Below are 230,686 nucleotides of genomic sequence, written 5' to 3' on the forward strand. Positions count from 1 at the left end.
ATCAGTAAAAAATAAATCGCCGTTACTATTGCGGATCAGGCTAAAAAACAAGTCGACCTGAGTTTTTACAGGCGCAAGACCATTTTCCCAAAAGAAGATCAGTTCCCCGCCATCCGAGGGTTTTACAGGTTCGTATTTAATCCCAAAAGTTGTTTCAAACTGATCAGCCTCGGTTGTAAAACCATTCAATTTTGCTGTGCGGATCACATCCTCTTCCAGCTCAATTGGCATAGTGGTACCATAATAAGTTTTATCGGGGCTTTTGAGGTAAATTTCAGCTGCGTTCCGGTATGATATAAATGCGTTATTTACGTCATTATTGCTTTCATACAACATGCCCTGCAAGGTTAAGGCAAAGGCATCATTTGAATAGCGGTTGTCTTTGTTATTATACTTGTCGCCCTGCTCCTGGGCCTGCAAGGTGATGCGGCGAGCCTCTACAATGGCATCTTCAGTTTTATTGAGATACAGATAGTTAAGCGCCTTGTAATAATGGATCATGAACTTTTCAAAATCCTCACCTTTATATTTTTGCGATGCCGAATTAAGCAAAACGCCAACGGCAGCGTCTGAAGCACTGGTCAGCCCTTCGTCAAGTAACTGATCGGCCTGGTTAAAGTAGTTGTTGCTGTTTTCGTATTCGCCTTTTAAATGGCAGATCCTCCCCTTCTCCATCAGGTACAGGAGTTTATTACGGGGCGCCTGGATGAGGCTGTTTTTATCAAGCTCTTTCTCGGCCTGGGGATAGTTACCAGCCGAAACATTTTTATAATAAGGCGCAACACTTTGATTATAGGTTGAACACGCCGATAAAAAAAGCATCAGCCCGATAAAAGAAAATACCCGGAGAATATGCGTACGTAAGTTGACCATTATTAAATGCAAACTGCCCCGAACACGGTATACCATGTTCAGGGCAATAATGTATACGGGTTTTAGTTTTTAACGTATTTGGCAATTTTCTTTTCGCCTATCCAAACTACTTCATTTGTCTGGATATTGGTGAGCTCAAGGTTTACCTGGTAGTAAACAACTTTTTGGCGTTTGTGCGCGTCAACAATAGAGTTGATAGTCCCCTGAAGTATGTAATCGGCACCGTTTTCCAACCCAAATTTTTTCATGGTTGATACAGATGCATTTGTTTGCTGATCGGCTTTTTCGGCACGTAACTCATCACGTTTTTTGCCGCCCTGTACCAAACGTACCTTTTGCGATTGAATGAATGCGCTTTCGATATCGGTGAGAAATGTTTCAGCATCAATATGCTCGTGGCTTTTGTTTTGTACAAAGCCAACAATAACTACCGGGCGTTTGCCCTGATGCTCGTTAAGGTGGGTATCGATCCAGTTGGCACCTAAAATTTTGCCGGTAAGTTCGTCGGCCGCCATACGTGCGTCACTGTTATTCCAGTTGCCGCTAACATCAATTGTTTGATCGGTGCTCACGCGTGTAACCTGCCTTGAACATGAGGCTATAAAAATTCCTGAAACTGCTATCGCAGCAACTGCTAAAATCCTGTTGAACTTCATCTGTAGTGTATATTATAAATTATGATATGTTAGATTGAATGCTATGCCAATTGTTACCAGCCAAAACCGATACCAATGCTTGTGCGGCCTCCCCAGCGGCCACCATAATAACCGCCCCAACGGTTACCCCAGCCATAGTTAAGGAATGGGGAATAAGAGTAACCACCGTATAAACCCCATGAAGGTGAATAGTCATAATATCCGTTCATCCGCTCTTCATGCCTCCATTCGCGGTTTTGGCGGCGACGCTCTAACCTGGCTTCATACCAGTCGTACGCTTTATAAGTATTTTGTATGGTGGTGCCATGTAAACTGTTTAAGGTATCGGCAACCCTGATATATTTTGCCTGGCTTTCCATGTAACGCGGGTTCTGATCGGCTACTAACGATGCTGTTTGCTGGGCTTTTACGGTACCGCTAAACAAACCGCCTAAAAGCATCAAGGCTATAATGAAGATATTCTTTTTCATCGCGCTTAATTTGATAAGTAAAGTTACGTAAAATGGTGTCCAAATATTACACCGGTATTAAGTATAAACCGTTAAAATATGTTAATCGGGAACTTTTTGACTTAATTATGAATTGAAAGCGCGCCTACAAACCTTTTTTAGCTATAAAAACCGTCAATATTACTGTCACCATAAGCCCTGCCGGTGCGTCATTGCAATATATTTTAATACATTTAATATCATGAAAAAAGCAACCTATATCCTATTTGCTATCGGGATTGTTATATCGCTGTTCGCAGCTAACGCCAATGCCCAAACCTCGGCCTTTAAACCAAAAGATCAGCAATTATTTAACACTATTGCACATATGGACAGTGTAATGTTCAACGCATTTAATAACCGCAACCTTGATGTTATGAAAACGCTGTTTACCCCCGATGTTGAATTTTATAACGATGGCAAGGGTGTAAGCGGGTATGACGCAACCATGGCCGGCTTTAAAGGCATCTTTGAAAACAAACAAGCCGCCGACCTGCGCCGCGACCTGCTGAAAGAAACACTTGAAGTGTACCCCATGCCCGGCTTTGGCGCTATTGAAATGGGAACACACCGTTTTACCCACACCGAAAATGGACAACAGATCATCGGTTTAATGAAGTTTGTACATGTTTGGCAGTATAAGGATGGGCAGTGGAAAGTGAAGAGGGTGGTGAGTGTGGGGCATTAAGTTATGGTAAACTCAACAAAAAAATGTCATTTCGATAGAGCATGGGAGGGTATGAGCAATGGGAGCGAAAGAGAAATCTTATACGCCCAATAGAGTCGCCCTGCGTATCGCATAAGATTTCTCATCCTTACCCGGCTATTTCCCGGCTCTTCAAGGATTCGAAATGACATTTTTTTAAAGCAGCGAACATTCCCATCCTCAAAAAGCTTATTCAACCCTTTCCTTCAAAGCAGCCTCCCAGCCTATGATGGCATTTTTGCGGGTGCTTCCCCAATGGTACTGGCCTATCTCACCGGTTGATTTGATTACGCGGTGACAGGGGATCAGGAATGCTACCGGGTTGCTCCCCACTGCTGTTCCAACGGCGCGGTAAGCATTTTCACTACCTGCTTTTTTAGCAAGCGAGGCGTAAGTAGTTAATCCGCCGGCAGGTACTTTTAAGAGCGTTTCCCATACCTTGATCTGAAAATCAGTGCCTTTCAAATGTAGTTTGATCTCATCGAGATGGTTCCAGTCCTGCGTAAAGATAAACAGCGCATTCTGCTGGATCCTATCTACCAATTGATTATATACAGCGTTCGGGAAATTTATCTTCAGTTGTTCCAAAGCTTTTTCTTCGCCTTCATCAACAAAAGCCATGTGGCAGATACCTTTGCCTGTCGATGCCACGATCACCTTACCAAAAGGAGTATCCGCAAATGAATAATTGATCTGCAGCATTGCCCCGCCATTGCGGTATTCGCCCGGTGTCATTCCTTCTACCTTGATAAACAGATCGTGCAGCCTGCCACCTCCCGAAAGACCGGTTTCTAATGCAGTATTGAAAACATTGGTATCTTCCTGCTTTAATATTCCCTTGGCATGTTCCACACTTAAATATTGCAGAAATTGTTTCGGGGTTACCCCCGCCCAATCCTTAAACATCCGCTGAAAATGGAACGGACTTAAATTAACATGATCTGCAACTTCTTCCAGCTTGGGCTGGCTTTTAAAATTCTCCCTGAAAAAGCCTATTGCATCAGCTATGCGGGTATAATCTATTTCTTGCTGGGTTTTCATAATGTCTTATTATTAAATAAATTCAATTGTGTTTTTATTCTTTTATAACACAAAATTACCGCCCCAAACAGCCTTCAACAATCCGATTCTTGCGGAGTTGCTATGCGATATGATCATCAATTATAGTTTTTAATACTACAGCATTATTTAATGCTAACTCCTTTGAAGAAAACACCAGCGTCACTTTTTTATGCTGTTTGATATAATCGATCAGTTCAGGCAATGCCTTAGTGCTATCAATCTCGTCCCGATATCTTTGGCAAAAGGCGTCAAATTTGTCAGCATCATGGTTATACCATTTCCTTAATTCGTTAGACGGCGCAATCTCTTTAAACCATCTGTCGATATGTGCGTCTTCCTTTTTTATGCCGCGGGGCCAAAGGCGATCTACCAGGATACGGGTGCCGTCACCTTGGGCATAAGGCTCATAAACGCGTTTAATTTTGATATCCATTGTATGTATTTATTAAGGTTTAAAACTCCGCAAGAATCGGATTGCATGGCGGTTGCTCCAAAAGTAGCTTTGACATTCTTCAAAATAACAAAATGACTTCAGAACAAACACTTAAAGATCGCATCAAAAACCTAAACTGGGACCAGATCAACCAAACATTACATAATAAAGGCTTTGCAATTGTTAAACAGGTTTTGAGTGAACGCGACTGCGATACCTTGATCAGTAATTATGATGCAGACGAATACCGGAAAACCGTTAACATGGAACGCCACAGGTTTGGTTACGGCGAATATAAATATTATAAATACCCGCTCCCATCTGTAATAACCGATTTAAGGGAAACAGTTTACCCGCACATAACTCCCGTCGCCAATAAATGGATGCAAGAACTTGGGATCAACAAACAATTCCCGGATACTCATGAAGAAATGAAGCAGCTAAGCCATGAAGCCGGACAAACCAAACCTACTGCCCTGATATTACAATACACTGAAGGCGGGTTTAACACCCTGCACCAGGACCTTTACGGTGAAGTATATTTCCCTATCCAAATGGTTTTCATGCTTGATCAGCACAACAGGGACTATACAGGCGGCGAATTTGTGATCATCGAGCAGGTCCCACGTGCGCAATCAAAGGCCAATGTACTTACTCCGGGTATGGGAGATATGATTTTATTTACCACTAATTTCAGACCGGTAAAAGGAGCCAAAGGCTATTACCGGGTGAATATGAAGCACGGCGTAAGCTCGGTTCATAGTGGTAAACGGCATAGCCTGGGTATAATCTTTCACGATGCGTTGTCTTAAATAATTGACGTAGCTTTAACTATTATTATGCTGCAAAACCGTGTAACCCCTTTTGGACAGCTTATTAAAACACCTGAGCGAGGTGCCTGGCTCGGCAACCGCGGTGTGATCCATAATGCGGACAAGGAAATAGTACGTCCCTTTAAAATTAAAGCATGGATAACCTGTATGCTGGAGTTTAGAGGCCGCCACCGGGAGATTATGCAACCCGACCGCTGGACTGAGCTTTTCTTTCTTGACGAGGCCACAGCTTTTTCGGCCGGGCACCGCCCCTGCTTTCAATGCAGGTATAAAGATCATCAAAGGTTTAAAGAGTTTTGGTTGAAAGGAAACCCGCAATACAGTTTCGATATGAAAACACCCGTATCCAGAATAGATGCGATCTTACAAACCGAGCGTATTGCTGCTGATAGATCAAAAGTTGCTTATGAAGAAAAGCTGAGTGCACTACCTAACGGCACGTTTGTAGTTTACAATGATCAGCCGTATTTGCTCAAAGATGATCGGTTATATTTATGGAGCCCTGCAGGTTATGAAAGAGGAATAGCGCTACCTGATGTAGATATGCTTCCAGTATTAACTCCGCGGTCATTTGTTAATATGTTCAGAGCCGGATATGTACCGCAGATGGGGATTTAAAGTTTTTTCAATTAGTTATTATATAATGGCTTTAATAATAGCTACTATGCCCATTGTAATAAGTCCGCTTGTCATGACGGCCAATTGAAAATATCTTGTTCTCACACCCCAAACTTTCCAAGCATACAAAGAAGCCTTAGCGGAAAAGTTCTTTGAGTTGTTAAATTTCACTTGATTAAAGCTAAACCTGATTATTAAACAAAAAGATAGAATATAAATTAATATTGCTACCCAGATCAATGGTTCCATAATAAGAAGAATTATAAGTTAAAGCTACAAAGAATACTAAGTCATAGCAAATTATATATTTCTATGGCTACTTAGTGGTAAAAAGCTTCCAATGTCCTTCAGAAACAATTTCAACGGCCCCATCAATCACTTTAATCGCGGTTTGATCATCAATAGCGTATGATGGTACCGATATAGTTGAAGCCAGTTTTTCAATATTGGCCAGGGAATTATCCGGAAACCACTCATGATCCAAATGCGGGTGAATAGCAAAGTCAACAAAACTCAACGACTTGTCGCTATCGGGCGGTAAAGTATGGTTGCCATAGGTGGTCCCAAACCGGGTCATGATCATACTACCGGCGCTCAAGCCAACATATACCAGCTTTTGTAAAAGTGATGGCAGCAGATCCGCCAGCCCGGATTGCTGCATCCAGTAGGTCAGGTACTGGCAATCGCCTCCACCCACCAGCAGGGCATCAGTTTCATTGAGTACATTAACCCAAAGTTCTTTTTTTATGCTGGGCAAGGCGGTAAGCTCCAGTAAACCCAGCGACTTCCAGCCTAATTCACAAAAAGGATCACCTAATGATCCGCAAATCACTCTTCTTACGATATCGCCGCCGTTAGGAATGGCATATATTGCGGTAGGGACAAAAAGGGCACTCGACTCAGCAATTGGTTTGCCCAGTAGTTCTATAAGCGCATTTTGAATACTCATATTACTGATTCCGGCGGATGTAAGAAGTAGCTTCATAATTTATTGGATTGTGATCAATGTTAATCAAAACGCCGAAATTAAATTCATAAAACAATCAAAACTTCCGCTCCATCCATTCAATCCGGCTATTCGTCGGTACAAAATTTCAGATTAAAGCCTCACGGCTACCTTTACAGCATCAAATAATAATTTGATCAGTGATAAGGTTTAGGTTATAGCCCCCAAGCAGCGAGTGCAAGGGGGCTTTCTTATTTAATACCATCTTTACTTTCTCAAAGAAAACCCACTACTGTTTAATCGGCAGTACAACGTCTGAGGGCAAAAGTCATCTTTTCGCTTCTCTTACTTACAACTTATGACCTTAAGCTAAAGACTATACAATTTGTCGGTAGCACAGCCTCCACCCCGTTCATCTATACAATTTCCCAATTCACCGACACATGATTGTTAAAACACCCGCACATCTTCACCTTTGATTTATAATTCAGGAGCAGGGACACTGAATTATAGGTTTTTTTCATAAAGATGAAGCACCTGTGCGCAATGTACAGGTGCTTTTTTTATTACTAAAACCAGGTTGTTAATGTGTACCGGCAGGCTACGCCAGCATAAGCAAGTAAAAAGAAGCTAAAAATCAAATGATCCGCTCAAAAGCAACTACATTTTTCATTCATGCTGCCGGCTGGCTTGTATTTTTAGGGTTCCCGTTATTATTCATGAACCGCACGCAGCAAAGCAGCACCGGCACATACACGGTATTGTTTTCGCCTTACTACTGGTTATTTTGCCTCACCTATATATTTATGTTTTACCTGAACGCCTGGTACCTGGTGCCTAAGTTCGTTTTTCGTAAAAGATATATCTGGTATGGGTTTATTGTGCTACTGCTTTCGGGTTGTGTTTACTTTTTGCAGCCTTTTGATAACCTGCTTCTTCACAACCTTGTTAAAGGAAATAAACCTGCAACAACAGCGGTGCCCAATCCGCAACCCATAGGGCCGCAAATTACACCTACCGGTATTGACAGCTCGGCACCCAATCAACAAAACATGCCCTTCGGCCCGCTGCCGCATGAAGACCTGCGCATGCAGGACCCAAGCCTTAAACCCACTAACCGCGTAATTTTCATTCATCAGTCGGGCAATATTGATATGGTAGGCTTGTTTATTTTCATCATTGTTATGGGTTTAAGCGTTGCTATTGCCACCGTTCAGAAATGGCAGCTTACCGAGCAGATGGTTACCCGTGCCGAAGCCGAAAAAGCCCATGCCGAGCTTTCTTTCCTCAAAGCGCAGATCAATCCCCATTTCCTGTTCAATACGCTGAATAACATTTATGCGCTGTCGGTTACCAATAGCGAGCATACGTCTGAAAGTATTATGAAGCTCTCAAACATCATGCGTTATGTAACCGATGAGGTAACCGAAGATTTTGTTTTACTGCAAAACGAAATTGACTGTATCAATGATTATATCGACCTGCAACGCCTGCGCCTCGGCAAAAAAACAACACTTGATTTTGAGGTTTCGGGCGAGATAAACAATCAAAAGATTCCGCCGCTGATATTGATGACTTTTATTGAAAACGTATTTAAATACGGCGTAAGTAAACATCAGCGATCGGTTATCAATATTTGTTTGCGGGTAAACGGCAACCAAATGCTGTTTATCTGCAAAAACACCATTTTCGAAAAACGACCGGCCACCGAGCGGAAAGGCATCGGCATTGCCAATAACCGCCAGCGCTTGCAACATATTTATCCTAACAAACACCGGCTCGACATCAGCTCGGCCGATGGCAATTTCACTGTCGAACTGGAGATTAACGCTTAAAACTATTTATTATGCAATTGAAATGTGTAGCTATTGATGATGAGCCATTGGCCCTTCAGATCATTGAAAAATATGTAGCCGAATATCCTGCGCTAACACTGATAAATACTTTTGAAGACGCCATATCGGGCGGCGAATACCTAAAGCTAAACAAGGTAGATGTACTGTTCATAGATATTAACATGCCCGATATCACTGGTATCGACCTGGTAAAATCATTGGCCGATAAACCGATGATCATTTTCACCACGGCTTATAAAAACTATGCATATGAAGGCTATGAACTGGAAGCTGTAGATTACCTGCTTAAACCTATCAATAACCTGCGTTTTGGTACAGCGGTTCAAAAAGCAATTGGTTATTACCAGTATAAGCACGCCGATACCACAAATGAAGGCGACTTTTTGTATGTGCATTCAGAATACAGGCTCATCAAAATCAATATCAAAGACATTGAATATATTGAAAGCATGCAGGATTATATCAAGATCCACATACTGGGGGTGGCCAAGCCCGTGCTTACGCTTATGCCATTGAAAAGCGCAATTGAAAAACTGCCTGCATCAAAATTTATCCGTATTCACCGCAGCTTTGTGGTAGCACGTGACCAGATCAGATCGATCCATAACCGTAAGATAAAACTAACTGATATAGAGCTTCCTGTAGGCACAAACTATACCGATTTCATTAAGGAATGGCATAAATAATTGCTAATCTATGCGTTTCATCGGCACATTGAGGGCATTGAACGACACACTATTTTACAGCCGCACAAATAGCCGCAACTTTATAATTAATTAATTGACACTAATCCTTAAAAGTCATGAAAACAGCAGGCAGCAAAAAAACCATCTTAGTACTTGATAAAAACAGCAGGATGTTATCAGTAATTGATGATATTATGTATTATGGCGATTTTAATGTGCATTTAACTTATGACCCTAATGCTATATATGATAAGGCAAAAGTGATAAACCCCGACCTGATCATTCTGGATTATTTGTTAGTGGATACAGATTGCGAGCTGGTATGCCAGGACTTTAAGGACGACGAACAATTATGCAATGTGCCCATCATTATCGTCACAGCCTTTAAAACAAAAAAATCACAAGCCGATTCCTATAAATGCGATGCTTTGTTTGTAAAACCACTGGATATGGAGGTGCTTGCATCAAGGATAGAATACCTGATGGCGTCCTGAAGCCGGTTTTGTAAACTCATATAAACCTGCTAAGTTTAGCTTTTATTATTTAAAACGAACCTGCAATATAAATGAAACTCAAGAACAACATTGCCACCAGCGATAACGGGTTTATCTTTAATCCCGCCACAGGCGATTCGTTTTCCGGCAATGAAATGGCGGCACAATTGCTTTCAGCCATGAAAAGCAATAAAACCGAAGCTGAGATTAAGCAGGATATTCTTAAAAGGTATGATGTAAGTGAAAACCAGTTAGACAGGGATTGGGATAACTGGATGCTACAGCTAAAAGAAGCAAACCTGCTCGAAATTTAAGGACGATGGCAAACAAGTACGATAATTTATGTATTGCCGTTACCGGGCTCAACGCCAATGATAATCCAGGCCCGGGCATGGCAGTTATCCGTTCTTTAAAAGCGTATTTTGGCGATAGTTTGCGCATAATCGGCCTGTCGTATGAGTCGTTGGAGCCGGGGATCTATTTGCGGGATTATGTAAATAAAACTTACCAGGTGCCCTACCCAACCGAAGGGACGGCTGCCCTGCTCGAGCGTTTGGCATATATAAACCAGCGGGAAAGCCTCGATCTCATCATCCCTAACTTTGATTCGGAACTGTTCAATTTTATAAAAATAGCACCGCAATTGCAGCAAATGGGCATAGCAACTTATCTCCCTACCCAACAACAATTGGCTTTGAGAGATAAAGTACACTTAAAAGATTTCGGCGCAAAACACGGCTTTTATGTACCTGCCGATCATAAGCTATACACTGCTGATGATTTACAAAAAGCTGCCGCTGACTTCGGTTTCCCGATGGTAATAAAAGGGAAATTTTATGAAGCGTACGTGGTTTATACCATGGATCAGGCTCTGAAAGCTTTCCATCAGCTTAATGCAGCGTGGGGCGTACCCGTAATTGCGCAACAATATATTAAGGGCAACGAGATCAATATTGCGGCCCTTGGTAACGGTAAAGGTGATAACACAAGTTTAGTTGCCATGCGCAAGCTTTATATTACAGATAAAGGCAAAGCCTGGGCCGGTGTCACCATCAAAGACGATAAACTAACCCAACTGGCCGGCAACTTTGCACTTGCTACCAATTGGAAGGGCGGTTACGAAATGGAAATCATGAGTACTGCCGAGGGACATTTATACATACTGGAAATTAACCCGCGTTTTCCGGCATGGATTTATTTAACTGCTGCCGCCGGGCAAAATCAACCCGCGACATTAACAAAAATGGCATTGGGTGAGGTTGTTGAGCCCTATACCGACTACCAGGCCGGCAAGTTGTTTGTACGCTACTCGTGGGACCATATTGCCGACATTGCCGATTTTCAACAGATCTCGGCCATGGGCGAATTATAATTTATAACGATGGAAAAGCTGCCATATCAAAAACCATATATAAAAAAACTCCATGCCGGGGCCATGAATAAATTTGGCACGCGCAGCGGTGTGCAGCCTGTTAAAAGCATCGATGGTGTTTCGGTTAAAAGTTTAATTGAAAATTATGGCTCGCCAGTGTTTGTACTTTCTGAAAAACAGATCCGCAAAAATTACCGGGCGGCGTATCGCGCCTTTAGTACGCGCTACCCAAAAGTGCAATTTGCCTGGAGTTATAAAACCAACTACCTCAATGCCGTTTGCCAGATCTTTCACCAGGAAGGCAGCTGGGCCGAGGTTGTTTCGGGCTTTGAATACCGTAAAGCCTTAGGCAATGGCGTACCGGGCAGCAAGATTATTTTCAATGGCCCGGGCAAATCAACTGCTGATCTGCAGTTGGCTATTGATCATGATTCACTAATCCATATTGATCATTTCGACGAGCTTAATCTGTTGCTCAACTTAAGTAAAAACCTTGCCAACAAGCCACGAGTAGCCATCCGTGTAAATATGGATACCGGCGTGTACCCGCTTTGGGACCGTTTTGGCTTTAATTATGAAAACGGCGAGGCATGGTCGGCGGTTACCAAGATCACCGGCTCAGGCAGTCTGCAATTGGTGGGCCTGCATTGCCATATCGGTACCTACATGCTCTCTACCGATGCCTACGGCATTGCTGCCAATAAACTGGCCGAGCTGGCTGTGCGCTGCCAAACCCAGTTAAATCATAAAATAGAATATCTTGATCTTGGAGGCGGTTTCCCCTCTACCAATACATTAAAGGGTGCCTACCTGCCCGGAAACGATACTGTACCAACGGTTGATGATTTTGCGGAAGTGATAACTTCAGCCCTGCTCAATTTTGGCTTCGCTAATGATGACTTACCCTTGCTGATATTGGAGAGCGGGCGTGTTTTGATAGATGATGCCGGTTACCTGCTGGGCACCGTTATTGCCAACAAACGTTTGGCAAATGGCAAAGGGGCCACTATTGTTGATTTTGGGGTTAATATCCTGTTTACATCATTTTGGTATGAACACCAGGTAAGCCCCGCACAGGATTTTGTAGCTCACAGCGAAAATATGGTTATTTATGGCCCGCTTTGCATGAACATTGATGTGATCAGGGAAAATATTAACCTGCCCGCGCTAAACCCCGGCGACCAGGTGGTAGTGCACAAAGTTGGGGCCTATAACATGACCCAATGGATGCAATTCATTACCCTGAGGCCTGCTGTTGTATTGATAGATGAAAAGCTGCGCACCCATCTCATCCGCCAAAACGAAACACTGGAATATACTGCCGAACCGGAGTTAGTACCTACTCATTTAAACAACGCCAAGTGAAGCAAATTGCAGCATTTATAAAACCGGTCCTCAATTCCTATTCGGTGCTGTTTTTTTCGCAGAACCGGGTATTGGGGATTATTTTGCTGCTGGTATCTTTCTTCAACCCGGTATCTGGTCTTGCAGGGTTGGGTTGTATTATTTTTTCTTTACTGATAACAAAACTATTAAAACAAAACAGCGAAGATTACCATGCAGGAATCTATAGTTTTAATAGTTTATTACTGGGGATAGCATTCGGCGCTTTTTTCCAGGCTAACCTCATGTTTGTGAGCTGGCTCCTTGTTGCCTGCTTTATGGTTGTTGTTACAACAATCATTTTGTCAAAACGTATGGGCAAACCCGGCTTGCCCATCCTTTCACTGCCATTTATACTGGTATTTTGGGTTGTATTGCTGGCATCTAACAGTATTTTCAACACAGGCCTTCTGCAAAAAAGCAGCTCATTGCTCCAGGAAATCTACACTGGTCCCGGCAACCTCGCCGGTGCCGAGGGGTATCTCGCAACCTTGCTGCCCAGGCTGGTAAGCTTGTTTTTCCGTTCGCTAAGTGCAGTTCTATTTCAGGATCATATCATAGCGGGGATGCTTATTGCTACAGGCATACTAATTCACTCCCGTATTGCGTTCAGCCTGCTTATCATTAGCTTTTTAACTGCCTGCGGCTTCAACAGCATCACACATATTTATCCGGAGGGCATCAGCTATTACCATTTGGGCGCTAATTTAATGATGACAGCCATGGCAATCGGGAGCTTTTTTACTATTCCTTCCTTGCGCTCATACCTGTTGGCAGTTTTTTGCATTCCCATTGGTTTCGTACTCATCAATGCGCTTACAACCCTGATGGCCCTGCATGCGCTGCCTATTTTCTCGTTACCATTTTGTGTACTTAATATCAGCCTGCTTTATTTTTTAATACTGGCAGGCTTTCAGGCTAAATTGCAGCTAACCTCGGTTCAGTATTACTCACCCGAAAAAAACCTTTACCACGTTTTAAACCTGCAAAACAGATTGAACGATTTGAAATACATCAGGCTCAGTTTACCATTTATGGGTTACTGGACGGTATCACAGGGCTATAACGGAACCATTACCCACAAAGGCGAATGGGGACAGGCGCTTGATTTTGTGATCACCGACGATGAGCAAAAAACATTTCAATACCCTGGCACATTGCCCGAGCACTTTTACTGTTTCAACAAACCGGTACTGGCCTGCGCCGATGGTGTTGTGGAACAAGTAGTAAACCACGTTGATGACAATGATATTGGCGAAGAAAACCTAAAGGAAAACTGGGGAAATACCGTAGTGATACGCCATGCCGAAGGGCTTTATTCCAAACTCTCACACCTCAAAAAAAACTCAGTAAAAGTTAAACCCGGCGACACCGTAAAACAAGGTGACCTGCTGGGTTTCTGCGGTAATTCGGGTAGGTCACCCGAGCCGCATTTGCATTTTCAATTACAGGCAACACCTTATATCGGCTCCAAAACGCTGCCCTATCCATTTGCTTATTACTTTAACAAAAAGGATAATAAGAGCAGTCTTGAAAGCTACGCTGTTCCCCAGGAAAATGAATTAATAAGTAATCCGGAGATAAATGTATCGCTCAAAAAAGCATTTGACCTGCAACCCGGCTTTGTAGCTAAACTAACTGCCGAAAATGGTGTAACCGAAAACTGGGAAGTTTTTAAAGACACTTTGAACCAATCATATATTTACAGCAAAACAACCGGTGCTGTCGCTTATTTTATCAATAACGGTACTATGTTTTACTTTACCAGTTATTATGGCGATAAAACCGCATTACTTTACTACTTCTATCTTGCTGCCTATAAAGTTATCTTTAACGATACGGCTTATATCCAGGCAAATGATGAGTTCCCGGTACCGCTTACCAACAATAAGATATTGCTTTGGCTGCAGGACTTTACCGCCCCGTTTTACCGGTTTATCAGCATAAAATATAAAAGCGGCATCCAGGCAAAAAAAACAGGATTAAACATTGTATCAAAACAATACCAGCAGCTTGCGGGTAAAACAATGCCACTTGCCGAATCAACAGTTTTTGTTGATCATGGCAGCCTGCAGGCTTTTTTTATAAATATAAACGGACAGCATATTGAAGCACAATGGAGTACAGAAAATTAGCCATTCTTTTTGCCCTGCTATTTGCTGCTCTTGTAAACCAGGCGCAAGAGAATAGCCCTGTTGTGCCAGACAGCACCGTGGATCAGTTGTACAATGCCGGCAACTGGAAACAACTGATCTCCTTTGCGAAAAAATCTGTTACCGACAGTACCGATTCGCCCGATTTAAGGTTTAAGGTCGGGTACGCTTATATGCTTACCGGCAATTACAAAGCTGCTATAAGCCAGTTTAACCAGGTTTTGCTCAGGGAGCCTCAGAATAGCACAGCGCGTTTATATGCATACTATTGCAATACTTATATCAATAACAATAGTGCAGCATTTTATAATGCAGCGCATTTAGATAAAGAAACCCAAAATGGCATTAAACTCTCACCTTTTGGACTAAACGATGTAGCCCTGGAAAGCGGGATAAAACTCCCCGCTAATGACGAGCGCGATAACGGCTTTTTTGAACGTGCCGGTATCGGCCTACGTTTATCGTGGCGTTTACAGCTTGATCAATCATTTATGTTTTTTAAGCAGAATATTTTTCGTGCAGGATTTATTGATTATAAAAACCAGGTTGGAAAAACCGATAAACAAACAGAGTATTATGTCAGGGCGAAGTATTCGTTAGCTAAAAACATCAGCCTGCTCAGCGCTTATCATTACCTGCATACCAGTTACCGCAGTAATGTGAACCAAAGTAACCTCGGTTTATTTGGAGTAAAATATGATACACGCTATATTGATTTGCAGGGTGATATTAATTGGGGAAAACTGATTGATAAAACCTTAAAACAGTATGATGCCAAAATAGATTTTTATCCATTAGGGAACCTGAATTTGTACACTATGAGCAGGGCATCGCTGTTGAATTTGAGCGGAACAAAAACTTTTATTTATAGCCAGTCGGTAGGATTTAAGGTGGTAGACAAAACCTGGCTGGAAACAGCCGCCACCTTTGGTAACCAGGACGATTACCTGGACGCCGACGGACTTTATGTTTACAATTCTATCGACCCTACAAAATTTAAATGCGGCGAAAGCGTTTTTTACCAGTTGGGTAACCATGCCTTGCTGAATTTAAATTACTTTTACGAAAAGAAAACAGACATTTACCGCGCTGTTAAGTACAACCAAAACTCTGTCACGTTAGGTATAACATGGAAATTTTAAAGAAGACGTTTACAGGCCTATTCTTATTTGTATTTGCAGTGCAGCTGCAGGCGCAAACAAACGCGGTGCTGCAAAAAGCTTTTCATAACAGTTACACCAACGAACTAAACAAAAACTACGTTGCTGCCATAGCCGATATTTATCCATACTACTCAGAAAATAATTATGAGATAACCATCAGGCTGGGCTGGCTCAACTATCTTAATAAAAACTATACGGCATCGCAAAGCTACTACCAAAAAGCCATAACGCTGAAACCTAACTCGGTTGAGGCCAAATTTGGCTATGTAAAACCCCTTTCATTTTTGCAAAGCTGGGATAAGGTGCTGGAACAGTATCTTGCTATATTAAAAATAGATCCTCAAAACACCCAGGCCAATTATTGGGGAGGCGTAATTTATTATAACCGCAAACAGTATGAGCCAGCTATTAAACTTTTCAGGGCGGTAGTAACGCTTTACCCTTTTGATTATGATGGCAACCACATGCTGGCCTGGTCAATGCTTATGGCCGGCAAAAAAGCAGAAGCAAAACCCTTTTTTGAAAAAGCGTTAATCATTAAACCCGCCGATGCTTCAAGTACTGATGGCTTAGCCAGGTGTAATTGATAAACGAAAGCATTTTGATGTAGAAACACATAATTGTGTCTCCGGCGTGCAAATTATCATTGACCGACAGCCAATTTTAATCAGCGTGGCGTCTTGTTTTGCCCCCCAGAGGGCAATGTCATTAAGTTAAAAAAATCCCCCAGAGCGGGAACAGGTTTGTAGCACATAATATACCGAAAATAACCGTGCCAGAGGTACGGAACATCGGAGTTGTGTACCTCTGGCACACTAAAAATCCAATTCATTTCTATTTCTACAAACCTTTTGCACCTCTGGTGCAGCCTCTAAAACTCTTAACTTAATCACATTGCCCAGAGGGGCAAAGGGTATTTCTATAAATTTATAGGCTACAAACCTTTTGCACCTCACCTGTGGTTACGTACATCTAAAATTAATACCTGTTTATCAAACGGTAAAAATCCCCCAGAGGGGGAAAAGGTTTGTAGAAATAACGTTCCCCCTTACCCGAACCCCAGAGGGGTTCAACTCACGCAGATTGCTAAATTGGCATAACATTTATGGATTAAACTTAAACTACCACGTGATTATACATCTCCACAGCTATCAAACATCTTCCAACCAACCTTCATACGTCGATTTAAATCCCGCATTCATCGATACATTACCCGATGAACTGATTCTGCAATCTAATTTTAATTAACCTGTCCGCAAAATGGCAGCGCTAACAATCAATTAAAACTAACTTAAAGAAAATGAAATCTCTTTATGCTACACTATTGTTGCTGGGCACAGTAATTGGCCTGGCATCATGTAAAAAGGAGAATGCGTCAAAATCAGCTTCGGCCAGCGCTTCTTCATCAACCATTAGTTCAACGGGCGCCATTGCTATCAGCCTGGCCTCCGGAAGTACCGACAGTGTTTATATGGTTGGCTGCTACGGCAAGCATGACAAAAAAGACACCGTTGCTTTTAGTGCATTGCCCACCGCAATTGGCACTTACCTTACAGCTAATTATAGCGGCTATACATTTAAAAAGGCTTATGCTATTGATAGCGCAAGTACCGTTGTTAACTACATTGTTGTTATCAAGTACAACAGTGCTTTAGTTGGCCTCAAATTTACCGCCGACGGTACGTTTGTAAGCGCCCTTGAACAACGCGAAGGTGTTGACCTTAAAGGACCAGGATGGCATTTAGGCGGTTTCTTTGATGACCGTGACGGTAAACACCGCGATACCATCGCTATTTCGGCCCTTCCTACTGCTGTGAGTAGCTATTTTTCAACAACTTATCCAACCGATACCTTATTGCACGCTTCTATCGCCCATGACGATGTATACATATTGATCAGCAAAAACGGCGTGCTTTACTCAACTGCTGTTACCGCAACCGGCAAGCTGGTGAAACGTATCCAGATAGAAAAACACGATTTAAAACATGCTGCAGTAACAGAGGCCAACTTACCGGCTGCCATTACCACTTATCTAACTGCCACTTATCCGGGCTACGTGTTTGACAAAGCATTTTCAGAAAGCCCCGGGGGTACTTTACAAGGCTACGTTGTGTTCATTACATCTAACAATACCAAATACGCTTTAATTTTTAACGCGTCGGGTACATTTGTTAAAGCCCTGCCTATCCACTAATATATTTGACTATAGCGCTGTTGGTAAGCCATGTTTTTAATTAAACATGGCTTACTTGTTTTTATTTAAGAGCTTAAAGCGGAAGGCTTAAAGCTAAAAGCTAACCTATTATATACAATTTCGCACAACACAATTAAGCTTTAAGCCTTCGACTTTTCGCTTTAAGCTCCTAAATCAATTAGCTGTTAAGGCCACCGGTGCCAGCTGCCGCGGCGCACCATCAGGCCCAACCGCAATAATGTTATCAAAAATCACGTGCGAGCCAGGTTTGATACTGCTTAACGAAGCCTGCATTTCGTTGCTTAAAGCATTCCCTGATGTAACCTGCACCGAGGCACTCTCACGCGGGTTTGCTATGATCAAACTGAAGCGGGTTATTTTAAAGCGGGCATCAAAATCAAAATTATCCAGCGTGGCATAAATGGCGTCCTGCGCTTTTAAAGCCACAGTTGGCACACCTCCGCCTGATCTTCCCGAAAATTTGGCGACGGGATCAGGGATTCGTTTAGCCCTGAACTGCGTACGGCTCAGCACCTCGGTTTTGCCGGGGAAGATCTCTGCTGATACTGTTACGGTTACCATACCCGGACTGGTTACCCTCGCCACATACTTGCCCGAAGTACCATTTAATGAACCTGCCGAAATACCGATCCTGATATTTTTTGAGGGGATTCCGGGCACCGATACCGATACCGGGTTATCCACGCCGATATAAAAAACATTCATCTTATCCGGCGATACCACTGCCGACGGCCGGGCAACCATATACTGCTGCTCTGGGGTAGTGTAGGTTTTTATACTACCATCTGTTTGTTTTACTTTGATGGTACCCTTCCAACTAAAAACACCTTCCCGGCTGGTAGAGGCATTATATACTCCCCTGCCATCGGTAACACTGATCGGGCTGCCGCCAACCTCCATTTGCGGAGTCGACCGGGAGTCGTAGGCGGTTAAAAAAACCTGGGCCTTGTAAGGTTGTCCCTGGATGAGGTATGAAGTTGGTGCTACAGCTACGGCTTCAAATTTATCCAGGTTCACGATAGCCCTGTCCATTTTACCCAGGATCTTTTTCACCACTTCCGATTCGGCATTTTTGTTATCAGCCTGTATTTTTGAAAGTATGGTAAAATCGGCCGTTAAGGGTACACCTTCGCCAAAATTCAGCTCCTCCCAGGTTTTAGCGCTTCCGTTATGTTTAACCGGATCAGTGGCATTCAAGGTAAATGATACTGAACTGCTGTCCTCTTTACCAAGCAACAGTTTCAGCTTTTCGCGGGTATCATTGATCTTCTCTTTGAGCGCCTTAGCCCGTTTTTTGTTGATCATCACGTTATAACCTATATCCAGGTTATCACGTTCTTTTAAATCGCCGGTAAGCTCATCATAGCCCGAACTTTGAGCGATCAGCTCATTTTTGATCTTTGTAATGAGATCATTTAATTCCGCGCTTACCCTTTGGGCGGCTTTCGCCTTTTGATAGATAGGCGCTGCCCTTTCGGGCGATTCTTTAAGCCGGGTTTGTTCAAAAGCGGTGAACAATTGCTGCACCGAATTACCAACGTTAGCCGCCGAAGCGGTTAAGCTATCGTTGATGGTTTTAAAGGCATCTAAAATAGAAGAAGACACATTTAACGCCAGCATTGCCAACAGCACCAGGTACATGATATTGATCATCTTTTGCCTGGTGGTTTCCTTTCCTGCAATAGCCATTTCTTTATCTGATTAAAATTTACACTAAACCATTAATACCAGCCCCTGCAATTACATGCGGGGCTGGTTCATAGCCGAAAGCATATTGGCATAAAAAACATTTAATGCCGATATATTTTTGGCCAGCTTGTTAACCTCGTCCTTAAACTGCCTGCTGTCATCGGCCGATTCATTGAGGTTTTGCAGCGTTTTGCTTAGCCCGTGGTAAAAATTATTTACCTGTTTCAGGTTTTCATCCGCTCCCTTCAGTTCCGACTCGTAAAGGGCATTGAGCTGTACCAGGTTGCCGGTAAGCTTTGCTACCTGCAATTGGTAAGCATTAGTATCGGCCCGGCTATCAGCTATAGCCGACAGGCCCGATGTTGCCCGCTCAAAAGCTATCCCAAACAAATCGAATTTAGATGCCGCCTGTTTTAGCTTTACTGAAAACTCATCGGTACCTAATGAAACATCGGCAATGGTATTAATGCGGTCAACCTTTTCGGCAAACACTTTCAGGCCTTCGCCAAGCCTGCTGATGCTTAGCTCGTTCAAATCAGCATCGGTTAAAAGTTTATCAAGTGCAGCGGTTTGGCCGCCTGCAGCAGGCATCATCCGCGACTTATTTACCGGCCCGCCATCGTAATCAACAGCCAGTTCGGGGTATACCCTTTCCCATTCGGGTTCCTGTGCCGGGGGAAAAAAACCAAGGGTAAAAAACAGCATTGCTTCTACCGTAAGTCCCAGGCCTATCATATAGGTACCTGCCTGGCCTCCCCAGTGGTTAATTTTAAACATAGCGCCAAGAATTACGATACTGGCGCCCCATGATATGGCTACGTGCAGCCAGTTGAATTTGAACTTTTTCATCTTATAAATATTTAAGGGTTAATCAATTAAAATCGGTAGTAAAGGGTAACTGCGGCATTCATCCCCGGCAATAATCCGCGCAAGCCGCTACTCACCTTTTGGGCCTTATCATCATAGGTTGATGTGGCCGAACTTGTGGGAATAAAAAACCCAAAATCTGTACGGAGGCCAATGCTGTGGCTTAACCGCATATTGCCGAGGCCTGTACCTATATAAGGCCGCAGCTTTGACATGTAGATATAATAATTGGGTACTGCGCCTATCCCTTCCCGGTACAGCGTATTGTTAAAATAGTAGCTGATCCCGGCCGAAACATACCATTTGCGGGAAAGCCAATCGGTATTACCATACATCGGCTGCCAGTCAACAATGCCATAAACCGATGTGCGGTTGAGGTTAAGGTCGCGGCCATTGTATTGCACGGTAATGTCGGGCACAGTGTTAAAGCCTATGCGGGCGTTAAACATCCTGCCAAAGGCTGATGTTCCCTGGATGCCTATGCCCTGTGTACCCAATTGCAGGCCTATTGAGTTTTTGGGGAAGGCGCTATACTCGGGCAATACCTGTGCGCTTGCCCTGCCGCAGTAGCCCAAAAAACCTACAAACAGCATCCACCAGATAAAGTCTTTCAACAATCTTACTTGCGTTGTCATGGCTTTTCCTCCTTATTATTTTGAGTTTGATTTACCAGGTTCTTATCATTAATTCCCCGGGGATTTTTCCAGATGTTTTTCTTCAGGTCGGCAATTTTTTGCTGCAGCTTAAGCGCCTCGGGGCTGCCGGGGTCAAGCTGCCCGCTTTCGACATTGCCGGGCGAAAATTGCCTGATGAGGTAGGCCGAAAACTTTTGCTGCATAAAAACGTCATCGAGCGTAACATCAAAAATTCCTTTATCGGGCTCGCTCACATCCTCCTGCACCAACGCGAAGCGTAACTGCGGGAAGTAGAGCCAGAATGCCGGTGCCGACGACATATTTGCAGGCAAATCGGCAGAGCCGGTAATATTCATCATCGGCGCAAGGCCCACTATGCGGGTATCCACCTTGCCCCGCTGCCTGTCGAAATAAACATCTTCCTCGATCCTGAAGCGGGTTATCCTGTCGGGGTTGAAATCGTTTAGCACCATTTTTGATGAGATCTGGTTGCCATCCTTATCAAACTTGGGCACCAGTACCGAATCGGTAAAGCGCATAGATCCCTGTTTGGCGGTCAGCTTCGTTTTAAAATCATCCTTTTCATAAGGTGTAAGCTTGCCTTTCATTAATCCTTTCATGATGGCTTCCATCAATGAATGGCCGGGTATAGTCAGGATGGCGTTCGCACTATCGGCCAGGTCAATAACCCGCCAGATCCTGGCGTACATCCTGATGTTTGCCGGATTGGTTTTAGGATAAGGAAATGGCCTCGCCTGGCTCAGATCGGCCTTTTGCAAATAGCTATCAAATGAGGGCAGCGTATCGGTCACGGCGCTATCCGGCAGAGCCTGAGCGAAATTTTTATGAATGCAGGTCCCCATAAGCAGTAGGACTACTGCAGTTACTTTTTTCAACATGTTCATGATTGTTACTTTTTAGTGTATTTCCTGGTTTTAACCTGCTCACCGGTGAGCTCAAAGGCAGACATCACACAGCGGAAACCGATGTAGGAATGTGCGGCTTCCTGGTCCTCAAAGCTGCGGGTATCGGTGTTCAGCATTTCACCGTTATCCTTCCATGAGCCCCCGCGCACTACCTTGCGGCGCATCAGCATGGCATCCTTGCTGGTTGCGTCATACAGCAAAGCCGGGTTCAGGTCATTCACCAGTTGTGATGAGGAAGGGCTGTAAGCGTCAAGTGTCCATTCGGATACATTGCCGGCCATGTTGTAAATACCAAAGGCATTGGGTGTGTATGAAGTAACGGGCAGCGTAAATGTCGAGCCATCGCTGGCATAACTGCCTTCACCCTGTTTAAAATTGAGGGAAAGCTGCTCCTTACCTGTGGCCTTATCAATGGTGGTTTTTACCGTATGATCCGTAGTGTCATTAGGGCTAAGCTTTGCTTCGGCGGCAAATTGCCATTGTGCCTCGGTAGGCAAACTAAAGCTGAGCTTGAAATTACGCAGGTTAGGATTGTTCTTGATCATGAGCCTGAGCTGCGTACCGCGCCAGTCGGCATAAGCCCTGGCCTGTTTCCAGGTTACCCCAACAACCGGGTTATACTCATAAATTTTGTTGGTGAAATAATTGGCATCCATCACGGTCATCTGGGCATTAGGAAAATCTGCCGACCATACCGCTTCATGATGATAAACGCCTACGGTATCCATCATGTACTCATTATTTTTAACGCCATCCATCCTGATGTAGTAAAACCGGTAAACAACAAGCTCCGGATTAGGCACCCGCACGCCGTTAATCATCGTCATCATCGGAGCCAGCTTCTCTTTAACTTCGGGCGGGGCCTTTTTCCAGAGGGGGGAAATCTTGTTAATCTTGCTCCAGTCTATCAACCGCTGCTCTTTACCCGTGCTTCCTACGGTTGCGCCTGTTGCAGGCATAAAAAAGGAGTCGTCATGGAGATAGTCGGTAACAGCTACCGAATCGGCAACCCAGTTTACAAAGGCCTGGTACTGCTTATTGGTTACTTCGGTTTTATCAATAAAAAACGCGCTAACGCTTACCTTGCGCTGTTCGGCCTTGTCATCGTTCAGCATTTTGTACATGAACGTTCCCGACGGAATGTAAACCATTCCCAGCGGCGGGATAAGCCGTTTTACTGAAACAGCGCGTGTTTTGGGTGTATTATAAATACTTGGCTGGCAGGCGCTGAGCATCAGCAGCAGCAATCCTGTTATTGGAACAGACGATCTCATTCGACAATTAATTAAGAATTAGTTAAGTCAGAATGATTTCATATAATGATTATTGATTGTGTGGTTAAACAATGATCAAATATGAATGAAGGCGCTGTTAAGAAGTGTTATGTGTCGATAAAGTGTTCGATGTTATCGATGAACCTTTATTTTGCGTCGCTTATTTCTTTGAGATGAGTTTAAAATTGGAGAATTTAACATATGAACGATGCGGCCCATAGGTACTGTGATAAAGGCCGATTTGCAAAGCACCGCCATTTAAATCAGGTCTTGACACCGGGCTTCCGGGCAGATCAGCCCAATGTACGGCATCGTTGCTGCTCCTGATGTAAAACATGTCGCCCGATTTTTGGATCTGTAAGTAGCGGTTATAATTCCAGCCGGTTTGTGTATTGGTTTGCATCCGGTCGCCGGTTTTATAATTGGTAAGCATGTTTCCGCAATTCCAGGCCGGGAAAATACTATTCTGGATCAGGTTTTCGCTGCCTTCAGCGCCGGGTTGTTTGGCTTTCCGTACCATCAAGCCCATATCGCTGTTACCGGCTACCTTTTTTTCTTTAAGGCCGCTCACATCAGCAACTTCTACTTCGGCCACAAAATCTCCCGAAACATTATTGTACAAAAACGGGCCGTAAGGCAAATTCCCATCCCAGTTTGAGCCTTTTGACTCCAGTGTGAGCCTATTATCACTGCTAAGTATTTTATACTCTTGTTTATCAGGACTGTTAATTACTCCATCCCATATAGTGCCTGCGGTACCGTCATCGGCAAAGTCTCTGTTAACCGTAAACTGATCTTTAACGACATGAAACGATGCTGATGATGTACTCACAGGCAACGCTTTTGCTTTTAAGCTTACGTTACCGTAATTATCTTTTACTTTAAATGAGTAAGTATAATTTTTATCGGCTGTAAGCCCGTAGTTGATATAATGCGGATCAGCCTGCCAGCCGCTTGATTTGCTGCTATCCACCTCATTAATAAAATCGTACTGAAGATTTGATTGTACTGAAGCATATTCAGGGGCCTGCATTTCAACCATATCTGGCGTTACGGCTTTGGGAACCACTTTAAAAGTTAACGATCCGGCTACAGGTGAGTGATAGTTTTGTTTCCAATCAATGCTCAATTGTTTAACCTCAGTTGGTGATAAGCTATGCTTATAAACAACGAGACCACCTATAGCGCCTTTAAAGCCATCACCCAGCAACAAACTACCTGCAAGGTTACCGGCTTTTGCTGAGGTTGAAATCAATTTACCATCCACATATTGTTTAGCTGTACTTCCGCTTACTGTTTTGATGATATAGTGCCATTGGCCCGCACCTAAATATTTACCGGCATTGATCAAAGGCTCTTTAGACGATTGTGATTTCAGTATCGAACCGTTTTGGGCAGATGTGCTTTGATAAACATTTAAAGCTATGCTGTAACCATCTTTGCTGTTGACCGAAAGATCGTTCTTAAATACAAGTGGGCTTTTACCCGTAAAATTAACAGCTACCTTCCCTTTAACATCCGTTAATTCCGCGCCTCGTCCGTCAGCAGATAGGAAAGCCCCACCCGCATCGCCGTTATTTGCCCATTTTTGAAGCGGGCCATAGTTAAGTTTTGAGGCATCGAGGTAAACAGCGATATCTGACTTTTCGGGATGTAAAGCCCATTGTTTTATTACACTATCAGCCAGCGGCCTGTCGTAAATTTTGAGGGATGAGATTGCACCCGAAAAATATGCAGAACGGTTTGTTTTAGCACCGATGATAAACTTATCTGCCGGCTGCAAAAACAGCATCTTATTTTCTGTATTGTTCAGTTCGCCATCAACAAATAATTTTTCAAACGAGCCATCAAAAGTAATTACTACCTTGTGCCATTTCCCGGCAGCAGGCATTGTTTTGTATTGGAAATCGGAAACACCGAAATGCTGTACCGCACCGGCCGTGCGGTTACTGCCGAAACCAAAAGTAGCACTGCGATGATCCGATTCGCCGTTTGTCCAGCTTAATATTGGATTTTCATCTTTAATCTGATCAGCATAAACTTCATATGATACCGTATAGCTGTTATCACCCGCAAGCGAGCGGGGCACCACAACTGATGATTGAAGCGCTTGTGTACCATTAAATACCAATGCCTTTTTACCGGCGATGATATCAACAACCGGAGGCTTGCCTGTTGCTGTAAAATTGCCGCCCAATTTGCCGTTATTAGTCCATTGAGTTAGTGCTTCGCCCGCCTGGAAGTTGGCGGCATCGAGGTTTACTAATAAACCGTCTTTACCTTCCTTTATAGTTTTTCCAATTTTGGGGGAGATAGTTTTAGATAATTCTTCTTTGTTAGCATCAGCGGTAGTTCCCGTTACTACCCGTTCACCATAAACTTTCACATTCCAAACTGCCTTATACAAACCGGGGTATTCTGTCCCGGTAATCGTTAACCGGATGAACCGCGCTTTAGCATTCCCGGAATCTACCATCGGCGAGCCGTGCTGTTGATTTTCTCTCCTGTCAGAAAACACCTGCCAACTTTTCCCATCTGCTGATGATTCAATTAAGTATTGATAATACCAGGTGGCATATTCGAACTGGGTTAATACTTGTTGTACTGTTTTCATAGCTCCCAAATCAATGGTAAGCCATACGGGTTTAGCGCCGTTATCGGCCGGTTTCCATAATGTACCATTATTATTATCAACCGCGAAAGAGGGTTTATAATTCTCATTATAGTAAGATGAAGCGGTTACCTTTTTCTGATAAGCCTCATCGAGAGTATTAATAGTACTTTTTCCTAATAAGCCAACGCCAAGATGGGTTGGAACAACTTTCTCGATATTGCCATCCGCATCAAACACGATTTTATCCGCACAAACCTGCCGGTGATAGCCCCCGTTGGAGTGCGGGTTGTTGTGCCGGTGATATACCATGTAAAAATCATCACCAACCTGTACTACCGACTCATGGCCCGGCCCGTGGATAGTTCCATCACTATTAGTGCTCAGCACCGGGTTATTTTTACCAAATTCAAATGGCCCCATCGGCCCGGTTTTGCTGATAGCATATTGCACCCTGTAGGTGGAGTCTTCGCAAAGGCCAGATGAGTAGGTGAAATAATAGATGCCTTTCCGTTTAAACATGAAAGGTGCTTCAAAAAAATCTTTGGCGATGGTATTGGGGATCTTTGCCGTTTTGGCGAAAGTGTGCATATCCGGATTTAACAAACCTACACCGCAACCGTGGTCTGGATAGATGCCCCAGGTGCCCCAAAACATATAGATTTTGCCATCGTCATCTTTAAAAGTTTGCCCATCCAGCGTAATCACTCCGGGAATAAAATAATTGGGGATTATTGATTTGCCATCAGGCAGCAAGGGTGTCCACGGCCCTGTAGGGCTTGTTGATGACGCCCCATAAATATCAACCGGCTGGCAGTAGTACATGTAATACTTGCCGTCGTTGCCGTTAATGACATCAGGAGCCCAGTAGTAATTGGAGGTAGGCCAGTTCATATCATGCATGGTCCAGTTCACAAAATCTTTGGATGTCCACACTTGCGAAGGGCCATGTCCGCCGCCGTTACCATCAGTAGTTGCGTAAATGTAATAGGTATCGCCAAATTTCCTCACGGTTGGGTCGGCAAAGTAACCGGGGATGATGGGATTGCCATTGCCCGGAGCTGTGGCCGACTCTTGCTGCGCATAGCCGGTTAGTGCTGCCATGCAGAAACACCATGAAAGAAACACTGTTAGCTGAAATTTACGCATCCTGTTCTCTACCTAATATGATTTAATTATGCGCCAATTCATCTGTATTCCTTGCAGGCGGCTCGGCGTTAAGCAGGTGCTTTACAAAAAAGTCGCGTTTCTTTTTACGGCCATACGGACCGCCATCACTATGGCCCATGCCCGGTACCACCAGCAGATCAAACATTTTATTGTTTTTGATCAGCGCATCCGCAAAACGGAAAGTCGACTCAGGAGGTACATTGTTATCGGCCTCGCCAACAATCAGCATCAGGTCGCCCTGCAATTTAGCGGCATTGGTAATGTTTGATTGCTGTTCATAATGCGGCCCAACGGGGTAGCCCATCCATTGTTCGTTCCACCACTGTTTATCTATCCGGTTATCATGACAGCCACAGGCAGATACCGCAGCCTTATAAAATTCAGGGTGGAACAGCAATGCACCTGCAGAGTTTTGCCCACCAGCCGATGTGCCATAAACGCCTATCCTGCTGATATCAACCTGTGGATATTTGGCCGCAAGCGCCTGCATCCATAAGATACGGTCGGCAAAACCGGCATCGGCAAGGTTATGCCAGCATACATCATGAAATGCTTTGGAGCGGTTGGCTGTTCCCATGCCGTCCATCTGTACCACAATAAAACCTAATTGGGCAATGCTTTGCATCTCGTTTACAGCCGAAAAACTTTTAGGCACAAATGAATCCTGCGGACCAGCATAAATATTTTCAATTACGGGATATCTTTTGTTAGGATCCATATAGGCAGGGCGGTAAACCACACCCCAGATATCTGTTTTACCGTCCCTCGCTTTCGCAACAAATACCTCAGGGAGTTTTACTCCGGTAGCTAAAAGACCTGTCAAATCAGTGTGCTCCAGTTCCATAATTATTTTCAGATCGGCAGTGTTTTTAATCACTATTTTGGGAGCGATGTTTACTTCCGAATAAGTATCGATATAATATTTTCTATCAGGTGAGAATGTTACGCTATGGTTACCTTTTTCCGGCGTAAGGTCGGTAAGGTTTTTACCATCAAAACCTATCCGGTAGTAGTGCATAAAGTAAGGGTCCTCACCTTCATTTTTACCGCTGCCTTTAAACCAGATCTGCCTTTTCTTAACATCAACGCTGTCAACATCGCGCACCACCCAATCACCTTTGGTTACCAGTTTTTCTTTACCGGTAAGTTCATCAACAAGGTAAATATGACGCCATCCGTCTTTTTCGGTAACCCAGACTATCTCATGTGTTTTAGCGCTGTAATAAGTGAAGATCCGTTGTTCGTAAATGAAAGTATTGGTTTTTTCATCAATGATGTTACGGGTTTTGCCGTTGGTAATATCTACCTCAATAACCCTGAAACGCTGATGCCCGCGATCGGCCTTTTCATAGGTAAAGTAGCGGCTGTTGCCATCGCGCCAATGTAGTTGCGGTGCACCAAAAAAATCGATCTTTTCGGCATCGGTTTTTATAGCGCTTTTATCGGCGATGTTGAATATATATTGCTGGTACGAGGTAAACTCATCGCCCGGCTGATCGTACTCATGCGATTTCAGCACTGCACGCGTAGTCCCCGGTACCGAGCTTAGCAGGTAATAAACCTCTTTTGTTTTTTGGGGATCGATGCGATACCCTACCAGGTGCTTACTATCCGGCGACCAGCTAAGTTCGCCGTAAGGCTTATCTAAATTGCCATCCGTAGTTAATTTGATCTCGGTTGAACCTTTAAGCGATTTAACAATGATATTACCACCTTTTACAAAAGCCGACCATTGTTTATCCGGCGATACGGAATCGGCGGTCATACCTTCCCAGCGGTAATGGCGTACCTGCAAAGGTTTATCGTTATCATAACTTTGGTGTACGGTATCGGTAGTTTTACTGCATTGAAGCGAGGCCAGATCACACTTAAGCCAGGTATTGCTTGTTTTAAAAGTGGCCTGCTTTTTATCGGCACTTAAAAACATATCGTCAATTTTAAAGCTGCCGTCTTTTATGGTTTTGCCTGTTATTTTGCTTACCTCCGGGCTTAGCTGTCCGCTTTCAAACAACGTTTTCTTAGTCCCTTTTACGGGTTCAACAACAATGTAAGCTGTTTGGTTATTGGCAATTCTTTTACTGTACCAGAATTGATTGCCACCGGTCTGCCAGTTAGGTCGCACGTTGGTAACATACGGTACCTTTTTTAATGCAGAGTCAAGTGCATCGGCTGCTTTATAGTTTTGCAGCACTTCAGCATGGGTGGGATAATAAGGTGTAGTTTTTGTTTGTTGTGCATCCGCTGATTTGCCCGCAGCTGCTAACAAAACAGTTAACAGTAAATATTGGTGGTACCTTGCCATAAGTTATAGTGTTGCGTAAAAGTACCCAACATTGGCCAAATGATGTTTCCATAAATTAACACATCATAGCAGGCATTTAGCAAAATCGGCCCGCATCTTTGCAGATGCGGGCCGATTTGTTTCGTTATTAAAGGAGCAAGTAATCACCGTAAAACAGTAAGCACCTGTAAGTCTATCTTGTACCCAAATCTTTTTATTAAAAGAAAATGTCATTTCGATAGAGCAGAGGTGGCTATAGCGCCTGAGGGCGAAAGAGAAATCTTATACGCCCTGTATAACCGTCGTACATGGTTTAGAGCTGGATGTATAGGATTTCTCCTCACCGCGCCCGCACATTCCCAAACTGGTTCGTTCGAAATGACATCTTCTTTTATTCGTCATAATATTTAAAAGATATGGGTAGACTATGCACTACTAAACTATCCTCTTAACGCCTCAATTTCCTGCCTTGTTTTAGGTAGATATTTACCCAATAACTGGCTGCCGGTATCGGTTATTAAAAAGTTATCCTCAATACGGATGCCGCCGAAATCGCGGTAGGTATTCAGCACATCGTAATTAATAAACTCGCTGAATTTCTTTTCGGCCTGCCAGCGGTCTATCAGCTCAGGGATAATATAGATACCCGGCTCAACAGTAAGCACATAACCTGCTTCCAGCTCACGGCCCAGTCTTAATGATTTTAAACCAAAGACGGTTTCCTTTTTCAAAGTATCTGTATAGCCAACGTATTGCTCGCCCAGGTCTTCCATATCATGGGTATCCATGCCCAGCATGTGGCCTAAGCCGCATTGAAAAAACATGGCGTGAGCGCCGGCCGCAACGGCCTCGACCGGGTCGCCTTTCATCAGGTTTACCTGTTTAAGGCCTTCTGCCAGTTTCTGGCAGGCCTGGATATGTACATCTTTGTAGCGGACGCCTGGCTTAAGCATACCGATGGCATGATCCATGGAATTTAACACCACATCATACAACTCCCTTTGGCGGGTGCTGAACTGCTTACCTACCGGGAATGTACGGGTAAGGTCGCCGCCATAGTGCATAGCATTCTCGGCGCCGATATCGCTTAGTACCATATCGCCATCTTCCAAAACATTGCCGTAATAATGCGTATGCAAAGTTTGGCCATGTTTGGTGATGATAGCCGGATATCCCAAACGTGAATCATTAGCAATCGCCACTTCATGTGCTTTGGCAACCAACTCGTATTCCCTGATACCGGGGCGGGCATATTTCATTACGGCAAGTTCCATATCAACGCTGATGGATACAGCCTTTTCTATTTCGGCAACCTCCAGCGGGGTTTTGATCACTCTTTGAGCTATCACAGCTTTTACCAACTGTAATGAAACGCGACCGGCAACATCTTCCAGACTGGTATTTAGCCAATCGGCCAGCTTGATCTTATTTTCGGGGCGATAAGGCGGCAGGATATGAACCGGGCGACTACCGGTAACTGCTTTATGAATGTAATGTTTGATTTCGGCATAAGGCCTGGTTTGTGAAACGCCAACCAGCGTGGCCATTTCCCCAACCGAGGGAAGTGTTCCTGTCCAGATAATATCATCAATGGTGAGATCGTTACCGAAGATCACTTCTTCGCCGGTATCGGTATCAATAATAGCCGCCAGGCCGACTACATCAAGCCCAAAGTAATATAGAAAGCTGCTATCCTGCCTGAACAGATAAGTATTGTCTTTATAGTTCATGCTGCTCTCCTCGTTCCCTAACAAAACGATGATGCCATTACTGCCCATGCTTTGTTTTAAAACATTGCGGCGCTGTACGTAAACCTGCTGATCAAAAAGTTGAAGTTTCATAATGCAAAATTAAACATGCCGGCTCTGTTGAGGAACCGGCATGTGCAAGTATAATTGAAATTTGATTATCTGATGATGTTTAACGGCTCACTATTTTTTCCATTCGCCATCAAATAAGCGCCAGATGTTTATTGGATTGGCTTGTTGTAATGCCAATGGCAACAACGCGTCCGGGCAGTTTTGGTAGCAAACCGGGCGCACCCAACGTTTAGCTGCATTGATACCTACCGCGGTAAAACGGCTATCGGTAGTGGCCGGGAACGGTCCGCCATGTACCATGCTGGCGCAAACCTCAACACCGGTTGGTACGCCGTTAAACAGTACCCTACCTGCAATTGAAGGCAGTAATTGTAACAGGTTTGAATGCCCTGCAAAATCCTCATCGGTACCCATTACTGTAGTAGTAAGCTGGCCTGATACTGATTTTAATACTTTGATCAGTTCCTGTTCGTCTTTACAAACTACCATTAATGAATATGGGCCAAACACCTCCTCGTGCAATAAGTGATTTTCAAGGAAAGTTTCGGCGCTTACCAGTGCTATGGTTGGTTGAGCTTCGATGTCGATGGCTTCAGTAGCTGATTTCACAACGCTGGTAACACCGCTCTGCTCCAAAGCCGCATGGCTCTTTTTCTCATAAGCCGAATGAATGCCGGCATGCAGCATTTTGGCAGGTTTAACACCTTCAATACCATTACCCAATAGCTTATAGAAATTATCCAGGCCTTCACCCTCAACAGCCAGCATTAAGCCGGGATTGGTACAAAACTGACCAACGCCTAAAGTAATGGAACCTGCATATTGCGCAGCCAGGTCGGCGGCGTTTTTGTTTAAAGTATCCGGTAAAAATATAACAGGGTTGATGCTGCCCATTTCTGAAAATACAGGGATAGGCTTTTTACGCTCCGATGAATACTGAAGCAGGGCCAGGCCGCCAACAGTTGAGCCTGTAAAGCCAACTGCAGCGGTATCATCTGCCTGAACCAATGCTTTACCACTTTCAAACGAAGTACCGTGTACATGCTGGAAAACATGTTCAGGCATATTACTGCTCACTATTGCTTTTTTGATAGCCTGATAAACCATTTCAGAAGTTTCGGCATGAGCGGGGTGAGCTTTTACCACTACCGAACAACCTGCACCCAGCGCACTTGCCGTATCGCCACCTGCGGTTGAATAGGCAAACGGAAAGTTACTCGCACCAAAAACAACTACCGGTCCCAGCGGAACAAGCATCTTGCGGAGATCCGGACGGGGCAACGGTGTTCTGTTTGGCAAGGCAGTATCAATACTCGCTTCAACCCAGCTTCCTTCGCGCAGCATGCCTGCAAACATGCGCAGCTGGCCGGTTGTACGGGCGCGCTCGCCGGTTAAACGGGGTAACGGAAGATTAGTTTCTTCAGCTGCTTTTTGAAGCAGGGCATCGCCTATTGCTTCTATTTCATCAGCAATAGCTTCTAAAAACAGGGCCTTTTGTTCGGCACTTGTTTTTTGATAAGCCTCAAACGCGCTTTGCGATTGCTGCATGATGATATTTATTTCTTCGGTGCTTTCTTCTTTGAAGTTGTTAGCCATGGCAGATATTTTATTAAAAAATGAACGGCTTACGCCATTAATATGCGAGAGCAAATATATTTAACCTTTTATGATGTGTACTGAAGATTCCTAACCAGTTATAGCAGGATTTTATCTTATTTCTAAAGCGCAACTTCAAAACAGATTAAAAAACGGTCAAGCGATTAAGTACTCAACACATAGGCAAACGTCTTGTTTACATCAATTTATAAAACCTTACCCCATGCGGCGGGATGTTACAAGTCACAGCAGCAATATTTTTGGCGATATCTTTTTGCTGCCAGAGATCCCGCACTATTTTAACCTTGCCTATATGGATATTCTTAAAATCAAGCGTATACTTCGAATATTTTTCACCAAGATTGAAAATACCTATAGCTTTGCTGCCATCTGCCAGTTGCTTAACCCAAACCTGGATCTGTTTATTATTAATTACCCGCAAGGCCTGCTTGCCAGCCACATCCTGATCAATAGCTATAACCTCACGGTTTTTTAACAGGTTAAGGGTAAAATCATCAAGCTTATCCATATCGCAGCCAATAAGCAGCGGTGCCGATAACAGGCTCCATAAGCTCATGTGGGTATACTGCTCATAAGGCGTCAAATTGGTTTGGTGCAGGTTTTCGCCCCAGCCTACCCTGCCTAAAATGAGCATATCAGGATCGTTCCATCCTCCGGGCCCGGCATAGGCCGCATTATTGGTTTGACTGAAGCCAATCCCATACAAACTTTCCCAGGTATCGGTAATATCCTCAGTAGTGCGCCACAGGTTGCCGTTCATTTGCGCACCCCATTTCCAAACTTCTTTTATGCCGTACTGGCAAATGCTGTAAACGATGTCACGCTGTTGTTTCGCCAGTTCATCGCGCATTACCATGTACGGTTTTTGCTGTGCGAACAATGTGGTATCACCAGCCGTTTGATCCGAATAACTGCACAGGTCGTATTTTAAATAATCAACACCCCAGTTAAAATAAGTGGCGGCATCCTGTCCCTCGTGCCCTAACGAACCCAGGTATCCTCCACAGGTTTTAGCTCCCGGCGATGAATAAATACCAAATTTTAAGCCTTGCTGATGCAGATGAGCTCCCAACGCTTTCATATCCGGAAACTTTTCATTAGGCGCTATTTCTCCGTTTGGTTGTCTTGCCGGTGCCTGCCAGCCATCATCCACATTGATGTAGTTCCAGCCATATTCGGTGAGCCCTTTATCTACCATAGCCCTGGCCGAAAGCCTTACCTTTTCGTCGCTTACGTTTAGTCCCCAGCAGTTCCAACTGTTCCAGCCCATGGGCGGGGTAAGCGCCAACAGTTTGCCCGATTTAATGGTCAATACGCGTTCGCTTCTTCCTAAATTATTGCTTACCGAAACAGATACTTTGTAATCTCCCGCTTCAGGTGCTACACCGGTTATAATACCTGTTTTATTATCAAGCACTAAGCCCTGCGGCAGATTTTTAACGGTATAGTTTAACGGCCTTTGCCCACTTGCAGCAATTTTATAAAGTACCGGCGAACCGGGATGCACGCCTAAAACCGAAGCGCCATTAATCATTGGCTTTAACGATGCTTTAGGGGTAAGCAAGTAAGGTGCTATCTCGGCAAAAGCTTTAGTCTTGCCGGATGCCGCTTCAGTAAATTCATAAAACAGCTTGATACCCTCACGATGCGGGAAAGTAAGCGTATAAGTTTCTTTGCCCAATGGCGGCAGGTTTGCGTTTACCGTTTTTTCGGCAATCGTCTTTTGAGTAACCTCGTCAACTATCCGGTAATGAAATTTGCCTGTGATATTAGTTTTAAAACTATTACCTACAGTCAATTTGCGTACGGACTGTGCATTGGGTAAAAAGCAGATCTCGGTTTGGGTGAAAAAGATTCCGTCAAATTTTTCGAGCATATCGATATAGGGGGCACCCATAAAAATACCACCCGAGCCGCCGCCATCGTAAACTTTAATAGCGATGATATTTTCCTGGTCCCATTTAATAGCCGGATCATCTGCTGCTATGCAATAATTACGCACCGCAGGCCATTTGCTCACATAACCGCCCTTATCTTCAGGGAAAGCGCCTGTTTTACCGATCAGCTTGCCGTTAAAATAAGTTTCATCAACATCATTAACATGGGCAAGGAATACCCGCAAGCTATCGCCCCAAACCGATTGTTTTTTTAATGATGATGGAATAACCACATGGATTCTATACCAGGCAAAACCATGATAATCGGGGTAGCCCTGCTCCTGCCATACATCGCCAACTTTAATATTTTTCCAGTCCGTATCGTTAAAACCGGTTTCTTTCCAGGTCGCGTCGTTACCAGTTGAAAACTTTGCAGTACTTAGCTTAATAAAATTCCCGTTTTGCGCGGAAACTGCTATGGCAATAGTTATAAGCCATAGCAGTGATAAGATCTTTTTCATTAATTGAGATAATAGAATTTTCCCGCCTATAAACTTTCAACGGGGAGTTCAGCGGCTTTGCGTTGTTTGCTGCCGCCTATCAGGTAATAAACCGGGATGCCGGTTAATGTAATGATCAGGCCCGGATAGGTATAAGCCGGTTTGTATTTAATGAGCAACAGGCAAAAAGCTATCCCCATAATGATATAGATAACCGGCAGCACCGGGTAACCGAATGCTTTGTAAGGCCGCTCGGCATTGGGCATTTTTTTGCGGAGGATAAAAATCCCGATAATCGTAAGCACATAAAAAACTACCACTACAAACGAGATCATATCCAGCAGATCGCCGTATTTACCGCTCAGGCTCCACAGGCATGCAAAAACGCATTGCAGCCACAGACCAAAGCCCGGTACTGAATTTTTATTCAGCGTGCCTACTTTTTTAAAGAAAAGCCTGTCTTTAGCCATAGAATAGTAAACCCTTGCACCCGACATGATCAGGCCGTTGTTACAGCCAAAGGTTGATACCATGATCAGCAATGCAATGATCACCGTACCCGAACTGCCAAAGATGTGTTGCGAAGCCACCACACCTACCCTGTCCTTATCCGCGCTGGCAATATCATGCAGGGAAAGCACTCCCGTATACATCACATTGGTTAAAATATAAATCACGGTTACGATCAGCGTACCCAAAGCCAGGCTTAAACCAATATTTCTTTTCGGATTTTTGATCTCACCCGCAATAAAAGTTACGTTATTCCATGAGTCACTGCTGAATATGGAACCAACCATTGCCGATGCTATTGCGCCCAGGGCAGCAATAGTAGTGTATGAAGCGATGGAACCATTTGCACTGAGGCTATGCATGCTCCAGGCGTTTTTCCAGTTCTCATTCCATACCGAAGCTTTTAAAGAAAACAGGCCGAACACAATTAAACCCAGCAGGCTCAGCAGCTTGGCCATGGTGAAAATAGTCTGCACAATTTTGCCGCTGTTAACGCCACGGGTATTAATATAAGTTAAAAACACGATCACCAAAATTGAAAGCAGCTGCGCCGGTGATATGGTCACGAAGCCCAGATCGACAGCAACAAGGCTTTCACTTAATTGCGGGATGAGGTACGCGGTAAACTTGGCGAAGGCCACTCCCACCGCGGCTATAGTAGCCGTTTGGATCACGGTAAAAAAACTCCATCCGTACAAAAAGCCAACCAAAGGACTATAAGCTTCCTTCAGGTATACATATTGCCCGCCCGCCCTCGGGAACATGGCACTCAGTTCGCCGTAACTCAGGGCGGCGGTAAGGGTCATAAAACCGGTGATGAGCCAAACAAATAGCAGCCAGCCTGCACTACCCACATTGCGGGTAATATCGGCGCTCACAATAAAAATACCGGAGCCTATCATACTGCCCGCCACCAGCATGGTGGCATCCATTAATCGCAACGAAGGCTTAAAAGAAGTGCTGTTCTCCATAATTTTTTTTAGCTAAAAGCTGAAAGCATAAAGCTTGCCATTAATGCTGTTTTATTAACTATTTGTCTCCGAAGTCGTAGAACTTCCAGCTTGTTGTAAAATCTTTAGTTAAAGCCTGGTTAGTCAGTGTGGCACGAAGCATCTCAACCGGGATCAGGTTTTCTTTAATGGCAGCATCGTGAAACTGCTTATAGGTCATTTTTCCGCTATCAACCAGTTCTTTCCTCAATTCTGTTAGTTGTAAACCACCCAGCAGATAAGCTACCTGGTAAAGCGGACTGTAGCCACCTTCAAACGAACGCCTTACTTCTCCTTCTGCATTGGCTCGTTCATGGCCCACACGGTCAACCAAAAAGTCGATACATTGCTGTGGTGTCCAGTTGCCTAAATGATAATTGAGCGAGAATATGATCCTGGCGCAACGGTGCATGCGCCAAAACAGCATACCTACCCGCTCTTCAGGAGTTTTGGCAAAGCCTTTATCGTACAACAGCAGTTCCCAGTATAAAGCCCAGCCTTCAATGGCAAACGGTGTCCCGAAATCCTGGCGATAAGCTTTGTAGCGACTGTTCATAAAATATTGCAGGTTATGACCGGGGATCAGCTCATGCTGCACAGTGCCCCTCGAAAAGTAAGGGTTGTTGCCGCGCATGCTCATCAGCCTGTCGTCATACTGCATGGTATTGGTTGGGTACGAGATACTGATCTCCTTGCCACCGGTAAAAAACGGGTTAACCAACTGCCTTTGCGGCGACATCATCACCATTCCCCAGGTTTCTTCGGCAAGCGGCGGTATCGTGATCAGGTCGCGCTCTTTGATAAAGCTAAGGGCATCATTGTATAGTTTAACAATTAGTTCGGGTTGATGACCTACCGGCACATAACTGTTTTTTACTTTTTCGAGGGCCTTTTTCCAATCGCTGCCAAAACCCATTTCCTGCGATGCTTTCAGCATTTCCTTATCGCACCAGGCAAACTCCTTATTGGCAAGCTTGATAAGCTCTTCGGGCGTGTAAGGGATCATCTCGGCCTGTAATTGGCTTATCAACTCTTCCCTGCCAATAGGCACACCTTTGATTCCGCTGCTATCGCTTTTTTGACTGGTATTCAGCTTTCCTTTGCTTATGGCCAGCTCGCTGTACCTTTCCAACGCATTATCAACGGCTTTATAAGGTTCAGGCACCCACCAGGTAAACGAAGGGTCGTATTTATTATAGAAACCAAAAAAGTCCTTTAAACGGCCTTTTAAACCCAATAAAGCAGCTTTGGTTACTTTAGCCACCGGCATATCCACCGATGGAAGTTTGTGATACGCTGTTGTATCGGCTTTAAGTTCTTTCAGGATCTTGTTCAAATCGCCTGCAATCTTTTCACCATCCACAAATGTTCCGCGACGACGTTTTTGTTCAAGCGCGTATATCTCATCGGCAAATGAAATATATTTGGCGGCCTGGCTGTACAGGCCTTCTTCCTTCTTCAGGTCTTTCAGATCAAAGTTAATACGCTTTTTCAGCAAGATATAATCAACCTTGCCGTATATGCTCAGGGCATTAAAGTCTGTTTGCTCCAGTTGCTTCAGGTAATCATTATCAACCTCAATTAACCTTTTACGCTGTTCGGGCGAGTTAAGCACATCCTGTTTGTACTGATCTTCGCCGCGCTCGTTAACGTTATAGGGCGAATAAAAGTCGCGGATGGCATTCATATCCTGCCCGTACCTGATGATGGTACCGGCTACTTCGCTGCTTTGCTCATACAAATTGCCGGCCGGAGCAGTTTGCGCATTTGCAGTAAGGGCACCAAAAGTAAGGGCATAAAGGGCCAAACCTTTTATGGTTGTTTTAGTATTAATAAGCACGATATATTGGGTTTGAGGTAAAAAGATTAAAGCCGTTGTATTAGCTGGCAGCCCTGTTCAGGCTGATAAGATTGTTGTTATATGAGTCGAGATAGCCCCGTGGCGAATTACCAATTACGCATTTGAACACCCGGTTAAAGTTGGTAATGCTTTTAAAACCGCACTTGTAAGCTACCGTATTAATACTTTCAAACTTATGAGCGATAAGCTTTTTACAGGCCTCATTGATCCTGATCTCGTTCAGAAATGAAATAAAAGTATGACCGGTATGCTTTTTGAAATATCTGCAAAACGACTCGGGAGTCATATAAGCAACTTTAGCCACATCCTCAAGTGTAATGGGTTCGCTATAGTGCTGCATAATATAGTTATAAATATTACCAATCCTGATCCCTTCATTTTCGGTAATGCCCGGCAGGTTGCCGTAAGTTGATAAAGGGTCAAGTTTACCCTTGATATTGGTAAGCCCTTTAAGCAAATGAAAAAACTGGATCAACTGATCAGGCCCTGATGCTTTTTGCAAAGCGATCATGATCTGCGATACTTTATCAACAACAGAATGCGGCAATTTAAAGCCTTGCTGGTGCTGCTGCATAAATATGAGGCTTGGCTTTAACTCGGGCAAATTAAACAACGGAGCCAGTGCGCCCTCAGGATTAAAAAATATGGTAAGCGCTTCGATTTGTTTGTTGGCATTAGGAGCAAAATATTCGGGGTTGCTTTTAAACACATGCGGCAGGTTTGCGCCGATTAAAAACAAATCGCCTGCAGAGTAATCATGCATGTTATTTCCTGCAATCAAAGTCCCCTCTCCCTGCTGGATCCAGGTGAGCTGAATTTCCTTATGACGGTGCAGGTAGGGGTAATGGTAAGGCAAACAGACCTTTTCTGCTATCACACTTTTATCGTGCGGAACCGGGATAGTAAATTGTAAAACTTTCATCTGCTACTTGATTATCACTTGTTGAATTTACAATTACTTAACTTAATTTGCTAACAAATGAAGTTAAAAGGATAAAATACGGGCAATATTTGATAATTTATGGTTGATACAGGTACCAAAATTGACCGAAAAACCCATCTTTATCCAATAAATAGAAAGTAAATTAAATGTTATATAAACAATTAAAATCAAAATTATAGTCACCACAGCTAATATTTGGCCGAATAAAATATTTTTAATTGTATACAATACAACTATTGTACATTTTACACTAACTATGCATTTTACGCAGAAAACCCGTTTTTTAACCTGTTTTTTATGATACAGGTAATAAAACGTGCTCCTGTTAGCGCAAAAAACCGCTCATCAGGGGTGAATGAGCGGTTCCGTTTTCCGGCAAGCCGGAAGGGTAATCAATTGTTTAAATTAAGATCTTTCAGGAGCAAATTCTTTAATATCAATAGAGGTTGGTTTGCCCGAAATAATTTCGTTTGCCAGCAAACCAGTTGCCGCGCCAAGGCTCAAGCCCATCATACCATGTCCGGTTGCTACAGTAAGGTTGCTATATTGTTTACTCCTGCCAATATAAGGCAATCCATCTGCAGATGAAGGCCGGAAACCGAACCAGATATCTTTTTGTTCAGGAACAGCAGGTTTTAAACCCGGGAAGTATTTCGGCACTGATTCTACAATGCCTTTTACACGGTTCATGTTGATACGGTCGTTGATCTTGTCAAGCTCCATAGTACCGCCGTAACGCAAGCCGCCATTCATTGGGGTAATAGCAACACGGGCTTCGGCTAATAAAGCCGGAATGTGCATGGTTTCGCTGTTATCCTTTACATTAAATGAATAGCCTTTACCCGGCATCAACAGGATCTTTAAACCCAACAGCCTGCCAATAGCCGGCGACCATGAGCCGCCAGCGATAATATATTCATCGGCTGTAAACTCTTCATTGCCTGCCAATACCTTACTCACTTTACCATCTTTGGTTTCAATTTTAGTTACCTCTTTATTGGTAAGCAACTTTACACCAGCGGCTTTCAGATGTTTGATCAATGCGGCCATCAGTTTATTGGGCGAAAGGTGCGCATCACAGCGGTAATGTACCGCACCCAACACATCAAGCTCAAGCTTTGGCTGCAGCTTTTTGCAATCATCAACACTAAGCACGGCCATATCCAAACCTAATTCCCTGCCCTTTTCGGCCATGTGCGCTTCTTCCTCGCCAGCCTTTTCGGTTTTATAAAACATCAGGATGCCTTTTTCAACCAGGTCGAAATCAAAACCAGGTTCCTTGCTCAAATCTTCATAAAGCTTTTTGCTGAGCAGGGAAAGCTCCGTTAACGGAACCGCCGATTTTTCAACATGCACAGCATTGGCTTTCTTTAAAAACTTCAATCCCCAGGAAATCAGTTCGGGATTTAAGGACGGCTTTACATAGAACGGGCTTTTACTGTTGAACATCCATTTGATACCCTGCGAAACCATACCCGGCGTTGCCAGCGGGATAAAATGGCTTGGCACTATCATACCGGCGTTTCCGTATGAGCAGCTATCGGTCATATCGCCTTTATCAAGCACAGTAACCTCATGTCCCGCCTTTTGTAAATAATAAGCCGAACTAAGCCCTACTATCCCACCTCCTATTATCAGCAGCTTTGCCATTTTTTATTTTAAGCTAAAAGCCTAAGGCTGAACGCCGAAAGCTTGTTAATAATTCTTTTTTAAACGTCCCATCAGGGTCTCTCAAAGAGGACCCTGATGTATACGCCATACAGATTCGCTGTTCTGAATACTTGTTAGATGTTTAGAAAGCGGTGACCCTCAGGGTCCTCTGCGAGAGACCCTGAGGGAACATGAAAGTCCTGAGTCGTAAGTTAAAAGTTGCTTTTCAGACTTACGACTCAAGACTTAAGACTATTCCAGTTATATCACCTGAAAGCCGTGAGCATAAGGATCGTCATCATCAATCTTGATGGTATTGTAACCATATACTTTAGCCCAGCCTTCTACACTTGGTATAATGGCGTCGATATCATTGATCTTCACCACATCCTCAACCTTGCCAATAAACTTACTGCCGATGATACTTTCATGTATAAAAGGCTCACCTACTTTCAGTTTACCTTTGGCAAACCATTGCGCCATACGGGCTGAGGTACCGGTTCCGCAAGGAGATCTGTCGATAGCTTTATCGCCATAAAATACTGCATTACGGGCAGTTGCATCTGCCGATAAGGTTGCTCCTGCCCAAAGGATATGCGTACAGGTATTGATAGTAGGATCCTGCGGATGCACAAACTGGTATTTTTCGTTAATGCGCTTACGCAGCACCTGGCTCCAGGCTATCAGCTGACCGGCTGTATAATGTTCGATACCTTTAAAATTAGGCTGAGGATCAACAATGGCATAGTAGTTACCACCATACGAAACGTCGATAGTAAGCGTGCCAAGGTCAGGACATTCCACTTCTAAATCAGTCGCGGCAAGATATGCGGCCACGTTCCTGAGTTTTACTGAAGTTACCTTTTTGCCCTCCTGCTTGTACTCGATCAATACCAGACCTGCAGGAGCTTCCATCCGCACAATACCCGGAGTTTTAGGCTGGATCAGTCCTTCCTCAATAGCTATAGTGATGGTGCCGATAGTTCCGTGACCGCACATTGGTAAACAACCGCTGGTTTCAATGAACAAAACAGCAACATCGTTTTCCGGGTCGTGAGGCGGATACAGGATACTTCCCGACATCATATCATGTCCGCGGGGCTCAAACATCAGGCCTGTCCTGATCCAGTCGTACTCCTTTAAAAAGTGTTGACGTTTCTGGCTCATGTTGTCGCCTTTTAGTGTGGGACCGCCGCCGGCCACCAGCCTTACGGGATTACCGCAAGTATGAGCATCAACACAAAAGAAAGTTTTACTTGCCATATGATATTATAACGCTACCTCTGTCAATTTACCCCAGCTTCCAACAGGCAATTCGGGCCTTGCAGCAAGTGCGTCGTTGATGATTTTTTGAACTTTTTCGCGCTCTGCACCAATTAACGGCAAGCGCGGCGCACGTACATTTTCGGTACCAATACCGGTTGCAACCTCGGCCAGTTTAATGTATTGTACCAGTTTAGGATGGATATCCAGCTCAAGCACCGGTAAAAACCAACGGTAAATAGCCAGGGCCTCATCATACCTTTTAGCTTTTATCAAACGGTAAATGGCAACGGTTTCTTTAGGGAAGGCATCAACCAAACCGGCAACCCAGCCGTCAGCACCCATCACAAGGCTTTCCATAGCCAGCGGATCAACACCGGTAAAAATCTTGAACCTTTCGCCAAAGCGGTTGATCATACGTGTAACGTTTGATATATCGCGGGTTGATTCTTTTACCGCCTGGATATTATCATAAGCAGCAAGTTCAGCGAACATATCTAAGGTAACTTCAACCTTATAATCAACAGGGTTGTTGTAGATCATGATTGGCAGTTCGGTACTTTTTGCAATAGTTGTAAGGTAAGCAACTGTTTCACGGGCTTCGCTGTTGTAACGCATAGGTGGTAACAACATCAAACCATCAGCACCTTTATCAAATGCTTTTTGAGCATAAGCAACAGCTGCCTTGGTAGTTTGCTCAGCAATGTTCAGTATAACAGGAACTTTTCCATTAACAAACTCAACAGTGTGGGCAAGCAAAGCAAATTTTTCGTCGTCGCTTAAAACGCTTGCTTCGCCTAATGAGCCTCCTAATATAAAACCGTCAACACCAGCTTCGAGCTGGGCGTTCAGGTTTATATCAAAAGCGTCAAAATCAAGTTCGTCATTATCTGTAAATTTAGTAGTTACTGCAGGGAGTACGCCTTTCCAATCAAAAGTTATCATTGTATATTATTTTTCACAAAGTTAAAATAGTACTTATTATCGTTTATTTAACAATTTAGCAGACACTAACCATATTTTAACCAATAACGTCAAATACATGCCTATTGCCTGCTAAATAATGCCTATTGAGCATCCCACCAAACCCTGTCGGTAAGCTTGGCGTTTTGCTGCGGCTGAGGGTTTGAGGTCATTTCTGACTGTGGGTACAGTACCCTGCGCGGAATATCCGACAAGGCATTTTTTACTTTGGTTAAAGCCGGATAACCTGTACGCCTCCAATCAGTGTAGTTCTCCATCGACAGGAAGTTGGCCACAACCTTTTCTTCAATAATGAGTTGCATAGCATTAGCACTGGTCAATGTTCCTCTTGAAGCCAGGTACGTAGCCACGTCTGCATCAGCAATACCCAATTTTGACATGTGCGATTTAACGGCCAGCAAATAAACCGGCTGCGCCGCCGTTGCCCCCGATATTACAAATGTAGCTTCGGCCTTTAAAAATAGCGCTTCCGAATAAGTAACAATATAGTTATTTGAGCTTGTACTTGCATAGAAAGAGCCTCCTAATGAGTACGATTCCAAACTACCAATATCGTCCGAGCCGATTATCCTTCCGGTATATAGGCCGGTTTCAATTGCAGGCGCCACCATTTTGGATACGCGTGGATCTTTCCTGGCTGCAAAACCATCAACAAACGTTGAAGCTAATACCAGCGTTGAACCCGGCAGAAAGTTTTGCTGCCATGGGTTTTCGGCACCGGCACCGCCAGCAAAAGGCATCTTCATATCATCATCATTACTTGCCATGCCGTTTTCAAGAGCGGTAAGGGCAAGTTGTGCCTGGGCCGCGGCTGTATGTCCCGGGGCTTTGGTGAGGTGCATGTAATAGCGCGCTTTCAATGTATATGCTGCCTTTTTCCATTTACTCATATCGCCGGCGTAGTAAAAATCATCGCCAGATGGTACCGTGGTGCTGTTTTTGGCAATGTCGGCAATGGCATTGTCAAGCAGGGTTTGGATTTGCGCATACACAGATTCCTGGCTGTCGTAAGTTGGTGTAACGTTGGCTATACCCTGAAAACCTTTTGAAAACGGAACATCGCCCCAAACATCAGTAGCTGCGCCAAGTGTATAAGCCAGTAAAATCTTCGATATGGCTGCGTAATTTGCGTTTCCATCTGCCTCTGCTTTTTTATTTAGCAGAACAAGGTTGTTCATTACCTGCGTATAAAAGTTATACCAGTCGGTATCCATATCCTGATGGTACATGAGGTAAGTACCAAAATTCGGTGGTACCTGGTTTAAAGCAATTACCTGCAGGTATTGTTGTAATACTATCGGAAGGTTACCGCCAGCGGTGATATTTTGTGATATGGCAGCTTCTACAGGGGCCAGGATCAGTGATTCTTTAACATCTGTCGGCCTGTTGGGATCGTGGTTTACATCAATGTATTTTTTACAGCCCGTAAAGCTTACCAACGCGCATGTTATTAACGTGATATATTTATTTTTCATGACAATTTCTCTTATTAGTGATTTAAAATTATAGGGTAACTCTCAGGCTAAAATCAACTGATTTTGAAGTTGGGGTTGAGAATGAATAAATACCCTGCGAACCGTTTGATGAGCCAAACGAGCTAACCTCCGGGTCGCCGCCGGTAAAGTGCGGTGCATGGATCCAGAGGTTGCGGCCGGTTACACTAAATGTTGCCGATTTGAAAGGACTTTTGCTTAACCATGATGGTTTTAAAGTATAACCTAAGCTAACATTACGCAGTTTAACATAGCTGCCATCCTGGATAACAGATTCCAACACGCCGTTTGCGCGCTGATAATAAGCCTGGCCATTGACGGCTATGGTATTTGGCTGACCTGTAGTGGCATTTACACCATCGACTACTCTTAAACCACGGTTTTCGGTAACTTTTGGCGTGCCGTAGAAATAGCCGTAGCCGTCAACATTGTTCTGGATGTCGCCGCCGCGTTTGATATCAAAGAAGAAACTGAAGTTGAATTGTTTATATCTGAAGTTGTTGCTGATACCGCCAAGCCAGTTGGGATTAATATTGCCAACTATACCCTGGGTATCATCGGCATATGGTAAACCAGAATCATCAATCAATAATTTACCGGCCGCGTTACGGGCGTAACGGGTTCCGTATATCACCCCATATGGCTGCCCTTTAACAATGTTGGTAAAACCATTAGGTATAATCTCTTGATCGCCAAAAATAGACAGCACCTTATTTCTGTTACGTGTAAAATTCAAAGTAAGGTCCCAGTTAAAATCGCGGCTTTTTATTGGGTTTACATTTAACAATACTTCAATACCCCTGTTACGCATCACCGCCGAGTTTACGCTTGTTGCAGAGTAACCTGTTGACGGGGGGAGTGCTACGCTGGGTATGATACCACCATTTGTTTTTTTACTGTAGAATGAAGCCTCAAGACTAATCCTGTTATTAAAGAAACCAGCTTCAAAACCGGCTTCAAACTCGTTAATACGCTCATTTTTAAGATTAGGATTCCCAAGCACATCGCTGATTAAAAAACCGGCCTGCTGGTTATATGGGAAAGCAAGGTTCCGAATGGTAGCTTTATTATATGGGGTTAGCAAGCTATACGCATCAATCCCCCCGTCATTACCTACCGTACCGTATGAAACCCTTATCTTACCAAGGTTCATGACCTTTGAAAATTCGGGGCTAAAAAATTCCGAGAATATAAAGCTGCCTGCAGCAGAACCATAAGGGTAAAAATTGTGCGCTGTTGAAAGCACTGAGTTGCCATCATATCTTCCGGTTAATGATAATAACAGAAAACGCTTATATTCAACGTTGGATTGGAAGTAAAAGCCAACTTTTCTTTTCAGTTTCGATCCTTCGTCATAGCTCACGGTTGAAGCGGATGACATGTTATATAAGCCAGGTACAGTTAACCCAACGCCATTGGCATATGTATATTCGCCATAGGTTGAGATGAGGTTATTACCCAACACAACATCTACATTAAAATCGCCAAACTGCTTATTAGCGCTGATCAATAAATCATTATTGTACTGGCGATAAGTGAGGTTTTGGTCAACCAGCCTACCATTAGGGTTCGACACCGACTGGGTTGATTCATGGTACCTGTCCATTTCCGCATAAACATCGGCACCAAACCTTTCGGTAATGGTTAACCATGGCAGGGGTTTATAATCGGCAGTAAAAGTTGGTAAAAACCTGTTAACGCCCGAATGGTTTTTGATGTTATCCAACACCCAATACGGGTTATTGCGCGAGAAACGATATAAACGCTGCGTACCATCTGCATTTAAATAGGGCTGCAGATTGTATGATACCGGTGCCGTAAAAATTGTCCAAACCGGGCTTTCCAGGGCATAGCCTTCAGGCAGCCTGTCATTTTGCGAGTTGGAATAATTCAGTTGAAACGTTGTATTCAGGTTTTTGAGTATCTGAGCGCTATACTTGGCAAAAAATGTATTACGTAAAAATTTAGTTGTTGGTACGGTTCCCTGCTGGTTGAAATTAGAATATGAAACCAAGTAAGTAGAACTGTTACTACCGCCGCCAATGTTTACAGTGTTATTGTAAGTATGCCCGGTTTTAAAAAACAGATCAGACTGGTTATAAACTTTTGCAGGTTGGCCGTTTATCTTCAGGGTGTCCATTTCGGCTCCCCATGATGTACTTGTTTTTTTAGTTACACCATCATAATAAATACCATTTGTACCTTGCGAGTACTTGTTTTGGATTTGCGGTAACAACGGGTTTTCAAAAGAAAAATCAGAAGAAAAAGTTATCAGCGGCTTTTGATTTAAAGCGCCATTTTTTGTGGTTATAATAACTACACCATTGGCACCCTTTGAACCATATAAAGCTGTTGCTGCCGCTCCTTTCAAAACGTTCATACTGGCAATAATAGATGGATCAATGTCGGCTAACCTGTTCGTACCGGGCCCTGAGTTAAGGTTCCCGGTTTCAGCGTTATCAACAGGAACGCCATCAATAACCATCAGAGGCCCGTTTTCGCCATAAAATGAAGTTGCCCCCCTGATTACTATCCTTGCCGAACTCCCCGGCGTACCCGATGAGCTTGTAACCTGCACACCTGCTACCTTGCCGGCGAGAGCATTTACCAGGTTGGGTTCTTTTGACTGCGCAATCGATTCGGCTTTTACCTCCTGAGAACTATAGGTTAAGATCCTTTTGTCGCGTTTTATGCCCAATGCGGTTACTACAACCTCGTTCAGCACTTTGTTATCCTCGGCAAGAGCCACGTTAATTTGTGCCTGACCGGTTAATTTAACTTCCTGCGTGGTAAAACCAATAGCGGTTACAATAAGTGTACCCTGCCCGGTATAGTTAAGGCTAAACATACCGCTGCCATTGGTAACAGAACCCGCGCTTGTACCTTTTATTTTAACGGAAGCGCCAATTATAGGCCCGCCTTTCTCGTCGGTTACCTTTCCTTTTAATGTTACTGTTTGCGCGTATGTGCTGTAACAAAACACAAACACACTCAGTAAAGGCAAAATGAACCTCTTTAGTAATTGTTTAAACTTCATAAATTAAATTTTGGGGTTAAAAACTATATATTACATGCTGTATTCCAGACACGTAAAACTATCGGCGAGCCGCCCCCTGTTTTTTTATGAAATTTGCCAATACTGCCCGTATCTTAACATTACTGTTACAATAGCATTAATTTGATATTATATTTATATAAAAACCCATTAAAACGTTAATATATTGATAATTAATACCGGGCCTTACTAAGAAACTTACTATAAATAATCTGTGTATTAAAAAACCAGATAAAATCCTGCTATCAACTGCAAAATATCATTCAAAATAATTGTGCAAAGCACACTAATTTAGTTAAAAGTTATTCTTACCGTTACACAAACATATCATGTTAATAAAAAAGTGGTTTAAATTGAACTTATGCCTCGCAGCCTGCTTAGCAGGGGCACAAACTATCCAGGCACAATCCTACGTACCCGAGTTGAACGATACCCGGGTAAAGATAAAGCCGGTGGTACCGGTTAAAGCTTATTCATTTAATTTAAAGGATGTTCAATTACTGGAGAGCCCTTTTAAAAAAGCAATGGATGCCGATGTTACCTATTTATTATCTATAGAACCCAACAGGTTGCTTTCGGCCTTCCGTTCGCACTCGGGCCTTACACCTAAAGGCAAAATGTACGAAGGCTGGGAATCATCAGGTTTGGCCGGCCACACGCTGGGGCATTACCTGTCGGCTATTTCCATGCACTACGCATCAACCCGCGATCCTGAATTTTTAAAACGCGTAAACTATATAGTTAAAGAGCTTGATGAATGCCAGGTAGCTCGTAAAACCGGGTATGTGGGCGCTATTCCTAAAGAAGACACCATTTGGGCCGAGGTTGCCAAAGGCGAGATCCGTTCACGCGGCTTCGATTTAAATGGTGGCTGGTCGCCATGGTATACCGTGCATAAGATCATGGCAGGCTTGCTTGATGCTTATTTATATTGCAACAATGCTGAAGCCTTGAAAGTATGCAAAGGAATGGCCGATTGGACTGGCGAAACCATCAAAAACCTTGATGACGAAAAGCTTCAAAAAATGCTGCTATGCGAATATGGCGGCATGGCCGAAACGCTTGCTAACTTATATTCAATTACTGCTGATAAAAAATACCTGGAGCTATCATATAAATTCTACGATAAAAAGATCCTCGATCCTTTATCTCAAAAACAGGATATACTGCCGGGCAAGCATTCAAACACCCAGATCCCTAAGATAATAGCCAGCGCACGCAGGTATGAGCTTACCGGCGATAAAAAAGACAAAGCCATAGCCGATTTCTTTTGGGAAACCATTGTTAACCATCACTCATACGCTACAGGAGGCAACAGCAATTATGAATACCTGAGCGATGCTGACAAGCTGAACGATAAACTTACTGAAAACACAACCGAAACCTGCAACACATACAACATGTTGAAACTAACCCGGCATTTGTTTACAGTAGCACCTTCGGCAATGCTGATGGATTATTATGAGAAGGCCTTGTATAACCACATCCTGGCCTCGCAAAATCACACTGACGGGATGATGTGCTACTTTGTACCATTGCGTATGGGCGGCACCAAGCATTACAGTACCCCGTTTGATGATTTTACCTGCTGCGTTGGTTCGGGCATGGAAAACCATGTTAAATACAACGAAAGCATTTATTTTAAAGGCGCCGATGGCAGTTTATACGTAAACCTGTTTATCCCATCGGTGCTTAACTGGTCGGCAAAAGGCCTGTCTGTAAAACAGCAAAGCAGTTTCCCTAATGATGATCATATCTCGTTTACGGTAAACACTAAGAAGCCGCTTATGATGGCTATCCACATCCGTAAACCAAGGTGGACCAGCAATGCAACCATCAGCATTAACGGTAAAGCGCAAACCGCTACTACTGATGACCAGGGTTATATTGTTTTAAACCGTAAATGGAGCAATAACGATAAAATTGAGTTCACTACCCCTGAAAAGCTTTATACCGAAGCCATGCCGGATAATGCCAACAGGCGTGCGGTATTTTACGGTCCAGTATTACTTGCCGGTGATTTGGGCAATACAGAGCCCGATCCGCTGAAAGGTGTACCGGTTTTTGTAACCAGCGAAACAGATCCTAACCAATGGCTACAAATGGTTGATAAAAAACAGCTAAGCTTCCGTACAGTGAATGTTTCAAAACCGGAGGAAGTTACGCTGATCCCGTTCAATCAAACTCAAAATCAATACTATTCTGTTTATTGGGACGTATTTACACCTCAAGCTTGGGTTGTACAGCAAAAAGCCTATGACGAGCAAAGGAAAAAACAACAGGAACTGGAAGCCCGCACCATGGACATTTTACGTGTAGGCGAAATGCAACCCGAGCGCGATCACAACTTCACAAGTGAAAACGCCACCACCGGCGAAGATCACCAAAAGAAATGGCGGTCGACAGAGAACGGGGGCTTTCTGCAATATGAAATGAAGGTTGACGCCAATGCGCAAAATACCCTCATCAATAGCTACTGGGGCATGGATAATCGCGGCAGAAAATTTGATGTCCTGATTGATGGTGTAAAACTGGCTACCGAAGACCTTAACCAATACAAGGAAAGCCGTTTTTACGATATCAGCTACACCCTGCCTATTGAACTAACAAAAGGCAAGCAAAAGGTTACTGTAAAGCTGTTGCCGCAAAAAGAGAACAGTGCAGGGCCGATTTATGGTACCCGCATGGTTAAAAACTAATTTGAAATTAAACGAACTTGAATATCATGATCAATAAACAAAAAGTTGCCGGCGTACTTGCCCTGTCATTAGCGGCGCTTACAGGCCCGTTGTTGGCACAGCAAAAGGATTATCCTATCCAGCCGGTCGCCTTCACCAGCGTACATGTAAATGATAACTTCTGGCAGCCCAAAATGGAGGTGAACGCTACCGTTACTATCCCATACGTATTGGCGCAATGTAAGGCCAATGGCCGTATAGACAACTTTTTACGCGCGGCAAAAAAGCTGGATGGCGACAAGCTAAGCGAATTCCCGTTTGATGATACCGACGTATACAAAGCCATTGAGGGCGCTTCTTATTCTATGCAGAACAAGAAAAATCCTGAGCTTGATAAATCAATAGATAGCCTCATCAGTATTATTGGTGCAGCCCAGGAGCCGGATGGTTACCTGTATACTTTCAGAACCGTTAATGCTAAAAAACCGCATGAGTGGATAGGCGACAAACGCTGGGTGAATGAAGAAATATTAAGCCACGAGTTGTACAACGCCGGCCACCTTTATGAGGCTGCCGTTGCACATTACCAGGCAACCGGCAAACACACGCTGCTCAATATCGCCATAAAAAATGCCGACTTACTGGTTAAAACCTTCGGGCCGGGTAAAATTGAAGAATACCCGGGCCATCAGATAGTAGAAATCGGGCTTTCAAAAATGTACCGTGTTACCGGCAACAAGCAATACCTTGACCTGGCCAAATTCTTTTTAGATGTACGCGGGCCAAAAGGCGATGCCTACAACCAGGCCGATAAAAAAGTAATTGACCAGCACGAAGCCGAAGGTCACGCCGTACGCGCCGCTTACATGTACACCGGCATGGCCGATATTGCGGCACTCACCGGAGATACCAAATATTTAACAGCTATTGATGATATCTGGAGCGATGTTGTTACCAAAAAGCTATATATAACAGGCGGTATCGGTGCAACAGGTGCCGGCGAAGCTTTTGGCGATGCCTACCAGTTGCCTAACATGTCGGCCTATGCCGAAACCTGTGCGGCCATTGGCAACGTTTACTGGAACAACAGGATGTTTTTGCTGCATGGCGATTCAAAATACATCGATGTACTGGAACGTACGTTGTATAACGGTCTGTTATCGGGCGTATCGCTAAGTGGTAACAGGTTCTTTTACCCTAACCCGCTTGCATCTATGTTTCAGCATCAGCGCAGCGCCTGGATCAGCTGTGCATGCTGTATCAGCAACATGACCCGCTTTTTGCCTTCATTACCGGGTTATGTTTATGCTAAAAATAAAAACGACCTATACATCAACCTGTTCATGAGTAACTCAAGTAATATCAAACTTACCGAGGGTAACGTGAACATTGTACAACAAACCGATTACCCATGGAAAGGCAAGGTTGATATTACCGTTAACCCTGATAAAACCGGCGAATTTACCTTACGGATCCGTATTCCGGGCTGGGCGAAACAGCAACCTGTACCCGGCGATCTGTATGCCTTTATGGATAAAAGGTCCTTCCCGCTTACGCTGATGATCAACGGGCAGGCAAAATCCTTTGAAACAGAAAAAGGTTACGCCGTATTAAAACGCACCTGGAAAAAAGGCGACAAGGTTTCACTTTTATTACCAATGGAAACTGAAAAGGTATTAGCTAATCAACAGGTTAAAGATGACCGTGGCCGGTTTGCCTTTGAGCGCGGCCCTATTGTTTATTGCCTTGAAGGGCCTGATAATAAAGATAGCCTGGTACAAAACATCCTGATCAATAAAAACGCTATTGCTGATGCCAATTACCATGCCGACCTGCTTAATGGCGTTGATGTGATCAGTACTGAAGGAAAAAGCGCCAAACGTCAGCTTAAAACCGACAGTATTTTACAAACCGATCAAATGGTAAAGGCTATCCCCTACTATGCCTGGGCCAACCGCGGGCCAAGCGAAATGACGGTTTGGATCCCATACGAAGCTTCGGCAGTACGCCCTAAACCGGCGCCAACCATCGCCAGCACCAGCAAAGTAAGTGCTTCATTAAAAAATGTAAGAATGTTTGCTGCCATAAAAGATCAGTATGAGCCTGCCGACTCAAAAGATACCAATTACCCATACCTGCACTGGTGGCCGGCTAAAAACACCAACGAATTTGTGCAGTATGATTTTGATGCCGAACACACTGTAAGTGAGTCAAAAGTTTATTGGTATGATGATGGCCCCTGGGGTGGCTGCCGGATCCCGGTATCATACAAAATCCTTTATAAAAAAGACGGTCAATGGGTTCCGGTAAAAAACACCACACCGTATACCGTAAGTAAAGATAGTTTTAACGTGGTTACATTTGAACCTGTTGCTACAACAGCTTTACGCATGGAAATTCAGTTGCCTGTCGACAATTCAACCGGAATTCATGAATGGGCGGTTAAATAAGTTGGAAGTATTAAGTCTTAAGCAGGAAGTCAGCGTTCATTTTTTCAATCAATACTTAGAACTTCCGACTAAAGGCTAAATAGTCAATTTACAGAAGAGGAAGTATTATCATTTGCGTGTAAACTTATAATCCCTACATTTGAGGCCTTAAAAAATAAAAAGATGATCAATTTCGAAAAAGTTAAAGAAGTAATCGCAGCAGCAGAAGCTGATGCGGCAAGCTTTTATGAAAAAGGCAACAAAGCAGCCGGCACAAGGTTGCGTAATGCTATGCAACAATTAAAAGTAATTGCTACGGATATCCGTAAAGAAGTTACTGAAAAGAAAAACGCTGCTAAGTAACAGTTAAAATCTTTTAATAAAGCGGGGCCGGTTTTCCGGGCACCCGCTTTTTTTATTTATAACAAAAATCCCGGCTACTTTTGTAACCGGGAAATCGTTAAATCTGTCAACCTATTTCGGGTCGACTCATACAAATGCAAAGAAGCTTACTTCCCTAAAACATCCAGAATAGGATGATCAATAGCATTTAACGTATTTTCTGATGTCTTCAGCAATTCAAGTACAGTAATTTCATTATTACCTGTCTTTAGCCATTCAGCCGGCACATACAGGGTTTGTTGCGGGCCATAATACCAGTAGCGGCCTAAGTTATGCCCGTTGATCCAAACAATGCCCTTACCCCATTTGCTCATATCCAAATAGGTATCAGCTAACTTATCAAGCTTAAAGGTTGCTTTTTTCAGTTGAGGCGCATTATTAGCTACAACCTTTTTAGCCGCCGGATTCGCTTTTACCTTGTTGATATCATCAAAAGGGAGCGAATACATTTTCCAGTTTTTAACCTCGGCGCCGGCAAACAGCACGCTTTCTGTAATCCCTTTTTTGTTTTTAAGCAAATAAGGGCCAAAATTGATACGGCCAAGGTTTTCAACCAAAATATCCAGTGTTACTTTTCCTTTAGGTAAAGTGATCATCAGGCTATCCTGGTATTTGCGCCTGTCTACAATGCCCACACGTTTGCCGTTTACATAAACGATACCGTAATCGCGCAGGTCTTTCAATTTAAGCAGGCCCGATTTGCCACCGTTAATAGTTGTACGGTACAAGGCAAAACCATAAGCCTGGTTCATATCTTCAAAGGCAAGCGGTGTACTGTTGATCATCGCGGCCGGCAACTCATCAAACAAACTGGTTGATTTGGTGAACTTGATTGCAGGAAGGCTCATGGCAGGCTTAGCAGCCGGAACCTCGGGCAGGGTTACGCCCGCCGGCAGGTGCTTGCTGATCACCGCCCTAAACTTCATGAATTTATCTGTAGCATTACCGGCCTCATCAAGCGGTGCGTCGTAATCATAACTGCTGATCTGTGGTTCGTAAGGATTTTGATCGTTATAGTTTGCGCCGTTCATGAAACCGCGGGTTGTACCGCCATGAAACATATACATGTTGATAGAAATACCCGCTGCCAGCACCGAATCAAGTTTCGGAACGTATTTATCTGCAGGGATGGTATGATGTGCAGTTCCCCACCAATCAAACCAGGCCGGGTACCATTCGGCAATAAAGTAAGGGCCTTTGCCGTCATGGTTTTCACCAATAAGCCTTTTAACCTTGGCTACATCGTCAACACCGTTTATAGCGGGCAGCAAACCTGGTAAATGACCATCTTTAATGGCAGGTTCCGGATCGCAGGTATAAAGCTGGCAATCAAAACCGGCATCAATAAACATTTTGCGGTTAAGGGCCAGGTAATCTTTATCATTACCATATGAGCCATATTCGTTCTCAATCTGTACCATCAAAATGTTACCGCCATGGTTCACCAATAGTGGAGATAGTTGTTTACCTACTTCGGTAAGGTATTTTTTATACGCCTCCAGGTATTTAGGCTCCTTGCTGCGCACAACTAAGCCCCGCTCATTTTGGAGCCAGTAAGGGTAGCCGCCAAACTCCCACTCGGCACATACATAAGGGCTGGGGCGTAATATTACCCAAAGACCTTCCTCTTTAGCAATCTTCACAAATTCGGCTATGTCATGATTACCAGTAAAATCATAGTGCCCTCTTTGGGGCTCATGCACGTTCCAGAAAACGTAGGTACCAATGGTGTTTAAACCCATTGCTTTAGCCATTTTCATGCGCTGGCGCCAGGCTTCGCGCGGGACACGGGTATAGTGCATTTCGCCGGAGATGATCTGCAGGGGCTTGCCATCGAGCAGAAAGGCAGTATCACCAAGGGCAAAAGTATGACTGGTACTTTGTGCTTGCAGCTTTGCAGATGCAAACAGGATAACAAAAAGGAACAATAGTTTTATAAGCTTCATAAAATTGAAAAAATGCAGGATTTATTTTGTATATATTTCAGGGTGACTATTTTACAGTTAATGTTACGGTTGATGATTTAAGACTGCCGGCGCTAAATTGCACCTGCACCTTACCCGGCTTACCGGTAGTTTGCACATAAGCTAATAAGCGACCGTGTAATGCCTTATGTTGATTAGCCTGATAGTTTTCATGACTGCTGGTGCTACCACTTTCCAGTCCTAATAATTTAGCCGGACCGGTTAGGGATACAGTTACCTCGTCGGTTGCATTAAACAAAGGATTGCCATCCTTATCGGTAATGTAAACCTCTATCTGGCTTAACCCTTTTGCATTGCCTTTAAATGAGGTATTGTCGGCTAAGGTTTTAAGCTGCCAGGCATCGCCCGCCGTTTTTATACTGTTGGAACAAACTTCAATGCCGTTGTTATATCCTTTAACAACAAGTTCACCCGCCTCATAATCAACCTGCCATGACGGAACTTGTCCCCTTGCAGTGTTGCGTGATTGCTTACCGAGCGATTTACCATTCAGGAATAATTCGGCTTCCTGGCAATTGGTAAAGCAATCAACCTTTATTTTGCTGCCCGGCTGCCAGTTCCAAACCGGCTCGGCAGTGCGATGGCTCCAGATGCCCCTGTCTTCAGTGCTGGTTATAGCACGTGCGCCAACATAAACCATTGGTTTATCCGACCATAAGCTTTGCCTGTAGAAGTACTCCGGCTTTTTAAACCCGGCCAAATCAACCAAACCGGCACCGTTGCTGCGTTGCGGCCATTTGCCGGCCTCGCCCAGGTAATCGATACCCGTCCATAAGTATTGGGCCGGGATGTATTCGTTACTGTCAACAGCATTCCAGGCTTGTTGTGCCATGCCGTTCTCGCTGCCGTAAATAATACGGTTGGGATATTTTTTGTGATCTTCAGGGTAGCGATATTCCTGGTAGTTATAACCAACAACGTCAAGCGCTTCGGGGTAACCAACCTCATTTGACATTACTACACCCGCCAACGCGGCTGTTACCGGACGGGTAGTGTCAACAGCTTTTACAGCTTTAACCAGTTGTTTGGCAATTGGTGTTAATTCGCTTGCCGGTGGATGATCGGGCAGATAACCTTTACCATAGATCTGCGGGTTGCGGCCGGTGTTTAACACCTCATGCGTGTAAGGATCATTAGGATAATCTATCTCGTTACCAATACTCCACATAATTATTGAAGGATGATTTCGTGAGCGTAATACCATATCTGCGATATCACGATCGGCCCATTCCTTAAAATATTCGTGGTAGCCATTTTTTGAGGGTGTACCTACATTCCAGCCGGCTACCCATTTGTTTTTGCCTACCTCCCACTCATCAAAAGCTTCGTCCATTACCAGGAAGCCCATTTTGTCGCATAAGTCGTACAAATAATCGGCATGCGGGTTATGGCTTAACCTAAGCGAGTTTACGCCTGCATCTTTCAATATTTTTAACCTGCGTACCCAAACTTCCTCAGGTACGGCTACCCCCAGCGCCCCGGCATCGTCATGGATACAAACGCCTTTAAGCTTGGTACTCTTATCATTTAAAAAGAAACCTTTATCCTTGTCAAAACGGATACTGCGGATCCCTACAGATTGCGTGATCTCGTCGAATGCTTTACCATTACGGCTGAGCGATACCTGGAGTTTATAAAGGTTTGCTTTTTCGGTGTCCCATAATTGAGGAGATGAAAGCAGTTGTTCAAACTCAACCTCATGAACGCCTGGTTTTATTTTTATTTGTTTTTGCAGAGCGGTAGCTAACTTACCTTTTGCATCAAGCAGGTTTGCCTTAACCAATACATTAGCCTCTGCAGCGTTACTGTTAGTTACACTCACCTTAACTTTTACAGTAGCTTTGCCGGCCGAAACATCAGGCGTAGTAAATGCTACATCCCACGGGTCAATATGTACGGGGTCTTTAACAATCACGTACACATTACGGTAGATGCCCGAACCGGTGTACCAGCGTGAATCGGCAAATTCGCTGTGATCTACCTTTACAGCGATAGTGTTTTTACCATTTAAGTTTAAATACTTGCTCAGCTCATATTGGAACGGGATAAAACCATTCGGGCGCTTGCCTAACGAATGCCCGTTGATCCATACCTCACTGTTTTTGTATACCCCATCAAAATAAATATATACCTGCTTCCCTTTCCAGGCGGCATTACCATTGAATGTCTTTTTATACCAGCCTATTCCACCGGGTAAATAACCGGTAGCGCTTGCCCACTCATTACTAAAAGGCCCTTCAATGCTCCAGTCATGCGGAAGATCGACAGTTTTCCATTGCTTTTCAGCAGCAATCCCGCTGATTCCCGTGCTAATATCTCCTTTGTGGAAACCCCAGGCCGAATTAAACAAAACCGGTTTGCCGTTACCCTTCGCTCTTACCAGGCCGGGCAGTAATAACATGCCGATTAAAAGAAACAGATAGTGGTTATTTTTCATTTATGATAGAAATAAAATGCTACTTAATGACACCCGTTAAGGTGACGATGGAGCGAGCCGGGATAACATTTTTATCACCGGTTATTTTACCCGGTTTAAGCTCATTTGTCTGTGATGTCAGATATGAGGTTGTAAACTGAACTTTAGCACTATTAGCGTTAAGCACTGTTGCTACATCAGTAGTACCGGGATTGATCACAACTACAATTACGTTTTTCCCATTTTTAAATGCCGATACCAATAATGAGTTGTTCTCTGCAGATGCTGCAACTCCGGCATCAACCCGTAACGCGCCGGGATTAACAAACCTGCTGTAGTTACCCATAGCCCAAAGCATTTTGCTGGTATAAAAATTACCATCGGTTTTATTTTTATCGATATAGATGAGGCCATCTTTATAATCATAGGCAGAAATGGACGTCCACCATTGCCAGGCCGATGCATTGGCTACTGTAAGATCGGTATGGATCACTGATGCCAAATACAGCCCTGCGTCGATACCCAAATCACGCTTGTTGCCGTCCATCTCACCTGCATTATCGCCCAAAATGCAGTATTCAGATTGCCAGAAATTAAGTCCGTTAACAGTTGCCACACTATCTGCGAGTACAGTACGGGCTTTTACTGATGACGCCATTGGCGAAGTAGTAAAATAGCTGTGTGCCGAAATGGTTTTAGCTACCGATGGCAAATCGCCTATATAATTAACAGACCCCGGTTTAAAAAAATCAGCGATCTGATTACCCTTACCCGCTTTATCGCCTTTAGTAAATAAATAGTTGATGCTTCCAGCTTCACCAACCAAAATCTTTGAGCTAATCTTATTATTTGTAAATTCTTTATTGATAGCTTTTATCACACCCGCTATCTCGGTGTTATTATATGGCGCTCCCTCCTGTCCGCCATCACTCCAATCCCATTGCGGTTCATTTATGGGGCTTATATAATCAAATTTAACTTTGCTTACCTGCTCAACGCCTTTCACCACTTTAGCTAAGAAGGTTGCATAGGCATCATATTTATCAGGAGCGATATTTACCTTACCGCCATTGGCATAAGCTTTACCATTAACGGTAAACTGCACCGGCGGACTATTATTAAAACCTAAAAACTGTTTAACCCCGCGTTGTTTGGCGGCCTTCAAAAACCAAACCTGCCCTGCCTGGTTTTGCCAATTATAGCTGCCATCACTATTTAAAAATGATTCGGCACGACGCCATTCGTCTTTAATCCCACTCTCGTTCCCTTGCTGTGTACTGCCTGCACCAATATTAAACCTCCACAACGATAAACCTATCCCCTTTGGCGAGCCATCGGCGTTATTATCCCGGCTAAAAAGCAGGTCGGCAATTTTATTACGTTTATCATCCGGCCAGTTACCCACAAACTGGCATGACCACGCATCCGATGCACCAAAATTGCTGATGGTTTGATACGTTTTTGAAAGGTTTATATCAATGGTAACCTCTTTGGTCTGGCCGCTTGCCAAAGGGATATTAAGCCCTAAAACCGAAGCTGCCAGCAGTACTTTTTTTATGGTAGTTTTTATTATCATCGTATTTAAATCAACAAATAAAACAGCACTAAATAGTGCTGTTTTATTGCAATATTATTGTTGCACTATTTGCCATTGCTGGTTAGTAGCGCCGCTATAAGGCCACTGAATGATGCCTGCACCATTTGTGGTTGAAGCTCCGTTAACATCAAGCGCAAGGCTGCTGTTACGGTTAATTACTTTATAAATACCATCGCTGGTAGCGGTAAGCTGCCATTGCTGGTTGTTGCCTCCGTTCCACGGCCATTGTATAATGCCCGCGCCGTTGGCTGTTGAGCTCATGTTAACATCAAGGGCCTGCGTACTGTTACGGTTAGTTATCTTGTAGTAACCACCGCCATTGGCAGCAATAACCCATTGCTGGTTATTCCCTCCATTTTGAGGCCATTGTATGATGCCCGCACCATTGGTTGTTGAGCCACCGTTAACATCAAGCGCCTGGCCGCTGTTAACATTTAAAAACCTGTAATATGCGCCTGTATAAAATGTATCGGTACCACCGGCACCTACGCCCCATGCATACTTAATGCGGCTTAAGCCCGATGCATTTGTGGTTGATACTGTAAGACTTGTACCTGTACCACTTAATTGCTGAATAGCATAACTATCGCCGGTACGTACGCCCGGCCAGTAAACCGCACCCATACCAAAGGCACGCGCCTGATTGGTTAAACCCTGCAGATAAGCTATTTCCTGGTCGCCGCCTATGGCACCGGTATAGTTTTTCCCGCCGGTCATAGGGATACCAAACTCGGTAAGCACCGCACGGCTGCTATAAGCGCCGATATTGCCTTTTAAGCGATTTTCCCATTGCAGCGCTGTTGTCAATGTGCCGTTGCTGAAAAAGGTGTAATCATGTATCGACAATAAACAGCCCGAAAAACGGCTGTCGGCACCAACTCCGGTAATATCCTGCGAATAAGATGTACCACTGATCAGGATCCTCCCTTGCGGAACAGAAGGATAATTACTTAACCACTGGGCACAAATGGTTGTCCAGTCGGTTAATGAATAGCCGTGTGGCTCGTTAAATATTTCAAAGTACACATGTGCATTACTGCCGTATTTGGTAACAATAGTTTGCCACATCGACCAAAACTCGGTAGTGTTATCTATCTTCCCGTCTTCAGATGATTTGGCTTCCCAGTAACCTAATATCACGTTCATCCCTTTGCTCAGGGCTTTATCAATAACACCTGTATATGAGTTCCACCAGGTTTGTGATACGGTTGAGTAGTTTACAGGTAATCTCACCGTATTGGCACCTGTATTGGTTTGGATGCCGGTTAATACGGCATCGGCTTTGGCAGATACCGTGGCATAACTATCGGCAGATGTTAAGCCGCTTAATACCAGTATCCCGTCACTGAAATTATCACCATCGGCAGCCCAGTTAACGCCTTTCAGCGCACTTGCCGGTGTTGAATCTGTAGTTACTGTTTTATCTCCTGTTTTTACTTCATCCGGAGCTGATGTTTTTTTTACTGATACGATATCCTTTTTACACCCGGCCACCAAACAACACATCGCTATTAATGCAATACTTAAGTTCTTCATAATTTGCTATAGGTTATAATTGGGGAGAAAAAAGGGGGAAGAAAGAAGCTCTTCCCCCGGAATATTTGGTTATTAGTAACCAGGGTTCTGTTGTAACTGGCCACCAGATGCCTGAATTTCGGCCCTTGGTATTGGCAACCAGTAATGTTGAGGTTTGAATGAACGACCGTCTAAAGCTACTTTTGGTGTATAAGTAAATGTACCGTTCGCATTTTTAGTAATAATCACACCACCAGCAGGTTTGTTTTCGGTAACATCGGCAATTTTCCAGCGGCGCACATCGTAAAAACGGTGTTCTTCAAATGCAAGCTCCACACGGCGTTCATAACGTACGGCATCACGCATTTGCGATTGTGAAAGCCCGCCGGGCAGAGCAGGCATCTCAACACTCGGACGTGAACGGATCAGGTTAATAGCAGTACGTGCAGATAACGATGAACCTGAAGGCACAACATCCGGTCCGTAAGCTTCGTTAGCCGCCTCAGCAAAGTTTAACAGGATCTCGGCATAACGGAAATAGATCCATGGTTGGAAGCCCGCGTTACCCCATGGGTTTTGCAGCGGATAAGCATCGTTCATATATTTTTTAAGATAGTAACCTGTTTTGGTAGTGTTCCAGTTATCAGGTCCGTCTTTACTATCCTTACCGCCCGGAATAAAAGCTTCGATAGATCTTTCACGGTATGGAGCGCCATTATACAAAATAGTGGCCGCAAACCTTGGATCGCGATGCTCATAAGGTTTAGTAGCATCGTAACCCGATGATGGATCAGTAATGGCTTTACCGTTATCCATTTCATAATCATCAACTAAATTCTGCAGCGGAGTGTTACCTGCCCAACCACCGTAACCATTAGGTCCATTGGCTATTTCAAGATGGGTATGGTTGGCATTTTTGGTGTATAGACGTTCAAAAATGGTTTCGTTAGTTATATTGGTTAAAAACAGGTTGCGATAACCACCTGTGTAAATGCCATACTTATTAAGGCTAATAACAGCTTGCGCAGCTGTAACCGCATCTGCCCAGGTACCTGCGGCATATAACGGACTTGCGGCATAAAGTGTTAATCTTGATTTTAAAGCCAGTGCCGCGCCTTTAGTTGCACGTCCTAAAATCCATGAAGCATCATTATCTAAAGGCAGCTTTGAAGCAGCATCATTAAGCTGAGCAACCGCGTAATCAATACTTTCTTTAATTGACGCGCGTTTAAACAAGGCAGGGTCCTGGAGATTATCGGTAAGATTGGTTACCTTATCACCCATCAAAACAACTCCGCCATAATTACGTATCAAGTCCTGGTAACGGAAAGCCCTGATAAACTTCAACTCGCCTTCAAGACGCGTTTTGTGTGCAGTACTAAAAGGCATTTTTGGCAAAATACTTAATGCGTAGTTACACTCCCTGATGCTCCTGTAGCTGCGCCCCCAAAGAACACCCGCGCCGCCTAAATTTTCGGGAGCAAGCTGTCCTCTTTGTATCAACCATGTGGCATCGTCATTGTTATATATGGATTCGTCGGTGAGTGAGCTCCACATGCTGTATTCAAAGCCACGGCCAAAGCCCGGGTTTGAGCCATCGCCCTCTTTATCCTGCAACCTTTCGCCGATGTAACGATTGGTTACAAAAGCTTCATATACTGCCGTATCTGATTCAATAGCAGCTGTTGAGATCCTGTCGGTTGCCTGCACATTCAACAGATCTTTTTTACATGCTGTGACACTTAGCATTGCGCCGCATATCATCACATATAATGGGGTTTTATATTGTAGTTTCATTATTGATTGCTGATTAAAATTTCACGTTAACACCTAAGTTTATAATTCGTTGCTGCGGATAAAACTGGCCGCTACCACTGTTACCTTCAGGGTCATAATCTTTTACTTTCGTGATGGTAAACAGGTTAAACGCACTTGCATAAACCCTTAAGCCGCCAAGCTTAATTTTCGAAAGGAAAGCCGAATTGAAATTATAACCTAATTGAACATTCTTTAGCCTCACGAATGAAGCATCGTTAAGCCAAAAAGTGTTTTGATATGAACCGTTTACCGAGTTCGATGCACGATCGGCAACCTTTGGATAAGTGCCGTTTGGATTTGAAGGGCTAAACCTGTTATCGGCCCAGCTGCTATAAAAGTTGCCTATGCTACCAGCTTCGGGCAATACATATTGGCTAACCTGTGCCTGGCCAGAAAATAAAAGCGAAAGGTCGAAGTTTTTATAAGCCGCGTTAACATTTAAACCATAAGTAATTTGCGGAATGTTACCGTATTTGCTACGGGTTTGATCATCGGCAGTAATTTTACCATCACTTTTACCATTAACAACAAGGTCCTCGTATTTCAAATCACCGACCTGGGCTCCCGGTACATGCGGATAGCTATCCAACTCTGCCTGTGTGCGGAAAATACCTATAGCGTTGTAAAGCAGGTAAGTATTTAATGGTCGGCCTGTTTTACGTTGATAATCTAAAGTTCCAACTGCTTCATCGATAAATATGACCTTGCTTTTAGCGTAGGTAAAGTTACCACTTACGCCCCAGCTAAATTTTTCGCCGGTATGATTATAACCTAAAGTAGCTTCAAAGCCCTGACTGTTTACTTTACCAATATTTTCTGATGGTACTAATGGAGTATAATTAGTGCTTCCATCGTCATAAGGGTTTACGATACCCGATGAGCCAGGCAACGAAGCGTTACGCGATGTTAAAATATCCGATCTTTTTTGCTTAAAATAAATTGCCTCTACCGTAAAGTTATGCAGGAATGTAGCATTGATACCTATATCGAGTTTTTTTGCAACTTCCCAGGTGATATTTGGATTTGCAAGCTTTACAAGCTTAACGTTTGGCTGAATTGTGTTTGAATTGGTTGAAGGATCAAATGCAACAAAGGCATTATTAGCTAAAATATAGTTGTCAAAATATTGGAAGCCCTTAACGTTGTCGTTACCCAGTGAACCATATGATGCCCTTATCTTCAAATCATCAAAAAAGCCCACACTGTTTTTAAACCAGTTTTCCTTCGAGATTCTCCAACCAACAGAAGCTGATGGAAAATACCCCCATTGTTTACCGGAAGGGAATATCGAACTGCCATCGGCACGTAACTGGCCCTCAAACAGGTATTTTTCGTCATAAGCATAAGCTAAACGGCTGATAACGCTGCGACGATTATAATTAGAGCTGTAACCTGAGTTTAGATAATCTGTAGCAGCGCCTCCACCTTGCGATAACTCTGGTAATTGGGTTGATAGATAATTATAACGGGTAGCATCAAAATATTCAAGATGATTTTTACTTTGCTCATAACCAACAAAAGCATTGATATCATGCAAGCCAAACTTCCTCGTAAAATTTAGCTTGATGTTTGAGGTAATAAGCGATTCGTTATTTTGGGACTCAAATAACGTAGCCTTATTATTATTTCCGCCAACTATTGATTGGTTGTAAACATCCGCCGCTGGATCGTAGCTGTATAAAACATATGGTTTGCTAAAGTTTTTATCAAACGTATATGATTTATCTACAGAAAAGAAACCATCAAGCGATAAGCCTTCAATACCAGGAATGGAATAGCTGCCTCTTAAAATACCGTTAAATACCTGTTTTGGATTATTGTTGGTGCCACCAATATCAGTTACAGCTACAGCAGGGTTACTACCTTCAATTCCCCTCGTAGGTAAGCCGTTTGGATAGTACGCCGCAACAATAGGCTTAGCCCTGTATACCGAACGGAATACATCACCCGCGCCTATCTGCGGAAAAATCCTGTCTTCCTGGCGGCCGGACAGCGATAAACCAACTTTTAAACGCTTGGTTACATTGGCATCAATATTTGAACGAAAATTATATTGATGATATTTGGTAACCCCATTCTTGTAAATCCCATCCTGATAAATAGTACCCAACGATACAAAGTACTTTACATCTTCACTACCGCCTGCAACAGAAAGGCTGTGTTGGTTTTGCAAAGCAGTACCTTTAAGCGTTTGTTTTTCCCAGTCAGTATTTGGATAGTTAAGCGGATCAGATCCGTCTTTGAACTTCTGAATTTGATCGGCGGAGTAAGACTGATTTAAACCCTGTGTTGGACTTGCATAATAGTTAATCTCATTCATGATCTGAGCATAGGTCGCCGCGTCGGCCATTTTTGGCAGGCGGGTTGGCGAGCTAAAACCTTGATTGAAACTATAATTAATAGTTGGCTTACCTGTTTTACCACGCTTGGTAGTAACCAAAATAACACCGTTTGCCGCCCTATTACCATAAATAGCAGCAGAAGCGTCTTTTAATACCGACATACTTTCAATATCGTTAGGATCAAGCCTTTCCAAACCGCCTATCTGTCCTGGCACACCATCAACTACGACAAGTACATCGTTGCTGCCTGTAGTAGCTTGCCCACGAATAGTGATGCTCGAACCGTCATAACCCGGCTCACCGCTACGGTTATTTACTATTACGCCTGAAAAACGGCCGGCCAATGAGTTTGATAAGTTGGGCTGAGGGCTTTTTACCAATTCAGCACCTTTTACCTGCGAAATAGAACCTGTTAAGGTTGCTTTTTTCTGCGTACCGTAACCTACAACCACTACCTCGTTCAATGATTTTGAATCGGCAGTTAATTGTACGTTGATGGTGGTTTGTCCGTTCAGCGCCACTTCTTGTGAGGTGTAACCGATGTAGCTAAACACCAGTGTGCCCGATGAAGCATTGGGAACGTTAAGGCTAAACTTACCGTTAATGTCGGTAACCACACCTGTTGATGTCCCTTTTAAAGATACGCTTACACCTGGTAACGTTTCGCCTTTTTCGTCGGTTACTTTACCGCTAATTCTGACATCAGGTAAGCGCTGCTCATTAACGGTACCCGCAAAAGCCATTACCGGCATTTGGACTGTAGCGAAACAAGCAACGGCCATGCTGGCCGCAACTACGAAAAAGCGGGGTGATCTTTTCCGATGGGGAGAATCCTTTTCGAGTAAATTTGGTTTCATATGGTTTTAAAAAATTGGTTTTTTAATCGGTAAAAACCTTGCAAAGCGAGGTGCATAAAACCCGAAAACAGATTGGCTTTTGATTAATTACCGCCTCCTTTTTCCAGGTAACTTTCATGCACAGTACAAAAGTTTGGTTTAAACCTTGGTTATTGGTAGGGCTAAATTGCGTTTTAAAGCAAAAATGAGTGAGGGGTAAATTCTGATTAAGACAGGGGGTAAATCATAAAAAAGCGCTTAAAAACAGCATTTTGAGCACTTTTTAAACAGGGGGTAAATCAATACTGTCAGGGGGACAAAAATAAATTGGGGTATTTACTGCTCCGGGTATTGCTGCGCTCGTTGTACGCTCAGAAAGTTACTGCGTGTACACATCCGGTCAATAAATATTAATGAATAAAATCGATTGTCATTTCGAACGAACCAGCTGAGGTTGTGTGGTTGGGGGAGGAGAAATCTTATACATCATGCTTTAAATCTTCCATACGGCTCCACAAGGCGTATAAGATTTCTCTTTCGCTCCACAACACAGCCCGCTCCTGCTCTATCGAAATGACATTTTCTTTTATTTAAAAGATGTGTACACGCAGCAACCCGGAAAGAGGGGATTTTTTTATTTCTCAACACTCTCTTTGCGGCGAAACCGGAGAGAGCCTGATCCGGCGGATTACAGAGCGGATGAGTTAATATTATCAATTCTCCTTAATCACGTCGCGGTTCACATTGTAATTGTTGTGAAATGGCTTACGATATTTCTTAATGTAATCAGACGGGTTTATCCCAAACAGCTTATTGAATTGTTCCCTGAAATATTTGAGATCATTTAAGCCCACCTTGTAGGCAGTTTCATAAACTGTGCTATCGGTTGTTAACAAGATCTCGGCAGCCTTACGCAGGCGGATAAAACGGATAAAACTATTTGCCGATTGCCCTGAGATTGATTTGATACGCTTGTACAAGTTAGAATGGCTCATACCAATTTCGGCAGCAAGTGTTTTAATGCTGAAATCGGGATCAGTTAAGTGCTGCTCAACTATCAGGAGGCATTTTTCCAGGAATTCCTTGTACTCCTGCGAAATCTTCAGGTCGTTTGACTTATTAAGTGTTATCTCGTTATAAAAATACTTTTGCAGGTTGTTCCTGCTCTTCAGGATACCGTTTACACGTGCTACCAGGATCTCCTTTTCAAAAGGCTTGCTGATATAGTCATCAGCCCCTCCCTCAATCCCTTTCAGCTTTATCTCAGGCGAAGAACTGGCGGTAAGCAATATCACTGGTATGTGGTTCAGTACAGGGTCTTCCTTAATACGGCTGCATACCTCAATACCGCTTAAGCCCTGCATCATTACGTCACTTATCACAATATCGGGCACAAGATGATAAACAAGGTCAAGGCCATCTGTACCGTTATCGGCCTCAAAAATCTCAAATTCGCCGGTAAAGATCTGTTTAAGGTAAGTACGGATCTGCTGGTTATCGTCAATCAGCAGCATGGTTTTAGTATCGGAGCTTAATGCTTCAGAACTTTTAGCTGCTGTAGTATTTTCAACCTCAACAGCAGCTAATTCGCCCTTATTCTCCATCAGCTCATCCAGGAATACCGAAGTTTCGGCAACATCTTCAAAAACAAATTGCTGTCCAAAATGCTCCCTCCCTTTTAACAGCGATACATGAAATACCGTCCCCTGCCCCTGCTCGCTTGTATAACTGATGCTGCCTTTGTGGTTTTCAATAAATGCTTTAACCAGGTAAAGCCCAATACCGAAGCCGCCTGCCAGGGGCACCGAATTTTGCAACTGGTAAAACTTGCCGAATAATTGATCGCCGGTACCCTCGGCTATGCCGCAACCGCTATCTTTTATTTCGATGGTGATCTTATCGTTAAAATCGGTTATCGTACAGCTTACTATGCCAAATTCCGGCGTAAACTTCAACGCATTGGAGATGAGGTTAAACAACGCAATTTCCATTTTCTCCCTGTCGGCGTAAATCTCTATGGTATCTTTTTCGCTAATAAAATCAAACTGGATATGTTTAGTGCGTGCCTGGTGATTAAAACACAAAAACACCTCATGGCAAAGCGAAACGATATTAAGCTTTACTATTTTAAGCTTATCAGTATCGCTTTCAGCCTTTCTGAAAAGCAGCAACTGATCAACCAAACTCAGCAGGCGGCGTGCGTTACGGTAAATAATATGCAAATTGCCGGCATCATCGGTATCTTCATTTTTTCCGAACAGCATATCCTTTACCGGGTTGATGATCAGCGTTAGCGGCGTACGGAACTCATGTGAGATATTGGTAAAAAACGAGAGTTTACGCTCATTAAGCTCTTTATCTTTTTCGGCCGAAAGTTGGGCTACCTTAACTTCATATTTAAGCCTGGTTTGGCGTGCCCTGTATAGCATGTAGTAATAGGTAACAAGCCCGGCGGCGGCTATGTAAATTAAATACGCCCACCATGTTTTATACCAGGGTGGCAGGATCTTAACCTGCAATGTAGTATAATCATCAAACCATAAGCCGTCCTGGTTGCAAGCCTTTACTCTAAACACGTAATCGCCGGGTTCAAGATAACGGTAGGTAGCCAATCGCTGGTTACCAACATAGTTCCAGGTTTTATCAAGTCCGTCAAGTTTATAAGCAAAGCCGCCCTTATCAGGGTAAGTATAGTTCAACGAAGCATACTGGATAGAAAATACCGACTGATCGGGCTGCAATGTAATTTGCCGTGCTTCACTAATGGCCTCGGGTAATACTGTATGATTTTTATCAAGCTCGCCAACTTCAACCTGTTTACCAAAAATCTGCAGGCCTGTTATAATAACTTTGGGCTTATAACTGCTTTGATTTACTTTTCCGGGATCAAAAAAATTCAGTCCTTCAGTCCCACCAAAATACATCAAGCTATTTGCCGCGTCAAACAAAACAGAGCCCGCATTAAATTGTCCCGCCTGCAGCCCGTCAGACTGATCATAGTTCAAAATTTTACCCGTTGCCGGATTAAGGTTTGAAAGCCCCTTGTTGGTACTCAGCCACAATGTGCCATCGGCTACTTCCTTAAAAGCAGAAACTGTATTGTTGGCAAGGCCGTTGGTTTCATTGAACTTTTTAAACGTACCATTTTTAAGATCATACGCTATCAAGCCATCCCCTTCTGTAGCTATCCAAAGCCGCCGGTGTTTATCGGCATTGAGATAAAATATTACCTGGCCCGGCAGGTTATTCTTTTCGTCGGCCGGTTTAAAATACCTGCTGAATTTCTTTTGCTTTGCATCATAAAAATCCAGACCGCCGCCATAAGTACCAATCCAAAGATTGCCTTTATCATCTTCAGTAATTGCACGTACATCATAAGCTGTAATGCCGCTGTTTGCAGGTGTGTAATTGCTGAACGTTTTGGTTACCGGATCAAACAAGCTTAAACCGCCACCATTTGTGCCAACCCAAAGGTTTTTATGGCCGTCCTGGTAAATTACACGTACATCATTTCCTCCAAGACTTTTACTATCTGCTGCATTGTGCGCAAATGATGTAAACGAATCTGATTTTTTATTATAAAGCAGCAATCCTTTAGCGTAGGTGCCAAACCAGGTATTGCCGTCCTGATCGGTATACCCATACAGGATGGCGTTATCAGTAATACTACCCGGCCTGCCATCGGCCTTATATTGTTTGATGAGTGTACCGTTCCGGCTGGTTTTAAAAAGCCCTTCGCCATCGGTTCCGAGCCATAAAAAGCCATCCTTATCCTGGCTCATGCCGTAAAACCTTACCGGGCTTTCACCGCTGGTTTCATACTTTTTTTTGGTGATCAGCGAAAACTTCTCTTTAATACTGCTGATCATGTAGATACCATCACCATAGGTACCCACCCAAACGTTTTTGTCCTTATCTGTAAACAGGGTTTGTACAGAACGCTGGGTAAGATAAAAACCGTCATCCCCCGTTACAGGCTGTAAAAAATAATTGGCCGTGTTATAGTTTGGATCTGAACCTATGTTGAGCTTAAAAAGCCCTCCGTCCTGCAGGCCAACAAGTAATTGCCTGTCATTATCTTCACTTAGCGATATGTACCTTTTACTTTTAATACCTGGTTGATTGGCTTGCAGTAATGTAAACTTATTAGCCTGGCGATTATAATAAACCAGCCCGCTGCCGGTAGCGATCCAAATGTTATGGAAATGGTCTTCAAAAATATCGTTGATCCTTGTAGCAGGCAAATTAGGGATTTGCGGTGCCCAGCCTTCGCTTTTATTGATCAGCCCGCCGTTATGTTTAAATATGTTAATGCCCCCCTCCTGCGTACCTACCCACAACAGGCCTTTTGAATCTTCAAACAAACAAATTACACGGTTACTTGCCAAACGGGGCAGATTGATTTGGGTATAGTTGTTGAAACTGGCGGTTTTAATATCAAAATATGAGAAGCCCAGGTTGTAAGATGTGATCCACAGGTTACCGTCACGGCTTTGGATGATATTACCGATGTCGCTTTTTACCGACTTGTTTAGCTTGAGTTTATAGTGTATAAACTTTTCGGTGCGGGTATCCAGCTTGCTTAAGCCATTGCGCGATGATACCCAGATATTACCACGCACATCGCATAAAACCTTTTGTACATAATTACTGGCCAATGCGGTAGAATCGCCCGCGCGCGATTTAAAAACTTTAAAGGTTGTACCATCAAAACGATTAAGTCCATCGTTGGTGGCAAACCACATAAATCCCTTGTCATCCTGGGTAATACTATTAACAATACCAAAAGAAAGACCATTTTTTAACGAATAGTTGAGGATCTTGTTTTTGATTGGCGACTGGGCACGGGCCGAGGAAAAGATCAAAAAAAGAACAAAACAGACAAAGGATCCCTTTTTCATTAACACGTTGCAGGCTGTGAATTACACAAATAATTGGAAGATTAAAGCTACCTAATTAATTGTCGAAAGTACAACAATATTACAAAAAATGTAAAATACCCGTTACAGAAAAAACTCATTCAGCCTGATTATTAGAAAATTGCAACCCGGATTATAGCTGAAGTTATGGCAAAACAGGCATAATTAATTGCCGGTAATGCGCCATCACTTCATCAAAACAGATAGCCAGCCAGGCGGTATAATTGCCAGGGTTACTTTCCAATTCGGCGGCCAATTGTGGCATGGTTATGTATTTAAATGCAGATACTTCATCCGGATCGGGCACGGGTAATTCATCAGTAAGACCAAAGAACACATGGTCAAACTCATTTTCAATAATATCATCCTGAATTGCGGCACAGTAAATAAAAGAAAATGCAAAGTTAAGTTCGGCGGCCATGCCCATTTCTTCCTGCAACCTGCGATTTGCTCCGTCGATATTGGTTTCGGCGGGTCTTGGATGACTGCAGCAGGTGTTTGTCCACTTACCGCCCGAGTGGTATTTACCATCGGCACGTTGTTGCAATAACAGCTCGCCTTTTTTGTTAAATATAAAAACGGAAAATGCACGATGCAGTTTACCCTGCAAATGCGCCTCCATTTTTTCCATAGTACCTGTTTCCTGATCATCGCGATCAACCAAAATCACAGTTTCTTCTATTTTCACTCGCTATTAATTGATGTTACCTTACTTACGAGAAACGCTCGTCTCTGGCTTTTTGTTATTTTATTTTTGTTATGCGGGATAAGGCAGTGTTAATCGATGATCCGCGTTTCAGATTCTTTAAAATCGGGCAGCGGCCGTCCGGCAATTTCAAGTAATGTTCTTTCTATCATCCGGCACATGGCGTTTAAAGCCAGGTCATTATCTTCTGTTCCGAAAGGCTCCTCAATTTCATCGGCAATGGCTTCAAACGCAACAAAGGTATAAGCAATAAATACCACAATAAATGGTGTGAGCCAGCCCAGGCTGTCAACCAAACCAAAGGGCAGCATAAAACAATACAAATAAACTGTTCGGTGCAATAATACCCGGTAACTGTACGGAATAGGCGTTGAGGCTATCCTTTCGCAACCACCAACAATGTCTGATAGTTTATTAAAGTTTTCCTCAAATGCAACTTGTATGATGGAATCAATTTTACCCTGCTGCTTAGCTGTATGCACCCAACCACTCATTTCGCTCAAAAGCATGATGGGTTTATATTTAGCTGCTCCTATCCGCGATGCTAATTCAGCCGGTAACCTCTGCTCAAGATCGGCACGGGCATCGGTGCCGCGTAGCTGGTGTTTAAGACTATAAGTTAAGGTAATGAGCATTTGAACAAAATCTTTCGGTTCCTGATCATCAGGTTGATAACCTGCAGCAAAAAAAGACTGTCGCGCAAGTGAACGGGTATCATTCAGCAATGCTCCCCACAATTTCCGGCCTTCCCAAAAACGGTCATAGCTGGCATTGTTCCGGAAGCCTAAAAACAAGGCAAGCGCTAAACCAAATAAAGTAAATGGTGCTGGATTTAAAGGCACCTTGAACGAAAACAGGGAGCCATGAAGGTATACTATAATTACCGATAACACTAACAACAAACCCAGGCGGGGCAATAGTCGCGGCAGTACGGAGCCGTGCCAGATAAACAGCATCCTGAACCAATGCTCTTTCTTCCTGATAATCATGCCGCAAATTTCAACTTTATTTTCCATAAAAAAACGGATTTCCTGCTGAGGAAACCCGTTTTTCAAATTATTTAATAAAATAATGTTTTGCTTAGTTTACATCAAACCAAAGCTTTGTGGTAAGCGCATCGGCTCCCTGTGCTGCCACCGCCGACTGATAATTAGTTTTGTTTAACGATTGCTCTGTACCCGGATAAATAAACCTTACAGGTATTTTACCATTCAGGGTACCGGCAACTGCGGGTTGCAGTTGCGGATAATCAAGCCTGCGCCATTCTGTCCAACCTTCTAATCCCTGACCAAACAGGGCTAACCATTTTTGCTCGCCAATTGATTTTTTGTAGTTAGATGCGTCGTATTTAACAGCCGGCTGTGCTATATAAGTTGCAATATCTGCCGAAGCGATGCTGTATTGGGCCAACGCAGCAGTAACGGCCTGTCCGTATAATGAAGCAGCATCTTCGGTAGTAAAACCACGTGCAGCAGCCTCTGCCCTGTCAAACAAGCTTTCGGCATAGCTTAATATCACAGCCGGGGCATGCGGAGCCCTGAAATAAGTGCCCGGTTTTGAAGTTTTGGTAAAACCGTAGTTGCTGGCATCGCCCACCAACAAACCGTTTGGCAAACCAACATAGGTTTGAGGTGTGGCATCCTGTGTTTTGGCTGCATATATAGATAAACGTGGATCGTTAAGTGCAAACAGCTTATCAACTATAGTTTTGCTGATACGGTAGTCATCGCGCGTATCAAACAGATTGCTCACCGGGTTTTGATTGGGCGAATCTAAATAAACCAGCTGCGCGGTTTCAGCGTTCGAGCTGATATACGAGCCGCCTTCGGCCTGGATATCAGCCAGTACCTGCTTGGCCCTGGCCGGTTCCCTGTCCGCAATACGTAAGGCAATGCGAAGCCTTAATGAGTTCGCAAACTTTTTCCATGACGCAATATTGTTGCTATAGATCACATCGCCCGCTATGGCTTTGCCCGACGGATCAAGCGCTGTTTGAGCGGCTTTCAAATCATCTAACAGCGCAAAATAAACATCTTTTTGGGAGTCATAAGCCGGGGTAAGGTATTGATCGATATTGGTTGCTTGTTTATAAGGGATATTACCATAAGCTTCGGTCAATAAACTAAATGTCCATGAGCGCAGTACTAAGGCAACCCCTTTATAGTTGGCATTACCCTGGGCATCGGCAAGTTTGATGATCTGATTAAGGTTTACAATGCTTTTTGAATAGCCTGTACTCCAGAGTTCCTCAAACGCGCTACTGGCATAAATATACCTGTCGGGGTCGGTATATTGAATTTTAGACCAGTATTGCACGAACAGCAAACTGGCATCCATGTTATTGGCTACGCCCCAGTAGGTATCTGAAGTTGCTTTGGTAGCTGCAGTCAACAAATAATCGGGTTGCGCCGTTTGCGAGCCGTTAGGGTTTTGGTTGATCTTTAACAGATCTTTTTTGCACGATGTTACCGATAATAAAACCGCGGCGGATAATATGCTGATATATTTAATTTTCATGATGTTTTAGAATTTAAGGTTTACGTTAAAACCGATGTTGCGTACAGTAGGCAGGGTAAGGTCTTCCAGGCCCTGGCCATTGCCTGCGTTAAAGGCTGTTTCCGGATCAATGTTCGGCGCGTTTTTATGAATGATCCACAGGTTACGGCCTACTACCGAGAATGTGGCGCCCTGGAAACCTATTTTATTCACCCATTTAGCAGGTAAAGAATAACCCAGTTTCACTTCGCGAAGCTTGATGTATGAGGCATCGTATACAAATGCTTCGTCGATATTGGTGAAGCCTTTATAGTATGATTGTGCAGGGATAATAGTGGTATTTGGCGAGCCATCGGCCTTAACGCCTTTAAATATCATACCATCATTATAAACTGTTACTCCTGCAGGAGCCGCGCCGGTAACTTGTACCGCTGCTGCCGAAGTGTTGTTGCCCGGATAGTAATAGCTTAAACCACCGTTAGCTGCACCACGGCCCGGTAAAGTTGAGGCCAATACGCCGGTATAAGTACCGGTACGGTTGGTGTTTGAATAAATTGACCCGCCGAAACGCGCATCAACCAAAAAGCTCAGGTTAATGCCTTTGTAGGTAAAGCTATTGTTGATGCTTCCCAGCCAATTTGGAGTGAATTTACCCAAATAACGTTTGGTAGTGTTGAATACCGGTGTGCCGTTAGCATCAATAATGATCTGACCTGAAGCATCGCGTGTATAAGCAGTACCGTAAAGCGCACCATAAGGCTGGCCGACAGCTGCTAAGACCTGTACTGTACGATCTGTTCCGAGAACTACGTTTTGCAGACGGCCGTCAGCATCAAGCGATGCCACCTTACCCCGATTTAACGAATAGTTGGTAGTTATATCCCAGGTAAAGCTATTCGATTTAATTGGTGTGATACCCAACTGAACTTCAACACCCTTATTGTTGATGCGGCCCCCGTTTATCACCTTATAGCCGTAACCCGTTGATGAACTTACCTGTACTGTAAGAATCTGATTAACACTATTAGTGTTATAACCGCTTACGTCTAAGTGTACCCTATCGTGGAAAAAGCCCAATTCAAAACCGGCCTCCGCTGACCTCGTGGTTTCAGGTTTAAGACGATAATTCAGATAAGTAGACCCCGAACTTTGCTGCGGATTTGAGCCAAAAAGGTTTGAAGATGTGAAAACATTAATCAACTGGTAAGGATCAGCAGGTTTGCCCACTTTAGACCAACCACCTCTTATCTTCGCATAAGTAAGTACATCGCTTTTAATATCCAATGCTTCCGACAGCACTAAACTTCCGTTAATTGAAGGGTAAAAATATGACAGCGCATCTGCCGGCAAAGTTGATGACCAATCATTACGGGTTGTGAAGTTAACGAACGCGTAATTCCGGAAACCAAGCTGGGCCGAGCCAAAATAACTGTAGGTTTTTGATTTATAATACTCATTGGTTGAAACCAACGGATCGCGGGAATTGCTCAAGGTATATAAACCTGCAACTGCAAGTTTAGGTGCCAGCTGATCATTACGTTCATTTGTTCTAACCGCTATGTTGCCGCCACCAAATACATCAAGCGAAAAATCATTGTTCAGCTTTTTGGTGTATTGTAACCTGGCTTCGGTGTTGTTTTCGTTTACACTGTAAGCATCCTCTTCGTATGACCCAAACGGCGTCCCGTTGGTGCCGTAAGCCACTTTGATCTTACGACGATCATTATAATAATCTGTACCGGTACGGAAGTTGGCCGATAAGCCGTCGATGATCTTATAATTCAATTCGATGCTACCTATCAGGTGGTTTTTATGCTGACCAACCGTGTTTTCATAAGCCAGCCAGTATGGGTTGCTATAGTAACTGTTGTTCCAGTTAAAGGTATTACCGTTAGCATCTTTATAATTTTTAAGCCTGTTGATATCAACCTGGCGGCCAAACCATGTAAATTGCAGCATGGTACTGGTTGCGCGTTTGCCATATGCACCGGGCAGGTTATCAGCATCATCTTTACTATAATCAACAATAGTATTTACTGTTAATTTGTTATTAATACGATAGCTTGAATTTAAAGCAAAAGAGTTACGCCCTTGTGAAGTATTAGGTACAATACCGGTTTGGTGCAGGTTATTATATGACAACCTGAAATCGCTTTTATCGTTGCTGCTTGCTATCGCGATGCCGTTATTAAGCGTTACGCCGGTTTTAAAAAAGTCTTTTACGTTATCGGGATGCGCCACGAAAGGCACAGCCTGGCCATTTGAATAAAACTGCGGGATCAGCGAACCATCCAAAGCAGGGCCCCAGCTTTCGTCAACACCATCGTTAACGCCGCCACCTTTACCATCTACATAGCTGAATTTACCATTTGAGCCCTGACCGTATTGGTTTTGATAATCGGGCAACACCTGCACATTTGAAAAACTGGTATTAGAGTTTATGGTAACACCTAATCCTTTTGCGCCTTTGCCGGTTTTAGTACGAATGAGGATAACGCCCGCCGCCGCACGTGAACCATAAAGCGCTGCCGCGTTGGGTCCTTTCAATACGCTTACCGATTCAATGTCTTCAGAATTCAGATCTGAAATGGCATTGGAGAAATCCCTTGAACCATTGGTGCCCAAAAACTGGCTGTTATCGACAATAACCCCATCAACTACAAATAAAGGTTGGTTTTCCCGTGAGATAGACGTTTCTCCACGGATGATGATACGGGATGAGCCCATGTCGCCCTGGCTGTTGGTTACCTGCACACCGGCAATTTTACCAGTCAGCGCATTTACAAAGTTGGTTTCTTTAGCTTCAGAAATATCTTTCGATTTTAAACCCTGCACCGCGTAGCCCAGCGATTTTTTATCCTTTGAGATATTGAGGGCCGTTATCACTACCTCATTCAGCGAATTTGGTGCTTCAACCAAAACCACATTTAAGGTAGATGTATTTTGCGTAACAGGGATTTCCTGGGTTGTAAAGCCGATGTAGCTAACCCTGAGCACATCGTTAACATTGGCATTGATGATAAACTTACCATCAACATTAGTTTGTGCACCCGTAGTTTTACCCTTAACAGATACGCTGACACCTGGCAACGGCAACCCATCTGACTTGGCGGTTACCACTCCGCTTATTTTAACGGATTGCCCCGCAACCGTTTGGACGAGAATAAAAGGCAATATAATTGCCAGTAATAGTTTGTAAATTTTTAACATGATAATTAATAATTGAGATTAATTTTTGACGCCTTACGGTACAAAAAGCATGGCTATCGCCTTAGCAGGCATAATTTGCCCGCGTTATGAATCTTTTGTAACCGTAAAGAATTGATTAGGGGATGGTAATTATTAAGCTAAGGCAAACTGCAGCAAGCCTGCACTTAAACACACCATGCATGCTGTAAAGAATTAACAGCAACAACGCATGCCTTGCATACTTGAGATGAAGAATTTGCAGGTTGACCGGCTTACCGAAAAGAAATGTTTCTTGTGTAAGGAAGTAGTTTTTGTTTTCATAAAAACGGGTATTAAATAAGTACAGATAGATTTTTCTTGATTGATAGCAGAAACAGGTTGCTATCAGTATTCTCAGTTGACAGATGCTGTTTTTTCGTTCACCAATGCGTCGACGGCTTTTAGCATTGATGCAAACTCCTGTTTATCATATAAACGGGTAAGGTAAACGATCTTTCCATCGCGGTCGATAACCACATTGCGGGTAACGCCGCTTTTTTTGTTGGCAAACCGCCCGAATATGTCAGCCCCCGGATCAAGCGCCAGCGGATAGCTGATATTCATAACCTGATGAAAACCTTTCACTTTTTCAAGCGGCTCGTCACGGTCAACGCCTATTAATACGAGGCCTTTATCTTTATAAGCCTGCCAGATCTCTTTTTCAAGATGAGGCATTTCTTCGCGGCAAACACTGCACCAGCTTGCAGTAAACTGTAGGATAACTACTTTGCCACGTAGCTGCTTCAATGAGGTTTTAGTACCATCGGTAAGCACAAGCTCAAAATCGGCCGGAGCGATATCGCCTGTTTTCACGATGTAACCGCGATCAGTATTCGGGTCGGCAGCTGCGTTTGTTTGCGCAGCAGCAAAAAGTGTTGTTATGGAAAGCAGACAGGTAATAAGTAAATGTTTAATCTTCATTGCTACACACATTAAATTGTGATATCAACTCAATAATATTTTTTAGCAGGAAAAGTGAAAGGAGAAAAAGAATTGTGCTTATAGCCTGAACTATGCAAGGCAATAGCTTATTACATTATCTTTTCCGCCCCTATTTGGGCAGACAGGAATTAGCACCTTTATAACAGTGGGCTTACAGGTTGCTAAGACATCACAGGGCCTTTCCCTCAGTCTTTCTTGATAATAAAATATTCAAAGAACCGATTTGATGATGCAAATATACATAAATTCTACTAAAACCATAGACTTTATATAATTATTGCAATAAAATGAATTAAGCCTTCAAATTGTGCAGGCTTACCAACAGAAGTTTGTTCACTGATCAAACCAGCTGAAACCTTTTTAAACTACTTCCGTAAAAATAAAAAGTCCCTAACGCTCGCCGCCGGGACTTTTAACCTAAACTTATTTGTAGATCATTACATCTACATTGCAATAACTTAAAACAGGGTAGTATAGTTTTCCATTGTTTACAACTTACAGTTAAAAAAACACCCCGCATTTATTTAAACAGGCTCGCAAAGCTATTTTCGGTGGTTATTTTTTCAATTAAATTTTCCAGCGATTGGTAGATGTTCATGTTTAAAAATGGACCGGCACTGATCCTTTTAACACCTGCACTTTGTAAGGCTTTAAAATCCGGAAGCCCGGGCATACACATTACACTAACCGGGAGGCGTGATAAGGCTGTTATTTTTTCAATATCAGTTATTTGAGTAATACAGGGGAAAAACAAACCATGCACACCTGTATCCTGGTAAAGTTTAGTCCGGCTTAAAGCATCTTCCAGTGCATTAGGTAAACCGAGCAGGAAGGAATCGGCCCTCACATTTATAAATACCTGTACATCTGCCTTAGCCAGCAGCCCGGTAATCTGTTTAAGTTTAATCGCTAACTCATTTGCGTCAACAATACTTCGCTGGCCATCCCTTACTATCGAATCCTCTATATTGATACCGACAACGCCGATATTATATAATTTTATGATGTTATTGCAGATTGCCTCCGGTGTGTCACCATAACCTCCCTCCAGATCGACAGTTAACATCGCTGATGATGTTGCTATTATCCGTTTAATAATAAAAAGATAATCCTCAAAACTCATCTCCTCGCCATCTGCAAAGCCTAAAGAGCTGGCAACAGCCGCGCTTGAGGTACCAATTGCCTCAAAATTCAACTTATCATAAATCTGCGCGCTTTGCGCGTTCCATACATTGCCAATCTGCAAAGGTTCGGTTTTATGATGCAGGGCTAAAAATTCATTAAATCTATTTTTCATGTTCTTGTTTTTATTTTATGTTCAAAATTAGCCCGGGCGATATTCTAAAAATTGTATAAAACGGAACAGATTAAGGCGAAACAAGGAAGATTGTATCATAAATCAAATTGATGCCCATAGTGTTGCGTTACCTTTAAATTGAAATTTAGCCGATAATATTTATACAAAAGGGGGGTTAACACTTTTTTGGCCTAAAAAACACTTAAATATCTGATTATAAATACATTAAGTGAAAATTAGCATTAAATTATGTTAACCCTGTTAACCCCCATTTTATTAATAAAGTTAATTAAATAGAAATTATATATCGCTTAAGTATCTAAAAACAAAAAGAGGCTGATCATTATGATACAGCCTCTTTTTGTTTAAGACGGAGAAAATCAAGCTACAAGATTAGCTTCGGCTCCGAAAGCATGATCGATGATAATTTTCCAGCTTCCATCAGGTTGCTGTTTCATCAGCTCGATGCCCTTTGCAGCAACCTGTGTTTTTCCATTGTCTGTAACGCTCCACTCCGACCGGCCCACGGCTACATCGCCCGATTGCAGGCAGTATACGGTTTTAATTTCCATTACTCCCGGAACCGCGCAGATGCTTTTAACGGCTTCTTCAAACTGGGCCCTTCCGGATACTTCTTTTCCGGGTTCTGGGAAAATAATGCCGTTGGCATCATACACATTCATAACTACATTTACATCTTTGGTGTTAAAAGCTGCCGCAAGTACTGCGTGCACTTCCTGTGGTGTTTTTGCTGATTTCATTTTATTGTTTTTTATTATCAGCAAAGCTATGCGGCTTGAACAGGCAAAAATTGTATAAAACGGAAGTGCATTAACTACCGGCCAATACCTGGTTTATAGGCGATGCCTGAGCAGCAAATGAGTTAGGGGTAAAACCTGTAAAAAGTTTAAATTCCTTTATAAAATGCGCCTGGTCAAAATACCCTGCGCTGTAGGCTACGTTGGTGAGTTTTTCTTCGTTAGCGCTAACCAGGCCAAGGCTATGCTGAAAGCGGTTTATTTTATAAAACAACTTTGGCGGCAAACCGGTATACTGCGAAAAAAGGGTATTTAAATGCCGGGCGGAGATATTATGACGGCTTGAAATGGACAGGATATTATCGTCGCTGTAGTTCTTTTTAAGATTGCTTACAATATCTCCGATGAATTTGATCTTGGAATGTTTTTTTTCAGATGCCGATAAACGGCTCCACAAATAATCTTCAATCAGGGCAACTTTCGCATTCAGATCGGCGGTTTCCAGCAGCTTTAAATAAAGTGTTTTTAATTTAGGGCCGAATACCTGTGTAGCATCAACAATTTCGTTATTAAATTCTGAAACGTTTTCATCAAAAAAATAAGCTGCCGAATGCGGGTAGAAACGAAAACCCAGCATAATATTTCGCCCTACCGATTGTATGGCTAATGGTTTGGTGATCTGTCCCCAAAGCTCCACAGGAGGAGTGGTGAAAAATGTGTCACCTTTCTTTGATTTCCAGTTTCCGGCACCAAGGTTAAAGATCACTTCCATGGTACCGCTCGGGAATACGATATCATCATAGCTCCTGTCCGAATCGGATTCGTACATGTAGAAGCACTTGATATAAGGCTGTAGCCTTGGGCCCGGAAGGATTTCTTTGAAAACCATTATTACAAATATAGGATACTATCGTGGCTCCTGAATTGTAAAAAACGGAACAAAAAATAAGTTACCGGCTTGTGAACTGCTACGGAACGGTTTTAAAATAGATAATGGTTTATGACTATGGATAAATTCATTGCCGTTGACTTTAGTCGACGGAATAATGATTATAAAACAAACGGCTTCAGCCAAAATACCGCGCGGACATTGGGGCTAAAGCCGTTTGTTAGTTTCTTTAACCGTTGACTAAAGTCAACGGCAATGAATAGAAGTTTAATTTAAAAATAGTCTCTAAGCAGATCGTGCGATAGTTTAAAGCAACTTACCGCTATCCCATAACAGGGTTTATTTTTTTACGTGTACCGGTTTTATACCTTCATGTGTTGGCTCCACCTGTTTAATCAACCCATTACTATCAAATTCCATTTTATCAATACATACTTCACGGTTATATCCTGCAGCATCGCCCATAGTAATTCCTTTGGGATAATTGAAGCGGTGGTAAACAATATACCACTCATCCGTGCCCGGAATCTGGATCACCGAATTATGGCCGGTGCCGTAAATACCTTTAGCTGCATCTTTAGCAATAACCGTGTTTTGTTGAGGAATCTCAATTGGCCCCAAAGGAGATTTAGAAGTACCATAATGCACGCTATAATTAGGGCTACGGGTATCATTTTCCGACCACATGAAGTAGTAGGTGCCATTACGGTAAAACACGTAGGTACCCTCATTATAGTGGGCATACGGGGTTAGGATTTTAGTGGTGCCCGGTTTTAACGAAACCATGTCATCATTTAATTCCGCCACGGCCATATAGCCATTGCCCCAGTACAGATAGTTCTTACCCGTTTGCGGATCGGCAAAAACATCTGCATCGATCTGCTGTCCGCCTTTAACACCTTCAGGTAATTGTGCCACCAAAGGCTTACCCGAATCGGTAAATGGCCCCGCAGGATCATTTGCGGTTGCAACCCCTATTTTTTGAGCAGCAGCGAAATAGTAAAAATACTTATACTCTCCGCCAATCTTTTTTTCGATGATGCAAGGCGCCCAGGCATTCTTTTTTGCCCAGCTCACATCCTGCGGCAAATCAAGGATCTTGCCCTCATCCTTCCAGTTAACCATATCATCAGAAGAAAAAGCCTTAAAATACTTGCCCGACCAGCCGTCAAAACCATCACTGGTTGGATAGATATAAAACTTGCCTGTTTTTTCGGCATACAAGATCTCCGGATCGGCATAATATCCTGCTATAGCCGGGTTATGGGTTTCCTGGGCAGTAACCTCAAAAACCTGCGCTTTTTTACCAGTTATAGTTACCGAATATTTAACCGGGCCTTTTGTAAAATCCTGAGGTTTTACAGGGCTGACAGTAACACCCGGAAACAAGGTAAACTGCGGATCAAATGATTTTAAACGCGTACCCGGTTTTACAGGCAGGTAAACTTTATGGCCTGCTGTATCCAAAACAATATTGATAGTTTTAATCTGCTTGTTAACCGGTGAAAGTACTACGTCTTCCGGTGTTTCCCATTTGGCTGTTAACGCAGCCGCTTCTTTTGAAGTTATTGGCATCACGGTACCATGGCGCGGATGAAAGTTCATGGATACCTCGTCATCTATCAGTTTAAAATTTTCGAGATCGGTTGTTCTGGTAAACTGGTATTTACCTTGTGTATACATATCATACATTAAAATATAACCGCTGCCATCGTTTAATTTGAAGGTGCCCGCCCCTTCTACAGGATCCTTGGTTTGCTGTACGTATTTATCCCGCAATACATATCCGGAAGTTAGTTTATCCGATACTGCTATTTTGATACCTGCTCCAGATCCTTCTGTTTTAAAAAACAGGTAATATTTATTGTTCTTATAAACAATATCGCCATCGATACAAGCTCCCCCATCGGGCTTAAAGAAAAGTTGTTTAGGTTCTGTTTCCAGCCCCGTAAAATCCTTATTGGCATAAGCATAATAGATCTTGTCGGCCTCTTCGCCAAAGCGCATCGACCAGTAGATCATATATTTTTTTTCCTGCGGATCGTAAATAGTTTGTGGTGCCCAAACCCTGTTTACACCGGCAAATTTTTCATAAAGTTTGGTAATATCAATTGTTTTCGAGGTCCAGTGTACCAGGTCGGTTGATTTTAACAATACCATCGAATAATCCGGCCCCCAACCATATTTTTCGGTATTCATATCAGTTGCTACCATGTAGAAAGTTTTACCATCGGCAGCGCGCATAATATGAGGGTCACGTACGCCACCGGTAGCACTGATATCCGCCGAGTTTAAAACAGGGCGATTGTTGTTCAGCGCACGGAAATGATACCCATCATTACTCAAAGCAAAACGAATTTCTTCACCACCTTCACTGCCTGTAAAATAAGTAAAGAGGTAGGCACTGAACTGATTGTTTTGTGCAGATTTTTTGTTCGTTTGTCTTTGCTTCTTTACCGCCTTATCATTACTTGATTGCGCAATGGATACGGAATAAAAACCGATCAAAATGCCCAGTAAAACTATTCTTCTCATGTATATATTTGTTATTGGTTCAAGTTGTTAATTGAATTTCTGTACTCCTTTGGTGCTCACCTTTTTGATATTGCCATCCGCGTCAAAATTTAAACTGTCCAAACACAGCTGCCTCAACACAAATGATTCCTTTTGAGGAAAAATGCGGTGATATAAAATATAACGTTGTCCCTTTTCAACAAATGTGGTATGGTGACCGGGCCCTATCACGGTACTATCGGCTGAGGTATTTAATATAACCCGGTGCTCATCTTCCTGAAAAGGGCCAAGCGGACTGCTTCCCCTTGCATAACCTACCTGGTAAGTTGCATCAATGGCTTTTCCCTCCGAAAACATGAGATAATAGGTTTGGTTACGTTTCACCATATGTGTACCTTCAAAAAAGTGAGGCGTGGTGATATCTTTGGGCGTTCCGTCAAACGAAACCATATCATCCTTTAGCTTTACAGCCATACAGTGCCCGTTGATCCATTTATAGCCGGATCCCCAATAAAGATATACGCTGCCATCGGTATCAATAAAGCAATCCGGATCAATATTATGCACGTTGGGGTAATCGGTAGATTTAACCATGGGCGTATTGTCGCTTTTTAAGTTTTTCCAGGGACCAAGCGGTGTATTGCTCACGCCTCCCCAAACCTCGCCCCCTACGGCTACATACATGTAAAACTTATTGTCTTTGCCCTTTACTACCGATGGCGCCCAAACCATTTCGTTAAGAGCCGTTGGACTGGTACAGGCTTGTTTGGTAGGCCAGTTGATGTGATGCCTGGTAAACTTGATGAAGTCGGTAGTTTCCAGCACAGCCAGTTCCTTATCGCCCCAGGGATCAATTGTGGCATAAATGAAAAAATGGCCCTTATCTTTTACAATAGTTGGATCAGCAAAATATCCACCGGTTATTGGATTAGGGATCATTTGCTTTTGCGCACGCGAAGCCGTACCAGCCAAAACAAGGATAAAAAGGAGAAACAGGCGCTTGGTCATATTGGTAAAATAAAAACATTTCAATATTAAGTGTTATTTTAACAATTAACTAATTTTTCATGATTTTATCTCAATTATTTTCCTTGTTTTTCTCTCAGAGGCTGTTTAAAAACGATTGTTTTTAGATGTAGAGACGCATCACATGCGTCTCCTGCGTGCAATTTCCGACGGAATTAGAAGATTTGAATCGCCTGTCCACCGGGAGACGCATGTGATGCGTCTCTACAAAAAACTTCTTTTACTGGTCGAAGTTTAGCGATAGCGTAACTTCGTCCTGAAATGTGTTAAGCTTTCAGCTTAACTGCACTTCAACTTACTTTTCTATCGCGCAAGCAGGATGCTTGCCGTGTTTTAGGACGAAGTTACGCTATCGCTAAACTTCGACCAGAGAAAGAACCTGAGGAGACACAAGAAATATTTTTACGTAGAGACGCATAATTGCGTCTCCCAAAGGACAAGCCGCTTTGCAAGAGATTTAACTGACTTAACCGGCATACGGGAGACGCAATTATGCGTCTCTACATTCAAAATCCTCAAACTTAAACAGCATTCAAGCTTATATCTTCAGAAATATCTTATTGCGATATAAAAAATACAACAAGGCAAGCTGTACAAATACAATAGATATAGCCGCCCACACAGGTTGCCAGCTTTGAGCGAGATGACTGATAATTCCTCCGAAGAAAAAATTGGCGGTATGCTGAAAATCAACCATTCCTTCAGATGCCAGGTAGATCAGGATAGAGTTTACCCCAATAAGCACAAAGGGAAAAGCCCATTTTTTGTACCCGGCAACATCTATCACCAGGTAAAATACCGAAAGGAAAACCAAACTCCATCCGCCTACAAACAACACAAATGAACTTGTCCATAAACGTTTATTTATTGGGAACGTAAGGTTCCAAAGCATCCCCAAGCCGATAAATAAAATGCCGGCTACTAATAAGCAAACACCCTTTTTCCACATTGGCCATTTTGCGGATTCAAGCTTCAGGAACTGGCCTGTAAAAATCCCAAGCATGGCTGTACCGATAGCCGGAATGGTGGATAATATGCCTTCCGGGTCATGTACTTTATCGTGCAGGCGACCAGGAAGCAATAAACGATCAATATAGGATTCCAGGCTACCGTTCATGGTTAAAACCCCTGCCCCGTAACCGGGCACCGGGATCAGTTCCATGGCTGCCCAATAGCCCAGTAGTAAAACGCCAAACCATAAAAGTTGGCCGCGCGTGTTAAAATTCAGGTAAATAATGCCTGCAAAAAACCAGGCCAAACCGATACGCCCAAGCACACTCGCAAACCGGGTATTTTCCAAACCATTAAACTTAAACAAACCGTTAACAACCACCCCTAAAAACAGCAGGATAATGGTACGCCTGATCATGGAACGATAGATTTCGCCTTTGGCGGCAGATGGTAACAAATATGGAAAAGCCACCCCGTACTTAGCTGCTTTACCGCCCATTGAATAAGGCATAGAAACCCCTGCAATAAACAAAAACAAGGGAAAGATCATATCATAAAAAGTAATACCATTCCATTCGGTATGGTGCAGTTGCCCCGACATCCATACCATAATCGGCCAGCCGGTGGCTTTGGCAAGGGCATGCACTACCCCTTCCCCACTCATAATCCAAAACATATCAAATCCACGAAGGGCATCCAACGATAACAACCTCGCAGGCTTCGCTACAATATTTCCAGTTTTAGTTGTTGATGTATCCATTACTTAAGATCGTTACCCATGTTTGTTCTGTATTTTTTATATAACTGTTGTGCAATAGCTGTGCTGCTGCCGACAGGAGCAACAGGATACGTTTTGGATGTATTAACCCATTGCCATTCCCAGTTACTTATTGATTTATCAAATAGCTTAAAATCAGGCTCCTTACCTGTTTCCATTGATCCTTTCAGTAACTCAAAGAATTTTTGCCAGCGTACCTTGTAGAAATCATTGAGCAAACCACTCCATTGCCTGCATGAGTATTCATGCAGCGGACTATCCGCATCTCCCCAAAGTGTTATCAGGTTGCGGGCATTTTTTTCGTAAAGTGCTTTTTCACCGGATGTTGTTCCCCAATTACGGGCATCGGCTATCCAGGGGCCAAGCATAAAATCTTTGCGGGTAGCCAGCAGCTTATCCATATCGGCTATCAGGCTAAGGTATTCGGTAGTATACCTGCCAAAAGCTTTATCATCTTTATCATGGTAAGCTTTTATCCATTTTAACTGGAGCGGCCGGCCATAGTTAGCCAGCACCTGTCGGGTTACATCAACCAGGTCATAATTAAAACCACTACTTTGTTTACATGCAGGTATGGCAGCAATCATTTTGTCCCAGGCAGGCAGCAGGTCTTTCCGGTTATAGTTTAAGCGGGTACGGGTCCATATTGCCGCCGAATCAAGCGTGGGCCTTCCGGTGATGATCGACTCAGCCCCATCACGGATATCCTTACCGTTGAAAACGGTGGTCCTGAGCGTTTGCCAGGCATCCTGCGCTTCCTGGCTTTTCACCCCATAACGGTTAAATAAGTATCCCGGAAGCCATTGTTCAAGATCAATAGGTTTCTTTTGCCAGGTATTTTGCGTCATTAACTCATAAAGCACAGGGGTTTGCTCAATGGCCTCCATGGTTAAGCCAATGCCTACCATACGACCCGATTTTGGATCGTTAAGAGCCCCGGCAGGCTGTCCTGCTACCGCCTCTATCCTGCCAAATAAACTGTTATTACCTCCGTAGTTATGCAGCATATTCCAGATCCAGGGCTTACCGTAAAACGCCTCGGTTCGCTTCCATATCGGTTCATAGTCGGTATTGAGGTCAAGTACTATCATGTGGTCATCAGGCACTGCATTCAGTAATGCCTTGATCTGTTCGTTTTGCCAAAATTTACGGTCGCTGAAAAACAGCCAGCCCTGCATTACCCAAACAGCTTTCGGATCTGCCCCTTTCATGCCGTCATAAACCATTGCGCTCAATTCCGACAAAAATTTCGGATCATTTGAGGGTGGCTCATTCTCATTAAAAGTATCGGCAGAATATAGGTGATCTGTACCATAAACCTTAGTTTGTTCCTGGATGAATTTCTTTCCTATTTCTGCAAATAAGGGATCTTCCGAATCAAGGATATAAGTATCGGCAAAGCCGTTGTTCCAGTTGGTTTGCTTGAGTTTAGCATTGGGAAAATGCGTTTTAAACGATGCCGGCACATGCCCTGTAAACGCAGGAAGCACCGGTTTTATCCCAAGCTCGCGCTCACGCTGCAATATTTTAACCTGTAAATCTTTATGACCAGTTATCCAGCTCGCCGGCAGCGGGCCATCCCATTTATCTATATTGCCCATATAAAACCAGCCAAAATAAGCCGGCCCGGTAAAAAAGTCCTGCATGTCTTTATTACTAAAGCCCATGCTTTTATAAACTTTATCCCATACGTACTCCTGCCCGGTTATGGCCAGCGGCATATTGATTCCGTGAAGTGCCATCCAGTCAATTTCCCTTTCCCATCGTTTCCAGTCCCACCAGCTCATGCTGTAGCTATAAGTACAATAGTTAAGGTAGTACCGGTATTGGTACGGGGTAGTTTTATGGATCTTTTTGGCAGGTGCAGGCAAATGCGCAGGTAAATTAAGGTTAGTTCCGTTCCATGTGATCTGGCAATGTGCATATTCGGTAAGGTAATAATATAAGGCCGATGCCACCGCGACACCATTATTGCCCCTTAATATGATTTTTCCTTTATTCCCCTCTACTTCAAAAACATCCCTGGCCTCGCTTTCGGGAAGAGGCTGAACAATAAAATTTTGAGCATAACCGGGCACTACCCGTTTAATTAAAGCATAAGAAGATGGTACATGCAACTGTGCCTGAGTGCTGATTATTCCACCGAATATACCGCACAGCAGCATGCAAATGAAAACCTTTGATTTAAAAGTCATTTACTTTGGATGTTTTTATGATTATCGAGTTTACGCACATCGACCGATAAATTTTGAAATCATTATCGCTCGCCTGCATGATGTGCAGAAACTCAAGGCAATAAAAACAAAAAAAGGCATATTTCATTAAAAATAAATCAAAAAGGGAAAATCGCCTTAAAACTGATGTTTCGCCCTATATTATAAATGCCAAGGTGCCCGTTTGGCGACGACCGGTAGTATTCAAAATACTTTAAACGGTTTAGGTTAGATTGGTAAGCCTTATCAAACAGATTATCTACCTGCAAAAAAAGCTCACAAATGGTTTTGTCCGATTTATTTTTGACAGACGCACCCGCTCCGATATTAAACAAAGCATAACCGGGTGTAGCTGTCTCTGTATTATCCAGAGCATAAAAGCGGTTTTGTGTAGTGTAGGCATCCATTTCGGCCTTGAAATAAATTTTTGAAAAAGCCCCGTAGGCTTTCTGCAAGCTCGCTTTAAATTCCGACCGGATGTGCACTGGCGGAATAAAAGGTAAATATTTAGCTGCACCGTTAGATTCGTCAATGAGCTGTTTATTGCCGTTGATCCCGGTTACATAAGCCAGGCTATTGTTAAAAGCCAACCATTTAACATTTTGCGGATGTATGTTAATGGTAAACTCGGCACCGTACAAACGGGCGCTGCTTTGCTGATATTGATAGGTGCTGTTACCCGGCACAATCACTACGGGGTTGCCGTTGGCGTCGGTTAGTTTAGCCTGGTAAATGTAATTATTGATATGGTTATTAAACAGCTCGGCAATCAGGTCAACATCCTTTAGGTAGGCGATGAAACCCAGGTCCTCCTGCAAGCTAAACTCGGGGTTAAAGCTGCGGTTGCCTAAATATACAATGTGCGCACCGGGGTCAAGTCCGTTGGAGCCAATTTCGGTAATATTAGGAGCGCGGTATCCCCGCGCAATGTTAGCCTTGAACAATAAGCGTTCGCTGATGTTATAGGTTATCCCCAAACTCCCCGAAACTCCCTGGTAAACATGCCTGAAGGCCGGAAATTGCAAATGCGCACCTGACGTATCCGGCAATTTCACATGCTGTTCAAACCCGTTTTTGGGGTTCGGCCCCACATAAAAATCATTCCAGTGGATGTGCCGGTTATCATACCTCAGGCCGCCCGATATGTCGACTTTTCCAATAGTCTTTTTGGCGAACAGGAAAGTCCCGGCGTCAAACAGGTTATAATCCGGGATCGGAAAATCTGTTGCCGCCTTGCTGCGGTTGGCCTGGTACATACCATTTACGCCGAGGGTACTCTCTATGCCTGCTATGGTTGGTAAATTATATTTCAGGTCGTAATTAAGGGTATTAAGTACCACATACAATCCCGGCTGATCTGCCAATGTAGGATGGTTGTATTCCCTGCGGATGCTTTGCTGCAAGCCAAGTGAAGCATTGATACTACCCCCTTCGCCCAGTTTAAACTCATTGTGCGAGTAGATCCGGTAATGCTGAATACGCTGGTGCAGCGGGGTTATGCTGTACGATCTTAACTCATCATCACTTACAATTGGCCGGTGCCTGATATTATCAGTGCTACTTTCCGCTATCTGTTTGGTAAACTGCCTTGTAAGCGAATCCCTGCTCCCATCAGGAATTTCCTGCCGGTTGTCATAAACAGTTGCCGCAATTTGCGAGTACCCCCAGTTTCTATCAACCCTGGCCATGCCCGATAGGTTGTATTCGCGGAAACCGGTGTTGTATACATAGCCGTCAATGCTGTTGTGGTAGTCATGTGCAGCTTTCGCCGTTGCCCTGAAGGCATACCGCCAATCGTTTTTTTTGTATGATAAGCCCAGGGAGGTACCTATCATGCCGTTATTGGTATGGTAATCGATAATATAATCTCCCCGTAAAACACTGTTTTCGCCGACCGGCAGGTATGGGATCATGTTGATCACTCCCGCCAGCGCATCCGAGCCATAGGTTAAACTTGCCGGTCCTTTTACCACTTCGGCGCGACCAATGCCGTATTGATCTATCTCAATACCATGTTCATCGCCCCATTGCTGCCCTTCCTGGCGCACGCCATCATATAACGTTAAAACCCGGTTGTAGCCTAATCCCCTGATAAACGGTTTAGAGATATTAGGCCCGGTAGTAACCGCGTTAACACCCGGTACTCCCTTTACAATGGCATCAATAATGTTGTTGTTGACATTCTGATCCATTTCCTTCCGGGTCATCACCGCAATGGGTATTGGATTACTGCGCAGCTCGGTTTTACGCGATACCCCGGTCACCGTTACCTCATTCAATTTGGAGCTGCTTTCTTTAAGATTCCCGTTCAATAAAGTTGCCTCATCGGGTTTCACACTCACATTGTAACGCTCGGTAACATACCCAATATTTGAAAATACTATAATATACGTACCTGCCGGCACATTTTTTAAATGGTAGTATCCCTTATCATTTGTAGTGCCTCCAATTGAGGTACCTGTAAGGACAACGGTAGCAAAAGAGAGCGGTTCACTGCCGGCTGTCAACTTCCCCTTAAGGGAACCTTGTTGTGCCGAAATAGTTATTGAGATCAGTAAAAAGTATAGTAAAGGTAATAATTTCATTTTATTCGTTTTAACGCATTATAAATAACACACAAAGCAAATAAAAAAAATTAGCCTTACCTAATTTTAATATTAAAGTTTATAAAATTCTCATCAATGTCATTCCAAATAACACCGAAACTATAAATTGATAACTATCTGCTAATTAAACAATCTTTTTATGCTGGGCTATAGATGGCTGCTGAGGAGAAAAAGCCAGCATAAAATCTTCTGCCCGCTTAACCATATGTTCTGAGCCGATAAAAATGGCCGAACGCTGGTGAAGTTCATTAACCTCCAAATCGAGGATCCGCTCATAACCTGTAGACGCTAAACCGCCTGCCTGTTCAACAATAAAGGCCATTGGGTTACATTCATAAACCAATCTTAGTTTGCCGTTTGGATACTGCGCAGTAGTTGGATACAGGAATATGCCGCCCTTAATCAGGTTACGATGGATATCGGCGATCATCGATCCGGTATAACGCGAGGTATAAGGCCGGTTAGTAGCCTCGTCCTCAACCTGGCAATATTTGATATATTTTTTTACGCCTAAAGGAAAGTGCGTATAGTAACCTTCATTGATCGAATATAAATTACCCTCCTTAGGCATTTTAATATTGGGGAGCGACAGGCAAAACTCCCCTATTGATGGATCAAGTGTAAAACCGTTAACTCCCTTGCCAGTTGTATAAACCAACATCGTCGATGAACCATAAATTACATAACCCGCTGCAACCTGCTCTGTGCCTTTCTGTAGCACATCTTCCAGGGTAGCTTTTCCTTCGGCAGATTTACGGCGATAGATAGAAAATATGGTACCTACACTTACATTCACATCAATATTTGATGAACCATCCAGCGGGTCAATAGCTACAATATATTTAGCATGCTTAGAGATTTCTGATTCTATAAGGATGGGTTCATCATTCTCTTCAGAAGCCACAACACAGCACTCACCTCCACTGCGTAAGGCCGAAATAAATTGCTCATTAGCGTAAACATCCATCTTTTTCTGCCGCTCGCCATGAGAGTTCACAGAGTCGGTTTCGCCGATAATATCAATAAGCCCTGCTTTGCTGATCTCACGGTTTACAATTTTCGCGGCAATGCCTATATCCCGCAAAAGCCTTGACAGTTCGCCTTTAGCAAAAGGGAAATCCGCTTGTTTCTCTATAATAAATTGTCCTAACGTTTTTACTACTTTCATGTGCGTGTGTATTTGTTGGTTAACAGAAATATTAAAAAAATCCCCGTATCTGGCCGGGTGGTTTATAATTACAATGTAGCGATCTGGTCAATCATGGATCAGGGCGTTAGTAGCTATTCAGGCGGCTAAAACTTTGCCCTATTCTCTCATAATCACCTTTTTTGCTAAGTTACCGGCCTTTTGTTACCGAACTGTCATGCCCCGTCTCCCCGCATTTTGGTGATCATTTACCATCATTGCTATCCATAAAAGCCAATTACAGGCAGATCATATCACAATAACTCACCAACAGATATACCTTTTGATAATATCGTACAATAACTTGATAACGGTTGGATGAAAACGGGAGATGGCATTATCCATCTTTGTTTTATATCAAAACCAATTAAAAAGGCCTGTTATTATCATTTATAAGTATATGCCGCAAATTGAACATCCTTATCGCGACATCACTATCCGGTTTCCGGGCCAGGTAATTGTTGGCAAAAACTCGCTTTTGAAATTAACTGACGAGGTTATTAATAGCAGGTATAAATCTGCTTTGATCATTACCATCAGTCCACTGTTAAGTAAGCTCGAACTACTTTTAACTCAGCTTAAAGAAGCCGGCGTTGCAGTTTATGTTGATACCTCTATAATAAAGGAGCCTTCGTTTGGAGACATTGAAGATCTGCTTGCATCTGTAAAGCATACTGAAGCCGACGTGATCGTAGGCATTGGCGGTGGCAGCGTACTTGATATAGCCAAACTCATAGCTGCGCAGATAGACAACGACCAAACCCTGGCAGATATAACAGGAATTGGCCTGCTTAAAAATCGTACTAAAAAACTGATCTGCGTGCCTACAACAGCAGGTACAGGCAGCGAAGCATCGCCCAATGCCATATTGATAGACGATGCCGATAATCAGAAAAAGGGGATCATAAGCCCATACCTGGTTCCGGATGTAGTGATCATTGATCCGGCATTGATGATTAGTCTCCCGCCGGAAGTTACTGCTGCTACCGGTCTTGACGCGTTAACCCATTGCCTTGAGGCTTATACCAACTTATATGCGCATCCACTTATCGATATGTATGCGCTTGAGGGGATCAGGCTTATCGCCGCAAATTTGGTTAAAGCAGTAAATGATGGTACTAATGAGGATGCCCGTACGCAATTAGCCATTGGCAGCTTAATGGGTGGCTTTTGCTTAGGGCCGGTTAATACGGCCGGCGTACATGCCCTCTCCTACCCATTGGGCAGCCTGTATCATATTGCCCATGGCTTATCAAACGCTTTATTGCTTCCTTTTGTAATGGAGTATAACATTCCGGCAACGCCGGAACGATATGCCGCCGTTGCCCGTGCACTGGGTTGTAATAGCAGTATTAATGATTTTGAAACAGCGTACGCCGGAGTAGAAAAGATCCGCCAGTTGATTAAAGACTGTGGCATCCCGGCAAGTTTAAAAGAAATAAACATAGATAAAAACACCATACCGCAAATGGCTGCCGATGCCATGAAAATTAAGCGCTTGCTTAAAAACAACCCGCGACCAATAAACATAGATGACGCTGTTAACATTTACGAGGCTGCTTATTAAAACATACTAATGAAACAAAAAAAGAAATATAATGGCCTGGTGGTGCCATCAATTACACCACTTACCGACAATTACAAACTTGACCATGAAGCTGTTGAAAAAATATTCGATAATATTTTCAATTACGGCGGTGTACCTTTTATCCTGGGCACCACCGGCGAATCTGCTTCATTACCAAACGATGTTAAGCTTGACTTTGTTAAACTGGCAACATCAGTGAGGCAGCCGGGCAGGTTGCTTTACGCAGGCATTTCATCAAACTGCCTGGCCGATTCAATTGACCTGGCCAAACGTTGTGCGGATGAAGGTATTGATGTTGCCGTAGCACACCTGCCTGCTTACTTTACTTTAACTGAATACGAAATTAAAACATACTTTGAAACCCTGGCCAATGAAGTACCTATCCCGCTGATAGTTTACAATATCCCGGCCACTACCAATGTATCTATAAACCTGAACCTTCTCGATGAATTAAGTTATCATGATAATATTGTGGGTACTAAAGATTCTGAACGAAACCATGACCGTTTAAAGGATTCACTCAGGCTATGGGCTGGCAGGGCCGATTTCAGTCATTTTTTGGGCTGGGGAGCACAATCAGCCCACGCGCTGTTTACAGGAAGCGACGGACTGGTGCCAAGCACCGGAAACCTGTTCCCGGATATTTATTATAAAATGATTGTCGCGGCCGATAACAACGACGAAGCTGCTGCCCTGCAATTGCAGAGACACTCCAATTTAGCTGGAGATATTTACCAGGGCAAACGCCTGCTGGGCGAATCGTTGGCAGCATTAAAATCCTTAATGCAAAGCGCCGGATTATGTCGTTCGTACATGATGCCCCCGCTGTTGAAAGTTAGCGATACTGAGGCAGCCGATCTGCAAAAGAAACTGCAAAGTATGCTCAATGTTGAAAACCTTAGCCTGCCGATATACCAATGACAGCCGAAAAACCGATCATAGCAATAACAATGGGCGACCCGGCCAGTATTGGCCCTGAAATAGCCGTTAAAGCTCTGCTTACTGAAAGATTGTATGATATCTGCCGTCCGGTGATCATTGGCGATACCGGCGTATTTTTTGATATTGTAAAAAGACTGGGCTTAGATGCACGCATCAACTCGATAAAAGATATCCGCAAGGCAAACTTTGAGTTTAGCAAACCAGATGTTTACGATCTGCAAAATGTAGATATGGAACAACTCAGGTTTGGCGAGATCTCGGCAATGGCGGGCAATGCTTCTTTTGAAGCCGTTAAAAAAGCTATTGAACTGGCAATTGACGGCGAGGTTGATGCTACCGTAACCGGCCCTATCAACAAAAAATCAATTAATGAAGCCGGGCACCACTTTGCCGGGCACACCGAAATCTACGCACATTATACCGGAACAAAAAAATACGCCATGCTGCTGGTTGAGCATAACATGAAGGTGATCCACGTATCCACCCATGTTTCCTTAAGGCGGGCATGTGATCTGGTTAAAAAAGACCGCATCATTGAAGTAATTGAATTGCTGCAGGACGGCCTCATCTCTCTGGGCGAGAAAAACCTAAAGATTGGCGTAGCCGGGCTTAACCCACATGCCGGTGACTCAGGTTTGTTTGGTACCGAAGATGATTTGGAGATTCTGCCTGCTGTACAGGAAGCTTTAAAGTTAGGCTATGATGTTGAGGGCCCTGTGCCTGCCGACACCTTGTTTTCTAAGGCATCAACCGGGTATTATGGCGGCGTAGTTGCTATGTACCACGACCAGGGGCACATCCCCTTTAAGCTTAGCGGCTTTAAATGGAATGCCGAAAAACAGCAAATGGACAGTGTAAAAGGTGTTAACATCACTATGGGGCTGCCTATCATCCGTACATCGGTTGATCATGGAACAGCTTTTGAAATTGCAGGTAAAGGCGTTGCCAGCAGCGATGCAATGATACTGGCTATTGAGTCGGCGGTGCAGTTGAGCAAAAACAGGATAAAAGCATAAGCTATGATTGCTGTAATTGCAGATGATTTAACAGGAGCTGCTGAACTGGCGGGTATAGGCCTCAACCATGGGTTAAGAACCGAAGTGAGTACTACTGTTGATGAACACTGCGACGCAGATTTGCTCATTATTGCTACCGACACTCGTTCCCTTTCCGTAATTCAGGCAAAGGAAACTGTGTATAAACTTACCGTTCAGTTACAGCAGCTAAAACCCCGGTTTATTTTCAAAAAGATAGATTCTGTTTTACGCGGACACATTATTGAGGAATTGCAAAGCCAGTTAACCGCTTCGGGTTTAAAAAGGGCATTTATTGTTCCAGGCAACCCCCATCACTCTAAAAAGCTTATAGGTGATACGTTTCACTATAATGGCGCCCCTATCCATCTTAGTAATTTCGTTAATGATCCAACCTTCCCTGCCTTAAGCTCAAATATTATTGAATTGTTGAGGGCTGATGGAAGTATCTCATTGATAAAAAAAGCGGACAGGCTACCGTCGACAGGAATTATTATAGGAGCGGCCGAAAATGAGGATGATCTTAAATATTGGATCGGCAAAACAGATAGCGAAACTCTTTTAGCGGGCTCGGCAAATCTGTTTACCACGCTGCTTGAATCATTAACAACTCCGCAAAAGGTTAAAACCCTCGACCCGGAAACTACGGGCAGGCGGTTGTTTGTATTTGGCAGCACATTTTACCAGGGCAAGCTAAACCTTAACGATGGAAGGCACAACAACATCCCGGTGCATTATGTGCCCGCGGCAACCATCTGCGCCGAAACCAGCGGCGATAATGTGCATGCTCTTTTTGCCAGCCATGTCGCATCCAGCATTATAGCGGGAAACAATGCCATCATCGCCATAAACCCCGATTTTATTAAGGACATTAAAGTAGACCCAATATTACTGAGCCACAAAATGGCGGATATTGTAAAACAGGTTATTGACCACACCTCCCTTCACGAATTGCTGATTGAGGGCGGGGCAACCGCATGGGCCATACTTGAGCGTTTAAACATCAAAAAACTATATCCCTCAAAACTAATAGCTCCCGGAGTTATTCATATGCGCATAGCGGGCAATAACCAATTATGTTTAACTTTAAAACCCGGCAGCTACCCCTGGCCAGCCCAAGTTTGGGAAACCAATAACTATACCTGCATATGAAACATGAAACCCTGCACCTGGCAGATTATATCATCATAGCACTGGCACTGGCCATTTCGTTAACTATTGGTCTCAGGTTTTCAAAAGGACAAAACTCCACTAAAAAATATTTTGTATCACGCGGTTCTATCCCCGCATGGGCTATAGGCATGTCATTAATGGCAACGCTTATCAGCAGTGTAACCTTCCTGGCCTATCCCGGCGAAGGTTTTGCCTCCAACTGGATCCTGCTGGTGCAGGGGTTGATGGTACCGATAGTTTTACTCTTGATGGTATGGTTTATTGTGCCGCTTTATCGCGAAGTTATCGGGGTAAGCACCTACGAATACTTTGAAAAACGCTTTGGTCTGTTTGCCCGGTTTTATAGCTCTATCAGTTTTGTGCTCACCCATTTTTCAAAAATGGGCACGGTGTTTTTCCTGCTGGCGCTGGCGCTCTCTAACATGACCAACACCAATACTTTTTTGATCATCTGGATAATTGGCGTGGTGATCATCGTCATCACCCTCATTGGCGGTATTGAAGCTGTGATCTGGGCCGATGTGGTACAGGGCTTTTTGCTGATTGCTGGCGGGATTGCTTCGTTCATCATCTTGATCTGTTCTATCAAAGGCGGCTTCCCTGAACTTTGGCATATTGCCAGCGTGAATCATAAAAACAATTTCGGGCCCTACTCCTGGAATTTCAAAAAGCTCACTTTTATTGTTATGGCTATTAACGGTGTTTTTTATGCCATCCAGAAATACGGTACCGATCAAACCATGGTACAGCGTTACCTCACCGCCAAAACAGATAAGGCTGCCATCAGGGCATCGATATTGGGTGTAGCCCTTACGGTACCGCTTTGGGCATTGTTCATGTTTATTGGCACCGCTTTGTTTGCTTTCTACCAGCAAAACCCATTGCCTGCAGGTATTAAAGCAGATGCGGTATTTCCGTACTTTATTATGAGCAAACTGCCCACAGGAGTTGTAGGGTTGATACTGGCGGCACTGATCTCAGCAGCCATCTCCAGCTTGGGTGCCGACCTCAATTGCCTTTCGGCCATTGGCGTGGAGGACTATTACAAAAAATTCAGGCCAAACAGGTCTGATAAGGAGTATTTGAAAGCCGGGAGATGGATAGTGGTATTGGCGGGACTTGGGGCGATGGGCATAGCTACTTTATACCTGCTGGCTGGTGATGAGGGTGCATTGGGCATTGTTTTTACTTTGTACGCTATTTTCTCCGGCGGTATAGCGGGCATCTTTTTGCTGGGCTTGTTCAGCAGTAGGGCTAACCGGCAGGGTTTGAATATCGGCATCATAGCCTGTATTCTTTTTACGGGTTATGCCTTTTTAACTTCAGCCAAAATTGGCCTGGGTGCTGATAAACATATTCTGCTTGATCTGGGTAAATACAATTTCAATCAGCATAAATACATGTTAGGTGTGTACAGCCATTTAGTGGTGATCACAGTGGGCTTCACGGCCAGCCTGTTTTTCCCCAAACCTGAATTGAATAAAAACCTCCTTTTCAGCGGTTGGCTTGAGGCCAAACGCGCAGGAAAGCTTACCAAATAATCTACAGCAATGAAAAAGTTACTGGCATCAGGCCTTGGTTTGTTCCTGTTTATATCCTCGCAGGCACAGGTAAAGCTGGCATCCATTTTTACCGATAACATGGTGCTGCAGCAGCAAAGCGAAGCCCCCATCTGGGGTTGGGATAAAGCAGGCTCAACGGTTACCATCAACACTTCATGGAACAAAAAGGCTTACAAAGCCAAGGTAAATGAAAACGGCAAGTGGCTCGTTAAGGTAAGCACCCCGGTTTACGGCGGACCTTATATCGTAACCATCAGCGATGGCAATACCATCAAGCTAAACAATGTGCTTATTGGCGAAGTGTGGCTTTGCACCGGTCAATCAAACATGGAGATCCCGATGAAGGGCTATAAAAGCCAGCCGATAATAGGTTCTGTTGATGCAATACTAAAATCAGCCAATAGCAATATCCATATTTATACCGTGCCACACTCATCAGTAACCGAGGTTCAGGAAAACAGCAAACCATCCGAGTGGCATGTGGCCTCGCCTGAGTTTGTTTCCAACTTTAGTGCTACCGGCTATTACTTTGGCAGGTTGTTGAACGAAATGTTGCATGTGCCTATCGGCCTCATTAGTGATTGTTACAGTGGTTCAAGTGCCGAAGCCTGGATGGATGCTGATGGCCTCAAAGATTTTCCGGAGATTAAAATTCCGGCTAAAACCGATTCTATAAAAGCGGTATCCCGCACACCCACTACCCTTTTCAATGGCATGCTGAACCCGGTGATTGGTTACGGCATCAAAGGCTGTATCTGGTACCAGGGCGAATCAAATTATGACCGGCCCAATCAATACGAAAAACTTTTCCCGGCCCTGGTAAAACGCTGGCGCGGACTTTGGCAGCAGGGCGATTTTCCGTTTTACTATACGCAGATTGCCCCTTATGATTATGCCCAGTTACCACCATACAATACAGGCGGCAAATACAATTCGGCCTACCTGCGAGATGCTCAGCGTAAATCGTTAAAGGTTATACCCAACAGCGGCATGGCTGTATTGCTCGATGTTGGGGAACAAGCATTTATCCACCCTCCAAGGAAAGAACCTGTAGGTACCCGCCTGGCTTACCTTGCTTTGGCGCAAACTTATGGCATTAAAGGGTTCGACTATGCAAGTCCGCTGTATAAAGAAATGACTATTGACGGAGACCGGGCTACCATCAGGTTTGAACATGCCGAAAACGGGCTTACTTCCTTCAACAAACCCATCCAAAACTTTGAGGTTGCCGGTAAAGACAAACTGTTTTACCCGGCGCAGGCCATGATATCGGGCAGTGTAATTATTGTATCTTCATCTTTGGTAAAAGAGCCTGTGGCCGTGCGTTACGCCTTTAAGGATTTTGTGGTGGGCGATCTGTTTGGCACCAATGGGCTCCCCGTTTCCTCATTCAGAACCGACGATTGGTAATTATGAAAAAACTCCTGCTGCTCTGCTTCCTGTACTGCAATATCGCGTTAGCCCAAAACAAAGGCATTGAACAATACAATGAAGTGTGGATTGGCCAGAGTCAAAACTCAGGCCAATCCATGCCCTGCGGCGGCGGAGATATTGGGTTGAATGTTTGGATTGAAAAGGGTGAACTGCTTTTTTACATAGCCCGGAGCGGCACTTTTGATGAAAATAACGCCATGCTCAAACCCGGCCGGGTAAGGGTTAAACTCTCCCCTAATCCTTTTGAGGGCAATGATTTTAAACAGGAACTAAAACTTCAAAACGGCTCGGTACTCATCAGCGGAAAAAACGGCGATTTGAAAACCGAAGTAAAGCTTTGGGTTGATGTTTACCGCCCGGTGATCCATGTTAACATCAGTAGCAATAAAGCCGTTAAAACCGAAGCCATTTTTGAAAGCTGGCGCTACCACGACAGGGAAGTTAAAGGCCTCGAAAAAAACGAAGGCTCCTGGAAATTTGCCCCTCGTAACGATGTAAAAACGCTAAAGGATAACATCGCTTTTAAAGGTAATGCTATTCAGTTCTGTCACCACAACCTCGACTCCACCATATTTGATGTTACCGTAAAACAGCAGGGCATGGATGCGGTGAAGGAGCAGATGTACAACCCGCTTAAAAACCTAACCTTCGGCGGGCTGATGCAGGGTAAAAACCTAAAACCAGCAGGTACTACAAAAGGCCATTATCTTAATACAGATTTTGAAGGCTGGAAACTGGCGAGTATTAAATCTGCACCCAGCCAGGATATCGAGATCTACCTCAACACACAACAGACTACATCTGTAAATGAATGGCAACAAGGTCTGCAAAAAGTAGTTCAAGAAGCTGAAGCCAACGCCAAAACCTCATGGCAAAAAACAGCCGACTGGTGGAAACAATATTGGGACAGGAGTTTTATCTACATTAACACCGATAAGCCTAATAATGACACAACGGCCTGGCAAACCGGTAAAAACTACCAGCTTTTCAGGTATATGCTGGGCTGTAATGCCTACGGGCAAGCACCCACTAAATTTAACGGAGGTTTGTTCACTTATGATCCTGTTTTCGTAAATCAGCAATATGCCTTTACACCCGATTTCCGTAATTGGGGCGGCGGCTTGATGACTGCCCAAAACCAGCGGTTGGTTTACTTCCCAATGCTCAAAAGCGGCGATATTGACATGATGAAACCGGAGTTCGATTTCTATCTCCGTTCCCTGAAAAACGCGGAGCTGCGCAGCAAGGTTTATTGGGGACACAATGGGGCCTGCTTTACCGAACAGGTGGAGAATTTCGGTCTGCCAAATAGTGCCGAGTACACCTGGAAGCGCCCTGCCGATTTTGACAAGGGACTGGAATATAATGCATGGCTGGAATATACCTGGGATACAGTGTTTGAGTTTTGCCTAATGATGCTGGAAACGGAGCGGTACAAAGGCGATGACATCCATCAATACATTCCCTTTATTGAAAGCTGTCTTACTTTTTTTGACGAGCATTACCAATACCTTTCCCGCAAGCGAAGCGCTAAAGCACTTGACGGTAACGGGCACCTTGTTTTGTATCCCGGCTCATCTGCCGAGACATTCAAAATGGCTTATAACTCCAACTCAACTATAGCTGCCCTGCAAACCATCACCAAACGAATGCTCGCCTTGCCGGATAGCTATTTAAAGGGCGACGAGCGCTTGAAATTGACCGGCTTACTGAAACGCATCCCCCCATTAACTTTTGCAGAAATTGATGGTCACAAAACCCTTACTCCTGCCAAATCATGGGAGCGGGTGAATAACGAAGAGAACACCCAGTTTTACCCGGTATTTCCATGGGGCATATTTGGCTTGGGCAAACCGGGCTTAGATACCGCTTTAAACACATGGAAACTGGATACCCTCGTAGCCAAATTTAGGAGCGGCATTGGCTGGAAACAGGACAACATTTTTGCTGCCCGTTTAGGTCTTACTGATGAAGCTGCTAAACTAACCACCTTCAAACTCAAAAATTCTGGCAGGCGTTTCCCTGCTTTCTGGGGTCCCGGTTTCGACTGGACACCCGATCACAACTGGGGCGGCTCGGGCATGATCGGTTTGCAGGAAATGCTAATGCAGGTTGATAATAAAAAGATAATGCTGTTCCCGGCCTGGCCGAAGGATTGGGATGTTCATTTTAAACTTCATGCGCCGTATAACACTACTGTTGAGGCTACGCTGAAAGGTGGAAAAGTGGTTGATATGAAAGTTTTTCCGGAAGAGCGAAGAAAAGATATTACGGTGATGCCGGGTCGATAAAACACTCTTTCAATTGTAACAAATCGGGTGTCCCAATTTTTTGATTCCGAAGAAAAATTAGAAAAAGTCCCGGCGTTCTTTTTTGTAAAAAGAACACTGTTCTATTTTTTGAGAGTGAAAACGCGGAAGACCTTAAAAATGAAACACGTTGATTATCAAATATATAATATTTTACGCGAAACACTATTAAATACCTGACTATCAACAATTAAACCTTTTCAGGGTAAATATCCCCTATTTCAACGGTGAGCTAAACACCTTTTTTATTTCGCCCTTTTTTAAGCTTTTTTGGACTTTTTTGAAATTGATCGCATGGGTTATAAATGGTACTGACAACATAATGCCACCAAAATTGTGGGTGTAAATGCCGATCTTCCGTGCCACCCGGCTTCAGCCGGGTGGCCGCCCTCCTTACTACGCTGCGCTGTTATTGGTGACGTGTCCGTTACTGGTCGAAGTTTAGCGATAGCGTAACTTCGTCCTAAAATGTATTAAGCTTTCAGCTTAAGTGTATAAAAGTAATAGTACAATCGGTTGAATTTATTTAGCTAATAATTCCGAGTACGGAAGCAGAATGCTTCCATTGTTTTAGGACGAAGTTACGCTATCGCTAAACTTCGACCAGAGTAGGGTTAAGATTCTATCCCCGGCGGCCAGAGGCCGCCATGATAATAGCCACTCGGCTGGAGCCGAGCGGCGGCGGAGCTTTTTAATTCCGACCTTTAGCCTTTCACCTTAAAAATCACCTATCCAATGGCATCCAGGTCTCCATATCCACATGCCCACGGTTTCCCCAGGCGTAATAAGGGATCAGCCTGATCTCAACAGCATTTGGTTTTGGTGCCGATACTTCTTTATAAAGTCGGTTACTCCAATTGTTTTCATCGCGCAGATCAGCTTTACCTGTAAGGCTCATGATGTCACTGTTATCTATTTTGATCATTTCGGGTTTGAGTTCACTGCCAGCCGACAGGGCAATATTGAAGATCTTTTGTCCCTTAGCCAAATCGGTCGATTCAAGACAATACACCACCGGACCACGTTTAACCGCTACCTGGTTGCGTGTTTCCTCAACCAGCGGGTTAGCTTCCATCAGGGCAACCGGCATAGGCAGGTCAAGATCAATAGTCATTCCCCTTTTCCAAACGGCATTCAATTGGGTGTAGGCTCCGGGAGTAGTATCTAACTGGGGCACCGGCTGACCAGCAAGTTTAATACTCGCTCCCTTGCACCAGCCCGGGATCCTTAAAAACACGGAGAATGCTTTATTACCCGGCACTTCATCAAACCTGATATGGATCTTTCCATCCCATGGGTAATTGGTAGTTTGGGTTAGTTTTATAGGTGTTCCATCTTTCAAATTAGCAGTTATGGTATTGCTGCCATACAGGTTAAACCACAATCCTTTATCCGATACGCTATACGCATAATCGCTCACCTCGGCAATGGTACGCACCACATTTGGCGGACAGCAGTTGGATAATTTAATGTACCCAACCCTATCCTTTGACCAGCGCTGTTTAAAAGGCAAACTATCCGAATAAGCCAGCGGATTGGTATACAAAAAATCGCGACCACTCAAACTGATGCCCGAAAGCACACTATTGTAAAGCGCCAATTCCATCACATCGGCATATTTGGCGTCGCCGGTTATTTGCAGCATACGCCAATTCCATAAAACGTTGCCAATATTGGCGCAGGTTTCATTGTGGGCTGTAAAGCTCGGTAATTGATAATCGCGCCCGTATGCCTGGTGTACCTTTTGTACTTCGTTAGGGTTATAAGAAGTGCCGTCCGGCGAAACGCCGTCATACAACGATCCGCAGCCGCCGGTGATATACATTTTTCGATTCACCACATCGTTCCACATTAAATTCAACGTATGCATGAGGGTTGTGTCCCCCGTTTCGGCATACACATCGGCAGCACCAGCGAAAAGATAATTGGCCCTCACCGCATGGCCCATCGCCTGGGTTTGCTGACGGAAAGGCACCCTGTCCTGGTTATCATCGGTACCATCTTTCATGAGGCCACGGATATCGATGAGGTTTTTAGCCAGTTCAAGGTATTTGGGATCGCGGGTGGTCCGATACATCTCTACCACACCCATATAATGCGATGGGCAAATGGCATTGCGCGCCAGTTCGGGCGAAGCTGTTTTATAAAACTTATAGAGATAGTCGGTAGCCTTGATAGCTACTTTCAGCAAAGTTGTTTTGCCTGTTACGCGGTAATGCACACAGGCGGCGGTCATGAGGTGACCGAGGTTATAAGTTTCAAAGTTGAGACGGTCGTTAAATGCCTTTTCCTTGCCGCTGTTTTTACGTTCCTCGATAATGGTTGGCGTGTGGATATAGCCATCAGCCCGTTGCGCTTTGGCGATAACGGCTATGGTTTTATCCATCAAAGCATCCAATTTAGGATCGTGCGTAGCGGCGTACATGCTGGCTACGGCTTCAAACAGCTTATAAAAATCGCCATCATGGAAAGGTGGCCCTTCGTGCGAACCGGTATCCAGTCCGGCAGCTATTTCAAAATTGCGGTAAGCGTGACTGATCTTTGGGTCGGTATAAACACGCCACAGGTTCGGGATCATAGTATCACGGCAAACTTTGAACCTGTCGGCCCAAAAGCCACCTGTCCATTGTACCGCGCCCATATCTGGGCTGCTGAGTTTGGCGTAGTTACTTTTGCTGGTGTTGACCAGGGCTCTGTTTTGGGCGTTAAGTCTGCCGCCGACAATTACCAGTACTGTGATGATAATATATTTATACGATGTTTTCATTTTACTATTTTTGAGAGGAGGTGAAGGCCTCAGGGTCCTCTGCGAGAGACCCTGAGGGACACGAAGATATTTATATGATGTTTTCATTTTAGCATTTTGGAAAGATGCAAAGACCTTAGGGCACTCTGCGACTTTAAGTTAACCCTCAAAATTGTTTTATCGTTTAATCAGCAAGGCGTCTTGTTTTGCCCCTCTGGGGCAAAGGATCTTTCTATAATTTTTATGCTACAAACCTTCTGCACCTCTGGTGCACCTGTCTTAAGCATATCTCAATTAATACCTGTTTATTTATAAAAATCCCCCAGAGGGGGTAAAGGTTTGTAGAAATATCCCACCCCTTATCCGAACCCCAGAGGGGTTCAACTCGTGCTGATTACTCAATTAGCAATGACCATTTAACTATTAATTTATGGATTGACCTAAACTCACAGACAGCCCCTGAGGGAATCCGAATAATGAGATATTTATATGTTGTTTTCATACTATTAAGGGATATAAGTGAGCAGGCTAACCGGGCTCAGTAAACCGGCCGGCAAAAGCTGGCGGCTCTCCAAACGGTAAGGCGCGTTTGTCCATGTAATTCGTTTTGTTTCGGGCAGGGCATGATCGCCCATTAGGCGGTTAGCCCAGGTATTGGTTACTTTAATCATCAGTTTGTTTTCGCCGGGTTTAATGGCTTTGCTGATATCTACCCGGTATGGATATGTCCAGGCTGTGCCACAGTTAATACCGTTCAGATACACTTCGGCCAGGTTGGCAACCTTACCCAAATCAAGATATAACTTGCTCCCTGTTTTTCCGGTAAACTGAAATGTGTGGTTATAAACCGCTGCGCCGGAATAGTACTTCACGCTGTCATTATTATTAAGCGACCAGTCCTCAGGTTTATCAAACGTAACCGGTTTTACAGGGCCTCCTGATTTAGGATCAAACTGCACCTGCCAGTTTGTAAAAGTCTGTACTGTTTTAAAATGTGCCGCTTTATCCAACTCAAGCTTTGCTCCCGGATTACCGTTTCTGAAAACGATAAAAGCCGAACCATTTGCAGCAAGGTCAAGGCTTAGGTCTGTACGTGCCGATTTACTGCTGCTCCGCAAACGTGTTATTTCCCCCGTTAAAGGATCCCACAACTCGGGAACACGACCGGATATCCTTAGTGATAGATTAACGGTCCGGTTTAAAGCTTGTTGGTTGGAGATGAAATAGAGATCAAGATTATCAGCGCTGCGATGTGTCCACGCGAGGTCTTTTGCGAGTTGATTAACCGAATCCGTAGCGATCAAATCGCGGGAAATACCCAGTTCATCAAAGGTGTCTTTTTGGTAAGGGCCGATAAGCAGTTTACCTGTCAAAGCAGCCTTCATTCGCTGATCGCCCAATAAAACTGTAGCGCCCTCATTCACCAATTGCTGAAGTTTTTTAACAACCTCTGCCGATAACTGCCATGGCTGTGGAGACATTTGGCTCACGCCCGGCACAACCAGCATAGCATAGCTGGCACCTCCGGGTAAAACTATCCTGCCATTTTTCACGGTGGCTAAACGCAGCAACGCGTCTTTATTAAAAGAATCGTAGGCATAACCGCGCAGCGGATCGATCCAGTTTTCAGGCAAGGCTATATTGGCCGAGTGGCTTGCATCTTCAACCGAATTAATGACCGGCACATCTTTATTGGCCAAACGTTCAGCTTCCTGCTTTACCCGTTCGGCACCGAAGATCCCCGGCAGGGTGCTTACTAATCTATCAGGTAGAATGGCACGGCGCGGGGTTTCCTCGCCGGTAAAAACAGCAATATCGGCAACGGGATGTCCCTGTTGCAGCATAGCCTGGCAACGACTGATATAATCAAACCAGGCTTTACCCGGCTGCCACCAGGTTTGATCGCGCTGGAAAAACAGGCCGATGCCGTCCAGCGTCATTCCGGGTTTACGGTCGAGCCAGGGGTTATGTACATTTACGTGGAAAACATAACGATTAATGCCGAGGGCAAAATTGCGGTCGGCGGTGGTTTTGAGCATACCGGGGTGTTCATCCCATAATAACCTTAATTCGGTAAAAGCCTCGGCCTGGATAACATTTTTGCCGTAAATGTGCCCACCCGATATGGCATCCAGCATATCATTGGGCTTATCATGTGTTGGGCTCCTGAACCAAAACTCCCCCATCGGGATATCGGCCTTTTGGTAATGCAGCATGCCGTCGCTCATCATGGTTGGGGCGACGCTTTCGGCAGTAAATGTGCAGCCTTTTTCGTGCGCCAGCTTAGCCATGGTACCGTAAAAGTTATCTACCAGTAATTCGGCTATGGTTTGCCGCACGTCGGCCAAAACCTTTTCGGATTTTTCGGCGCTGTCCATCGGCACACCGGCCATCAGCGGAAGATATGGCAACAGATCGTACCCGCGTCGCTTTCTAAACTCAGCAGCAAAAACCGGCGACCAGTTTTGGCTCCCACACTCCCAGCTATCCACGTGAAAGATCTTTAAAACCCGTTTAGCCAGATCCGGCCCAACCTGTTTTACAGCTTCGCCAAACCAGTTCTCAAACTGTATTTTGGCAGCCTCGGGGTTAAACTTATCACACTCCAAACCGATGCCACCACCGCCTGTAGCGTTGGTATGCCCGGTGGAAGTATGACCAATGCGGATGATAGTCCAATTGCCAGCGGGTACTTGCCAGTTCAATTTACTATCAGCTCCTAATTTATCAGTAAGGTTGATGACCTTACTTCTATCTATACAGAGGTTTTTAGATAATTGGGCATTTGTGGTTTGCTTGCTTAAACGCCATACCTCTCCGTTTTTACTTTCATACTGATGTATATGCGGCTCGCTCAATAACTCAATTCCCGATAATTTTAAAGTAGGCTTCCATTTGGCAAAATCAAGATCTTCGGCTCCCGGCTCTGATCCCGTTTTATCGTAAGTAAACCTGAAATATCTGGCCGTAGTTGATTCAATGGCATTGGTAATTTCCGCATCACCATCTTGCCAGCCGTGACGTGGTGGCTCCAACCTGCTCAGCGAGCGAAAGTTTTTACCATCATCGCTCGCTTCAAGCAGCAGGCGCTGCGACTGGTAATTGCTTGCCGAAGTATGGATCATAAGCGAGCGGCAGGTAAATGGCTTTTTAAATTCCAGTTGCAGCCAGCAGGGCTCATTACTGGTAAAGCTTTTAGTATTACCTTTTCCGGCAAGGTATTGAACATCGGTATTCGACAGACTGGTAGTTACCTTCGGATGCTCGTCGTAACTGCTCTGCCCCTCGCCGGGCAACGACGGATAGGCCAATATTTCGATGTCTTTATAATAGTTTTTATAATGCTTAGGAACAGGCAAGGTATCGTTATAGGCTTTCCCCCCTTCAACCTCAGTTTTTGACCATACCACTTTCTGCATAGAAAGTTCAGGCGTTATCCAGGGACCACCGGCCAGGGCAAAACCATCGCTATCATGCATGGCCAGTTTTACACCTATCCTGTCAGCTTCCTGCATGGTAAATTTCACCATCGCCCACCATTCGGGGCTTAACTGGTTAATTGATGGAGTAATAAAAGGCGGATTAGCCGGCCCTTTAATAGGCATTAAATAAGCGCCCGCAATCCCGGCCTGTTTCATCGCCTGCAGATCGGCCGTAATGGCCTCCCGGCTTACTGCACCCTGCATCCAATACCAGAACACCCATGGCTTTGCCGATTCGGGCGGATGCAGAAAAGCCTGCTCCAAATCCTTTTTTGGGATCGAGAGTTTGTGCTGCTGGGCTAATCCCGGTAAAAACAGGCAGCAAAGGCAAATTATAAAAACGTACTTTCTCATGGCTTTCCGTTAAATTTTATCTGATATGCCGCGTTGCCTGCACTCTCAGGTTTACCCTCATAAGGTTTCAGGTAAAAACTGTATTGATACTTTTTGGCAGGAATGCGGTATTGCTCTAACGGTTCCGCCACTTCCGACCAGCTATCATTACCGCCTACGCCCATTTGTAGCAGGTCGATATTCAGGGTTATAAAACCTGCATCCTTCAGCTTATTGGTATGTTTTGCCTTTTGGATATTATCTTCAGTATAAGGCCAGGCGCTCATGCTGAGCAGGCTATCGGCAGTTACCAACAAGCCGCCGGTTTTATGGTGCAGCAGCATCCAGCGTACATCGGTACGGTTACCGTTTTCCTGCGGTACCACATAGAGCTCCATAAACTGGCTGATGGTTTGCGAATAGATCCCTGCCTCCGAGCCCGTACGCCTGTCGATATAGTTTTCGTAAGGCCCCCGGCCATAGTAGCTGATATTGCTGTCGGCCTGTGCTATCCCCATCTGCATCCCAATTTTGGGCAGGTTTGGCAAACCGGGTTTAACATCAAGGGAATAAGAAACCTTCAACAATCCATCAGCGCGAACGATGTAATCTACGCCGACCTTTGCGCTATCACCCAGCATCGAATAAACACTTTTGATCACTATCGTGCCATCCCCGGCTTTTTTGCTTGAGATCTTTTTCAAAACAGGCGCTGCTTTGATCCATACTGCCAGTTTCTTTTCCATCTTCCATCCGCGATGATCATTATCGGTAACCGGGCGGGTAAAATGTGGCAATAAAGGGCCAAATATTTGTTGCTGCCCTTTGCTGATATAGGAATTTAAAGCCCCATTATCTTTACTGATGCCAATCTCAAAATCTTTCCCATTGATATGATATGCCTTATCATTTTCAGATAATTTTGCTTCAGGATAATGCTTATCACCAGCGTTTGCAACTGATGTTTCAGGCTTGGTTAGCTGAAACTGATCACTTGCTATTTCATAACCTTTAGTGGCCCATGGCTTATCTTCGGCAAGGGTAAAATGGATATCGGCCAGGTAGTCGTGGTTTGCTTTTAAATTGGGCAGATATTGTTTAATGCTGATGGTTGTATCATGCCCGGCTGCAAGATTGATGCGGGGAATTTGTTTTTTCAGGATAACATTGCCGTCTTCCCTAACCTGCAGGGTAACCTCATAATCGGCCAGTGAAGCTACGCTATGCCAGTTTTTGATGTGAATATTGGCTTTACCGGCATCAACCAACTTACAAACCGCGGGCTGAAAAACGTGCTTACATTCATAAATGGCGGGCTTTGGTCGCCCGTCGGATGCTACGATTCCCTTGATGGTGAAATTATCATAATAGCGTTCGCCATAATCACCACCGTAGGCGTAGTAAGCCTTGCCTGTCGAATCATGTTTCAATAATCCCTGGTCTTTAAACTCCCAGATAGCCCCGCCGATAATCCGTTTGGTTGAGCGCCACTGATCCCAAAACTCTTTCAGGTTGCCGTTGGAGTTACCCATCGCATGCGAATACTCCACAAAAAATATCGGGCGGCTATCGCCATTTTGCTGATTGGCCAGCAAAGGCGCAGTATAAATACCGGGATACATCCGGCTCACGATATCTATATAAGGCTGATCAATGGGATTCTGTAACCTGTGCGAATGATCATTAGTTTTTGGATAACGCGGATCGGTCGGATCGATATAGCCTTCGGCCTGAGGCGTGCCCTGGGCAGGCTCATAATGAACCGGCCGGGTAATATCAAAATCATGGATCCAACCGGCCATTGCCGCATGGTTTGGCCCGCGACCGGCCTCGTTGCCTAAACTCCAGATGATCACACTTGGATGGTTTTTATCACGCATCACCATGCGGGTAGCCCTGTCGAGATAAGCGCCGGTCCACATGGGGTCGTTGCTTAATTTTGAGCCGAGGCCGTGAGTTTCGAGATTTGCTTCGTCAATCACCAGTATACCATACTCATCGCACAGATCATATAGGTATGGATCCATTGGGTAATGACTGGTGCGGATGCAGTTAAAATTAAAACTTTTAATGGTGCGCACATCGTTCAGGATATCCTCGCGGGACAACGCCTTGCCTTTTACCGGATCGTGATCGGGACGGTTTACACCGTACAGGTAAGTCACTTTTCCGTTGATGAGCAGCTTGCTATCTTCCTTGCCAAATTCAATGCTCCTGATGCCAACCTTGCAGCTTTTCACCTCCAATGTTTGACCGGTGCTGTCAACTAATGATAAAGTAAGCGTATACAGGTTAGGCTTTTCATCGCTCCATTTATCCGGGTTTTTAAGCGTGGTTTCCAGCAGACCAAATTTTACATTATCCAACCTTGGGTAGATCTCGTTGATGATGCTTTCCACACTTCGTTCCAATGGCTTTTGCAGCACTTCTTTATTGTTCCTGTCGAAAAGCCTTGCCTCAATCTTATACCCGGGCACAGCTTTGCCGGTGAGGTTTTCTATCCTTGGACGGATGGTGAATACAGCATCTTTATACTGTTTATCCAGTTTAGCCTGCCATTGAAAATCGGCTATCCGCAGTTTAGGCTCAGCCATCAACATTACCTCCCGGTGGATGCCGCTCATCCGCCATTGATCCTGGTCTTCCAGAAAATAGCCATCGCTCCAGCGGATCACCTGTACCGATACCACGTTTTCGCCCGCTTGCAAGTATGGTGTAATGTTAAACTCTGATGGCAAAAAGCTATCCTCGCCATAACCTAAAAACTTACCATTGAGCCAAACCTTAAAGCCTGAACTTACCCCGCCGAAATGGAGGGTAATATTCATGTCCTTCCAATTGGCAGGCAGGGAAAACGTACGCTGATAGCTGCCAACGCCATTATAATCCTGCGGCACGTGCGGTGGGTTAACCGGCCTGAACGGGTAAACGGCACTTTTATAAATGGGCTTATCATAGCCCTGCATCTCGATACTTGAGGGTACGATGATCTTTTTCCAGCCGCTTACCCTGCTTTTATAAAAATCCTTTGGCGCATCGGCCGGTTTTGCGGCGTAGCTAAAATCCCAATAACCGTTTAAGGATAACATCCTGCCCGATTTTTCCCTATTGCCCGCCAGCGCATCTTTAATACTGCTGTATGAATAGGCGGTGGCCCGGGCAGCATCGCGGTTGATACCGTCGACCAGGGGATTTTCCCATGGCTCGGCATCATAAACTGTAGGTACATTGGGGATAGGCGCAGGTGTTTTATCAACCAACTGCGCGTAAAGTCCGGTTGATGAAAATGCTGTTAAAAGCAGGATAGATAATAGCTTCTTCATCATTTTTTTGCGCTATAGTTTATGGTGTACTGTTTTTGTTTTTGGATGATGAGTTCATAGGTTTCGTTTTCTTTAGCAGTTATTTCCCCCTCCTTACAAACCGGTTTCGATGTACTCGCAAACCGCAGCAGGCCGGTTCCGGTGTTGCTGCTTACTTTGATCAGTTTGGTACTGCATGATACTTTGATATCACCATTGGCAGTTGGCACACTGCCTTCCATCCATTGTAAACCGCCCAATTGAGGTTCAATAACATACTGCTGATAGCCCGGAGCAGTTGGTTTTACACCGAGATAATATTTACCCAGCAAATAGATCGGGCTTGCTCCCCAGGCATGGCAAAGGCTTCTGCCAAATGGTCGTCCGTACATGGCGTAATGATCGGCACCGGTTTTGGATGGATTATACTCTTCCCAAAAAGAGGTAGCGCCGAGGTTCAGCATGCCACCCCAGTAATCCTTCATCTCTTTGAGCACATAGCTTTGTTCGCCCATAGCGCAAAGGGCTTCCAGCTCGTAAAAGCGCATGTAGGGGGTGGTTATCTTTTGGATCTTATCGTTCAGCAGCACATATTTTTTTACTTCCTGCTGTTGGCTTGCATTTAGGTAATTGAAAAATATCGAGAACATATTGGTGTAGCGGGTCACATTGTCGCTTTGCTTCCCATCAACCAGACTGTGCACAAAGGCGTGTTTGTCTTTATTCCAATACAGGTCGAAGATCTTTGATTTCAATCCGGTTGATAGCTGCTCATATTGTGTTTTGCCTGTGTCATCCTGCATAATACCGGCGCAAAGAGCCATGGTTTCCAGGCTGCGGCATAATAGCAATTGCTCAAAGCTTACTTCGCCTTTTTTGCTGAGTTTGTCGGCCCAATCGATGAATACCCAGTCGCCGGGCAGGCCTTCCATGAGGCCGTTTTTGTCCCGGCGCTGCAGGCAGTAGCTCATCAGGCTTTGCATGCGCGGGTACATTTGTTTGATGAAACTTTTATCGCTGGTATACTGATAGTAATCGTAAATGCCCATGAACCAGTAAAAGGTATAATCCATAATGGTATTGATGTGGCTGGTTACCGGATCTTTACCGCGCAGGGCATACAGCGTGCGGGTCACCGTGGGCGAATCAAAATACAGGTAATAATTCATCAGGTAACTCTGGTAAGCATCGCCCGACCAGATCCACCTGTCCCTCTTGATGCCATCGATAAAAAACTCGCGGGTGTTGAGGTGCAGGGTATAGGCGGATACATCCCAGATTTTATTGACCTGCTCATCCGAACATCTGAAACTCCCCCGCTGCTCAACCGGCGAATATTCATATAGCATGGAAACATCATCGGCACTTACATCATCATCATCAAACAATACATTGATGTAGCGGAAAGCACGCGAACCTTCCATAGTATAATCAGCTTTTTGAGGCTGATCTATGGAGATACTATCCAGCAGTTCGCAGGTTGCGGTGGCTAAAGCTTCTTCTTTGGATTCGCCATAACAAAGTTTAACATTGCCTTTACCTTTTAAGCCGATCAATTTTGCATAGCCAAAGGTTTCTTTACCAAAATCAACCAAAATGGAATGTTCTTTTCGTTCGGTTTTTGCGGGTTTGTGCTCTTCCGTGAGCAAACGGAACGCAGACGGGATTTTATCTGCCGAATTAAAATTCCAGTTGCCTGCGTTTACGTATTTGGTGGCCGACACATCGGAGGTTTTACCCGATTCATCAATCCATTCCTTATCCTCATAAGTTACCAGCCATGAGGTATCTGACACCAGTTGCTGCCCCTTCACAAATATGGCGGGAGCAGCAGCCTGGTTATAGACTTTGAGACTAAGCCTGTGCCTGCCAGCCGGCACATGGATATTTTTAGGGTAACCTGCTAAGGCCTTCCCGTCAAGCTTTACATTGTATTGGCCCTCAACGGCCAGTTCAACTGTTTCGGGATTGGTAAGCGTAAAATCCTTATGAAAATCAACCAGTACATAATGACTGTCCAGTTTCCAGAATGGCGGGAAGAAAGCCCCGCGCTCGGTGCGCCGATTTTGCATCCGGTTACTCAGCCATACTTCATAATCGCCTGGATACCAGATCCAGGTGGCCTTTTGCGCTTTGGCGACATCGGCAAAAAACATCAGGCCGAGCAGCATAATCAATATGTAATGCTTGTGGAGTTTTATATGGGTAGATATTTTATACATTTTTAATATCCGTTGAAAATGAGGTATAAAGCGATCATGACTATCGAGAGCAGCAACCAGGCTATTTTTACACGTCGGGTAGGTTTAGCGGTATTATGTATTTCCGATAGGGTTGCCTGGTAAACCGTAGGCGCGTTGTCAAACAGCGAGATCAGAACAGCCGAAACTGCCAGGAAAACAAATATGAAAAACGACAGCATCAGGTAATGCGGCCAAAAGCTGTACTTAGCGGATGGCAGCACCCATAAATACACCACGCCCGTACCCAAACTAAAGGCCGAGCCAGCTGATAAGATGACATTTACCGCTTTGCGGGTGGTGCGTTTCCAGTAAACCGTAAGCAGGAAAACCACAGCCAGCGGCGGCGCGATGAAGCCCAATACCGATTGAAATACATCAAACAGGTTAAGGCCTTTAATGCTGTCGATAGCCAGCGCCATGCCTATCGCAAACAGGCAGCCGGCAATTACGGTATAACGCCCAACCCTGATGAGGTCTTTATTAGTGGCCTTGGGGTTGATCTTTTCGGCATAGATATCCATGGTAAATACTGTGCTCAGCGAGTTGAGCGATGAGCCTATGGTGCCTACCAAAACTGCGATCAGCACTACGATAACCAGCCCGTTCATGCCGGGCGGGAAAAGGTTGGTGACCATAGTCATATAAGCCAATGCAGGATCGCTCAGATGCGGATAGAGGATAAAACACAGAATACCGGTGAGTATAAACAAAGGCAGCGACAATATTTTGAGCCAGCCAATAAAGTTAACGCCAAGCTGCCCCTGCTCCAGGTTTTTAGCCCCGAGCACCGATTGTACCATGGCCTGATCTGTACAGAAAAAAGCCACAGCCGATACCGGGTAACCTAACAAAATGGCATACCATGGATATTTAACATCACTTGCAGGATGAATGAGGTTCCAGTAATTTGCGGGCGTCTGATGAAATACCGCTGATAACCCGCCTGCTTTGTTTACGCCTAAAACAGTCAGTGTTAGTGACACGCCAATAAGCAGCAGCATTTGGAATACATTTACTTTGGCTATAGCTTTTAAACCGCCTGTAAAGGCAAAAAGCCCGGCGAATGATACCAGTACAATAACCGATTGCCACATTGGGATGCCCAGGATCTGCCTTACCAGAAATCCACCGGCAAACAGGCCAAGCGATAGCCACGAGATGAGCATTTTGATGAGCGCATACCATGCCAGGATATTACGGGTAGAATCACCGTAGCGGTTGCCCATAAACTCGGGCATGGTTGATACCTTGGCCGCGATGTATTTCGGCGCAAAAACCAACGCCAGCAGCATCAGGAACACAAAGGCATACCAATCGAAATTAACAGCCACGACGCCTGTGCTATAACCGATGCTTGCAAAAGCCAGCAGCATGGACGGCCCCACATTAGTTCCCCACATGTTAAAACCGATGCTTGCCCAGCCCAATGATTTATTGGCGAGGAAAAGCGTTTCGTCCGTTTTGTTTTTATTACCGAAACTGGCGCGATAACCGATCACCATTAAAACAACCAGGTACACGGCCACTACCGAATAATCCAGCAGTGTAAGTCGTGATACGATATTGCTCATGCCCAATATCATGCGCTTAACTCATTTACGGTTAAATTAAATTCGGTGAGGATGTCGTCAACCTTTACGGGTTTACCGCTTTGTAATGAACGATCCATAGCTTGCAGCAAGGCGATAGTGCCAATACCTTCTTTGATCTCCGGATAGGCTGTATAGCCCTTAGTGATGCTATCCGCAAAGTATTCGAGATAATTTTGATACTCACCGGCGTGGTGACTTTTGCCCTCAAACCTGAAATAATGCTTCAGTTTATGTTCCCAGGTGATGATTCGTTCTTCGCCGGTATTATCAGTGATGGCATAGCGCAGGTCCATATAATCACCCTGGCTGCAGCCTTCGGTGCCGCGTAAAATACAGCTCATTTCACTGTCGCGGGTAACGGGCTGCACCGGGCCTGTATAACAGCCACTCACACGTGCAATGCGGCCATCCTTCGCTTTAAAAATAAAATGCATGGTATCCGGGTTCTTCAAGCCACCTTTAGCTCCGTTAGAACTTAGCATGCCGTAGCCCATCACCTCTTCAATATCGGGCAGGTACCAGCGGATAAAATCAACCGGATGGCTTAAGCCGCCGTACAACCACTTAAATGCTTGTTGTAACGACCAGGGCTTCTCTAAAAACCAACGGTGGTCTGCATGATAATAGGCCTCTACGGTGATCAAATCTCCTATCAAACCGGCCTCATAGTCTTTGCGCTGTTTCTTCATCGGCTCAAAGAAGCGGGAGCTTTGGCCTACAAATACTTTTTTGCCGCTTTGCTCAACCAATTCGAGCATCTCGGCAGCTTTGCTCAAATCGTCGATAAAAGGCTTGGTACAAACTACGTGTTTGCCGTGCAATAAAGCCTGTTTAACATGTTCGGCGTGCAGATGATCGGGCGTATAAATGGCAATGATATCTATTTCAGCATCATTGAGCAGATCCTCGTAATTGGTTGTATAACTATGAAAGTTGAACTCCTCAGCGCGTTGTTTACACAATTCAATATTCCTGTCGCACACCATTTTCAATTCAAGCTTATCGCTTTTCAATACCGCCGACATGGTGCTGCGCCCTTCGCCTAATCCTAATATTCCTATTTTCATTTTTATAATGATCGTTTAGTGTCGCTGTTGTCTGTTACTTGTTTAAAAAATACCCATACCTCGCCCTTTCGGGTGCCGGGCACCCCTTCCTGGTATTTTTTCATCAACCTGTTCCAATCGTTTATCCGCGGATTATTTTCGATGGTTTTAGGATTGAGGTCGTCAAGCTTTTTCCCTTTCGGGATACTGATCACCAGCATCAGCCGGCGCCCGTTCCTGAACACCAGTAACTGCTGAAAGCCGGCATTACAAAAACCTTTAGAAACCTCGGGCCAGTTTTTAAACTGGCCGGCGTGATAATCGATATATTCCTGCTGCAGGCGCTCGTTGGCAACCAGGTTTGCAGTTAGTATGATGTTATCCCATTGCTTAGCAATACCATTTCCGCCGCAACGCAGAGCCCGGTTAAAATCATAAAAGGGGCTGCTATAAACCGTAACCTGGCATGAGGGATATGCTGCGCGAGCACTTTTTTGGATGGATGCCGTGTTTAAATGCTTACCGTAAACAATGAGATGGTTATCCCAACGATAAACAGCCGAAGCCGGTAACCCCTGCTTACGGGCGATATTCAATAACGCGGTATAATTGAGCGAATTACCTTGCAGGCCCGTCACTTCAACAATAGCATAGGGGTTTGTAGCTGCTTTTACATAAAATGCAGGCAACAATAAAACCACCGTGAGCCAAACTATATATGTTTTTAATATTTTCATTCTGTTTTATGATTGATGGGTAGGTTATCCGGGGTTACCTTGCGATATTGAAATAGATAGCTATAAGGCCGTTCTATACCTGCTGATAGCTTTACACCATTATCAACCTGCGGACCGTTATTTTCCCAAACATTGCCGGGGCCATTGGCATTTTTCAGAAATTTATCTGCCGGGCACCAGTTGTTTTTTATGGTGATGTATGACGAACCCTCATCGGTATACAGGTAAAACCAATGCTGCGGATCATGCGCGTAGGGTGCTTTATAAATACTATCGACATAGTTATTACTGATCACCGAGCCAGGCTGTGCCGACAGTGTATAGATGCCGGCCACATCATACATATTGCGGGCGTAGTGATGAATTTTGTTGGCCGTGATGCGGTTATCGCCCATGGCGTTGGTGGTCTTTGTCCAGCCCCAGCCCATGCTGATGCCAGTGTAGTTTACATCACAAACCTCATTATGCGTTATGCTGATGCCTTTAACATAGCCTACGCCAATACCAACGCATCCCCAATCTTCGTTGGTGGCATCGGTGATCAGATTATTGGCGATGGTATCATTGGTGCAGATCTCCCGTTTATCAGTAGGGTTATAAGGCAGGTGAACTTCCTGCGCTTCGTCTGAATATACGCCGTCGAAAATTGCTGTGCCGCCGATATCTTTAAACAGGCTGCCTTTAACCACATCATTGTTCGTACCCCGCTGAAAATCCAGCCCGGTTGAGGCCATGTGTTCAAAACCACAGCCATCAAATGCGATGTGCGACGCATAAGCTACTTCAACCGCAGCTTTCGGTCTGCCCACCCATGCCTGGTTTTCCAGTCCTTTTTTATCCGGCGTGCCGGGAATTTTCAACTTGTAAGCATCCAGCATGTACATCCCGGCCTGGTGCGGAACCAAACCCGCTTTTGACGGACGAAGCCAGCTGCTATGCTCAAAACTGATATTTTTAAAACTGACGTAGCTAACCGGGAGGTCAATGGTGCCCTCCATTTTTACCAGTGTTTCCAGTTGAGGGACGGTAACAATGGCTGTTAGCAGATCCTCTCCTTTGTGCGGGATATAATAGATTTTATTAGCGATGCGCTCATGAAACCACTCGCCAGGATGATTTAAAAAACTGATCGCATTGCTGAGATAGAACGCTGAATTACCTGTTTTTTTGGAGATCCAGGGCGCCGGCCAGGGATGCTCGGACTGGATGCGACTTTCGGGCTGATAAAAAGATAAGCGGGTGCTATCCCCCATTACCTTAACAGCTTTAACCCGTAAAATAGCTATCGCCCACCATTGGTGAATAAACATTTCCATACCCTTAAGGTGGGAGGTATCAATAGAGGCCGACCATGGGATTACACATGTTTCGGTTTTGTGATCCCAGGACAGGATACGGTTCATGAGTGGAGCATCGGTATCGCGGGCACGAACTGCCTTTTCATTATTCACCCACAGCTGCCTGAATTGTAAAGGTTCATCTCCAATCATTGGTACATCAGCTTCCCAAACTTTGCTTTTGGCTTCTGCCGGTAAACCGGGAATCTCTGAAGTTACTTTACGCCATCCGGCTATAGTTATCCCGCCGTTTAGGATAGTTTTGCCTATTCCTTCGCCCTCAATAAAGGTCGGGCTCTCGGCTGTACCTGAATCTTCGGGGCGAATAAATAATGGCTCTGCTAACTGGTAAACTCCCGCTAATACTTTGATATGGATGCCGCCTTTTATCGATGCATCATTTAACCGCCTCAGTTCACGGGCTTTTCTGATTGCCATGGCTACAGTTGCCAGCGGTTGCTGCTGAGTGCCGATATTTTTATCAGAGCCCTTTGGCGATACCCAAATTTCGGCCGCAAAAACGCCGCCTGTCAAAATAACATTTAACAGGAATATCAAAACAACTATGCGGCGGATGTTCATTTACGTTTTATTAGTTAGCCTGAAAAATTGATTTTACGTATGTGGTATTAGCGCTGAAATTCCACTTTACATTGCGTGGGTCTTTGGCATCGCGCGAGCGTTCAATGACCAGCCAACCCGTCCAGCCCATTTTATCCAAAGTGGCCTTTACCTGCTTCATGTTTATTTTGGGGTCATTTTGCAGCCAAACACCGTCATCATTGGTACAGTGGATCTGCACGATATAATTTTTGCCCAAGGTTTTAAGTTCGCCATCCAAATCCCGCCCGTTCCTGATGGCGTTTTCAAAATTGAAATAGCTTTTAATGGCCGGTGAGCCTATATCCTTCAATAACTGCAACTCGCCTTTGGCATCCAATGCGGTTTCAATGCCTATTACCACCCCGGCCTTTTCAGCAATTTTACCAACCTCCTTTAAGCGGGAAACAATAGCGGGCCGCAATTCAGGGTATTTTATCAGGTCGCCTTTTACGCCCATCGGCAAAAAGCCAACTTTAACACCCATTTGCTTCATGGTGTTGATACAATCGGTAACCGCCTTAACCGCTGTCGGCCGTTCGGCAAAAGATTGGGCGAAGAATCCGGTCATGCCCATGGATGGAATTTCGAGGTTCAGCTCTTTCGCCTTGTTCAGGAATACATTCCTTATCGAATCATTGGCCAGCTGGTTATCAAAAGTCTCCCGGTCGCCAAGGCCGCCCATATCTACTTCAACGCCGTCTGCACCGATTTCTTTAGCCAGTTGAAATGCACCTAACTTTTGCCGTTTGAGGATCATCAGATCAACAACCGCTACTTTATAGCGCTGCTTTGATGCGGTTTGGGCAACCGACGATGCGCCAAAAGCACACATCATCAACCCCATCCATAACCCCGAGATCAACCTGTATTTCATAACTTATTTTTTGTTGCCTGCGCAAATACTTTCTCTAACTGATCAAAACCTTTTATGGCATTGGCCGGGAGCTTTTCGCCCTTGTCACCAAACACATACATAGCAGGTTCTTTTTCGATAGTGACCTTTTGGTCATCAAAATTGCCGCTGCTGTCTTTAATTTTATTTAGATCTAACCGAAAATTCTTCGCCACGAAAGCGTACAATGCCGCCCGTTTTGAAGGGCCGAAATCGTGACCTTCATTGGGCAAATGCACATTCTCTACCTTATCCGTGGCACCGTAATAACCATACATTTTTTGGAGATAAGGAAAATCATGTTCGGGCATATTGGCTGTCCAGTCCTGCCCGTCGGAAATGAGCAGCTGAGGACGCGGTGCAGCCATAGCAGCTAATTCTACATTATCTGTTCCGTTGCCGCATTGATGGATAGGCATCCCGCTTTCGCAAGGGCATCCCCCATAAAAGTAAGATGACACCGAGACCACGGGGGCGCTGAGTTTGATCCTGTCGTCCATGGCAGTCATCAAAACGGTATGGCTCCCGCCACCCGAGCCGCCGCTGATGCCTAACCGTTCAGGGTCGGTTTCTTTAAGCGAAAGCACATAATCCAGGATCCGGATAGCACCAAGCGCCTGGATAGTTTGTGCCAGGCTACGGCGATGATCTTCATCCTTAAATTGCAACAAGGACTCGCCCCAGGCAAAAAGGTCATAGCTATAAGCCATTGCCCCCATCCGTGCCAGCGAGGCACAACGGATCTGGCAATCGGTACGGTACCGCTGGTGTTCCCAATGCCCGTCGGGACTTAAGATCACCGGGATCTTCCCTTTAATTTTGGACGGCTTATATAGTGAACCGTTAATGTACAAACCAGGCAGAATTTCAATGGCGATATTCTCAACCGTGTAACCGTCATAAGTCCGTTTAGGGGTGATGATTGGTTTTGAAGCCGGTTTGGCAGGCAGCGGCGATAGCTCCAAAGCTTTGTAAAGCTCGGGTTTCAGTATTGCCTTTCGTTGCTCCCAGGTATCACGGTCGTGGTATTGGGCGGCTATCCGGTCAAGCTCCTTCCAGCCATCGCTTACCGACCAGCGGAAGTATTCATATTCTTTGAGTTTGTACCTGCCGGGGGCTTCTTTGTTCACCTTCAGATCGAGCGGGGTAAGGATGTTGGCCAGTGTGGTATCCACATTTGGCCTGAACCGCCATTGGGCGTAGTTAACCCATTTACCCTCAACCTGGGCAGCCGTGTACTTGATCTTTACATGGTATTTTTCCTGTACCTCATCAAGTACCTCCTTTAGCGTTTTCCTGTACATGGCATCGGTAGTTTGCTGCGCACGGGCATTTAAACTCATCACTATGAGGCAGGTTATCAGTATGTAGATCAGTTTTTTCATTGTTTTATTTTTTTGTAGAGACGCATAATTGCGTCTCCCGCATGCAAATTAAGCCGTTTAGAGTCTTGCAACCGGCTTGTCCTACGGGAGACGCAATTATGCGTCTCTACATAAAACAAAAAGGAAGCGTCATTACAAATCCTTAGTCTCCCCCGTAGCCACCGGAGGCGTATACCCCTCCACCTTGGGCCAAACACCATCCTTTATTTCTTTTAACTCTAACTTTGAAGGATCAATAACCACATGCTTTATTTTTTTCCTGCGCCAGGTATACACCACATGCACCAAACCATCTGCTGATTGAATAACCGATGGATAAGAATACTGGCTGATAGGCGAATCCTCCAAAATCAAAGCCGCATACCAAGTAATACCATCTTTAGAAACAGCTACGTTCAATGGTGTACGCGCGCCCTTGGCTAAATTTCCCGGAGGCAAAACATGGTTATAAACCAGCAACTGGCGACCATCTTTTAAAGTCACCGCATCGGTACCAGAGTTATTATTGGGCAATGAAGTTTTCTCCAAAGCAGACCATGTTTGCCCTCCATCCTTCGACCATGTGCTTAATATCGCCCTATTCTGGCTGCGGCAAAGCGCCTGCAGCCTGCCATCTTTATAAGTTAAAATACTTGGCTGTATCGCTTTCATGTCCTTACCATCGCTGATGGGGCCTATCATTATCCAGTTTTTGCCAAAATCCTTGGTGGCCTCAAAATGCACCTGCCAGGCTTTGCCTTCGGTACTCACCGGACTCAACAACGTACCATTTTTCAATAACACCGGCTTGTTTTTGATAGGTCCTAAAAACCCCTCAGGCAAGGCCTTTTGCTCCGACCAGCTAATGCCGCCGTCTTTAGATGTTTTTACAAAACCCTTCCATTTCGCCGGACTCGGGCCTATTTTATAATAAAGCTGCAATTCTCCTTTAGGCACCTGGTATAGTACCGGGTTCCAGCAGGCATAGCGCAACGTATCATTCTGGATGCCGTTGGCAACGTTAACCCCTTCTGTCCATTTACCACCAACAAAACGGCTTACCCAGATACATACATCGGGGTTGCGCTCTTTGGTACCACCAAACCATGAGGCTACAAGGCTGGTTGGTGTTTCAGCGATGGTTGCTGCATGACACTCGGGGTACGGCGCTTTATCATATATAAATTCGTCTTTCACAATGCCTTTACGCCATGGATTTTGGGCAAATACATTAGCTGTAAATAAGCAAGCCGCAGCACAGGTAAACAAGATCTTTTTTAACATCGTAGTATTATTTTTGAGTAGCAACCTTGTCCTTTGCAGCTTTATCAGCAGCCTTTTTTGCGATGATGGCTTTGGTATAATCGCCGTAGAGCTTGTGCCAGTTGCGGCCGTTGCTGTTGAGGTATTGCTCGTTCCTGGTTTTGTAGATTTCGAAAATGGCCGATACCTGCTTGATATTTTTAAAATCGATAGCCTGTTCTCGAGCCAGTTTCAGGTTAGCGAGGATTGCTTCTTCTTCAACTGGGGTAAGATTAGGGATGATAGATTTATAACCGGCCAGTGTAAAGGCCACTTTGCCGATGGTATATTTATCCAATACGGTTTCAACCTGTTCTTCAGTCAGATCATTACGTAAACCGGTCATCAGGTTTTCATGTACCGATTTTGGCAGTGATGAGTTGATGATGATCTGCCTGTCCATGGTGCTCAATGCCTTCCCGGTAGCAGGATCGATACCTGCCGGAACTGATTCGTATGAATGGTTGTTGTTCCAATCGCGGATGGCTTTGAGGTGGGTTGCTATCACATTTTTTACGCGGGTAGCTTTTGCGGTATCAGTAAGGGATAATGAGGTTACCCAATCAATAGCTTTTTTATCCACTTCCGCATCGGCTTTGGCCTGCGCCTCCGGAGATGGAGCCGATTTAGTTACCTGTTGTTCCTGGGCTTTTAACGTGCCCGACAGCGATAGTAAGGCTATCAGCATAGCACCCGCTATGTTTAATTTTTTCATATCAATGTTGCTTTAATATTTTACTTCAAAATCATAATCACCCGAACCAATGCTGAGCACCGCCTTCCCATTGTCCATTTTCACCGGTTTAATATCTTTTATGGCTGATATTTTCTTCCCGCCCTCAGTCACATCATTCATATTCTTTGCGGGCACATAAACCAGGGCTGCACTGTTTGGCGGTACAGTAACATGCCAGTTAAAACTGCCCTTAGTATTAGTGTAACTGCTTTTTACAATGCCATAGGCTGTTTGGTACGAAGCGTTGACACTATCCAGCCCTTTGATAATCGCAGGTTGCATAACCGTTTCCTTAAAGCCTGCATTAACCGTTTTTATCCCGGCTATGTCCTGGTAAAACCAGGCAATCAGATCGCCCAATAGCATGATGTGGTTGCGGGAATTCATGGCAGGGTTGGCGGTATCGCCGTTCCATAATTCCCAGATGGTGGTAGCGCCCCGGTTAGCCATATAACCCCAGCTTGGGTAAGTTGTATTGGAAGCTATTTTCCAGGCCAGATCGGGGCAGCCAAATTCGGTAAGGCCGCGCATCAACCATTGGGTACCGATTACGCCAGTACTGATATGGTCATGGGCTTCGTTGATCTTAGCCACGATATTTTTAAATACAGCTTGTTTGTGGGCAGTTGGGGTGATCCCGAAATAAAATGGCAGCAGATTGGCCGTAACTGTATTGTTACTGTATCTTGATGTGGTTTTATCAAAATACCTATCATTAAATGCTTTACCAATATTCTGCCTTGTCGTAGCGAAAAATTGCGCATCAGCAGGTTTGTGCAACATGATAGCGAACTTTTGCATCAAGCCGGATAAATGATAGTAATAGGCTGTCGCGATCAGTTGCCCGTCGGTATTCAATGAAGAGTCTTTAGCGTGGATCAGCTCCGGCGATTCGGGCGGTACACACCAATCTCCATATTTATCTTTGGTGACGATGTGGTTTTTCATGTACTTAACCCGCATGTAGTCCATCCATTTTTTCATGGATGCGTAATGCTTTTCGATAGATGCCTGATCTGCAAACTGGCGGTAAAGCATATCGGCCACCAGGATATAGGTGCCGGGCCAGGTCATGTTATCGCTGTAGTAATTCCAATAAGCGGGGGCAACATCGGGGATAGAGCCGTCGGCTTTTTGCGATTGCGCGATATCATCCAGCCATTTGGCGTAGAAATTACCGTTGGCAAACACAAAACTTTCACCCAGCGAGCCTACTGCCCTATCGCCAAGCCAGGGCATCCGCTCGTTTCGTTGAGGGCAGTCGACCGGCATGCCTTTGTAGTTGCTCAAAATCCCCCAATAAGCATTATGATAGATCTTGTTGACGATATCGTTAGATGTTTCAAAATGGCCAATGGTTGGCAGGGCATCATAAACAACCTGTCCCTCAAAATCTGCTAATTCGGGCTTACCGGGATAACCGCTGATCTCCACATACCGAAAACCATGATACACAAATACCGGATGCCAGATCTCTTCTGCCCCGCCTTTCAGTGTATACACGTCGGTTACCTTGGCATCACGCAGGTTGGCTACATAAAGTTCATTATTGGGTTGTAGTGTCTCGGCATAACGAAGAGTTACTTTATCTCCCCGGTTTCCTTTCACATGCATCTGTAACCAGCCTGCCATATTTTGCCCCAGGTCCATGATCCATACATCTTTTTTTAATTGATTGATGCTGATTGGTTTGATGGTATCCATTACCCTGATGGGCTCGTTCATCTCCGCATCAAGCTTGCCGCCGGGTGCTTGTACCAATTCGGCCTTAAGCCATTGGCTGTCGTCAAAACCAGGCTTGTTCCATCCCGGAAACTCTTTGGTAGCATCATATTCCTCGCCATCATATTCGTTATTGGTGCGGATAGAGCCATCGGCTGTAAAATGCCAGTTGTTATCACTTAGGATGGTTTGCTTTGTCCCATCGGTATATTCAACCTCCAGTTGCAGCAGCATTTTGGGGAAACCAAATTCCTTGATCTTTTTGGGTTTGTACTTTGGCCGCATAGTAAAATACCTGCCGTTGCCCAGCACCGTTCCGATGGCGTTACCTCCTTGCTTGAGGTAACGGGTAACATCAAAAGTGTTGTATTTAACTGATTGGGTATAATCGGTAGGCGGACCGGCCAAAACCTGGTCGCCAATAGGTTGGCCATTTACATATAACTCGTAGTGACCAAGGCCAACGATATAGGCCGTCGCTTTTTTAAAACCCGGCTTCAAATCAAACTGGTGGCGATAGTAACGTGCAGAAAGCCGGGAGAATTTAGATACGCTATCCCAGGCAAAACCGTGGTCGCAGCCTATCCATTTGGCTTTCCAATCTGTGGGATTTAAAAGACCAATAGTCCATGCCGCGGGTTTGCTCCAGGTGGTTGTGCCATTGTTAGTCCACACCCTGACTTTCCAATAACATGCTGCACGGCTGCCCAATGGCTTGCCCGCGTAGTTAACCATAACAGATGCATTTGAGTTTACTTTGTGCGAATCCCACAGGTCACCCTGTCCTGCTGTTAACTTTTCAGGAGTTGAGGCTACTAAAATTTGATAGGCAACTTGGTCGGTATTTCGGGTATCGCTGGTGATTTGCCAGCTTAACCGGGGCTTTGTGGTGCCGATGCCTGAAGGATTGCTCAGCATTTCGCATTTCAGGTTTTGTAAACCGATGCGGGCATCTGCATAGCAGTTGGCAGTCCTTAAAATTAAGCACGCCAACAAAATGAGATATGTGAACAGCCTCTTCATCCTTTATTTACCCGAAAAATCGAAATACAGGTTTAGCGACAGCGCATCTTCTATATTCCTGTCGTAATTAAAATATTGGTTCTTTTGCCCGCCGGGCCCCAGTTTTTCAGGCTTTTGCGATTTGGTACCGATGGGAGTAATGCCATGCATAAACGAAATATCGCCCGAAGGAAAAAGCGGAGCGGTATTGTACACATTTTTAGGATTTGCGGGTGTAAACAGACGCATAAACACATCTCTGCTGTTACAAACAATGGTTACCGGTTGACCGGTGGTTTGTAGTTTCATCCAATACAGGTTGGAGTAATAACCCTTAAACTCGGGATAAACGACCTTACCCTGCCCGGTTATTGTATTGTTGTAAGTTTTGTCCCACACACCCAGCGAAGTACCCTTCATCCGGTTTTTCCATACCCGGTAAGGACCATCGCCCATATAAGTAACGCCTTTGATCTCTTTTTCAGGGAAGGAAAAATTAACCCCCATCAGGGTGGCTTCTTCGCCAATAGGCCAGTATTTAACATCAAGCTGTACCCAACCCGATGGATAGACCGTCCACTTCAATAAAGGCTCGGATTTTTTGGGTGGGAATACCGCTTCCACAACCAGGTTATTGCCCTCATAACGGTAAGTAAGCTTTTGAAAGCCTGTTTGATCCTGCCCTTCTATTAATATTGGCCCGTTGTTAAAAGGAATATTCCCTTTTGCATTCTTAACACTAACCAAGATGCCTGAATTACGGTTAAAAGCAAGCTCAATGCCGTTACCTGTTTTAACATTGTACAATGAATCGGTTTCGGTAATTACAGCTTTGCTTCCTCCTGTTTTGGCGATGATCCGGTTAGTGATTTGATCGTGATTGCTTACCGGGAAGCTCCAGGTAAACAGCTCATGCTTATTCACATCAAATGCCGACACATACAATACATCGAAATTTTGCCAGTCTTTTGGTAGCTGCAACTGCAGGTTTCCATACTGTCCCGGCGCAACATCCGGCGAAGCAATGGTACCGGTTTTAGTTTTTGAACCGGCACCATTGAGCGTAGCCAGTTTATAGCTGAAAGTGCACTGTTTGAGATTAGTGTATGAGAACCTGTTCTCTAAACGCAGTGTACCGTTAAACGCCGGCGTGATTTCGCGGGGTTCAAGATATACCGGGCTCCAAATTTCTTTGATGGCGTAGTAGCTGCCTTCTTTTTCGTGATAAGGGCCGACAATGCCGTCGGGGCCGTGATCGCCATCACTGTCCAGTTCTCCGTTTTTATCGGTACGAACTACTGCTTCATCAGCAAAATCCCAGATAAAACCACCCGCCGAGATCGGAGTATGCCACATCTGTTTCCAGAAATCATCCAGTCCGGCACCGCCGCCGCCATCATATAAGCCATGCAAAAACTCGGTAGGGAAAAATATATCGTGGCCGTTGATACCAGTATTGGTGCCGTAATCATAATTGATATAATGCTGCGTATTTGTTCCGCGGAAGATACCCCAGGGATGGATCAGCGGGCGTTTTTGAATGTCTAATTCATCAAACCAATGATCAAGATTAAAGTTGAAGCCGCCCTCGTTACCATTATCCCAGATCACAATGGATGGGTGATTGATATCTTTTTCAATCAGTTCCTTAGTTAGTTTTGAGCCTACCGCATCATCATAAGCATGATGCCAGCCGGTGAGCTCGTCCAATACAAAAAGACCTAATGAGTCGCATACATCCAGGAAATGATCATCGGGCGGGTAATGCGACATGCGCACCGCGTTCATGTTCATATCCTTCATCAGCTGCACATCTTCAATACTGATCTTTTTGTTGAGCGCCCTCCCTGTGGTTGGCCAAAACGAATGACGGTTTACCCCTTTGAATTTGATCTTTGCGTTGTTTACATAAATGCCATCATGCTCCCTCAATTCAACCGTGCGGAAACCTATTCGCTGCTTCACCATGTGAACAGGCTTGCCATTCTCATTCAGCGTAAACACCACATTATACAGGTTAGGAAATTCCGGCGACCATAATTTAGGCGAAGCAACATGCGTACTGATATTGGCAAGGGTATCCCCGGCATTAACCTTCACAGAAAAAGGAGCGCCAAACTTTTGCCCTATCAAGGTATAAACCTGCCCTGTTACCGTGCCGTTCTTTACTGATGCCAGTTTCAGTTGCGCTTTTAAGTTACCATTGGCCTTTGCATCAACCGCATAATAGCTGACATGAGATTTAGGCGATGCTTCCAAAAACACAGGCCTGAAAATCCCGCCGAAGACCCAAAAATCGCCTTTGCGTTCGGCTGCGTTTACTGATGCATTGGCAGAGTGCTTGGATACCGTTACCTCCAGCAAGTTTGATTTGCCGTAGTTGAGCAAGGCGCTTACATCATATTTAAAACGATAAAATGATCCCTGGTGAATCGCCCCTGCCGATTTGCCGTTCAGCTTCACCTCGGTATCGGTCATGGAGCCATCAAAAACAATGTTGATAGCCTCGCCCTGCCATGACGCTGGCACCTTAAACTCATATTTATAAAGTCCTTGTTCCTTGCCTCTTAAGCTATCTTTTGCAAGGCCGTAATTGTATTTACCAAAGCCCTGAAACTCCCAGTTTGATGGCACCGGGATGGTTGTCCATTTGCCTGAATTATTGCCCGCAGTACAGAAGAATTGCCAGTTTACAGTATGGTCGCTCCCTGTACCCGACAGGAACAGCTTTTGTGTTTCCTGGGCACGGCTTACCGACCAGTTGATAACAAACAGCAAAACAATCCATATTTTAAAACAGGCAGATCTCATTAGTATATTCAGTTAGCAGTTAAGATAAATTTCAGAGGGTTATCCGTGCGGAAGGGCGCAGCGGGCAAGCCATCCTTGTTATAAAAATTGGGCTGTGCGGTTTCCGACCAGGCAAAGCGCGCGGCTACAGGTTTGGTGACCGATGCGGCAGATACTTCAACGGTATTGCCTTTGATAGTGGCATCGGCTGTAACAAAGTTTCCATCAGTACCGGCAATGGTGAAATCAGTAAGCGGTTTACCGTCATGGCTTGCCAATCCGGCACCTACGTGATCAAACTCAAGGATGATCTTATTGCCGCTTATTTTCATGCTTTTATACACCGGGCCCGAAAAAACTACCGGTTGCTTGTAGGTATTTGCCAGGGCCTGTAGTTCTAAACGCCGGCCTATCTCCCATTTAAATGGCGGATGGATATTTTTAAGATCATCGTTCAGATCAGTAGTGATGATCATGCCCGTATGCGGGATTTGCAAGGCGGCAGCTTGCGCCTCGCGCAATTCAGGTTCGGTAAATGGCGTATAGGTTACGGGGCCTTTTCCCTGGGTATAGTAATAGGGTGCTATCTGCACATAATAAAATGGCAGCGTTTTATCGCCCCAAAGCTTACGCCAGTTGTTGATCAGCGCTTCCATTTTGTAGGTGTAAGTGATGGTTTCACCTAAAAAGCAGGCACTTTCGCCCTGGTACCATAAAAAACCTTTCAACGCAAACGGAGCCACCGGTTCAATCATTTTGGCATAAAACTTACCGGGATCCCCATCTATCTTAACGTTGTTCGCCTTAAAGTATAGGATTGCATCAAAGCCCTCCTGTGATACCCAGGGCTCAATCCGGCTTCCGCTTACTGCCGATGAAATAATACCTACGGGCACTTTCAGGTCATGCTGCAGATTTTTAGCAAAGAAATACCCCGCTGCCGAAAATGCCCGCAAAGCCGAATCTTCAGCTACACTCCATCCCGAATGTGTAGAATCGGGCTTTAACAAATTTTTCTGCGTAACCAGGAAGATCCTGATCTGCGGGTTGTGCGCGCGGTCCAGTTCATCAACAGGCGAATTGGCGGTGCTGGTATCCGGCTTTTTCACCTTACTATTTTTGCGCATTTCGTATTGCATGTTTGATTGACCCGAACAGAGCCATACCTCACCCACCAGTATATTTTGCAGTTGAATAGTGTTTTTACCTGATATGGTCAGTGTTGCGGGTTTAGCGGAGGCCGGCATCGCGTCAAGCTTTACCATCCATTTGCCCGCTGCATCGGTTATAGTTGTTTTGGTTTGTTTAGCAAACTTCACCGTCACCTTTTCGCCCGGCGAGGCTGTGCCCCAAACAGGTACGGGTGCATTACGCTGCAGCACCATATTGTTGCCCAATACTTTGGGCAAAACCACCTGCGCGCCGGCAATCCCGGAACTCAGCAGGCAGATCGTCAACCAACAATATTTTATAAGGCGCAGCATTATTAGTAGTTACTTGTTTTAAATGATTTGATATAAAAGACGGCTTGCTTTACGGCTTCCCCGGCGTTTGGACGGTCGAAATCCTGATCGGTAGGAGTATCAGCATCCGGGAACCTCCTGATATCCCCGGTACGGAACACGACCCGGTTTATGCTCAACACCGGGGCAAAAAACAGCCCGGTAAGCACATCCTTGCCGTTTACTATCACGGTGTAAAAGCGGGTATCGGTATTCAGCTTGATCACTATATGATATTGTGTACCGGCCTCATATTTCATAAAGTTTTTGTTGCGGTACCCGGCCTTGGTCCTGAATTGCCCTGCCGAATCAAGCGTCAGCCTGATAGCGGCAGTACCTTTTTCGTCCTGAAATTCGATATCCAGCATACCGGTGTTGTTTTGTCCGGCCGTGATAGTAAAATCGGTCATCAATTTTTTGGAAACCGGTACAACCCGCTCGGCTTTGGCAAAATCAAATGGGTCGCTGTCTTTTAGGGTTAACGCGCGTTCTCCATCAGGCGACTTGTTGATAGCCGCGGGAGCCCATTGCGGGCTGTAGGTATTCCATTTCTCCAGTTCTTTACCGGCAGGTAGCTGATTAAAAACCTCGTTAGCATGCGCATCCGCTTTTTCGGTGACCGGTACCGGGATCGATGACACCCAGATATCCTCCTTGTTCATGCTGTAGGTTACCCAAAGTTTTCCATCGGGCGGGATACCGTTCCCTTCTTCGATACCGCGCGTATATTGCGGACCGTATGATTTATAAGCACCACCGTAACGCATGGTGGTGATCTCGCCGTTAACCAGCAACAAATTGGTGTAATCCAATCCGTCTTTACTCACAGACAAAGCCAGCGGCCAGCGAAACTCCGAAGGGTTGTAAACGGTAGCATATTTACCGTCGGATGTGCGCTGCCCCCAGATTTTGGCGTTGGCAGTCACAAAACGCGGTGCACGGGCCGCATTTGCAGGCCATGTTTTGCCGTTATCAGTACTGATTGCGGTAAGCGCGTATTTCCACAAGCCAACCACGCGGCCATCTGGCAGGTGATAAAAGTTGAAGGCTTTATAATCCTTATGCAGCGGGATCAAGGGATCTTTCCTGTCGGTTTCCTCAACCCACTGCATCATCATCAGCGGGTTAGCCATCAGCTCATCGCAAGCCTGTACAAAACCTTTGTCCTTACTGGTTTTGTAAAAAGGATATGAGGTATTCTTTTCGTTCCATTTTGGGTTGTAATGAATAAAATAGACCGGCCCGAATTTGCCGTTCGGTAAAACCTCACGTACCACGCGACCAATGCCTAAGCCATCATTCGGATCATCATGACCATCTAAACAAATTCCATAAAAACCAAGCACCAGCAAACGTTTTGATTTAGAAGTATAAAAACCCATCCGCTGGTGCATCACCGAATACAGGTCTTTTGCTACACCGGGGTGCCCCTCTTTAGTAGTACCATCGGGTATTTTATATTGGGGAAAAACCACTGTTGGTTTCGACCATGCTTCACCATCTTTCGAGGTCATAAGCAGGGTTTGTCCCGGCGGCACGCTTTCGCCTACCTTATCGCTCAGGTATTCTACATAAAATGTATTGTTCCAATAAGCCAGCATGGGCGCATGGTTGTAGGTAAAACCAAAGCCATCGGCCAGTTCCGGGTGTTCACGGTTGGCCCGGAAAATCTGCTTGCTGTGCACACCAATTACCGGGGTTAACTGCCCGTGATGATAATCGACGTTCGCAACCGTATTGCCGCTGTAATGCACGGTATCCTGTGCATTGGCGCTACAGGCCATCGAAATAAAAAACAATATGATGATGAACTTATTCATGTTTAACTCCTTTGCTTTGCCCGGCTGCCTGCAAAAGCTGCGCAAGCTGTTTTTTGGTGACTTTAAATATGGTGCCATGCTTATGCCCTACCGGCACGCTTACGCTATCGGCCAGGTCTGTAAAAGTTTTAAAGTCGGTTGTGCGCACAGCGCCATATCTTTTTAAGCGGTACGAGTCATAATAGATGAGCCAGTTATCGCCTGCTTTGGTCATACTGGGGCCTTCGCTGTAGGGTTCGGTAAACCTCGGCGTATAGTTACTATAAGGGCCTAAAGGATTATTACTGAACGCCACCAGGATATTGCGGTTTGGCCGGGTGTTGTCCTTCATAACCAGCACGTAATCATTTTTGGCCCGCTTTACGATCTCTGCATCAATCACACTAAAGCCAGGATCAAGGAAAAGCTTTGATGGGCTGAAGGTTTTAAAATCTTTAGTAGTAGTGTAGTACAGGCGATGATTATTGTTCTCATATTCCTGCCCCTTCGGAAAACGAAAAGGTACAGTAGAAGCCCAAACGATAATGAAATAGTTATTATCCTCATCATAAAACAATTCCGGTGCCCAGGCATTCACTGCGGTAGGCTCGTTAGCCATTACCTCAATATGCTCTTCTGCCGACCAATGAATTAGGTCTTTTGAACTGGCATAACCGATACCTTTATCGTTTTTCCAACCGGTTGTCCACACCAGGTGATAAACCCCGTCAGGTCCCTGGGCTATGGATGGATCGCGCATGATTTTAGCGTCGCCGACTTCCGGTTTAATGAAAATATGATCAATAGCATTCCAGTGATAAGCATCGTAACTGTACAAGAAGCGCAACCCTTCATTGGCGGGCTCATGAAACGAGGTAAAAAGGTACACGCTTTTACTGGCCCTGCATGAAAACATCAACGCAATAGCTAATAATAGGGTGATATGTTTAATAGTCCTGTTCACTTATATCGCATCAATAATGAGCACCCAGTCGTTACCGTTTGATACCTTGCCGGGTGGTTTAAATTTGATTGTTTTAGCTTTTGCGAAGGTCCCGATAGCGGTAGTTTGCCCGTTGCGCGGGTTATACCATGATGCTTTTAATTTGGTGCCTTCCAGTTTATCGGCATTGATATTGATCTGCACACCAGTATAGGTATATACAAACGCGTAGTTTTTGCCTCGGGTGGCGATCAACCTCTTGTATTTTTCGCCATTGTTACCTGCTATCAAAGATTGATCGGGTACGCGATCCAGATACGGGCGCGACAGCATTAGTCTTTTCAAATAAATCATCTGCTTAGCACCGGGATCATTAACCGAATTGTACCAGTAGCCTTTTGAGCCATATGCACTGCCTTTATCTGTTGGCTTGTGCATCTGCATTACGTCGTTATCGCCATAAGTATATCCGCAGGCCCCGGCAAAAACCGACCAGTATCCATATCGCCTTACGTCGGCGGCAGTCCAGCGGGGTAATTTGATATTATGTAATCCGTAAGGAATTTTTTCGTACGATGGTTCGGCATCAAGCGTTGGTTTTGCGGGCGATAGGTTATAATCCGTTTCTACATAACGCCAGTTGTCTTCGCCATACTTCAGGTCTTTCTTTGAGGTATCCTGCGCGTAATTGCGATGGCCGGACTGAAAGCAATTAAAATCTAACCAGCTTTCATTATGAAACCATTTTGATGATTGTGTACGGCCGCGTGGATGATAGGTAATCAGGTGTGTTCCATCCACGTCGTGCAGCGTGTTACCAATAGCATTCCAGGTTTGTAATGAATCTGAACCTGCAATGTCACCGCCATTCATCCAGATCACATTTGGACGGTCATGATATCTTTTGGCTAAAAATTCGGCGTAAGCTTTCGCTTTTTCCGCACTGATATGGCTTTCTTTTACAACCGATCCCCAAACGGGTACCAGTGCAACGTATAAACCTTTTTCAGCAGCTTTGGCAATGATCCAGTCGATATGATCCCAATAATCATACTCATTTCCTTTACCAAAAGTGTTGCCGGGAGTTGTTTTAGGTTGAGCGATATTCTTGTTGCTCAGGGCCGAATCGCCATAAGCGTTGGTCTCTTTAATACTATGCACCACCATCACCTGGATCACATTAAAACCCTGCTTGCTCCGGACGTCGAGATATTGCTCAGCTTCTTCCCTTTTCAATTTGGAGAACAGCAGCCAACCGGTATCACCAAGCCAAAAAAATGGCTTATCGCCGGCCATAAAATAGCGGTGGTTGGTGGATATGCTTAAATGGGGCATTACATCCTCGCTTTTGAATGAAAAAAGCAATAATGCAATAGCAATTAGTATGGTAGATTTTTTAAGCATAAAATAGTAACAATTAAAAATCAATTGTCATTTCGACGAACAACTAGGAATGTGCGGCTGCGTGAGGAGAAATCTTATACGTCCTGCCTTACACCATCCATTACAAATTTGCGTGGCGTATAAGATTTCTCTTTCGCCCCCTGCACTCTGCCCCCTCTGCTCTATCGAAATGACATTTTCTTATATATCTCGCAAGTTCAAGCGTCCTTCGCTTGAACTATACTCAAAGTAAGCGTCCACGCTTTACATTCCACATATTTTACAGGAGCGTGGACGCTTGACCGTGCGCAGCATCAATTACGGCTTAACCACAAAATGGCAACGCCGTTCCCTTGTGCTTTAATTTCCGTATTAGCAGTCCCCTTTATCGTTTCTTCACCGGGTAAAAGCTCACCGGTTTTCGGGTCGATCCATTGTGCTTTGTAGCTGATACCAGTTGATAGATCAAGGTGGATCCCACCGCCGTTGCTGTAAACTATGTATCCTTTTGATGAAGCCAAACCCCATTGATCTTTAGGCGAACCGGGCAAATCAACCGGTTTCATGCCGCTTGCATCAGTCAGGAAAGCTTTATTGGTTGTGGCAGGCAGCACAGGTAATGATCCCCCGGCTATGAATACCGCCCAGCCAAAATGGTCGTAATCATCGGCAGAAAACAACACCGCTTTATCCGGGTATTTGGTGCGATATTCGTGTACCGCACGGTAAACCTGTTCAAACGATGCCGCCTTTGGTTTAAAGATTCGGGCTTGCTGACGTGGTGCCAGGCTTTGACCACCGATGGGTTCATAAGCCGTTCCGTTGGCCTGGTAGTACCAGTAACGGATATCGATGACGTTAATAACCGAAGCCGTTACAGGATCAGCAAGAATAGCATCCTGCACATCCTTGGTGGCACTCAAACCTATGATCTGTTTCTTTTTATGGGTGGTTTCCCACTGTTTAATAGTTTCAACCCAAAACTTCATAAAGTGCAGCGGACCGGTAAATTCTGCCCCTATCTGCTGGATCACCCCGGTATTACCGGCGAAATTGTCCATACATTTATTGATGTAGGCAATGTGAAGCTTACGCCTTGCCGGGTCGGTTTCGTCATAAAACTGCTCGGCCATAAACTGGCGCTTATCGCCGGCGTAAGGTACAGGCTCGGGGAAACCCGTGCCGTTGATATTGTTTGCCGTGCGCCACGGAAAATCGGTGTAATGCGCACCTGCTTCAATAATGTTATGTTGAAAATAGTTTTGGTGGACCAGCACCAAACCTTTCTGATCGGCCAGATCGGCAAACTGTTTCAGGCGGTTCCAGTACCAGGTATTGTATTTGGTCAAATCATATTTGCTTAAACCATCGTAAGCCAGCTCTTTACCGCTGCGGGCGAATGGCAGCTCATAAAATGGGGCCCAAACATCGCCATCCATCCTGCGGATGCGCTCGTGATCGTCGCGGCGGCGATCATACCATAAACCGTAATTATGCTCAAATACCACTATATTATCTTTTCGCATCCAATCGGTAACTGAATTTAAATCGTCAGTTAAACCGGTACCTATTTGGCCGGGTACCCAGCGGGAGATGGCCGGTTTGGCTTCCTTTTCGGTATAATCGGGATGTACGGTGCCGCTCCACCACGGGGTTTCAAAATGCCTGCCTGTTAATACCACATTGCCACGGGTTAACCAGCCGTTGGTAACGGACATCTTTGGAGCTAATGCCGCAGTTGCAGTATTTTTATATCCTATTTCGTCAATAGTTTTAGCGTTTGCAGATGATACGCTGATCGAATTTCTTTTTGGCGATTGATCTATCCAGTTGCTGATAGTTACTGCAGGTTTACGTGCAGCGGCCATCAACTCGGCAGCTTGTTCAACAGTTGGGCTGCTTGATGGCTCGGTAGCCGGATAAAGGATATCGGCCTGCTTAGTTACATCTTTATTTAAACGGCTAGCCAGCTGCGCATAGTAAAAACTTCTTGGGCTTATGGTACTGTTTGGTATACTCCAATAACCATCACCGGCAAATTGCGCCCATGTACCGAAGGCCCAGTTTTGAGCGGTTGGCGGTTGATAGCAATCAACACGGGCTGCGGTACAATTCCAGAACAGGCTGTTGGCTGCGCTCCATCCGGCACCCTGTCCGTCCTGTCCGCGGTTCATATAGCTTAGTGGCTGACCATCAATATTGGCGATATCAAATAAAACACCTGAGCCCCAGCTATCAATACCGCCACTAAAACCCAGCGAACCTACCGACATACATTGCACAAAAGCATTTGGCCCCGGTGCGCAATAGCCGGTTGCAAAATCATGAAAACCCTGCTCAGAATATAAACGCTGAAAAAGATTTTGTCCGCCCATAGTCAAGAATGTATTACGGCGCTGTCCCCCTATTTCCGAAACCGGCGCAAGTGATTTACAATCCTCCACTGTAACGCGGTTACCGGTAGTACCAACAAATACTGCCGAGCCAGCAAAATGCTCAAAAGTTACCTGGCGTACCCAGGCGTCACTTACGTTTTCCATGGTGATAGCCATCCAGCGGTGTGCTTCATCTTTAGGGTTCGAAGCGTTATAAGTAGATTGGAGTTTTAAGTTTTCGATACCAACCTGTGCAATCCTGCCAGGCCATTGGTAAGAAGCTATTAAGCCGCCCCCATAGGCTGTATCTAAAGCTGTGGTAAGCGGTGCATCAAGAGTCACCGTGTTACCATTAACAGCAGTTACTTTCCTGTCCCAATAAATATCACGCTCGCCTGGTTTCCAGGCTAAGGCGGTTAGGTCGCCGCCAAAATGATCGGTTTTGATGGTACCGATCCATGCCTGTGTGCTTGGGCGGTGAATTAAAACCAGATCGCTGGTTTTAATATTTGCGCCATCTGCAATATGCAGCGTATTGGCATTTACCGGTACATAAGCATCGGTAATTTTAATTTCTTTGGATGTTTGCCTGTCATTTTTTCCGGTTACATGTATAAAAGTTTCCCTATCCGTTCCGGCAGCGAATAATACGGTACCGTTAGGGCCCATCCCCCTTCCGCGTAAAACCACGCCGGATGCGTTTATTTTGAGGCTTCCATTAACCTGGTAAGTGCCTTTATTCAGCAATACCGCTCCGCGAAAACCGTCTTTATCAGCGGGTAATCCGGCTACATAATCTAAAGCGGCCTGGATCCTCAGTGTAGCGTCACCTGCTTTTACAGGCACTACAACTTTTACAGGCACAAAAGGGATCGGCTTTTCAGAAGCCATATATCCGCAATACGAATAATCAGGAATACGGTCGCCATTTGGGGCGGCCACATAATTTAATTTGCCGTTTTTATCAGCAGCAACAGGCGGCTGTGGTTTAGGGGCTTTTTTCTTATCCTGCGCAAATAAGGGGGTATGCAAAAGCATCCCCCCAGTCATTAAACCAACCCAAATATAAATCCTTGTAAACCTCAATCCCCGCATTATAGTGTCTTTATTATTTTAACGAAGCCAATTTCTTTTCGCCTTTAGCGGCTACTGTATTTAAATATACTTCGATATTGGTATAACCGCCGCCATTTTTTGCAGGCAGGGCCGAGTCTTTGCCATCTTTAGGGTTCAGGCCGTGAGCCAGCTCCCAAGAGTCAGGTAAACCGTCGTTATCCGAATCTTTGTAAGGCGTACCTTTATATTCAGGATAGCCGCCAACCTGCCATGGAGCAGTGATGATACCCAGTTTGTATGAGTCTTTAGGTAATTTACGCACTTTAAACTGGTAAGCAGTATCGGTTTCCATGTCTTTGTACGTGATTTTACCGGTACGTACCTGCTCTGTAATGCGTACATCAACCGGGTCGCGTTTTGGCAAGGTTGCGCCGGCATTTGCCACAACAAATTTAAAGGCATCTTTTGCCGATAAGATCGTCATCGAAGGCATCGGGAACGGAACATCTGATTTCATATAATCCTTGTACTGGCCGGCATCAGGTAATTCTTTACCACCCGGACCTTCAACCTGGATACCACCGTTCCATGCATCTTTGGTTACCTCAGGATAGCCCTCCATGATGTTACCTGAGGCGTAAACACGACCGAATACTTTTTCTTTAAGCTTGCTCCTGCCCGATTCCGGTTTCAGGATGCGGTGACCAACCGGTTCATCTTTTGGTGTAACCGGACCTGGTTTAAAATAGTTATTGATCACATTGTAATTGGTAGTATAATCGCCGCCATCCATTGAACGGTGGTGCCAGTTAAATACTACGTTATTTACAAAGTTGTATACACCGTTCCAACCAACTGATGGGTTACGGCCTGTATTATCTGCCCAAAGGTTACGCATTAATGAGCTGTTTTCGCCGCCGGTAGTTGAACCAAAAGCGTGGTTCCAGTAATCCAATGATTCGGAGTAGATACAGTTTTGGATAGTGATATTCACAGTACCCAATTTCTCTTCTTTCGAGCCATCGCCCGGATCAAACATGTGGCGGTACATGGAAAAGTTTTCGTCCAGGCCCCAGCTTGCCGATACGTGATCGGCAATGATGTTACCTACCGGGTTGCCACCCAAAGCATCATCCCTGCGACCGACATTGGTTTCACCACGACGGAAACGCATATACCGGATCACAACGTCATGCGTATTCACCCAAAATGATTCGCCGGCAATGCAAACACCATCACCCGGAGCAGTTTGTCCTTCAATAGTAATGTACGGAGCCCTAACAATAATTGGCGTTTTGATACGGATGATACCGGCAACGTTAAATACAACGATACGGGCACCGCCTTTTTCACAGGCCTCACGCAGGGTACCGGGGCCATTATCAGCCAAACTGGTAACTACATATACCTTACCGCCACGACCGCCAAAGGTAAATTTGCCACCGCCTTCGGCACCAGGAAATGCCGGGATCTTAGCCTGCGGCAGATCGGTTGGGCGGGCAGCCCATGGTACGTATACTTTGCCACGGCGCTGATCGGCCTGGATAATAGGCAGTGCAACCGCCCATGCTGAATCTGAACGACGGGTAGCCTCTTTCATCAAAGCTTCACTCTCTGCTTTAACCTTCTCCGGCACTTCAGGGTATTGGGCAAAAGCCGGTTTAGCTAAACCCAATGCCGCTGCTACTAAAAATAAAGCTGTGTGTTTTTTCATATTCTATATTGGTAATATTCTTTCTGTTGATTGGTTAGCAGGCACCCATCGTTCAATTAATTTGTTATTGAAGCGGATCAAACGGCCCACCCCAAGTGTTGTTTTGTTGTAAATTAATATTGTTCAATAATGCCGCAGAAGGGATGCCGAAAAAGTAATCACCTGCCTGCACCGCAATGTTGTATGAATCCAATGTTTTGGTTTTAACAGTAAACGATGAGGTATACAACGCATCCAATGACGCGGCTGCCGAAGCATCACGTGTGCCGGTGATATAATCCTTAGCGCTTGCATTATTGTTAAGGGTAACTGTAAGACCTGTTCTTTTTGAGCCATTTAATGTACTTTCCAACAATTTACGGCGGCGAAGGTCCCAGTAGCGTTTACCTTCAAAAGCAAACTCAATTTTACGTTCGTTCATGATAGCAGTGATCATCTGGTCAGGGCTCATGCCTGCATTTAAACCATACTGGTTATCAGCACCGGCTTCAATGCCGGCACGTTTCCTTATTGCCGCAATATTGGTATAGCCTGTAGTTACATTACCCAATGCAGCAGCACATTCGGCCTGATTTAATAAAACTTCGGCATAACGGATCTCCATCCAATCGGTACCTACATATTGCGCATTAGATACGCTGATATTAGGATCGATAGCTTTGCGCAGATAAAACCCGGAATTGGTTGCTGATGCAGGTTCGGTAGTTTTAACACCTGAACCATCTGCCTTGTTGTAATAAAAGTAAGTCCACAGGCGATATGAAGTATTACCGTTTATGGGCCAGTTACAACCATTGTATGCAATAGTTTTGTTAAACCTCGGATCGCGGTTGTCAAAAAACTTCGAATCGTCATAAGTATATTTGGTTGATGTGCCAGGTGCTTTACCGTCAAGCATCGGGTATGATTTTACAATATCCCAGGTAGGCTGGTTTGAACCGCCTTTGGTACCCAAATAAGCCGGGCGGGTTGCATTATCATACGTGTTGTTATTTTGGTTTTGATCGGTTGATGAAGTATTATAACCAGTAACCAAAATAGCCTCCGGGTTGCTGCTGCTTTCGGTAAACCACATATTATCGTAAGATGGGTTTAAGCCGTAGTTGTTGGCTGTCAAGATCTGCATTGCCTTATCATTGGCATCGGCAGCTGTTTGCCAGCGGGCGGCATCATTGCTGGGATTAAACTGGGGACTTGCATAGGTTAACAATACCCTACCTTTAAACGCTGCTGCAGCGGCCGATGAAATGCGGCCATAATCGCTTCCACTCCATTTGGCAGGCAGATATTTGATGCAGCTATCCAAATCGCTCACAATTTGTTTAAAGCACTCTGAAGTTTTGTTACGGGGCAGTAAAGCTGCGTTTTTAGCATCCTGTCCAATGGCGTCCAACGGCTTTAATACCAGCGGAACGCCGCCATATAACCTTACCAGATCAAAATACCTGAAAGCCCTCCAAAAATAAGCCTGAGCCTTATACCTGTTTTTGGTTGATGCCGGTAAAGTGCTGGCATCAAGGTCTTGCAGTGTTTGGTTGATATTACGGATGCGGCCGTAGTTATTGCTGATGTTTACTGAGGTACCGATATCACCAACAGTTTCAGTAGTAACTGTACCTTTTACGTACGCGTTATCGCTGTAAAATTCGTCGCACTTATCGCCGCCGCCGCCAATGGCGCCGCCGGTGTCGCCAAACCAGCCGGGCTGATTAGCTGTATAAAGATAATTAATGTTTAATATGGCTACTGTTGAGTCATTAAACACCTGACCGGGGGTACTATGAGTAAGATCCTCTTTATCAAGCACCTTTTTACAGTTTGTAAACAGGGCTGATACGATCAAAGCTGCAAATATGGTTTTAAATAATTTCATGTCTTTCAAAGTTTAGAAGCCTAAGTTTAAACCAAAAGATACTGTACGTAAGTTTGGATACACCCCAAATGGTGATGAAATATCACGATAATGATCAGGGAACGGGTTTACAAAGTTGATAGGGTTTGTAGCTACCACATAGGCCCTGATGCTTGACATACCGAGCCTTTTGGTTAAACCGGCAGGCAAGGTGTAACTTAAGTTAGCGCTGGAGATATTCCAGGTGAACGGACTAACAAACCAGAAATCACTTGTAACACTTACGTCATCTGAGTAATACGGATCGGGATATCTAGCATTTGTATTGGTTGGCGTCCAGTGGTCGGCCCAAAATACAGGCCGGTTTTGGTTTGCGGTAGCTTGTTTAATAGCGGCACTTTCTATTGATTGCGTACCACCCCAACTCATGCCCATAACCACGTTTAAACTCAACGTTTTATATGCGCCACCGAAGTTTAAACCAAGATTGTAATGGTTTGAAGCTTTATGACCTAAATAAAACTGATCGCCGAGATCGTTTTGCTTGATGATACCGTCGCCGTTTTTATCAACATAGTTGATCATGCCTGGGGCAGGTGTATATCCAAAGATCTTAACGTTTTGTGCGCCACCGGCAGCGGCAGCCCGTTGTGCTATAATAGCATCAGCATCGGCCTGTGTACGGATAATACCAAGCGATTTGTAACCCAGTGTGCCCGGGTCGCCTGATTTACCTGTCAAATCCTGAATAGTGCCAACCTGGGCTGCAGCTATGTCATATTTGATGTATTTATTATCGCTCCATGAAAAGAACGGGCTGAAACTATAGCTAAAATTTGATCCTATCTTATCTTTCCAGCTTGCAGAGATCTCGTAACCGAAAGTATTGATGATACCATAGTTTTCGGCAGATGGTGCTGCGCCGATAGTTACCGGAACAGAAGTATTTAACGATGCAAGCATGTCATAACGGTGCTCCCAGAAGTAATCCGCAGAAATTGATAAGCGGTTGCCCATGAAAGCAGCATCCAAACCATAGTTTGTTTTTAAGTCGTGATCCCAGGTTAGGTTAGCATTCGGAATGGCGATGTTTAACAACGCACCCAATCCCCTGTCGCCATTGCCGCCAAAAACTGCACCGCCTTTGTTGCCGGTACCAAACTGGTAATTAACAGCATATAAGAACGAAGGCGTATTATCCGAGCCTAACAAACCTACCGAACCCCTGAATTTCAACAAATCAACAAAGCTTATTGATTTAAAAAAGTTCTCTTTTGAAATTACCCAACCTGCCGAAGCCGAAGGAAAATATCCCCATTGATGGCCCGGTGCAAAGTTGGTATTGGCATCAGCCCTCATAGCCAATTCAACCAGGTATTTATCAGCATAAGCATAATTTACCCTGCCGGCTACAGCTTTACGACCGTATTCTTTTACCATCGTAGCCTGGTTTGATGATTGATCGCCAATGGTGAATGTTTGGTTGTCTTTTCCGCCTACAATTACACCATCGGCTTCCGCTGCTACGCCTTCGCTGTATGATTCATATTGCTCATACAAAGCCAGTGCAGTAATTTCATGCGCCCCAAAACGCTTATGGTAAGTAAGATTGGCGTTGAACTGGTAGTTATCGGCCATTGTAGGGGTAAGGCGAACCCTATCACCATTTTTTATAGCTTTTACACCTACCACAGTTCCTCCCGGAATATGGTTATTGTCGCCTTCGCCCGAATATTGGTTATAGTAAAATGTTGAGCCATATTGCTTGTTAAAAGCATTATTAAGATTGCGGTTATAGCTTACATTAGCAGTTAACCCACTAATGCCCGGAATTTCGTAACTCAAATTGGCTAAACCATTAAATACAGTATTATTGTTACTTGTGTAGTTATTGGAATTTTGAACAGCAAAGAAGTTAAGGTTATCGTTATTGCTGGTGCCTAAATATACCGGGTGCCCATCGATAAAATATTTTTGCCATGGTGGTGCCTGGTTAAGCGACAGAAAGTCGTTGTCCGGGCTTTCGGTGGTGCTTGAAAGCTTGTACCAGTAAATTTTGCTTTTGGCAAGGTCTTCGCTCAATGACAATGACAATTTTAAACCTTTTGCCACCTTGGCATCAACACTGGCCCTAAACCCGAAGCGGTTGGTGTTTACCCCTTTAAAGTTGGAGTTTTGGTTTACGTAGTTTGCGCCTGCAAAATAAGTAACCTTATCATTACCGCCACTTATGCTAAGCGCATTCCTGCTGGTTACTGCCGGTTTAAATGCCTGCTCCAGGAAATTTTGATTATTGTTTTTAAAGTACTCAAGTTCATCAGGCGTATAATATTTTAAGTCTTTGTTGCTTAAATCGCCGTTAATGTAACCTTCGGGAGTAATAGTGTGGTTATATCGTGTTTGCTCAATATCATTCAAATAGGTAGCCATCTGAACGCCCGACATCATTTTAGGCAATTGAATTGCATCGGCAACACCAACGGATGAACTGAAGCTCACCTTTGGACCACCTGCCTGGCCGCGTTTTGTTGTAACAACGATAACGCCGTTTGCACCCAAAATACCATAAATGGCAGCGGCAGCATCCTTCAGAATGGAAATATTCTCTACCTCGCTTTGGTCGAGCAGGTTGAAGTCAGCTTCGGTACGTTGTACACCGTCAATAATGTATAACGGTGTTGTACTACCGCCATTCTTTGCCAGGAAAACGGGGTTACGGATGGTGATTGTTCCGCTTTGTCCCGGCCTTGCAATACCACCGGTAACACTTACTGCAGCATTAGTACCGCGAAGTGCAGCGGCAAGGTTAGTGGTAGGGATATCCTGGATGGTTTTCATATCCACCGCGGCAACCGCACCTGTTAAGTGAACTTTTTTCTGGGTACCATAACCTACTACCACAACCTCATCGAGGGCATTTTGTGATGGTAGCATTTTAAAGTCGGCGTTCATTTCGCCAATCTTCAATGTTTTTTCCTGGTAGTTGTATCCAAGAAATTTAGCACCAACTACAATGGATTGCAGGTTAGTAGCTTTAATAGAGTATTTACCATCGGCATTGGTAATAGTACCTGTGTTGCTGCCTTTTACCTGTATGGCAACTCCCGGCAAAGGAGCACCTTTTTCGTCCACAACGGAACCCGTTATGTTACGATCCTGGGCTTTTAGCGCACTGCCCAAACACAGCAACACCGAAAGTAAGAGGAAAAGTTTTCTCATAAACTTGATAATTTAATTTTCATGATCAGGTTAATTAATTGGTATAATTGGTTTGCCCGGCTAAAGCTTATATCATGATACCGGGAATATTAGGTTAGTTCAAATTATTGCTTTGTGGCCTGCCGCTCCTTGATCCGTTTCTGCCATTCTTCTCCCTCCTTTTTCATATCGTAGCCTTGCGCAGACAGATAATTATTAATGCGGCCTTTAAATTTGCCAAACCAGGCATGTTTTTTCTCTGATGATTCGGCGTCTATCGCGTTCTCCCTTGCCTCCAGCAGCCAGCCTTTTATTTTGTCTTTTTGTTCGTCGGTAAGGTTGGGGATCTCGTCCTGATAGGCGGTGTAGGTGATTGGATAGATGCGGTAGGTCATGCCGTCTTTTATCTTATCAACCTCGTTGGCACTTAATTCTTTGTTCAGCTTTTTGATATATGATGCATGCAGTACTTTTACCTGCTTTACCACATCGCTATCCACAAGGGCAATTTTGGCATTCGCCCCCGCCTTGTCATCGGCCATTTGCGTTTTGATATCGTTTACTTTTGTTTTACGCGTATCGTAAACAGTGTTCAGATCGTTGTACTGGGCAACCACAATATCACGTACTTTCTTAAATTTTACAGAGTCGGTAATGCCTGCTCCAGTAACAATTTTGTTCGAGCGTTCGGTGATCACCTTTATATAGTTGTTATCGGCTGTGGTTTGCGCAAAAGCGGCATTCCCTGCTACTGATAATAACAATATGGCTATGTATTTAAAGTGCTTCATGAGTGTTTTAATTGGTTAAATTCTTTATACAGCTTATACAAAAGCCCTCAAAAAGTTTATAGTATCCTGCCATTTTTTTAAGCAATTAATTGTTTATATCACAATTAATTAAGTATTAAAATCTTGTCAGTTCTAAAAGCCTGCTAAAAAGTATAATTAATTTTATTGGTTTATATTTCCTGGTATCCTACAGCCTGATTTACAAGTTGCTTTAACAAATATCACGTGTTAGCCTTTGCGTTTCCTGTTTGTATTTATCTATTTATTATACAATCTTACCATAACGCATTTTTCGTGCAAAGCTAAATTTTTGTCAAAAGAAAATTACATTGCTGCAAATTGGGTTTGATTAAAAATTGCTACTTTTAAAAATATAAACCAACGCGGCGCATACTTCATTGTGGGCCGACCTGCTAACCTTTATTGATTTTTACAAAATGAAGCCCCATTTTCTCAAGGTTGCGGTAAAACCGCAAAATTCATTCAGTATACGGCATGATATTTTGCCCACCTTCCGCGGCATCTGGCATTACCATCCTGAGCTTGAATTACACTACGTAATAAAGGGCGAAGGGGTTAGGTTTATTGGTGATAATATCAGCAATTTTTCGCCCGGCGAAATTACATTGCTTGGTGAAGCCCTGCCACACTGCTGGCGATGCAAGGACGAATACTTTTTACCAGATTCTGGATTGAATGTTGAAGTGATCGTGATCCACTTTTTACCTGATTGTCTTGGCCGTTACTTGTTAAATTTACCCGAAGCTTTCATGTTGCCCAAGCTTTTTGAAAAAGCTAAAAGTGGCATGGTCATCAAAGGAGAAGCAAAGACCGAGCTGGCCAAACTGATGCGGCAAGCAGCTGAAGCTACCAATCTCGACAGGATCATTATCCTGCTTTCGATATTGAAAGTGTTAGCCGAAAATGAGGACTTCGAACCGATAACACTCTCGCACAGCGACTTTCATCAATCCAACGAATCGGATACTATTCGCCTTAATAAAGTATGTTCCTATACATTGGCCAACTATAAACAGGAGATTAGCCTGGAAAAGATAGCGGCCATCGGCAACCTGAGTGTTACCTCTTTTTGCAGGTATTTTAAGCTGATGACCAAGAAAACATATTTTGATTTTTTAACCGAGATCAGGATCAGTCACGCCTGTCGTTTCTTAATTGAGGACAAGCTACCTACCGAAGTATTGTGCTTTGAATGCGGTTACAACAATATTTCAAACTTCTACCGTCACTTTAAACGGGTTACCGGGATGACACCGCTTGAGTATAAACGCCGTTATATCAAAGGGCAAAAACAGGCAATTTCTGCTTGATTTTGTTAAGTCTTAAGTTATAAGAAGTTGTTTAGATTTGACGATTTTTAAATGTAGAGACGCATCACATGCGTCTCCCGCATGCAAATCTTAGACTTAATTACTTATAAAGCGGCTTGTCCCATTGGAGACGCATGTGATGCGTCTACATAAAATCTTCTCAAACAAAATTCAAACAGCTTCTAAGTAAAAAAGCATGATTTCTTACTTTAGACTTTCGACTTAAGACTAATTAAATACCTATCTCGCTTTGAAGTGTGGTATAGTTCGTGTACAGATCTTCTATTTTATTACGAATAGCCGGCGAAAAATAGCCAACATCCCGGCGGGTGGTGGTAGTGATTTTCAAACCGCGTTTGGTAAGATAATATTTAGCAATAACCGGGTAAACATTATGCATCACATCCATGTTTTCGGTTAAGAACTCCTGTACCATTACCACCTCATGCTGACGCGACGCATCAGCATAATGATCACATAACCAAACAATAAGTTCCGGGAAAAAATTACCCTGAATACATGACAATCCTGCCGAACCCGTTTTCAGTGATTCAACCGCGTGAACCATGTAAGCATCATACAAACCAAAAGCCGGATTAATTTTACTCGCCTCCAGTTTCTGTTTTACCACATTCAGGTTAAGGCATGTATCTTTATGATATATTACCCTGCCGGTCGCTACAAAATGCTGAAGCTGTTCGGCCGATAATAGCCTTTTGTAAGGCACCGGGCATTCGTAAAAACCTAAAGGGATATTTTCAGTTTGATCAAAAAGGTCAAATACGCGATCGTTAAGTGCAGTATCCGGCTCATTGGCATCGGCCAGTAAACTTGTAATGGCTATTACCGCCGAAGTGCCAGTATCATACACCCTTTTTATAAAATCGGCTTGCTTTTCAATCGGCCCACCAAAGGTGCCGGTGGCCACAACCGGAACAGCGCCGTCAACGGTTTCAACCACGTGTTTGATGATTGCCAGGCGCTCTTCCCCACTCAGTTCAAACATTTCGCTCGAGAGGCAATTGGCAAACACTCCGGCCGCACCGGCATGCAGGTACATCTCAGTAAGACGGGTAAGTGCTACATAATCAACTGCACCGTTATCTTTAAAAGGCGTTAACATTACCGGGATAAAACCCTTTTTTGATTGTTCCATTTGATGATTAAATTAAACTGTTAACTCCCTTGTTTTGGTTAAAAAGATTCCTGTTAAAAATATGGCGAGGGTACCCGCAACAATGATCATATTGGTATTTAACGTACTGCGAAGAGCTGCATATTGCTCCGGGATGAGGGCCGGAAAAGTAAGCCAAAGGATCACCAAAACACCTATGATGCTGGCGATAATAGCCTCGTGGTTACGGGTTTGCCTGCTGATGATACCCAGCAAAAATAAGCCGAGCATACCGGCAGCAAAGATGCCCGAAAGCTGCCACCATAAATCGAGGATGCTTTTTACGCCTATCATGGCTATCCCGGCTGCCATACCTGCGAACCCGAAAAGCACAGTGCCGATATGCAATGCATTCAGCGTGTTTTTTTCGTTGAGTTTTGGTTTAAAATATCTTTTGTAGATATCGATAGTAAAAACGGTAGCCGATGAATTCATGCCCGAACTAATGGTGCTCATGGCTGCCGATAAAATGGCTGCTACGATAATACCAACCAGACCCGCAGGGATTTTGGTAACCATAAAATGCGGCATGATCTTATCACCGTAATCGGCAGGTGTAAGTTTACCCATGAATGCTGCAACCTCATTTGCCGAAGCCGTTGCAGGCAAACGTTCAATAGCTACCTGATGTTTAAGGCTTAATATCAGATCGGGGTGCTCGCTGTAGTAAGCATATAAGCATGAGCCTATTACAAAAAACAGGAAAGATGCCGGCACATAAATACCAACGCAAAGCCATACCGATTTGGCAGCCTGTTTGGTAGATGTAGCCGCATGATAACGCTGAATATAGTTCTGATCCATCCCAAAGTTGTTGAGATTGATGAAGAACCCGTAGAACAGGATCACCCAAAATGTTGGTTCGGTTAAGTTAAGTGAGAAACTGCCCAGGCTAAATTTATGATCGGCTTTGCCAATTTCTACGATCTTATCAAAGCCTCCAGGGATGTTATTTACCACCAAATAAATGATGAGCAAGGCTCCTAAAGTTTTGATAATGGCCTGTACCACCTCTGTCCAGATCACTGCTTTAATTCCGCCGGATACGGTATACAGGATAATGGAGATGCCCATTACGATCATGATCATCTTCATAGAGAGACCGGTAAGTGCCTGCAGACTCAACGCGATGCCGAAAAACACGGAACCCATACGGGCAATCTGCGTAAGCAAAAAACAAATAACCGCATAAACCCTTGCCCAGGGACCAAAGCGTTTTTCAAAGTGCGTATAAGCGGATATGTTGCCGGTATTACGATAAAATGGTATAAAATATTTAACCGCTATCCAGGCTGCAAATGGCATGGATAAGCTAAATACAAAAGCGTTCCAGTTGCCGCCGTAGGCTTTACCCGGAACGCCCAAAAAGGTGTTACTGCTTAAAAAAGTGGCATAAATGGATAAACCGATGGCCCAGCCCGGTATTAAACCAGATGCAACGGTGAACTGCTCGGCATTTTTATTTTTACGCGAAAAATAAAAACCAACCAGCACCATCGCTATAAGGTAAATACCTATAATGGTAAAATCTAACACGGGCAACACTCTCATGCTTTAATCGGGTGGTACAGTAAATTTAGTATTATGGTTTAAAATTGCATAACAAATGTAATGTACCGGGGTTAGCCTTTACTGTAATATTTTCGCCGGCTATTGTAGGATATTATCACAGAGCTAAGTGGCGGCGGGGTTAATTAAACAAGAGATTTTAAAAACTCCCCTCTTGAGAAGGGGCGCGGAGGAACGAGCGGTAGCAGGGGTGTGTTTCTGTGATCGACAAGCAAAACGCAGAAACACACCCCTCCGCCCCTCTCAAGAGGAGAATCGCGCAATCCCGTGCTTTTTTTCGTAAGTTAATGGCTCATCAACGCGCGCTTTCTATAATCAAGCTACCCGCCTGTAACCCATCGGCAGTAGCACTAACAGTAATTTCCCCGGCAACAGCTTTGGATTGGATAATAGCCAACCCCAAACCGTTAAACAAATGGTGCTGATCGGATACAAAAGGATCAAGATCCGTTTGCGAACCATTGTCTACAGCTTTCAGCACACCATGCCCGGTTACTTTAAACTTTACGAGTTGGTTAGCATCGGGCACCGGCACATTGTTTTTATCCAGAACAGATACGGTGATATACGACAGGTCTTTACCATCGGCTTTAATTTTACGCCGATCGGCCTTAAGCTGTATTTTGTAAGGTTCGCCGGCTGTAACAACCTGCGTGGTCATAACCACTTTGCCGTTACGGCGGGATACCGCTTTTAACACTCCCGGTTCATATTTAACACGCCACATTACGTGCAGATCATCACCTGTTTTCTTTCTTACCCCTATTGATTTACCGTTTAAAAAAGCTTCTACCTCGTCGGCATTGTTGTAATAGGCCCAAACATCAATCAACTGACCGGGTTTCCAGTTCCAGTGCGGTAAAAGGTGCAAAACGGGTTTGTTTGTCCACTCACTTTGGTACATGTAATAAACATCCTTGGGGAACCCGGCCAAATCAACAATGCCAAAGTATGAGCTTCGGGCCGGCCACAGGTACGGGGTAGGTTCACCAATGTAATCGAAGCCTGTCCAAACAAAAAGCCCGGAGAGGAAATCATGCTTTTTGATGATCTTCCAGGTTTCCTCGTGCGTTGAGCCCCAATAGGCCGATACGTTATCGTAGGCCGATACCGTAAAATCGGCATTGCCATCCTTCAAAGGCGTTTTACCATCCTTCGGCCAGCGCCTGATGCTGTCTGACGGCATATCATAATGACCACGCGTTGCCAATGCCGACATATTTTCGGTTCCGATAAACTTTTGGTCGGGATAGTTTTTCTGAAAATCGGCGTATACTTCCTGGTGATAGTTTAAGCCAACCAGATCAAGTGCGCCCGACTGGTAAATGAAGTTTTTTTTAGGGTCGGCATCGCTCAGGGCCGATGTAACTGGTCGGGTATTATCCAGTTGCTTTACAATTTTTACCAATTCGCGCCCAATGCTCACGCCTGTACTATCAAACTGCTCCCTGATCTCGTTGCCAATGCTCCAGGCAAAAATAGATGGATGGTTCCGGTCGCGCAAAACCTGGTCTTGCAGGTCCTTTACGTGCCATTCGTCCCAGTCCTCGTGATAATCATGTTTGCTTTTTTTCTTCTTCCACATATCAAAAGCTTCATCCATCACCAGGAAACCCATTTTATCGCACAGATCAAGCAGTCCGGGTGCCGGCGGATTGTGCGAGGTGCGGATGGCATTACAGCCCATATCTTTTAATATCTCCAATTGCCGTTCAAAAGCACGTGTATTAACAGCCGTACCTAAAGCGCCCTGATCATGATGCAGGCACACACCGAGAATTTTCATCGGTTCGCCATTTAAGCTGAAGCCTTTATCTGCGTCAAAGTTGAAATAACGGATGCCAGTAGTGATGGTATAATCATCAATAACTTTATTATTAGCAATCAGCTGCAGCTTTACTTTGTACAGGTAGGGATGGTTTATTGACCATAGCTTAGGGTTCATAACCCTAAGGTTCTGCTGAATTACAGTATCAATTACTGAAGATGTAATTGTACCCACAACCTTACCCTTGTCATCCAAAACTGAAGCTTTGAGCCTGAGTTTTGAGCCAACCAAACCCGGTAATACCGTACGAATATTGAGCTCCGCTTTTTGACGATCAACCTGTGGCGTGGTTATAAATGACGACCATTGCGGCAGATGGATTTTATTGGCAGTGGTTAACCATACATTGCGGTAGATGCCAGACCCGGTGTACCAGCGTGAATTAGGCTGGTCGCTGTTATCAACTCTAACCGCAATCACATTTTGCTGCGCTCCAAATTTGAGGTAAGGCGTCAAATCATACCTAAACGAAATATAGCCGTTGGGCCGCTTGCCTAAATAATGTCCGTTGATCCAAACTTCGCTGTTGTGAAAAACGCCGTCAAAATCAATCAAAATAGTTTTAGTTTTTGACGATGCAGGGATTATAAAACTTTTACGATACCAGCCGATACCGGCAGGCAGCCCACCCTCAGCCTGCGTTGTCGGATTTTTACTGTCGAATTTCCCTTCGATACTCCAATCATGCGGAAGATCAAGTTTTCGCCAACGATTGTCATCAAATTTCACCTGGCTCGCAGCCGCATCATCGCCTAAAAAAAACTTCCAGCAGGTGTTAAAACTTTCTGTTTTGCGCACGTTTTGAGCAGATGCAAATCCAGCCGTAAAAAGCACTAAACACAGCGTATATAAATAACGGAACCTCATTTTGATTTGCTTTTCTTGACAGGCGGCGCAACAAAGTTAAGCTCGCTTTTACCCAGATCTTTTGAAGTAGCCACAGCTATGCCACGCTGATCGGCTTTGTTTACGGCGCAATAAAAGTGATAAACTATGCCTTTATACTTCACCACGCATGATTTGTGGGCGAACATATTATCGTAAGGCTCAGATGATTGGATGAGCTTCTCTCCTGTCCAATCCGTCCAGTGTACTAAGTCATAAGAACAGGCAAAACGGTTAAACACACCAGAATCGCCGGTTTTCCAAAAGGCCCCGAAATAGAACATGACGTACACATTTCCTATCTGCTGAATGTATGGATCGCCTGTAATGCCGTCGCCATGATTCAATACAGGGTCTTTGCCGAAACGTTTCCAATGCAGCATATCGTCAGATACGGCCATACCAATCCGCTCGGCACCGCGCTTTTTGTTCACACTATCGCCATTGGCGTTGTAATACATGATGAAAGGGTGACCGGTCAGCTTCTTTTTATCCCAGATAATCGTTTGCTTGTATTGCGTATGGTTATCCCACCAGCTTACATCTTTGTCGATGCTTGACAGTACAGGATGATCTAATCCCTGCCATTCATGCGCGGTACCCGGATCCTGATCGGTAGAAGCTACGCTTATCGACAGCAAACCTTTCTCATAGCCCTTGCTTTGTCCACCGAAATATGACAGCCAATACTTGCCATCATATTGCTGTAATTTGTACGAGCCTTCCCATTTATAATCCTGCAAGCCAACATAACCGGCCTTTTGGTTATTATCCCAGCGTGTGGTATCATCAGAAAATGAGAGGATACGGCCGCGGGTTTTCCAGTGCAACAGGTCTTTACTATCGGCCAGCCAGGTTTCATAACCACGACCGTTAAAAATAATATAGCTCATACACCAGCTATCCCCCTGGCGAAAAACCATAGGACAATCGGCCTTCTGGCTATTATCTTTGGGCGATATCACCAAGCCATATTTATGAGGGGTTTTTACCTGTTCATAAATGTTTTTCATCACCTTTTCGGGTACCTCTTGGGCGCGTACCTTCAGCATTAAAAAAACGCAAAAGAGGGTTATGGATGATTTGAAGATGCTTTTCATTTTTGTTTTAATATTATTTGGCGATGAATGTATAGTTACCCGATCCTACTTTTATTTCGGCCTTTCCATCGTGATAACCGATGAACTTAAGATCACGACGCGTTTTGATATTTTGCCCATCTACAGTAATTGTGGCATTACTATTTACAGGCAAATAGATACTTGCCGTAGTATTAGCAGGGATATCCACTTCCAATTTAAAGTGCCCATTATCCTTTTTCCAACTGCTTAAAATATTGCCATACGGCGATTTGTAGTTAGCTTTTGCCCAGGTAACATCACCCACCGTTTCGGGCCTGATCTCTATTTTATTAAAGGCAATGGCATCATCTGCAGGGCGGATGCCAGCCAAACCGCTGTAAAACCACTCCATCAAATGCCCTAACATAAAATGGTTATTGGATACCGATGTAAGTGCCGCCCATGATTCGGTTAAGGCCGTGGCGCCATGGGCAAGCTGGTAACCATAGCCGGGCACATCGGCACGGCTGTTCATATCATAGATCACATCCGAGCGGCCTTCATCATCCAGCACACGAAGCAGGTAACGGTAACCAATATCACCGGCGGTAAGGGCATTACCATGGTCGCGGATGTCTTTTACAATATTGTTCACTAGCGCCGCTTTGTATTGCGGCTCAACCAATCCGGCATAAACAGACATGGCATTAGCAGCCTGGCTGCCGGTGCCGTATTGTTTGGTTTCGGCATTAAAAAACTTTTGATTGTAAGCCTGTTTAACTTTGGCAGCGAGCTTTTTGTATGATGCGGCATCATCGCTTTTGCCGAGCAGGGTTGCTATTTTTCCTGCTATATCAAGGTCATAATAGTAAAGCGAAGTAGCCGTAATACCCTGCGGTGTTAATTGCGAAACACCCGGTGGATTTGGGCCGAGGTCATACCAATCGCCCAGGCCCTGGTACAATAAATGGTTTTGAGATTTTTTATCGAGGTAGGCCAAATATCGTTTGATCATCTCATAGTTTTGAGCAAGCACCTCTTTATCGCCATACCATTGGTATACATACCAGGGCAGGATCACTGCATTGCTTCCCCATTCGGGCGAATCGCGGAAAGGCTCATCAAACTTTACATATTCGGGCGAGATCTCTGGGATCAGCCCGTCTTCGGTTTGGGAGATGCGCATATCATTGATGCATTTACGCGCCAGGCCCACGATATCATAATTATAATGCAGAGAACTGCCAACCAGGTGTGCTTCTTCCAGCCAGCCAAGCTTTTCGCGGTGAGGGCAATCGGTAAACACGCTGGCCATATTGCTTTTCATGGCCCAGTCTATTAGTTTAAAAGTTCTATTGAACAGCTCGTTGGAGCAAGCGAAACTCCCAACTGTTGCTGCTGAGTTACGTGTGTGCAAACCTTTAATATCAACAATTACCGGCAGTTTCTGAGTATTACTCTCGTTTGCAGAAACCGCGCCCTGTACCTGCAAATACCTGAAACCGTAATAAGTAAACAAGGGGTGCCAGGTTTCAACACCGTTACCCTTCAACACGTAACTGTAATAATGAGGACTGCCGGATGCTTTCTGATTAGCGCTGCCATCCTCATTCACCAATTCGGCGGGAATAATCCGCACGGTATCTCCTTTTTTGCCCTGAACGCTAATTTGCGGGATTCCTGAAAAATTTTGGCCGAGATCATACACCCATGCCCCATTATTGAGCTGTTTTTTGCTTTTTGGAGCAAGCTCCTGCATGATCTTTAAAGGCTCGGCCATTTGCGCGTTAAGCTGTGGTACATCATCTACTTTAATCACGCTGCGCCAGTTTGAATCATCAAAACTGTTGGTATTCCAACCCGGTTGCTCAAGGTTGGCATTATAATCCTCGCCCCCATAAATGCTACTGAATGTAACCGGCGAAGAAGCTGTTTTCCATGAACCATCACTTACCACATTGTCCACCCGGCCGTTATCATACTCCAACAATAAACGACAGATCATTTTAGGATAACCAAAAGCGCCGGTAAGCTTGCGGTAACGCCTGTCGCGTGGGATATAGTAGAATCCATTGCCCAGCATTACGCCAATGGTATTTTTACCGGCGATCAGTTGACTCGTCACATCAAAAGACACATATAAGGCCTGTTGATCATATTTTGTCCATCCCGGATCAAGGAAATGATCGCCTACTTTTTTACCATTCAAACTCAATTCAAAATGACCTAACCCGCATAAATAAAGTGTGGCTTTTTTTAGCTTACCCTCCACATTAAATGCCTTACGCATCAAAGGCAAAACATCATTAGCAGCACCCAGCTTTTTAGGCCCCTTGCCATGGTAAAACGGCGCAATGGCCGATGAATCGGGCAATTTATCATAGGCTATCCAATCGGCACCGTGCCAGTCGGCTTTTGTGAGCAAGCCCATTTGCCAGCTGGCAATACTGCTCCATGCAGATGCTTTGCCATGGTTATCCCAAACCATTACCTTCCAATAATACGTTTCGGCGGCTTGCATCGCCTTGCCATTGCAAGCTATTTGTAATGATCTGTTTGATGGTACCTTTCCCGAATCCCAGATATCGGCATTGTTATTTGTGAGCTTAGCTGCGTCATCGGCAACCAAAACCCGGTAAGCCCTTTGCGTTGTATTACGGGCATCGCTTTGCATTTGCCAGCTAAGCTTCGGCTTAGCCGATTCAATACCTAACGGGTTTGTTTTGTACTCGCATTGCAGATTAAGCACCTTCAGCTTTTGAGCAAAAGCGCCGAAAGGCAGCAGTAGAAATAACAGGCAGATTTTTCTTTTCATTTTAATATTTTATTGCATTTCAATGCCCGAAACAGCCAAACCATCAGCTTTAATGCCCGTGATCACCAGTTTATAATTACCCGCGTTGATACTCGTGCCCGTATTGGTTGCAACCGTACCCGATTTATTTTTGGCAACCGGTTTAAAACTCAATTCTTCCTCCTTCATCACCGTACCATCGGCAGCCAGTAGCTGCATTTTTGCTGTAAAAGTTTGATTGCTTTGGTTATAATATTTGATGCGCAGGGCATACAGATCGGCAACACCCGGTGTTAACGCGAATGCCACACTACCGACCGCACCGCTGCTAAATTTAACTACTTTTTTGCCGTTCAAGGTATCGCCGCTTGCGCCACTTCCTTTTAATTCGGCAGTCTCGGCTTTATAGCTCACGATTTTACGAAGATCAGTTGCGGGTTGCAGCGAAGTAACGGGCAGTACCACCACGGTGTACATGAACTTCCCTTTATTTTCGCCTACAGCGACTACATCCGCTTTCTTGAAGCGCTTTCTGTAAACAGGTAATTGACGCCCGCCATCAGCATCGGTTTTTACAAATAAGCCGGTATTTTCATAACCCGAGAGCCAGGCTGGCCTTTGCGATGCCGATACATCCGTAGCTACATAAACATCGGCATCAGCATTTAAAGTAAATGAGCCTGTTTGTACTTGGGCTGAATTGCTCGTACTTATCCAATCGGCACCATAAAATACCGGCGGAAGATCGTTAAAAGTTACCCCGGCATCGGTGTATTGTTTTTGGCCGATATCCAACCAGCTTTTTATTGCCCATTTGTCATTGCTCTGCAGTTGGCCGATTATTCCCGAAGCCGCCAATTGCGGCTTGATTGTTTTGTTTAAAGTACTGATTGCTATCGCAGATATGATAGCTTCACCTGCTGCAGCATTTGAAAAAGAAATCGTTAGCATCCCACCGGTAACATGCGCGGTAATACTTTTTTTAAGCGCTTTTGCATATCCTGCTTCTTTCCAAATATCAAGATCGTGGATCATGGTTTTACTATTCACGGCTATATCAAACAAACGCCAGCCAGTGCAATCCATTCCACCGCCGGTACCATACCAGGGTTCGGTAAAATATAGTTCGATACGGTAATCACCATCGAGTACCGGGAAATTGAATTTTAATTTATCTAAGCCATACCTGAATGTTTGGAACAGTTCTCCATCAGCAGTTCCGCTAATCCTATCAAAAGTGCGTTGCTGGCTGGCGAAAAAGGATGGCATACCGGGGCAATCATCCGTCCACGATGTGGAGCCGGGTTGTTGTTTATTATCCTGATGCCTGTCGGCCATCCAGATGCTGCCGTAGGTATCGGTATAATCCGGGCCGCCGCAATTGAGCCTGTATAAATAATTGTAACCAGCTTGTGGTTGCAGTATAGTGGAATTTTCTTTTGATAAATGAGGGGCAGATGGCAAGTGATTCAGCATGATCTCATCGTGAGTTACCTGCTTACCATTAACATATCCCACTGCGTATAATACATTGTATTTAATATCCGCGCCATCCCATTGAAAATGCGTGCCGATACCCTGTAGTTTTCTCCGGCCTAATGACTCATGGTCGATATCATTAAATAACTCCACCTCATCACAATTGGAATAAACAATGATGCTATCCTTTTTACCCGGAGTAAGCCAGCGATTTGGCCAGGTGTGCGATACGATGTAAACCACCGGCTCTTTACGCTTTGGCGCATAGTTGGCCCTGTACATGTAAAAAGCATCGGTAGGTTGGCCCCATGGCGTAAACAACCCTTTGTAATTGACGGGGCCTACCCTGTCGAGCTCGCGCTGCCCCTCGCCGCCTTGTGTCCTGCCGGGGTTTTCATGCGAGTACAGCAGCCATTGAAAATGCCCCGCAACCTTGTCTTTTACAGATTCGGCCATGCGGATTTTGGTTTCCATAAGCTGCGTCATCCGGTCTTCACTTAGCGGACCGTTTGCATTAAAAGGGCCTTCGGTATGTAAGCCGAGACTTCGCCACGCGCCGTACTCGCCCACCAATATTTGTTTTTTCAGGTCATCGCCATAAGTAAGCGGGTTGCCCCCGTAGGTGCCTGTCCAGTTTTGGGGCACATCCCAATCGGCACCTTCGCCGCCATTACAGGTTGTTATTTTGCGTTGCGATGAAGCCGTAGGGTCAAGCTTGCGGATGATCTCGCTGCATTCACGGGCAAAATCGGCAGGCAGTTTGCTTTCATTCTGTAAACCCCATAATATAACCGACGGGCTGTTGCGCCGCTCCTTTACCCAATCAACCAGTAAAGCCTTATAACTGGCCCTGAACTCCGGCGAATCGTACCAGATATGAGCCGAATATTGCGGCCACCATAAAATGCCCAGCTTATCCCAATACTGCTGATAAGCCAGGTTATGCGGCTGATGTGCATCCCTGAACGCATTAAAACCGGCAGCTTTTACCTGCATCACCCGTGCTTTAATTTCCTGGTCGCTAAAAGCATGGCTTTTCCCCATCAGGTGTTCATACTCGGCAATGCCATTGATAAAAACAGGCTTTCCGTTGAGATAAAAACGATTGTCGTTATTGTTCCTGCCAATGGGCCAGCTGATCCAACGGATACCATACGGCGTTTGCGTTCTGTCGATCAGTTTTCCAGCGGCCCAAACTTCTGTTAATACATAATACAGGTAAGGTTTTTCTAACGACCATAGCTGCACGTTTCTAACATCGGCAAATTGTTGACTTATTACGTTAGTCTCTCCCGCACTTAGTGTTTTATTTGTTTTTGCTTGGGCGATGGTTTTGCCGTTAACATCAATCAAGCTATTGGTGATGGTTATTTTAGATGGCTTGCCGCTGTAGTTTTTAACTTCAGTTTCGAGATTAAGGGTAGCCGATTTTTCGCGAACGGTAGTATCATTCCAGATGTGGACGCCAAAAGGTTCAATCCTGATGGCATTGGTAACTATCAAATGAACCGGCCTGAAGATCCCCATGGGTTGCGAACCCTCCGAAAAACCCGGATCATCCGAACAAGCGCCACAAACCCAGGGCAGATCTTTGATGAACGAAGGATGATCTGCTTTGACACATAACAGGTTTTTCTTACCTGCTTTGATAGCATCCGTTATATCAATGGTAAAAGATGTGCGTCCACCGGCATGATAGCCAACCTGTTTGCCATTGAGCCAAACCGTGGCATAAGAACCAACTCCTTCGAACCAAAGGAAATATCGTTTATCGTTTTGCTTGTTTTCAAGCGGGAATATTTTGCGGTACCAAGCCGTACCGTGCCTGTTTCCATGTTTCAGGCGGCGATAGCCTTCGTAGGTGTCCCAATTATGAGGTACGTTTAGCGTTTGCCATTTAGTGTCATTAAATCTCGCTTGTTCAAAACCGGTATTTGCCTTTGGGTTATTATCATCGGCAATACTTTTCCAATTGGTGTTTAATGAGATTTCACTACGCTGTGCAAAAAGGTAACTACTGGAAAAAAAGAGCAAAAGCAGTAGTGAAGTTATCAGTTTAAAAAAAGGGAAACACACCCCTCTACTCCTCTCACGAACTACTGTACATACACATCTTTTCAAGAAAAATAAAATGTCATTTCGATAGAGCTGGGGCGGGCTGAGAGGAGGCGCGAAAGAAAAATCTTCTGCATCTCGCTGTACAACCATACCTGTAAAAGCAGGGCGTAGAAGATTTCTCCTCACCTCCGACACATAAATCCCACCCTGGTTCGTTCGAAATGACATTTTTTTTTAATGATAAAATTTAAGAGTTGTGTAGTACACACAGCAGCTCTCAAGAAGGGAATCACACAGTCCCAAAAAACTTTGTTCTTTTCCCACTATCTCGCTGCGATATTCCTGCGTTTCGCCCATCTTTTACAATTGTTTCAGATCAGCGTCAAAGCGATAGCTTTTACCTTTTTGAGTTTCGAGATTGATCGTTTTTCCGGCGTAATTTAAACGACAGGCTTTGCCCAATTTGGAAAGCACCTGTAAACTTATTAACCGGCCATTTTGCCATTCAAAATCCAGCACAAAACCGCCTCTTGCGCAAATGCCTTTTATGCTTCCCCGAGGCAACGCTGTTGGTAAGGCTGGCAGTAATTCAATATCATCGCCCTGGCTTTGGAGCAGCATTTCGGCCAAACCGGCCGCACCACCAAAGTTGCCATCGATCTGGAAAGGTGGGTGCGCATCAAATAAATTATGGTAAACTCCCCCCTTTTCCTTGCCCGAACTTACATCGGCAGGCGACAGCAGTTTGCTTAACATGAGATAAGCATGATCGCCCTGGTGCATCCGCGCCCAGATATTTACCTTCCAGGCAATGCTCCAGCCGGTGCCTTCATCGCCCCGGTATTTCATGGATTGTTCGGCTGCTTTCAGCAGTTCAGGAGTTTTAAGCGTGATATCCGTTCCGGGATAAACGCCCCACATATGCGAAACATGGCGATGGGTATCTGTGGTATCGTCCTTGTCTTCCAACCACTCCTGTAACTGGCCATATTTACCTATTTTATTGGGTGCTATCTGGCTGTACTTGAGTTTCAGCGTATCCGCAAAGGCCTTGTCGATATTCAGCACTTTGGCTGCTTCGATGCAGTTTTTAAACAGATCACGGATAATCTGGTGATCCATCGTCGGACCCGCAACCAAACCGCCATGCTCGGGCGAATTGGATGGTGTGCTGATCAGATAGCCGGTTTTAGGATCTTTTACTAAAAAGTGTACGAAAAACTCAGCCGCACCCTTCATTTCAGGGTATGCCCGCTTTTGCAGAAAATCCTTATCGCCGCTGTATAAATAATGCTCCCACAACTGATGGCAAAGCCAGGCTGCCCCGCTTACCCAAATGCCATGATTGGAAGCATTAACCGGTGCAGTACCACACCATAGATCTGTATTATGGTGCAATACCCAACCCGGCGCGCCGTAATGCTCAACAGCGGTTTCATGCCCGGTTTTAGCGAGGTCATCAACTATGCTAAAAAAAGGCTCGCTGCAAGCTGATAAGTTAAGCAGCTCGGCAGGCCAGTAATTCATTTCGAGATTGATATTGGTGGTGAACTTGCTGCCCCATGGCGGTGTAAGCAGGTTATTCCACAAACCCTGCAAGTTTGCAGGCCCGTTGCCCGGTCTTGACGACGAAATCAGCAAATACCTGCCGTATTGCATATACAGGCTGATAAACGAAGGATCGGGCGAGTGGCCAAATTTCAGGATCCGTTCATCTGTAGGCAGATCAGCATTTTCACCCTTGCCTAAATCGATAGAAAACGTATTGAAATACTTTTGATAGTCTTTGATATGGGCAGCCTTGACAGCTGCATAACTCTTATGCGCTATAGCTGCAATTTGAGTTTTGCAGATGGCCTCCGGGTTGCCCGATACATCATGATAGTTTTTAAAATTGGTTGCTGCCGTAAGATAAAAAGTTGCTTCATTAGCTCCCGCAACCGAAATATTTTTCGACGTAACCATAACCTTACCACCTATGGCCTGTACATGCAGATAACTCACGCCACGTAAAACACCGTCCTTTACTTTTAATGACAGCGCCAGCGTGTGATCATCAACTTCACGGATGACATAGTTTTTATGCAGACTGCTCAATAAGGCTTTCACCGTAATTTTGCCCGGCTTATCAGCGGTGAGATGTACTGCCATCACCTGATCGGGAGCACTGCTGAAATATTCGCGGGTATAGTTAACGCCATCTGCCTGATAGCTTACATGAGCAGTAGCATTTGTAAGGTCAAGGTCTCGTTTATAATCTGTTATTTCCTGCTTAGGAAATTGCAGGTACAAATCGGCAAAAGGCTGGTAATCGGCATTGTAGCGGGGATATGCAGGTGGGTTATCATCCTGTATAAAATATTTCCATTGACCGGCAAGACTAATCGCATCGCTTTCACGTCCTTCAGGATAAACTGATAAAGTTTTGGCGTTACTTGTAAAGCCACCCTTATCGTAAAAGTTGATTACCTGCATTGCAAGTTTATTATCTCCAACAAATAATTTATTAGCAGGGATGACGTATTTTCTATAACCATTACCCGAAGTAGTGCCAATGTAATCTCCGTTAAACCAGGTTCGGTCTATGTCACGTATCCTGCCTAAGCTAATTACTAAATTTTTCCCCTTCCACCCGGCAGGAATATTAAAATGCTTAATGAACCAAACTGCACCATCTATACCCTCAAATCCGGGTTGAGCTTCCCAACCCTGTTCTGTAGGTAGTGTGACGGTTTTCCAGCTATCATCACGCATCATCTCATCCTGTGGACCATACATAGCAAACATCATACTAACCCACTTTGCCGAATCAGCAGCATAGCCCAACTCATTGCTTTTCATCCCCATAAAATGCTGCTGGGCCATTGCTTCCGCTTCGGCTTGTTTGCCTTCGGAAAGCAGCTTGCGGATAGGCTCCAGATATTTCACGGCTCCTTTACGGTTATAGTCGCGGGGGCCGCCTGTCCATAGGGTTTGTTCGTTGTATTGGATATGGTCTTCGGCAACACCACCATAGATCACGCCCCCTATACGGCCGTTACCAATAGGTAAAGCATCAGTCCATTTTTGGGCGGGTTGTTTATACCAAAGCTTTAGTGGTTGCGATTGGGCAAAGGCCTGCAGAACCCCAAACACGAATATCGCAATAAATAAACTCTTCCTGCTTTTCATTAGTCTCAATTAAAAAGCCAGCGTAAATCTTTGATATTACCTTCATTACTCAGGCCCGCATCGTAAACCGGCACATTGGCATCTGCATCAACAATACCCAAAACCAAGGCGGCTCCTTTACCTAAGGTAAGGGTATTTGACCCGGCTTTAAAGGTGTACGTATGAATATTTACAGGCGGCAGGCCATCAATTTGAATAGCATTGGCAATCTTAATATCGGCCTGGCCGTAGTCGTTGGCACTGGCATCTGTTTCCAGTTGCGGCTCGGGCAAGTATTGCGGCAGCTTGCTATTGAAAAAACCGACCAGCACTTTTACCGGCTTATCATTTTTAAAACTGATCGTAGTTCCGTTCTTTTGCTGATCTGCTTTGGATAGCTTGATCCCTTTTAAACCTGCCAATTCTTTGGCGGTATTTTTTATCGGGGCGATTGTATCGGCGTAAACCACTTCGCCCGCATTTAGCTGATAACTGCTACTATTTTCAAATTTTACAGGTGCATCCTTCAAAACTGCCACCTCTTTTTGTTTTTGCTGCGTTTGCGGCGATTTCAGCGAATCGATATTCCGTTTAAAATTGTCCAGTTCCTTTTGGTAAACAGGCAAAAGCTCGACCCAGGTTTTCATTTTGGCATCATTACCACCAACCGGGATTTTGCGCTGTTTAGTCTGCATGCTGTTGGCATACAGGTAAGTATTTTCGGTTAGTTTTACCAGTTGTTTATAATACTCCAAACTGGTTTGCAACTCGGGCAAAGCCTTTTCCAGGTCGGCAACGTTATCCGAATATTTATAACGCAGTACCCATAAAGCGGCCTTTGCCTTATAGGCATAACTATTGGCCATAGCGTTATAGCAATACATATCATTTTTTAAACGGGCAAACTCGGCATTGTCTTTTTTTATCCCCGCCGACGCTTTGTCGATAGCTTCAACAGCTCTTTTGCCTTGAAGTATCACACTGTCAATAACCTTAACCGGAGTTTCGCCGGTGTGCGGTTGGTGCTTCCATTCCTTTTCGGCGTACACACTCATCATTTCGCCAACAGGCCCTTCCGAATTATACAACAAAGAGAACAGACCGTATTTTTCGGGATTAACCAATTGGCTCATCAACATCCCCAGGGTCATGGTTTGGCGGTTACCATCAGTGATGCCGAAACGGCGCAATAGTTCGGGCGAAATATTGCCCGACTCTTCGTAAGCTTTTAAAATTGCCTCGCCGTTAGCCTGATCACATCCATATTTATCGGCCAGTTGCTTTGCCCAATAGCTTATTTCACCAGCCCTGTCCCGTTTGTTATCCCAGGCATAACGGGCCCATGCTTTGTACCAGATCCAATCCCTGTCCAACTGTAACAAGCGCTTTCTGCCTGTGTTGTCAGCGGTGTAAGGCCAATCCCAATATGATGCCTGCGGGTATAAATGCAATGCATTTGCCCCATAAATAGTATGCATAGCCTGCACGCATTTCTGGATAAAATCCGCCGAACCATAGCGGAAAGGCTCCAGGTTGGCCATTATATGCACATTTTCTATTTGTACGGTACCAATACTGCTCAGCGTGCGGTGCAGGTCGGCCCAGGGGCCATGCGGTTCATAAGTGGTTAAGGCCTCGCCATTATATTTTGCCTCGGTATATAGATTTGAATAAAGCGGTTTGGCATATTTCATTACATTGGGCGCGTCGGTATCATGTGCACGAAGCACGATCGGCGGTTCATCTTTACGCCCCAAGGCCTTCAAACCATCCTTTACTCCGGGAATTATCGTTTGGGTAAACCAGTCGACATCATCCTGCCCAACACCCTCCATGGCTTCTCCCAACGTAACCAGCAGACCTACATTAGGGTATTTCTGCACAAAGGCAGCGATAGATTTACGGGTATAATCGGCAATAATGGGTACGATGTGCCGGTTCCTGTCCTGCGTTTTCAGGTTATTTTTTTCGGCGAAGGGTTTGGATACGATGATGTTGTAAAATCCCTGGATAAGCCAGATGCCACGTTTATCAGCTTCATCGGCCAAAAAGCTGTAAATCTCTTCGTTTTTCTTAAAGATGGCATCATCAACCTCAACGGCATAAGGATATTCCTTTACCCGCACCAGCGAGGCGAAGGGGTGCCCATTCCATAAATACAAAGAGTTCATGCGGTTATGAGCCAACGAATCCAGGTAACGGATCCATAAAGCCTTGTCATAAAACCACGGGAAGTTTTGCGGTGTGTAAGGGTACTCATAAGTACCGCGACCAGGAAGTAAGGCAGGCTTTTGCACACCGATACAGGTACCCCGCAAAACCATTTCGGGCTGGTCGTGCAGGTTAATATTTACCGGGAGTTTTTTATTGATGTCGATCCTATCTGCCAATTCAAGACAGCCATAAAGTGCGCCGGAATTATCGGCACCTGCTATCAGCAGTTTATTTTTGAGGCCGTTATCACAGATGATAAAACCCTCTTTTCCCGGGCGATTATTTGCAGCGCCAACCAGTTTCTTAACCGGGGCATCCGCGAGCAAACCAACAACTATGGCATTACCTGAAGGCATTACGCCTTTATAAGATTGTTCGGTAACGGAATATCCGACGTGTTGCAGGGCCAGCGTTAACTTTTGTACACCGTAACTTATCCTCGCGTGATGCTGAGGCAAGGTAACAATGGTAATTTTTTTTGATTGGTTTTGAGCTTGTACGTTTGAATAAAAACAAAAGATGAGCGTAAATAACAGCAACAGGAAACGATTAGATATCTTCATTTTCATTCGTGTTAAACAGGCTTACCAAAGCCCGTTCCGTTGATTTGAATGAAGGCTTCAGCATCTTAAATGATACCTTTGGTTGTGAACTTAATTGGTTGTATAGTATTCAAAAATATCAGTACGCTGCTGCAATTTCATCTGATATTTTCTCTATCTACTATACGATATTATCATCATTAAAGCCACCAAGCCAATAAAAGAGAGAAAATGAGTCAGGATTAAGCCGGAAGTTTTACCAGTACATGTTTTAGCTGAGTGCTTCGGGAAATCACCTTACCATCGGCATAAATGATGAACCCTTTGCCTTTGTGATATTTTGTGCCGGTTTTATCCCAAACCACACTGATGGTATGCCCATGATAAAGTACATTATCCAGTGCAAACCATTTCCATTGGTTGTGAGGGATAAGTGGGAAGATTTCCAGTACATTATCTTCACGAGGTTTTAAACCCACAAGATCGTTAATGACCAGATCACAAAAACCCGAATGATTGTAGTAGCTACTCCTTGGGTTATCGCCTTTAAGCCAGTAGCCAGTTTTTTCATCTTGGTATTCACCTAAATAAGGTTGCCCCCTTTTGATGTGCGAAAGGGCGTATTTATGCAGTTCATTATAAAAAACACCCGGTGTCATAGTGCCTTTATTTTGATAAGCAGTAAGCAGGTTGGCCAGTCCCTTTAAGGTTTGCGTAGTAGCAAAAGGCCATACCGCTCCGTCCCACTCGCAGCCATGCCCGGTACCATGGGTACGGAACAAGGGGTGCCTGCGCTCGGCTGTGGTAATACCCCAGGGCGCGTTAAAACCTTTAGTGTCGGTTAGCTGATCCCACTGTTTGGCGTATGCCGGCTTATCATCGGGCAGGTTAAAATACCAGGGGATAAATCCTAACTCCTCGCGGGCACCGGCAAAATTACCGTCGGGTTTGCGCACTTCAAAAAAGGAAGCGCTATCATTCCATAGACTATCCTGTACCAGTTTTTTCAGTTCAATTGCTTTCTGGATATATTTTGTTTTTAGCGAATCATTGCCGGTTAAAGCTGCCATTTTTGATAGGGCTACGGCATTGCCGTACATATAGCTGTTAATGGTAGGCCGGATATTTTTGACTTTGCGTCCCCCGCTGATACTTTCCTCCATGGCGTCGCGCACATCAAACTGCCAGAATAATTTAGAAGATAACTGCTTTTCCGTTTCCCATACATGATAATCGGTGTTGAGCAAAGGCAGGGCCTGTTCAACAAACTTTTCATTAAGGTTTACGAGGTAATAATTATACACTGCGTCATCAATCCAACTGCTGAAAGCATGCAGGTGCGGCTTCTTCTGTTTAGGATCAACATACAGCCAAAAATTGATATACTGGTTGATGTATTGCGGATCGCGCAACCAGCGCCCCTCATACACCTGGTGACCAAGGGCACTGCTTGAACTGTTATATACACCGGTGAAACTAACCGGGGTTATAAATTCTGTAAAGATGAAACCGTCTGGTGTTTGTTTCAGGTGTTTCCTGAAGGTCCACCAACGGTAATAATAGATCTTTTGAATGGCCGAATCCGGGCACTCAAACAAAGGGACATTTTTGGCAAGCCATTCATAGGCATGGTCATTAGTGATGTAATTTTTAACCGTTTCGGTATCGGCTTTATTAAAGCTTTCAACATAAGTTTTCAGCTTTTCAAAACCCAATATATGCTTTTGCTGGGCGAAAACACTGCCTGCTACACAAAAAAACAAACTGATCAAAAATGCCCTTTTTATCATCATTCAAAATATTTTGTAGAAACGTATAATTGCGTCTCCCGGAGGACAAGCCGATTTCACAAGCGTCTCAGCTACCGTAAATTGCAAGCGTGAGACGCAATTATGCGTCTCTACACTCATTAAACAGCCTCCTATACCTCCACAATTGCTTTTATAACTCCATTGGCCGGGTTAAGCCAACTTTCAAACTGATCTTTTACTTCGTCAAAAGTTACCCGGTGGGTGATATACGTTTGCGGGTTTACCAGTCCGCTTTTCATGGAGCGGCTCACATGCTCAAAATCCTCACGGGTAGCATTGCGACTGCTCATTAAGGTAGATTCGCGTCTATGAAATTCGGGGTGACTTACAATGATCTCATCCCGCTGCAAGCCAACCAGCACATACCTGCCGCCATGCGCCAAATACAGGAACGCCCCGTTGATGGCTTTTTGATTGCCGGTAGCATCGATAATCACAGTTGGCATGTCGCTATTGGTGATCTCTTTCAAGCGTTCGGTTACGTCTTCATTTTTTACGTTGATGGTGTGATCAACCTTCAGGTTTTCGCGGCAAAAATTAAGGCGTTGCTCGTTTACGTCGGCAGCTATAACTTTTGCTCCGGCAATGCAGGCAAATTCCATAATGCCTAAACCGATAGGTCCCGCGCCTATGACCAGTACAAATTCGTCCGGCTTTACGTCGGCTCGCCGCACACCATGGGCACCGATAGCCAGGGGCTCAACCAATGCCAGCTCATCAAAACTTAGTCCCTCACCATGAACCAGTAAGTGTGACGGAACCTGCAGGTATTCGGCCATGCCGCCATCCGTATGCACGCCGCAAACCTGGATATTTACACAGCAATTTGGTTTTCCGGAGCGACAGGCGATACAATGCCCGCAATTGAAATACGGGATAAAGGTAACGGCTTCACCCTTTTGAAAACCTTCGGCATCGCCGGCTTCAACCAGTTCGGCTGCAAGCTCATGGCCTAAAATTCTTGGATAGCTAAAAAAGGGCTGGGTACCTTCAAAGGCATGCAGATCGGTACCGCAAATGCCTATGCGTTTTATTTTGAGCAGCGAATAACCCGGTTTTAATTGAGGAATATCGGCAGTGCCGTATTCCAATTGACCGGGTGTGGTACAGGTTAGTATTTTCATTAGTTTTTCGTCATGTTTTCCCCGTTTCCGTGTCCTCACGGAAACATGTTGTCTTTTTACAATTCCCCATTAATGTTCATTCTTTTCATTCTACCTGTCTACGGGTGTTCGTGGGGACACGAACACGGGGAATGTATGATTAAAGCGAAACCCCTCTTTTCCACGGGATAAAATCATCCTGTCCGTGGCGTACCGCATGGACTTCGATCTCTCCGCTTGCAACTTTTACTACATAATCCAGGATGCGTTCGCCAGCCTGTTCAATGGTTTCATCGCCTTCAACGATAGTACCGGTGTTTATATCGATAATATCGCTCATTCGGTTAAATAATGCAGTATTGGTGGCAATTTTCACAACCGGGGCTATCGGGTTTCCGGTCGGCGTTCCCAGGCCGGTAGTAAATAATACGATGTTGGCACCTGAGCCTACTTCGGCCGTAGTTGATTCTACGTCGTTACCCGGGGTACACAGCAGGTTAAGGCCCGGCTTTGTCACTCTTTCGGGATAATCGAGTACGTCCGCCACCGGCGATGTACCACCTTTTTTTGCAGCCCCGGCAGATTTGATAGCATCAGTGATCAAACCATCTTTAATATTGCCCGGCGATGGGTTCATGTAAAAACCCGAACCGGCTTCTTCGGCGCGCTGACTGTAGGTGCGTACCAGGTCGGCAAAGCGATCTGCTTTAGATTTGTCTACACAACGGTCTATCAGGTTTTGCTCCACACCGCAAAGCTCCGGGAACTCGGCCAAAATAACCGAACCACCCATAGCAACGAGCAGATCTGAAGTGTAACCGATAGCCGGATTTGCAGAGATGCCCGAGAAGCCATCAGAGCCGCCACATTCCAACCCAATAGTCAATTTGCTTAAAGGGGCCGGTTTACGGGTGTATTGGTTAGCTTGCATTAAACCTGCCAGCGTTTGCCTGATGCCCTGCTCCATCAAATCGGCTTCTTTACCTGTTTTTTGCTGATCTAAAATATACAAAGGTTTGTTAAACTGGGGCGAGCGTTTGTTGATCTCCTCCTGTAAAGTTTTAACTTCGGCGTTCTGACAACCTAAACTTAAAACTGTTGCCCCCGCAACGTTAGGATGCGTAATATACCCGGCCAGCAAACCGCAAAGCGCAGTTGAATCCTGGCGGGTACCACCACAGCCGCCTGTATGGGTTAAAAACTTAATGCCATCAACGTTTGGAAAAAGTTTGCTGCCGGCATTTTGAGCAGTATCGCTGCCTATTTCGGTATATAAAACCTCATCTATTTGGGCACCTGCTTTTATTTTGCCAATCAGTTCCTGTGCCTTGATCTCGTATGTTTTTTTGCGGCCGTAACCCAAAGGTTTTACCAATGCTTCCTGCAATACCTCAATGTTGCGGTTTTCACAAAACACCATGGGCACAACCAGCCAGTAATTAGCAGTGCCTACGCTACCATCTTCGCGGTGATAGCCGTTGAAGGTTTTATCTTCCCATTTACTGATATCAGGCTTGTGCCAATCTGTATGGCTTTGGCCTGTTAAAAAACTGTTAGCAGCGTGCTTTACGTTGGCTGTGCTTATCAAACCACCCACCGGTATCGGGCTTTGCGCTTTGCCTACCAGTACACCATACATGATGATCTCGCCGCCCTCGGGGATATCCGCTATAACAAATTTGTGTTTGGCCGGGATCAGTTCTTTTACTATATAAGTATCACCTTTATAAGTAACCTGCTCATTGGCCTGCAAATCTGTAAGGGCTACAAGCACGTTATCGGCAGGGTGTACTTTTAATATATTCTGTTTCATCTTTCTTCCTGTTTAAATAGCGCTTATTTCCAGTTTTCCCTGTTCGTTTATAAACTTAAACTGTTCTGTTACTGCTTCAGTAAAGCCGGGTAAAGTTGTTAAATCAACATCCCAAAGGCTTTTATTTTTAAGGATAGCTACAATAGCCGCTTCTGCATCAGCTCCGTTCCATGCTTTGCCCAAAGCAGGCGCCTGGTCATCAGTTATCGAATAACTATCCGAATGTGCTGTTCCGGTATACTTGCCTTCAGCTGTTTCCGTGATTTGCATAAAGCGGATAAATGCCGCAAAACCAAGGGCCATCATCTGCGGTGCCTTATTGTTTTGTTTATAGTAGTTTAATAATAACGGAATAACCCGCATTTTAATTTTAGTAGCGTACTGTACCGAAATGCTCAACCACTCGTGCCTGATGTTTGGGTTACGGAACCTGTCGAGTACCTTATTGCCAAAGTCGCGGGCTACATCTTCATCAATTTGATAAGGGATGGATGGCATGATCTCGGTAAACATCAGTTGGGTAATGAACTTTGTAAAATGTACATCATCCATGGCTTCCTTAACCGTTTTAAAACCTGAAAGATAGGCTACCGCGCAGCTCAACGTGTGCGTACCATTAAGCAACCTTAGTTTCAGCTCCCTGAATAGTTCAATATCCGGCGTGATCACCACGCCATTATCTGACTGGGCAAAAGATAATACTTCGGCTATTTTTTCGTCGCCCTGGATAGCCCAGAGACTATAAGTTTCAGACATGATGTTGAGGTTATCGGTATAACCACGTTCGGCTTCCATGGCATCGCTCAACTGTTGATCTGGCCTGCCGGGCACAATCCTGTCCACCAGCGAATTGCAGAAGCTATTGCTGCTTTCCAGCCAGTCCATAAAGGCAGGTTCCAGTTTATTCAGATGAGCAAGTTCCAATACAATGGATTCCAGTTTTTTACCGTTATCGATGATCAGCTCGGTTGGGATGATCACCAGCCCGGTATCTGGTCTGCCGTTAAAGGCCTTGTAACGCTCATATAAAATAGCCAGCAATTTGCCGGGGAATGATGCCGGCGGATGTTTACGCACATCTTCCTTAACCAGTTGAATGCCGACTTCGGTTGTATTGGAGATCACTACCTGTAAATCCTTGCTCCGGGCTATCTCCAAAATCTCTTCCCACTCACTTGATGCGGAAAGCACGCGACTGATCGCTGAACAGATCACCTGTTCGTTAACTTCCATGCCATCTTCAATTCCTTTTGAATAAATGGTATACAAACCATCCTGCATATCAAAATCAGTAGTTGAACCTCTGTCGGTAGATTTAACAACAGCTACCCTGCCATTGAAAATGCCGGCGCGGTTAGCCTTATCAATAAAGTAATCGGGCAGGCCGCGCAATAACACGCCGGTGCCAAATTGCAGCACCTTCTCAGGCAAGTCAAATACATTAGCAGGAGGCAATTCATTTGCCGGTACAGTTGTTTTGTTGAGGTTATATCTTGATAATATCATGTTCTTTTTATTTGTAATAGGTTATTATTTTTTTGTTTGAGGAATTTGTTTTACCAGCCAGCTCACAAGGTCGTTGGCTGCTTTAAAATTATCATAATCAGGAGGCAGTTTGCGGCCATCTGTATATTCATTATAAAACCAGGGATCGCCAACGGCAAACACGGTGCCTTTACCATATTTGGCTGTAGCTACAATGACGTCCTTACCGTTAACTAATTGCGCAACCGCCGGATTTGTTAGCTGTAGGGTACTCAACTCTTTGATGTAAACTTTGCGAGCCGTTTTAAAGATGGCATTATCCTGCGGGATATTAATTGTACCCTGCTCAAAGTTGCGCCCAACCACCCGGTTAACACTATTCAGGTTAAAGCTGATCCCAAATTTCGCCATCAGTTTGTTCAGGTGCACAAACTCGGCGTTGCCCGTATCGTTATTTAAAACAACCAGTACACCACCATTTTTTACCCAGTTACTGATGGCCGTGATATGTGGCTCTTCAATATATTTAGCATCAGGATTTTCCTTCGGGATATCGGGATCAACAATAACATAAGCTGCTGCCTTTTTGAGGTTCTCTGCATCCGGCGCTTCATTTAAAGTTTTGGTGTGCAAACCGTAATTGTTAAAGATCTGCCCTAAAAATGAAAAACCGTTGTTATCCTGCTCCTCCCATTTGTAATGGAACGGGATACTTTTACCCGTAACATCATAATGATGCTCGTTATTAAAATAGCTGTCTAAAAGTACAATTTTGCCTTTGCCTAAATTCTGATTGGCTAAACGCTCCATCTCTACGCTGGCCAGCATAAATGAACCAACACCTTTGGTTTCGTTAACGACAGTTTTCACACCGGTGTAGTACTCGTAACTGCCATCGCGATATGGTTCGCCGCCAACACCTACAGCTCCTGCAGTGCCTTTAATGTTTACCTGTCCATCAGCATCAGTTTCGATGAAATTTTTGATAATGCCATCATAAGCTTTTTGCGCTACCGGCAAATATTTTTGAGGCAGATAGCCTTCCCTTACTCCCTTGGCCAGCGTATAAACAAACATACACGATGCCGATGCTTCCAGGTAATTACCTTTCTTGCCGCCCCTGTCAAGTACCTGGTACCATAAACCCGAACCCGAATCCTGGCTGCCTTGTATCGCTTCAGCAAGGCGGTTTAAAATGGCCAATAGCGCGGCGCGCTTAGGATGGTTAGCAGGAAAATATGGCAATACATCAATCAATGCCATAGCATACCAGCCATCGGCACGGGCCCATAAACTTGCCGACAGACCAGTTTGAGGGTTAGCCCAGCGTTCCTTTTTGCTTTGATCCCAGGCATGGTACAGCAAACCCGTTTTGCTATCGCGTGCATGTTGCTCCATCCGGATAAACTGATCTGCTATCTGGTCAAAGTCTGCATCTTCATGGTAAACGGAAGCATATTCGGCATAAAAAGGCTCGGCCATGTACAGGCCATCCAGCCACATTTGGTTAGCATATCTTTTTTTATGCCAGAAACCACCTTCGGGTGTTTTGGGTTGTTCGTCCAATTGTTTGCGCAGTAAGGAAGCCGCTTTATAATATTTTCCGGTACCGGATACCTGGTTCAGAAATAATAGACTTCGCCCTGAAAGGATATTATCCAGCGTGTAATCTTTGGCTTTGTAGGTTCGAATGCTTCCATCTGCCCCCACATACCTGTCCATTGATTTTTGGATATAACTAAAATATTCGCTCTTGGCCGATTGCTGCCAAACGCTTTGCAAGCCCTGTAAAACAATGCCCTGATCGTACGACCAGTTAGTACCCGGCAGCGAATCCTTCCAGATATGAATAGCGGTATTAGCCATTCGCTGCGACCAGGGCAGCGTTTGCGCCTTAAGCCCCCAACCCGCAAACAGGAATACGCTCAACAATAATATTTTCTTCATACAGCTCATTTTATCTGCGTTACATCCCAGTGATCATTCCCGGCAAGAATGTTATTCAAAGTATATTTCTTCACTTCGGCTTCAGTCAGCTGGTGCGACCATGGCGCACGTTTACTTATATCAACACCTTGGCTTTTGTATTCGGCAAAAAAGGAGGTCTTTTCGTTTTCGGGGTTACGCCAGTTGTCCCATCCAATGGCATAAATGTGCTTATCCATTGTGGTATTGATAAAAACTGATCTGGCATACGGTCGCCATGGCCTGCCCAGGAAAACTTTGTTAACAGAAGTATCTGCGGGTATCAGTTTACAATCCAAAAAAACAAAGCCAAACTGCTGCCGGAGCGTGGTAGCCGGAGCAGTTATAAATGAGTTTTTGAGGCTTTTGATGACACAGTTCTGGAAAACCGCTGTAGCTTCGCCGAAGATAAAATCTGTAGTTCCTTCAATGTAGCAATCCTTATAAAACTGGCGACTGTTTTCGGTACCGGCATACAGCGTATCCTGGTTGCCCAGCAAACGGCAATTGATCACGGCGCACCTGTCGCCCTCTGCATGTAAAGCTACTGCCTGCCCTACCGGGCCTGCTGCGTTTGCTATAGTTAAGTTACGGGCAGTAAAATCATTTCCCTGCACCAAAACCGTATAGGAAGTGTAAGTTGTAAACTCGCCTTTTCCGAAGGCATCCTTTCCCTGAGGGTTCGGTTTGCCCGAAAAATCGCTGTTGGTTATAATGGTTTTATTTTGATCCTCTCCAATGAGCTCGATATTACATTTCCAGGATGGGATCACCAGTTTTTCCTGGTAAACACCTGCTTTTATGTAGATGCTAACCTTTTGTTGAGACAGATCGCGAACGGCATTTACAGCCTGCTGAATAGTTTTAAAATCACCGCTGCCATCCTGGGCCACGGTAAAACGCTTTGGGTATACAACCGCCTGCGCCAGCAGTAGTGCCGGTACAAAAACGATCCATATCAACACCGCGACCTTCTTCATTATTTTAAACCGGTTAATGCATTTTCTGCCGCACCTGAACCAAACTCAACTTTGTTTTTCGCCTTTGAGGCATCTGTATTCAGCAATTTTATTTGCTGCGATTTTTTACCGCTGATCTTAAACAACAGCTGCGTACCGCCATAGGTAATATGATTGAACGTAATGTTGTTGCTGTTTTGAACATTGATAAGCGGGCTGGTTTCTTTACTTTCGAGGTGAATATTCTTTAAGAAAACACCCTGCGCCTCTATTACATCCGCGCCTTTAACAGTTTTGAAAGTGCTGTTTTCAATATGGATATCTTTAATCCCCATCTCGGGCAGTCCTCTGATCATGAGCGCCTTTTCGGCACCGTTACATACCACGTTATCAACATAGAATTTGCGGAATGAAGGCGTAGCTTCGGTCACGGGCACAACAGCCTGATCATTTACATTATCATCTTCGCCGGGCGATTTGCCGCCATAGTACATATCAAAAAGAATGGCCTCATGGGCAATATCCCTCATACTGATGTTTTTGATGAAGATATTTTCAACAACACCGCCCCTGCCCCGTGTGGTTTTAAAACGCAGACCGATATCCGTACCGATGAACGTACAGTTAGACACGAAAATATTACGCGCCCCGCCCGACATTTCACTACCGATCACAAAACCACCATGGGCACGGTAAACCACGTTATCCCTCACGATAACATTTTCGGTTGGCTTGCCACGTTTACGACCCTCCTCGTCCCTGCCCGATTTAATGCAGATGCCATCATCGCCGGCATCAAAAGTACTGCCCTCTATTAACACATTCCTGCACGACTCTACATCGATACCATCACCATTCTGCGCATTCCAGGGGTTTCTAACCCTTGCATTCTGTACCGTAAGGTCTTCGCATAATAAAGTATGGATATCCCAGGCAGGCGAATTTTGCAGCGTAACACCCTGCAGCAATACCTTTTTACAATTGGTAAGCACCAACATATTCGGCCGGAAAAAATCTTTGAAAGGTTCATTATCCTTGAGGGTTTTGCCATTGCCTATCACACCGGCTCCCGGAGTTTTTAGTCCGCTGACATAACTTTCAGACGGGTACCAGGACTTGCCGTTTTCGCTCACTACACCGCCCGATGCTACCAGTTTTTTCCATTCGGCTTCGGTAAGCCTTTCTTTGCTTATCGCCCGCCAAACTTCACCATGGCCATCAATGATCCCTTCGCCGGTAATGGCTATATTGGTAAGATCGGTACCTGATATAGGCGATTCATTACGTACCGCAGCATGACCTTCATAATTGCCTTCAACCAGTTTATACTGGCTTTTATCATCGGTAAACTGAAGCAACGCCGCACGGCTCACATGCAGGTTCACATTGCTTTTCATCACCAGCGGACCAGTTAACCACAATCCCTGTGGAATAAGCACTACCCCTCCACCCTTCGCGCTGCAAGCAGCTATCGCTTTATTAATGCATGTAGTGTTTAATGTAATTCCATCGGCTTTGGCACCGTATTTTAAAATGTTAATAGTATCTTTTTTGAACGAGGGCTTGCTTACCTGCGGCAAATGCTGCCAGGAATACTGCCGAACCTGCGCCCGCGATGTAAAACAACCCGCCAAAAGCAGAATCGCTACCCCAAACCTTATTTTTATTACCGACATGTTTCTATTTTAAAACAGCTATTTATCGCCTTATAATTGGTGAAGGACCCTTAAATCCTAAACAAGATTAAAGGCTGACAGCAATAAAAAAAAGGATTTGTCCAACTAAAACCGCGCAAACGTTCCCAGAAACGTTTGCGTAAATTTCTAAACAACTTAAAAGCCGCACTCGGGTTCTATTTTAAATCAGTATCAAAATGAAGTCCTCCCCACATCATTGCCTTCAAAAGCAGTCCAATACTGGCAGGTAACGATCTTTGCTCTATGAACTTACATCGTCGCGCTCTTGGCCGCGCGGGGGCCAGTTACTTTTTTAGCCAAAAAAGTAACCAAAAAGGCTTGCAGCAGAAAGGCTTCTTTGCGCTCAAGGCCTTTGCCCTGCAAACCGGGCAGAACCACGGGCTGCAATTATTTTGCCCCGCTTCGCACCCACTTTTCCTACCCTTCTGCAAAAACTTGCTATGCCCCTTCCATCACACATGCCCACCATCGTTCTGCCCACTTTCACCCGAAGCTGATCTGCTGCGAAAAAGCATTCTCTTTGAACTTGGTATAGTTAGCATCGACACCTTCTTTTGCTTACCCCCTTATTAAATTATTCGCCTTTTGATTTTGGTAATTTATCAAACTCAACAACGCCTGCACGGGCTGCCCAGGCATTATACATTGCTTCAAGCTCGGCTACTTTTTGAGGGTATTGGGCACTCAGGTCATTTAATTCGGAGCGGTCGGTGCTGATATTGTAAAGCTCCCATTTATTTTCTGGGCGTTGCGATACCAGTTTCCAGTCGCCTTGCCTTACAGCACGGTTACCTTCGTGCTCAAAAAACAATCCGTTATGTCCTTTCCAGCTTTGCCCCTTAAATACCGGAACAAGGCTTATACCTTCCGTTGGCGGAATGCTATTGCCATGATAAACTTTAGGATAAGTTGCCCCGGCAAGGTCAAGGCAGGTTGCCATCAGGTCAATAATATGAGCGGGCTTACTGACAATAGAACCCGGCTTAATAACATCCGGGTAATAAGCTATAAAAGGTGTGGCTGTGCCTCCCTCATATTCCCAGTGCTTAAATAAGCGAAAAGGGGTATCGCTTACATTAGCCCCTAATGACCCGTATGATGTAAAAGATGTTGGATCGCTTGCAGGCTTCCCGTTTGCAGCCAATACTTCGGGAGTAAAGCCCGGCCCTGTAATGGTTTCATTACTGGCACCATTATCTGACAGAAACATGATCACTGTATTTTTATCCTCACCCAGTTCTTTAAGTTTTTTCCTGATCCGGCCTATATTCTGATCCATCCGGTCGACCATCGCGGCGTATACGGCCATTTTGGTATCAAACTGTTCCTTTTCTTCCGGGCTAAGGCTATCCCATTCAGGCACGCTCTTATCCCTGGGCGAGAGTTTTTCATCTTTGCTGATGATCCCCAACTGTTTTTGGCGTTCCAGCCGTTGCTGTCTGAGCTTATCCCATCCTGCCAGGTACTTGCCTTTGTATTTGGCAATATCTTCGGGCAGGGCCTGGATTGGCCAGTGCGGACTGGTAAAGGCCATATACAAAAAGAATGGCTTATTGGTACTTTTATTACCCTCAATAAACTTAATGGCATAATCGGCATAGGCGTTGGTTGAATACCAGTTTGGCCCGGGTGTATACTCCTTATCATCTAAAGCAATGGTAAGTTTTTGGTTAGGGCGATAAGGCATAGTTGGATTAAAATAACTGCTTGCACCATCTATCAAACCAAAATAATGATCAAACCCGCGTTTAACCGGCCAGTGCGAGGGATCTGTACCCACATGCCATTTGCCAGCCATTAACGTATTATAACCACCTTGTTTAAGCGCCTCGGCTATGGTTACGCAATTTTGGTTCAGGTAGCCCTGGTAAGCGGGCACATCACGGTGGTTTACCATATCGCCGACGCCCGCCTGGTGCTGATAAAGCCCGGTGAGCAATGACGCCCGGGTTGGGCAACAGCGCGATGCATTATAAAACTGGGTCATCCGTAAACCGCCTTTGGCCATGGCGTCGAGATTTGGCGTTTGGGTTTCGGATCCGAAACAGCCAATATCTGAATAGCCCATATCGTCGGCCAGGATGATAATAATGTTTGGCCGTTTTGCTGTAGCCTTATGCTGAGCAAATACTGGACTATTTACTATAGCAAAAACAAAAATTATACTGAGTAACTTTTTCATAGGAAAGTTATAAACGTGATCTATTTAACACTAAGCGTAATATCCTCACTGTTGTTATGCGATGTTTTTATCCAAAGCAAATGAGTTGTTTTATCATAATACCAGCCAGCCGTTGTAGCTAATGCATCAGCACTGTCAGCTGCTTTCAATGCTTGATTATTTTCGGTGATCAAAGATGGTTCCTGATCATGAGGCCAGTGTATTTTTGCCAAATAGGTATGCGGTGCCGGGATAAAGTTACCCACAGGCTTTTTGATCTGCAACTCCCATCCACCGGCAACATTTGCCATCATAATTTGAGTGATCGCCTTATCCCCCTTTTGATATTTTAAGCTGACACCATCGTCTTCATACAATTTAAATTCGGATGCCTGACCCGGAAATACATCCAGCGTGATCACATCTACCGGTTTTTCATCCATATATTTCATGGCGGGCTGCATCGGGATGATACTGCCTGCTTTTACAAAAATGGGCAAATGATCGGCCGGAGTTAATATATGTATGTACTGCTTCCCGGTATATTTTTCACCGGTCCAGTAATCAAACCAGGTTCCGCGGGGCAAGTATATCGTACGTGTTTGTGCGCCTTTTACAGCTACCGGGCAAACCATCATGTTATCGCCAAACAGGTATTGGTCGGCGATGTTATAAGTATTAGGGTCATCCTGGTATTCCAATACTAAGGCGCGCATAAGCGGCATGCCTGTTTGATATTGCGTATATGCGTTGCTATAAATGTAGGGGATCAATCTGTAACGGAGGTCGTCATATTTTTTAAAGTTGGCTAAAGCCTCGGCCCCATAGTTCCAGGGTTCTTTATAGCCTGGGTGATCCATACCAAATACCATGGCAACCGGGCTGAACATCCCAAACTGTACCCAGCGCATATATAATTCAGGATCAGCAGCATGTTCAAAACCACCCATACAATGCGCCCAATAGCCAACACCTGATAAACCGATATTTAACCCGGCTTTTATAACAGGTGCAAAATATTGCCATTCACTTGGCCAGTCACCCGCAAAAATGAAGGGATACCGCTGGATACCGGAATAACCCTCACGGGTTTGATTTAAGCCGCGAATGCCATTATATTCCTGAAATTTCAAATATGGCGCTTTAGCATACGCAATAGGGAATACATTATGCAGTTGGGTTATTTCCTTACCTGTAGGCCCAACTTTTTCACTTTCATTGGCTAATGAGCCAAATGCACTACCCTCGTCCGTTTTCAGGAATTTAGCACCGATGGAGGCAACTTTCATAACGCCATTATCCCACCACCAGTTTGCAGCCTGCTGATCAAAAAAGTTTACAAACTCACCCGGTTTGCCGTTTTCTGGGTACGTAAAACCTTTGGCCTGTGCCTGGTCAAGCAGGTTCAGGTTTTTGGCGTTATCAAACCGTGGACGGATATGCAGCCCAACCATTTTAAAGTTCATGGCATACAAGCTATCAAACATCGCTTTGGGGTCCTTAAATGTTTCGCGCCATTCAAAGGTTGTTGCTCCTTTGCCCCCGTTTTTACCAAACAGCCGCCAGGTAGAATCAAGGAAGAGAATATCAACAGGGATCCCCATTTCACGCATTTTACGGGCAAGTTCAATTACGTACCTATCCGAGGTAAGTTCCTCATGTCCCCAGGTACCGCCGCTATAAGTACCCATATGTAAGCCAAAAGCGAACCCTGGCAACAAAGGCGATTTGCCGGTAATAGTTAAGTAACTGTTTAAAATAGCCGGAAATGTTGGGCCATAAATAAAGTAGTAATCCAATTCGCCATCATTTGCTTTAAAACTGTATTCATCATCGGTTTTACTGCCCATATCCCATTCGGTAGCCGATGAATTATGCAGGTAGATGCCGTACCCCTTAGTGCTCATAAAAAATGGCACCGGGCAATAATTAGCCTCATTGATATTATAGGCGCCAAGCAAATTGTTTTTGCTTTTCCCCCTGCCTACATTGAGTTTTACCAGCTTATTGCGCTGATCGGTAAAATCCATGCGCTCACCAAAGCCAAAGAAATGCTCATCGGGCAAGAGATCTTTAGTGCACATTACCGTATCACCCATATGATGCAAGCCGCCGTTCTGCTTGCTGTTCGGTACATATTCTGATGATAACATCACGCCCTTACTATCAGCTACATTGATAATAAATGGTGATTTAAGGACCGTAATGAACAATGCAGAGGTTTGAATAATGTATGCCGACTGTCCGTCACTCACCTTATAATCAACGGCAGGCCAGTTATAATTCTCCTGCATTAAATGCTCATCGGGTGCAAATTTACGGCTCCAGCTGGCCCTTACGCGGAACATGGAAGGTGAACAAAATTCAATTTTAACATCGCCATTGGCATTGTTAAAATACAATGTATTGCCTTGTTTTTTATAGCCGGACTTATTGCTGCCGATACCCGTCTGGGCGAAGGCATTCACCACAACTAATAAAATAAAGGCCAGAAACAGAGATATCTTCTTCATTACTTACTCAGTTTATAAACTTCGCTACCGGCCAACAGGAAACAGCCCAAACCATAATCTTCAAAATCGGGTACATTGTTATAACCAACAGGCTGGCCATCTTTAGGCTCCTTACCGGTTCCCTGTACAAAGCCGAGCATACCATCCGGGTGCAGGCACTCTTTTGCCATGGCGTTCCACGCTTTGATAACTATGGGCAAATAAGTTTTCTTTTTCAGGATGCCATGATTAATACCCCAGGCAATGCCATAAGTAAACAGGGCCGTACCCGACAGTTCCTTCCCGCCGAAATTGGTCGAATCTTTCAGGCTCACGTTCCAATAGCCATCCGTACGCTGCAAAGGCACCAGTGCCTCAATCATTTCTTTATACACCGATAAATACTCATTGCGATGAGGCGCATTTTTAGGCATCACTTCCAATACACGCAGCATAGCGGCCACTACCCAACCATTACCGCGCGACCAGTAGCAATCTGCGCCGTTAGGTTCCTTGTAAGGAGGAACAAAATCTTTATCACGCCACCAAAGATGGTCGGAGGTATTATACAACCCTTTGCCGCCGTGAACAGTTTTAGAGTAGTTGTAGATGTCGAACATCTTTTCATAATACTTATTGTCATTGTATATTTCGCCAAGCCTTGCATATACCGGCATGGCCATTTGCAGCGCATCAATCCAATTCCAGTCATCCTTTTTTTCGCTGTTCACCATCAGGTCGATACTCTGCTTAATTTTTTCAATACGCTCGGGCTTTTTATCTATGAGGTAAAGATCGATATAGGTTTGTCCGCAGCATTGATTATCCGCATTGCGGGTATCAACAGCACCACGAGGGCTCCATTGGTGTTTCTCGCCCCAGTCAATCGCGTAGTCATAGTACTTTTTCTGCGGGTCGATCTTGTACATCGCCATCAGCCCTTCGTAATAAACAGCCCTCGTCCATAAATTACTGGTACGGGTTGTTCCCTTTACAGTAACAGAAGCTCCCGGATCAGGCCATTTCTGCATAAAATAATTGTTGGCGAGGGCCATATCGGCCAATACCTTACTTTTTACCGGTTGTTGCGCATTAACACTACCCGCCATTGCTATGATGGCACCGGCGCACAATACCGTTTTTATCCTTATAAATAATTGATTCATATTGTAGATTTTTATCAGATCGCGTTCACAAAATATATACTCATTATTATGGCATTTTTTTAAGCCCCTCCCATCTTACCTTCCATTTTCCATTTTTAGGAAAACCAGGATTGGTAATGGTCGAGCCATCCCAGCCGGCACACATCATGGCTACAGCGGCCAGTAAGCCGCCATTGCCCGGCAGGTACATCCGCAATCGCCCGTCCTGGTAGTTGTGGCCATTGGCTAAGTAGGTGTTGGTTTTTATGGGCATAAATAAAGCATCGATGGCTTTTTCGGGCATATTTAAACGGGCTGCGGTCATGGCGGTCATCGGGAAATCCCAGCCCCAGGTATCCTTCCAGTCCCATACATCCCAAACCAGGTTAAAGGTTTTCTTCATTACCGCAGTGTCCAGTTGAGCATTATAGGGCAGCATGCCATAAGCAGCTAAAACCGCCGGATGATCCGTTTTTAATTTAGGATTGGTATATGCATCGGGCGAACTTTCCGCAGCCAGGTAAACGCCATCTTTTTGAGGTAAGGCAGCAAGCTTTTTCAGGATGATGGCATATTTATTATCCGGCTGCAAGCCCAGGCGTTTGCGCCACAACTGGGCGGTATTTAAAGCCCAGCGCCAGTATTGCAGCTCGTAAGTTGGGTTGTATGTTTCTTCGGGTTTATAACGTTCCTGTGCCAGGATAATACCCTTGCCTAAATTATAGCGGTCATGCTCCTTATCATAAGTTGGGAACGAGGCCATAAAATCCGCGTCGGCCAGTACAAGGTCTTTATACTTATCCAGGGTTTGCTTGTTTGGATGCGCACGATAATCCAGTTCGGCAAAATAAATAAAGTGCGGTTGCTGCCAAATCAGGAATGCCCCTACCGATGATGGACTTTCGTTGCCATCCGGGTCGGTCATTTTTTGCCAGCGGACACCGTCATATCCCTGCCTTTTAGCAATGGCCCTTGCATTGGCTTTTACATGCTGGTACCAGCCCAAACTATTTTCGAGCAATTGCTCCCGGCCCCATAACGCAAAATGGATCCCATGCCACCAGTGCATTTCCAAGTGCGGCTTACCATACCAGCTATTATAAGTTAAACCTGTTTCCTGTGGAGGCTGGTGACCTGAGCATTGTATTTTGGTGAGATATTGCGACAGCACCACCCTGCGTTCCAATTCCTTTGCCCGGGGATCGGTACTGCCGCTGAAATCAACCGCGCCGCCACCTTGCCAAAACGCTTTCCATTGCTGTATACTGTTTGTTTGCGTTTGAGCAAAACCAGGTAAAGGCGCCGCGGTTTTCTGCGAAGCAAACAAACAGGTAAATGTCAGTTCATCAGTTTTACCTTGAGGCGATAGCACAAACTGATGGGCTCCTGTATTCTTAACCGATGCAGCGCCATTCCAGGCAAGGCGTACAAAATATTGATTGGTATCTAAACGATGAATGATGGTAGCCTGGCCTACACCAGAACTAACAACTGCCGAATAATGCTTTTGCGGATCTTTCCAGTTATCGCCATAATCAGCAAACTGATTAGTGGGGAAAGGGAAACGTAACCTCACTTTAAGCCTGCCCAGGGCCAACAACGGCGACTGTACTTTCACCGCTATCAGGTCCTTACCCTGATGTGCGTAGGTTTGGACTTTTACCGGCTCGCCATCAAAAGTGAAAGAGCTGGTAATAGCACCTGTCCACAAATTAAGTTCCTGCCTGATATTTTGGATGTCACTTATTTGCGCCCCGCTTCCATCTTTATGTAACAAGGTGAAACCAAGATTCCCCAATTGCAGGCGATGTACATTTTCTCTGAACCAGTTAGCAGCATTCCTGTTACGCCCGGGCTGGTTCCATTGCACCGAATAGCTTACATCACGGCCATTGAGCCTATAGGTTTTTAATGTTTCATCAAACTTATAGCCTGCGGTATCTTTAAAGCTGTGCCAGCCCCATTCAGACTGTGTGCCCAGCGGAATGCCTTTATCATAATGCTCTGGAAAGGTTTGCAAACCCGTAGCATCAACCGTAAAAGCAAAACGACCATTGCCAACAGACAGGGAAGACAGCGTGTCGGTACCTTTATTGATTACATTGTGCCTTTGCACCAAAGCCTTACGGTCTATCTTATTTTGCGCCCTTACTACAACAGGCCAAACAACAGTAAAAAATGCAAAATATACAGGCAGTATTTTTTTCATGTTGAGGGCGTTATGATTCTATTTTAAATATAAATGGCGATGCCGTCATGTATTTACCACCCTGCGAGGTAGTGAACATGTAGGTTGGCTTTCCATTTTGAAATAAGAGCTGAGGCCTTTCAAACCGGCCGTATTTGTTCAGGTATTTTGGGGGTGGCGGTTGATCAATATGATAATATTCGGCGTTAAAATAACCTATCTCCGGTTCGCTCCATTTTTTGCCGGTCTTTGATTCCATGTACAAACCATATTGGTGATTAAAAACCCCCATATCCCGGGCCAGCATTTTAAAGCGGCCTTTATCCAACCAAACAAAAGCGTCTTCCAGTTGGGCGTTGTTTCCCCGCCCCGAAAAATCTATCACCGGGTTGCCGTCATATTTGATATAAGGCCCCCCCAGTTTATCGGAAATGGCTAACCCGTATTTACGGTTACCCTTTACCAATGGGTCGGTTGAGGTTTCATATTCTTTGGTATTCCATGATTTATAAAACAGCCAGTATTGCCCGTTGGGATGTTTAATAAATGCGGGGTTGGTAGTGCAATGATCGTCCCATGCCCCTTCGGAGCCTGGTAAAAGCAACGGTTCATCCGGGCGTGTCCAGGGGCCATCCAAAGAATCGGCAGTGGCCAAGCCTATCCGTTTGGTATTAGTTTTACCGTTAGAATTACCCATAAAGAACAGGCAATATTTACCGTCTACCTTTTTTATAGATGGATTATGGCAGGTGGTGGCATCCCAATAACCGGGACCGCGCGGAGCAAGAATGGTTCCCAGAAACTTAAACTCGCTTTCCGGCGTATCGGCCACAGCATGGCATATTTCGGATCCATTGATCCATCCGCCCATTTTTTTTGAAGCAATCCATCTTGAAAAAAACACGTGGATGCGGCCATCCGGGCCCTCAATCGGGCTGTTACACCATACATAATAACCGTCCATTTCCAACACGCGGCCAACAGGCTTTAGTTTTTTGGCAAAAGCAGAAACGTGATCTTTTGCATTACCGAAAGTTAAATCAGGCAATAATGCCATCGCCGAAGCAATGCTTAACCGTTCAATAAAATCTCTTCTTTTCATCATTTGAACATTTATTGAACTATTGCTTTAGATATTTATTGAGCCCCAGTTGATTATATGACCGGATACCCTGGATAACAAATTTGGCATTTAGCTGTGCACCCCGCTCAAGCGTATGTGTGGCATCAGTGCCGAAATAGGTTGATTTTACCTTTGCCTCGCCCTCCTGGTCATAATCATCGGCAATCAGTTTGTTTAGGTCGATAAAAAAAGTCCCGGTTTGTTCGCCCAACTCACGCGCCCATTGCCCGTAACTGTTTTCATTATTGCGCCCTGCTGATTTGCCATCTTTCCAAACATTACGCGGTATCGGCGAGCAGATGATCGGAGTTGCGCCCTTTACCTTAATATCCGCAACAAACTTGCGCATATACCAACCGTAGGTATGTACCACCTCTTTTACTTTCCTGATCGGGTTATATATTTCCTGCTGTTCATCGCCAATGCCTTTTATAGTTCCACGGGCGCGGGCCGTATCATCCAGCGCACCGGCGTCGTTATGCCCAAACTGCATGATCACAAAATCGCCGGGTTTGATTTTCACCAACACTTTATCCCACAAACCCATGGTTTGAAAGGTGCGGCTGCTGGTACCGCCAAGCGCATCATTTTCAACCGCAATTTTTGTGGTATCAAAATATGGGGCGATATAATTTCCCCATCCCCATAAACCGCCATCGCCCTTGCCTTTGCCATTTTTTACAGTTGAATCGCCTATCAGGTAAAAAGTTGGTTTATCTGCCGGTTTCATCAGCATAAAAGAAGATAACAGTATAACCAGCATCAACAATAAGCCTAAACCAGCATGTGTACGCATCATTTTTTTCATAGCAACCTAAAAATTAGTTTTTAAGATATTTATTCAGGGGATTTGCAGGATCAGCTTTAATGCCGTCAACTACCGATTCGGCATTCACGGTAGCGCCCATTTTATTGGTATGGGTATGATCTCCGGGGAAGAACTTTTTAACCGAATCAGCTCCCCATTTATCATATTTATCGGCCGTTATACGGTTCATATCGATGAACATAACGCCTTCCTGCAGTGCTATTTCCTGCGCCCATTTCCCGTAATCATCATTGGCCCGGATAACTTTGCCATCACGAAATTCATTCCGGGGAATCATGGAAAGTACGATAGGGGTCGCCCCTTTAGCTTTGGTATCCCTGATAAATTTGCGGAAATACCAACCATAGGTATGCACGGTTTCTTTAGTGCCGTTAGGCCAGGTAAGCTCCACAGTTTCGTTACTGGTACCCTTTAATACCCCACGGTACCCTGCTTTGGTGGTATCAGGTTTACTGCCTTCATTATGACCAAATACCATCATTACGTAATCCCCCGGCTTTAAAAGCGAATCAACCTTGTTCCACCTGCCTTCCTTTATAAACGTGCGGGTGCTGCGACCGGCCATGGCATGGTTTTCAATATTGATCTTTGAGAGGTCAAAATAGTAGGGGATAATGCTTCCCCAGCCCCATGTTTCCATATCGCTGTTATGCGTAGTTGAGTCGCCTATCAAATAAATAGTTGGCTTTTGCTGATTTATAAAAGCCAGGCCTGCAAAGGCTATTATTAATAAAGCTAAAACCGGTTTTAATGCTTTCATATTATTTTTTGATGTTTTTGGGCTTCAGTTCATCCGGCGCGCCATTAGTATATGACACAAACACCTCCTTTGAAGCCGTTTTAAAAAGATCTTCAATAGCCTCCATCGCTATCACGTCAGCAGGTTTAAACTGCGGTGAGGACATATATTTTAAAATGCTGTAATATAATTGCTTCGCCGCCGGCCTGTCATCGCCGGTTGTTGGCGAAAGATCGGCGCTGCTCACCATCAGGCTCCCGTTACCAACCTTTGCTTCAAATAATAATGCCAAACGGCGGTTCATAAACCAGGTATCAATGGGCTGAATAACAGGCCTGAATGTTGCCGGGAAATCTTCCAGGTGCATTACCTGCGCGTTCGACAGGATATCCCACCATTGTATCTCGCTGTATGATGCGGTTGGAAAATCATTAAATGCAGGATGTTTAGGATCGCACACAAAACCCAGTGTATGCGGAGGGCGCATTTTAAACCAGGAAGTGTTCCAGAAAACCGGCGTGAACGATTGTATAATTTCCTTACCCTTGATTACCTTACCCGAGGCATTCAGAAATACTTTGCCGCCATTATTGAGTACCTCTTTTGCCTTATCATCCAGCGCTGTGGTATAATACACGTCGGTTTTTACCGCAGGCAAGGTTGCAGGGTACACCCAAAAATCCCAGTCGTTTATGTATTGGGTATTGGGCACGGATACTTCGAGATTCAGTTTTTCGGGTGATTTTATTTTTGACAGCGGCACATTGATTATCCCCGCCTGCTGACAGTTACCCATTACATAACTTTTTTTATCCAAAACACCCTGACTGATCACCTTATGCTGTGCATCGGTTAATTTCCAGTTCAGCGCAGCGGTTATAGGTTTGCTATAGTTAAACAGCTCAACCTGCGCTTTTAACGTTTCACTGTTTTGATATACAAACTTTTCGGTACGGATAAGCGGTACCGTAGCATTGCAAAACCGGGAAAACTGCTTTGATGTAATGTACCCCTTGCTATCCCAAAAGGCATTCAGTACCCCAACCAGTGCGGTTCCCTGCCCCGGATAGTCATTTAGTGAAAGCAACTGAAATCCCGAATACCCGGGCGTACGCATGGCTTTTTCAATTTCATGCTTATAGCATAAAGCCTGTAATTTCCCGGAAGCCATCAGGAATTTTTCGGCTTCATCGGCCATGCCGTGATCTTTAAGGTCTTCCTGAAAAAGTTCAAAATTTTTGGCCTTATAGATCCCGGCATATTTTTTAATTTCCTTAAAATCGGGGAAGGCGCAATACTGTCCCATTTCGTGGGCCACAAAGGGCACAGTAAACTGGGCAATCTGTTTGCTATAGTCCGAATAACTCGCAGGGCGCTGATTCCAGGCCAGGCCTCTTGCTCCTGCACGGGCCATATATTCATTATTAGGGATCACCGGCCAGCTGCCACCTACTGCCGCCCCTGTGTATAGCCTGCGCGGGTCTTTAGCTTTCCAATAGTCAACAAATTTGGTGAGGTATTCAACTTGTTTGCCGCTGGGCTCATTGCCATAAGCCATCATGCAAAATGAAGGATGATTGCCATACCATTTAACCATACGGTTGGTTTCGTCATAAATATATTGGTCTATTGGTCGCCCCAAGCCCAAACCGCTTCCATGGTTTGCCCATGAAGGCCCTTCTACATGAAGGTAGAAACCGGCTTTATCAGCTGCATCGAAAGCAGCCTCGGGTGGGCACCAGGAGTGAAACCGCATGTGGTTAAGCCCGTGTTCCCTGCAAATTTTAAAGATCCTGTCCCACTCCGCTTCTGTAGTGGGTGGATAACCTGTAAGCGGGAACTCGCAGTTGTTCACCGTACCGCGCAGAAAAACGGGCTTCCCATTTATGGTAAATGTCTTTCCATCAGCCTTAAACTCATGCATACCGAAGCTCAGTTTCCTGGTATCTGTCGTTCCACCGGCAGTGCGTAGCGTTGCAGTAAGCTGATATAGAACCGGGTTAAACTCATCCCAGGTTTGCATTTTAGCTCCCATCGGCAAATCGATGCTGAACTCGGCCACAGTATCTTTGATATTAACAGGTTTGCTAACAACCGGTATCAATTGCGAAACCTGGGTATTAAATGCTTTGGCCGAAAGTGTAATAGTACCGGCGGTGGATGTCCGTTCTGTTTTTACCCGTATTTTGATATGGGCTGTTTTTTGTTTCAGATCAGGGTAAACCTGTACCTCATCAAGCCAGGTCTGGCCTCCGGCTCTCAGCTCCATTTTGCCGATCACGCCATTCCAGTTGCCCTGCGTATGATCAGTAATACTATGTGAATCGGGCCCCACATTGATGGCTTTAACGCGGTTATCAATACACAATGTAATTTGATGTTTTCCGGGTGATAGTTTATCTCCCAGATCAAACTGATGCGGGGTCACCAGGCTGTTTTGCATCCCTATTTCAGTATCATCAACCCATAGCCTGGTTTCGGTATGGGCCCGCTCCAGGAAAAGTACCAGATATTTATTTTTCCAATCCGCCGGAATAATTACTTCCTTTTTATACCATGCCGCTCCTGTATAGTGCTTGGGCGGTGTAAGCCAGAAAGGTATTTTGAGGTTGCCGGCCACCCGGTACTTTGCCAAACGCGGGTTGTAAAACCACGAGCTATCGTAAATACTGCCTGTCCATTTTGTTTTAAGGGTTATATCATCCCCCTTTAAGTTTTGGGTCATAGAGCCCGGTAAATGAATAGTATCCGTCAGCGATTTTGAGAACCATTTTTCTGCTATCCCTTGATCAGCCGGATCCATCTGAAACTGCCATTGCCCTGCCAGTGAAATAACGTTGCTACTCTTTTGCACCGGGGGAACTGACCAGGCACAAAAAAGCATTCCCAAACCCGCAATTATGCTAAGCAGGAACCTTTTTAAAGTCTTGTATTTATTATTGACCAGCACCGGCATCAGTTAAATTAAGTTTAGTATTATCCTGGGTAACGATCTGTGATTTTTCCCACTCCCAGGCCTGTGCAAACTGCACATCGCCCGCGGTGCCCGACTCAATATTGACCCCATCAAAATGAAAATTTTGCATGGTTGATTCTTTGAGACCTATGGCATTGACGGCTTTTTTTGCGCCAGTTACTTTAATATTTGAAATGTAAATATCCTTAAAATGCGGGAGCCCTTTTTCGGCAGGCTCCACTTTATGCAGGATCTTTTTCCAATGATCGGGCAGCGTAGCCTCATTATAGCCGTCGGGTAATTTGGAATAGCTATAAGTTGGGTTCCAGTTCATGGTGATTTGAAAAGCTGTACCCACACCATTCATAGTTATATTGCTGAAGTGGATATCCTCCACAGTGCCGCCCCTCGTTATGGCTGATTTAATGTTCAGTCCATTACTGGTTCCGTTACCTATGAGGTCCGTAGCAAGCACGTGCCTGATCCCTCCCGATGTTTCACTGCCGCAAGTAAGCAAGCCCGCGCCAGCCCTTGAGATACATTTCCGGATCACCACATACTCGGTTGGCCTGTTTACCCTCAACCCATCCCAATCGCGACCGGCTTTAAGGCAAAAATCATCATCATTGCAATCAATATCGCAGTTTTGCACCAGGATCCAACTGGACGAATCTATATCTATACCATCTGTTGAGGGCCCATGGCCGTCAACGTTGTTGCGGATGGTAATACCATCAACAGTAACATAACCGGAGTAAAGCAGCTGCACCGTCCAGAACCCGGCCTGTTGCAGCGTAATACTTTTGATGGTAACGTCCTGGGAGTTGGAAACCAGCAGTGTACGGGGACGTTTGGCGTCATAATCAACTATCCAGCGTAACCCTTTAGGATCATATTCCGAACGCATTTTCCGGTAAATATCCCAAAATGGCTTACCCTGCGCATTTACCAATCCTTTTCCGGTAATTGCCACGTTGGTTTGCCCGGCTATGTTGATCAACGCGGCAGGCCATTTCATTTCAATACCGGCAACACGGGTATCAATTTCGGGGTAATCTTTTATATCCTGGCTGCCCAATAACTCCACGCCCTGATCAATATTCAGGCAAACGTTTTTCTTCAAAAAAATGGAACCCGTTAAATATTTACCGGGTTTAAATGTAACTATGCCACCACCTTTTGCCGAGCATTGATCGATAGTTTTTTGTATGGCAGTTGTGTTTATGGTGTTGCCATCATTAGCCGCACCATTATCATTTACATACCATACCGTTGTTTTTTGAGGAGATTGCCTGGCACCGACCTTTTTGGCCCAATCCAGGTTAGTTTGCCCGTTTACAGCATTGGCGGTAATAACTATCAGGAAAACAGAATAACGTAATAATTTCATAGGTAAGTTTATTCTTGAAATAAAGCTGAAAGCTGAACGCACAAAGCCTAAAGCTAATAAACCGATATCAACACATATTAATTACTGCATACAAATCACCCGATAAACTTTATAAAAATGGTTTACTCTCCAAAACACGAAGAATAAACCATTTTTATGACGATCAGGATAATCCATCACTTATCCGGATCAATACCCCGGGTTTTGTGTATATAACCCCGGTGCGGCATCCAGTTGTGTTTGCGGCACAGGATAAATAACGTAATTAGCTATAACCGGTTTGATGGCTTTCTGGGCATCTTCCTTGGCAATCCAGCTATTCATAATGGTTAGCAGGTTACCGCTCCTTTGCAGGTCGAACCAGCGTGAGCCTTCATCGGCAAATTCCCTGCGGCGTTCGTCAAACAACTGGGCAAGCGTTACGCCTGTTACAGATGGCAGCCCCGCCCTTGTACGTACCTGGTTAACAATAGCATCAACATCAGCCTGTGAACCTCCTGTTGCCCCGTTCAAGATACACTCGGCTTTAAGCATTAAAACGTCGGTATACCTGATGGCGATGAAGTTAATTCCCCAGTCAAAACGGCTGGCAGTTGGGATTTTAGTTATATCGAGCCACTTTTTAAAGAACGGGCGATTTTCTGTACTGCCCGCGTTGGTGTAACCTGCGGTATATACGTTAAATGCCTTCCGCACATCGGCTGCGTCATAACTGTTTGCCAAATCGTTTGATACGGGGATAATTTCCAGGCTTCCGTTTGATTTGGTATCCTTGATAGATAAAAAATAAGCGCTTGGTGCAAGCGTCCACGGGTATGAAGCTCCGTAAAGATCACTCGTACCGCTGATGCCGCTGGTATACATTACATCAAAAACAGCCTCCTTATTAACAGCAGGACTTTGGTTGGTATATGAAAAAATGTTGCTGTAAGTAGGCTCAAAAGCAAATTTGCCGCTGCTGATAATATCCTGCAATAAGGGCAAAGCCAAATTCCATTCGTTTGATCCTGTTCCGGGACCTTCTATGCCATAATTTGGCGCCGACTTAGCCATATAAACCTGTGCCAGCAAGGCTTCTGCTGCATATTTTGTAGCACGGCCCACATCTACCCCCGTATAAGTGGTGGGTAAATTAGCTATGGCCGATTGCAGATCGGCTATGATCAGTTTGTAAACATCGGCTACCGAACTACGGCCTATTGCATTGGCCTCCGGTGCAGTAACCGGGTGGTCAATAACAGGAAGCTTACCGTAATACCTCACCAGGTCGAAATAATAAAATGCCCGCAAAAATTTGGCTTCGGCCTGTAACCTTGTTGCTAATGACGCGGAACCTATGTAACTGCCATTTTTAGCAACCTGGTCAAGCAGGGTATTAGCCCTGAAAATGCCATTAAAGTCTGTGCCCCAGGTTTCGGTAACATATGCATTTGCTGCTAACGAGGGCGAGAAATCGTTCACCGGGTCCCAGTCACGCACGGTAACCGAAACGCCATAAATATTATCCGAACGGATCTCGGACATATTAGCCAATCGTACCGGGTAATTGTGCAAATCGGCATAAATAGCGTTTGTAGCCTGCAAAAAATCACTCGGCGACCTGTAAAAAGTTGCTGTTGTTGAGCTGGATATAGGCACCTGGTTTAAATCCTTATTACAGGAGGCCATTAAAAAAACAGCTGATATGGTTGATAGAAAAAATATCTTTTTCATTTTGATAATGTTGAAGTAATTAAAAAGTAACATTTAGCCCGAAAATCAATGATTTAGCTAATGGCAAGCCTCCGTAATCACCGGCCTCGGGGTAGTTACTGTCAGAGCTGATGGCTGTATTTTGCGCCTCGGGGTTTAAGCCTCCATAATATTTATCATGCCCAAAAAAGTTTTCGGCAGTAACATAAAGGCGTGCTGCTCCTAAAACTTTGGTTTTAAATATATTTTTAAGATCGTAACCCAATGTAATATTTCTAACCCTCACATAATCTGAAGAATACAACCAATCCGTATTGGCTACGAAACCAAATGTAGAGTAGGCTTTGCTAACCCGGCCTGCCCCCTGGTTTTCAGGAGATCTCCAGCGGTTGTCATAGAATGCAGGGGCATTATCCGTAAAGCCCTGGCCAGTACGGGTGATGGCCCTGCCCAATAAAGAGTAAATTGATCCGCCGTTCTGGCCCTGAACTAAAACAGTAAGGTCGAAACCTTTCCAGCGTACTGTATTGGTGATACCCCAGGTATAAGTAGGGTTTGGATGACCAACTATTTGCTTGTCTGCCTCGGTTATTACACCATCGCCGTTCAGGTCCTGATATTTCGGATCACCAACGGTTTCACCTGTGCCATAGGTTGCCACATGGTTATCAATGTCTGCCTGTGTTAGGAAACCAATTTGTTTAACAACATAAATACTGTTTAAAGGCTGTCCTACCCGCAAAATGGCATCAGAAACATCAAATGAGTTTGGAATAATAATCTGTTTCTGGTTACCATAAAGGCTTACAATTTTGTTTTTATAATGACTGATATTAATTGATGTGCTCCATTGAACCTTACCAACTAAATTACGGCTGGTTAACTCTAGTTCCTGACCCACGTTACGTACCGAACCGGCATTACGCAGCTGGCTGCTAAAGCCAGTAGACTGAAGGATGGGTACATTCAGCAATAAGTCGGTATTCAATTTATTGTAGTAATCAAATGAGCCGGTTAAACGGTTGCTGAAAAACCCGAAGTCGAGCCCTACATCATAAGTTTGTGATTTTTCCCATTTGATATCGGGGTTAGGCAAGTTGCTTGGGGCCTGCCCTATAGCTAACGCCTGCGGCGAACCCAAAACATATCCGTATGAACCTATTTGTGAAATACTTCCGTAATCGGCAATACTGTTGTTACCATTTACGCCATAACTAAAGCGCAGTTTCAGATCGCTCATTACAGGCAGCCTTTTCATAAAATCTTCCTGGATGATACGCCAGCCTACAGATGCTGAAGGGAAAACACCATATTTGGTATTGCCGCCAAATCTTGAGGAACCGTCTTCACGCAAGCTTGCCGATAAAAGATACTTGTTCTTATAGGCATACTGCGCGCGGCTAAAGTATGATACCAACACACTTTTGGTCCCGGTTGTGTTGCCGGTTACATTGGCAGCAGCATTTAATGTTTGGATAACACTACTGGTATAGCCGCCAACGGATGACAGCGTAGATTGATCTAAGCGATCTGTGTTGTATGACTGGCCTAATAATATACTCAGGCTATGGTTTGCGTGAATGGTGGTATTATAGGTAAGCGTATTTTCATTAACAAATGTTTGTCTTTTAAAAGTACTGTACGAACCCGAAGTGTTAGCGGTAAGATTGGCGTTTGTAGATGCATTAAACGTTCGGGAAGCCAAAGTACCTGCAATTGTGTACGGCGTGTAACTGTTAGATGCATTATCAACATTATCAAGGTTAAGTGAACTTCTTAATGTTAAGCCTTTTATAATTTCGTATTCGGCAAATATGCTGCCCAGTGTACGGTATTTTTTGGTTTGCCCAACCTTGTTCTCCAATTTAGCTATAGGGCTGTTTGCCGAGTTGCCCCAGGTGTATTGCCCGTTTTTAAACGCATTGGGATATAAGCCAACGGTATCTTCCTGGATAGGGCTATAGCTTAGCGCCTGGTGAAAAATATTATCTTTCCCCTCTACACCCGGATCCTGCGAAATTGAATAGGTTGGCGCTATGTTTAACCCTAATTTCAGGTTTTTGGCGATACGAGCCTCAACATTAGCCCTGGCCGAGTAGGCTTTATAACCCAACCCTTTCACAAAGCCATCCTGATTGGCATAGTTTCCTGAAATAAAATAATTTACAAACTCGTTGCCCCCGCTTGCGCTTAAAGCCTGGTTTTGCATAGCTCCTTTTTGCTCAATAGCCTTCTGCCAATCTACATATTCTAACCCCGGATGGCCAGGCGTAGCCCATCTCGGATCAAGCATATAGGCCGCACTAAAAGCGCCACCATTCAGTGCCTGGCGTTTTGCATTATCATCACTGGCAGTTGCTCCCTGCGCACCAAATTTGAGCACATAAGCGGCGTTGATCATTTCGGTAGCGCGATCGATCCATTGGTCGCCGTTGAGCATGGGCAGATATTTGGCTGCCGCGTTATAACCGTAATAAGCGCTGTAACTGATTTTAGCTTTTCCCGATTTTCCTTTTTTGGTAGTGATCAACACAACGCCGTTTGATGCCCTTGAACCGTAAATAGCCGCCGCCGCTGCATCCTTTAAAACCTGGATGTCTTCAATATCATTGGGGTTAATATTATCGAGCGGGTTTCCTGTGCTGAAACTACCACCGCTGCCTATTGCTGATACAGACAAAGGAAAGCCATCTATTACATACAACGGCTCATTACCGGCACTTATAGAGCCGCTGCCCCGTACGTTAACGCTAAAGGCTTTACCCGGCACACCGGTTGTTTGTTTAACGGTTACACCTGCCATCTGGCCAACAAGCGCCTGGTCAACGCGCGTTATAGCCCGTTCGTTCAGGTTATCGGCTTTGAAAGTAGCCTGCGAACCGGTAACATTAGCGCGTTTTTGAGCGCCGTAGCCAATAACTACTACTTCGTTCAGTTGCGATTCGGCTTCGGTTAAGGTAACATTGATGGTGTTATTGGAGCCTACGGTAACTTCTTTGGCGTCAAAACCGATCGATTTAAATATTAACACCTGCCCTGCCGCAGCCTTAATGCTATATTTCCCGTCGAGGTTAGAAGTGGTACCCGATTTTGTGCCTTTTATTTGCACAGAAGCAGCCGAAACCGGTTGGTGCTTGCTATCTGTAATGGTACCCGTAATGCTAAGCTGTTGTGCAAAAACACTGTCTGCTCCTGCCATATTAAAGAGCAGTAATAGCAATAGCATTTTACAAGAATGAATAAAAATTCTTTTCATAAAATCAAGTTAAGGGGTTTACTGTTTGGTACAGTTTGGTATATAATTGTATATACGAACGTAAAAGTTAATTTCAACAATACCATCCTGTAGTATCCTGCTCAAAGGCATTAAAAACACAAAAAAAGGCGGCCAAATCCGACCACCTTTTTGAAATAAAACCCTTAAATAATTACTTAATAAACAACTGTTTAACCGGTTCAAGTGTTACCGGACCGATCAGGCCGGATGGCTTTGGTTCCCAGTTTATAGCCGTAAAAAGGCCATCCGGCCCTTTGGAACCTGCGCTATGTGATTGGAAATTGGTGTTATAGAAGATCCGGTAAGGGATATGCTTTTTATCCATATCAATGATCCTGTTGGCCATCAGGTTAGCAACCTTAACTTGCAACTGATTAACCGTCCTTAACTGTGCTGAAGGTATGGTAACTACATATTGCGGGCCAAGCAGTGTAGCCAGCTTTTTACCATTGAGATAAACCTCTGCATTTTCGTTAACCTTGCCAAGGTTAAGCTTCCAGGCGATGGCATTTTGAGCCGGCTTTTTAAAGCCGATAGTATAGCTGCCTGTTCCGGAAAAAGCTTTGAGATCATCCTCGCCTAATTCAGTCCACGATTTAAGTTGTTCGATCTTTATTGGCTGCGGTAATGTTGGGCCGCCTTCGGTAAAGCTGAGTGTCCATGTACCGCTTACAGGTATTAATTTACCCGCAGCCTGGTAATAGGCATAGTCGGCCGTTTTAACTTTTACCGGTAAGGTTTGTAAAATACAGCTCTCTCCGGGCAGTAATTGCAGGTACACACTGGTTTTGCCCTTGATTTGTTTCCTGATCTTTGCCGATCCGTAAACCTTAGTCATGGGATCAAATACCACTACAGATGCTGCATTAACGGATAGATCTACCCAGCCATTAACCGGGTTGCCGCCAGTATTTGATATAAAATAGCTGTTACCATTTTTATAAGTACGGCGTACAAACTGTAAACCATTATCCGTCATTTGTTCCCTGTCGATACCTGTAGCATCCAGTAATGAGGAAATATCATCAGCAATCAAAAAACGGCCTTTGCCAATTACGGCAATTTTAACACCATTATTTTTAGTGGTAAACTTAAGCGTGGAAAGCAAATCGTTAAATGCCTTTTCACGTTCCTGCAACCCGGAATATCCCGGCACATCCGACGGCAATTTTTTGTACACCACTATTGTTGCCCCTGCCTTTGCCAGATCCACCATTTTATTAAAGGTTTCAAGCGGGATATATTTATTATCGGGCAAAAGGACGGTTTTATAACTAAGACCAGCGGTAAGAATCTGGTTGCCTGAACTTTGCAGGCCAATTATCTGCTTATCTGATATAAAATCAAATGTGTAGCCCTTTTTAAGCATTTCTTCGGTAGATGACTCAAAGCCTGTGCCCTTGAAATCCGGCTTCATAGCATCATAATGCTTAAGCAAACCCCTGTCACCCGGTTCAGAAAAACTGTCAAATAATGGGTAATAAACCAACACATCATTGTCGGGCTTTCCTTGCTGCAAAAACGACTGACAATTAGTTATATATTGATTTAAGGTCGAAAAATCATTCCAGAATGGGTTTGTTTGATTAAAATGAACCGCTGCATAAAATAGCCAGCCCGGCCATTGAGCGTTTTGAGGCGAATAACTGATACCGTGATAAAAAATATGGTTTACACCACCTACAAAATATTTATCGATAGCCTGTTTAACATCTCCCAGCGACGACAAAAAATGATCATTAAGCCATGTTGCCGACTCAGACGATGCAAGAGGCTTACCCATTACATGCGCCGCCGAAGTAGCAAATTTAAATCGCAGCACGTCATCTCCTTCCGTTTCAGGAATATCAATAGCGGCATACAGATCCAATATATTTGATGGCGAACCATGTGACTGATTGCGGATTAATGCACCTTTTGTTTTGGCCCAGTCATGCCATGGTTTGGTAAAATCATCCAGCAACAGATCGGATATGGTTTCGCGGTAGTCGCACAGGATTCGGCTATTGTTTTCCTTACTGTCATTACCAAATAAAGCAGGCAAATGATCGCGCAGATCGTAACCTCGGCGCTTAATAAATTCGTCAAAAAACAGCGGGGTAAAGTTTGATTGCCCACGTGCATCATCCACCTCGTACGAATCATTAAAATATGCCCTGATGCCACTTAAATCCTGCCCTTTAAATGCCTCGTCAAACCGGGCAAGATAATGACCGAGGGCCGGTTTTGAAAAATGGTCAATAACATAACCTTCGCCACCGGGAGCGGCACGCTCTACCATTTTACCATGCCAGCCCTGGAAAAGCGCATATAGCTTCCATTGGCCGGCAGGTGCTATCCAGCTAAGGTTGCCGGCTGCATCAACTTTGTTTGTAAGGTTAAGCGCCTGCCCCTTGCCATCATAAGCCATTAAAACAGTTAAAGGGATCCGCTTCTCAAACCGTACCTGGTCAAGAGCCATCAGCTGCAGGTTTTTATTGCTGCTAATAGGTTCAACCAGGTCTGTGATCTTTGGGGCCTGTCCATCGGCCCTCACCAGCGGCTGCTGTACAAATACCACAGGTTCTCCCAGTTTTTCACCACCTTTAACATCGTAATTTTTCCAGAACAGCTCTTTACTGGCATCTTCATTGGTAACCCATGGGCCGCCGAAAGGCCAGCCGGTAGCATTAGCCAAATCAATCCCCATATTTAAGCGTTTAGCCTCCTGTAGCGTATACTTCAACATATCAACCCATTGCGGCGACAGGTATTGTATAAACTGGTTTTCGGCCCCCTTTACGCCATAAATCGGTGTAATTTCCAACCCACCTAAACCGGCATTGTGGTAGCTTTCCATGTTCCAGGTAAGGTCTTTTTTATTTACCGCGCTGCCCTCCCACCACCAGCGGGCCCAGGGTTTGGTTTGTTCGGTTGCCGCAGGCCAGCCAATCTGGGCAGATGCTGTTTGGGCACCTGTTAACAGGGCAAGTACAATAGCTATTTTAAAATTATGTTTGATCAATGACATCCTGTTTGGGGTATTAATGTTTGGCAATTTCTACAGCGTAAACGCCCTCATGACCTTCAAAATTAGCCCTGAAGATAATCCATTTTTCATCGGGCGAGAAATGCACATTCGGCTCCAGGTGATAATTATGGTGTTTCATATTTACCAGTTTTTCTGATTTAAAACGGTCGCCGTTTGGCTTAAACAGATAAATCCACATGCCATCCGGTGCTTTGGCTACCTGCCCGGAGTTACCTCCGTCACCGGCAAATGTTTGCTCATCTTTAGTTACATTAAAGTGGATCGACCATTCGTTCCTGTCCATTTGATAAACACGATCTTCTTTTCCTGTTTTCATATTGATACCCGCCAAAAAGAAGGTTTGCCCCTTTGGTTTCTGCAAATCAAACCATTCGGTATTGCCCAGCGGCGAAAAAAACTCATGGCCGGCTATTTCATTTACCATGGTACGCTTATGCAACAGCTTGTTTTCGCCGGTTTTTATATTGATATTCCAGATCCGGTCGACTTTTTCCCAGGGGCCTTCATGGCAATAGGAAAGGTTATCAGGATCTGCAGGCGAAAAAAGCAGGTGGTTTGTCCACTCATTTTCCTGGTGTATTTGTTTCAATGTTTTATGCTTAACATCAAGCACATACAGGGTATGCTGAATATGCGCATCATAGATCCGGTTAAAGAAATCGTGCTTTTCGGGATATTTTGCAAGTATTTCACATTCCTGCTCTCCTGTAGCCTTAACACAGGCCATGTACGTTCCATCGGCATTTACAGTACCAACCCTTCCCTTAAAATCCGGAGCAAAAGCGTAAATAAATCTCATTTTGTGGGTATTAACATTTACAGCGAATATGCTGTCGCCACTTTGATAAAATGCTTCGCGGGTTTTGGCGCAAACCATTTCGCCGGATACTTTTGTTCTGTTTGTTAGCTGGTCTATTTTCTGCGTTTTTAAATTAACCGTAAATAGTTGTTCCCCCTTATCCGTTTTACCGTAAAATACCATCACATCACCTTCGTTCTTTATTTGAGGAACAAAGGGCGTATTATTGAAATAAAAGCTGCCGTTATCACTCTCGCGGTTCACCAAACGGACCACTTTATGACCTGTTTTACTATCGATCCACTGTGCAGGCATCGGTTTGGCACCTCCTGTTTCCATTACTTCCTGGGCTTTTACAGTAGTTAAGCCAAGCTGTAAAACAGCAAGCATCAATCCTACGAATCTTTTGTTCATTATCATTTTGTTAAGATTTTTATACCGTATATAAAAAGTCAATTTCCATCAGGTTTTATGGTGCTGTTTTTAGGGCTGGCCGGTAGGCTGAATGTTTCTACCGGATCAGGATGGGCAGGGTAAAAAGGCGGCGCATCAATAATATACTGTTCAATAGCCAGATGATTGTTTTTGATCCCTTCTATAACACATTTTGCAAGCTCATAGGCGCCATAACTGTTGAAATGGGTATTGTCGGCCAGATCCTTTGGCTGATTTGGGAACGAGTTTGCAGGATACCACACAAAGGCTTTTTTGGATCCCTCATTACCCAATGCCTCGTAAAACCTGGCGGACATGACATTGAGGTCTATCAGGGGAACATTCAGTTCTGCAGCAACTTTTCTTGCAGCGTCGGGATAATCGCCAAGGGTATTTACTACTTTATTGCTATCATTGAAAGCACGGCGGCTTGTAGAAGTTACAATTACGGGAATGGCTTTTTTCTCGCGTGTTTTATTAATAAACAGCTTAAAACGTTCGGTATATGATTTATAAGCACCATCTTCCGGCCCTTCTTCTTTCTGATCGTTATGTCCGAACTCTATAAACAGGTAATCGCCCGGCTTAATTACACTCAATACTTTATCTAAACGGTGGCTATTTAAAAAACTACCGAGACTCAGACCTGATTCGGCATGATCTGCTATAGCCACACCGGATTTGAAAAACCGGGTGATCATTTGCCCCCACGAACACCAGGGCTCGTCATCCTGGTCAACCAGAGTTGAGTTTCCGGCCAGGTAAACGGTTACCTGGTCATCTACTCTTTCTATCTCCAGCGCATCAACACAGGGTTTTGTACCATTAAACTCCAGGCTAAGCTTATCATCCCAGTCGTACTTTCCAAACTCCCGGGGTTTAAGCGCTACTTTGCTGCCGGTGCTTATTTCGGGCTTACGAATATTGACGATGAAACTTAACTTTTTAACCGAGTTATTGGTCTTTACTTTTTCCAGCATCAGCCTCCGCGACTCGGCACGCACCGTGATATTACCCTCTCCCTTGATATCACCCACCGTTAAGGTAACCTTGTAATTTCCTTCAGGTACATTTACCGAGAAATAAAAAGGCTGATCACCGGTTACATATCCGCCCGTAAGTTTCTTTCCGCCATTGCGTGTTACAGCTATTGCTTTAGAATCGAAATCAAAGCCATAACCTTTGGTATCATTAAAAATCTCATCCGGACCAACCTTTTGATAGCCGGGCGCTGCCTTCCCGCTGCCAAAGTCAAACTTGAAGCTGGTTTTCGCTGCCTGCGCAAAAAGCTGTGCGGGTAAAAGAAACCGAAACGAAATGCAAACAACACAAAGCAAGATCTTGTAAAGCAGCTTGACCATCATGGATATAATTTATCTGGTTATTTTGTCGGCTTATATGAGCCAAGGCTTATAATAGATAAAGTTATATCAAGCTGATACGAACGGCGTCCTGCACCATCCTGATTGAAGCCTGTCTTCTTGTAACAAATTCATCACTTTCAGGTATTTTTGGTAGTTGTTAGGCCTCCCTTGCCTTCTTCATTAAAAAGGGGACCTAATTTAATTACCTTTAAGTTTTTGCCAGCAGCCAATTCAATGTTATGAAGTCTTCACGATTTTTAGAATACATCTATATTGATTATTATTCATCTACCCCTAAATACATTCAGTTGGCCAACTCGATCATCAAAAGTGTACGCGAAGGAAAGTTGGTCATTAACGAAACGCTGCCATCTATTAACGAGTTAAACTGCAACTTTGAAATATCACGTGATACTGCAGAAAAAGCCTATAAACACCTCAAATCAATCGGTCTGCTTGGCTCTGTGCCCGGTAAAGGTTATTATATTAAAAACACCGAGGCCGGGCAGCAGTTCAAAGTGTTTTTAATATTCAATAAACTAAGCACCCATAAGAAACTGGTTTATGATGCTATAGTTGATGGTCTTGGCCATGAAGCGGCAATCGATTTTTATATATACAATAACGACTTTGAGTTTTTCAAGAAGCTACTTCAAAACAACAGCAATGATTATACTCATTATGTGATACTGCCCCACTTTATGCACGGCGGCGAAAACGTTCATGATATCATTAATACCCTGCCCAAAGAGAAATTGATCATACTTGATAAATTAGTGCCGGGAATAAAAGGCGATTTTGCTGCTGTGTATGAAAACTTTGAAAAAGACATTTACCTGGCCCTGGAAGAAGCCTTACCGCAGCTGAGAAATTATCATACCCTAAAGATCATATTTCCTGAATACACCTATTTCCCGGGCGAAATACTGAAAGGCTTTTTTAGTTTCTGTATTCAATATGCTTTTACTTACAAAGTAGTTCATGATATACAAGGTGAACCGATAAATGAAGGAGATGTATTCATTAACCTGATGGAAAACGACCTTGTGGTTTTGATTGAAAGGATCCTGGCTACAGAGCTAAAAATAGGTAAAGATGTTGGCGTGATCTCGTACAATGAAACCCCGCTGAAAAAAATCATCCTGAATGGCTTAACCACCATATCAACAGATTTTGAACGGATGGGAAAAATGACTGCGGAGATCATTAAAAATGGCTCCACTGGGCGTTATGAGGTGCCATTTTACCTAACGCTCAGGGCTTCATTATAGTGATTTTCTGATAATGATTTTGAAGGCGTTTTTAATAACAGCCGCTTTATTTTGCAACATCAATTCGGCCGTTTTCCTGCCCATCTCTTCAAAATCACTGGTAATAACGGTAATATCCAATAATTCTTTAAACACGGTTTCATTGAAAGATATAATCCCTATATCTTTCCCTAATTCATAACCGCTTGCCCTGGCACCTTTGATCAAATCGGCCAGATCATTTTCGGTAAGTGCAATATAAACAGTTCCTTTTTTAAGATCCTCTGCTTTAAAAGCATCTATTACCTCGAATTTCTTGTTGTTTTCGTCGCAAAACTGCATGATCCCATCCTTAATTTCAGGCGGATGATGACGATCCAAGGGATATATGATGATTAATTTTTCATATTTGGAAATCAGGTCGGCAACCACATTTAACGCGCCATAGATATCGTTACGAAAATCCTGGAATACAGCTGATTGCTTGGGTAGTTTGGGCAAATCTTTATCCAGCAATATCAACTGATCAATTGGGATCTTTTTTAAGATGTTTAGATATTCCTGCTCGTTACTATAGTCAAAAAAATGCGGCATTACCACATAGTAATGGTAATTTCCCAAATTAGCATCTATGCTTTCCTCAAGCAAAGCGGGATTGTAATGATGAATATGAAGATCGACCCTGGCCTTATCGCCTAAAGTACGTACGATGGTATCATAAACGGTTTTCTTATAAGAGCTTAACTTATTGAACAGCAAAAGCACTTTTATCCTCACATCCGGCTTACCAAGTACAAAATAGCCTTTGCCCGAAACCGACTGGATATAGCCATTGTTCTTAAGAATCATGTAAGCTTTTTCAATGGTATCCCTTGCTACACCGTGTTGTTTGCTGTAGCTGTTAATTGACAGCAGCTTTTCATTTTTCCGGTAAATACCTTTGTCAATATTCTTACTTATAGTTCCGACAATTTGCTGTACCAGGGATTTCGCCCCGTAATTAGCTCTTTGCTTTGTTTGCATTATGCTTTATTTATTATTGGTTTACAATTGTCGTTTAAACAATCCTTTAAATTTGTCAAAGCCGGTTACAAGCAATGAAAATATAAAATATGTTATTAAACTAAAATATTGGGATTAAGAAAGGGTGCCGGTATTTTTCTTTGTTAGCTGCTCAGGGCCTCATTTCTGTAAATTTATATATAATAAGGGCATTTAGAAGTGTTATGAGGATGGTAAAATTCAAATATCTTTATTGTCTAAATTTTAATGCTGGGATAATAAAAAAGAGTTGACTTTGGTGTATCACTTACCGATACAAAACTTACTAAATATATTATCCAGCAAATCATCGGTTGTAACAACACCTGTAATCTCCCCTAAATAATGTAACCCCTGCTTAATATCCATTGATAGAAAATCGGATGTAATGCTGCCATCAATACCGCCCAGCACTCTTACAAGTGCGTCTTCGGTTTTTTGCAGGGCTTCAAGGTGACGAATATTGGTTACCAGCGTTTCATCACCGCTAAGCTGATCTTTTACTGCCGATGAGTAGATTTTATGTTTAAGCTCATCAATATGGCGCTTTTCTTTGGCCGAAATAATGATTGCCCTATCGGTATGCGGAAGCGCCGACAATTGCTCAGGGTTTAGCAAATCGGCTTTATTAGCCACAACCAACATGGTAATACCTGGCTTTTGCAGACTTTCTATATCTTTATTCAGCTCTTCAATGGTAATTTCTGTTGCGTCAAAAACATAAACCAACAGGGCCGACTGGCTGATCTTTTCCATAGTACGTTGTACCCCTATCTGTTCAATTGCATCAGTGGCTTCACGGATCCCGGCGGTATCTATCAGTCTGAAATTGATACCCTGGATATTTAATACTTCTTCAATAGTATCCCTTGTAGTGCCTGGGATATGGCTCACTATGGCACGCTCCTCATTTAGTAACGCGTTTAGCAAGGTAGATTTACCAGCATTCGGCCTACCGGCGATAACGGTATTGACGCCATTTTTAATGGCATTACCCAATTCAAACGACTGGATCAGCCTGCCCACTATTTTAGCGATCTCATGAATCAGTTGTTTCAGTTGGTCGCGGTTGGCAAATTCTACATCTTCTTCAGCAAAATCAAGCTCAAGCTCAATGAGTGATGCAAAGTTTACCAACTGCTCACGCAAGGCTTGTAGCTGTGTACTAAAACCACCCCGAAGTTGTTGTAAGGCCACCTGTTGAGATGCTTTAGAATTAGAAGCGATCAGGTCGGCAACGGCTTCGGCCTGGCTCAAATCAAGCTGTCCGTTCAGGAATGCCCTTAGGGTAAACTCGCCGGGTTTGGCGGAGCGTGCACCTTTTTTGATGAACAGTTTGATGATACTTTCGATAATATAACCCGAAGCATGACACGAAATCTCTACCACATTTTCGCGGGTGTATGACCGCGGACCAACAAACAGCGATACCAGCACCTCGTCCAAAATCAACTCGCCATCGGCAATGCTTCCAAAATGGATAGTATGCGATGCCTGTTTGCTCAGGTCTTTGCCTTTAAAAACGCTATTGGCAATGGTTATGGCATCCGGGCCCGAAAGGCGGATCACAGCTATGGCGCCCAACCCGTTTGGTGTGGCAAGGGCCACTATGGTATCGGTATTATCTGTCATTTTTAGTTGATAGTTGATGGTTCATAGATCATAGCCCGAAGCTCGCCTAATTTACCAAAGTGCAAAGGTCGTTATTTCGTGGTGATTTTTCTCACCGACTCCTTCTAATCCATCTCCATATGACTTGAACATGAAAAACGCAGGCATACCATGAACTATGATCCATGAACCATTAACTAAAATCTTTACCTTCGCAACCAATTATGGTAACTTTTTTTGAAGCTTCGCTCGAAACTATTTCAGTACATCATGTTGGTAATCAGTCGCAGGAAGAGATGTATGCCCTGTCTGAACAACCGCTTGAATTGAAAGATGAGATCATTCCTAACCTGCTTATGCAGTATTTTCTGAAACCTTTTGAAAAAGCGAATGAGGTTTACCACCTGATGCACAGTAGCGGCGATCTGGAATTGAACGAGCTGCATCACTTTGCTACGCAGGTATTTGATGACAATACTAAATTTCATGAGGCATCTGAGAAAATAGCGAAGCATTTGTATAAGGTTACCAATCACCCTAACATCAAAGGCGGCGAGCTTTACGTGGTTTACTTCAATAAAGTACAAATTGAAGGCAACCCGCTGGATGCAATCGGTATATTCAAATCAGAAAATAAGGAAACTTATTTAAAAGTTTATCCGGATAAAGGTGGTTTCCAGGTTGATTATGAGCAGGACGCCATCAACATCAACAAACTGGATAAAGGAGTACTGATCTTCAACATTGAGAAAGAGAACGGCTATAAGGTAGTTGTGGTTGATAAAACCAACACAGGACAGGAAGCAGCCCGGTTCTGGAAAGATGACTTTCTGCAGCTCAAAATTCGTAACGATAGCTTTAACCAAACTAATAACACGCTTGGCATTTACAAAAACTTTATCACCGAAAAAATCGATGAAGAATTTGAGATGAGCAAAGCCGATAAGATCGACCTGCTCAACCGCTCCATGAAATATTTTAAGGAGAAGGAAACTTTTGATATGGAAGAGTTCTCGAACGAGGTAATTGGCAATGAGCAGGCCATCGAGTTGTTCAAAAACTTTAAAAACCAATATGAGGAAGAGTTTGACAGCCCTATTGCCGATAATTTTATCATTTCAGAAAATGCGGTAAAAAAACAGGCCCGTGTTTATAAAAGCGTGTTAAAGCTCGATAAAAACTTCCACATCTATATCCACGGCGATAAGGAGTTGATTGAGAAAGGCTTTGATGATGGCCGGGCAATGAATTACTATAAGGTTTATTTTAAGGAGGAAGCATAATCGCAAAAAATAACAGATAGTGGATAAACCTTTGTTTTTCGTGACAGTCATACCTGCATAACGAAAAATAAACTTGATCACATGTCTGCCTTAAAAAACTCAATTATATGCTTGTCAATTCTACTGCTCCTCTCTGGATGCAGTGTAAAACACTACACCATCGGGATGAGTGAAAGTGAGTTTAAAAATTCAGAAAAGTACAACCTGGAATTAGTTGAAGAAACATCACAACACGCCGTATACAGACGAGTAGCTGCGGCAGATGCACAAATGAAACCAGTATCATACCATTACTATTATTTTAATAGCGGAACATTAGTACGCACAGAACTTGTTGAAACGCCTAAACCAGGCATAGTGTTATTGAGCAAATAAATTAAAACTGCACGCCCCAACGTTCTTCAATCCCCAATCCAAATAAGGCAAAATCATATTTAACAGGATCGTTCGGGTCAAAGTCGCGGAGTCTTTCGGTTAATTCAACGGCAGTTTGCCAGTCGGTTTGTTTGCGGTTGATCAAGTTGAGCTTGCGCGATACCCTGTCCACATGCAAATCAAGCGGACAGATCAGGTCGGCTGGTTTAATACGGTTCCAGATGCCGAAGTCAACACCATTATCGTCTTTACGTACCATCCAGCGTAAAAACATATTCAAGCGCTTACAAGTTGATTTTTGCGAAGGCGATGAAACATGCTTTTTAGTTCGATGAGGAAAATCAGGTAAAGAAAAAAAATAAGACCGAAAATAGTTTAAAGCAATTTCAACTGCCTGCATCTTTTGCTCCCCCTTTAGGGGGCTGGGGGGCACAAAAGCATCCTCCAACGATTCGAACTTTTCATAATGCTGCCTGAAGAAAGCAATGAAATATAAAGTATCCACATCATTAAAGGTGCGGTGTTTAAACTTCAGCAGCTTTTTAAGATCGGGTTCTTCATGGTTAATGATGAAATCATAAGGAGCGCCATCCATTAAGGCGATGAGTTCCTTACATTTCCTGATGATGGTAACCCGTTGTCCCCAGGCTAATGTGGCCGCCCAGAAGCCCATGATCTCAATATCCTGCTTCCTGCTAAATATGTGCGGGATGGTAACCGGATCATTCTCAATAAACTCAGGGCGATTGTATTGGGCAACTTTAGCGTCGAGGAAAGCTTTGAGAGCTTCGCTCCCTATCCCCCTAAAGGGAGAATTGTTCTTATCAGATTCTATATCCATGTGCCGAAAAGTTCACATTTAATATATTTCACGTGAACCGCTGTTTATCATACCTATTGCTTCCATAAAAGTAAGGGCAATAGGTTCGCAGTCGATTGAATAATCATTAAAAATTCCCACCGTATTTCTCTTAAAGCCAATAACGTGGCTCATTATTAAAAAATCACAAAAGCCTATAATATTCTTATTCTTGCTTTCGACAAATTCTTCTATAATCCTATCGAGTGACCAAAAAGAAAACATATACTCCTGCCATTCATACCCGTAAAATCCGTTTACAACAGCATAAAGCGCTTTAAAATCATCAGGAAAGCTAAAACTTAGAATAGTTTCAGCTTTCTCGAAATCAGCGGCAGTTGCTGGTGGGTTTATTTTTACCTCACATTCATCCCAAAACGCAATAGCTTCCTTTATCCAATCCTCCATAAGAAAATTTTGATTAAAGGCTTCTTTTTAGCTCAGCGCTTGTTTAATATCTTCCAGCAAGTCCTCAATATCCTCAACACCTACACTCAAACGCAACAGGTTGTCAACTACACCGGCTTTTTCACGTTCAGCTTTAGGGATTGAACCATGGGTCATGCTTACCGGGTGATTGATCAGTGATTCAACACCGCCTAATGATTCGGCTAATGAAAATACTTTGAATGACGAAGCAATGCGAAAAGTTTCCTGCAGATCGGCACCTTTAAGCACGATACTGATCATGCCCCCAAAATCGCGCATTTGTTTTTTGGCGATGTCATGATTAGGATGGTCGGTAAAGCCCGGCCAGTAGATTTTTTCAACTTTGGGATGATCTTTCAAAAACTCCGCTACCTGCCTGCCGTTCTCGCAATGCGCTTTCATACGCAGGTGCAGGGTTTTGATACCACGCAGCACCAGGAAGCTATCCATTGGCCCCGGTGTAGCACCGCAGGCATTGTAAATGAACCAGAGCTTTTTGTAAAGTTCCTCATCGTTCAGCATCAATGCACCCATTACCACATCGCTGTGGCCACCGATGTATTTGGTTACTGAGTGCATCACAATATCCGCCCCCAGGTCGATAGGGTTTTGCAGGTATGGCGATGCAAAGGTGTTATCAACTACAAAAAGTAAATTCTTTTCTTTGGTGATTTTACCTATGGCTTCCACATCAACAATGCGCATGGTTGGGTTGGTAGGTGTTTCTATCCAAACCAGTTTGGTTTTGTCATTCACATGAGCACGCACAAGTTCCGGATCAGACAGATCCAGAAAATGGAACTTGATGCCATAGTTAGCAAAGATCTTGGTAAAGATCCGGTACGAACCACCATAAAGGTCGTTGCCGGTAATCACTTCATCGCCCGGAGCAAGCAGTTTCATCACCGCATCGGTAGCCCCCATACCGCTCGAAAAAGCCAAACCGAACTTAGCATTTTCCAAAGCTGCCAAACAGTCTTCCAAAGCCTTACGGGTTGGATTAGTACCACGCGAGTACTCATAACCTTTATTATCCCCCGGCGATTTTTGCCAGTAGGTTGAAGTCTGGTATATCGGCGTCATGATAGCGCCGGTTGTTGGATCGGGCTCCTGCCCTGCGTGTATTGCTTTAGTTGCGAATTTCATACCCCCTAACCCCCTAAAGGGGGAATTTGGAATGCGTCCCATCCCCTACAATGAAACCTGTTTACATTTATATATCCCTTAGGGAAGGATATTATAATTGGCATTTACGCTTACACTCCCCCTTCAGGGGGCCGGGGGGTTAATACGCTCTTGCAAACAACACCCTCTGCGTTGAAGGGTTCCCTGTCAAAATGCACTTACCTTCTTCCTGTTTGTTATTCAAAGGTATGCAACGGATTGTCGCCTTAGTTTCCTCTTTTATTTTTTGTTCTGTTTCGGATGTGCCATCCCAGTGAGCACTCAGGAAACCCGGTTGCTCATCTAACAGGCGTTTAAACTCATCCCAGGTATCAACCTCAGTGGTATTTTCAGCACGGAAATCGAACGCTTTTTTGTAGATGTTATTTTGGATCTCTTCAAGCAGGCTTTCTATTTTACCGGCAAGACCTTCCTGTGTGGTAGTTTCTTTGGTTTTAGTATCACGACGGGCCAGCTCAACGGTACCGTTCTGCATATCGCGGCTGCCTATGGCTACGCGCAACGGTACGCCTTTCAGTTCGTATTCAGCAAATTTAGCTCCCGGGCGATGGGTATCGCGGTTATCAAATTTCACAGAGATACCTTTAGCCTTAAGTTCTTTTTTCAACGAATCAACGTACGCGCTGATATTGTCGAGCTCTTCCTGGTGCTTGTAAATTGGTACGACAACCACCTGTATTGGCGCAAGTTTTGGAGGTAACACTAAACCTGCATCATCGCTATGGGCCATAATGAGTGCTCCAATCAAACGGGTTGAAACACCCCATGAAGTGGCCCAAACGTGCTCAATTTTATTTTCCTTATTGGTGAACTTTACGTCGAAAGCCTTGGCAAAATTTTGACCTAAAAAGTGCGATGTACCGGCTTGCAAAGCTTTACCATCCTGCATCAGCGCCTCAATACAATAGGTGTCCAAAGCACCTGCAAAACGCTCGTTAGCCGTTTTACGGCCTTTTACTACTGGTAGCGCCATCCAGTTTTCGGCAAAGTCGGCATATACGTTCAGCATCTGCTCGGTTTCGGCAATCGCCTCATCAGCTGTAGCGTGGGCAGTATGGCCTTCCTGCCATAAAAATTCGCTGGTACGTAAAAACAAACGGGTGCGCATTTCCCAGCGCATTACGTTTGCCCACTGGTTAACGAGGATAGGCAGGTCGCGGTATGATTGGATCCAGCCTTTATAGGTGTTCCAGATTATGGTTTCTGATGTTGGGCGGATGATCAGCTCTTCTTCAAGTTTTGCTTCTTCATCCACAATAATATTGCCTTCACCATCATTTTTGAGGCGGTAGTGAGTTACGACAGCGCATTCTTTTGCAAAACCGTCAACATGGCTGGCTTCTTTACTAAAAAAAGACTTGGGTATTAAAAGCGGAAAATACGCATTACTGTGGCCGGTATCCTTAAACATCTCGTCAAGTACAGCCTGGATCTTTTCCCATATCGAATAACCGTAGGGTTTAATGATCATACAGCCCCTAACCGGCGAATACTCGGCCATGTCAGATTTAATTACTAAGTCGTTAAACCATTGCGAATAATCTTCGTCTTTACTAATAACACCTTTGCTCATATTGATTGGATAGAATTTGGACTTCTGTAATTGTTGTATATTGCTGCCAAATTTATAAATTTAAAACTTATTTGACCTTGCACTTTTTACTTACCTGTATATGAAACGGAACATCGCGATAGGAATGTTTATTATCGGTGCCATGGCGCTGAGTTCCTGCTCTACAACCAAGCTTGCATCAAACCAAAGTAACGACGATGTTTATTTTTCTGACGCGCGAGCGGGTAGCGAACCTGTTTATGCACAGCAGCCGGCCTACAACCAAACTCCGGTTGCCCAGGATGGCTACAGCGATGACGACGATGATTACTTTTATTATGATGATTACGCTTCGCGGATAAACCGTTTCAGTTATTTCTCTCCTTTTGGCTATTATGATGATTTTTACTCAGCATATAACAACTATCCTTATTATAATTATGGATTGGGCTACGGTGGTTTAGGCTACTATGACGGTTATTACAACGGCTGGGGGCCAGGCTATGGCGGCTACTACGGCGGTTGGGGCCTGGGCTTAGGTTATGGTTATGGTGGTTATTACGGCGGATGGGGCTTAGGCTACGGATATGGCGGCTGGGGGCACGGTGGATATTATGGTGGCGGGTATGGAGGCGGATATGGCGGGTATTATGCCGGCGGATATGCTTCATCAGGCACGCCGCGACCTTATCGTGGCAATGGCAATCCGTTCGCAGGCAGCAATCGTCCGGTTAGCAGCGCTGTTTCGGGTATAGGTTATATTCCGGGAGGCCGCAACAGGCCTATCGGCAGCCGCACAAATACTTACAGTACGTATAGCACCGGCAGCAGCAATAATGGGAGCAACAGTTACAATAACAACGGTACCCGTTATGCCCGTCCTGCACGTACAGACGCGGCACCATCAAGGGGCGATGCACAGCCTGTTTACAGGCAACCACAGGTCGAACGTACATCGCAGCAACCATCTTATACACCATCATCAAGCTCAAGCAGCGGCGGCAGTTCACGCAGCACCGGCAGCAGCAGCGGAGGTGGCGGCGGCAGACCATCAAGACCATAAACCTAAATCTTATATTTTATTTACCTGAATTTTATGAAAATCAAGTATTTACTAAGCGTAATTGCTATAGTAGCAATTACTAAAGATAGCTTTGCTCAATACTCACAGGATGCCATCAGGTTTTCTACCTTTCAAACCGGGTCAACATCACGCATCAAGGCTATCGGCAACGCGGGTACGGCCATAGGTGGCGATCTGACCTCAATAAGCGGAAACCCTGCGGGTTTGGGATTTTTTACCCATTCGGAAGTTAGCCTTACACCCGAGTACAATGGTTCAAAAATAAACTCAAGCTTTTTTGGGCAGCCAGGCAGCGCAAACCGCAATGATGTAAACATGAGTAATGCGGCGGTAGTGTTATATCAGCAGCTAAATACTACGCACAAGGATAAAAGCAAAGGCTGGCTAAGTATTAACTACGGAGCGGGTTACAGCCGCACCAACAATTTTTATGAAAATGTTGCTTATGGCGGCACAAACCAAACAAGTTCTATTTCTGATTACTACGCGGGTATCGCAAAACGCGAGGTATCTCAATATGGCAGTGTTAACCCCAACGGACTTGATGGCTGGGCTTATGACCATATCCTGATCGATAACTTTGGACCTGCATCTAACCCAGATTCATATTCAAGCACAGTGAATGTTCCGGTAAGACAGCTGGCTGGTATTACCCGCACCGGTGGGCAGTCGGAGTTTAACCTATCATTTGGTGCCAATTACAGCAATAAGCTTTATGTAGGTCTGGGCTTGGCTATTACCGATATCAGGTATAATTCACATGCCCGCTTTACCGAAAATGGCAATGCTGTTATAACTAACGGCGGCAACCCTGTAGATTTTGCATCCACTTTTGCGCAGGATCAAAGTACCAAAGGCTCGGGCTTCAACGCCAAATTGGGTATTATTTACAAACCGGTACAAGCTGTACGCTTAGGTTTCGTATTTACTTCACCCACGTTTTATAACATTGACGATTCGTATTCCGAAGGACTTGCCACACAATATACCGGCGGAAAAAGCTATAGCAACGTATCCGATCCATATCAGCTGAGCTATAACCTGCGTACTCCGCTTAAACTGGCTGGTGGCGCAGCAGTCTTTATAGGCAAATACGGTTTTATCAGCGGCGACGTTGAATATATCGATTATACAACAACCCACTTAAGCAGCAATGACAGCTACACTGCCGATGGCGATAACAGCGATATCAAATCACTTTACCGTTCAACAGTGAACCTGCACGTTGGTGCCGAAATTAATGTAAACAGCCTGGTTTATTTACGTGGCGGTTATAGCCAGCAAGGCAACCCAATTAAAGATTTGGGCAGCGATATCAAAACTGTTAGCGGCGGTATAGGCGTTCATTTTGGTGCATATTTTATTGATGCTACCTATGCAAGGGTAACCGGCAACCAAACCATCTTCCCTTATGAGGTTGGGGCAACCAGTCCGTTTGCTGATTTGAAGAAAACTAACAACAACGCTTTCCTTACTTTAGGATACCGCTTTTAACCGTTGATTTCTTTGATTGATTACGCTGATTGCGTTGATCTGTTCAGCCTGTCTTTTCGTTATGAAAAGACAGGCTGTTTCATTTAAGCACCATCGTTGTCCCGTTGTTGGTATTGTCACCATAGGTGTTCGGAAGATTCAGATCGGTTGGGAATGCTGGTTAAAAAAGCCATGTCATTGCGAGGAGCGGCGAGGGCAAGAGCACTTGGGGCAACGTGGCAATCCCGTAACTATACAGGGCGGATATGCATTGGCTACGAGATTGCCACGCTACGCTCGCAATGACATATTTTTTTTATTTAAAAAGTAGAGATAATTTCATCTTCCGAACACCTATTGTATTGTCACCAATGATGGCGACAAAGTCAAAATGTGCTATTATCTGCGAAATCAACGAAATCAAATAAATCAGTGGTCAAAATCAATGGAATCAAAAAAAATCACCGGTCAAAATAGCTAACTTGCCCTTCATAATTTAAATTGACCATGAACAAAAACCTACTAAAAAGTACAGGTCTTTTAGTGCTGCTGACCGGTATCTGCTTTAACTCAGTAGCCCAGCAGTCTGCAGAAACAAAAGCCTGGGTAGCCAAATCAAACGAGTATACCAAAATCATCATTGATCTGGACAAAAAATACTCACCTGAGTACGGATCGTCACAGGGGCTGGCAGAATATGACAGCGATATAGCCGTGCCAACCCTGCAAAACATAATGGCCGAACGTAAGGATGAGGAAGCCGTTGTTGCCAAACTTACCGAAGCTCTTAAAACCGAAAAAAACACCTTTATCCAGCAGGATATCAATATCATTATAACACACCTTAAACTGGGTTTCCGCCAGCAGGACTTTGAACTGAGCCGCCAAGTACCATTTCTTAATGCGTCATCAACCATTTACAGCGGATTGGAAACGCTGCTTGATGATCAAACTCCAGAAGCGCGCCGCCAGGCAGCTGTAATGCGCATTCGTAAATATGCCGGTTTGGAAAAAGGCTACAAACCTTTGGCGGCCATTTACAAAGAACGCGTACAACAACAGATGGCAGGCAAAAATATGATCTATCCGTCAAAGCAGCGTATGGAAACCGATCTTTCACGCAATGCAAGCATCGTTAGCGGTATCGCTGAGCTTTGTACCAAATACAAGGTGACCGGCTGGGAACAACCCTATGCCACACTTAAAAAACAACTGGAAGATTATGATAAATGGGTAAAAGCAAATGTATTGGTAAAAGCCCGTACAGACTTCCGCTTACCTCCGGAAGAGTATGCTATGAATTTAGAAGCCTATGGCATTGATATCCCACCGGCTAAAGTAGCTGAAATGGCACATGCATTGTTCAACCAGATCCAGGATGAAATGAAACCCATTGCCGAGCAGATAGCCAAAAAACGCAACCTACCATCAAGTGATTATCGCGCAGTGATCCGCGAGCTTAAAAAAGAGCAGATCCATGGTGATTCTATTATTCCACTGTATGAGCAACATCTGAAAGATATAGAAGGTATCATCCGTGAACATCAGCTGGTAACACTGCCAAACCGCCCGGCTATTATCCGTTTGGCAACTGCCGCCGAAACTGCACAAAGCCCTGCTCCCCACATGGTACCACCACCATTCCTGAATAATACCGGCCAGCGAGGCGTATTTGTGCTGCCTTTAAATATGCCTTCATCACCGGGCGAAAAAGCTACCGACAAATATGACGACTTTACTTTTGATGCCGCCTCATGGACCATCATAGCCCACGAAGCAAGGCCAGGGCATGAGTTACAATTTGATAAAATGGTAGAAGAAGGTGTTTCCCAAGCCCGTGCACTATATGCTTTTAACTCAACCAATGTGGAAGGCTGGGGTTTATATTCTGAATATATTACCCGCCCTTACATGCCGTTGGAAGGCCAATTGGTATCGTTAGATTATCGCCTGTTAAGAGCTGCCCGCGCCTTCCTTGATCCCGAATTGCAGGCCGGTAAAATCACCCAGCAGCAGGCACTTGACGTACTGATGAACGATGTGGTACAATCGCGCGCTTTTGCCCGCCAGGAAGTTGAACGGTATACCATTAACGCCCCGGGCCAAGCTAACAGCTATTTTTATGGATTTACCAAGATGATAGCCCTGCGCAAGGACACGGAAGCCGCCTTAGGCAGCAAATTCAATGCTTTGCATTTCCATGATTTCATCCTGTCGCAAGGCATCCTGCCGCCGGCATTGATCCGTGAAGCAGTAATGAATGATTTTGTGCCAAAGGAGAAGGCTTTGTAAGCTTATTTCTATAAAGAAAAAAGCCGGGTAGTTAAGCTATCCGGCTTTCTCGTTTTTAAACTTGCCATACGAACTCTCCCCCAATGGCGCAAGTGTTGTGTGGTTGGCTGGAGGGGTGCTCACTTGTGCCGTGCAATCTGTAACAAGAGAGGCACAAGTCAGCCGCGCTCATCGCCCCAAACACAAGACTTGCGCCAGTCGGAGCTCATACCCCTCCTGCTCAGTCGAAATGACATTTTAATATTTTTCGGAACCGGCTCAATTACTTCTTCGCCTGCTTTAACAGCCATTGCGCTACATCATTCACAGCCTTATCATTCTCATACCCCGCAGGCAACCTGCCGTTCACATATTCATTATACAACCATGGGTCACCAACAGCTATCACAGTTCCTTTGCCATATTTGGCAGATGCTATAATGGTTGCCCCTTCTTTGTTTTTAAGCACAGGTACAGCAGTTCCAGTTAAGCCTATTGAACAGGCATCTTTCATAAAAACTTTGGTCGCTGTTTTAAGTACAGGATTATTTTTAACGTAAACAGCGCCATCCTCAAAATGAGCATCATCTATTACATGGTTTTGCAGATCATTATTGAAATGCATCCCGAATTTGGCGGCGAGGTTATTGAAGTGTGGCAGCTCCACGTTCACACTGTCGTTTGCCATCATCAACAAAACACCGCCCTTTTTTACCCATGAGCTTATCTGCTCAATATCGTCTTCCTGAATATAGTTGGGGTTCGGGCTTTCCTTTTTGGTATCCGGATCAACTATGATATAAACAGATGATCCCTTCAGGTTTTCCAAAGTTGGAGCCGTGCCAAGTGTGTCCAGTTTGGCTCCCCTGCTTGTAAAAGCCTCGCCAAAAATCTTGAAACCATTGTTATCTGTTTCATCCCAAAGGTAATGGAAGCGTTCCGGTTGCCCGTTTGCGCCTTTATGTACTTCGTGATTAAAGTAATAATCGAGCGTTACGGTTTGGGCGCTTGCGGCAAAGCTGGCAAGGGAGAACAGGGCGATAAGTGATGATCTTAGTTTCATAGTAGGTTTATTATTTGGTTAGCCTATGGTAGGTGTTATCACCAGAGACTTCACTTTTCTTATCTATTTTCAAGGTGTTCAATTTTTTTAAGCGTAAACACTCGCACTTATTTTCAAAAAAAAACAATACTGATAATCAACAAGTTAACTTCAGTAAAAATCATTTCCTTAGCAGAAATGAACGCATATACATTAATAATCAATAAGTTACATTTTCACAAGATCAAAAATTGAACACCCTGTTTTTTGAAAAACTGAACACTTCTATCCGGGTTCAGTTTTGCAGCTTGTTCATGTTCCCTCAGGGTCTCTCGCAGAGGACCCTGAGGTTCACTGCGTTCTAAATGTCTACCAGGATATTCAGAACAGCGAATCAGCTTGGCGTATACATCAGGGTCCTCTGCGAGAGACCCTGATGGGACATTGTTCTGCCCGCTTTCACCCGAAGCTTACCTGCTGACGGGAACATCCTTCATTTATTATGTCATGGGTAACTTGTTTCAACACCCCACTCGCTAAGCCTGACGATAACCTTGCATGTGGGAGCCCGAAACAAGTTCGGGATGACGACGTTTTTATTTTTAGTTCTTTATACTCCCCCAAAAATCGAAAACCCGCCATCAACGCAAATCATCGAACCGGTTACAAATGCAGAGGCATCACTTAATAACCATACCAATGCGCCTTTCAACTCATCGGCCTGGCCGAAACGTTTAAACGGTGTTTGTTTGATCACCAGTTCACCCCTTTGGGTATAACCACCTTCGGGTTTGGTAAGCAGGTTGCGGTTTTGTTCGGTAAGGAAAAAACCGGGTGCCAATGCATTCATCCGGATGCTGTCGCCGTAACGGTTAGCCAGCTCTACCGCAAACCACTGGTTATAACAATCAACCGCGGCTTTGCCCATGTTATAACCTAACACTTTGGTTATGGCCCGTTTGCTGTTCATCGACGAAATATTAACAATGCTGCCTTTACCCGTTTTGGCAATAGCCTCGCCGAAAACCTGCGTAGGGATCAGTGTACCCCAAAGGTTCAGGTCCATCACTTTTTTCATCCCGTCGATACTCATTTTAAAAATGTCCTCGTCGGGCTGCAAAACGCCTTCGGGCATATTACCTCCGGCACCGTTCACCAGGCCATCTATCCTGCCAAAAGCAGCCAGTAATTTATCCTTGGCTGCTACCAGTTCGGCCTCGTTCATTACATCGGCAACCAGCGCTATGGCTTTACCGCCCGCGGCGTTTATTGCATTGGCGCGCTCTTCGGCCACTTGAGCATTACGGCCAAGGATGCCTACCGCACCGCCGGCTTCAACAATACCGTCAATAAATGCTTTTCCTAATATGCCTGTTCCGCCGGTTACTACAATTACTTTACCGGCTAATGAAAATTGATTATCCACTTATTTATGTTTTCTGTTGATGTATGATTATTTCAGATCAGTTATGGCTATCGCGTCCATATCGGTATAGTCGAGGTTTTCACCAGCCATACCCCAAATAAAGCTATAGTTTGACGTACCACTGCCCGAATGGATACTCCATGGCGGCGACACCACGGCATCATAATTATCCATGGTAATATGCCTTGTCTCCTGCCCCTCGCCCATATAATGGAAGATCTTTTGCCCCTGCGGCACATCGAAATAGAAATAAGCTTCCATACGCCTGTCGTGCACGTGCGCCGGCATGGTATTCCAAACACTACCTTCATGCAGTATGGTTAAACCCATCACCAGTTGGCAGCTCCGTACACCTTCCAGGTGAATATATTTATTGATGGTGCGTTTGTTTGCAGTAGCCACCGAACCCAGCTCAACTTTAACCGCATCGGCATGGGTAAGCAGGGTTGTTGGGTATACCGCATGCGCAGGTGATGATAGCAGGTAAAACACGGCAGGTACTGATGGATCAGCACTTTCAAAAGTCACGCTTTTAGTTCCTTTTCCAATATAGAGGCAGTCGAGCTTGTTCACTTCAAAAACTTGTTCATCGGCTTTTACCACGCCGGCTCCGGCCACGCTAATGATCCCGATCTCGCGGCGTTCTAAAAAATAATCGGCACGCAGATTTGGATAGTTTGGCAGTTCGAGTGTTTTGCTTACCGGGTTAGCCATGCCTACAATCATCCTGTCGTAATGGGTGTAGGTGCAATTGATTTCGTCGGGCTGTACCTGTTTATCTATCAAAAACCGTTCGCGTATGGTGGTAGTATCGTAGCTTTTAAAATCCGAAGGGTGGACACTGTGTATTGTTTTCAAAGCAAATGTTGTTTTATAATATACTGATTAATAACTACAATTCTACAACCTTAAAAACGATTTCAAAAACCATTTAATCCTTATTTTCACTTCAACGTTATAGTTTATCTGCCGTACCTTAGCACTAATAAAAATGAAACTATAACGTTAAAGTAAATATTTAACGGTTAGTATATTGTTTTATTTATTTAAGCTTGTATAATTGAATACCTTAACCGCAGCAGTTGGCTGTGTTACCAATTCAATAACCCGATAAATAACTAAAACCATGAAACATTTAACAACTTATAAAAATATCATGTTGGTAATTCTTTTTTCGCTTACGGCTGCCGGTGCTTCGGCTCAACAGCAGGAGATCACTGCTAAAAGTGCTAAAGCCTGGGTTAAAGACCGTGTTTGGGCCAATGGTTTAAAACTAAAGTTAAACTCATTAACAAATAATGTTGAGTTTGCTAAACAATATGCTGCCAATAAAGCTGCCTGGGATAAAGCGTTTGAGTTTCTTCGCGAACGCAACCTTGAACAGATTGAACCGGGCAAATATCCCTTAGATGGCGATAATGTTTATGCCATGATAACCGAAGGCCCGTCAAAAGAGCCTGAACATGCCCTATGGGAATCGCATCAAAACTATATCGACCTGCAATATGTAATTAAAGGCAAAGAAAAGATTGGCGTGGCCCCTATTGAAAGCCTGATGATTACCAAACCTTACGATCCGGAAAAAGATTTTGCCAATTACAGCGGAGATGGTAAATACTTTACCGCCACGCCCGACGAGTTTTTCCTGTTTTTCCCAAGCGATGGTCACCGCCCTAACATGAAGGTTGACGGCTATGATAAAGTGAAGAAACTGGTTATTAAGATAAAGGAGATTAAGTAATACTCTTTTTATGTCATTGCGAGGAGGAACGACGAAGCAATCGCACGGAAGCATAGCTGCTCTGTATAGTACGCGATTGCCACGCTATCGCTCGCAATGACATATTTATCTATTCTGATTCACACCTGCACCGTTTTTACCAGCTTACGTACATCAAATCCCTGCCCTGCAGCCTGCACCACTAATTGATTATAAATCTGTTCATCCAACGTTGAACGGCGGCTCAAAATCCATAAATAGTTGCGGTTGGGGTGTCCCACCATAGCATAGCTGTAATCATCGGCCAGGGCTATGATCCAATATTTACCTTTAAACGGCCACTGAAACTGAACTTCCAATTTTGCATTGCTTGTTCTGTCGGCAACCACAGCGCGCCCTTCGGCAATTTTTATCTTATTTTCTTTGATACAACGATTTTTAACTATGATGCTGCCGTCTTTGGCTAAACCATAGGCCGCAGAGGTAAAAGTGCATCCCGATTCAAACCATTGCGGGAAAGCCGCAATCTCAAACCAGGAGCCGACATATTTTTTCAAATCTACATAAGGAACAGTTTCTAGCGGCTTGCAGCGCGCAGCTTGTAAGGCCAAAGCTGTTAAACCTAATGCTACAGAGGTTGCAATGATCTCTTTCTTCATAAACCAATAACGCCCGTTACACCCAAAAAGTTTAAAACAAAAGCACATTACCGGCAACCAAACGCCATATCAATATTTAATTACCTTTGCGCCAAAGCATTATTTTATAACATGCCCGGTAAAACGAAGATCAGTATTTTAGGCTGCGGCTGGTACGGCAGCGCATTAGGTAAAGCATTAGTTGCCGATGGTATGCAGGTAAAGGGATCAACAACTTCTGCGGCTAAACTTAGCGACCTGGCCACGATGGGTATTGAGCCTTATATTGTAAACTTTTCGCCGGGAGAAGAAATATATAACGCTGATTTTTTTGATTGCGATGCTTTGTGGATAGCTATTCCTCCCAAAAGCCGTAGCGGTGAAGGGGCTGTTTTTATAGAGAAGGTTAAAGGCATTATCAATGTCATAAAACAGTTTGCTATACAAAATGTGGTATTCATCAGTTCCACAGGGGTTTATGCCGATAGCAATCAACATGTGAATGAAGAAACCGATCCTCAACCCAATACCGAAGCAGGCCGGGTATTATTCGAAGCAGAAAACCTTTTCCGTACCGAAAATAGCTTTAAAACAACCATTATCCGCTTTGCGGGATTGATCGGCCCCGGACGTAACCCGGGCAGGTTTTTCGCGGGCAAAAAGGCCATCCCCAATGGAGATGCGCCTGTGAACCTGATCCATTTGGATGACTGTATCGGCATCAGTAAAGCCATATTGGCTAAAAAAGCCTTCGGTTATCTATTTAATGGATGTTCACCTACGCATCCACTTAAGTCTGATTTTTATACACAGGCGGCCCTTGATTCGGGTTTTGAAAAACCGGAGTTTATTAAAGAGTTGAAGGAATGGAAGATTGTAGAGAGTGTGAATGTTGGGCTGATATTGGGTTATCAATACCAGGTTTTGTTGCAATAACGCAGGTTCAGGTATCTAAGCTTACGTACAATACAGCTTTTAAAATCCTCTCTCGAGAGCTATCGTGTGGACACATCTTTTTAATCTTATCATTGATAGAAAAAAATGTCATTTCGACGAGCCAAGAGTGGGGTTTGTGCGCCAGAGGTGAGGAGAAATCTTCTACGCCCTGCTTTTACAGTGTAGTTTTAGAGCCTGATGTAGAAGATTTCTCTTTCGCCCCATCACTTAATCCGCCGCTGCTCTATCGAAATGACAATTCTTTAAAGACGTGTCCACACAATAGGGCGCGGAGGAACGAGCGGTAGCAGGGGTGTGTTTCTGCTACAAGCCTTATCAAAGCAGAAACACACCTCTCCGCCCCTCTCAAGAGGGGAATCGCTCAAGTCCACACTTTTTTCATCTTAAGTTAACGGCCATAGTGTGGACGCTTGAACTTGCAATGTTTTTTAATACACCGGCGCTTTCGCCTGATCCCCCATCAAAAACACCAGCTTCCCGCCGTTCATAATATCCTTGTGGGTAATATATTCTTTGGTATAAGGCTTACCATTCAGGCTGATACTTTGCACATATTTATTTTTTCCGGATAAGTTCTTGGCCTCAATCACAAAGCTTTTTCCGCCCGCCAAAGCAATACTCACTTTATCCAACAATGGTGCGCCAAAAACATACCGCCCGTCTGCCGGGTTAACCGGATAAAAGCCCATTGCCGTAAAAATATACCAGGCCGACATTTGGCCGCAATCATCATTGCCCGAAAGACCATCGGGTTTGTTCACATAAAACTGATCGGCTATCTGCCTTACCAGTTCCTGTGTTTTAGCCGGGTTACCGGCAAGTGTATACAAATAAACTACATGATGGTTGGGCTCATTGCCATGCGCGTACTGCCCTATCAACCCGGTAACATCAAGTGTTGAACCTTTGCCAAACACTTTCGAATCCATAGTAAACAATGAATCCAACTTGCCTGAAAACGCCTTCTTGCCACCCATCAATTTAATTAAACCCGGAATATCGTGCTGTACCTGCCACGTATATTGCCAGGCGTTACCTTCGGTATAATCGCCGCCTATAGCCAGTTGACCGCTATCCAGGTTGGCAAAGGGCATCACCCATTCGCCCTTTGATTTGCGGCCGCGCATGAGCCGGGTGCTTTTATCAAACAGGTTATTATAAAACTGCGAGCGTTTAATGAAATATGCATAGTCATTTGGCTTGTTCAGCGCTTTGGCCAGTTGGGCGGTACACCAGTCGTCATAAGCGGCTTCTAAAGTACGGGAAACAGCTTCACGTTTTACGGTGTCTGATGGCAGATAGCCGTAGTGCATGTACAGGCTCCAATCGTATTTAGGATTTTTATTATGCGTGAGTGTATTTTTAATGGCCGCAAAAGCCTTTTGCTTGTCAAATCCTTTGATCCTTTTCAGAACTGCATCCACAATTACAGGTACAGCATGGTTGCCGATCATTGCGTAACTTTCCTTCCCCCACAGCGTCCAGATGGGCAGCATACCGGCAACATTGTTGTGTTGTAACATGCTCTCAACCATTTGTCCGTCCCTTTCAGGACATATAATAGTATACAATGGATGGGCTGCCCGATAAGTATCCCATAAAGAAAACGTGGAGTAAAACACTTTATCAGCCGAGCGGTGCACCAGGCTATCAGCTCCACGGTATTGGCCGTCAACATCGGCAATATTATTTGGTTGGATCAGGGCGTGGTACAGGCTGGTATAAAAAGCTATCTTCTCCTTTTCTGTCCCTTGGGCTTTAAGTTTGCCGAGGTTGCTTTCCCAGGTTCGGGCAGCTTCGGCTTTTACCTGTTCAAAGGTTTTATGCTGTGTTTCGGCCAGCAGGTTTTTACGGGCTCCGGCAATGCTTACGCCCGAAATGCCGACTTTTGCTTCAACACCTTCACCGGATTTCAGGTCGAAATCCAGCACCAGGCGGCGTTTATTATCCCCATCAATAAAATGGTGACCGGTAAACGGTCGGTTAAATATAGCGGTGAAGTATACCTTTTTATCAACCCACTGACTTGTGAAAGCATAGCCGCTGATGGTTGTTTTGCTGTTGATGGTGATCTCCCCGTCAGATACATGTTCGGCCAGTTGTTCGGCGCTCTCCACCAGACCGCTTTGCATATCAACAAGCAGGTGGGCTTTACCTGCATTAGTAAAAGTATATCGGTGTAAACCGGTATGTGCCGAGGCCGTGAGTTGGGCCTTGATATTATTATCACTCAAAAACACCTCATAATAACCCGGTGAGGCTTTTTCCTGCTGATGAGAAAATTTGCTTTGAAACTTTTGAGGCTCTTTACCCTGAAATGGGAAGAACAACACATCGCCCAGGTCAACGCCGCCGGTACCGCTCAGATGGGTATGCGCAAAGCCGGTGATCACCGTATCTTCATAACGATAGCCCGAGCAATAATTCCAGCCGAAATTGCCGGTTTCGGGGCTGAGCTGTACCATGCCAAAGGGAACTGTAGCCCCCGGAAAAGTGTGGCCCGTTGCAGATGTGCCAATGAATGTGTTTATATATTTATTATACGATTGAGCATTAGCCTCTACACCCAAAATCGACACAAATAAAATGGCAATCAGCTTTCTCATGATCTGTTACTCTTTATATTCCAACGTTTTTTTAAGCACTACATCTTCGGCCGAACGCGCTATCATTACATCAAATGTACCGGGTTCGGTAACCAGCTTCATTTGGTTGTTCCAGATGGCAAGATCTTCAGGTTTTACCATAAATTTTACCGTTTGGGTTTCGCCGGGTTTAAGACTGACTTTGTCAAAACCTTTGAGCGCCATCACCGGAGTGGTTACCGAATTTACTTTGTTACCCAGATACATCTGTACAACTTCTTTACCTGCCATACTGCCGCTATTGGTAACATCTACCGAAACAGTTACCGCCTCGTTTTTACCGAACGATGCCGCCGAAACCTGCATATTACTGTATTTAAACGTAGTATAACTTAAACCATAACCAAAAGGGAACAGCACATCGGGCGAAGAAAAAACATAGTCCTGACCCGGTTTTTCGGGTGAGCCGGGATTATGATAGAAGCCTTTATTGGACGCCACATGATTATAAAACACGGGAATATGCCCGGTTGATTGCGGGATAGACACCGTAAGCCTGCCCGATGGATTCACCTTCCCAAACAGGATATTGGCAATGGCGTTACCTCCCCTTTCTCCGGGGTACCATGCCTCCACAATAGCCGGGATATTTTCCTTTTCCCAACTGATGCTTTGCGGTCTGCCATGCACCAGCACCAGGATTACAGGCTTACCAGTTTTATAAACAGCCTGTAACAACTCCCGCTGTACGCCATCGGGATTAATGTCTGTAACATCATAACCCTCGCCGCAGGTAAATGGATCTTTAGGTTCGCTTTCGGGCGCGTGGCCATTCCAGCCTACACCAGAGAATACTACGCTGGTTGTGCCTAAAACTACCACCACAGCATCACTGTTCCTTGCTATTGCAACAGCTTCAGAAAAGCCGCTTTTGTCCGAACCGGAAAGCGTGCAACCTTTAGCGTAATTGATCTTCACTTTATTGCCAACCAATTGTTTAATGCCGTTAAGCACAGTTGTACCCGAACGACTATCGCGGGTTGAACTGTAATCGCCATATTGAACCTGGTTAGCATTAGGACCTATTACAGCGAGGGATTTCAGGTTGTTCATATTGAGCGGCAAAAGCTGTTTTTCATTCTTGAGCAGGATGATAGATTCCTCGGCTATTTGTTGCGACAGGGCGATATGATCCGGTGTATGCACCCGTTTTTTTAATGCCGAGATATCGGGAAGTCCCTTTTCAAACAAACCTGCTTTAAATTTTATGGTAAGGATGCGGGCAACGGCACTATCAATTTGTGCTTCTTTTACTTTACCTTCCTTTACAAGGCCGATCAGTTTGCCATATACATCTGAACTTGGGGCTTCGAGGTCCACCCCGGCGCTCAGGCCGATGGGTGCTGCTCCTTCAGCATCTTTGGCGATATGGTGAAAAGTATATAAATGTTTAAGGCCTTCATAATCTGAAAAAACGTAGCCATCAAAGCCCCATTCCTGCCTTAAAATGGTTTGCAGCAGGAAATGATTGGCATGTGCGGGCACACCGTCAATTTCATTGTAAGCAGGCATTACCGCATAAATATTTGCCTTCTGCACAGCATCTTTAAAGGGCGGCAAAAACATCGATCTTAACTCACGCTCCCCTACCGATGCCGGGGCCAGGTTAATACCTGCTACCGGAATACTGTAAGCTGCAAAATGTTTGGCTGTACACATCACTTTATCTTTTCCTATACCATTTTTTGTTTGCAATGGATCACCTTGCATACCGATCACAAATGAAGTACCCATACGGCTTACAAGGTATGGATCTTCGGCATAACACTCTTCATTGCGGCCATAACGCGGATCGCGGATCAGATCAAACAGCGGTGAAAGCGCCTGGTCAACTCCCGACGCGGATGCTTCGTAAGCTATAACCGATCCCATTTTTTCGATCAGCGCCGGGTTCCAGGTGCTCCCTTGTGCTATCGCCTGCGGAAAAATGGTTGCACCTGCTGCCAGTTGCCCGTGCAGGCATTCGCCTATTTGTATGGGTGGGATCCCTAAGCGCGTTTTTTCTTTAGCATACTTTTTTGCGGCGATGGATAGCGTTGTAATATCGTTGATATTGGTAAAAGGGCTTTCACACACGCCATAAGCAATTGGGTTTTGCATGGAGCCCTTTAAGGAGTTCATGCTCATCTGGCCTACCTTTTCTTCCAGCGTCATGCGGCTTAGCAGGTCTTTTACCCGCTCAGCTATGGGTGCTTTAGGATCTTTATAAACCTGCGCGCCGGCCGTTTTTATTACAAAAGCAAACGCGATGAGTAAGCATAATTTCTTTTGCATAGGTGTAAAGATTTTCATTTTTCAATGTAGAGACGCATCACATGCGTCTACCCCATGCAAATCACAAGGGCAAACACAGTTTCTCGTCCTAAAGGAGACGCATGTGATGCGTCTCTACAAATTCCTTGCTTAATGCATCAAATAAAACTTAGGATAAAGCTTTTCCCCTCCCGCAATCTTCAATTCTATCAGGGTTTGGTTTTCGTTGGCTTTATCAGCAATGTAATGGCCCCTCAAAGCATATACGCCCTTTTTCAAGTGTAACAATGCTTTTTGCGGTTCAACATATGTATTCATCCCCATTTTTATCACCGGCACCTCATCCAAAAACAAAGCCGGACTAACCTCAAAACCTGTAGTTAGTTCATAATCCGCTTCCTTATCTATCTTAATAAAGCCTTTAATTTTCACCCAATTAATTAAGCCTTCGTTAACAGGTTTCACAGGAACTATCAGGTTTGTTTCACCCATTTCTGCCGGCTTTTCATCTTGCAGTTTGGCTATATCACGTTCCCCGGTTTTAAAAACCTCATAGGCCATGCCGGGTTTCAGCTTAGCTACTTTTTCGTGTGCAGGCTTGATACTCACACGCTTAATATTGGCTGTTTGGCGAATGTGCTGATCATTCAATGTCCAGGTGGTAAATGTTCTTAAGCCGATACTATCTTTTAAAGGTACATTGATATTTACCGGAAAAGGCACAGCCAGGCTATTATTATCCGGCATTTTGCCGTTTAGCGAGTAACGAACTGTAGCACCTTTCAATGGATAATTCAAAGTTAGTTTAAACCTGCTTTTATTGGTAATAACGTTATCAACCCCATCAATATCGGGCAGGCGGGCATTGAAATTCCATAGCTTAAATAAACCATACTGGTTTTTCATTTTCCAGCCGAAGCGTTCAATGTCCTTTTCACTTTTGGGGCTCCAGGTGAGTTCGGCTACGGCAAGGGCACGGGGATAAACCATGTATTGCAGGTGCTGCGCGTTAGGCACCTTTTCGTTCCAGATATTGCCTTGCGCACCTAAAATATATTCGGCCTCGGCATTGGTCAGTTCTTTTGATTGCGGTTCGTAGTTGTAAACCATTTGCCAGGTAACCGGCGGGTTCCAGCCTATCGGCTCCAGGTCTTCATTGGCTTGCGGGGCGTCGAAATACATGTATGGTAAAGGTGTCATTACCACGTGGTGATGCATTTTGGCGGCTGCTATTCCACCGGCCTCTCCTTGCCAGCTCATTACCGTGGCCGATTCCGCAAGACCGCCCTGCAAGATCTCGTCCCAGCCTACCAGTCGCTTATTTTTCGAAAGCAGAAATTTTTCTATTCGTTTAATAAAATAACTCTGAACTTCTTTTTCACTTTTCAAGTGCTCACGTTTCATGAGGGCGACTGCGGTCGGGCTTTTCAGCCAGTCTACCATCTCCGCCTCATCACCACCAATATGAATGTATTGGTTCGGGAACAAGGCAATCACTTCAGTCAGCACATCCTCCATAAATTTGAAAGTGTACTCACTTGGGTCGAGCATTCGTACCCGATGTTTGGCTCCCGTCGAGTCCTGGCAGCCCAGCTGAGGATATGCAAAAATAGCAGCCTCGCTATGGCCCGGCATCTCAATTTCGGGCAGGATGGTTACAAACCTGTCCTGCGCGTATTTGATCACATCCCTTATCTCATCCTTGGTATAAAAACCATCGCGGCCATCATCAATCAGGTTGTCCAGCTTACGGAACTCACCCCGCTTGGCGTAATAACTGATCTTTGAACCCACTTCAGTTAGCCGGGGATATTTATCAATCTGGATACGCCAGCCTTCATCATCGGTTAAATGCCAGTGAAACGTATTAAGCTTATAATGTGCCATTACATCAATATACTTTTTCACCTCATCAACAGTAAAAAAATGACGGCTTACATCCAAACTTAACCCACGCCATCCAAAACGCGGCTGATCGGCAACAGTACATGCACTTATTTTCAATACCGGGCTTTTATCCGTCGGCAACAATTGAATCAATGTTTGTACGCCGTAAAACACCCCTGCTCCATTACCGCTGATACTTATTGATGCCGGGGTTACGTGCATGGTATAGGCACTTTCCGCGTTCGACCAAACATTGTTTAACCTGATAGCCGTATTAGCCGGGATCTTATCAAAAACCTTCACCGTAGTTTGCAGCCCATAATTTTGATTAAGATAATCCTGCAGGTATTTACCTATCGGCTCGGTCTCTTTATTAACCCCAATCACAGCGTTCTTACTCAGGATAAAACTACCCTTGCCGCCTTTCAAGCTTACCGGCTGCGGGATAATATGAAACTGCGCCTTTACTGTTATTACTGATAAAAGCAGCGAGACGGATAGAATAATATATTTTGACGATAGTATTTTCTTCATTTCAGGAGATAATGAACAAGGCTATACCTTGATAGTGATATTCTTTTTATATAGGATCCAAACCGGGATAAAAATGATCAGCACAGTTAAGATAGCACCCGCCAACGAAGCATTCTCGGGTGACAGATACGGCACAAACGCATTATTGTAAGTAAACGACCATAAATTGGTTTTACCCACAGGAATAGCGGCTATTACAGCCGGGATAATATCGGCCAAAACATAAGCGGCAATAGCATTGCGGCCAAAAGCTAAAAATGGCGGCAGTA

General features: G+C 44.5%; 144 protein-coding genes and 1 riboswitch (2 of these 145 cut by a window edge). Of the genes, 33 read left to right on the top strand and 111 right to left on the bottom strand.

Annotation, left to right across the window (positions count from 1 at the left end):
* From ACEN9X_RS02980 to ACEN9X_RS02990, 3 genes are all read right to left on the bottom strand, one after another.
* Positions 1 to 822, bottom strand: the 5' portion of a protein-coding gene (locus tag ACEN9X_RS02980) for a COG3014 family protein (protein WP_413668995.1). It extends 552 nt beyond the left edge of the window; 822 of the gene's 1,374 nt are visible here — the first part of the coding sequence; the start codon lies at positions 820 to 822; its stop codon lies beyond the left edge, outside the window.
* Between the two features lie 113 nt (positions 823 to 935).
* On the bottom strand, positions 936 to 1,529 hold the full coding sequence (locus ACEN9X_RS02985; protein ID WP_413668996.1) for a penicillin-binding protein activator LpoB: 594 nt from the start codon (positions 1,527 to 1,529) through the stop codon (positions 936 to 938).
* A 53-nt stretch (positions 1,530 to 1,582) separates the two neighbouring features.
* Entirely contained in the window at positions 1,583 to 1,999 is a 417-nt protein-coding gene (locus tag ACEN9X_RS02990) for a hypothetical protein (protein ID WP_413668997.1), read from the bottom strand.
* 220 nt (positions 2,000 to 2,219) lie between these two features.
* Here ACEN9X_RS02990 and ACEN9X_RS02995 point away from each other — a divergent pair, with 220 nt between their 5' ends.
* On the top strand, positions 2,220 to 2,705 hold the full coding sequence (locus tag ACEN9X_RS02995; protein WP_413668998.1) for a nuclear transport factor 2 family protein: 486 nt from the start codon (positions 2,220 to 2,222) through the stop codon (positions 2,703 to 2,705).
* A 207-nt stretch (positions 2,706 to 2,912) separates the two neighbouring features.
* Here ACEN9X_RS02995 and ACEN9X_RS03000 read toward each other — a convergent pair whose 3' ends face one another.
* A complete protein-coding gene (locus tag ACEN9X_RS03000) occupies positions 2,913 to 3,764 on the bottom strand; it encodes a methylated-DNA--[protein]-cysteine S-methyltransferase (protein WP_413668999.1) in 852 nt (283 codons plus the stop codon).
* Between the two features lie 100 nt (positions 3,765 to 3,864).
* On the bottom strand, positions 3,865 to 4,218 hold the full coding sequence (locus ACEN9X_RS03005; protein ID WP_413669000.1) for a DUF488 domain-containing protein: 354 nt from the start codon (positions 4,216 to 4,218) through the stop codon (positions 3,865 to 3,867).
* A gap of 92 nt (positions 4,219 to 4,310) precedes the next feature.
* On the opposite strand from ACEN9X_RS03005, the gene ACEN9X_RS03010 reads away from it, so the two are divergent.
* Both ACEN9X_RS03010 and ACEN9X_RS03015 read left to right on the top strand, forming a co-directional pair.
* Positions 4,311 to 5,030 carry a 2OG-Fe(II) oxygenase gene (locus ACEN9X_RS03010; RefSeq protein WP_413669001.1) on the top strand — a complete coding sequence of 240 codons (720 nt, stop codon included), beginning with the start codon at positions 4,311 to 4,313 and terminating at the stop codon, positions 5,028 to 5,030.
* 27 nt (positions 5,031 to 5,057) lie between these two features.
* On the top strand, positions 5,058 to 5,669 hold the full coding sequence (locus ACEN9X_RS03015) for a hypothetical protein (RefSeq protein ID WP_413669002.1): 612 nt from the start codon (positions 5,058 to 5,060) through the stop codon (positions 5,667 to 5,669).
* A gap of 316 nt (positions 5,670 to 5,985) precedes the next feature.
* Here the strand turns inward: ACEN9X_RS03015 and ACEN9X_RS03020 are convergent, their stop codons facing one another.
* On the bottom strand, positions 5,986 to 6,654 hold the full coding sequence (locus ACEN9X_RS03020) for a Type 1 glutamine amidotransferase-like domain-containing protein (RefSeq protein WP_413669003.1): 669 nt from the start codon (positions 6,652 to 6,654) through the stop codon (positions 5,986 to 5,988).
* A 602-nt stretch (positions 6,655 to 7,256) separates the two neighbouring features.
* Between ACEN9X_RS03020 and ACEN9X_RS03025 the strand changes: the two genes are divergently transcribed.
* The 10 genes from ACEN9X_RS03025 (at position 7,257) to ACEN9X_RS03070 (ending at position 17,916) form a co-directional block, all read left to right on the top strand.
* On the top strand, positions 7,257 to 8,450 hold the full coding sequence (locus tag ACEN9X_RS03025) for a sensor histidine kinase (RefSeq protein ID WP_413669004.1): 1,194 nt from the start codon (positions 7,257 to 7,259) through the stop codon (positions 8,448 to 8,450).
* A gap of 11 nt (positions 8,451 to 8,461) precedes the next feature.
* A complete protein-coding gene (locus tag ACEN9X_RS03030) occupies positions 8,462 to 9,157 on the top strand; it encodes a LytR/AlgR family response regulator transcription factor (protein ID WP_413669005.1) in 696 nt (231 codons plus the stop codon).
* A 116-nt stretch (positions 9,158 to 9,273) separates the two neighbouring features.
* Positions 9,274 to 9,651, top strand: a complete 378-nt coding sequence (locus ACEN9X_RS03035; RefSeq protein ID WP_413669006.1) for a two-component system response regulator — start codon at positions 9,274 to 9,276, stop codon at positions 9,649 to 9,651.
* A 71-nt stretch (positions 9,652 to 9,722) separates the two neighbouring features.
* The gene (locus ACEN9X_RS03040) at positions 9,723 to 9,965 is read left to right on the top strand and encodes a PqqD family protein (protein ID WP_413669007.1); all 243 of its coding nucleotides are present in this window, start codon (positions 9,723 to 9,725) and stop codon (positions 9,963 to 9,965) included.
* A 5-nt stretch (positions 9,966 to 9,970) separates the two neighbouring features.
* Positions 9,971 to 11,023, top strand: a complete 1,053-nt coding sequence (locus tag ACEN9X_RS03045; RefSeq protein ID WP_413669008.1) for an ATP-grasp domain-containing protein — start codon at positions 9,971 to 9,973, stop codon at positions 11,021 to 11,023.
* Between the two features lie 9 nt (positions 11,024 to 11,032).
* Positions 11,033 to 12,388: a hypothetical protein gene (locus ACEN9X_RS03050; RefSeq protein ID WP_413669009.1), complete on the top strand. Its 1,356-nt coding sequence runs from the start codon at positions 11,033 to 11,035 to the stop codon at positions 12,386 to 12,388.
* Entirely contained in the window at positions 12,385 to 14,541 is a 2,157-nt protein-coding gene (locus ACEN9X_RS03055; RefSeq protein ID WP_413669010.1) for an urea transporter, read from the top strand. The genes ACEN9X_RS03050 and ACEN9X_RS03055 overlap by 4 nt, the downstream gene beginning before the upstream one ends.
* Entirely contained in the window at positions 14,523 to 15,701 is a 1,179-nt protein-coding gene (locus ACEN9X_RS03060; protein WP_413669011.1) for a tetratricopeptide repeat protein, read from the top strand. Before ACEN9X_RS03055 ends, ACEN9X_RS03060 begins: the two co-directional genes overlap by 19 nt.
* On the top strand, positions 15,689 to 16,309 hold the full coding sequence (locus ACEN9X_RS03065; protein ID WP_091210972.1) for a tetratricopeptide repeat protein: 621 nt from the start codon (positions 15,689 to 15,691) through the stop codon (positions 16,307 to 16,309). The genes ACEN9X_RS03060 and ACEN9X_RS03065 overlap by 13 nt, the downstream gene beginning before the upstream one ends.
* A gap of 713 nt (positions 16,310 to 17,022) precedes the next feature.
* Positions 17,023 to 17,916 carry a PepSY-like domain-containing protein gene (locus tag ACEN9X_RS03070; RefSeq protein WP_413669012.1) on the top strand — a complete coding sequence of 298 codons (894 nt, stop codon included), beginning with the start codon at positions 17,023 to 17,025 and terminating at the stop codon, positions 17,914 to 17,916.
* Between the two features lie 174 nt (positions 17,917 to 18,090).
* On the opposite strand, the gene gldM is transcribed toward ACEN9X_RS03070, so the two are convergent.
* From gldM to ACEN9X_RS03160, 18 genes are all read right to left on the bottom strand, one after another.
* A complete protein-coding gene (gene gldM, locus ACEN9X_RS03075; protein WP_413669013.1) occupies positions 18,091 to 19,626 on the bottom strand; it encodes a gliding motility protein GldM in 1,536 nt (511 codons plus the stop codon).
* 51 nt (positions 19,627 to 19,677) lie between these two features.
* Complete coding sequence (gldL, locus tag ACEN9X_RS03080) at positions 19,678 to 20,475, bottom strand: gliding motility protein GldL (protein WP_413669014.1); 798 nt, start codon at positions 20,473 to 20,475, stop codon at positions 19,678 to 19,680.
* Between the two features lie 26 nt (positions 20,476 to 20,501).
* Positions 20,502 to 21,128 (bottom strand): hypothetical protein, encoded by a 627-nt coding sequence (locus tag ACEN9X_RS03085; RefSeq protein ID WP_413669015.1) that lies wholly within the window; start codon positions 21,126 to 21,128, stop codon positions 20,502 to 20,504.
* Entirely contained in the window at positions 21,125 to 22,033 is a 909-nt protein-coding gene (locus ACEN9X_RS03090; protein ID WP_413669016.1) for a hypothetical protein, read from the bottom strand. The genes ACEN9X_RS03085 and ACEN9X_RS03090 overlap by 4 nt, the downstream gene beginning before the upstream one ends.
* 5 nt (positions 22,034 to 22,038) lie before the next feature.
* Positions 22,039 to 23,328 carry an SUMF1/EgtB/PvdO family nonheme iron enzyme gene (locus ACEN9X_RS03095; protein WP_413669017.1) on the bottom strand — a complete coding sequence of 430 codons (1,290 nt, stop codon included), beginning with the start codon at positions 23,326 to 23,328 and terminating at the stop codon, positions 22,039 to 22,041.
* Positions 23,329 to 23,488: 160 nt separating this feature from the next.
* Positions 23,489 to 27,043, bottom strand: coding sequence for a family 43 glycosylhydrolase (locus ACEN9X_RS03100; protein ID WP_413669018.1), 3,555 nt, complete (start codon positions 27,041 to 27,043; stop codon positions 23,489 to 23,491).
* Between the two features lie 67 nt (positions 27,044 to 27,110).
* A complete protein-coding gene (locus ACEN9X_RS03105; protein ID WP_413669019.1) occupies positions 27,111 to 29,411 on the bottom strand; it encodes a prolyl oligopeptidase family serine peptidase in 2,301 nt (766 codons plus the stop codon).
* A 419-nt stretch (positions 29,412 to 29,830) separates the two neighbouring features.
* Positions 29,831 to 31,231 carry an aminopeptidase P family protein gene (locus tag ACEN9X_RS03110; RefSeq protein WP_413669020.1) on the bottom strand — a complete coding sequence of 467 codons (1,401 nt, stop codon included), beginning with the start codon at positions 31,229 to 31,231 and terminating at the stop codon, positions 29,831 to 29,833.
* 90 nt (positions 31,232 to 31,321) lie between these two features.
* Positions 31,322 to 32,806: an aldehyde dehydrogenase (NADP(+)) gene (locus ACEN9X_RS03115; protein ID WP_413669021.1), complete on the bottom strand. Its 1,485-nt coding sequence runs from the start codon at positions 32,804 to 32,806 to the stop codon at positions 31,322 to 31,324.
* A 196-nt stretch (positions 32,807 to 33,002) separates the two neighbouring features.
* Complete coding sequence (locus ACEN9X_RS03120) at positions 33,003 to 35,225, bottom strand: putative Ig domain-containing protein (RefSeq protein ID WP_413669022.1); 2,223 nt, start codon at positions 35,223 to 35,225, stop codon at positions 33,003 to 33,005.
* A gap of 26 nt (positions 35,226 to 35,251) precedes the next feature.
* The gene (locus ACEN9X_RS03125) at positions 35,252 to 36,685 is read right to left on the bottom strand and encodes an APC family permease (RefSeq protein ID WP_091210983.1); all 1,434 of its coding nucleotides are present in this window, start codon (positions 36,683 to 36,685) and stop codon (positions 35,252 to 35,254) included.
* A 58-nt stretch (positions 36,686 to 36,743) separates the two neighbouring features.
* Positions 36,744 to 38,543, bottom strand: coding sequence for a DUF885 family protein (locus tag ACEN9X_RS03130; protein ID WP_413669023.1), 1,800 nt, complete (start codon positions 38,541 to 38,543; stop codon positions 36,744 to 36,746).
* Positions 38,544 to 38,583: 40 nt separating this feature from the next.
* Positions 38,584 to 39,486: an AraC family transcriptional regulator gene (locus ACEN9X_RS03135; RefSeq protein ID WP_121230305.1), complete on the bottom strand. Its 903-nt coding sequence runs from the start codon at positions 39,484 to 39,486 to the stop codon at positions 38,584 to 38,586.
* A 426-nt stretch (positions 39,487 to 39,912) separates the two neighbouring features.
* Positions 39,913 to 41,157: an NAD(P)/FAD-dependent oxidoreductase gene (locus ACEN9X_RS03140; RefSeq protein ID WP_413669024.1), complete on the bottom strand. Its 1,245-nt coding sequence runs from the start codon at positions 41,155 to 41,157 to the stop codon at positions 39,913 to 39,915.
* 261 nt (positions 41,158 to 41,418) lie between these two features.
* Positions 41,419 to 42,420, bottom strand: a complete 1,002-nt coding sequence (locus ACEN9X_RS03145; protein WP_413669025.1) for a 4-hydroxyproline epimerase — start codon at positions 42,418 to 42,420, stop codon at positions 41,419 to 41,421.
* Between the two features lie 6 nt (positions 42,421 to 42,426).
* The gene (locus tag ACEN9X_RS03150; protein ID WP_413669026.1) at positions 42,427 to 43,365 is read right to left on the bottom strand and encodes a dihydrodipicolinate synthase family protein; all 939 of its coding nucleotides are present in this window, start codon (positions 43,363 to 43,365) and stop codon (positions 42,427 to 42,429) included.
* A 122-nt stretch (positions 43,366 to 43,487) separates the two neighbouring features.
* Positions 43,488 to 44,879 carry a SusD/RagB family nutrient-binding outer membrane lipoprotein gene (locus ACEN9X_RS03155; RefSeq protein WP_413669027.1) on the bottom strand — a complete coding sequence of 464 codons (1,392 nt, stop codon included), beginning with the start codon at positions 44,877 to 44,879 and terminating at the stop codon, positions 43,488 to 43,490.
* Positions 44,880 to 44,907: 28 nt separating this feature from the next.
* Positions 44,908 to 47,934, bottom strand: a complete 3,027-nt coding sequence (locus ACEN9X_RS03160; protein ID WP_413669028.1) for a SusC/RagA family TonB-linked outer membrane protein — start codon at positions 47,932 to 47,934, stop codon at positions 44,908 to 44,910.
* A gap of 347 nt (positions 47,935 to 48,281) precedes the next feature.
* On the opposite strand from ACEN9X_RS03160, the gene ACEN9X_RS03165 reads away from it, so the two are divergent.
* The 3 genes from ACEN9X_RS03165 (at position 48,282) to ACEN9X_RS03175 (ending at position 53,422) form a co-directional block, all read left to right on the top strand.
* Positions 48,282 to 50,651: a beta-L-arabinofuranosidase domain-containing protein gene (locus tag ACEN9X_RS03165; protein ID WP_413669029.1), complete on the top strand. Its 2,370-nt coding sequence runs from the start codon at positions 48,282 to 48,284 to the stop codon at positions 50,649 to 50,651.
* Positions 50,652 to 50,677: 26 nt separating this feature from the next.
* Positions 50,678 to 53,080 carry a beta-L-arabinofuranosidase domain-containing protein gene (locus tag ACEN9X_RS03170; protein WP_413669030.1) on the top strand — a complete coding sequence of 801 codons (2,403 nt, stop codon included), beginning with the start codon at positions 50,678 to 50,680 and terminating at the stop codon, positions 53,078 to 53,080.
* A gap of 162 nt (positions 53,081 to 53,242) precedes the next feature.
* Positions 53,243 to 53,422 (top strand): histone H1, encoded by a 180-nt coding sequence (locus ACEN9X_RS03175; protein WP_413669031.1) that lies wholly within the window; start codon positions 53,243 to 53,245, stop codon positions 53,420 to 53,422.
* Between the two features lie 146 nt (positions 53,423 to 53,568).
* Here ACEN9X_RS03175 and ACEN9X_RS03180 read toward each other — a convergent pair whose 3' ends face one another.
* The 21 genes from ACEN9X_RS03180 to fbp all read right to left on the bottom strand — a co-directional run bounded on the left by ACEN9X_RS03180 (position 53,569) and on the right by fbp (position 92,461).
* A complete protein-coding gene (locus ACEN9X_RS03180; protein ID WP_413669032.1) occupies positions 53,569 to 55,407 on the bottom strand; it encodes a glycoside hydrolase family 35 protein in 1,839 nt (612 codons plus the stop codon).
* Between the two features lie 46 nt (positions 55,408 to 55,453).
* Positions 55,454 to 57,883 (bottom strand): glycoside hydrolase family 2 TIM barrel-domain containing protein, encoded by a 2,430-nt coding sequence (locus ACEN9X_RS03185; RefSeq protein WP_413669033.1) that lies wholly within the window; start codon positions 57,881 to 57,883, stop codon positions 55,454 to 55,456.
* 19 nt (positions 57,884 to 57,902) lie between these two features.
* Positions 57,903 to 59,438 (bottom strand): glycoside hydrolase, encoded by a 1,536-nt coding sequence (locus ACEN9X_RS03190; protein ID WP_413669034.1) that lies wholly within the window; start codon positions 59,436 to 59,438, stop codon positions 57,903 to 57,905.
* Positions 59,439 to 59,492: 54 nt separating this feature from the next.
* A complete protein-coding gene (locus ACEN9X_RS03195) occupies positions 59,493 to 60,995 on the bottom strand; it encodes an RICIN domain-containing protein (protein WP_413669035.1) in 1,503 nt (500 codons plus the stop codon).
* Between the two features lie 72 nt (positions 60,996 to 61,067).
* A complete protein-coding gene (locus tag ACEN9X_RS03200; RefSeq protein WP_413669036.1) occupies positions 61,068 to 62,771 on the bottom strand; it encodes a RagB/SusD family nutrient uptake outer membrane protein in 1,704 nt (567 codons plus the stop codon).
* Between the two features lie 13 nt (positions 62,772 to 62,784).
* Positions 62,785 to 65,991, bottom strand: a complete 3,207-nt coding sequence (locus ACEN9X_RS03205; RefSeq protein WP_413669037.1) for a SusC/RagA family TonB-linked outer membrane protein — start codon at positions 65,989 to 65,991, stop codon at positions 62,785 to 62,787.
* Positions 65,992 to 66,683: 692 nt separating this feature from the next.
* Positions 66,684 to 70,835: a two-component regulator propeller domain-containing protein gene (locus ACEN9X_RS03210; protein WP_413669038.1), complete on the bottom strand. Its 4,152-nt coding sequence runs from the start codon at positions 70,833 to 70,835 to the stop codon at positions 66,684 to 66,686.
* A gap of 199 nt (positions 70,836 to 71,034) precedes the next feature.
* A complete protein-coding gene (gene idi, locus ACEN9X_RS03215; RefSeq protein ID WP_413669039.1) occupies positions 71,035 to 71,577 on the bottom strand; it encodes an isopentenyl-diphosphate Delta-isomerase in 543 nt (180 codons plus the stop codon).
* 89 nt (positions 71,578 to 71,666) lie between these two features.
* The gene (locus ACEN9X_RS03220) at positions 71,667 to 72,611 is read right to left on the bottom strand and encodes a bestrophin family protein (RefSeq protein WP_413669040.1); all 945 of its coding nucleotides are present in this window, start codon (positions 72,609 to 72,611) and stop codon (positions 71,667 to 71,669) included.
* Positions 72,612 to 72,675: 64 nt separating this feature from the next.
* Positions 72,676 to 74,112, bottom strand: coding sequence for a SusD/RagB family nutrient-binding outer membrane lipoprotein (locus tag ACEN9X_RS03225; RefSeq protein ID WP_413669041.1), 1,437 nt, complete (start codon positions 74,110 to 74,112; stop codon positions 72,676 to 72,678).
* Positions 74,113 to 74,118: 6 nt separating this feature from the next.
* Positions 74,119 to 77,301: a SusC/RagA family TonB-linked outer membrane protein gene (locus ACEN9X_RS03230; protein WP_413669042.1), complete on the bottom strand. Its 3,183-nt coding sequence runs from the start codon at positions 77,299 to 77,301 to the stop codon at positions 74,119 to 74,121.
* Between the two features lie 372 nt (positions 77,302 to 77,673).
* A complete protein-coding gene (locus tag ACEN9X_RS03235; protein ID WP_413669043.1) occupies positions 77,674 to 78,240 on the bottom strand; it encodes a TlpA disulfide reductase family protein in 567 nt (188 codons plus the stop codon).
* 112 nt (positions 78,241 to 78,352) lie between these two features.
* Positions 78,353 to 78,466: riboswitch (SAM riboswitch) on the bottom strand.
* Between the two features lie 315 nt (positions 78,467 to 78,781).
* Positions 78,782 to 79,558, bottom strand: a complete 777-nt coding sequence (locus ACEN9X_RS03240; protein WP_413669044.1) for an isocitrate lyase/PEP mutase family protein — start codon at positions 79,556 to 79,558, stop codon at positions 78,782 to 78,784.
* 380 nt (positions 79,559 to 79,938) lie between these two features.
* The gene (locus ACEN9X_RS03245) at positions 79,939 to 80,319 is read right to left on the bottom strand and encodes a YybH family protein (protein ID WP_413669045.1); all 381 of its coding nucleotides are present in this window, start codon (positions 80,317 to 80,319) and stop codon (positions 79,939 to 79,941) included.
* Between the two features lie 70 nt (positions 80,320 to 80,389).
* On the bottom strand, positions 80,390 to 81,205 hold the full coding sequence (locus ACEN9X_RS03250) for a DUF6597 domain-containing transcriptional factor (protein WP_413669046.1): 816 nt from the start codon (positions 81,203 to 81,205) through the stop codon (positions 80,390 to 80,392).
* A gap of 339 nt (positions 81,206 to 81,544) precedes the next feature.
* Complete coding sequence (locus ACEN9X_RS03255) at positions 81,545 to 83,740, bottom strand: family 43 glycosylhydrolase (protein ID WP_413669047.1); 2,196 nt, start codon at positions 83,738 to 83,740, stop codon at positions 81,545 to 81,547.
* 27 nt (positions 83,741 to 83,767) lie between these two features.
* On the bottom strand, positions 83,768 to 84,727 hold the full coding sequence (locus ACEN9X_RS03260) for a family 43 glycosylhydrolase (RefSeq protein WP_413669048.1): 960 nt from the start codon (positions 84,725 to 84,727) through the stop codon (positions 83,768 to 83,770).
* A 556-nt stretch (positions 84,728 to 85,283) separates the two neighbouring features.
* The gene (locus ACEN9X_RS03265) at positions 85,284 to 86,456 is read right to left on the bottom strand and encodes an acyltransferase family protein (RefSeq protein WP_413669049.1); all 1,173 of its coding nucleotides are present in this window, start codon (positions 86,454 to 86,456) and stop codon (positions 85,284 to 85,286) included.
* Positions 86,456 to 88,669, bottom strand: coding sequence for an alpha-N-acetylglucosaminidase (locus tag ACEN9X_RS03270; protein ID WP_413669050.1), 2,214 nt, complete (start codon positions 88,667 to 88,669; stop codon positions 86,456 to 86,458). The genes ACEN9X_RS03265 and ACEN9X_RS03270 overlap by 1 nt, the downstream gene beginning before the upstream one ends.
* A gap of 137 nt (positions 88,670 to 88,806) precedes the next feature.
* The gene (locus tag ACEN9X_RS03275) at positions 88,807 to 91,272 is read right to left on the bottom strand and encodes a TonB-dependent receptor (protein ID WP_413669051.1); all 2,466 of its coding nucleotides are present in this window, start codon (positions 91,270 to 91,272) and stop codon (positions 88,807 to 88,809) included.
* Positions 91,273 to 91,417: 145 nt separating this feature from the next.
* The gene (fbp, locus tag ACEN9X_RS03280; RefSeq protein WP_413669052.1) at positions 91,418 to 92,461 is read right to left on the bottom strand and encodes a class 1 fructose-bisphosphatase; all 1,044 of its coding nucleotides are present in this window, start codon (positions 92,459 to 92,461) and stop codon (positions 91,418 to 91,420) included.
* Positions 92,462 to 92,879: 418 nt separating this feature from the next.
* On the opposite strand from fbp, the gene ACEN9X_RS03285 reads away from it, so the two are divergent.
* The 7 genes from ACEN9X_RS03285 to ACEN9X_RS03315 are packed head-to-tail and all read left to right on the top strand — an operon-like array spanning position 92,880 to position 102,503.
* A complete protein-coding gene (locus ACEN9X_RS03285) occupies positions 92,880 to 94,046 on the top strand; it encodes an iron-containing alcohol dehydrogenase (RefSeq protein ID WP_413669053.1) in 1,167 nt (388 codons plus the stop codon).
* 9 nt (positions 94,047 to 94,055) lie between these two features.
* Positions 94,056 to 94,988, top strand: coding sequence for a dihydrodipicolinate synthase family protein (locus ACEN9X_RS03290; protein ID WP_413669054.1), 933 nt, complete (start codon positions 94,056 to 94,058; stop codon positions 94,986 to 94,988).
* Positions 94,985 to 96,025: a 4-hydroxythreonine-4-phosphate dehydrogenase PdxA gene (pdxA, locus tag ACEN9X_RS03295; RefSeq protein WP_413669055.1), complete on the top strand. Its 1,041-nt coding sequence runs from the start codon at positions 94,985 to 94,987 to the stop codon at positions 96,023 to 96,025. The genes ACEN9X_RS03290 and pdxA overlap by 4 nt, the downstream gene beginning before the upstream one ends.
* A 3-nt stretch (positions 96,026 to 96,028) precedes the next feature.
* Positions 96,029 to 97,195 (top strand): four-carbon acid sugar kinase family protein, encoded by a 1,167-nt coding sequence (locus ACEN9X_RS03300; protein ID WP_413669056.1) that lies wholly within the window; start codon positions 96,029 to 96,031, stop codon positions 97,193 to 97,195.
* Positions 97,192 to 98,757, top strand: a complete 1,566-nt coding sequence (locus ACEN9X_RS03305; protein WP_413669057.1) for a sodium:solute symporter — start codon at positions 97,192 to 97,194, stop codon at positions 98,755 to 98,757. Before ACEN9X_RS03300 ends, ACEN9X_RS03305 begins: the two co-directional genes overlap by 4 nt.
* A gap of 9 nt (positions 98,758 to 98,766) precedes the next feature.
* Positions 98,767 to 100,188: a sialate O-acetylesterase gene (locus ACEN9X_RS03310; RefSeq protein ID WP_413669058.1), complete on the top strand. Its 1,422-nt coding sequence runs from the start codon at positions 98,767 to 98,769 to the stop codon at positions 100,186 to 100,188.
* 2 nt (positions 100,189 to 100,190) lie between these two features.
* Entirely contained in the window at positions 100,191 to 102,503 is a 2,313-nt protein-coding gene (locus ACEN9X_RS03315; protein ID WP_413669059.1) for a DUF5703 domain-containing protein, read from the top strand.
* Between the two features lie 742 nt (positions 102,504 to 103,245).
* Here ACEN9X_RS03315 and ACEN9X_RS03320 read toward each other — a convergent pair.
* The 23 genes from ACEN9X_RS03320 to ACEN9X_RS03430 form a co-directional block, all read right to left on the bottom strand.
* A complete protein-coding gene (locus ACEN9X_RS03320) occupies positions 103,246 to 105,288 on the bottom strand; it encodes a glycoside hydrolase family 127 protein (RefSeq protein WP_413669060.1) in 2,043 nt (680 codons plus the stop codon).
* A 485-nt stretch (positions 105,289 to 105,773) separates the two neighbouring features.
* Complete coding sequence (locus ACEN9X_RS03325) at positions 105,774 to 109,103, bottom strand: glycosyl hydrolase (protein WP_413669061.1); 3,330 nt, start codon at positions 109,101 to 109,103, stop codon at positions 105,774 to 105,776.
* Positions 109,100 to 112,408, bottom strand: coding sequence for a glycoside hydrolase family 2 TIM barrel-domain containing protein (locus ACEN9X_RS03330; RefSeq protein ID WP_413669062.1), 3,309 nt, complete (start codon positions 112,406 to 112,408; stop codon positions 109,100 to 109,102). The genes ACEN9X_RS03325 and ACEN9X_RS03330 overlap by 4 nt, the downstream gene beginning before the upstream one ends.
* A complete protein-coding gene (locus ACEN9X_RS03335) occupies positions 112,405 to 114,606 on the bottom strand; it encodes an alpha-L-rhamnosidase C-terminal domain-containing protein (protein WP_413669063.1) in 2,202 nt (733 codons plus the stop codon). Before ACEN9X_RS03335 ends, ACEN9X_RS03330 begins: the two co-directional genes overlap by 4 nt.
* Positions 114,607 to 114,608: 2 nt before the next feature.
* Positions 114,609 to 116,198, bottom strand: coding sequence for a sodium:solute symporter family transporter (locus ACEN9X_RS03340; protein ID WP_413669064.1), 1,590 nt, complete (start codon positions 116,196 to 116,198; stop codon positions 114,609 to 114,611).
* Positions 116,199 to 116,206: 8 nt separating this feature from the next.
* Positions 116,207 to 117,286, bottom strand: coding sequence for a Gfo/Idh/MocA family protein (locus tag ACEN9X_RS03345; RefSeq protein WP_413669065.1), 1,080 nt, complete (start codon positions 117,284 to 117,286; stop codon positions 116,207 to 116,209).
* A 2-nt stretch (positions 117,287 to 117,288) separates the two neighbouring features.
* Entirely contained in the window at positions 117,289 to 118,002 is a 714-nt protein-coding gene (locus tag ACEN9X_RS03350) for an L-rhamnose mutarotase (RefSeq protein WP_413669066.1), read from the bottom strand.
* Positions 117,999 to 119,921, bottom strand: coding sequence for a right-handed parallel beta-helix repeat-containing protein (locus ACEN9X_RS03355; protein WP_413669067.1), 1,923 nt, complete (start codon positions 119,919 to 119,921; stop codon positions 117,999 to 118,001). The genes ACEN9X_RS03350 and ACEN9X_RS03355 overlap by 4 nt, the downstream gene beginning before the upstream one ends.
* 10 nt (positions 119,922 to 119,931) lie before the next feature.
* Positions 119,932 to 120,816, bottom strand: coding sequence for a sugar phosphate isomerase/epimerase family protein (locus ACEN9X_RS03360; RefSeq protein ID WP_413669068.1), 885 nt, complete (start codon positions 120,814 to 120,816; stop codon positions 119,932 to 119,934).
* Complete coding sequence (locus ACEN9X_RS03365; protein ID WP_413669069.1) at positions 120,813 to 122,219, bottom strand: alpha/beta hydrolase family protein; 1,407 nt, start codon at positions 122,217 to 122,219, stop codon at positions 120,813 to 120,815. The genes ACEN9X_RS03360 and ACEN9X_RS03365 overlap by 4 nt, the downstream gene beginning before the upstream one ends.
* Before the next feature lie 132 nt (positions 122,220 to 122,351).
* Positions 122,352 to 123,482 (bottom strand): sialidase family protein, encoded by a 1,131-nt coding sequence (locus ACEN9X_RS03370; protein ID WP_413669070.1) that lies wholly within the window; start codon positions 123,480 to 123,482, stop codon positions 122,352 to 122,354.
* A 7-nt stretch (positions 123,483 to 123,489) separates the two neighbouring features.
* Positions 123,490 to 124,215 carry a DUF3826 domain-containing protein gene (locus ACEN9X_RS03375; RefSeq protein ID WP_413669071.1) on the bottom strand — a complete coding sequence of 242 codons (726 nt, stop codon included), beginning with the start codon at positions 124,213 to 124,215 and terminating at the stop codon, positions 123,490 to 123,492.
* Positions 124,216 to 124,227: 12 nt separating this feature from the next.
* Entirely contained in the window at positions 124,228 to 126,981 is a 2,754-nt protein-coding gene (locus tag ACEN9X_RS03380) for a family 78 glycoside hydrolase catalytic domain (protein WP_413669072.1), read from the bottom strand.
* A gap of 3 nt (positions 126,982 to 126,984) precedes the next feature.
* Positions 126,985 to 129,771: a glycoside hydrolase family 2 TIM barrel-domain containing protein gene (locus ACEN9X_RS03385; protein WP_413669073.1), complete on the bottom strand. Its 2,787-nt coding sequence runs from the start codon at positions 129,769 to 129,771 to the stop codon at positions 126,985 to 126,987.
* A gap of 8 nt (positions 129,772 to 129,779) precedes the next feature.
* Positions 129,780 to 131,207 carry a sialate O-acetylesterase gene (locus ACEN9X_RS03390; RefSeq protein WP_413669074.1) on the bottom strand — a complete coding sequence of 476 codons (1,428 nt, stop codon included), beginning with the start codon at positions 131,205 to 131,207 and terminating at the stop codon, positions 129,780 to 129,782.
* Between the two features lie 29 nt (positions 131,208 to 131,236).
* Positions 131,237 to 133,072, bottom strand: coding sequence for a six-hairpin glycosidase (locus ACEN9X_RS03395; protein ID WP_413669075.1), 1,836 nt, complete (start codon positions 133,070 to 133,072; stop codon positions 131,237 to 131,239).
* Positions 133,065 to 134,015: a glycoside hydrolase family 43 protein gene (locus ACEN9X_RS03400; protein WP_413669076.1), complete on the bottom strand. Its 951-nt coding sequence runs from the start codon at positions 134,013 to 134,015 to the stop codon at positions 133,065 to 133,067. The genes ACEN9X_RS03395 and ACEN9X_RS03400 overlap by 8 nt, the downstream gene beginning before the upstream one ends.
* Positions 134,016 to 135,398: a glycoside hydrolase family 140 protein gene (locus tag ACEN9X_RS03405; protein WP_413669077.1), complete on the bottom strand. Its 1,383-nt coding sequence runs from the start codon at positions 135,396 to 135,398 to the stop codon at positions 134,016 to 134,018.
* 293 nt (positions 135,399 to 135,691) lie between these two features.
* Positions 135,692 to 138,790: a DUF6298 domain-containing protein gene (locus ACEN9X_RS03410; protein WP_413669078.1), complete on the bottom strand. Its 3,099-nt coding sequence runs from the start codon at positions 138,788 to 138,790 to the stop codon at positions 135,692 to 135,694.
* Between the two features lie 70 nt (positions 138,791 to 138,860).
* Entirely contained in the window at positions 138,861 to 140,522 is a 1,662-nt protein-coding gene (locus ACEN9X_RS03415; RefSeq protein WP_413669079.1) for a polysaccharide lyase, read from the bottom strand.
* Positions 140,523 to 140,586: 64 nt separating this feature from the next.
* A complete protein-coding gene (locus ACEN9X_RS03420; protein ID WP_413669080.1) occupies positions 140,587 to 142,395 on the bottom strand; it encodes a RagB/SusD family nutrient uptake outer membrane protein in 1,809 nt (602 codons plus the stop codon).
* A gap of 12 nt (positions 142,396 to 142,407) precedes the next feature.
* The gene (locus ACEN9X_RS03425; RefSeq protein WP_413669081.1) at positions 142,408 to 145,593 is read right to left on the bottom strand and encodes a SusC/RagA family TonB-linked outer membrane protein; all 3,186 of its coding nucleotides are present in this window, start codon (positions 145,591 to 145,593) and stop codon (positions 142,408 to 142,410) included.
* A 104-nt stretch (positions 145,594 to 145,697) separates the two neighbouring features.
* Positions 145,698 to 146,363 carry a DUF3826 domain-containing protein gene (locus ACEN9X_RS03430; protein WP_413669082.1) on the bottom strand — a complete coding sequence of 222 codons (666 nt, stop codon included), beginning with the start codon at positions 146,361 to 146,363 and terminating at the stop codon, positions 145,698 to 145,700.
* A gap of 437 nt (positions 146,364 to 146,800) precedes the next feature.
* Between ACEN9X_RS03430 and ACEN9X_RS03435 the strand changes: the two genes are divergently transcribed.
* On the top strand, positions 146,801 to 147,694 hold the full coding sequence (locus ACEN9X_RS03435; protein WP_091211041.1) for an AraC family transcriptional regulator: 894 nt from the start codon (positions 146,801 to 146,803) through the stop codon (positions 147,692 to 147,694).
* Between the two features lie 232 nt (positions 147,695 to 147,926).
* Here ACEN9X_RS03435 and ACEN9X_RS03440 read toward each other — a convergent pair whose 3' ends face one another.
* The 15 genes from ACEN9X_RS03440 to ACEN9X_RS03510 form a co-directional block, all read right to left on the bottom strand.
* Positions 147,927 to 148,850 (bottom strand): dihydrodipicolinate synthase family protein, encoded by a 924-nt coding sequence (locus ACEN9X_RS03440; protein WP_413669083.1) that lies wholly within the window; start codon positions 148,848 to 148,850, stop codon positions 147,927 to 147,929.
* 12 nt (positions 148,851 to 148,862) lie between these two features.
* On the bottom strand, positions 148,863 to 150,419 hold the full coding sequence (locus tag ACEN9X_RS03445) for a sodium:solute symporter (protein ID WP_413669084.1): 1,557 nt from the start codon (positions 150,417 to 150,419) through the stop codon (positions 148,863 to 148,865).
* 313 nt (positions 150,420 to 150,732) lie between these two features.
* Positions 150,733 to 153,132 (bottom strand): beta-galactosidase GalB, encoded by a 2,400-nt coding sequence (gene galB / locus ACEN9X_RS03450; RefSeq protein ID WP_413669085.1) that lies wholly within the window; start codon positions 153,130 to 153,132, stop codon positions 150,733 to 150,735.
* Positions 153,129 to 154,250, bottom strand: a complete 1,122-nt coding sequence (locus ACEN9X_RS03455; RefSeq protein WP_413669086.1) for a glycosylase — start codon at positions 154,248 to 154,250, stop codon at positions 153,129 to 153,131. Before ACEN9X_RS03455 ends, galB begins: the two co-directional genes overlap by 4 nt.
* 13 nt (positions 154,251 to 154,263) lie before the next feature.
* The gene (locus tag ACEN9X_RS03460; RefSeq protein WP_413669087.1) at positions 154,264 to 157,026 is read right to left on the bottom strand and encodes a family 78 glycoside hydrolase catalytic domain; all 2,763 of its coding nucleotides are present in this window, start codon (positions 157,024 to 157,026) and stop codon (positions 154,264 to 154,266) included.
* 9 nt (positions 157,027 to 157,035) lie between these two features.
* Positions 157,036 to 160,518 (bottom strand): malectin domain-containing carbohydrate-binding protein, encoded by a 3,483-nt coding sequence (locus ACEN9X_RS03465; protein ID WP_413669088.1) that lies wholly within the window; start codon positions 160,516 to 160,518, stop codon positions 157,036 to 157,038.
* Between the two features lie 384 nt (positions 160,519 to 160,902).
* Positions 160,903 to 163,713, bottom strand: coding sequence for a glycosyl hydrolase family 95 catalytic domain-containing protein (locus ACEN9X_RS03470; protein WP_413669089.1), 2,811 nt, complete (start codon positions 163,711 to 163,713; stop codon positions 160,903 to 160,905).
* A 5-nt stretch (positions 163,714 to 163,718) separates the two neighbouring features.
* Positions 163,719 to 166,469: a hypothetical protein gene (locus ACEN9X_RS03475; RefSeq protein WP_413669090.1), complete on the bottom strand. Its 2,751-nt coding sequence runs from the start codon at positions 166,467 to 166,469 to the stop codon at positions 163,719 to 163,721.
* 221 nt (positions 166,470 to 166,690) lie between these two features.
* Positions 166,691 to 168,241, bottom strand: a complete 1,551-nt coding sequence (locus ACEN9X_RS03480) for an MGH1-like glycoside hydrolase domain-containing protein (RefSeq protein WP_413669091.1) — start codon at positions 168,239 to 168,241, stop codon at positions 166,691 to 166,693.
* A gap of 128 nt (positions 168,242 to 168,369) precedes the next feature.
* On the bottom strand, positions 168,370 to 169,383 hold the full coding sequence (locus ACEN9X_RS03485; protein WP_413669092.1) for a zinc-binding alcohol dehydrogenase family protein: 1,014 nt from the start codon (positions 169,381 to 169,383) through the stop codon (positions 168,370 to 168,372).
* 139 nt (positions 169,384 to 169,522) lie between these two features.
* Positions 169,523 to 171,175, bottom strand: coding sequence for a UxaA family hydrolase (locus ACEN9X_RS03490; protein ID WP_413669093.1), 1,653 nt, complete (start codon positions 171,173 to 171,175; stop codon positions 169,523 to 169,525).
* A 12-nt stretch (positions 171,176 to 171,187) separates the two neighbouring features.
* Positions 171,188 to 172,681 (bottom strand): tagaturonate reductase, encoded by a 1,494-nt coding sequence (locus ACEN9X_RS03495; protein WP_413669094.1) that lies wholly within the window; start codon positions 172,679 to 172,681, stop codon positions 171,188 to 171,190.
* Positions 172,682 to 172,705: 24 nt separating this feature from the next.
* Positions 172,706 to 174,607 (bottom strand): glycoside hydrolase family 88 protein, encoded by a 1,902-nt coding sequence (locus tag ACEN9X_RS03500; protein WP_413669095.1) that lies wholly within the window; start codon positions 174,605 to 174,607, stop codon positions 172,706 to 172,708.
* A gap of 5 nt (positions 174,608 to 174,612) precedes the next feature.
* Positions 174,613 to 175,605 carry a pectinesterase family protein gene (locus ACEN9X_RS03505; RefSeq protein WP_413669096.1) on the bottom strand — a complete coding sequence of 331 codons (993 nt, stop codon included), beginning with the start codon at positions 175,603 to 175,605 and terminating at the stop codon, positions 174,613 to 174,615.
* Positions 175,605 to 177,260, bottom strand: a complete 1,656-nt coding sequence (locus ACEN9X_RS03510) for a glycoside hydrolase family 28 protein (RefSeq protein WP_413669097.1) — start codon at positions 177,258 to 177,260, stop codon at positions 175,605 to 175,607. Before ACEN9X_RS03510 ends, ACEN9X_RS03505 begins: the two co-directional genes overlap by 1 nt.
* Before the next feature lie 264 nt (positions 177,261 to 177,524).
* Here ACEN9X_RS03510 and ACEN9X_RS03515 point away from each other — a divergent pair, with 264 nt between their 5' ends.
* Positions 177,525 to 177,854 (top strand): hypothetical protein, encoded by a 330-nt coding sequence (locus tag ACEN9X_RS03515; RefSeq protein WP_413669098.1) that lies wholly within the window; start codon positions 177,525 to 177,527, stop codon positions 177,852 to 177,854.
* Position 177,855: 1 nt separating this feature from the next.
* Here ACEN9X_RS03515 and ACEN9X_RS03520 read toward each other — a convergent pair whose 3' ends face one another.
* The 14 genes from ACEN9X_RS03520 to ACEN9X_RS03585 form a co-directional block, all read right to left on the bottom strand.
* Complete coding sequence (locus tag ACEN9X_RS03520; protein WP_413669099.1) at positions 177,856 to 179,463, bottom strand: arylsulfatase; 1,608 nt, start codon at positions 179,461 to 179,463, stop codon at positions 177,856 to 177,858.
* A 20-nt stretch (positions 179,464 to 179,483) separates the two neighbouring features.
* Entirely contained in the window at positions 179,484 to 181,955 is a 2,472-nt protein-coding gene (locus ACEN9X_RS03525) for a glycoside hydrolase family 31 protein (protein WP_413669100.1), read from the bottom strand.
* Entirely contained in the window at positions 181,955 to 183,100 is a 1,146-nt protein-coding gene (locus ACEN9X_RS03530; RefSeq protein WP_413669101.1) for a glycoside hydrolase family 88 protein, read from the bottom strand. The genes ACEN9X_RS03525 and ACEN9X_RS03530 overlap by 1 nt, the downstream gene beginning before the upstream one ends.
* A gap of 46 nt (positions 183,101 to 183,146) precedes the next feature.
* On the bottom strand, positions 183,147 to 185,288 hold the full coding sequence (locus tag ACEN9X_RS03535; RefSeq protein WP_413669102.1) for a hypothetical protein: 2,142 nt from the start codon (positions 185,286 to 185,288) through the stop codon (positions 183,147 to 183,149).
* A gap of 10 nt (positions 185,289 to 185,298) precedes the next feature.
* The gene (locus ACEN9X_RS03540) at positions 185,299 to 186,372 is read right to left on the bottom strand and encodes a glycoside hydrolase family protein (RefSeq protein ID WP_413669103.1); all 1,074 of its coding nucleotides are present in this window, start codon (positions 186,370 to 186,372) and stop codon (positions 185,299 to 185,301) included.
* Between the two features lie 16 nt (positions 186,373 to 186,388).
* Positions 186,389 to 187,198 carry a rhamnogalacturonan acetylesterase gene (locus ACEN9X_RS03545; protein ID WP_413669104.1) on the bottom strand — a complete coding sequence of 270 codons (810 nt, stop codon included), beginning with the start codon at positions 187,196 to 187,198 and terminating at the stop codon, positions 186,389 to 186,391.
* 13 nt (positions 187,199 to 187,211) lie between these two features.
* Positions 187,212 to 187,979 carry a rhamnogalacturonan acetylesterase gene (locus ACEN9X_RS03550; RefSeq protein WP_413669105.1) on the bottom strand — a complete coding sequence of 256 codons (768 nt, stop codon included), beginning with the start codon at positions 187,977 to 187,979 and terminating at the stop codon, positions 187,212 to 187,214.
* 1 nt (position 187,980) lies between these two features.
* Positions 187,981 to 190,914 (bottom strand): sugar-binding domain-containing protein, encoded by a 2,934-nt coding sequence (locus ACEN9X_RS03555; RefSeq protein WP_413669106.1) that lies wholly within the window; start codon positions 190,912 to 190,914, stop codon positions 187,981 to 187,983.
* The gene (locus ACEN9X_RS03560; protein WP_413669107.1) at positions 190,895 to 192,304 is read right to left on the bottom strand and encodes a glycoside hydrolase family 28 protein; all 1,410 of its coding nucleotides are present in this window, start codon (positions 192,302 to 192,304) and stop codon (positions 190,895 to 190,897) included. The genes ACEN9X_RS03555 and ACEN9X_RS03560 overlap by 20 nt, the downstream gene beginning before the upstream one ends.
* A gap of 189 nt (positions 192,305 to 192,493) precedes the next feature.
* Complete coding sequence (locus ACEN9X_RS03565; RefSeq protein ID WP_413669108.1) at positions 192,494 to 194,017, bottom strand: RagB/SusD family nutrient uptake outer membrane protein; 1,524 nt, start codon at positions 194,015 to 194,017, stop codon at positions 192,494 to 192,496.
* 19 nt (positions 194,018 to 194,036) lie between these two features.
* Complete coding sequence (locus tag ACEN9X_RS03570) at positions 194,037 to 197,252, bottom strand: SusC/RagA family TonB-linked outer membrane protein (protein ID WP_413669109.1); 3,216 nt, start codon at positions 197,250 to 197,252, stop codon at positions 194,037 to 194,039.
* Positions 197,253 to 197,424: 172 nt separating this feature from the next.
* Complete coding sequence (locus tag ACEN9X_RS03575) at positions 197,425 to 200,283, bottom strand: glycosyl hydrolase (protein ID WP_413669110.1); 2,859 nt, start codon at positions 200,281 to 200,283, stop codon at positions 197,425 to 197,427.
* Between the two features lie 13 nt (positions 200,284 to 200,296).
* Positions 200,297 to 201,517 carry an oligogalacturonate lyase family protein gene (locus ACEN9X_RS03580; protein ID WP_413669111.1) on the bottom strand — a complete coding sequence of 407 codons (1,221 nt, stop codon included), beginning with the start codon at positions 201,515 to 201,517 and terminating at the stop codon, positions 200,297 to 200,299.
* A gap of 38 nt (positions 201,518 to 201,555) precedes the next feature.
* Positions 201,556 to 202,902, bottom strand: coding sequence for a rhamnogalacturonan acetylesterase (locus ACEN9X_RS03585; protein WP_413669112.1), 1,347 nt, complete (start codon positions 202,900 to 202,902; stop codon positions 201,556 to 201,558).
* Between the two features lie 239 nt (positions 202,903 to 203,141).
* On the opposite strand from ACEN9X_RS03585, the gene ACEN9X_RS03590 reads away from it, so the two are divergent.
* Entirely contained in the window at positions 203,142 to 204,173 is a 1,032-nt protein-coding gene (locus ACEN9X_RS03590; protein WP_091211124.1) for a GntR family transcriptional regulator, read from the top strand.
* Here the strand turns inward: ACEN9X_RS03590 and ACEN9X_RS03595 are convergent.
* Positions 204,168 to 205,175, bottom strand: coding sequence for a GntR family transcriptional regulator (locus tag ACEN9X_RS03595; protein WP_413669113.1), 1,008 nt, complete (start codon positions 205,173 to 205,175; stop codon positions 204,168 to 204,170). The genes ACEN9X_RS03590 and ACEN9X_RS03595 overlap by 6 nt on opposite strands.
* A 282-nt stretch (positions 205,176 to 205,457) precedes the next feature.
* Entirely contained in the window at positions 205,458 to 206,825 is a 1,368-nt protein-coding gene (gene mnmE / locus ACEN9X_RS03600; RefSeq protein ID WP_413669114.1) for a tRNA uridine-5-carboxymethylaminomethyl(34) synthesis GTPase MnmE, read from the bottom strand.
* 203 nt (positions 206,826 to 207,028) lie between these two features.
* On the opposite strand from mnmE, the gene ACEN9X_RS03605 reads away from it, so the two are divergent.
* Together ACEN9X_RS03605 and ACEN9X_RS03610 are read left to right on the top strand one after the other, a co-directional pair.
* Positions 207,029 to 208,087: a nucleoid-associated protein gene (locus ACEN9X_RS03605; RefSeq protein ID WP_413669115.1), complete on the top strand. Its 1,059-nt coding sequence runs from the start codon at positions 207,029 to 207,031 to the stop codon at positions 208,085 to 208,087.
* A 165-nt stretch (positions 208,088 to 208,252) separates the two neighbouring features.
* Complete coding sequence (locus ACEN9X_RS03610; RefSeq protein ID WP_413669116.1) at positions 208,253 to 208,462, top strand: hypothetical protein; 210 nt, start codon at positions 208,253 to 208,255, stop codon at positions 208,460 to 208,462.
* Between the two features lies 1 nt (position 208,463).
* On the opposite strand, the gene ACEN9X_RS03615 is transcribed toward ACEN9X_RS03610, so the two are convergent.
* From ACEN9X_RS03615 to proS, 4 genes are all read right to left on the bottom strand, one after another.
* Entirely contained in the window at positions 208,464 to 209,303 is an 840-nt protein-coding gene (locus tag ACEN9X_RS03615) for a TIGR02757 family protein (protein ID WP_413669117.1), read from the bottom strand.
* 18 nt (positions 209,304 to 209,321) lie between these two features.
* Positions 209,322 to 209,729, bottom strand: a complete 408-nt coding sequence (locus ACEN9X_RS03620) for an SMI1/KNR4 family protein (RefSeq protein WP_413669118.1) — start codon at positions 209,727 to 209,729, stop codon at positions 209,322 to 209,324.
* A gap of 27 nt (positions 209,730 to 209,756) precedes the next feature.
* Positions 209,757 to 210,896 carry a cystathionine gamma-synthase gene (locus tag ACEN9X_RS03625; RefSeq protein ID WP_413669119.1) on the bottom strand — a complete coding sequence of 380 codons (1,140 nt, stop codon included), beginning with the start codon at positions 210,894 to 210,896 and terminating at the stop codon, positions 209,757 to 209,759.
* A gap of 139 nt (positions 210,897 to 211,035) precedes the next feature.
* Entirely contained in the window at positions 211,036 to 212,508 is a 1,473-nt protein-coding gene (gene proS / locus ACEN9X_RS03630; protein ID WP_413669120.1) for a proline--tRNA ligase, read from the bottom strand.
* Between the two features lie 100 nt (positions 212,509 to 212,608).
* Between proS and ACEN9X_RS03635 the strand changes: the two genes are divergently transcribed.
* From ACEN9X_RS03635 to ACEN9X_RS03645, 3 genes are all read left to right on the top strand, one after another.
* A complete protein-coding gene (locus tag ACEN9X_RS03635; RefSeq protein WP_413669121.1) occupies positions 212,609 to 213,550 on the top strand; it encodes a hypothetical protein in 942 nt (313 codons plus the stop codon).
* A 33-nt stretch (positions 213,551 to 213,583) separates the two neighbouring features.
* On the top strand, positions 213,584 to 215,065 hold the full coding sequence (locus ACEN9X_RS03640; protein ID WP_413669122.1) for an OmpP1/FadL family transporter: 1,482 nt from the start codon (positions 213,584 to 213,586) through the stop codon (positions 215,063 to 215,065).
* A 486-nt stretch (positions 215,066 to 215,551) separates the two neighbouring features.
* Entirely contained in the window at positions 215,552 to 217,336 is a 1,785-nt protein-coding gene (locus tag ACEN9X_RS03645) for a DUF885 domain-containing protein (protein ID WP_413669123.1), read from the top strand.
* 262 nt (positions 217,337 to 217,598) lie between these two features.
* On the opposite strand, the gene ACEN9X_RS03650 is transcribed toward ACEN9X_RS03645, so the two are convergent.
* The 3 genes from ACEN9X_RS03650 to kduI all read right to left on the bottom strand — a co-directional run bounded on the left by ACEN9X_RS03650 (position 217,599) and on the right by kduI (position 220,641).
* Positions 217,599 to 218,378, bottom strand: a complete 780-nt coding sequence (locus tag ACEN9X_RS03650; RefSeq protein WP_413669124.1) for a hypothetical protein — start codon at positions 218,376 to 218,378, stop codon at positions 217,599 to 217,601.
* 589 nt (positions 218,379 to 218,967) lie between these two features.
* On the bottom strand, positions 218,968 to 219,783 hold the full coding sequence (locus tag ACEN9X_RS03655; protein WP_413669125.1) for an SDR family oxidoreductase: 816 nt from the start codon (positions 219,781 to 219,783) through the stop codon (positions 218,968 to 218,970).
* 27 nt (positions 219,784 to 219,810) lie between these two features.
* Entirely contained in the window at positions 219,811 to 220,641 is an 831-nt protein-coding gene (kduI, locus tag ACEN9X_RS03660; RefSeq protein ID WP_413669126.1) for a 5-dehydro-4-deoxy-D-glucuronate isomerase, read from the bottom strand.
* 268 nt (positions 220,642 to 220,909) lie between these two features.
* On the opposite strand from kduI, the gene ACEN9X_RS03665 reads away from it, so the two are divergent.
* Positions 220,910 to 221,524 carry a YhcH/YjgK/YiaL family protein gene (locus ACEN9X_RS03665; RefSeq protein ID WP_413669127.1) on the top strand — a complete coding sequence of 205 codons (615 nt, stop codon included), beginning with the start codon at positions 220,910 to 220,912 and terminating at the stop codon, positions 221,522 to 221,524.
* Positions 221,525 to 221,643: 119 nt separating this feature from the next.
* Here ACEN9X_RS03665 and ACEN9X_RS03670 read toward each other — a convergent pair whose 3' ends face one another.
* On the bottom strand, positions 221,644 to 222,162 hold the full coding sequence (locus ACEN9X_RS03670; protein ID WP_413669128.1) for a lipocalin family protein: 519 nt from the start codon (positions 222,160 to 222,162) through the stop codon (positions 221,644 to 221,646).
* Between the two features lie 111 nt (positions 222,163 to 222,273).
* Between ACEN9X_RS03670 and ACEN9X_RS03675 the strand changes: the two genes are divergently transcribed.
* Entirely contained in the window at positions 222,274 to 223,077 is an 804-nt protein-coding gene (locus ACEN9X_RS03675; protein ID WP_413669129.1) for an SDR family oxidoreductase, read from the top strand.
* A 449-nt stretch (positions 223,078 to 223,526) separates the two neighbouring features.
* On the opposite strand, the gene ACEN9X_RS03680 is transcribed toward ACEN9X_RS03675, so the two are convergent.
* The 4 genes from ACEN9X_RS03680 to ACEN9X_RS03695 all read right to left on the bottom strand — a co-directional run.
* Positions 223,527 to 225,704 (bottom strand): GH92 family glycosyl hydrolase, encoded by a 2,178-nt coding sequence (locus ACEN9X_RS03680; RefSeq protein ID WP_413669130.1) that lies wholly within the window; start codon positions 225,702 to 225,704, stop codon positions 223,527 to 223,529.
* Between the two features lie 6 nt (positions 225,705 to 225,710).
* Positions 225,711 to 228,017, bottom strand: coding sequence for a glycoside hydrolase family 3 N-terminal domain-containing protein (locus ACEN9X_RS03685; protein WP_413669131.1), 2,307 nt, complete (start codon positions 228,015 to 228,017; stop codon positions 225,711 to 225,713).
* Between the two features lie 129 nt (positions 228,018 to 228,146).
* Entirely contained in the window at positions 228,147 to 230,417 is a 2,271-nt protein-coding gene (locus ACEN9X_RS03690; RefSeq protein ID WP_413669132.1) for a beta-N-acetylhexosaminidase, read from the bottom strand.
* Between the two features lie 21 nt (positions 230,418 to 230,438).
* Positions 230,439 to 230,686 carry the end of an acyltransferase family protein gene (locus ACEN9X_RS03695; protein WP_413669133.1) on the bottom strand. The gene runs 913 nt beyond the window's last position, so 248 of the gene's 1,161 nt are visible here — the last part of the coding sequence; its start codon lies off the right edge, out of view; it ends in the stop codon at positions 230,439 to 230,441.

It is taken from the genome of Mucilaginibacter sp. Mucisp86 (assembly GCF_047324315.1).
Taxonomy (GTDB): domain Bacteria; phylum Bacteroidota; class Bacteroidia; order Sphingobacteriales; family Sphingobacteriaceae; genus Mucilaginibacter.

Bases quoted from the DNA above. Each gene is read 5' to 3' on its own strand.
- ACEN9X_RS02985 (WP_413668996.1), bottom strand. From the start codon at position 1,529: ATGAAGTTCAACAGGATTTTAGCAGTTGCTGCGATAGCAGTTTCAGGA.
- ACEN9X_RS02990 (WP_413668997.1), bottom strand. From the start codon at position 1,999: ATGAAAAAGAATATCTTCATTATAGCCTTGATGCTTTTAGGCGGTTTG.
- ACEN9X_RS02995 (WP_413668998.1), top strand. From the start codon at position 2,220: ATGAAAAAAGCAACCTATATCCTATTTGCTATCGGGATTGTTATATCG.
- ACEN9X_RS03000 (WP_413668999.1), bottom strand. From the start codon at position 3,764: ATGAAAACCCAGCAAGAAATAGATTATACCCGCATAGCTGATGCAATA.
- ACEN9X_RS03005 (WP_413669000.1), bottom strand. From the start codon at position 4,218: ATGGATATCAAAATTAAACGCGTTTATGAGCCTTATGCCCAAGGTGAC.
- ACEN9X_RS03010 (WP_413669001.1), top strand. From the start codon at position 4,311: ATGACTTCAGAACAAACACTTAAAGATCGCATCAAAAACCTAAACTGG.
- ACEN9X_RS03015 (WP_413669002.1), top strand. From the start codon at position 5,058: ATGCTGCAAAACCGTGTAACCCCTTTTGGACAGCTTATTAAAACACCT.
- ACEN9X_RS03020 (WP_413669003.1), bottom strand. From the start codon at position 6,654: ATGAAGCTACTTCTTACATCCGCCGGAATCAGTAATATGAGTATTCAA.
- ACEN9X_RS03025 (WP_413669004.1), top strand. From the start codon at position 7,257: ATGATCCGCTCAAAAGCAACTACATTTTTCATTCATGCTGCCGGCTGG.
- ACEN9X_RS03030 (WP_413669005.1), top strand. From the start codon at position 8,462: ATGCAATTGAAATGTGTAGCTATTGATGATGAGCCATTGGCCCTTCAG.
- ACEN9X_RS03035 (WP_413669006.1), top strand. From the start codon at position 9,274: ATGAAAACAGCAGGCAGCAAAAAAACCATCTTAGTACTTGATAAAAAC.
- ACEN9X_RS03040 (WP_413669007.1), top strand. From the start codon at position 9,723: ATGAAACTCAAGAACAACATTGCCACCAGCGATAACGGGTTTATCTTT.
- ACEN9X_RS03045 (WP_413669008.1), top strand. From the start codon at position 9,971: ATGGCAAACAAGTACGATAATTTATGTATTGCCGTTACCGGGCTCAAC.
- ACEN9X_RS03050 (WP_413669009.1), top strand. From the start codon at position 11,033: ATGGAAAAGCTGCCATATCAAAAACCATATATAAAAAAACTCCATGCC.
- ACEN9X_RS03060 (WP_413669011.1), top strand. From the start codon at position 14,523: ATGGAGTACAGAAAATTAGCCATTCTTTTTGCCCTGCTATTTGCTGCT.
- ACEN9X_RS03065 (WP_091210972.1), top strand. From the start codon at position 15,689: ATGGAAATTTTAAAGAAGACGTTTACAGGCCTATTCTTATTTGTATTT.
- ACEN9X_RS03070 (WP_413669012.1), top strand. From the start codon at position 17,023: ATGAAATCTCTTTATGCTACACTATTGTTGCTGGGCACAGTAATTGGC.
- gldM (WP_413669013.1), bottom strand. From the start codon at position 19,626: ATGGCTATTGCAGGAAAGGAAACCACCAGGCAAAAGATGATCAATATC.
- gldL (WP_413669014.1), bottom strand. From the start codon at position 20,475: ATGAAAAAGTTCAAATTCAACTGGCTGCACGTAGCCATATCATGGGGC.
- ACEN9X_RS03085 (WP_413669015.1), bottom strand. From the start codon at position 21,128: ATGACAACGCAAGTAAGATTGTTGAAAGACTTTATCTGGTGGATGCTG.
- ACEN9X_RS03090 (WP_413669016.1), bottom strand. From the start codon at position 22,033: ATGAACATGTTGAAAAAAGTAACTGCAGTAGTCCTACTGCTTATGGGG.
- ACEN9X_RS03095 (WP_413669017.1), bottom strand. From the start codon at position 23,328: ATGAGATCGTCTGTTCCAATAACAGGATTGCTGCTGCTGATGCTCAGC.
- ACEN9X_RS03100 (WP_413669018.1), bottom strand. From the start codon at position 27,043: ATGGCAGCACTAACCGGCTATGCGCAGCAAGAGTCGGCCACAGCTCCG.
- ACEN9X_RS03105 (WP_413669019.1), bottom strand. From the start codon at position 29,411: ATGGCAAGGTACCACCAATATTTACTGTTAACTGTTTTGTTAGCAGCT.
- ACEN9X_RS03110 (WP_413669020.1), bottom strand. From the start codon at position 31,231: ATGAAACTTCAACTTTTTGATCAGCAGGTTTACGTACAGCGCCGCAAT.
- ACEN9X_RS03115 (WP_413669021.1), bottom strand. From the start codon at position 32,806: ATGGCTAACAACTTCAAAGAAGAAAGCACCGAAGAAATAAATATCATC.
- ACEN9X_RS03120 (WP_413669022.1), bottom strand. From the start codon at position 35,225: ATGAAAAAGATCTTATCACTGCTATGGCTTATAACTATTGCCATAGCA.
- ACEN9X_RS03125 (WP_091210983.1), bottom strand. From the start codon at position 36,685: ATGGAGAACAGCACTTCTTTTAAGCCTTCGTTGCGATTAATGGATGCC.
- ACEN9X_RS03135 (WP_121230305.1), bottom strand. From the start codon at position 39,486: ATGAAAGTTTTACAATTTACTATCCCGGTTCCGCACGATAAAAGTGTG.
- ACEN9X_RS03140 (WP_413669024.1), bottom strand. From the start codon at position 41,157: ATGGCAAAGCTGCTGATAATAGGAGGTGGGATAGTAGGGCTTAGTTCG.
- ACEN9X_RS03145 (WP_413669025.1), bottom strand. From the start codon at position 42,420: ATGGCAAGTAAAACTTTCTTTTGTGTTGATGCTCATACTTGCGGTAAT.
- ACEN9X_RS03150 (WP_413669026.1), bottom strand. From the start codon at position 43,365: ATGATAACTTTTGATTGGAAAGGCGTACTCCCTGCAGTAACTACTAAA.
- ACEN9X_RS03155 (WP_413669027.1), bottom strand. From the start codon at position 44,879: ATGAAAAATAAATATATCACGTTAATAACATGCGCGTTGGTAAGCTTT.
- ACEN9X_RS03160 (WP_413669028.1), bottom strand. From the start codon at position 47,934: ATGAAGTTTAAACAATTACTAAAGAGGTTCATTTTGCCTTTACTGAGT.
- ACEN9X_RS03165 (WP_413669029.1), top strand. From the start codon at position 48,282: ATGTTAATAAAAAAGTGGTTTAAATTGAACTTATGCCTCGCAGCCTGC.
- ACEN9X_RS03170 (WP_413669030.1), top strand. From the start codon at position 50,678: ATGATCAATAAACAAAAAGTTGCCGGCGTACTTGCCCTGTCATTAGCG.
- ACEN9X_RS03175 (WP_413669031.1), top strand. From the start codon at position 53,243: ATGATCAATTTCGAAAAAGTTAAAGAAGTAATCGCAGCAGCAGAAGCT.
- ACEN9X_RS03180 (WP_413669032.1), bottom strand. From the start codon at position 55,407: ATGAAGCTTATAAAACTATTGTTCCTTTTTGTTATCCTGTTTGCATCT.
- ACEN9X_RS03185 (WP_413669033.1), bottom strand. From the start codon at position 57,883: ATGAAAAATAACCACTATCTGTTTCTTTTAATCGGCATGTTATTACTG.
- ACEN9X_RS03190 (WP_413669034.1), bottom strand. From the start codon at position 59,438: ATGATAATAAAAACTACCATAAAAAAAGTACTGCTGGCAGCTTCGGTT.
- ACEN9X_RS03195 (WP_413669035.1), bottom strand. From the start codon at position 60,995: ATGAAGAACTTAAGTATTGCATTAATAGCGATGTGTTGTTTGGTGGCC.
- ACEN9X_RS03200 (WP_413669036.1), bottom strand. From the start codon at position 62,771: ATGAAACTACAATATAAAACCCCATTATATGTGATGATATGCGGCGCA.
- ACEN9X_RS03205 (WP_413669037.1), bottom strand. From the start codon at position 65,991: ATGAAACCAAATTTACTCGAAAAGGATTCTCCCCATCGGAAAAGATCA.
- ACEN9X_RS03220 (WP_413669040.1), bottom strand. From the start codon at position 72,611: ATGGAAAATAAAGTTGAAATTTGCGGCATGATTATCAGGAAGAAAGAG.
- ACEN9X_RS03225 (WP_413669041.1), bottom strand. From the start codon at position 74,112: ATGAAAATTAAATATATCAGCATATTATCCGCCGCGGTTTTATTATCG.
- ACEN9X_RS03230 (WP_413669042.1), bottom strand. From the start codon at position 77,301: ATGTTAAAAATTTACAAACTATTACTGGCAATTATATTGCCTTTTATT.
- ACEN9X_RS03235 (WP_413669043.1), bottom strand. From the start codon at position 78,240: ATGAAGATTAAACATTTACTTATTACCTGTCTGCTTTCCATAACAACA.
- ACEN9X_RS03240 (WP_413669044.1), bottom strand. From the start codon at position 79,558: ATGAAAAATAGATTTAATGAATTTTTAGCCCTGCATCATAAAACCGAA.
- ACEN9X_RS03245 (WP_413669045.1), bottom strand. From the start codon at position 80,319: ATGAAATCAGCAAAAACACCACAGGAAGTGCACGCAGTACTTGCGGCA.
- ACEN9X_RS03250 (WP_413669046.1), bottom strand. From the start codon at position 81,205: ATGGTTTTCAAAGAAATCCTTCCGGGCCCAAGGCTACAGCCTTATATC.
- ACEN9X_RS03255 (WP_413669047.1), bottom strand. From the start codon at position 83,740: ATGAGAAGAATAGTTTTACTGGGCATTTTGATCGGTTTTTATTCCGTA.
- ACEN9X_RS03260 (WP_413669048.1), bottom strand. From the start codon at position 84,727: ATGACCAAGCGCCTGTTTCTCCTTTTTATCCTTGTTTTGGCTGGTACG.
- ACEN9X_RS03265 (WP_413669049.1), bottom strand. From the start codon at position 86,456: ATGGATACATCAACAACTAAAACTGGAAATATTGTAGCGAAGCCTGCG.
- ACEN9X_RS03270 (WP_413669050.1), bottom strand. From the start codon at position 88,669: ATGACTTTTAAATCAAAGGTTTTCATTTGCATGCTGCTGTGCGGTATA.
- ACEN9X_RS03275 (WP_413669051.1), bottom strand. From the start codon at position 91,272: ATGAAATTATTACCTTTACTATACTTTTTACTGATCTCAATAACTATT.
- fbp (WP_413669052.1), bottom strand. From the start codon at position 92,461: ATGAAAGTAGTAAAAACGTTAGGACAATTTATTATAGAGAAACAAGCG.
- ACEN9X_RS03285 (WP_413669053.1), top strand. From the start codon at position 92,880: ATGCCGCAAATTGAACATCCTTATCGCGACATCACTATCCGGTTTCCG.
- ACEN9X_RS03290 (WP_413669054.1), top strand. From the start codon at position 94,056: ATGAAACAAAAAAAGAAATATAATGGCCTGGTGGTGCCATCAATTACA.
- pdxA (WP_413669055.1), top strand. From the start codon at position 94,985: ATGACAGCCGAAAAACCGATCATAGCAATAACAATGGGCGACCCGGCC.
- ACEN9X_RS03300 (WP_413669056.1), top strand. From the start codon at position 96,029: ATGATTGCTGTAATTGCAGATGATTTAACAGGAGCTGCTGAACTGGCG.
- ACEN9X_RS03305 (WP_413669057.1), top strand. From the start codon at position 97,192: ATGAAACATGAAACCCTGCACCTGGCAGATTATATCATCATAGCACTG.
- ACEN9X_RS03310 (WP_413669058.1), top strand. From the start codon at position 98,767: ATGAAAAAGTTACTGGCATCAGGCCTTGGTTTGTTCCTGTTTATATCC.
- ACEN9X_RS03315 (WP_413669059.1), top strand. From the start codon at position 100,191: ATGAAAAAACTCCTGCTGCTCTGCTTCCTGTACTGCAATATCGCGTTA.
- ACEN9X_RS03320 (WP_413669060.1), bottom strand. From the start codon at position 105,288: ATGAAAACATCGTATAAATATATTATCATCACAGTACTGGTAATTGTC.
- ACEN9X_RS03325 (WP_413669061.1), bottom strand. From the start codon at position 109,103: ATGAGAAAGTACGTTTTTATAATTTGCCTTTGCTGCCTGTTTTTACCG.
- ACEN9X_RS03330 (WP_413669062.1), bottom strand. From the start codon at position 112,408: ATGATGAAGAAGCTATTATCTATCCTGCTTTTAACAGCATTTTCATCA.
- ACEN9X_RS03335 (WP_413669063.1), bottom strand. From the start codon at position 114,606: ATGTATAAAATATCTACCCATATAAAACTCCACAAGCATTACATATTG.
- ACEN9X_RS03340 (WP_413669064.1), bottom strand. From the start codon at position 116,198: ATGAGCAATATCGTATCACGACTTACACTGCTGGATTATTCGGTAGTG.
- ACEN9X_RS03345 (WP_413669065.1), bottom strand. From the start codon at position 117,286: ATGAAAATAGGAATATTAGGATTAGGCGAAGGGCGCAGCACCATGTCG.
- ACEN9X_RS03350 (WP_413669066.1), bottom strand. From the start codon at position 118,002: ATGAAAATATTAAAAACATATATAGTTTGGCTCACGGTGGTTTTATTG.
- ACEN9X_RS03355 (WP_413669067.1), bottom strand. From the start codon at position 119,921: ATGAACATCCGCCGCATAGTTGTTTTGATATTCCTGTTAAATGTTATT.
- ACEN9X_RS03360 (WP_413669068.1), bottom strand. From the start codon at position 120,816: ATGAAATACAGGTTGATCTCGGGGTTATGGATGGGGTTGATGATGTGT.
- ACEN9X_RS03365 (WP_413669069.1), bottom strand. From the start codon at position 122,219: ATGAAAAAACTGATCTACATACTGATAACCTGCCTCATAGTGATGAGT.
- ACEN9X_RS03370 (WP_413669070.1), bottom strand. From the start codon at position 123,482: ATGTTAAAAAAGATCTTGTTTACCTGTGCTGCGGCTTGCTTATTTACA.
- ACEN9X_RS03375 (WP_413669071.1), bottom strand. From the start codon at position 124,215: ATGAAAAAATTAAACATAGCGGGTGCTATGCTGATAGCCTTACTATCG.
- ACEN9X_RS03380 (WP_413669072.1), bottom strand. From the start codon at position 126,981: ATGAAGAGGCTGTTCACATATCTCATTTTGTTGGCGTGCTTAATTTTA.
- ACEN9X_RS03385 (WP_413669073.1), bottom strand. From the start codon at position 129,771: ATGAGATCTGCCTGTTTTAAAATATGGATTGTTTTGCTGTTTGTTATC.
- ACEN9X_RS03395 (WP_413669075.1), bottom strand. From the start codon at position 133,072: ATGAATAAGTTCATCATCATATTGTTTTTTATTTCGATGGCCTGTAGC.
- ACEN9X_RS03405 (WP_413669077.1), bottom strand. From the start codon at position 135,398: ATGCTTAAAAAATCTACCATACTAATTGCTATTGCATTATTGCTTTTT.
- ACEN9X_RS03410 (WP_413669078.1), bottom strand. From the start codon at position 138,790: ATGCTTTTGCATACCCCCTTATTTGCGCAGGATAAGAAAAAAGCCCCT.
- ACEN9X_RS03415 (WP_413669079.1), bottom strand. From the start codon at position 140,522: ATGAAAAAACACACAGCTTTATTTTTAGTAGCAGCGGCATTGGGTTTA.
- ACEN9X_RS03420 (WP_413669080.1), bottom strand. From the start codon at position 142,395: ATGAAATTATTTAAAACCATATTTGCAGCTTTGATCGTATCAGCCCTG.
- ACEN9X_RS03425 (WP_413669081.1), bottom strand. From the start codon at position 145,593: ATGAGAAAACTTTTCCTCTTACTTTCGGTGTTGCTGTGTTTGGGCAGT.
- ACEN9X_RS03430 (WP_413669082.1), bottom strand. From the start codon at position 146,363: ATGAAGCACTTTAAATACATAGCCATATTGTTATTATCAGTAGCAGGG.
- ACEN9X_RS03435 (WP_091211041.1), top strand. From the start codon at position 146,801: ATGAAGCCCCATTTTCTCAAGGTTGCGGTAAAACCGCAAAATTCATTC.
- ACEN9X_RS03440 (WP_413669083.1), bottom strand. From the start codon at position 148,850: ATGGAACAATCAAAAAAGGGTTTTATCCCGGTAATGTTAACGCCTTTT.
- ACEN9X_RS03445 (WP_413669084.1), bottom strand. From the start codon at position 150,419: ATGAGAGTGTTGCCCGTGTTAGATTTTACCATTATAGGTATTTACCTT.
- galB (WP_413669085.1), bottom strand. From the start codon at position 153,132: ATGAGGTTCCGTTATTTATATACGCTGTGTTTAGTGCTTTTTACGGCT.
- ACEN9X_RS03455 (WP_413669086.1), bottom strand. From the start codon at position 154,250: ATGAAAAGCATCTTCAAATCATCCATAACCCTCTTTTGCGTTTTTTTA.
- ACEN9X_RS03460 (WP_413669087.1), bottom strand. From the start codon at position 157,026: ATGAAAAGAAAAATCTGCCTGTTATTTCTACTGCTGCCTTTCGGCGCT.
- ACEN9X_RS03470 (WP_413669089.1), bottom strand. From the start codon at position 163,713: ATGAAAAGCAGGAAGAGTTTATTTATTGCGATATTCGTGTTTGGGGTT.
- ACEN9X_RS03475 (WP_413669090.1), bottom strand. From the start codon at position 166,469: ATGAAGATATCTAATCGTTTCCTGTTGCTGTTATTTACGCTCATCTTT.
- ACEN9X_RS03480 (WP_413669091.1), bottom strand. From the start codon at position 168,241: ATGATGATAAAAAGGGCATTTTTGATCAGTTTGTTTTTTTGTGTAGCA.
- ACEN9X_RS03485 (WP_413669092.1), bottom strand. From the start codon at position 169,383: ATGAAAATACTAACCTGTACCACACCCGGTCAATTGGAATACGGCACT.
- ACEN9X_RS03490 (WP_413669093.1), bottom strand. From the start codon at position 171,175: ATGAAACAGAATATATTAAAAGTACACCCTGCCGATAACGTGCTTGTA.
- ACEN9X_RS03495 (WP_413669094.1), bottom strand. From the start codon at position 172,681: ATGATATTATCAAGATATAACCTCAACAAAACAACTGTACCGGCAAAT.
- ACEN9X_RS03500 (WP_413669095.1), bottom strand. From the start codon at position 174,607: ATGAAGAAAATATTATTGTTGAGCGTATTCCTGTTTGCGGGTTGGGGG.
- ACEN9X_RS03505 (WP_413669096.1), bottom strand. From the start codon at position 175,605: ATGAAGAAGGTCGCGGTGTTGATATGGATCGTTTTTGTACCGGCACTA.
- ACEN9X_RS03510 (WP_413669097.1), bottom strand. From the start codon at position 177,260: ATGTCGGTAATAAAAATAAGGTTTGGGGTAGCGATTCTGCTTTTGGCG.
- ACEN9X_RS03515 (WP_413669098.1), top strand. From the start codon at position 177,525: ATGAACTTACATCGTCGCGCTCTTGGCCGCGCGGGGGCCAGTTACTTT.
- ACEN9X_RS03520 (WP_413669099.1), bottom strand. From the start codon at position 179,463: ATGAAAAAGTTACTCAGTATAATTTTTGTTTTTGCTATAGTAAATAGT.
- ACEN9X_RS03525 (WP_413669100.1), bottom strand. From the start codon at position 181,955: ATGAAGAAGATATCTCTGTTTCTGGCCTTTATTTTATTAGTTGTGGTG.
- ACEN9X_RS03530 (WP_413669101.1), bottom strand. From the start codon at position 183,100: ATGAATCAATTATTTATAAGGATAAAAACGGTATTGTGCGCCGGTGCC.
- ACEN9X_RS03535 (WP_413669102.1), bottom strand. From the start codon at position 185,288: ATGAAAAAAATACTGCCTGTATATTTTGCATTTTTTACTGTTGTTTGG.
- ACEN9X_RS03540 (WP_413669103.1), bottom strand. From the start codon at position 186,372: ATGATGAAAAGAAGAGATTTTATTGAACGGTTAAGCATTGCTTCGGCG.
- ACEN9X_RS03545 (WP_413669104.1), bottom strand. From the start codon at position 187,198: ATGAAAAAAATGATGCGTACACATGCTGGTTTAGGCTTATTGTTGATG.
- ACEN9X_RS03550 (WP_413669105.1), bottom strand. From the start codon at position 187,979: ATGAAAGCATTAAAACCGGTTTTAGCTTTATTAATAATAGCCTTTGCA.
- ACEN9X_RS03555 (WP_413669106.1), bottom strand. From the start codon at position 190,914: ATGCCGGTGCTGGTCAATAATAAATACAAGACTTTAAAAAGGTTCCTG.
- ACEN9X_RS03560 (WP_413669107.1), bottom strand. From the start codon at position 192,304: ATGAAATTATTACGTTATTCTGTTTTCCTGATAGTTATTACCGCCAAT.
- ACEN9X_RS03565 (WP_413669108.1), bottom strand. From the start codon at position 194,017: ATGAAAAAGATATTTTTTCTATCAACCATATCAGCTGTTTTTTTAATG.
- ACEN9X_RS03570 (WP_413669109.1), bottom strand. From the start codon at position 197,252: ATGAAAAGAATTTTTATTCATTCTTGTAAAATGCTATTGCTATTACTG.
- ACEN9X_RS03575 (WP_413669110.1), bottom strand. From the start codon at position 200,283: ATGTCATTGATCAAACATAATTTTAAAATAGCTATTGTACTTGCCCTG.
- ACEN9X_RS03580 (WP_413669111.1), bottom strand. From the start codon at position 201,517: ATGAACAAAAGATTCGTAGGATTGATGCTTGCTGTTTTACAGCTTGGC.
- ACEN9X_RS03585 (WP_413669112.1), bottom strand. From the start codon at position 202,902: ATGATGGTCAAGCTGCTTTACAAGATCTTGCTTTGTGTTGTTTGCATT.
- ACEN9X_RS03590 (WP_091211124.1), top strand. From the start codon at position 203,142: ATGAAGTCTTCACGATTTTTAGAATACATCTATATTGATTATTATTCA.
- ACEN9X_RS03595 (WP_413669113.1), bottom strand. From the start codon at position 205,175: ATGCAAACAAAGCAAAGAGCTAATTACGGGGCGAAATCCCTGGTACAG.
- mnmE (WP_413669114.1), bottom strand. From the start codon at position 206,825: ATGACAGATAATACCGATACCATAGTGGCCCTTGCCACACCAAACGGG.
- ACEN9X_RS03605 (WP_413669115.1), top strand. From the start codon at position 207,029: ATGGTAACTTTTTTTGAAGCTTCGCTCGAAACTATTTCAGTACATCAT.
- ACEN9X_RS03610 (WP_413669116.1), top strand. From the start codon at position 208,253: ATGAGTGAAAGTGAGTTTAAAAATTCAGAAAAGTACAACCTGGAATTA.
- ACEN9X_RS03615 (WP_413669117.1), bottom strand. From the start codon at position 209,303: ATGGATATAGAATCTGATAAGAACAATTCTCCCTTTAGGGGGATAGGG.
- ACEN9X_RS03620 (WP_413669118.1), bottom strand. From the start codon at position 209,729: ATGGAGGATTGGATAAAGGAAGCTATTGCGTTTTGGGATGAATGTGAG.
- ACEN9X_RS03625 (WP_413669119.1), bottom strand. From the start codon at position 210,896: ATGAAATTCGCAACTAAAGCAATACACGCAGGGCAGGAGCCCGATCCA.
- proS (WP_413669120.1), bottom strand. From the start codon at position 212,508: ATGAGCAAAGGTGTTATTAGTAAAGACGAAGATTATTCGCAATGGTTT.
- ACEN9X_RS03635 (WP_413669121.1), top strand. From the start codon at position 212,609: ATGAAACGGAACATCGCGATAGGAATGTTTATTATCGGTGCCATGGCG.
- ACEN9X_RS03640 (WP_413669122.1), top strand. From the start codon at position 213,584: ATGAAAATCAAGTATTTACTAAGCGTAATTGCTATAGTAGCAATTACT.
- ACEN9X_RS03645 (WP_413669123.1), top strand. From the start codon at position 215,552: ATGAACAAAAACCTACTAAAAAGTACAGGTCTTTTAGTGCTGCTGACC.
- ACEN9X_RS03650 (WP_413669124.1), bottom strand. From the start codon at position 218,378: ATGAAACTAAGATCATCACTTATCGCCCTGTTCTCCCTTGCCAGCTTT.
- ACEN9X_RS03665 (WP_413669127.1), top strand. From the start codon at position 220,910: ATGAAACATTTAACAACTTATAAAAATATCATGTTGGTAATTCTTTTT.
- ACEN9X_RS03670 (WP_413669128.1), bottom strand. From the start codon at position 222,162: ATGAAGAAAGAGATCATTGCAACCTCTGTAGCATTAGGTTTAACAGCT.
- ACEN9X_RS03675 (WP_413669129.1), top strand. From the start codon at position 222,274: ATGCCCGGTAAAACGAAGATCAGTATTTTAGGCTGCGGCTGGTACGGC.
- ACEN9X_RS03680 (WP_413669130.1), bottom strand. From the start codon at position 225,704: ATGAGAAAGCTGATTGCCATTTTATTTGTGTCGATTTTGGGTGTAGAG.
- ACEN9X_RS03685 (WP_413669131.1), bottom strand. From the start codon at position 228,017: ATGCAAAAGAAATTATGCTTACTCATCGCGTTTGCTTTTGTAATAAAA.
- ACEN9X_RS03690 (WP_413669132.1), bottom strand. From the start codon at position 230,417: ATGAAGAAAATACTATCGTCAAAATATATTATTCTATCCGTCTCGCTG.